The 230686-nt window shown below is 70.4% G+C and carries 191 protein-coding genes and 3 pseudogenes (2 of these 194 running past the window's edge); 77 read left to right on the forward strand and 117 right to left on the reverse strand.

Translation table 11 applies throughout. The annotated features are described in order from the left end of the window. Positions 1-1106, forward strand: partial view of a hypothetical protein gene (locus OHA61_RS07340; protein ID WP_406302320.1) — the 3' portion only. The gene continues 598 nt to the left of window position 1, outside the view; the window shows 1106 of its 1704 coding nt (coding positions 599-1704); its start codon lies off the left edge, out of view; it ends in the stop codon at positions 1104-1106. Between the two features lie 167 nt (positions 1107-1273). Here OHA61_RS07340 and OHA61_RS07345 read toward each other — a convergent pair. From OHA61_RS07345 to OHA61_RS07355, 3 genes and pseudogenes are all read right to left on the reverse strand, one after another. Then, a pseudogene (locus OHA61_RS07345) lies at positions 1274-1969 on the reverse strand (transposase family protein); the annotation flags it as partial. Between the two features lie 159 nt (positions 1970-2128). After that, a complete protein-coding gene (locus tag OHA61_RS07350) occupies positions 2129-2521 on the reverse strand; it encodes a hypothetical protein (RefSeq protein WP_406302321.1) in 393 nt (130 codons plus the stop codon). A 22-nt stretch (positions 2522-2543) separates the two neighbouring features. Beyond that, entirely contained in the window at positions 2544-8969 is a 6426-nt protein-coding gene (locus tag OHA61_RS07355; protein WP_406302322.1) for a polymorphic toxin-type HINT domain-containing protein, read from the reverse strand. Between the two features lie 788 nt (positions 8970-9757). Here OHA61_RS07355 and OHA61_RS07360 point away from each other — a divergent pair. After that, the gene (locus OHA61_RS07360) at positions 9758-14095 is read left to right on the forward strand and encodes an FG-GAP-like repeat-containing protein (protein ID WP_406302323.1); all 4338 of its coding nucleotides are present in this window, start codon (positions 9758-9760) and stop codon (positions 14093-14095) included. Positions 14096-14804: 709 nt separating this feature from the next. Next, positions 14805-14987: pseudogene (locus tag OHA61_RS07365) on the forward strand (CorA family divalent cation transporter); the annotation flags it as partial. Here the strand turns inward: OHA61_RS07365 and OHA61_RS07370 are convergent. The 4 genes from OHA61_RS07370 to OHA61_RS07385 all read right to left on the reverse strand — a co-directional run bounded on the left by OHA61_RS07370 (position 14971) and on the right by OHA61_RS07385 (position 17985). Beyond that, positions 14971-15540, reverse strand: coding sequence for an HAD domain-containing protein (locus OHA61_RS07370; RefSeq protein WP_406302324.1), 570 nt, complete (start codon positions 15538-15540; stop codon positions 14971-14973). The pseudogene OHA61_RS07365 and the gene OHA61_RS07370 overlap by 17 nt on opposite strands. 14 nt (positions 15541-15554) lie before the next feature. Beyond that, positions 15555-16202, reverse strand: coding sequence for an SAM-dependent methyltransferase (locus tag OHA61_RS07375; protein ID WP_406307299.1), 648 nt, complete (start codon positions 16200-16202; stop codon positions 15555-15557). Positions 16203-16244: 42 nt separating this feature from the next. After that, positions 16245-17156: an aminoglycoside phosphotransferase family protein gene (locus OHA61_RS07380; protein WP_406302325.1), complete on the reverse strand. Its 912-nt coding sequence runs from the start codon at positions 17154-17156 to the stop codon at positions 16245-16247. Between the two features lie 79 nt (positions 17157-17235). Beyond that, entirely contained in the window at positions 17236-17985 is a 750-nt protein-coding gene (locus OHA61_RS07385; RefSeq protein WP_406302326.1) for a hypothetical protein, read from the reverse strand. Between the two features lie 192 nt (positions 17986-18177). On the opposite strand from OHA61_RS07385, the gene OHA61_RS07390 reads away from it, so the two are divergent. From OHA61_RS07390 to OHA61_RS07405, 4 genes are read left to right on the forward strand one after another with little or no spacing between them, the layout of a single operon-like run. Then, positions 18178-19533 carry a helix-turn-helix domain-containing protein gene (locus tag OHA61_RS07390; RefSeq protein ID WP_406302327.1) on the forward strand — a complete coding sequence of 452 codons (1356 nt, stop codon included), beginning with the start codon at positions 18178-18180 and terminating at the stop codon, positions 19531-19533. Between the two features lies 1 nt (position 19534). Next, positions 19535-20065, forward strand: coding sequence for an NUDIX domain-containing protein (locus tag OHA61_RS07395; protein ID WP_406302328.1), 531 nt, complete (start codon positions 19535-19537; stop codon positions 20063-20065). Between the two features lie 51 nt (positions 20066-20116). Then, on the forward strand, positions 20117-20248 hold the full coding sequence (locus OHA61_RS07400; RefSeq protein ID WP_406302329.1) for a hypothetical protein: 132 nt from the start codon (positions 20117-20119) through the stop codon (positions 20246-20248). Then, positions 20245-20919 (forward strand): phosphatase PAP2 family protein, encoded by a 675-nt coding sequence (locus OHA61_RS07405; RefSeq protein ID WP_406302330.1) that lies wholly within the window; start codon positions 20245-20247, stop codon positions 20917-20919. Before OHA61_RS07400 ends, OHA61_RS07405 begins: the two co-directional genes overlap by 4 nt. A 7-nt stretch (positions 20920-20926) precedes the next feature. Here OHA61_RS07405 and OHA61_RS07410 read toward each other — a convergent pair whose 3' ends face one another. The 23 genes from OHA61_RS07410 to OHA61_RS07520 form a co-directional block, all read right to left on the reverse strand. Further along, on the reverse strand, positions 20927-22252 hold the full coding sequence (locus OHA61_RS07410) for a glutamate-1-semialdehyde 2,1-aminomutase (protein WP_406302331.1): 1326 nt from the start codon (positions 22250-22252) through the stop codon (positions 20927-20929). Positions 22253-22259: 7 nt separating this feature from the next. Next, complete coding sequence (gene rfbC / locus OHA61_RS07415) at positions 22260-22811, reverse strand: dTDP-4-dehydrorhamnose 3,5-epimerase (protein WP_406302332.1); 552 nt, start codon at positions 22809-22811, stop codon at positions 22260-22262. Then, positions 22808-24040 (reverse strand): polysaccharide pyruvyl transferase family protein, encoded by a 1233-nt coding sequence (locus OHA61_RS07420; RefSeq protein WP_406302333.1) that lies wholly within the window; start codon positions 24038-24040, stop codon positions 22808-22810. Before OHA61_RS07420 ends, rfbC begins: the two co-directional genes overlap by 4 nt. Further along, positions 24037-24993 (reverse strand): glycosyltransferase family 2 protein, encoded by a 957-nt coding sequence (locus tag OHA61_RS07425; RefSeq protein ID WP_406302334.1) that lies wholly within the window; start codon positions 24991-24993, stop codon positions 24037-24039. Before OHA61_RS07425 ends, OHA61_RS07420 begins: the two co-directional genes overlap by 4 nt. Beyond that, positions 24990-26300, reverse strand: a complete 1311-nt coding sequence (locus OHA61_RS07430; RefSeq protein ID WP_406302335.1) for a hypothetical protein — start codon at positions 26298-26300, stop codon at positions 24990-24992. Before OHA61_RS07430 ends, OHA61_RS07425 begins: the two co-directional genes overlap by 4 nt. 5 nt (positions 26301-26305) lie before the next feature. Next, positions 26306-27580 (reverse strand): DUF4910 domain-containing protein, encoded by a 1275-nt coding sequence (locus OHA61_RS07435; RefSeq protein ID WP_406302336.1) that lies wholly within the window; start codon positions 27578-27580, stop codon positions 26306-26308. Next, positions 27577-28611: an NAD-dependent epimerase/dehydratase family protein gene (locus tag OHA61_RS07440; protein ID WP_406302337.1), complete on the reverse strand. Its 1035-nt coding sequence runs from the start codon at positions 28609-28611 to the stop codon at positions 27577-27579. Before OHA61_RS07440 ends, OHA61_RS07435 begins: the two co-directional genes overlap by 4 nt. A gap of 3 nt (positions 28612-28614) precedes the next feature. After that, the gene (locus tag OHA61_RS07445) at positions 28615-29262 is read right to left on the reverse strand and encodes a PIG-L deacetylase family protein (RefSeq protein ID WP_406302338.1); all 648 of its coding nucleotides are present in this window, start codon (positions 29260-29262) and stop codon (positions 28615-28617) included. Then, entirely contained in the window at positions 29259-30059 is an 801-nt protein-coding gene (locus OHA61_RS07450; protein ID WP_406302339.1) for a glucose-1-phosphate cytidylyltransferase, read from the reverse strand. Before OHA61_RS07450 ends, OHA61_RS07445 begins: the two co-directional genes overlap by 4 nt. After that, positions 30056-31291 (reverse strand): class I SAM-dependent methyltransferase, encoded by a 1236-nt coding sequence (locus tag OHA61_RS07455; protein ID WP_406302340.1) that lies wholly within the window; start codon positions 31289-31291, stop codon positions 30056-30058. Before OHA61_RS07455 ends, OHA61_RS07450 begins: the two co-directional genes overlap by 4 nt. Beyond that, positions 31288-32529 carry a glycosyltransferase gene (locus OHA61_RS07460; protein WP_406302341.1) on the reverse strand — a complete coding sequence of 414 codons (1242 nt, stop codon included), beginning with the start codon at positions 32527-32529 and terminating at the stop codon, positions 31288-31290. Before OHA61_RS07460 ends, OHA61_RS07455 begins: the two co-directional genes overlap by 4 nt. Positions 32530-32531: 2 nt before the next feature. After that, positions 32532-33836, reverse strand: a complete 1305-nt coding sequence (locus OHA61_RS07465) for an O-antigen ligase domain-containing protein (protein ID WP_406302342.1) — start codon at positions 33834-33836, stop codon at positions 32532-32534. Between the two features lies 1 nt (position 33837). Beyond that, positions 33838-35361: a right-handed parallel beta-helix repeat-containing protein gene (locus OHA61_RS07470; RefSeq protein ID WP_406302343.1), complete on the reverse strand. Its 1524-nt coding sequence runs from the start codon at positions 35359-35361 to the stop codon at positions 33838-33840. Between the two features lie 9 nt (positions 35362-35370). Next, positions 35371-37347 carry an alginate lyase family protein gene (locus OHA61_RS07475; protein ID WP_406302344.1) on the reverse strand — a complete coding sequence of 659 codons (1977 nt, stop codon included), beginning with the start codon at positions 37345-37347 and terminating at the stop codon, positions 35371-35373. Next, the gene (locus OHA61_RS07480; RefSeq protein ID WP_406302345.1) at positions 37344-39554 is read right to left on the reverse strand and encodes a bi-domain-containing oxidoreductase; all 2211 of its coding nucleotides are present in this window, start codon (positions 39552-39554) and stop codon (positions 37344-37346) included. The genes OHA61_RS07475 and OHA61_RS07480 overlap by 4 nt, the downstream gene beginning before the upstream one ends. Positions 39555-39579: 25 nt before the next feature. Further along, the gene (gene asnB / locus OHA61_RS07485; protein WP_406302346.1) at positions 39580-41508 is read right to left on the reverse strand and encodes an asparagine synthase (glutamine-hydrolyzing); all 1929 of its coding nucleotides are present in this window, start codon (positions 41506-41508) and stop codon (positions 39580-39582) included. A gap of 2 nt (positions 41509-41510) precedes the next feature. Further along, complete coding sequence (locus OHA61_RS07490) at positions 41511-43031, reverse strand: Wzz/FepE/Etk N-terminal domain-containing protein (protein ID WP_406302347.1); 1521 nt, start codon at positions 43029-43031, stop codon at positions 41511-41513. Then, positions 43028-44425 carry a Wzz/FepE/Etk N-terminal domain-containing protein gene (locus OHA61_RS07495; protein WP_406302348.1) on the reverse strand — a complete coding sequence of 466 codons (1398 nt, stop codon included), beginning with the start codon at positions 44423-44425 and terminating at the stop codon, positions 43028-43030. The genes OHA61_RS07490 and OHA61_RS07495 overlap by 4 nt, the downstream gene beginning before the upstream one ends. Then, positions 44422-45720 carry a glycosyltransferase family 4 protein gene (locus OHA61_RS07500; RefSeq protein WP_406302349.1) on the reverse strand — a complete coding sequence of 433 codons (1299 nt, stop codon included), beginning with the start codon at positions 45718-45720 and terminating at the stop codon, positions 44422-44424. Before OHA61_RS07500 ends, OHA61_RS07495 begins: the two co-directional genes overlap by 4 nt. Then, complete coding sequence (locus OHA61_RS07505) at positions 45677-46993, reverse strand: nucleotide sugar dehydrogenase (RefSeq protein WP_324990865.1); 1317 nt, start codon at positions 46991-46993, stop codon at positions 45677-45679. The genes OHA61_RS07500 and OHA61_RS07505 overlap by 44 nt, the downstream gene beginning before the upstream one ends. Positions 46994-47066: 73 nt before the next feature. After that, a complete protein-coding gene (locus tag OHA61_RS07510) occupies positions 47067-48545 on the reverse strand; it encodes a sugar transferase (RefSeq protein ID WP_406302350.1) in 1479 nt (492 codons plus the stop codon). Between the two features lie 1009 nt (positions 48546-49554). Then, complete coding sequence (locus tag OHA61_RS07515) at positions 49555-50856, reverse strand: MFS transporter (protein ID WP_406302351.1); 1302 nt, start codon at positions 50854-50856, stop codon at positions 49555-49557. Beyond that, positions 50853-54074 (reverse strand): BTAD domain-containing putative transcriptional regulator, encoded by a 3222-nt coding sequence (locus tag OHA61_RS07520; RefSeq protein WP_406302352.1) that lies wholly within the window; start codon positions 54072-54074, stop codon positions 50853-50855. The genes OHA61_RS07515 and OHA61_RS07520 overlap by 4 nt, the downstream gene beginning before the upstream one ends. Before the next feature lie 378 nt (positions 54075-54452). Here OHA61_RS07520 and OHA61_RS07525 point away from each other — a divergent pair, with 378 nt between their 5' ends. Then, positions 54453-55118 (forward strand): 4'-phosphopantetheinyl transferase, encoded by a 666-nt coding sequence (locus OHA61_RS07525; RefSeq protein WP_406302353.1) that lies wholly within the window; start codon positions 54453-54455, stop codon positions 55116-55118. 299 nt (positions 55119-55417) lie between these two features. Here OHA61_RS07525 and OHA61_RS07530 read toward each other — a convergent pair whose 3' ends face one another. After that, on the reverse strand, positions 55418-56278 hold the full coding sequence (locus tag OHA61_RS07530; protein ID WP_406302354.1) for an alpha/beta fold hydrolase: 861 nt from the start codon (positions 56276-56278) through the stop codon (positions 55418-55420). 64 nt (positions 56279-56342) lie between these two features. Between OHA61_RS07530 and OHA61_RS07535 the strand changes: the two genes are divergently transcribed. Continuing rightward, positions 56343-56876, forward strand: coding sequence for a cysteine hydrolase family protein (locus OHA61_RS07535; protein WP_406302355.1), 534 nt, complete (start codon positions 56343-56345; stop codon positions 56874-56876). A 210-nt stretch (positions 56877-57086) separates the two neighbouring features. Here OHA61_RS07535 and OHA61_RS07540 read toward each other — a convergent pair whose 3' ends face one another. The 10 genes from OHA61_RS07540 to OHA61_RS07585 all read right to left on the reverse strand — a co-directional run bounded on the left by OHA61_RS07540 (position 57087) and on the right by OHA61_RS07585 (position 67118). Further along, a complete protein-coding gene (locus OHA61_RS07540; RefSeq protein ID WP_328667292.1) occupies positions 57087-57479 on the reverse strand; it encodes a PPOX class F420-dependent oxidoreductase in 393 nt (130 codons plus the stop codon). Beyond that, complete coding sequence (locus tag OHA61_RS07545; protein ID WP_406302356.1) at positions 57476-58990, reverse strand: FAD-dependent monooxygenase; 1515 nt, start codon at positions 58988-58990, stop codon at positions 57476-57478. The genes OHA61_RS07540 and OHA61_RS07545 overlap by 4 nt, the downstream gene beginning before the upstream one ends. Then, on the reverse strand, positions 58987-60558 hold the full coding sequence (locus tag OHA61_RS07550; RefSeq protein ID WP_406302357.1) for an MFS transporter: 1572 nt from the start codon (positions 60556-60558) through the stop codon (positions 58987-58989). Before OHA61_RS07550 ends, OHA61_RS07545 begins: the two co-directional genes overlap by 4 nt. An 88-nt stretch (positions 60559-60646) precedes the next feature. Further along, positions 60647-61684 carry a 3-oxoacyl-[acyl-carrier-protein] synthase III C-terminal domain-containing protein gene (locus tag OHA61_RS07555; protein WP_406302358.1) on the reverse strand — a complete coding sequence of 346 codons (1038 nt, stop codon included), beginning with the start codon at positions 61682-61684 and terminating at the stop codon, positions 60647-60649. Beyond that, entirely contained in the window at positions 61671-62495 is an 825-nt protein-coding gene (locus tag OHA61_RS07560; protein ID WP_406302359.1) for an HAD family hydrolase, read from the reverse strand. Before OHA61_RS07560 ends, OHA61_RS07555 begins: the two co-directional genes overlap by 14 nt. Positions 62496-62499: 4 nt before the next feature. Continuing rightward, positions 62500-63465, reverse strand: coding sequence for an aldo/keto reductase (locus tag OHA61_RS07565; RefSeq protein WP_406302360.1), 966 nt, complete (start codon positions 63463-63465; stop codon positions 62500-62502). Positions 63466-63538: 73 nt separating this feature from the next. Further along, on the reverse strand, positions 63539-64747 hold the full coding sequence (locus tag OHA61_RS07570; RefSeq protein ID WP_406302361.1) for a beta-ketoacyl-[acyl-carrier-protein] synthase family protein: 1209 nt from the start codon (positions 64745-64747) through the stop codon (positions 63539-63541). A gap of 20 nt (positions 64748-64767) precedes the next feature. Continuing rightward, positions 64768-65007, reverse strand: a complete 240-nt coding sequence (locus tag OHA61_RS07575) for a phosphopantetheine-binding protein (protein WP_324988393.1) — start codon at positions 65005-65007, stop codon at positions 64768-64770. Between the two features lie 72 nt (positions 65008-65079). Then, the gene (locus OHA61_RS07580) at positions 65080-66126 is read right to left on the reverse strand and encodes a beta-ketoacyl-ACP synthase III (protein WP_406302362.1); all 1047 of its coding nucleotides are present in this window, start codon (positions 66124-66126) and stop codon (positions 65080-65082) included. After that, positions 66123-67118: an AfsA-related hotdog domain-containing protein gene (locus OHA61_RS07585; RefSeq protein WP_406302363.1), complete on the reverse strand. Its 996-nt coding sequence runs from the start codon at positions 67116-67118 to the stop codon at positions 66123-66125. Before OHA61_RS07585 ends, OHA61_RS07580 begins: the two co-directional genes overlap by 4 nt. 367 nt (positions 67119-67485) lie before the next feature. Between OHA61_RS07585 and OHA61_RS07590 the strand changes: the two genes are divergently transcribed. The 4 genes from OHA61_RS07590 to OHA61_RS07605 all read left to right on the forward strand — a co-directional run bounded on the left by OHA61_RS07590 (position 67486) and on the right by OHA61_RS07605 (position 75913). Further along, on the forward strand, positions 67486-70377 hold the full coding sequence (locus OHA61_RS07590; RefSeq protein WP_406302364.1) for an AAA family ATPase: 2892 nt from the start codon (positions 67486-67488) through the stop codon (positions 70375-70377). 169 nt (positions 70378-70546) lie between these two features. Beyond that, a complete protein-coding gene (locus OHA61_RS07595; RefSeq protein ID WP_406302365.1) occupies positions 70547-71383 on the forward strand; it encodes a hypothetical protein in 837 nt (278 codons plus the stop codon). After that, the gene (locus OHA61_RS07600) at positions 71383-73698 is read left to right on the forward strand and encodes a bifunctional serine/threonine-protein kinase/ABC transporter substrate-binding protein (RefSeq protein WP_406302366.1); all 2316 of its coding nucleotides are present in this window, start codon (positions 71383-71385) and stop codon (positions 73696-73698) included. Before OHA61_RS07595 ends, OHA61_RS07600 begins: the two co-directional genes overlap by 1 nt. A 10-nt stretch (positions 73699-73708) precedes the next feature. After that, complete coding sequence (locus OHA61_RS07605) at positions 73709-75913, forward strand: bifunctional serine/threonine-protein kinase/ABC transporter substrate-binding protein (protein ID WP_406302367.1); 2205 nt, start codon at positions 73709-73711, stop codon at positions 75911-75913. Between the two features lies 1 nt (position 75914). On the opposite strand, the gene OHA61_RS07610 is transcribed toward OHA61_RS07605, so the two are convergent. Further along, positions 75915-76346, reverse strand: coding sequence for a PPOX class F420-dependent oxidoreductase (locus OHA61_RS07610; protein WP_406302368.1), 432 nt, complete (start codon positions 76344-76346; stop codon positions 75915-75917). Between the two features lie 136 nt (positions 76347-76482). Next, the gene (locus OHA61_RS07615) at positions 76483-81840 is read right to left on the reverse strand and encodes a CHAT domain-containing protein (protein WP_406302369.1); all 5358 of its coding nucleotides are present in this window, start codon (positions 81838-81840) and stop codon (positions 76483-76485) included. 372 nt (positions 81841-82212) lie between these two features. Here OHA61_RS07615 and OHA61_RS07620 point away from each other — a divergent pair, with 372 nt between their 5' ends. The 5 genes from OHA61_RS07620 (at position 82213) to OHA61_RS07640 (ending at position 87409) form a co-directional block, all read left to right on the forward strand. After that, complete coding sequence (locus tag OHA61_RS07620) at positions 82213-82863, forward strand: DUF3168 domain-containing protein (protein WP_406302370.1); 651 nt, start codon at positions 82213-82215, stop codon at positions 82861-82863. 1 nt (position 82864) lies between these two features. Next, entirely contained in the window at positions 82865-83545 is a 681-nt protein-coding gene (locus OHA61_RS07625) for an RES family NAD+ phosphorylase (RefSeq protein ID WP_406302371.1), read from the forward strand. Positions 83546-83942: 397 nt separating this feature from the next. Beyond that, positions 83943-84623 (forward strand): vWA domain-containing protein, encoded by a 681-nt coding sequence (locus OHA61_RS07630; protein WP_406302373.1) that lies wholly within the window; start codon positions 83943-83945, stop codon positions 84621-84623. A gap of 11 nt (positions 84624-84634) precedes the next feature. Beyond that, positions 84635-85828, forward strand: a complete 1194-nt coding sequence (locus OHA61_RS07635; RefSeq protein WP_406302374.1) for a protein phosphatase 2C domain-containing protein — start codon at positions 84635-84637, stop codon at positions 85826-85828. 9 nt (positions 85829-85837) lie between these two features. Next, positions 85838-87409 (forward strand): hypothetical protein, encoded by a 1572-nt coding sequence (locus tag OHA61_RS07640; RefSeq protein ID WP_406302375.1) that lies wholly within the window; start codon positions 85838-85840, stop codon positions 87407-87409. 15 nt (positions 87410-87424) lie between these two features. Here the strand turns inward: OHA61_RS07640 and OHA61_RS07645 are convergent, their stop codons facing one another. From OHA61_RS07645 to OHA61_RS07655, 3 genes are all read right to left on the reverse strand, one after another. Next, positions 87425-87973, reverse strand: a complete 549-nt coding sequence (locus tag OHA61_RS07645) for a hypothetical protein (RefSeq protein ID WP_406302376.1) — start codon at positions 87971-87973, stop codon at positions 87425-87427. A 40-nt stretch (positions 87974-88013) separates the two neighbouring features. Further along, complete coding sequence (locus OHA61_RS07650) at positions 88014-89270, reverse strand: macro domain-containing protein (protein WP_406302377.1); 1257 nt, start codon at positions 89268-89270, stop codon at positions 88014-88016. An 82-nt stretch (positions 89271-89352) separates the two neighbouring features. After that, on the reverse strand, positions 89353-90879 hold the full coding sequence (locus OHA61_RS07655; protein WP_406302378.1) for a monooxygenase: 1527 nt from the start codon (positions 90877-90879) through the stop codon (positions 89353-89355). 63 nt (positions 90880-90942) lie between these two features. Here OHA61_RS07655 and OHA61_RS07660 point away from each other — a divergent pair, with 63 nt between their 5' ends. Further along, positions 90943-91614: a TetR/AcrR family transcriptional regulator gene (locus tag OHA61_RS07660; RefSeq protein WP_406302379.1), complete on the forward strand. Its 672-nt coding sequence runs from the start codon at positions 90943-90945 to the stop codon at positions 91612-91614. A 29-nt stretch (positions 91615-91643) separates the two neighbouring features. Here OHA61_RS07660 and OHA61_RS07665 read toward each other — a convergent pair whose 3' ends face one another. Together OHA61_RS07665 and OHA61_RS07670 are read right to left on the reverse strand one after the other, a co-directional pair. Continuing rightward, entirely contained in the window at positions 91644-93806 is a 2163-nt protein-coding gene (locus tag OHA61_RS07665; protein WP_406302380.1) for a SpoIIE family protein phosphatase, read from the reverse strand. A 131-nt stretch (positions 93807-93937) separates the two neighbouring features. Continuing rightward, entirely contained in the window at positions 93938-95008 is a 1071-nt protein-coding gene (locus OHA61_RS07670) for a class I SAM-dependent methyltransferase (RefSeq protein ID WP_406302381.1), read from the reverse strand. A 411-nt stretch (positions 95009-95419) separates the two neighbouring features. Between OHA61_RS07670 and OHA61_RS07675 the strand changes: the two genes are divergently transcribed. Then, complete coding sequence (locus tag OHA61_RS07675) at positions 95420-98107, forward strand: FG-GAP-like repeat-containing protein (RefSeq protein WP_406302382.1); 2688 nt, start codon at positions 95420-95422, stop codon at positions 98105-98107. A 73-nt stretch (positions 98108-98180) separates the two neighbouring features. Here the strand turns inward: OHA61_RS07675 and OHA61_RS07680 are convergent, their stop codons facing one another. Next, positions 98181-98936, reverse strand: a complete 756-nt coding sequence (locus OHA61_RS07680) for a hypothetical protein (protein ID WP_406302383.1) — start codon at positions 98934-98936, stop codon at positions 98181-98183. After that, complete coding sequence (locus OHA61_RS07685; protein WP_406302384.1) at positions 98896-99558, reverse strand: RNA polymerase sigma factor; 663 nt, start codon at positions 99556-99558, stop codon at positions 98896-98898. The genes OHA61_RS07680 and OHA61_RS07685 overlap by 41 nt, the downstream gene beginning before the upstream one ends. Positions 99559-99714: 156 nt before the next feature. Between OHA61_RS07685 and OHA61_RS07690 the strand changes: the two genes are divergently transcribed. Further along, positions 99715-100518, forward strand: a complete 804-nt coding sequence (locus OHA61_RS07690) for a VOC family protein (RefSeq protein WP_406302385.1) — start codon at positions 99715-99717, stop codon at positions 100516-100518. A gap of 36 nt (positions 100519-100554) precedes the next feature. On the opposite strand, the gene OHA61_RS07695 is transcribed toward OHA61_RS07690, so the two are convergent. From OHA61_RS07695 to OHA61_RS07725, 7 genes and pseudogenes are all read right to left on the reverse strand, one after another. Beyond that, the gene (locus OHA61_RS07695; RefSeq protein ID WP_324990933.1) at positions 100555-100788 is read right to left on the reverse strand and encodes a DUF6296 family protein; all 234 of its coding nucleotides are present in this window, start codon (positions 100786-100788) and stop codon (positions 100555-100557) included. A 48-nt stretch (positions 100789-100836) separates the two neighbouring features. Continuing rightward, the gene (locus OHA61_RS07700) at positions 100837-101607 is read right to left on the reverse strand and encodes a hypothetical protein (protein WP_406302386.1); all 771 of its coding nucleotides are present in this window, start codon (positions 101605-101607) and stop codon (positions 100837-100839) included. Continuing rightward, positions 101591-103165: a substrate-binding domain-containing protein gene (locus tag OHA61_RS07705; protein ID WP_406302387.1), complete on the reverse strand. Its 1575-nt coding sequence runs from the start codon at positions 103163-103165 to the stop codon at positions 101591-101593. Before OHA61_RS07705 ends, OHA61_RS07700 begins: the two co-directional genes overlap by 17 nt. Positions 103166-103179: 14 nt before the next feature. After that, positions 103180-104427, reverse strand: coding sequence for a hypothetical protein (locus OHA61_RS07710; RefSeq protein ID WP_406302388.1), 1248 nt, complete (start codon positions 104425-104427; stop codon positions 103180-103182). Between the two features lie 130 nt (positions 104428-104557). Continuing rightward, a complete protein-coding gene (locus OHA61_RS07715) occupies positions 104558-105097 on the reverse strand; it encodes a DM13 domain-containing protein (RefSeq protein WP_406302389.1) in 540 nt (179 codons plus the stop codon). 100 nt (positions 105098-105197) lie between these two features. After that, positions 105198-106481, reverse strand: a pseudogene (locus OHA61_RS07720) (ATP-binding protein). Positions 106482-106662: 181 nt separating this feature from the next. Next, complete coding sequence (locus OHA61_RS07725; protein WP_406302390.1) at positions 106663-108048, reverse strand: pyridoxal phosphate-dependent aminotransferase; 1386 nt, start codon at positions 108046-108048, stop codon at positions 106663-106665. A gap of 102 nt (positions 108049-108150) precedes the next feature. Here OHA61_RS07725 and OHA61_RS07730 point away from each other — a divergent pair, with 102 nt between their 5' ends. Further along, positions 108151-108864 carry a class I SAM-dependent methyltransferase gene (locus OHA61_RS07730; protein ID WP_406302391.1) on the forward strand — a complete coding sequence of 238 codons (714 nt, stop codon included), beginning with the start codon at positions 108151-108153 and terminating at the stop codon, positions 108862-108864. Between the two features lie 14 nt (positions 108865-108878). On the opposite strand, the gene OHA61_RS07735 is transcribed toward OHA61_RS07730, so the two are convergent. Next, the gene (locus OHA61_RS07735; RefSeq protein WP_406302393.1) at positions 108879-111197 is read right to left on the reverse strand and encodes a hypothetical protein; all 2319 of its coding nucleotides are present in this window, start codon (positions 111195-111197) and stop codon (positions 108879-108881) included. A 68-nt stretch (positions 111198-111265) separates the two neighbouring features. Between OHA61_RS07735 and OHA61_RS07740 the strand changes: the two genes are divergently transcribed. Both OHA61_RS07740 and OHA61_RS07745 read left to right on the forward strand, forming a co-directional pair. After that, positions 111266-111730: a CU044_2847 family protein gene (locus OHA61_RS07740; protein WP_406302394.1), complete on the forward strand. Its 465-nt coding sequence runs from the start codon at positions 111266-111268 to the stop codon at positions 111728-111730. A 17-nt stretch (positions 111731-111747) separates the two neighbouring features. Then, positions 111748-114126, forward strand: a complete 2379-nt coding sequence (locus OHA61_RS07745; RefSeq protein WP_406302395.1) for a trypsin-like peptidase domain-containing protein — start codon at positions 111748-111750, stop codon at positions 114124-114126. Positions 114127-114147: 21 nt separating this feature from the next. Here OHA61_RS07745 and OHA61_RS07750 read toward each other — a convergent pair whose 3' ends face one another. After that, complete coding sequence (locus OHA61_RS07750) at positions 114148-114522, reverse strand: RNHCP domain-containing protein (RefSeq protein WP_324990937.1); 375 nt, start codon at positions 114520-114522, stop codon at positions 114148-114150. Positions 114523-114854: 332 nt separating this feature from the next. On the opposite strand from OHA61_RS07750, the gene OHA61_RS07755 reads away from it, so the two are divergent. Continuing rightward, entirely contained in the window at positions 114855-116108 is a 1254-nt protein-coding gene (locus tag OHA61_RS07755; RefSeq protein WP_406302396.1) for a glycosyltransferase 87 family protein, read from the forward strand. Between the two features lie 18 nt (positions 116109-116126). On the opposite strand, the gene OHA61_RS07760 is transcribed toward OHA61_RS07755, so the two are convergent. The 5 genes from OHA61_RS07760 to OHA61_RS07780 form a co-directional block, all read right to left on the reverse strand. Beyond that, entirely contained in the window at positions 116127-117263 is a 1137-nt protein-coding gene (locus OHA61_RS07760; protein WP_406302397.1) for an XdhC family protein, read from the reverse strand. 41 nt (positions 117264-117304) lie between these two features. Next, positions 117305-118786, reverse strand: a complete 1482-nt coding sequence (locus OHA61_RS07765) for an NCS2 family permease (RefSeq protein ID WP_324990908.1) — start codon at positions 118784-118786, stop codon at positions 117305-117307. A 258-nt stretch (positions 118787-119044) separates the two neighbouring features. Then, positions 119045-121429 (reverse strand): xanthine dehydrogenase family protein molybdopterin-binding subunit, encoded by a 2385-nt coding sequence (locus OHA61_RS07770; RefSeq protein WP_406302398.1) that lies wholly within the window; start codon positions 121427-121429, stop codon positions 119045-119047. 5 nt (positions 121430-121434) lie between these two features. Beyond that, on the reverse strand, positions 121435-122046 hold the full coding sequence (locus OHA61_RS07775; RefSeq protein WP_361910409.1) for a (2Fe-2S)-binding protein: 612 nt from the start codon (positions 122044-122046) through the stop codon (positions 121435-121437). Beyond that, entirely contained in the window at positions 122046-122936 is an 891-nt protein-coding gene (locus OHA61_RS07780; RefSeq protein ID WP_406302399.1) for an FAD binding domain-containing protein, read from the reverse strand. Before OHA61_RS07780 ends, OHA61_RS07775 begins: the two co-directional genes overlap by 1 nt. A 277-nt stretch (positions 122937-123213) precedes the next feature. On the opposite strand from OHA61_RS07780, the gene OHA61_RS07785 reads away from it, so the two are divergent. From OHA61_RS07785 to OHA61_RS07795, 3 genes are all read left to right on the forward strand, one after another. Continuing rightward, positions 123214-124911, forward strand: coding sequence for a PucR family transcriptional regulator (locus OHA61_RS07785; RefSeq protein WP_406302400.1), 1698 nt, complete (start codon positions 123214-123216; stop codon positions 124909-124911). 230 nt (positions 124912-125141) lie between these two features. Next, positions 125142-125969 carry a hypothetical protein gene (locus tag OHA61_RS07790; RefSeq protein ID WP_406302401.1) on the forward strand — a complete coding sequence of 276 codons (828 nt, stop codon included), beginning with the start codon at positions 125142-125144 and terminating at the stop codon, positions 125967-125969. Positions 125970-126000: 31 nt separating this feature from the next. Continuing rightward, a complete protein-coding gene (locus tag OHA61_RS07795) occupies positions 126001-126513 on the forward strand; it encodes a protein phosphatase (protein WP_324988628.1) in 513 nt (170 codons plus the stop codon). Between the two features lie 9 nt (positions 126514-126522). Here OHA61_RS07795 and OHA61_RS07800 read toward each other — a convergent pair whose 3' ends face one another. After that, positions 126523-126882: a hypothetical protein gene (locus tag OHA61_RS07800; protein ID WP_406302402.1), complete on the reverse strand. Its 360-nt coding sequence runs from the start codon at positions 126880-126882 to the stop codon at positions 126523-126525. A 107-nt stretch (positions 126883-126989) separates the two neighbouring features. Then, a complete protein-coding gene (locus OHA61_RS07805) occupies positions 126990-127784 on the reverse strand; it encodes a GntR family transcriptional regulator (protein ID WP_406302403.1) in 795 nt (264 codons plus the stop codon). A gap of 149 nt (positions 127785-127933) precedes the next feature. On the opposite strand from OHA61_RS07805, the gene OHA61_RS07810 reads away from it, so the two are divergent. Further along, on the forward strand, positions 127934-128797 hold the full coding sequence (locus tag OHA61_RS07810; protein ID WP_406302404.1) for a (2Fe-2S)-binding protein: 864 nt from the start codon (positions 127934-127936) through the stop codon (positions 128795-128797). 191 nt (positions 128798-128988) lie between these two features. Then, positions 128989-130068 carry a DUF2637 domain-containing protein gene (locus tag OHA61_RS07815; RefSeq protein ID WP_406302405.1) on the forward strand — a complete coding sequence of 360 codons (1080 nt, stop codon included), beginning with the start codon at positions 128989-128991 and terminating at the stop codon, positions 130066-130068. A gap of 37 nt (positions 130069-130105) precedes the next feature. On the opposite strand, the gene OHA61_RS07820 is transcribed toward OHA61_RS07815, so the two are convergent. Further along, a complete protein-coding gene (locus OHA61_RS07820; RefSeq protein ID WP_406302406.1) occupies positions 130106-130531 on the reverse strand; it encodes an ATP-binding protein in 426 nt (141 codons plus the stop codon). Between the two features lie 131 nt (positions 130532-130662). Then, positions 130663-132054: a protein phosphatase 2C domain-containing protein gene (locus OHA61_RS07825; RefSeq protein WP_406302407.1), complete on the reverse strand. Its 1392-nt coding sequence runs from the start codon at positions 132052-132054 to the stop codon at positions 130663-130665. Positions 132055-132411: 357 nt separating this feature from the next. On the opposite strand from OHA61_RS07825, the gene OHA61_RS07830 reads away from it, so the two are divergent. The 3 genes from OHA61_RS07830 (at position 132412) to OHA61_RS07840 (ending at position 134399) form a co-directional block, all read left to right on the forward strand. Next, positions 132412-133404 (forward strand): helix-turn-helix domain-containing protein, encoded by a 993-nt coding sequence (locus OHA61_RS07830; protein WP_389373397.1) that lies wholly within the window; start codon positions 132412-132414, stop codon positions 133402-133404. 23 nt (positions 133405-133427) lie between these two features. After that, on the forward strand, positions 133428-133910 hold the full coding sequence (locus OHA61_RS07835) for a DUF456 domain-containing protein (protein WP_324974358.1): 483 nt from the start codon (positions 133428-133430) through the stop codon (positions 133908-133910). Positions 133911-134033: 123 nt separating this feature from the next. After that, the gene (locus OHA61_RS07840; protein ID WP_324974355.1) at positions 134034-134399 is read left to right on the forward strand and encodes a PPOX class F420-dependent oxidoreductase; all 366 of its coding nucleotides are present in this window, start codon (positions 134034-134036) and stop codon (positions 134397-134399) included. Between the two features lie 167 nt (positions 134400-134566). Here OHA61_RS07840 and rsgA read toward each other — a convergent pair whose 3' ends face one another. Then, entirely contained in the window at positions 134567-135676 is a 1110-nt protein-coding gene (rsgA, locus tag OHA61_RS07845) for a ribosome small subunit-dependent GTPase A (RefSeq protein ID WP_406302408.1), read from the reverse strand. A gap of 428 nt (positions 135677-136104) precedes the next feature. On the opposite strand from rsgA, the gene OHA61_RS07850 reads away from it, so the two are divergent. Both OHA61_RS07850 and OHA61_RS07855 read left to right on the forward strand, forming a co-directional pair. Continuing rightward, on the forward strand, positions 136105-137169 hold the full coding sequence (locus tag OHA61_RS07850; RefSeq protein WP_324974350.1) for a right-handed parallel beta-helix repeat-containing protein: 1065 nt from the start codon (positions 136105-136107) through the stop codon (positions 137167-137169). Positions 137170-137204: 35 nt separating this feature from the next. After that, on the forward strand, positions 137205-138272 hold the full coding sequence (locus OHA61_RS07855; protein WP_389373394.1) for a methyltransferase: 1068 nt from the start codon (positions 137205-137207) through the stop codon (positions 138270-138272). A 74-nt stretch (positions 138273-138346) separates the two neighbouring features. Here OHA61_RS07855 and OHA61_RS07860 read toward each other — a convergent pair whose 3' ends face one another. The 7 genes from OHA61_RS07860 to OHA61_RS07890 all read right to left on the reverse strand — a co-directional run bounded on the left by OHA61_RS07860 (position 138347) and on the right by OHA61_RS07890 (position 143651). Continuing rightward, positions 138347-138679, reverse strand: a complete 333-nt coding sequence (locus OHA61_RS07860) for a TcmI family type II polyketide cyclase (protein WP_324977133.1) — start codon at positions 138677-138679, stop codon at positions 138347-138349. Between the two features lie 75 nt (positions 138680-138754). Then, the gene (locus tag OHA61_RS07865; RefSeq protein ID WP_406302409.1) at positions 138755-139228 is read right to left on the reverse strand and encodes an SRPBCC family protein; all 474 of its coding nucleotides are present in this window, start codon (positions 139226-139228) and stop codon (positions 138755-138757) included. Position 139229: 1 nt separating this feature from the next. After that, complete coding sequence (locus OHA61_RS07870; protein ID WP_142213054.1) at positions 139230-139487, reverse strand: acyl carrier protein; 258 nt, start codon at positions 139485-139487, stop codon at positions 139230-139232. A 16-nt stretch (positions 139488-139503) separates the two neighbouring features. Continuing rightward, positions 139504-140754, reverse strand: coding sequence for a ketosynthase chain-length factor (locus tag OHA61_RS07875; RefSeq protein ID WP_406302410.1), 1251 nt, complete (start codon positions 140752-140754; stop codon positions 139504-139506). Next, the gene (locus OHA61_RS07880; protein WP_406302411.1) at positions 140751-142019 is read right to left on the reverse strand and encodes a beta-ketoacyl-[acyl-carrier-protein] synthase family protein; all 1269 of its coding nucleotides are present in this window, start codon (positions 142017-142019) and stop codon (positions 140751-140753) included. The genes OHA61_RS07875 and OHA61_RS07880 overlap by 4 nt, the downstream gene beginning before the upstream one ends. Next, positions 142016-142459, reverse strand: a complete 444-nt coding sequence (locus OHA61_RS07885; protein WP_142213057.1) for a cupin domain-containing protein — start codon at positions 142457-142459, stop codon at positions 142016-142018. The genes OHA61_RS07880 and OHA61_RS07885 overlap by 4 nt, the downstream gene beginning before the upstream one ends. A 70-nt stretch (positions 142460-142529) precedes the next feature. Beyond that, positions 142530-143651, reverse strand: a complete 1122-nt coding sequence (locus OHA61_RS07890) for a SchA/CurD-like domain-containing protein (protein WP_324977149.1) — start codon at positions 143649-143651, stop codon at positions 142530-142532. A 216-nt stretch (positions 143652-143867) separates the two neighbouring features. Here OHA61_RS07890 and OHA61_RS07895 point away from each other — a divergent pair, with 216 nt between their 5' ends. Continuing rightward, positions 143868-145508, forward strand: coding sequence for an FAD-dependent oxidoreductase (locus OHA61_RS07895; RefSeq protein WP_406302413.1), 1641 nt, complete (start codon positions 143868-143870; stop codon positions 145506-145508). Between the two features lie 182 nt (positions 145509-145690). Continuing rightward, the gene (locus OHA61_RS07900) at positions 145691-148393 is read left to right on the forward strand and encodes a SpoIIE family protein phosphatase (protein WP_406302414.1); all 2703 of its coding nucleotides are present in this window, start codon (positions 145691-145693) and stop codon (positions 148391-148393) included. 45 nt (positions 148394-148438) lie between these two features. On the opposite strand, the gene OHA61_RS07905 is transcribed toward OHA61_RS07900, so the two are convergent. The 4 genes from OHA61_RS07905 to OHA61_RS07920 all read right to left on the reverse strand — a co-directional run bounded on the left by OHA61_RS07905 (position 148439) and on the right by OHA61_RS07920 (position 150533). Further along, on the reverse strand, positions 148439-149155 hold the full coding sequence (locus OHA61_RS07905) for a DUF1775 domain-containing protein (protein ID WP_406302415.1): 717 nt from the start codon (positions 149153-149155) through the stop codon (positions 148439-148441). A gap of 32 nt (positions 149156-149187) precedes the next feature. Continuing rightward, complete coding sequence (locus tag OHA61_RS07910) at positions 149188-149391, reverse strand: hypothetical protein (protein ID WP_406302416.1); 204 nt, start codon at positions 149389-149391, stop codon at positions 149188-149190. A gap of 21 nt (positions 149392-149412) precedes the next feature. Continuing rightward, entirely contained in the window at positions 149413-149814 is a 402-nt protein-coding gene (locus OHA61_RS07915; RefSeq protein ID WP_406302417.1) for a hypothetical protein, read from the reverse strand. Positions 149815-149927: 113 nt separating this feature from the next. Further along, positions 149928-150533 (reverse strand): histidine phosphatase family protein, encoded by a 606-nt coding sequence (locus OHA61_RS07920; protein WP_406302418.1) that lies wholly within the window; start codon positions 150531-150533, stop codon positions 149928-149930. A 270-nt stretch (positions 150534-150803) separates the two neighbouring features. Here OHA61_RS07920 and OHA61_RS07925 point away from each other — a divergent pair, with 270 nt between their 5' ends. Further along, a complete protein-coding gene (locus OHA61_RS07925) occupies positions 150804-151019 on the forward strand; it encodes a CbtB-domain containing protein (protein WP_266482417.1) in 216 nt (71 codons plus the stop codon). 31 nt (positions 151020-151050) lie between these two features. Further along, entirely contained in the window at positions 151051-151818 is a 768-nt protein-coding gene (locus tag OHA61_RS07930; protein WP_324978483.1) for a CbtA family protein, read from the forward strand. Positions 151819-151914: 96 nt separating this feature from the next. Here OHA61_RS07930 and OHA61_RS07935 read toward each other — a convergent pair whose 3' ends face one another. Both OHA61_RS07935 and OHA61_RS07940 read right to left on the reverse strand, forming a co-directional pair. After that, entirely contained in the window at positions 151915-153021 is a 1107-nt protein-coding gene (locus OHA61_RS07935; protein WP_406302419.1) for a sensor histidine kinase, read from the reverse strand. A 5-nt stretch (positions 153022-153026) separates the two neighbouring features. Next, the gene (locus OHA61_RS07940) at positions 153027-153794 is read right to left on the reverse strand and encodes a response regulator transcription factor (protein WP_406302420.1); all 768 of its coding nucleotides are present in this window, start codon (positions 153792-153794) and stop codon (positions 153027-153029) included. Between the two features lie 142 nt (positions 153795-153936). On the opposite strand from OHA61_RS07940, the gene OHA61_RS07945 reads away from it, so the two are divergent. Next, positions 153937-154347 carry a VOC family protein gene (locus OHA61_RS07945; protein WP_406302421.1) on the forward strand — a complete coding sequence of 137 codons (411 nt, stop codon included), beginning with the start codon at positions 153937-153939 and terminating at the stop codon, positions 154345-154347. On the opposite strand, the gene OHA61_RS07950 is transcribed toward OHA61_RS07945, so the two are convergent. Beyond that, positions 154269-157007, reverse strand: a complete 2739-nt coding sequence (locus tag OHA61_RS07950; protein WP_406302422.1) for a helix-turn-helix transcriptional regulator — start codon at positions 157005-157007, stop codon at positions 154269-154271. The genes OHA61_RS07945 and OHA61_RS07950 overlap by 79 nt on opposite strands. After that, positions 157004-157552: a TetR/AcrR family transcriptional regulator gene (locus OHA61_RS07955; protein ID WP_406302423.1), complete on the reverse strand. Its 549-nt coding sequence runs from the start codon at positions 157550-157552 to the stop codon at positions 157004-157006. Before OHA61_RS07955 ends, OHA61_RS07950 begins: the two co-directional genes overlap by 4 nt. A gap of 285 nt (positions 157553-157837) precedes the next feature. On the opposite strand from OHA61_RS07955, the gene OHA61_RS07960 reads away from it, so the two are divergent. Both OHA61_RS07960 and OHA61_RS07965 read left to right on the forward strand, forming a co-directional pair. Continuing rightward, a complete protein-coding gene (locus OHA61_RS07960) occupies positions 157838-160420 on the forward strand; it encodes a molybdopterin-dependent oxidoreductase (protein WP_406302424.1) in 2583 nt (860 codons plus the stop codon). After that, positions 160417-161373, forward strand: a complete 957-nt coding sequence (locus tag OHA61_RS07965; protein WP_406302425.1) for an FAD binding domain-containing protein — start codon at positions 160417-160419, stop codon at positions 161371-161373. Before OHA61_RS07960 ends, OHA61_RS07965 begins: the two co-directional genes overlap by 4 nt. A 70-nt stretch (positions 161374-161443) precedes the next feature. On the opposite strand, the gene OHA61_RS07970 is transcribed toward OHA61_RS07965, so the two are convergent. Both OHA61_RS07970 and OHA61_RS07975 read right to left on the reverse strand, forming a co-directional pair. Then, positions 161444-162145, reverse strand: a complete 702-nt coding sequence (locus OHA61_RS07970; RefSeq protein WP_406302426.1) for a DUF6597 domain-containing transcriptional factor — start codon at positions 162143-162145, stop codon at positions 161444-161446. Between the two features lie 39 nt (positions 162146-162184). Then, complete coding sequence (locus tag OHA61_RS07975; protein WP_406302427.1) at positions 162185-163384, reverse strand: YihY/virulence factor BrkB family protein; 1200 nt, start codon at positions 163382-163384, stop codon at positions 162185-162187. Positions 163385-163401: 17 nt separating this feature from the next. Here OHA61_RS07975 and OHA61_RS07980 point away from each other — a divergent pair, with 17 nt between their 5' ends. The 14 genes from OHA61_RS07980 to OHA61_RS08045 all read left to right on the forward strand — a co-directional run bounded on the left by OHA61_RS07980 (position 163402) and on the right by OHA61_RS08045 (position 176758). Next, on the forward strand, positions 163402-165036 hold the full coding sequence (locus tag OHA61_RS07980) for an acyl-CoA dehydrogenase family protein (RefSeq protein WP_406302428.1): 1635 nt from the start codon (positions 163402-163404) through the stop codon (positions 165034-165036). A gap of 311 nt (positions 165037-165347) precedes the next feature. Beyond that, a complete protein-coding gene (locus OHA61_RS07985) occupies positions 165348-166625 on the forward strand; it encodes a GAF domain-containing protein (protein WP_406302429.1) in 1278 nt (425 codons plus the stop codon). A gap of 63 nt (positions 166626-166688) precedes the next feature. Beyond that, the gene (locus OHA61_RS07990; RefSeq protein WP_406302430.1) at positions 166689-167255 is read left to right on the forward strand and encodes a GNAT family N-acetyltransferase; all 567 of its coding nucleotides are present in this window, start codon (positions 166689-166691) and stop codon (positions 167253-167255) included. Between the two features lie 96 nt (positions 167256-167351). Continuing rightward, positions 167352-167435: a putative leader peptide gene (locus OHA61_RS07995; protein WP_313904670.1), complete on the forward strand. Its 84-nt coding sequence runs from the start codon at positions 167352-167354 to the stop codon at positions 167433-167435. A gap of 115 nt (positions 167436-167550) precedes the next feature. Beyond that, positions 167551-169248: a nitrite/sulfite reductase gene (locus OHA61_RS08000; protein ID WP_406302432.1), complete on the forward strand. Its 1698-nt coding sequence runs from the start codon at positions 167551-167553 to the stop codon at positions 169246-169248. Then, positions 169245-169424 carry a hypothetical protein gene (locus OHA61_RS08005; RefSeq protein ID WP_215090936.1) on the forward strand — a complete coding sequence of 60 codons (180 nt, stop codon included), beginning with the start codon at positions 169245-169247 and terminating at the stop codon, positions 169422-169424. The genes OHA61_RS08000 and OHA61_RS08005 overlap by 4 nt, the downstream gene beginning before the upstream one ends. Further along, positions 169421-170116, forward strand: coding sequence for a phosphoadenylyl-sulfate reductase (locus OHA61_RS08010; protein WP_361912160.1), 696 nt, complete (start codon positions 169421-169423; stop codon positions 170114-170116). Before OHA61_RS08005 ends, OHA61_RS08010 begins: the two co-directional genes overlap by 4 nt. Continuing rightward, positions 170101-170673: an adenylyl-sulfate kinase gene (gene cysC, locus OHA61_RS08015; RefSeq protein WP_328667372.1), complete on the forward strand. Its 573-nt coding sequence runs from the start codon at positions 170101-170103 to the stop codon at positions 170671-170673. Before OHA61_RS08010 ends, cysC begins: the two co-directional genes overlap by 16 nt. Beyond that, positions 170670-171620, forward strand: a complete 951-nt coding sequence (cysD, locus tag OHA61_RS08020; protein ID WP_324977552.1) for a sulfate adenylyltransferase subunit CysD — start codon at positions 170670-170672, stop codon at positions 171618-171620. The genes cysC and cysD overlap by 4 nt, the downstream gene beginning before the upstream one ends. A 2-nt stretch (positions 171621-171622) precedes the next feature. Beyond that, positions 171623-172963, forward strand: a complete 1341-nt coding sequence (locus tag OHA61_RS08025; RefSeq protein WP_406302433.1) for a sulfate adenylyltransferase subunit 1 — start codon at positions 171623-171625, stop codon at positions 172961-172963. 219 nt (positions 172964-173182) lie between these two features. Continuing rightward, positions 173183-174292 carry an aliphatic sulfonate ABC transporter substrate-binding protein gene (locus tag OHA61_RS08030; protein ID WP_406302434.1) on the forward strand — a complete coding sequence of 370 codons (1110 nt, stop codon included), beginning with the start codon at positions 173183-173185 and terminating at the stop codon, positions 174290-174292. A 48-nt stretch (positions 174293-174340) separates the two neighbouring features. Next, positions 174341-175129, forward strand: a complete 789-nt coding sequence (locus tag OHA61_RS08035; protein WP_328667376.1) for an ABC transporter ATP-binding protein — start codon at positions 174341-174343, stop codon at positions 175127-175129. After that, positions 175116-176006, forward strand: a complete 891-nt coding sequence (locus OHA61_RS08040) for an ABC transporter permease (RefSeq protein ID WP_361912143.1) — start codon at positions 175116-175118, stop codon at positions 176004-176006. The genes OHA61_RS08035 and OHA61_RS08040 overlap by 14 nt, the downstream gene beginning before the upstream one ends. An 8-nt stretch (positions 176007-176014) precedes the next feature. Next, positions 176015-176758: a sirohydrochlorin chelatase gene (locus tag OHA61_RS08045; RefSeq protein WP_406302435.1), complete on the forward strand. Its 744-nt coding sequence runs from the start codon at positions 176015-176017 to the stop codon at positions 176756-176758. A 19-nt stretch (positions 176759-176777) separates the two neighbouring features. On the opposite strand, the gene OHA61_RS08050 is transcribed toward OHA61_RS08045, so the two are convergent. The 6 genes from OHA61_RS08050 to OHA61_RS08075 form a co-directional block, all read right to left on the reverse strand. Then, positions 176778-177014, reverse strand: coding sequence for a hypothetical protein (locus tag OHA61_RS08050; RefSeq protein ID WP_324989933.1), 237 nt, complete (start codon positions 177012-177014; stop codon positions 176778-176780). Then, positions 177001-177252, reverse strand: coding sequence for a DUF6400 family protein (locus OHA61_RS08055; RefSeq protein ID WP_406302436.1), 252 nt, complete (start codon positions 177250-177252; stop codon positions 177001-177003). The genes OHA61_RS08050 and OHA61_RS08055 overlap by 14 nt, the downstream gene beginning before the upstream one ends. Positions 177253-177486: 234 nt before the next feature. Continuing rightward, positions 177487-178059, reverse strand: a complete 573-nt coding sequence (locus OHA61_RS08060; protein WP_406302437.1) for a TIGR03086 family metal-binding protein — start codon at positions 178057-178059, stop codon at positions 177487-177489. A gap of 76 nt (positions 178060-178135) precedes the next feature. Further along, complete coding sequence (locus tag OHA61_RS08065; RefSeq protein WP_406302438.1) at positions 178136-178765, reverse strand: DsbA family protein; 630 nt, start codon at positions 178763-178765, stop codon at positions 178136-178138. A 168-nt stretch (positions 178766-178933) separates the two neighbouring features. After that, positions 178934-179482 carry a DUF1697 domain-containing protein gene (locus OHA61_RS08070; RefSeq protein WP_406302439.1) on the reverse strand — a complete coding sequence of 183 codons (549 nt, stop codon included), beginning with the start codon at positions 179480-179482 and terminating at the stop codon, positions 178934-178936. A 77-nt stretch (positions 179483-179559) separates the two neighbouring features. Then, the gene (locus OHA61_RS08075; RefSeq protein ID WP_406302440.1) at positions 179560-180759 is read right to left on the reverse strand and encodes a S8 family peptidase; all 1200 of its coding nucleotides are present in this window, start codon (positions 180757-180759) and stop codon (positions 179560-179562) included. Between the two features lie 371 nt (positions 180760-181130). Here OHA61_RS08075 and OHA61_RS08080 point away from each other — a divergent pair, with 371 nt between their 5' ends. After that, positions 181131-183404, forward strand: a complete 2274-nt coding sequence (locus OHA61_RS08080; RefSeq protein ID WP_406302441.1) for an MMPL family transporter — start codon at positions 181131-181133, stop codon at positions 183402-183404. A 145-nt stretch (positions 183405-183549) separates the two neighbouring features. Here the strand turns inward: OHA61_RS08080 and OHA61_RS08085 are convergent, their stop codons facing one another. From OHA61_RS08085 to OHA61_RS08095, 3 genes are read right to left on the reverse strand one after another with little or no spacing between them, the layout of a single operon-like run. After that, on the reverse strand, positions 183550-184845 hold the full coding sequence (locus OHA61_RS08085) for an ABC transporter substrate-binding protein (RefSeq protein WP_406302442.1): 1296 nt from the start codon (positions 184843-184845) through the stop codon (positions 183550-183552). Then, a complete protein-coding gene (locus OHA61_RS08090) occupies positions 184845-185687 on the reverse strand; it encodes a carbohydrate ABC transporter permease (RefSeq protein ID WP_406302443.1) in 843 nt (280 codons plus the stop codon). Before OHA61_RS08090 ends, OHA61_RS08085 begins: the two co-directional genes overlap by 1 nt. After that, positions 185684-186679, reverse strand: a complete 996-nt coding sequence (locus tag OHA61_RS08095; RefSeq protein WP_406302444.1) for a carbohydrate ABC transporter permease — start codon at positions 186677-186679, stop codon at positions 185684-185686. The genes OHA61_RS08090 and OHA61_RS08095 overlap by 4 nt, the downstream gene beginning before the upstream one ends. A gap of 59 nt (positions 186680-186738) precedes the next feature. Between OHA61_RS08095 and OHA61_RS08100 the strand changes: the two genes are divergently transcribed. Together OHA61_RS08100 and OHA61_RS08105 are read left to right on the forward strand one after the other, a co-directional pair. Beyond that, complete coding sequence (locus tag OHA61_RS08100; RefSeq protein ID WP_406302445.1) at positions 186739-187590, forward strand: phosphotransferase enzyme family protein; 852 nt, start codon at positions 186739-186741, stop codon at positions 187588-187590. Between the two features lie 202 nt (positions 187591-187792). Beyond that, positions 187793-188245 carry a hypothetical protein gene (locus tag OHA61_RS08105; RefSeq protein ID WP_406302447.1) on the forward strand — a complete coding sequence of 151 codons (453 nt, stop codon included), beginning with the start codon at positions 187793-187795 and terminating at the stop codon, positions 188243-188245. 1190 nt (positions 188246-189435) lie between these two features. Here OHA61_RS08105 and OHA61_RS08110 read toward each other — a convergent pair. Continuing rightward, entirely contained in the window at positions 189436-190404 is a 969-nt protein-coding gene (locus tag OHA61_RS08110; RefSeq protein ID WP_406302449.1) for a LysR substrate-binding domain-containing protein, read from the reverse strand. Between the two features lie 505 nt (positions 190405-190909). On the opposite strand from OHA61_RS08110, the gene OHA61_RS08115 reads away from it, so the two are divergent. Next, the gene (locus OHA61_RS08115) at positions 190910-191872 is read left to right on the forward strand and encodes an asparaginase (RefSeq protein ID WP_406302451.1); all 963 of its coding nucleotides are present in this window, start codon (positions 190910-190912) and stop codon (positions 191870-191872) included. Between the two features lie 92 nt (positions 191873-191964). Next, complete coding sequence (locus OHA61_RS08120) at positions 191965-192504, forward strand: pyridoxamine 5'-phosphate oxidase family protein (protein WP_406302452.1); 540 nt, start codon at positions 191965-191967, stop codon at positions 192502-192504. A 387-nt stretch (positions 192505-192891) separates the two neighbouring features. On the opposite strand, the gene OHA61_RS08125 is transcribed toward OHA61_RS08120, so the two are convergent. Next, positions 192892-193614 (reverse strand): 3'-5' exonuclease, encoded by a 723-nt coding sequence (locus tag OHA61_RS08125; protein WP_406302453.1) that lies wholly within the window; start codon positions 193612-193614, stop codon positions 192892-192894. Between the two features lie 121 nt (positions 193615-193735). Continuing rightward, positions 193736-194968: an SAV2148 family HEPN domain-containing protein gene (locus OHA61_RS08130; RefSeq protein ID WP_389370176.1), complete on the reverse strand. Its 1233-nt coding sequence runs from the start codon at positions 194966-194968 to the stop codon at positions 193736-193738. A 298-nt stretch (positions 194969-195266) separates the two neighbouring features. Between OHA61_RS08130 and glgX the strand changes: the two genes are divergently transcribed. Continuing rightward, a complete protein-coding gene (gene glgX / locus OHA61_RS08135) occupies positions 195267-197387 on the forward strand; it encodes a glycogen debranching protein GlgX (RefSeq protein WP_389370175.1) in 2121 nt (706 codons plus the stop codon). A gap of 92 nt (positions 197388-197479) precedes the next feature. Then, on the forward strand, positions 197480-199837 hold the full coding sequence (treY, locus tag OHA61_RS08140; RefSeq protein WP_406302454.1) for a malto-oligosyltrehalose synthase: 2358 nt from the start codon (positions 197480-197482) through the stop codon (positions 199835-199837). Here the strand turns inward: treY and OHA61_RS08145 are convergent. Then, positions 199794-200759, reverse strand: a complete 966-nt coding sequence (locus OHA61_RS08145; RefSeq protein WP_406302455.1) for a cytochrome P450 — start codon at positions 200757-200759, stop codon at positions 199794-199796. The two genes, treY and OHA61_RS08145, sit on opposite strands and share 44 nt — an antisense overlap. Before the next feature lie 129 nt (positions 200760-200888). After that, a complete protein-coding gene (locus tag OHA61_RS08150) occupies positions 200889-201437 on the reverse strand; it encodes an FHA domain-containing protein (RefSeq protein ID WP_406302456.1) in 549 nt (182 codons plus the stop codon). A 327-nt stretch (positions 201438-201764) separates the two neighbouring features. Between OHA61_RS08150 and OHA61_RS08155 the strand changes: the two genes are divergently transcribed. Next, positions 201765-202661: a GNAT family N-acetyltransferase gene (locus OHA61_RS08155; protein WP_406302457.1), complete on the forward strand. Its 897-nt coding sequence runs from the start codon at positions 201765-201767 to the stop codon at positions 202659-202661. Between the two features lie 57 nt (positions 202662-202718). Next, positions 202719-203945, forward strand: coding sequence for an MFS transporter (locus OHA61_RS08160; RefSeq protein ID WP_406302458.1), 1227 nt, complete (start codon positions 202719-202721; stop codon positions 203943-203945). Between the two features lie 41 nt (positions 203946-203986). Here OHA61_RS08160 and OHA61_RS08165 read toward each other — a convergent pair whose 3' ends face one another. Continuing rightward, positions 203987-205348: a GH1 family beta-glucosidase gene (locus OHA61_RS08165; protein ID WP_406302459.1), complete on the reverse strand. Its 1362-nt coding sequence runs from the start codon at positions 205346-205348 to the stop codon at positions 203987-203989. A 99-nt stretch (positions 205349-205447) separates the two neighbouring features. Between OHA61_RS08165 and treZ the strand changes: the two genes are divergently transcribed. Then, positions 205448-207193 carry a malto-oligosyltrehalose trehalohydrolase gene (gene treZ / locus OHA61_RS08170; protein ID WP_406302460.1) on the forward strand — a complete coding sequence of 582 codons (1746 nt, stop codon included), beginning with the start codon at positions 205448-205450 and terminating at the stop codon, positions 207191-207193. Between the two features lie 272 nt (positions 207194-207465). On the opposite strand, the gene OHA61_RS08175 is transcribed toward treZ, so the two are convergent. From OHA61_RS08175 to OHA61_RS08185, 3 genes are all read right to left on the reverse strand, one after another. Then, positions 207466-208587 (reverse strand): aminopeptidase P family protein, encoded by a 1122-nt coding sequence (locus tag OHA61_RS08175; protein ID WP_406302461.1) that lies wholly within the window; start codon positions 208585-208587, stop codon positions 207466-207468. A 37-nt stretch (positions 208588-208624) separates the two neighbouring features. After that, complete coding sequence (locus tag OHA61_RS08180) at positions 208625-209578, reverse strand: hypothetical protein (RefSeq protein ID WP_406302462.1); 954 nt, start codon at positions 209576-209578, stop codon at positions 208625-208627. Positions 209579-209788: 210 nt separating this feature from the next. Continuing rightward, positions 209789-210436 (reverse strand): nucleoside/nucleotide kinase family protein, encoded by a 648-nt coding sequence (locus OHA61_RS08185; protein WP_361904092.1) that lies wholly within the window; start codon positions 210434-210436, stop codon positions 209789-209791. A 57-nt stretch (positions 210437-210493) separates the two neighbouring features. Between OHA61_RS08185 and OHA61_RS08190 the strand changes: the two genes are divergently transcribed. Further along, positions 210494-210883: a VOC family protein gene (locus OHA61_RS08190; protein ID WP_406302463.1), complete on the forward strand. Its 390-nt coding sequence runs from the start codon at positions 210494-210496 to the stop codon at positions 210881-210883. A 294-nt stretch (positions 210884-211177) separates the two neighbouring features. After that, on the forward strand, positions 211178-212425 hold the full coding sequence (locus tag OHA61_RS08195; RefSeq protein WP_406302464.1) for an ABC transporter substrate-binding protein: 1248 nt from the start codon (positions 211178-211180) through the stop codon (positions 212423-212425). Positions 212426-212441: 16 nt separating this feature from the next. Here OHA61_RS08195 and OHA61_RS08200 read toward each other — a convergent pair whose 3' ends face one another. The 8 genes from OHA61_RS08200 to OHA61_RS08235 all read right to left on the reverse strand — a co-directional run bounded on the left by OHA61_RS08200 (position 212442) and on the right by OHA61_RS08235 (position 219427). Continuing rightward, positions 212442-213194 (reverse strand): ABC transporter ATP-binding protein, encoded by a 753-nt coding sequence (locus OHA61_RS08200; protein ID WP_406302465.1) that lies wholly within the window; start codon positions 213192-213194, stop codon positions 212442-212444. A 4-nt stretch (positions 213195-213198) separates the two neighbouring features. Then, positions 213199-214083: an ABC transporter ATP-binding protein gene (locus tag OHA61_RS08205; RefSeq protein ID WP_406302466.1), complete on the reverse strand. Its 885-nt coding sequence runs from the start codon at positions 214081-214083 to the stop codon at positions 213199-213201. Continuing rightward, positions 214073-215065 (reverse strand): branched-chain amino acid ABC transporter permease, encoded by a 993-nt coding sequence (locus tag OHA61_RS08210; RefSeq protein ID WP_406302467.1) that lies wholly within the window; start codon positions 215063-215065, stop codon positions 214073-214075. Before OHA61_RS08210 ends, OHA61_RS08205 begins: the two co-directional genes overlap by 11 nt. 13 nt (positions 215066-215078) lie before the next feature. Then, positions 215079-216062 carry a branched-chain amino acid ABC transporter permease gene (locus tag OHA61_RS08215; protein ID WP_406302468.1) on the reverse strand — a complete coding sequence of 328 codons (984 nt, stop codon included), beginning with the start codon at positions 216060-216062 and terminating at the stop codon, positions 215079-215081. A gap of 152 nt (positions 216063-216214) precedes the next feature. Then, entirely contained in the window at positions 216215-216622 is a 408-nt protein-coding gene (gene msrB / locus OHA61_RS08220; protein WP_324984490.1) for a peptide-methionine (R)-S-oxide reductase MsrB, read from the reverse strand. Between the two features lie 21 nt (positions 216623-216643). Beyond that, positions 216644-218041 carry a UDP-N-acetylmuramate--L-alanine ligase gene (gene murC / locus OHA61_RS08225; protein WP_406302469.1) on the reverse strand — a complete coding sequence of 466 codons (1398 nt, stop codon included), beginning with the start codon at positions 218039-218041 and terminating at the stop codon, positions 216644-216646. A 44-nt stretch (positions 218042-218085) separates the two neighbouring features. Beyond that, positions 218086-218538 (reverse strand): indole-3-glycerol phosphate synthase, encoded by a 453-nt coding sequence (locus OHA61_RS08230; RefSeq protein ID WP_406302470.1) that lies wholly within the window; start codon positions 218536-218538, stop codon positions 218086-218088. Between the two features lie 124 nt (positions 218539-218662). Next, positions 218663-219427 carry a pyrimidine reductase family protein gene (locus OHA61_RS08235; RefSeq protein ID WP_406302472.1) on the reverse strand — a complete coding sequence of 255 codons (765 nt, stop codon included), beginning with the start codon at positions 219425-219427 and terminating at the stop codon, positions 218663-218665. A 37-nt stretch (positions 219428-219464) separates the two neighbouring features. Between OHA61_RS08235 and zapE the strand changes: the two genes are divergently transcribed. The 3 genes from zapE (at position 219465) to OHA61_RS08250 (ending at position 222206) form a co-directional block, all read left to right on the forward strand. Beyond that, positions 219465-220535: a cell division protein ZapE gene (zapE, locus tag OHA61_RS08240; RefSeq protein ID WP_406302473.1), complete on the forward strand. Its 1071-nt coding sequence runs from the start codon at positions 219465-219467 to the stop codon at positions 220533-220535. A gap of 35 nt (positions 220536-220570) precedes the next feature. Next, positions 220571-220996: an OsmC family protein gene (locus OHA61_RS08245; protein WP_266482248.1), complete on the forward strand. Its 426-nt coding sequence runs from the start codon at positions 220571-220573 to the stop codon at positions 220994-220996. Positions 220997-221312: 316 nt separating this feature from the next. Beyond that, on the forward strand, positions 221313-222206 hold the full coding sequence (locus OHA61_RS08250; protein WP_406307300.1) for a PPK2 family polyphosphate kinase: 894 nt from the start codon (positions 221313-221315) through the stop codon (positions 222204-222206). Positions 222207-222285: 79 nt separating this feature from the next. On the opposite strand, the gene OHA61_RS08255 is transcribed toward OHA61_RS08250, so the two are convergent. After that, a complete protein-coding gene (locus OHA61_RS08255) occupies positions 222286-222699 on the reverse strand; it encodes an organic hydroperoxide resistance protein (RefSeq protein WP_266482246.1) in 414 nt (137 codons plus the stop codon). Positions 222700-222796: 97 nt separating this feature from the next. Here OHA61_RS08255 and OHA61_RS08260 point away from each other — a divergent pair, with 97 nt between their 5' ends. Next, positions 222797-223300 (forward strand): MarR family winged helix-turn-helix transcriptional regulator, encoded by a 504-nt coding sequence (locus OHA61_RS08260; RefSeq protein WP_406302474.1) that lies wholly within the window; start codon positions 222797-222799, stop codon positions 223298-223300. Between the two features lie 67 nt (positions 223301-223367). Here OHA61_RS08260 and OHA61_RS08265 read toward each other — a convergent pair whose 3' ends face one another. After that, complete coding sequence (locus tag OHA61_RS08265) at positions 223368-224603, reverse strand: S1 family peptidase (RefSeq protein ID WP_406302475.1); 1236 nt, start codon at positions 224601-224603, stop codon at positions 223368-223370. 141 nt (positions 224604-224744) lie between these two features. Continuing rightward, the gene (locus tag OHA61_RS08270; protein ID WP_406302476.1) at positions 224745-225230 is read right to left on the reverse strand and encodes a cupin domain-containing protein; all 486 of its coding nucleotides are present in this window, start codon (positions 225228-225230) and stop codon (positions 224745-224747) included. A gap of 117 nt (positions 225231-225347) precedes the next feature. On the opposite strand from OHA61_RS08270, the gene OHA61_RS08275 reads away from it, so the two are divergent. After that, positions 225348-225860, forward strand: coding sequence for a MarR family winged helix-turn-helix transcriptional regulator (locus OHA61_RS08275; protein ID WP_389370156.1), 513 nt, complete (start codon positions 225348-225350; stop codon positions 225858-225860). A 126-nt stretch (positions 225861-225986) separates the two neighbouring features. Then, positions 225987-226817 carry a polysaccharide deacetylase family protein gene (locus OHA61_RS08280; RefSeq protein ID WP_406302477.1) on the forward strand — a complete coding sequence of 277 codons (831 nt, stop codon included), beginning with the start codon at positions 225987-225989 and terminating at the stop codon, positions 226815-226817. A gap of 15 nt (positions 226818-226832) precedes the next feature. Here the strand turns inward: OHA61_RS08280 and OHA61_RS08285 are convergent, their stop codons facing one another. Together OHA61_RS08285 and OHA61_RS08290 are read right to left on the reverse strand one after the other, a co-directional pair. Continuing rightward, positions 226833-227009, reverse strand: a complete 177-nt coding sequence (locus OHA61_RS08285) for a hypothetical protein (protein ID WP_406302478.1) — start codon at positions 227007-227009, stop codon at positions 226833-226835. A gap of 47 nt (positions 227010-227056) precedes the next feature. Further along, the gene (locus OHA61_RS08290; RefSeq protein ID WP_324984518.1) at positions 227057-227731 is read right to left on the reverse strand and encodes an AIM24 family protein; all 675 of its coding nucleotides are present in this window, start codon (positions 227729-227731) and stop codon (positions 227057-227059) included. 72 nt (positions 227732-227803) lie between these two features. Here OHA61_RS08290 and OHA61_RS08295 point away from each other — a divergent pair, with 72 nt between their 5' ends. The 3 genes from OHA61_RS08295 to OHA61_RS08305 form a co-directional block, all read left to right on the forward strand. After that, positions 227804-228529: a peptidyl-tRNA hydrolase gene (locus OHA61_RS08295; RefSeq protein WP_406307301.1), complete on the forward strand. Its 726-nt coding sequence runs from the start codon at positions 227804-227806 to the stop codon at positions 228527-228529. A gap of 107 nt (positions 228530-228636) precedes the next feature. After that, the gene (locus tag OHA61_RS08300) at positions 228637-229398 is read left to right on the forward strand and encodes a DUF4142 domain-containing protein (protein ID WP_406302479.1); all 762 of its coding nucleotides are present in this window, start codon (positions 228637-228639) and stop codon (positions 229396-229398) included. 153 nt (positions 229399-229551) lie between these two features. Beyond that, positions 229552-230686: the 5' portion of a DUF692 domain-containing protein gene (locus OHA61_RS08305; protein ID WP_406302480.1), read on the forward strand. It continues 170 nt past the right edge of the window; only the first 1135 of its 1305 coding nucleotides appear in the window; its start codon is at positions 229552-229554; its stop codon lies off the right edge, out of view.

The raw sequence follows: 230686 nt of genomic DNA on the forward strand, positions 1-230686 counted from the left end.
ACCGAACGGCCGCGCCGCGAGGGCTACTCGGCGGCGGCCGCGCCACGTCGGCGCATGATCCGGCGCCCGCCCGAGCCCGACACAGAGAGCTGCCGTCCGGTCACCCGCACCTGACGGAACCAAACGGAACCAAAAGGGGAGGGAACACCATGTCGGAACCGGCGGATTTCGTCGCCCGGCTGCGTGCGGAGCGGCAGGACTTGGGACGCAAGGAGGCCCTGCGTCGCGACAGGGAGCATCGGCGGCGCAAGGCGGTGCTCTTGGCTGGCGCCGCCGCCCTGGTGCTCGGCGGCTTCGGAGCCTGGCTGGCCGGCGCCACCGCCGGGGAGCGGCCGGAGAGCGAGCCGTACGTGCCCTTGATGCTGGACGAGGCCATGTGGCCCGACAAATGGCCGGCCACGGTCAGAATGCCGTTCCGGGGTTCACCCGCGGCCACCTGGTCGAAGGGAGCCGACGGGATCGTACTCCCGGAGGCGAACGCCGTCGGCGGGCTGACTCCGTCGCAGGTGGGCGACGCGCTGCGCAATGCCAAGGAACTGCTGGTCGAGGCCAACCTCACGGCTGGCACGCTGCAGGGACTGAGTCCCACGCGGGCACTGAACCTGCTTGATCCACACGATCACAACAAGAGCGAGCTGGAGGACACCTTCCAGCACCCGCGCGACGGCCACAGCCCGCTTCAGATGTTCACCCGCTTCGACCCCCGGGAGGTTCGCGTCCACGGGGACGTCATCAAAACGCGGGGAACGATGACGTACGAGGTCTCCGCCTCGGGGGAGCTTCTGGTGCACGCCGACTACACCTTCGTGTACCCGGTCGTGAAGACCAAGGGCGGTCTGGAAGTGGTGCCGGGCGCAGAGGAAGTGGCCCGGGTGATCGTGCGGCGCCAGCTGACACTCGTGTCAAGCGACGGGAAGCTCATTCCACGCCAGTACGTGCGGCAGATCGGCAATGACGACTGCCGGGAGCAGAAAGACGGGTTCATCCACCCGCTCTTCTCCCAAGAGGCGGCCAAGGAACCGAAGTGGGCCCCTGTGGATCCGTACGACACCCGCAAGGACATCCAGGCAAACTCTAGCAACTGCTCTATACCCACCCAGACCTGACGACCTGCCCGGACCTGATCCCCCAAGGCCGCACCGCGGCACAACTTTTCACCGCAGTACTGCCGAGCGCCTTAGTTGGCCGAGCGGGCCAACTAAAGCGTGTTGCAGAAGGCTGTGATCTGGCAGGTCAGGGCCTGGTTCCGACCGCTCTGTTCATGCGGCGAGGTGAGGTTGTGCGTGTGGGCGACGGCGCGGACTGCATGGTGGCGACCGTCGCCGTGCCGCCGCCAGTCGCGGAGGATCCATTAGTTCTTCATGCGGGCGAAGCCATGTTCCACGCGGGCGCGGACTTTGAGATGTTCGACATTATCCGCCTCCTCGCCCGGCAGGAGCGGCAGTCCCGGGCGTTTGCGGTGCTGGCACCACCAGTCCGGTGTTGATGTAGGCACCGTCCCCGAGCACGGTGACGCCCTGGCATTGGGCGGGCAGGCCGGAGTTCCGCCAGACGTGAGCGTCGGCCTTGTCGCCCGGGGCCGGCCGGGCGGCGGCAATGGCTAGCCTCGGATCGGCATGGATGATGACCTGCACGTTCGCCGAGAAGCGAGTTGCGGCTCGAGGCGTCGACCGGCCGGTCGCGCGCACCGGAATCAAGGTGACGTCCGCGATCCAGAACCCACCCGCGGCGTCGGCGGGGTGAGCGGCCAGCTCGAGGGCTAGCAGGGGCCGCAGCCGCTGGATGACCCAGCACACGGTCGCCGACGAGATCCTGAACAGCGGCGCGAGCTGTCGCATCGTGAGAATCGTGCGGTAGTAGACGGCCACCAGCACCCGGTCGGCCAGCGGCAGGCACCACGGCCGGCCGCCACCGGGACGGTTTTTTCACCCCGCTGCACCACCTTCAACAGACGTTCGAACTGCCTCATCCGCAGACCCACCCGCCGGCCGTCGTCCGCTGCCGTTGCCCGTCAGCGTTGCCGTCAAACCGCTGAGAGCCCCACCAAGTCACGCTTCAGTGGGGCTCCTCGCAAGTAGTCGACTCTCGACTCGATATCGACCAGAGGACTACCGAGTCGAAATCTTGATCAAATTACCTCGATTTCGTACCCGTACTGCTCCTTGACATTCTCTGCCATTTCACGGCCAGCGACACGTGGGATTTTTCGCTCCCACCAACCACGTCCACCCTGCACCTCGAACCCTTGGGCCAACAAGCCAGCGAACTTCTCATCCACTCGCTGAATTTCCGATTTGAACCATGCCAGCTCCGGAATTTCTTTGACTACCGGGTCGTCGATTATACGCTGAAGGAAGCTACGGATCGACATGTCGTCCCAGTATTCAAAGAGAGTACCCTCGTAGCCTTCCGTGCAGTCCTCGACAAATTCTGACCACTCTTCGATGGCGCGATGGGGGGTTAGCGACGAGGATCGTCCCAGGTCCCCAGCCAATTCTCTGAATCTATCAAGGAACAGCATTGCGTACCTCTTTTCTGGAGCACTAGCGATACTTCATCGTCGTTCGACGGAAGTAAGAGAGGCCATCCGTCGGCCGGAAGAACGTTGAGATACTCCCGCTGCTGTTCATGTACCCGTAGTACCCCGTGGTTGGATCGAAGCGATGCATACCGCCACTCGCCGTCCCGACGCTGATCGCTGAATCCGGGCCATCACCACTCATGAAGTCGCGAGCGGTTTGCCGATAAGCCTTCCTTCCACCTAGGCGGTCGAACTCTGGCATATCAGCTTCTACAGCACGTGGTTCCCGCTGCTTGCCCCTCTTGAGTCGCACGTCCACTCCCTTGACGTGCTTCGCATAGTGAACTGCCGCAGATAGGTCGGAGTTGAAGTCCGGGCAATTACTGTTGTGGACCAGGACCGGCGTGGTCCCCGCCAGCACATAGTACGTGTGGAGGTCGTCGACCGTCAGATTGAAGGTCCGAGCGTGCTTGCTGAAGGAGTGGTTGCGCCGAACTTCGACAGTCGTGCCGTCGTCCGTACGGAGCGTCATTCCCGCTTCCAGATGGCGGGCCTGGATCCACCCCTTCTCCGACGGTGACCAGAAGGGGTGCTCGTGGGTGGCCGTGAGCTTCTGCGGGCCGTCTTCCGTTGCGATCGTGAGTTCGTTGAAGTGTTTGTCGTCGTCGGTGACGATGAGGCGGGTTACCTCTCGCGCGCCGGTTTCGCCCGTCTGCGGGTCGGTGGCCAGTACCTTCTCGCCGACCTTGATGTCCTCGATGTCCTTCGTCGAGCCGTCTGCCATGAGGACATCAGTGCCGGCCAGGAAGCATTGGGTGCAGGGAATCCCGCTGCTGAAGGACTTGCTCGATTTGCTGCTTGTCGGGATACGCGGCGGTGCTGCTATGCCTGGGAACTTGTCACTCATTCCCGCATAGGGACTGATGCGGGCCATGTCCACTTCCCAGAAGGCCTCGCGCATGGCCTTCGGGCAATACGCAGCGTCGGGGCCGATGCAGGAGTTCGCTGCGGCCGCCATGAGATCTTCCGCCATCAACTCCCTGTAGCGAGGGACATTAATGTTGTGCTGATATACCTTACGCCACGCGGCGTACTGATCCTCGCTCAGGTATTTCCTGGCTGTATCGGTGACGTAGCCTTCGATTTGATTGACAGGGTTTACAGCGGCCTGCTGGTCGTTCTCGGACGGCTCCGTTACCGGCTTATCGCGTTTTCCGGTGTTGGGGTAGCAGGCATTCCCGTAGGCACCGCAGGTCTCCCTCAGACCGGTGGGGTCGCTCTTGCTGACGGGGTTGTTACTGCTGTACGTGTAACCGTGGAGCTGCTGTGCGTTGGTGAGATCCATCAGCGGGTCGACGCTGATGAAGCGGCCCAAGGCAGGATCGTATTCACGGGCGCCGAGGTGGGTGAGGCTCGTGCTGACGTCATTTGTGCCGCCGACGAAACCCTTGTCTCCAGTCCAGTTGGAGGGCTGGGTCCCGCGAGGAGCCCCGAAAATGCTGGACTTGCGGCGTGTGATGGCCTGACTGGCGTCCGCGGTGATCTGCGTCGTGTTGGTGCCGTGGTGGTCGCTGATGAGGAACGTCAGCTTCCCGGGGGTTCGCATGGCGGACGCGTAGTAGCGGGTGCCGGTGACCAGGCCGACCTTGTCACTGTGGAGTTCGTTGCCGCCCGGCAAGTAGAGAGTGGTGCTGCCATCCGGGGCCCGGCGTATGAGGCGCTGGCCGTCGGTGTCGTAGAGGTACGAGGTTGTCTTGGTGTCCTCTGTGACAGCACTCAGACTGCCTTCGTCATCCCAGGTCAGGGACTGGCTGAGCGTGGCTGTGCCGCCCTGCGTGTGGGTGCGGGTCTTGGTGTTGCCGTCCGGGTCGTACGTGTAGCTCTCGGTACGCGCGCCGGTGCCGGTCTGGGTGACGGCAGGCACGTTGTGCTTGCCCGTTTCGGGCGCCGCGTAGGTTCGGACGGTGTCGGTGGTGGGGCCGCTGGCGGTCTTGTGTTGGGTTTCGGTCTTGCGATTGCCGACCGGGTCATACGTGTAGGTGGTCCAGTAGGCATCCTGGCCGCCGACGACCGTGTCGGACGGCGTGGTGGCGCATTGTTCGCCGGTGTTGGTCCAGGCTTCGGTGATGCGGCGCAATGCGTCGAGGGTGAAGCACTGGGTGTCGGTGGTGCGGCTGGCGTCCTGGCCATAGCCGGCGGCCATCGACGTGATGTTGCCTGCCGGGTCGTAGGTGTAGCGGACGTCCTCGACTCGCTGCGGGGCCGCTTCGCGGTCGGTGTAGCTGCGCGTCAGGCCGCTGGTGTGGTCGTCGTACTCATTGGTGACCCACAGGTGTCGGCCGAATTCGCCGTATTCGAGGCGGGTGTTACGGCCGTAGTGGTCGTAGGTGCTGGCCGAGATCAGGGGGTCACTGCCGGCGTAGACGGAGTCGAGGAGGCCGCCGGTGTTGTAGGTACTGGAGACCGACTCAGCTGGGAGACCGCCCATTTCTGGGTGTTCGGTCTCCATGAGCTGGCCGGTGTTGTCGTTGTAGAAGTTGAACCATTCGTACGTGCCGGCCAGCGTGCCTTCGCTGGCCGGGATGGTGACCTTGGTGCCGACGGGCTGGTAGCGGTCGTTGTACTCAGTGGTCTCGCTGATGTAGGCGTTGCCGTCGATGTAGCGGGTGGCGGTAGAGGGCTGTCCCTTGGCGACGCTGTCGTAGGTCCAGGCCGACAGTGTGGTGGTGCCCTTCTTGAGGGCAGCGGGGCGTCCGAGCGCGTCGTAGTCGGTGTGCAGGGTGATTTCGCGCGCGTCGGAGACGTCCGTGACGCGGTCGCCCTTGTCATAAACCGTGGTCGACGTTCCCTTGTCCGGGTCGTCGACCCGGGTCTGGCGGCCCCGGACGTCGTAGCCGTAGGTCCACTTGGCGCCGGAGGGGTCGGTTACCTGCTCCAGGCGGCCGTGCTTGTTGTAGCCGTAGTGCGTGGACTGCGAGGAGGTGCGTTCTGCATTGGTGTACTGCTTGAGCTCGGTGGTGCGGCCAAGAGCGTCAACGGCAGTGGTGGCGACAGTGCCGCCCTCGGGGGGAACGACAGTTGTGGTGTCGCCGGTGTAACTGGTGGTCGTGCGCTTGGTCTCATCACCGAACCGCTTGGCGATCACGGCGGTGGCACGGCCGACGCCGTCGAACACTGTCTCGGTGGACGCCGGATACTTGGTTTCCTGACCAGTCACCAGTACCGGCTCGGCCGCTCCTTCAGCGAAGTAGGTGCCGGAGGTGCTCCAGGCCTCGCCACGGGTGTTGTAGAGGGTCTCCGACACCAAGCGGCCGGCGTGGTCCGGTGACTTCTCCTGGCTCTGGCGGGGACGGAGCAGGCCATCGAAGAAGGCGTAGCCGGTCTGGTACTCGGAGTTGTGGTCGAGGCTCTTGCTGGTGACAACGATGGGGCCGTCCTTGCGGACGAGATAGTCGAAGACGTGGCTGGGCGCATTGGGGTAGGACGCCGCAGAACGGGTCGGTATCCAGACCTTGATCGCACGCCCCAGCGCGTCATAGGCGGTGGTGGTGACCTTGCCGTTTGCGTCGGTCACCTGGGTGGGTTGGCCGCGCAGCGGGTCCAGCTTTGTGGTCGCCGTGTGACCGAGCGGGTTGGTGAGCAGTGTGCTGTTGGGTCCCTCGCCGGTGGCCGGGGTGTACGCCGTGCTGGTCGTCTTGCCGTAGGCGTCGGTCGCTGCCAGAGCACGGCCGTACTGGTCGTAGCAGAGCTGGTTGTTGGTCGGGCCGCAGGTGCTGGGGATGGAAGTGGTGACGTCGTATCCGTTGCCTGTGCCGTTGATGCGGTCGGTTTTGGTGACCAGGCTCTTGACCGGAGCGGCTCCGAAGCCTCCTCCGTCGTAGTAGGTACGGACGTCATCGATCACGTCAGCGGGGCGGTTGACTGCGACACCGCAGGCAGCGGACAAGACCTCGGTGCGCGTGACGCTGTTCAACAACCAGGCATTGGTATTGCGCGCATAGGAGGTTGTGGTGCACCGCTCGTCGCCGGTCTTGTCGGTGTCGCCGAGCTCGGAGACGGCAGTGACCATGCCGTAGGTGTCGAAGTCCCTGGTGAGCTTGGTGGTGCGGGTGCCGCCGGAGACAGAGGTGCGGGTCTCTTCCGCCTCGGTGCCTATGTGGTAGGCCTCTAGATCGGGCAGACCGGTACGGGCGCGGCTGGCGGTCAGAGCCGAGCGCCAGGGGGTGTAAGAGGTCGCGGCGACGAGGGCGCCGCCGTCTCCGTTGTAGGTGGCACTCTCGCGGAGCAGGCCCGCGAACTGTTCGCGGTCGGTGACCGCGGCGTCGGCGGAGTCTTTCACCGCCGCGCCGTCGATGCCACGGAAATACCGAGCTTCGGTGAGCGTCTTCGGATCCAGCGCAGCGCCCTTGCGCGTCTGGACCCTGTGATAGCCGCGGGCTATCGAGTAAGCGCGGTCTTCAGACTTGGTGAACTCGTCTGTGCTCTTGGCCCACTCGGCACCGCCGAGGTAGGCGTACGCGGTCACCGTGTCGGGTGACTCGACGAGGTTGTCGCCCTCGATGACACGCTGCACGGGATAGGAGTTGAACCAGTCCTGCTTGGCTGTCTCCCCCTCATATGCCCACCTCACCGGGTAGCAGCGGGTGGCGTTGGAGTCGTCGGTGGGCGGCAGTGTGGTGGCGGTGCAGTCCGGATCCAGGTAGTCGACGCCGATGGTGCCGCCGGTCTCCGTGGTGATCTGAGACATACGCAGACGTACGAACGGGGCGAGGCCGTCGCCGAGTTTGTCGACCCGGTTGGGCTTCTGCACCCCCGCGAACGTCACCGACGGAAGGGAGGCAGTGCCGCCCGCCTTGCCGGTGTGGGTGATCGACTGCAGCCACATCGGGGTGGAGATGCCGTCACCGGAAGGAGGAAAGCCCTGCTCAAGCGTCCAGGTATCGACGTCCTTGTAGGCACCGCCGGTCAGGATTTTGGTGGTGATGCTCGTCAGGCGCTTGCGCGACCAGAAGGTGGGCGAGTACTTGTCCTTGCACTCCACGCCGTCCTTGCAGTACTGGTCGAACGGGACGTCCGGCCAGTTCTTGGCGTTGGCCTCGTCGAAAGTGGTGCATGAGGTCAGACAGCGTTCGCTGGTGACGAAGTGGACCTGGCCCATGGCCTTGCCCGAGTAGACCGTGTCGGAGCGCAGGCCGTAGTCAATGCGCTCGAGGTAGCCGCTCCGGGTGTAGGGGGTGGCGGTGGAAGCGCCCGTGGTCTCGGAGACGTTCCGGCCGTAGTTGTTGGCCTCGGTCTTCCAGTAGTACGCCATCGCGTTGCCGCGCGGATCGACCACGTAGTCAAGCTGCCAGCGCCAGGCCTGCTGGCACCAGGCCGTGGCGAAGGAGGAGTTGTAGCACGGTTCCCCGGACTGGTTGCCGAAGACGGGAACCGTCCAAGTCGAGTTGGTCACCGGGTCGTCTGCGGCCGTCCCGTGGTCGCTCCAGCCGGGCAGCTTGTTCAGGCCGAAGAAGTACTGGGTGCCATCGGTCGTGGTGATCTTCCAGTGCTCGCCGATACCGTCCACACCGGCCGTGCCCTTGTCCGGGTTGGAAGTACCAGTGAGCTTTTCGACCTTCTCACCGGAGTCCGACGCCGGGTGCCATCCCTTGGCAGCGTCATGGACCAGTTCAGTGGTCTTCCCGCCGAGTGACAGAGAGACGTTGTCGTTGTACCAGCACAAGTCACCGACCTTGGTGGTGTTGGTACCACCGGCCTTGTCGTCGTTGCACGCCTTGTAGCGGCGCTCGATAGAGCCCGGATCCCAGCTCCAGCCATCCCCGACCCAGCTCGGCTGGTTGTTCGAGGCAGCAGTACGGCCGTCCACAGACTGCGAGTTGTACCCCAACGACACATTCGGCTGCAGACCGCCAGGCACCGACGGGATCCCGATCGGATGCGACCAGGTGAAGGCGCCGGTTGCCCCGCCCGCACTCCACGAGCCGGACGGGGACAGCGACGTCGCCTTGTAGTCGCCCGTCGGTCCGGAAGCACCCGCGGCGGCTGCCAGGACAGTAACTCCTCCGGTCCCTGCCGCGCTGCGCTGCTTGGCCACAGCTGCGCCCGCCAGGTTCGTCGCGGCGGTGAGCGTGCCGGCCTTGGTGTCGTTGTCCGTCTTCAGTGGTTTGGCCGTACGGCAGGCCGGCTTCTCCGGAGTCGTAAGCGCACAAGCGGGCAGTTGCACCAGCCGGAGGCGGGAAGCCCAGTCACCACCGTAGGCACCGCGGATGGATGAGTAGTCCACCGTGACCCGTACGCGTCCCGGTTTCCTGCCCGCGTCGGCACGGCCAACCGAGAGCAGCAGCCCGTCGACACCTGCCTTTCGTGCGGCCACGCGATCGGCGACAGCCACCTCGACCTTGGCAGGCGTCTCCACCCCCGCCCGGGCTTCGGTCGGTAGCGCGGACACGGCAATCGGGAGCTTCCCGGCGCGCTTTGGTGAGGCCGCGGTGCGGGCGCCTGTCAGGTCGACCTTGGCAGCACCGGCTACGGGCCAGGCTACCTTCGGGGTCCTCCAGGGATTGGCGGTGGCTGCGTCGCGGCGCTTGGCGCCGCCGACTGCTGCCCTTTTCACCGGCACGGCGTTGGGCTGCTTCAGTCTCGGAAGTGAGATTCCACCCTCCGTGGCCACTGCGGCAGTTGACGCTGCCGGAAGCAATCCTATAGCGACCGCAGCTGCCAATGCAGCCGCCCATCCACGCATGCCGAAACGGCTCACGCCCCACCCCTCGCGCAATTATCAAAATTTCGCCGCACCTTAACAGAGCATCGAGGGTCAGGCAGTAGCTGATCGCTTAGATGCCCAGCGAATGCACCAGAAGGCCGGAATGTCACTTTCGTGACTGTGAGTCAGATGTGCCGCTTCTATGGAGGCAAGACAGGCAGATGGGCAGCCTGAAACCCGAAATCTGATAGGCCATCACCTATCCGGGTTCACCCAGTAATCACCCTTTCATCACATGCGAATGAGGCGCCGCTTTCCCAGGGACATTGGGTTCGCGCGAGGATGCCTTAGAGTCTGCCCCGAAATCCGGACATTGGATTAAGGGGAGTGGAATCGTGTCTATATCACATAGGGGTGGGGCCTCTCCTGGGAGGTGGAGATCTCGTCTACTGTGCTCCATCCTGGCGTGTGGGATTCTCGCGCCAACGATGGGTGGCGAGCCCTCGAATGCCATCCCTCTCGACTCCGCCAACGTGGCCGCTGTCTCGTCCGATCCGGTGGCTGACGGGTCGATGAGCGAAGAGGACAAGGCCGTCCAGGACGCTCAAACCTCGGGTCAGCCTGTGGAGTTGCTCTCTGCCCGCACCGAGGCCAGTGACACGTGGGCACAGCCTGACGGGTCGTTCTCGGTGAAGCGGCACGGAACTGCCGTACGACTGTGGCGTGATGGTGCGTGGGTGACCGCCGATCCGACCCTCGCGTTCGCGGCGGATGGTTCCGTCGTACCGAAGGCGGCGTCGGTGTCGGTGAAGTTCTCCGGCGGGGGCAGCGGTCCGATGCTGTCCGGGGTCAAGGACGGGCGCACACTGTCGTTGTCGTGGCCCAAGCCCCTGCCCAAGCCCACGCTCGACGGGAACGTGGCGACGTACGCCGAGGTCCTCGCCGGTGTGGACCTGCAGTTGAAGGCCGAGGTGGAGGGTTTCTCGCAGCTGCTGGTGGTCAAGACCGCCGAGGCGGCGCAGAACTCCGAACTGGCCCAGCTGCAGTTCGCGATGAACACCGTCGGACTGAACGTGTCCAAGGACACGGACACCGGCACGCTGGTGGCGACCGACCCGGCCGGGCAGACCGTGTTCACCAGCCCCGCCCCCCTCATGTGGGACTCCAGCACCTCGAGCGCTCCTGCCGCACCGACAGCGCGTATGGCAACGCTGGCCACCTCGGACCCGGGAGACTCGTTCGAGCCCGGCGCGGGCGCCGAGGACGCGCAGATGGCCACCTCCGTCAGCGGCGACACGCTGACCATCACTCCGGACCAGGACCTGCTGACGGGGGCGGAGACCACCTACCCGGTTTACATCGACCCCAGTTGGGCCTGGGGCGAGTGGCAGCACTGGGCGCGCGTGTACAAGGCCTACCCCAACACGTCTTACTGGGACGCCAAGGAAGACGTTCGGGTCGGTTACGAGGCGGAGACGGGGGGCTCGAACCGGATCTCCCGTTCCTTCTTCCAGCTCGACACCAGTGACGTGACGGGTGCTCAGATCAAGAGCGCCACGTTCCGCGTCCGCAACACCTGGTCATGGTCGTGCCAGGACCGCCCCGTCGAGCTGTGGCAGGTCGGCGACATCTCCAAGAAGACGACGTGGAACAACCAGCCCGGCAAGATCGGGTCCCGGCTGGACGTCGTGAACGACTCCAAGGGCTGGAGCTCGGACTGCGCTGCTGGAAACCTGGAGTTCGACGCCACCGGCGCGGTACGGACCGCAGCGGCGGGCGACGACGCGAGCGTCACCCTGGGCCTCTATGCCGAAGACGAGACGGACACCTTCGGCTGGAAGAGGTTCGACCCGAAGACCGCCACGCTGGAGATCAAGTACAACAACCCGCCGAAGACGCCGAGCGGCCTGGGCACCAACCCCCGCACCAACTGCACAGCCGGCGGCAGCATCGGCAACGTCGCCGTCAGCCTGTACGCGAAGATCGACGACCCGGACGGCGGGAACCTGAGCGCCCAGTTCCAGGCGTTCAAGTCCGGCACGAGCACGCCGGTCGTCGACACGAGCGTCCCCGCGCTCAAGGGGCGGATGGCCACCGTCGTGCTGCCTTCGGCCAGCACCCCCAGCGGCGACTACACCTGGAAAGTCCGCGCCAAGGATCCAGACGGGCTGTACTCGGCCTGGAGCGCCACCTGCAAATTCACCCTGGACCGCAGCCGACCCAGCAAGCCGCCGATCATCACCTCTGACGGCAACGAATTCCCCAACGGTGACGCCGGATGGCCGAGCCCGACCGGCGCCGCCCGCTCCGAGGGGAAGTTCCTGTTCGCCGCGAACGGGGTCACGGACGTCGACTCCTACTTCTGGTGGACCGACACCGACCCCGACCTGAACCAGACTCAGGCGAGTTCGCCTTCCGCTCTGGTCACGCCACCGTCGTACGGTCCGCACCTGATATATGCGTACAGCGTGGACAAGGCCGGTAACCGCTCGGACACCGCCACCTACCTGTACTACGCCACACGCGCCCAGGAGCGCGACAAGCCCGGTGACCTCAACGGCGACGGCTTCAAGGACATCTGGAACACCGACACCAACGGAACGCTCCTCACCTACGCCGGGCGCGGCAGCCGGGAATTCTCGTCCGCGACGAACGGCGGCGGTACCTTCCCCGGCCAGCAGGTCACCTTCAGCGGGGACTGGGGGCAGGAGGGATACAACGACCTCATCTCGCTCGAGTACAACCAGAACGACAACAAGAACAAGTTGCGCGTCTACCCCAACAACGGCAAGGGGATCATCGACCGCGACAACTACCTCCAGCTGAGCGTCAGCTGTCCCGTACCCCGCCCCAGCGGCCGCTGCAAGGGTGAGGAGGGCTGGTCAGGCGACGACCACTGGTACAGCGCCGATCAGATCATCACCGGCGGCGACATCAACAACGACCAGACGGCCGACCTGCTGGTCAAGCAGGGCAAGCAGCTGTGGGTCTACTACGGCAACCGCTCCGCCCAGCTGGACAAGGTCCGCCCCCACCCGGTCCTGGTAGGCGAGACCGACTGGGACAAGTTCACCGTCGTCGTCCCCGGCGACCTCAACGGCGACACACTGCCCGACCTGCTGCTGCGCGAGAACGCTTCCGGCGACCTTTTCCGCTCCTACGGACAGGCCGACCCCACCGGCATCCTCGATTCGGCGACCTGGGGCAACTCCACCAGCCGCGTGAAGATCGCCACCGGCACCATGCCGCAGAGCCTCTACCCCACCATCGGCTCCTCCGGCGACCTCGACGGCGACGGCAACGGCGACAACATCAACGACGGCGACGGAATCCCCGATCTCTGGTCACGCAAGAAGGACAACACTCTCATCGGCTGGCCCGGCCACAAGACCGGCAACGATTTCACCGGCATCGGCGCCTACTTCCCGATCGACGGGGCCAACGGCGGCCGTCAGATCCCTGGCGGGACGACCCTCGCCAGCGGCCAGTCCCTGGCCTCCAACTCGGCCAAACTCACCATGCAGGCCGACGGCAACCTCGTCATCACCTCCAACGCGAACAAGACCCTGTGGTCCAGCGGCACGACCGGCAACACCGGCGCCACCGCACGCGTACTCGCAAACGGCAACCTCGCCGTCTACTCGGCCGACGGCAGCACCCAGCTATGGAGCACGGACGTCAAGGCAGACCCCAGCCACCCCGACGTCGAACCCGGTCTGACCGCAGACGGCCACGTCCTGCTCCAGGACCGCGGCAACCTCGTCGTCTACAACGGCAAGGGCCAGGCCGTCTGGTCCAGCGGCACCGTCACCCGACACGACTACAACGGCGACGGACGCAGCGACATGGGGCTGTGGTACGACTTCACCGCAGGCTCCGACGCCACATACACACTCCCGTCCAACTCGGACGGCTCGTTCAACCTCCCGATGAAGTCCTACGCAGCCGCAGTCGGGGTATGGGACGCAAAGGCCCTGAAGTTCGTCACCGGCGACTTCAACGGTGACGGACGCGGCGACCTGGCGGCGCTGCAAGCACACAGCGACACCGCCGTCACCCTGTGGACGGCGTTGGGCAAACCGGACGGCGGCTTCAACGCACCCTTCAAGTCCTGGCACGTCGGGCCCGGCATCATGCACACCAGCTACATGACCCCGCAGGCCGGCGACTTCAACGGCGACGGACGCGACGACATCGCCGTCTGGTACGCCTACCCCGACGGCACCAGCAAGCTCTTCACCTACACCGCCAGTGTCACCGGCGGCTTCAACAAGCCCTTCGAGTCCTGGTCCGCCCCAAGCGGCACCTGGCTCAGGAGCCGCTGCAAGTTCGTCACCGGCGACTTCAACGGCGACGGACGCGACGACATCGGCGTCTTCTACGGCCAGGGCGACAACACCGTGCGCAACCACACCTTCCTCGCCACCGTCACCGGAGGCTTTGCCAACCCGACATCGTGGTGGTACACCGCCTCCCTCGACTGGAACCGCTCCACCCCGCACGCCGGAGACTTCAACGGGGACCGACGCGACGACGCCATGATCTGGTACGACTACGCCGACGGCAGCGACAAGGTCTCCACCTTCATCGCCGAGTCCGAACCCGACGACCACTTCGGCTCCGCCTTCGTCTCCCTCTCCAGCAACGCCGGAAACTGGGACATCAAGCGAAGCCAGCTCGTCATCGGCGACTACAACGGCGACGGACGCGACGACATCGGCGCCATGCACCACCAACCCGACGACTCCGTGAAGATGTGGACCTGGACAGCCCGCGACGACGCCAAGTTCAACGGCGCACTCGCCAGCTGGACCTACACCGCAGACCAATGGGTCTACGCATCCACCCGATTCTTCAAGCCCTACAACTGATATCGAGGGACCGTCCCCTGACGGCGAGATAGCACGGGATGATCGAGGGGGATCCCGTCCGATCAGTTTGATCGGACGGGATCTCTTCGTTACCCGGGAGGTTCAACGGAGGTGCCGACACGCGGTCAGGCACTTTAAGAGCGCACCCGCAAGCACCTCGGAAAACGGAGCGACGACGTCACAGGATCAGCGGCAGAGGCTGCTCCCGCGATCCGGCTGTCACCGGCTGATGGCGTCCCTGCGCGCCGGACGCCGCGATCTGTGCGACTTCCGCCAACTGCCGGTCTGGACAGAAGCCTCAATTCCCCCATGGGACGCCGAGGGCATCGAAGCGTTCCTGGCAGATCCCACACGCAACCACCGGGCCCCACCACACGAGTCCGAGCAGTGCTGAGGAGCGGACGGGTGGCATCGCACGTTGGCTCCGCCCGCCCACTAGACCAGCAGACTTCGACCTGGGGTCTCGGCTCGCCAGGGCCCAACGAATACGCTGCGTAGCTGGCGCAGCGATCCCCCCAAGTCGTCACCCAGCCTCCCCCGCAACCGGCGTCGCTGGGGAGAATATGGGGAGAATGAAGCCGCCTGGGGAGCGCGTGGGGAGACTCGGCTGCGTAACACGGCATGACCCTGAAAGGCCGTGAAAAACGCTTCACCGCAGGCCAGAGGCCGAAGAATGCGCGTTTCCGCAGGTCAGGGCCGCTCGGGAGATGGGATCAAGAAGATCTCCTCGTGGGCGGCGATCCTGTTTGCGCCCACGCTGGTGGGGACGATCTACGGGATGAACTTCGAGACGATGCCGGAGCAGAAGTGGGCTGCGGGGTATCCGTTCGCGATCCTGCTCATGGCGGTGGTGTGCGTGAGCCTGTACTTCATCTTCAAGCGCCGCGACTGACTTTAGGCCGCCAACCCCTGCCTCCACCGACCATTGCAGCCCATTCCCTTACTCGACTGAGGTGGTCCGGTTGGAGTCCGGCGTACGGGGTGGGCTGGACGAGGAGCGTGGGGTGACCGCGGGCGGTGCGTTCGGCGGCCCAGGTGTGATCGAGGGTGGTGAAATCATCGTCGATCCAGGCGACGGCCGACTCGCCGAGCCAGGCGTCGACATGGTCGCGCTTCCACAGGTAGCCATCAGGGTGGCTGGTGGTGATCTGTGCGCGAGGCAGGTCGAGATACGGGACGTCCGGCAGGCCGAGGAGCGGGCCGATGATCGTGGTTGCGTCCTTGCGCCAGCTCGTGCACCACATGGGGGTGATGAGGCTGCTGGCCAGGAGGTCGGTGAGCAAGGTGCCGTGGTTGGGGTCGAGCCAGACGGACACCGTGTCGCTGGGAGCCCGACCGGAGGGGAGCACCTCGTGGCGGATGTGCGTGCGCGGGGTGCTGCCGTCCGCGGCCGGGAAGGGTATGAGGACTCCGTCGATGTCCAGCAGCAGGTAGGGCAGGGTCATCGGTGCCTTCGGGGTCAGCGTTTGCGGGCGGTGATCAGGAGAGTGGTGGGCCACGGGTCGCGGCGAGGGTGGCGGAGCTCCAGTGCAGAGGTGATGCGCAGGCCAGTCCGCGAGAGGTGGGCGCCCCAGCGGTGGACGTCGAACTCCCAGCGAGCGATGGGAAGTCGGGTGTGGTCGGGCATGGTGACGTTGTCCTCGCGCGGACGGTCGTCTGCGGATGGATGTCTTCCGGCCCGTGCCGGGTGTGGGACGGAGAAGGCCAGGACACCGCCCGGATGGAGGCGACGGGAAATGGCGGCAAGCAGGAGCTCAGGGGCGATGAGGCCGACGGCGCCGAAGACGGAGTAGATCGCGTCGAAGGTCTGGCCGGTGGCCTGCAAGTGGTGCAGTGCGTGGCCTACGGCGAACGTGGCGCCGTCGATGCTGCCGTAGTGGGAGCGGGCACGGCGTATCTGGAGGCCGACCAGGTCCACGCCGGTGACGCGGGCATGGTGGTGCTTCGCGAGGTGGGCCACGTTGTGGCCTGGGCCGCAGCCCAGCTCCAGGAGGCGCTTGCTGCGAAGGTCCGGGCCGAGGATCGAGGCGCCCGGACCGAGGCCCGGGTGGGTGCTCCATTCCATCCGGGCCGGTGCCGTGAGCGCGTGGGCGGGGGCAGCGGCCATGCGCTGGACAGCGTGGGCGTACCAGGGGGAGAGGGTGAGCACCTAGACCTCCAAGAACTGGACCACGTCGTTCAGGTGGCGGCGGACTACGCGGATGTACGCGGGGTCCCTGGCCGGGTCGTTGATCCAGCGGATGGCCTGCTCCATGAACCACTCGACGGCCCACATGCGGTGCCAGCCCAGGGCCCACGCCTCCGCGGCCAGGCCACCTCGGGCGGCTAGGGCGTCCTCGTGGCCGCCTGCGGTGACGTACTGCTCCAGGAACACCCGCAGTCGCACGGGACTCGGTGCGTCGGTGGTGCCGTGGTAGGAGGCGAGGTCGATCAGGCCGGGGCCGGTGAAGGCGCGGGCGAAGTCGAGGAGGTGCCAGCCGTTCTCCCCGATGTGGATGCTCGTGGGGTGGAACTCGGAGTGGACCCAGCCGAACGGGTCGAGCGTTGCCCCCTGGACGCGGGCCTTGGCCGCGGCGGAGATCTTCTCCAGAGCGGTCCCGATGTCGTCGCAGTCGGTCCACCGGTCGGCTTTCCGCAGCCGCTGGAGGTGATCGAGGGCTTGGCCGGGCAGGACGGCGAGGCCCGCGCCGTCGAGGAGGGGCAGGCCGCCGGCCGGGTGGGCGGCGTGGAGCATCACGGCGGCGGCGACGCCGTCGAGGTCGTCGGCGTTCCGCACCGGGGTGCCGAGGTCGTCCATGAGCATCCCGAGCCAGCGGTCCTGCATGGCGGTGGCGTGGAGCTTGGGGACCGGCAGCCCGCGCTGGTGCGCCAACCTCAGGGCTTGGGCCTCGCGGTCGAAGGGCTCCTTGGCGTACTTGAAGACGGCCGTGGTGCCGTCGGGGAAGGTGACGCGTTCGACGCCGGACATGCCCCAGACACGGATCTCGGCACGTTCGGGGCGGGGTTTGCCGACGAGGGTGCACAGTTCGTCCAGCAGGGCGGTGGTCAGGCTCTGGTCCATGGGGTTCTCCAAGGGGCTGGTGGGCTCCGGGGGCGGGCGAGCAGATCAGCCCGCCCCGGAGCCGTACGGGGGCTGGGGGTTACTCGGCCGCGGTCACGCGGTGGGCGTAGACCTGCTCGATCCAGGCCGCTTTGAACTCGGCCAGGTCGTCACGGAAGTTGGCCATCGAGGCACCGTAGGGCGCCACAACTCCGCCGGTCTGGTCCGGCACGGACTGGCAGCCGTGTACGAGCCGGCCGCCGAGAGCGGCGTGGGCCTTGATGGACTCGATCCGGCGGTGCTCGTTGAACCAGCCGCCGTGGTAGACCTCGTCCAGCATTCCGCCCATCTGGTCGTCCAGGTCGAAGACGACGGAGGTGGCGGCGGGGAAGAACCAGCAGGGTCCGACGTTGGAGATGTGCCCGTCCAGCTCGACCTTGTTGAGCGCCATGAGCGTGGCCGCCTCGCGCAGCATGCGCAGGTGGTCGGCGGTGATTTGGGGCAGGCCGAGGCCGGCCAGGTGCTCCTCGCGGAAGAGGTAGGAGTAAACCTCGTACGCCGTCGCCAGCACGCGGGGCGCGTCGGAGGTGGACTCTCCGTGGTTCTTGATGAAGTCGAGCGCGAGCTGCTCGACCGCGCTCTCGGTCGTCTCGTCCACGCCCAGGAGCTGGGACTTGACCAGCTCCCAGTCGGCGACGAGCCAGGTGCTGGACTCGAAGCGGAAGAAGTACTCGGCCGGGTCGATGGTGATGCGTCGGCCGTCCACCTGGATGCCGGGCAGGCGGCTCCAGCGCGGGTCGAAGGCGTCGGACAGCTCGACAGTGATGGCCGCGGTGTCGATGGTGGTCACCGTTTCTCCGTCTCTGATCGGCCGGGCCGGGGCATAGGAATGCCCGAGCCCGGTGGGGCGTAAGGAACTTGGGGGTCGCCCAGCCCGTGAGCCGGGCGCCTGTCGATAAGTGAACTGCCCGCTACGCAGAGTGGGTACCGTGTGACCGAGTCCAAGCGGTATACGCGGTTTACAACTCCGGGACGGAGGGTCGTGCCAGCGCCGATCAACCCCAACTCCCGCCTGCGCGCAACCATCGACGCCGCAGGATGTACGTATGAGGCGCTCGCCAAGGACGTACGACGCATCGCCGCAGAGAACGGCGAGCTGCTTCAAACCAACAAGTCAGCCATCTCTCACTGGGCGAACGGCACCCGCGCCCCGTCGGGTCGGACAGGCCAGTACCTCGCTGAAGCCCTCTCGCGCCGACTGGCCCGCGTTGTCACCCAAACCGAGCTTGGACTCCACCCACCCGACACGGAGCCCTCGCCAGACACCGACCCGGTGACCACGGTCACCGACCTCGGCCGCGCGGACGTCGAACGCCGCCGCTTCCTCGCCATCGCCGCCTTCACCGCGGCTGGTGTCGCCATGCCGCTCCTGCACGACCACGAAGCCGCCTCCCGCATGCTCCGCGCCCGCACCGCCCGCTCCCTCGTCGGCGGCGAGGACATCGACGTCGTACGGCAGATCACGGTGGCTTTCAGTGCCGCCGACGAACGCCTCGGCGGCGGGCACGGCCTGACCACAGTCACTGCCTACCTCGCCGACACCGCAGCACCCATGCTCCGCGGACGGTTCCCCTCGGAACGCTTACGTCAGGCAGCTTTCGGCGCCGTCGCCGAACTCGCCTACCTCGCCGGCTGGAAACACCACGACCTCGGCCACGAAGGCGCCGCCCAGCGCTACTACCAGGTCGGATACCAGCTCGCCTGCGAAGCCGACCCCCACGGCCACGCCGCCTGGATGATGCGCGCCCTCGCCCACCAGGCCCTCAGCCTCAGACAGCCACACCACTGCGTGGACCTCGTCGAAGCCGCCCTCATCCGCGGCCTCGGCCGCGTCGACAGCCAGACTGAAGCCCTCCTCCACATCACCCACGCTCGCGCCTACGCGGCTGTCGACGAGAACCCCTCGGCCGCACGCGCCCTTCTCGCCGCCGAGGATGCCCTCCTACGTGACGACGGGCCGCAACCCAGCTTCTCTCGCGTCAGCGGCCCCGCCGCCGGCACCGTGGCCAGCCACACCGCCCGTACCCTGACCGACCTCGCCGACCACGTGGGCACCGAACAGCAGCACCGCGACGCCCTCACCCGTTGGGATCCGGAGAAGTACAAACGCGTCCACGCCCTCACCCACGCCGACCTCGGCGACAGCCTCGCCGCCCAAGCCCGTGCAGACGAAGCGGTTGCCGCCTGGACCCAGGCGCTGGTCCTCATGGAAGGCATGACCTCTGACCGCACCCGCAAAGCCATCGCGTCGATCCGCTCCACCCTCGCGGTCTACCAGCGCCGCCGTGTCCCCGGTGCCGCCGATCTCGCCCGCCGCGCCCGCGAGGCCCTCGCCTAACATGCCCAAGAACCCGCCCGACGAAGGGAATCCCGTGGCTCAGCAGACCGACGACCGCTCCCGAGCCCTCGAGCCGGCGCTCGACTCGATGACCCTGCTGGTCGCGGCCGTCATCGTCCACGACAAGGCCACGAATCGCGTCGTCCTCCTCCAGCGCAGCGAAATCGCCAAGTTCGCCCAGGGCATGTGGGACTTGCCGGTCGGCAAGAGCGAGCCGGGAGAACCGATCACGGAAACCGCGGTCCGCGAGCTCTACGAGGAGACCGGCCTCACCGTGAAGCCCGAGTCCCTCAAGGTCGCCCACATCATCCACGGCGCATGGGGCGTCGAAGCCCCCAACGGATTCCTGACCGTCGTCTTCGCCGCCCACGAATGGACGGGCGAACCCGAGAACCGCGAACCCCGCAAGCACTCCCAAGTCCGCTGGATCGACGCCAACGCCATCCCCAAGGAGTTCGTGGACACCACCGCCAGCGCCCTCCGCCGCTACCTCACCGAAGGCTCCCAGGTCTCTCTCGACGGCTGGTCCTGACTCGGCAGACAACGCACCCCTGGGGGCCCAACAGACAGGAGCACCACCGCAGTGGGCAGGACTGAGTACTACTACGACCCCAAGGCCAACACCCTGATTCCCGCCACGCTCGTCGTCAACAGCGAGGGAATCTACCGATCACGGCAAGCAACCGCGGCTCGACCGGACGCGGTGGGCGTGTGACCGGTCGGCCGGCGGCCGCGGTGCTGCCCCCATCGCTGCGCGTGTGGCTCGGGCTGATCGCGGGCCTCGCCGCGCTGGTGGTCGTCGTGCTCGGGGTCCTGTACGCAGGCCACAGCGAGCCCGGCACGGTGGACAGGTGGATCATCCAGCCGACGGCGGACAGTGTGGGGCCGCCGTGGCGGGACGTGGCTCTGGCCCTGGACTTCCTGGGCGAACCCGCCGGAGCCGCGATGCTGGTCGTGGCCGCCGTGGCGGGCTGCCTGCTGCTTCGGCGTCCTCGTGCGGCGGTGCTCGTCGTGGCCGGCGTCGGCCTGACCGTGGGGACGGCGACGCTGCTCAAGCACCTGGTGGGACGCACCATCCACGGCGACGGCAATCTGTCCTACCCGAGCGGGCACACCGCCTTCTTCACCGCGTTCGCCCTCATGGTGACGCTGCTCGCGACCGGCCGGCTCCGCCTCGGCAGGACGGCCGGCCTGCTACTCGTGCTCGCCACTGCGCTGGCCGCCGGCGCCGCCATGGGCTGGGCGCAGGTCGCCCTGGGCGCGCACTACCCGACCGACGTCCTCGGCGGCTGGTGCACCGCGCTGGCGGTGATACCGGCGACTGCGTGGCTGGTCGACCGCCTGGCCGACCGGCTGGCCGACGCCGGTCGGCGGCAGCTTCGCTGACGTCACGTCACGCCAAGCGGCGGAATACGGGCTTCACCGGCCGCCCGGCCAGCCAGGGGGTGGGGTCGGCGGCGTCCAGTGCCTTCCGGTACACCGCACATGCCTGGGCCACCACATCGACGGTGTGATCGATGTCGGCGTCGCTGAGCGCGCTGCTCACCACGAACGACGGGGCCAGCACTCCGCCCGCGAGGAGCCGGTGCAGGAACATGGTGCGGTACTGCTGCGACGGCTGCCCGTTCTCGTCGAGGGTGGCGAAGACCAGGTTGCTGGCCCGGCCCCGGACGACGACGTGGTCGCCGACGCCCATGCCGGCCGCGGCGTCGCGGACACCGGCGGCCAGCCGCTCGCCGAGGGCGTGCAGCCGCGCGGTGATGCCCTCCTCGACGTAGGTGGTGAGCACGGCCATCGCGGCGGCCAGCGAATGAGTCTCCGCACCGTGTGTGGTGGACAGCAGGAACACCCGCTCGCCGGAGTGACGCAGCCCGCCCCGCTCCATCAGATCGCGGCGCCCGGCCAGCGCGGAGACGGCGAACCCGTTGCCCAGCGCCTTGCCGAACGTGGAGAGGTCGGGGACGACGCCGTACAGGCCCTGGGCGCCCGCCTCGGACCAGCGGAGGCCGGTGATCATCTCGTCGAAGATCAGTACGCAGCCGTGCTTGTCGGCCAGCTCGCGCAGGCCGGCGAGGTACCCGGGCGGCGGCTCGGTGTGGCCGGCGGGCTCCAGGATCAGGCAGGCCACCTCGTTCTGGTACCGCGTCAGCAGCTCCTCCGTGGCTGCCAGGTCCCCGTAGGGGAACGCCACGGTGAGCTCGGTGGTCGCCGCCGGAATGCCGGCGGACATCGGCGTGGTTCCGATGAACCAGTCGTCGACGGAGAAGAACGGATGGTCGCCGCAGATGGCCACCCGCGGGCGCCCGGTGACGGCGCGGGCGAGGCGCACCGCGGCGGTGGTGACGTCGGAGCCGTTCTTCGCGAACTTCACCATCTCGGCGGTCGGCACCGTGGCCAGGAAGCGTTCCGCGGCCTCGACCTCCACGATGGACGGCCGCACGAAGTTGCTGCCGCGGTCGAGTTCCCGCCGCGCCGCTTCGATCACGCGTGGGTGGGCGTGGCCGAGGCTGACCGACCGCAGGCCGGATCCGTACTCGATGTAGCGGTTGCCGTCGATGTCCCACACGTGGGCACCGCGGCCGTGGCTGATGACCGGGGCCAGGTTCTCGGGGTACTGGTCGTCGCCTTTGGCGTAGGTGTGCGCGCCCCCGGGGATCATGGCGTGCAGCCGCTCGTTCGCCAGCCGCGACCGGGGCAGTTGGAACTCTTCGGTGTCCACGCTGACTTCAGCTCTCTTTCTGCTTCAGGGCCTCGGCGAGGCTCGGTGCCTCCCGGTCCCGCTGGGACATCGATGTGATCTCCAGCGGCCAGGGGATGGCGAGTTCCGGGTCGTCGAAGGCGATCGTCACGTCCTCGGCCGGATCGTGCGGGCGGTCGATCCGGTACGAGGTGTCGGCGGTCTCGGTCAGCGCCTGGAAGCCGTGCGCGCACCCCGCCGGGATGTACAGGGTCACCTGGGTCTCGCCGGACAGCTCGAAGAAGGCCCGTCCCAGGTAGGTCGGCGAGTCGGGCCGCAGGTCCACGACGACGTCGAAGATCTTCCCGTACGAGCACCGCACCAGCTTGGCCTCGCCCGCGCCGGAGCGCAGGTGCATGCCGCGCAGCACGCCCTTCACCGAGCGGGACACGCTGTCCTGGATGAAGGTGTCCGGGTCGATGCCCACCGAGCGGACCACGTCGGCGTCGAAGGTACGGCAGAAGAAGCCGCGCTCGTCGGCGTACGGCGTCGGCTCGAACAGGTACGCGCCGGCGATCGCCGGGACTTCGGTCGCCTTCATGAAGCCTCCCGCAGGGCGTGGGCGTGGTCGGCCGCCGGGAACAGGGCCGAGGTCAAAACGGCGAACTGGTGCTCAAGTTGCCGGACGGCGACCAGGTTCCGCTCGGAGAGGGTCCGCCGCAGCTCCACCGATCGCCTCTCCAGCGCCCGGAACTGCTCGAGCAGCCGGTCGGCGTCGACCTCGCGGGCCGGATGGCAGTACGCGCCGAGACCCATCCGGTCCATGAGTGCGTCGCTCTTCGCCGCATAGCTGAGTGCGAGCGTCGGCGTGCCGACCTTCAGCGCGCAGATCAGGTTGTGGTACCGGGTCGCCACCACGGTGTCGGCAGCCGCCATCTCCTTCATCAGGTCGGCCAGCGAGGCCGTCTCGGCGGCGGTGACCAGCGGCGAGTCAACCGCGTCGAGGATCGCGGCGACCACCGGCGCATCGCACTCGTCGCCGGTGAGCAGCCGGACCGGCCTGCCGTCCTCGACCAGCGCGCGGACGAAGCGGGTCGTCCCATCGAGGTAGCGCCGGTGGATCTCCTCGGCCCGGGCGCGGTCGTCGTTGCCGCCGTGGAAGGCCATGACGCCGACGCATACCGGGCCCGGCGGGCCCGAGGCCGCGCTCGCCGGCAGCGTCGGCAGGGCGAAGGCGAGGTCCGGGTAGACCTCGTCGCGCGCGGTGTCCACGCCCATCGCCCGCATCGCGTCACGGGACAGGGAGTCTCGGTACGACCGGTACGTGGCCAGCCGCGCCGACCAGCGCACCAGGGCCCGGGTCGGCCGGTTGCCGATCGCGGCGGCGCCGACGCTGACCAGCGCGACCCGGGTGCGCAGCAGCCGGCCGCTCGCGCACAGCAGGAACAGCGAGTACGGGAAGCCCCACGGCCGCAGCGGCAGCGTGGCCTCCAGGACGCCCATGCCCGGCACGATCACCACGTCGTGCCGGCGCACCCAGGCAGCGGTGCGGAAGACGTCGACGAGTTTGCCCAGGCCCTTGCCGGCGATCGCGCCCGCACGCGACGCGGTCCGGTACTCCCCGCGGTACCAGTGCAGCCGTGTCGCGGGGATCCCGAACCGGGCCGTCACGGCATCGGGTCCGCCGCACAGCGCGTCCACGACCGCCTCCGGGTGCGCGGCGCGGAGATACCCGAGCACGGCCTCGAGCGACCCGTCGTTGCCGAGGTTGCCGGAGCCGAGCAGGCCGAACACCCCGACGCGCACCGGGGTTTGGTCCGCGGACGTCATGCCTGCCCTCCTGTACGACCCTCACGGCCGGCGACGAGGGCGTCGACGGAGACGGTGAGTCGGCCCGGGTCGACCGGGGCGCGGTCCTCGACCCGCTCGCCGGCGCCCGGCCGGACCCGGCTGGTCATCCAGGCGGCCAAGTGGCGGTAGCACGCGCGCCGGTCGGCCGGGGACAACGGCGCCCGCCGGATCGCCGAGGCGAAGCCCCAGACGTACTCGGCGAGCAGCCGCGGCGTCGGGTGCATCAAGCCTGCCCGGCGCGGGTCCAGGTTGACGCACCGCGAGCGCTTGGACGGGTTCGCCCGCTCGGCGCGGGTGGGGTGGTCGCGGCGGAAGTACAGCAGCTCCGGCACCTGGTGGAAGGGCCCGTGCAGGGTGATCTCGGCGACGAACGTGCGGTCCGCGTGGTGGTAGCTGTCGTGCGGCTTCACCCGGCGCAGCACATCGGCCCGCATCACCCCGTAGAAGTCGTCGCCACCGGGCTCGAACAGCAGACTGCGAAAGCGCTCCGGCGCGTGGGGCGAGTCGGTGGCGAGCCCGTACTCGTACGGGACCTTCACCTGGCCCTCGCCGTCGATGACCGCCTGGCCGCTGTGCGCGAGGATCACGTCCGGCCGCTCGTCCAGCGCCGACACGCAGCGCCGTAGCAGGTCCCTGGCGTACAGGTCGTCGTGCGAGGCCCACTTGAACAGCTCGCCGCGGCACTCGGTGAACACGTAATTGTGGTTCGGCGCGGCGCCGATGTTCCGGGGCAGCCGGAGGTACCGGATGCGCGAGTCCTGCGCGGCGTACTTGCGGCAGATCTCCTGAGTCCCGTCGGTCGAGGCGTTGTCGGAGATGACCAACTCGAAGTCCTCGTAGGTCTGGCCGAGCAGGGCGTCGAGTGACTCGGCCAGGTACTCCTCGCCGTTGTACACGGGCAGCCCGATGCTCAACCGGGGATGGGCGTTCATGGCGTCCTCACTTCGGGGATGGGGTTCTGGTGGCGCTCGCGCAGGGCGGACCGCAGCTGCAGCCACCACACGGCCGAGCCGCAGACGGTCGCGGCGGCGACGCCCCAGGCCGAGCCGATCGTGCCGGCCACGGCGGCCCCGCCGAGCCCGCCGATGGCGTAACAGGCGGAGGCGAACAGCTGGCAGCGCAGGCTGCGCCGGGCCGCGGCGAGCGCGCGCAGTCCGGCCGCCGCGCCGGTGCCGAGGCCGGCGCCCGCGACGCCGAGCGTGGCCGGCACGATGAGCGCCGAGGCGGAGTGCCAGACGCCGCCGAGTACGAACTCGCCGGCCCGGTCCGGCATCAGCAGCAGCGCCCCGCCCCAGAGCAGCGCGGCGGCGGCCTGCCCGCCGCCCAGCAGGAGGCAGAACGTGCGAAGGCGGTGCGGGGCCTGCCGCAGCACCCGTGCCGCCTCGGCGACGGTGACCAGCGACAGCCCCATCAGCAGAGCGAGGAACGGGCCGAGCAGGAGCTCGGCGCCCCGGACCGCACCGACCGCGCCGACCCCGACGATCGCGCCGAGCCCGTACGCCCGCAGCTGGCTCGCGCCGCTGAGGCTGACGTTCTCGACCAGGTACCGGTAGCCGAGATCGCGGTGCTCGCGAAGCCACTGGCGCGCTCCGGTCAGCTGGGGCCGGATGCCGGACTGGAAGCAGCCGTACCCCGCGGCCACCGCGGCGGACGCGCCCCAGGCGAGTACGAAAGCGGCCACGCTGCCGACGCGGGCCGCAACAACCATGGCTGGGATGAGCGTGACGCCCCACACGAGGTCGTTGGCGAACGCCTTTTGCCCGGTGCCGGCGGCGAAGAATGCGAATCTCCAGGCGTCCTGCAGCAGCAGCGCCGGCAGTACGACGCCGAGGCAGGCGAACGCGGGCCCCACGCGGCCGCCGAGGCCCAGCCCGACCAGCAGACAGACCGCGCCGAGGACGGCACCGACGCCGAGCGCGGCACCCGACGACCGGGCCGCCGCCGAGCGCCAGGACACCTCCGGCACGCCGCTGAAGCGCACCACGAGCGGGTCGGTGGCCAGCCCGCGGGCGACGTTGAGCACCACGCCGTAGGTCAGCCAGGCCAGGCTGAACACGCCGAACGCGGTCAGCCCCAGCGAGCGTGCCACGTAGATCCCCACCGCGAAGTTGGTCATGCTGGAGGCCGCCTGGTCGGCGAGTCCCCAGGACAGCCTGCCGACGATGGCCCGCTTGGCGGTCCGCCGGGTGTGTCCGGCCCGGTCCGCCGGTGTCGTCGGCTTCTCCCCCTCGGTGGTCATCGGCGTCATTCCTTGATCAGCCCGGCGGCGCCCAGGGCGCCGGCCGCGACGGCGACGGTGTCGAACGGCAGCCCGGACCGCTCGGCGACGTCCAGCAGACTGTGCTCTCCGTCGGAGAGGCTGAGCACCCAGAGCATGGCCATCTGGGCCTGCTTCGCGTCGCTGCGGCCGCCGAGCGAGTCGTACAACCCCCGTCGGCCCAGCTGTGGTTCGCCGTAGGGGCTGAGGTTGACGTACTGCCGGTTGCGGTCGAGGACGGCGAACGCCTCGCGGCAGACGGCGAGCGTGTCCTCCATCGCCTCCGGGGAGACGAAGTCCGGGTTGTCCGCCGAGGTGTGGTACTCGGGGTACCCGGCGTACGGGGTCCGGCTGAGCGAACCCACGCCGAGATCGAACCCGGGCGAGCAGAACTGCCGCTCGTCGTAGCCGTAGGGAGTGAACTCGGCCACGTGGTGCGGACGTTCGGAGGCGGCCAGCACATGCCGCATCACCCGGTCGATCTCCGCGTCGCCGCGCCTGCTCTGCTTGTACGTCAGTTGGCCCGGGTCGCCGGCGCAGGCCAGCACCAGGCCGTGCTTGACCCGCTCGATCCGCTCCGCGTTGCGGGCCAGCCAGGTGATCGCCCCGATGGTCCCGGGCGCGTAGATGAACCGGTAGGTGTAGTACGGCGTTTCCTCTGCCAGCGCCCGGGCCAGGAACGTCGCCACCGCGATGCCTGCGAGGTTGTCGTTGGCCAGTGACGGGTGGCAGACGTGGCAGGAGACGATCACCTCGTCGGGGATCTGCCCGCGGATCACATGCTCGGCGTAGGTGAGGTGGCCATCGGCGAGCGTGGAGTCGATGCGCACCTCGTACTCGCCGTCCGGCAGCGCGTCCAAGGTCTCCTGGGCCAGGCAGAACCCCCATTCCGGCGTGTAGTAGCTGGTGCGGTACGGCACCCAACTCGGGTGGTCCGGCAGGGTGTGCAGGTGCGCGCGAAGCTCGGCCAGCGGCATGGTCGCCGACACCGGCACGCTGTAGCCGAGCACGTGCAGGCTGGACGCGGCGAAGTCGACGACCCGGCGTCCGGCGGTGTCGGCGACGTACGCGTCCCGGATGTTCCACTCCTGCGGCACCGTCCAGTCGAGCACGTGCGTCCCGGTCGGCACCTCGTGCACCTGCAGCGGAACGTACTCGCCGACGATCTCCAGGGTGGCGCGCACACCGTCGCCGGTGATGCTCCGGCACAGCGGGTACAGCCGCTCCACCAGCGCGTGCATCTCCTCGCCGGCCGCGGTCATCGGCGCCACCGCAGGGTGTCGTCGACGGTGCCGGCCTCGGACGCCGCGCGCAGCACGGCAAGGCGGGTGAAGCGCCGCTCGAAGTCCTCCCGGGTCAGCCCGAACTTCCGGTAGGCGTCGGCGAGTTCGAGCGCGCCCCGCTTCACCGTCCACTCGCAGTCGAAGCCCGGGATCGCGGCGCGGAACCGGGAGAAGTCCACCCTGTACGACCGCGGATCGGCACCGGTCTCCCCGGTGATCACCACCTTCGAGCCGGACACCGCCTCGGCGACCTGCTCGGCGATCTCGGCGACCGTGACGTTGTTGATCTCGCTGCCGATGTTGAACGCCCGGTCGTGCACCGCTTCCCGCGGCGCGGTCAGCGCGGCCGCGAAGGCCCGCGCGATGTCGGCGGCATGCACCAGCGGGCGCCAGGGGGTGCCGTCGGAGAGCACGAGGACCTCGCCGGACAGGAGCGCGTGGCCCACCAGATTGTTCAGCACGATGTCGGCGCGCAGCCGGGGCGAGTAACCGAAGGCGGTGGCGTTGCGCATGAACACCGGGGTGAAGTCGCCGTCGGCCAGTGCGTGCAGGTCGTCCTCCACCCGCACCTTGGACTCCGCGTACGGCGTCACCGGGCGCAGCGGGGCGTCCTCGGTCACCAAGTTCGACAAGTTGGGGTCGCCGGCGGCGCCGTAGACCGAGCAGGTCGACGCGTACAGGAAGCGCCGCACTCCGGCGTCGCGGGCCAGCCGGGCCAGCCGTACGGACGCGTGGTGGTTGATGTCGTAGGTGAGCTCCGGTGCCAGCGATCCCAGCGGGTCATTGGACAGGGCGGCCAGGTGGATCACGGCGTCCACCCCTGCCACGTGTTCGGCCGTGACGTCGCGCAGGTCCACCCGGTGCCCGGACGGGTCCGCGGGCGGATCGCCCAGCACGCAGTCGGCGAACAGACCGGCGTCGAGGCCGACGACCTCGTGCCCGGCGGAGCCAAGGACCGGAGCCATCACGGTGCCCAGGTAGCCCTGGTGTCCGGTGAGCAGTACGCGCAAGGTTCAGTCCCCCAGATTGAGAGTGAGTTTGGTGACGGCGAACGCCTCGGCGTAGCGCGCGTGGCATTCGATCCCGCGGATTCGTGCAAGGCCGAGGAAGGCCTCCCGGTCGTACCAGGGCCGGTGCCGCTGCGAGGGGTAGTGCTCCTGCAGCAGCCGCACCTTCAGTTCGGCGATCTCGGGCGACAGCGGCTGGTACGCCGACGGTCGGCCGAGATCGCCGTCCCACTTGACGATTTCGTAGCCGAGGACCATGTGGTCGCGGAAGGCGGTGGGTATCAGCTTCGCCAGGCCGCGGTGATCCTGGTGCGCGTCGTCGGAACGCGGGGCAAGGACGAGATCCGGCTCGGTCTGTCCGCGCAGTTCCTCGACCGCGGCCTTGGCCTCGTCCCAATGCACGGGCAGCCGGCCGTCCGGCAGCTTGTGCACGGTCAGCCGCAGGTCGGCGCCCGGGCAGAAGGCGGCGAGCGCGGCCCGCTCCTCCCGCTCCCGTTCGCTGCCACCGCCGGAGAGCACCAGCGCGTCGACGCGGGTGCCCGGATGCGCGAGGCACATCGTCAGCAGCGTGCCGCCGGCGCCGATGGCGATGTCGTCGCAGTGCGCCCCCACCGCGACGATCCGGTCCAGGCGCCCGGCCCCGAGCCGGATCACGCTCTCGCTCCGGCACTCGCGCCGTCGTGTTCCCACACGGCCCACGGACGGTCGCCCCGGGTGTAGGCGTCGTCGAGCGCGGCCCGCTCCTTCACGGTGTCGGTCGGCTTCCAGAAGCCGCGGTGCTGATGCGCCACCAGCCGTCCCTGCTTGGCCAGTTGGGCGCAGCCGTCGGCGACCAGGTCCCCGTTCTCCGGTATGTGGTCGAAGACCTCCTGGCGGAGCACGAAGTAGCCGCCGTTCTCCCACAGCGGCATGTCGCTCACCGCGGTGATGCCACCCACGAGGCCGTCCTCGCCCAGGTCCACGCAGTGGAACGAGGACTGCGGCGGCACCACCATCATCGACGCACCGGCGTCGCGCCGGGCGAAGTTCTCGATCATCTGTGGCAGCGGGGCGTCGGTGAGCACGTCGGCGTAATTGGCGAGGAACATCTCGTCGCCGTCCAGGTGGTGCCGTACCCGGCGGAGCCGCTCCCCGATCGGCGACTCGATGCCGGTCTGCACGAACGTGATCGTCCAGGAGGCGATGTCGGTGGACAGCAGCTCGGTCCGCCCGCCCCGCAGCACGAAGTCGTTGGACGTCGTCTCCTCGTAGTTGAGGAAGAAGTCCTTGATGTGGTGGGCCCCGTACCCGAGGCACAGGATGAACTCCGTGTGCCCGAAGTGCGCGTAGTAGCGCATGACATGCCAGATCAGCGGTCGCGGGCCGACCATCGCCATCGGCTTGGGCACGTCGTCGGAGGCGCCGTTGCGCATCCGCATCCCGTAACCGCCGCAGAACAGAACGACCTTCATGACTTGGCCTCGACAATGCTCAGTTCAGGGATGGGAAAGACAAGGCGGCCGCCCCAGTCGTGCACGAACGACAGCTGCTCGACCAGTTCGGCCCGCAGGTTCCACGGGAGGACGAGGACGTAGTCCGGTCGGTCGGTGCTGATCTGCTCGGGCGACAGGATCGGGATGCGGGTGCCCGGGGTGAACCTGCCGTGCTTGTAAGGGTTGCGGTCGACCGTGTACGGGAGCAGGTCGGGCCGGATGCCGCAGTGGTTGAGCAGGGTGTTGCCCTTGCCCGGGGCGCCGTAGCCGACGACCGTCTCGCCGCGCTCGGCCGCCTCGATGAGGAACCGCAGGAGGTCCCGGCGCACCTTGGCCACCCGAGCGGAGAACTCGGTGTACCCGGACAGCTCCTGCAGCCCGGCGGATTTCTCCCGGTCCAGCACGTCGGCCACCCGCCCGGTCGGCTCGTCGGCCACCTCGGTCGGCCGGGCCCACAGCCGGATGGAGCCGCCGTGCGTGGGCAGCAACTCGACGTCCACGAGCGCGAGTCCGCCACTCGCCAGCGCCCGGATCGCGGACGCGACCGTGTAGTACTGGAAGTGCTCGTGGTAAATCGTGTCGTACTGGTTCTCCTCGATCAGGGTCAGCAGGTGCTGCACCTCGATGGAGACCCAGCCGTCGTCGGCGACCAGGGCGCGCAGCCCCCGGGTGAACCCGACCACGTCGGGGATGTGCGCGTACACGTTGTTGGCCACGACCAGGTCCGCCGGGCCGTGCTCGGCACGGACGGCCGAGCCGGTTTCCGGGGACAGGAACTGTGTGACCGTGGGCACACCCGCGTCCCGCGCCGCGGCGCCGACGTTCACCGAGGGCTCGATGCCGAGGCAGCGGATCCCGCGGTCCACCACATGCCTCAGCAGGTACCCGTCGTTGCTGGCGACCTCGACCACGAAGGCGTCGGGGCCGAGCCCCACCCGCTGTACGGCGTCGGCGACGAACGTGCGCGCGTGCTCCACCCAGGAGGTCGAGTAGGAGGAGAAGTACGCGTACTCCGTGAACGTCTCCTCCGGCTTGATCAGCGGAGGGATCTGCGCCAGCCAGCAGTCGGTGCAGACCCGCAGGTGCAGCGGGTACGCCGGCTCCGGCTGGTCCAGTTGGTCCGCGGCGAGAAAACTCTCACACGGCGGGGTCGCCCCCAGATCGACGACGCTCGCCAGCGTCGCCGAGCCGCAAAGTCGGCATCGTGTCATGTGCTGTCCCCATCCCCCCTGCTCGCGCGGGTGTCCCCGCCGCGAGCCAGTGCTGACCGACCCGCGATTGCGGTGCGGTACTCCTCCACGAGGCGCTCCAGGCCGACGACCGGGCTGAATGCCTTCTCGTAACGGCGCCTGGCCGCCTGGCCCATCTCCCGGTTGCGGTCCGGCTCGCCCGCGATCCGGCGTATGCAGGACGCGAGCGAAGCGGACTCGCCCGGCCGGTGCAGCAGCCCGGTCACCCCGTCCTCGACGAGTTCGACGAAGGCACCGTGACCGGCGGCGACGGTCGGCACCCCGGCCGCCATCGCCTCCACGACCACCAGTCCGAACGCCTCAAGCCACGTCGAGGGAGCCACCACGGCCACCGACCGCGCGATGGCGTTCTGGCACTCCTCCGTGTCGTACAGGCCGACGTAGCGCACGTCGTCCCGGCCGGCCGCCCAGGCGGTCACCTCTCGCTCCAGCGGCCCCGCGCCGGCGACCACGAGCGGCACACCCACACCGCCGCTCGCCGCGATCTCGTCCCACGCGGCCATGAGCAGCCGCACGCCCTTGGCCTCCGCGAGCCGGCCGAGATAGAGCAGATGCTCGCCGGCGCCCGCTCGGCGGGCGCCCGGGTCGGGCACGAAGTTGTGCTTCACCGCCAGCCGCTCGGGTGGCATGCCTGCCCGCACCAGGACATCGCGCTGCGCCGCGGAGATGCAGAAGAACCGCTCCACGCCGGACCACCACCGCCGCCGGTTGACCGACAGGCTGACCGCGAGCGGCACCGTCGCCAGCCGGGAGTTCCGGTAGCAGCCGTGCCGGACGGCGGGCAGCGGCGCCGACCCGACGCACTCGGTGCACGGCCGGCCGTTCCGCTGCAGCGTGCCGGGCGGGCAGATCTGGGTGTAGTTGTGCAGCGTGGCGACGGCGGGCACGCCGGCGTCGGCGCAGGCGGCCAGCACCGCGGGCGACAGGAGCGGGAAGACGTTGTGGACGTGGACCACGTCCGGCCGCTCGGTGCGCAGCCGGGCGGCGAGCTCCGCGCGGACCGCCGGGTTCCACGGCACAAGCAGCGGCACCGCGACCTTGCCCGGCAGGGACCGGGCGGCGATGTCGTCGCTGCGCCGCTCGAACACCTCGACCCGGTGGCCGGCCTCGCGCAGCAGCCCCACCTCCTGGTCGACGACCTTGTTCTCCCCGCTCGGCTGCGCCGAGGCGTAGCGGTTGTGCACCACGAGGATGTGCATGCTCAGGTCACCTCCGATCTCTGGGCCCATCGCGGTATGCGTCGTTGGGTGACTTCGGGCGTCGCGAGGGGAGTTGCCGCGGCAGGTGCCGCCAGCAGCGAGGCAGCCACGGTCAGATGCAGCAGATACGGCGAGGCGTCGCCCAGCCCGGCCTCGGTGTACGACGCGATCGCGCAGTAACTGATCAGGAAGATCGCGCAGGCCCTCGGCAGCGACGGTGGCCGCAGCAGCGCGACGCCGCCCAGCACGATGATGATCGCCGCCACGATGGCGGTGCCGGTCAGACCCTGCTCGTTGTAAACGGCCAGCCAGCTGTTGTCGATCGGCAGCCCGCCGAACGACTTGTCGCCCAGGCCCATGCCGAACAACTGCTCCGAGGTCGTCCGGGGGGCTGCCAGCAGAGCGTCCCAGACCTTGGCCCGACCCGTGAGGCTGGAGAGGTTCTCTTTGCTCTGTCCGCGCAGGAACCACGCCTGCAGCGCGGAGCTGAACGCCACCGCGGCCACCGTGGCGCACAGCACCGCCCAGGCGAAGAACCGGCGGGCGGCGGCGCTGGTCAGGACGAGCGAGCCGATCGCCAGCACCAGCCCGATGAGCAGGCCGAGCGTGGCCGTGCGGGTATGGGTCAGCGCGAGCAGGACAAGTGCCGGCACGATGACCACCGCCGCGCTGCGCCCGTCGGTCCGGCGGCTCAGAACGAGCAGCACGGTGAGCCCGATGATCACCGCGGCGTACTGTCCGATCTGCGGCGGGGTGAGCGGCCACAACGCGCCGACCAGCCGCCCGCCGTAGAGCTCGGGCATGGCGGCGCCGGGTGAGATGACCAGGCCGGCGGCCACCGACCCGAGCACCGCGAAGTACATCCGGATGTGGTGCCGGACGAACGTCGGGCTGCCGTCCCACCAGCGGCTGAGCAGCCACAGCGTGCCGACGAAGAGAGCCAGCCGGGCGCAGCGGAACAGTGCGCCGAACCCGGACTCCAGGTTTGCGCTGGAGATCACGCTCGGCACCAGCAGCAGGGTGAGCAGGAACACGAAGGCGCTGGCTCGGATACGCAGCTGGAGATTGACCGCGAGCGCCAGCGCGAACGCGGCGACCAGCGCGCCCATGGTGACCATCTGGATGAGGGAGCGGGGCAGCGGGATGATGGTCTTCGCCCCGGCGGAGCCGAGCGTGTTGAGGACCAGCAACCCCCAGACGATCCCGACGATCCTCGGTGCGCCGGCGGGGCGCGGCTCGGCGCCGGGCTGCTTGTCCGCCGTAGCCGGTCCGCCCGGCAGCACGCCGCGCCTCAGGTTCCCGCCCATCTCAACCACCGGCCCGTGGGTCGAGGGTGCTGGCTGTGTCCTGCTGGTAGGGCGTGCCCTGCCACTGCCCGAAGTCGAGCACCCGGCTCGGGTCGTGGGCGACGAACTTCCATGGTCCGAGGTAGACGTTGTCGTGCCAGCGGTTGTGCTGCTTGTGGGTGATCGCCTCAGCCACCCGTTCGCCCGGGTACGGCGTCCAGTCCGGATAGGTGCCGTAGTTGGCCAGCACCGCCATGCGGTCGCACTTCGCCGTGCACCCGACGACGGACGTGTCCAGCACGAAGCGGTTGTGGTGGATGTCCACCCGCTGGGTCTTCCACCGGCAGTCGGCGTAGAGCGGTGCGGTGGCGATCGCCGGCTGCGCGCAGCGGCCGCTGTCCCGCACCAGCAGCGTGCATTCACCCGACGAGGTGTTGGCCGGGCTGTTGCAGAACCGGTCGGCGTTCTCCCACAGGGTGATCCCGGACCAGTTGTTCTCCAGCACGTTCCGGTAGATCTCGATCTTGTCCGTACGGGCCCGGATCCGTGGTTCGCCGCCGGACTCGGACAAGTAGACGGTCGCGAACGGGAAGTTGTCGCCGAGGTCGGCGTACTTGCGGCCCTCGACCCAGTTGTTCCGCCGGATCGTGTTCTTCCGGATGACCGCGTTGTAGCTGGTCTCGTAGATCAGCGCGGCACCGTCGTTGGCCTCGAGCACGTTGTCCTCGATGCGGAAGTCGTTGTTGTTGGTGTCCGCCCACAACCCGGCTCCGCGGTTGTCGTGCACCCAGTTGCCGCGTACGTCGGCGCCGTTGACGGCCCAGAACTTGATGCCTCCCGTGCAGCCGCAGCCCTTCCGCCGCCGCTCCCAGTCGTCCTTGTTGTTGGCCACGATCTCGTTGCCCTCGACCACCAGGTCGCTGATGGGGCTGCCGGCCTTGTACGCGTTCATGCCGTACTGACCGTTGCCGCGCAGGCAGCTGGCGCGGACCCGCTGGTGGGCACCGGCCATCAGCCCGGCGCCGGAGTTGTACTGGAGGGTCGCGTGCTCGATCACCCAGCCGTCGGCCGAGTCGTGGTTGACCACGCCCTCGTCCAGCGGCGCGACGAAACGCTGCACGGTCAGGTATTGGATGGTGACGTTGCGGGCGGTACCGCCGAACGCGTACTGGTTGGTCTTCCGGCCGTCGAGCACCGCGCCCGGCGCGCCGAGGTAGCGGTTCCCCTGCTTGGGGACGACCTGGGAGTAACGGTCCGAATCGAGCCTGTGCGTCCCCGGCCGAAGCCAGAACGTGGTGTTCGGGGGGCTGTTCTTGGTCTTCACAGCCAGGTCACCGACCACCGCGGGGTCGACCGCCACCGCGCCCGCCGGAGCCATCGCCGGCCCGGCCGGCGGCTTGGCGCACACCCGGGCCACTGACCGGGCCACGGACGTGGATGGCGCAACGGTCGGCTCCGCAGGGGCGCCCGGCGTGCTCACACAGCCGGTCGCCAGCAGGGCCGGCGCCGCCACCGGCAACGCCCAGTTCCGCCACTTGATCACCACGCGTCCTCCCTAGCCGCGGAACCTGAGTACGGTGGTGAGCTCCCCCAACAGCACAGCGCCGTCGGCGAAGCCCGTGCCGACCAGCGTGGTGGCGGGTTCCTTGCGCCCGAAGCCGGCGGAGTACCAGCCCAGCGGCGGGTCACTCTCGCCGCGATGCGCCCGCCAGGACAGCTGCCCGGGCAGGTCGAGTACCGCGGAGCGGTCCTCGCCGTCCCGGGTCCAGGTGAGCGCCGCCCGGTTCCCCACCAGGTCCGCGGCGATCGCCGGGCCGAGGTGGAACGCCAGGCGCACGGCCCGGCGCGGGCCGCGCAGCTCGTCGACCACCCTCAACTCCTGGCTCGCGGCCGTCAGTTCCACCCGGCGGCGGTGCACGGAGCTCCGGTAGCCGTTGTGCTCGGCGCACCAGCGGGCCGTCCCCCCGTCGGAGGCGCCGGATGTGTCCGCCGCCAGGACGCGACTGCGGGCCTGACGGGTCCACAGGAACGGGCCGCCGGAGACGGACTGGTCACCGCCGTCCAATTGCAGGGTGTTGTGGCCGAGGGTCGACCGGAAGTACTGCCGCCACTCGGGCTGCCCGTGGTAGCAGTACGTCCCCGGGTCGGCGAGTACGTCGACCCCGTCGTGCCGGACCTCCACGGACAGCGCGTCCGCGTGGGCATGCGCGGCGATGGAGAGGAACCCGTGCGGACCACCGTCGCAGCGGCACCAGATCTCCTCCGGACCGCGCAGGATGGTCATGCCCGCGTCGGCGAAGTGGGCCGGTCGGCTTGCCGGGCGAGTCACGGCCGGTGCGGTTTCATTTTTCGCGTACGGCCGGATGAGCGCGGCAAGGAGCGGGGTGCGCACATCGGTGGCACCCACCGCCGGCCACCAGGCGAGCCGGCCGAACACGGCGTCCCCGGTAGCCAGCAGCGAGGCCCAGCGGTCCGTGCCCGCGCCGTCCACGACCAGACCGTGCCCGTCGTCCGCGTCCCCCTGGCGCGGCGGCCGTAGCCGGCCGTCCACGATCGCCGCGAGCGCATCGGTCATCCGCAGCAGCACCAGCCGGATCGACTCGGGAACCGGCACGCCGGCGGCATCAGCCTCGGCCACCGCGGCCAGGCCGAGCTCCAGTACAAGTCCGTGATACTCGGTGGCCAACTCGCGGTTGAGGCCGGAGTCGAAGGTGTTGCTTCGCAGGTGCCGCTCCAGCGACCGCAGCGCGCCGGCCCGCCAGCGCGCCGAGGAGGGGAACCACCCGAACGCGCAGGCTGCGGCGAACTGCCCGGCGGCCTCGGCGATGACGTGGTTGTTCGCCGATGACCCCCGGCTGGGGAAGGCGGCCAGCCAGCGCTGGTGATGCCAGATCTGGTTCCTCGCCACCGGGTTGTCCTCGAACAGCCCGGCCGCGCCCGGCCAGCCGTCGAGCAGCCGGCGGATCCACACCCAGGACAGCAGCCGGATCCCCAGCTCGATGCCGCTGATCCAGTGCACGCCGCGCAGGGGTGGGTTGGCCGTCCACCACGACCGCAGGTGCTCGGCCACGCGCTCGGCGTACCGCTCGTTCCCGGTGATCGCGTAGGCGGCTGCGAGCACGGTGAGGTACTGATGCCGGGACGGCTCCCAGATCTGCTTGATGTCCCCGACCGCGTCCTCGTTCCGGTACGGCACGTCGAAGGCGTAGCCCCACGGAGCCCGGCGTCCGGTCTTCGGGTCGTAGCACCAGTCCGGGTCGGCCAGATCCTCGCGGACCACCCCGAAATACTCGGCGTGCCCGGCCATCAGACGGTCCGCCTCGGCGATGAGATGCTTCGCGGCGTCCGGTGGCACTGCGGCGGTCGTCCCGGCGGGCAGTACCGCGGTGAACCGGGCACCGGTCACGCTCGGGCAGTCCGGCGGCGCCGACCGCCACCGCCGCCTGCGCACCGCGTCGCCCACCCGGCCGCCGACCTCCCGCGGTCCCATCCGGGTCAACCGGCGCAGGTACCAGCCCGCGCTCATGGTCATCGCGCCCTCGCCAGCGTCACCGGCGCGCCGCCGGCCAGACCGGCCTGCACGGCGAGGGTGGCCGCCGTGGTGGCGACCAGCGACTCCAGCGGCACCGGCATCGGACCGCCGGTCCGCACGGCCTTGATGAACGCGGCCAGTTCGGCGGACTGGCCCTTGTCCCGGGCCTTGGGGAGGCGCGAACTGACCCACCGCTTGCGGCCGACCCCCCCATCTGCAAACACCGAGGCACGGACGAAGTCGTCGAGCCGCAGCACCTTGCCGTCCGCGACGAGGTCCAGCGTCTCCTTGGGGAAGCCGGCCGCGCCGGTGGTGACATAGCTGATGGTGGCGGTGGACCCGTCCGGGTATCGCAGCACAATCTGAATGTCACTGCCGCCCTCGTTGCGGGACGTGGCGACCGCGTACACCGAGACCGGGTCGGCCTCGAGCAGCCAGCTCGCCGTGTCGATGAAGTGTCCGCCCTCGCCGGCGAAGCGCGAGCCCTCGGTGCCCTGTTGGAGGTACCAGCTGCCGTGCTGCAGCCGGCCCGCGTTGACCAGGTAGCGGAGGCTCGCCGGACCGCTCCGGGCGCCGAACCGCTTCCTGGCCTCCTGCAGCAGCGGCGCGAACCGGCGGTTGAAGCCCACCTGCAGCCGGTCGTTGCCGGACTCCTCCACCGCCGCGAGCACGCCGGCCAGCTCGTTCTCGTCAAGCGCCAACGGCTTCTCCACGAACACCGCCTTGCCGGCCAGCAGTGCCTTCCGGGTCAGTTCGGCGTGCGAGCTGTGCCGGGTGACCACGAACACCGCGTCGATGGACTTGTCGCCGAGCACGGCGTCGAGATCGGTGGTCGCCTCGGCGAATCCGAACTTCCGCTGCGCGTTGGCCGCGGACAGCGCCGTCGTGGTGACGACAGTCGACAACTCGACGCCGTCACGCCGTGCCAGGTGCGGCAGCAGCATCGACGTCGCGTAGTTCCCGGCGCCGACGAACGCGAGGCGCACCGGCGACTTGGCGGACCGGGCCGGGGTGGACGCACTGCCGCTGGGGCGCACCGCGGGGACGGTCACCTCCGGGGCCTCCGTTTCCCCTTCTTCCGCATGCTCGGCGTACCGGAACAGCACGGCCACGGCCTTCAACTCGCCGTCCTTCAGGCGCTGGTACGTCTCGACGGCGTCGTCGAAGTCCGCGATGTGGGAGACCAGGGGCTCCACGTCGACGCTGCCGCGGGCGAGGAGATCGAGGAAGCAGGCCAGGTTGCGGCGCTCGGTCCAGCGCACGTAGCCGATCGGGTAGTCGCGCCCCTCCAGCTCGTACTCCGGGTCGTAGCGCCCGGGGCCGTACGAGCGCGAGAACCGGACGTCGAGCTCCTTCTCGTAGTACGCGTTCCACGGCAGGTCCAGGCGGCACTTGCCGATGTCGACGACCCGGCCGCGGTCCCGGCAGAGCCGGGCGGCCAGCTCGACGGGCTGGTTGCTGCCACCGCCGGCGGCCAGGTACACCTGGTCCACGCCGTGACCGTCGGTGAGTTCGGCGACGGCGGCTTCCACGGCGGCGGACGCGGGATCGCCGCAGGCCGCGGCGCCCAGGCGCTCGGCGAGTTCGCAGCGCGCCGGGTCGGGGTCGACCCCGACCACGCGGACTCCCGAGGCGGTAAGGAGCTGTACCACCAACTGCCCGATCAGCCCGAGGCCGATGACCAGCGCCACCTCGCCGAGCTGCGGCTCGCCTTGGCGGACGCCCTGCATCGCGATCGACCCGACGGTGCCGAAGGCCGCGTGCCGCGGCGCGAGGCCGTCCGGCACCCGGGCATAGAGGTTCTTCGGCACCCAGTTCAGCTCGGCGTGCAACGCGTGCTCATTGCCGGCACAGGCCACGAGGTCGCCGACCTTCACATCGTCGATCCCGGTGCCGACCTGCTCGACCACCCCGCACAGCGAGTAGCCCAGCGGCGTGTAGGAGTCCAGCTTGCCCATGACCTTGCGGTAGGTGGCGGGCACGCCGTTGGTGGCCACGCTCTGCATGACCTTGGCCACCTGGTCCGGACGGGAGCGGGCCTTGCCCAGCATCGACATGCCGGCCTCGGACACCTTCATGAGCTCGGTCCCGGTGGATATCAGCGAGTAGGCGGTGCGGACCAGCACACCGCCCGGCTTGCACCCCGGCACCGGCACGTCGAGCACCGCCAGCTCGCCGCTCTTGTAGTTCTGAACAACCTGTTTCACCCGAGCTCCTCTTGTTTCTACGCCGTCAAGCCGCTTCGCTCTGGCCGGAGCCAGAGGTCGCGTCGCGATACCAGTACTCGAGCGTCAGCACATGCCACAGATGCTTGGAGAAGTCCCGCTGCCCGGCGGCGTCCTCGGCGACCATGCGCGCCAGCGCGTCGCGGCGCAGGAGCCCGGAGTTGACGAGCACGCCGTCGTTGACCACCTCGCGCACCAGCGGTGCCAGATCCCGGCTCATCCAGGCGCGCAGCGGGGCGCTGAACAGGCCCTTGGGCCGGTACACGATCTCCCGGGGCAGGATCGAGGTGGCCGCCTCCTTGAGGACGGCCTTGCCCTGTCGTCCGACGATCTTGCGATCCCCGGGCACGGCGAACGCCGCCTTGACCACCTCGACGTCCACGTACGGCACCCGCACCTCGGTCGAGGCGGCCATGCTGGAGCGGTCCGTGTAGGCGAGGTTCAGGCCGGGCAGGAACATCCGGGCGTCGCCCAGGCACATGCGGTTGACGAAGTCGTCGAGGTCGTTGTCCTCGTAGACATCCGCATGCTCGGTCAGCACGTCCTCGACCGTCCCGGCCAAGTCCGGATTGACCAGGGCGAGCAGCTCGTCCTGGTCGTACATGGTGTAGCTGCGCCGGAACGCGGTCTCCTCCGGCAGATCGGCGAAGGAGAGGAACCGCTTCGCGAAGCGCACCGACCGGTACCCCCGGCGGGCCGTGGCGACCGGCAGCCGGTCCACGGCCCTGGACAGGCCGCGCCGCAGGGGCCGCGGGACGCGCTGGTAGCGCAGCGCGATCAGATTGGCCAGGTGCTTGCGGTAACCGGCGAACAGCTCGTCGGCACCCATCCCCGAGAGCATCACCTTGACCCCGGCCTCCCGGGCGGCCGAGCAGATCAGGAACGTATTGATCGCGGCGGGGTCGCCGATCGGCTCGTCCAGGTGGTACGTCATCTGCGGCAGCAGGTCGAGCACGTTCGGAGCGATCTCGATCTCGTGCAGGTCGACGCCGAACCGCTCGGCCACCCGCCGGGCATAGTGCAGGTCGTCCGGCATCGCCTCGAACTTGGCGTCCTCGGCGCGGAACCCGATCGTGTAGGCGGATATCCCGGGCTGGTGGCGGGCCGCCAACGCGGTCAGGTAGCTGGAGTCAAGCCCCCCGGAGAGGAAGGTCGCCACGGGTACGTCGGAGAGCAGGTGGCGACGAGTCGACTCCTCGACGATGGCGGCCAGGTCCGGCTGCTCGCCGCCCCGGGCACGCTCCCGGCCCTCGGTGGCGACGTCCCTCAGATTCCAGTACTGGCCGCGCTCCACCCGGCCGTCGGGCCGGCACCTCAGCCAGCTCCCCGGCGGCAGCTTCTCCGCTTCGCGGAACGCACACCGCGAGTCCGGCACCCAGTAGTACAGCAGCGAGGCAACCAGCGCCGCATGGTCCACCTCCAGCGACCCACCGGTCCCGGCGGCGAGCGCCTTGAGCTCGGAAGCGAACACCAGACCCTCACCGCGCCGGAGCAGGAACAGCGGCTTGATGCCGAGCTGGTCGCGGGCGAGCACCAGTTCACCGGTTCGCTCGTCGAAGATCCCGAACGCGAACATGCCGCGCAGCCGGGGCAGGCAGTCCGTGCCCCAGCGCCGCCAGGCCTCCAGCAGCACCTCGGTGTCGGAGGTACCGCGGAAGCGCACCCCGGCGGCTGCCAGTTCGGCACGCAGTTCGGGCGCGTTGTACAGCTCGCCGTTGTACGTCAGCACGAGGCCGCCCGAGACCATTGGCTGGGCGCCGGTCTCGGACAGGTCGATGATCGCCAGCCGGCGGTGCCCGAGGTGCACTTCGCCGTCACCGACGGGGTGGCTGTACCGGCCCGCCCCGTCCGGACCGCGGTGGGCGAGGGTATCGGTGAGCCGGTCGGCCACGACCTTCCCGTCCGGCCATCGGTAAGTGCCTGCGATGCCACACATGTCTAGCGCGCCTCCTGGTCGCTGTCCGGGACGCGTGCCGCCCACATCGGCGTTCGCTCGGTCCGCCGCGGGCCCGTCCCGTTCTGTCGGGCCAACAGCTCGTTCTGGCCGCGCAGCGCGGTGTGCAGCCCGTCCCACAGCGTGCCGTCGGTCCGGTCACGCGGATCGGGGTCGATCAGCACCACACCGATCACCGGTATGCGCTGGTCCGCGAGCTGGCGAGCCACGGTGTGCAGCCATGCGGCACTGCCGTGCCCGGCACGCACGACAAGCACGGTCCGCGTGCCGAGGTACTGGAGGTCGGTCCAGGCCGTGCCGGGCGCCACCGAGCCGACGCCGAGCCGGCGCTCCTGATGCGACACGGCCGCGGCATGCTCGCCGCTGACCACGGTCGGGTCTCCTGGCTTCTGGCGGCGCTTGGCGAGCTGCGGGCCGGGCAGACCATCGACGATGACGACCGGCCCCTCCGCCGCCAGTGCCCTGGCGACGTCCAGGGCGATCACGCTCGTGCTGCGCGCACAGCCCAGTTCCAGCAGCGACACCGGCTCCGCGGAGCCGCGCACGGTACGGGCCAGGGACGTGGTGAGCCTTGTCCGTGCCGCCCGGATCCGCCGGCGCTGCCACAGCCCGACCGACCGGCGGGGCAGCTCAGAGATGACCGAGGCGCCGAGGTTCGACGCGATCTCCCGGCGCAGCACGGGGCGGTCCGCCACCACCGCGCCGACCGCGGCCACCGCGAGCCCGAGGACGAGCCCGAGGACGAGCCCGATCGCGGCGTTGGTGGCAGCGGTCCTGGGCAGGGAGTACCGCACCGCGCGCGGGGCGTCCACGATCTGTGTGCCGGCGATGAGCTGGGGCGTGCCGATGCGCGCTTCCGCGGCGCGCTGGCCGAAATCGGTGATCCGCGAGGTGAGTTCGGCCCGGCGGGCGAAGAGCGACTCCAGGTCCGCCGACGCCGTCGGCCCACCCTCCGACGAGCCGTTTCCGATCGCCTTGTTGACCTTGGCGAGATCGTCCCGCATTCGGTCACGCTGGTCGAGCAGGGCCTTGGACTCAGCGTTCGTGGCTTCCCGAATCCGCCTCACATGGTCCGCGACGAACGCATCGGCCAGTGCCTTGGCGCGGGCCACCGCTTCCGCGTCGCTGTCACCTGTCACAGTGATCTGCAACAGGTTGTTGGTCAGGCCGATACCCCCGTAGTCCCGCATGAAGTCCTCTGGTTTTTCAGCGGAGTCGAGGGACTGCAGGGCCTTACCGGCGATCCGCGTGGTCTGCAGCAGCGCGACGTCGGTGCGGATCAGTGTTCCGGGGTCGTTCGGCTGGTCCTCCTGATGCGCGACCAGCACCTTGGTCACCGCGGTCGGCGGCGGTGGCAGCAGGACCGCCGTCGCCGCGCCGACGAGCAGCCCCAGCAGCGCCAGGGAGCACCAGAGGCGGCGCCGCCTGCGCACCGCCGCCACCAGCGCCTGCAGGTCGAGCAGCGGAGCGGCGGCCGACGACTCCGAAGATGTACTCGTCGTCACCTTGAACCTCCCGTTGCGCCGTCGCCCACCGCGAGCGCCGGCGTTGCAGCATCCCGAGAACGGCCGGCGGACCGCGTCGGACGGGCCCGGACCGTGCCGGCGAGGACGATGCCGACGACCTCGTGCTTGGCGTCCGCACACGCCTCGGCGATGCCGGCGAGCTCCATTGCGGTCAAGTTGCCCGCGCTGAGCACGACCAGGGCACCGGACTCGTTGTCGCGGTCCGGCACCATCGGCTGGGACACCGAGACCCCCACCACCCGCAGCATGGGGTATCCCCTGCTCGAAGAGCTGGGGGAAGGATCGCTTTCGGCCTCGGCGACGAGCTGCCCGGCGGCCCGGCGGGCGATCTCGTCGCCGTCCGGGACGACAACGAGCAGCCGCCGGGGGGCCGGCAGCTTCTCCTGGAGGCGGGCGCACACCCGCCGGTAGCGGATCTGTCTGCTGGCCTCGTCGCCGGACGTCTGCGGGGTCGGTATGTCCCACCGGATGTCGACGCCGAGCAGCCGGCGGATACGGGCCCACGGGCCACGGCCTTCCGGACGGTGCGCGTGCCGTTCCACAGGTACGTCGACGGTGCCCAGCAGCGCCGAGCCCAGCGCCGCGGCGATCTCCGGTTCGGTGCGCACTCGGCGACTCATCCGTGCGGCGGTGAGATGGCCGATGACCGAGAGCAGGAAGAACAGCAGCGCCCCGGCGACGATGAGCTGGATCCTCGTCGGCGGTGCCTCGCCGGCCGGCCGGGCCGCCGGCCCCATGACGACCATGCTGGCCTTGTTGGAAGCCGGGTCGGCCTCGTCCAGCTTCTTGATGGCCTCCTGCAGCGCGGTGCGCAGCTTCGCGAGCTCGGTGCGGGTCTGCACGCTCTCCACGGTCTGCCCCGGATCGGCCGCATCGGCCAGCTCGGTGATGCGGCGGCTGGTCTGCAGCACCATCTGCCGCAGTGCCTCGGGCCGCGCCGCCGCTTCGGGGTCGGTGTTGTCGCCCACGATCCGCGCGGCGAATGTGACGAACTGCTGGGCCATCTGGTCGGAGAGTTGCTGTGCGCGCTCCGGGGTCTCGGCCGTACCCGAGATCTTGATGATGTTCCCGTCGGCGGCCTTGGCGCTCACCCGATCCCGCAGCTCGCTGCCGCTGACCCCGGTCCAGCCGAGCGTGGCGGCCGCGCGGTCGACCACCGCCGAACTGGTCGCGATCTCCGCCTGAGTGAGCAGCTCGCGCTCCTCCCACGCCCCCGGCAGCAGTACCGATGCCGACGTCGTGTATCGCGGCGGAAACAGCAAAGAGGTGCCGTAGCCGACGAGCGCACCCACCACGGCGAGGACGGTGAGAAGCCGCCAGCGCCGACGGATGATCCGGCCGATCGTGACCAGGCGTATCGTGTCATCGCTCAACGGTGCGGCCTCCTCCCTACCGGGTCCGGGTCGCCCGCCGACGCCGGGGCGTGGTTACGGCAGGCAGCGGCGTAGGCGGCGAGCAGCGACGCTTGCGAGTTCCGCCAGGAGAGCGGCCCGCTGATCCGCTCCTGGCCGATCTTGCCCATCCGGGTCCGCTTCTGCGGATCGTCAAGCAGCAGCGCGATGAGCCCGGCGAACTCGGCCTCGTCGTTGGCGGGCGCGTAGACGGCGGCGTCACCGGCGGAGACGCGCGCCTCCCGGAGGTCGAACGAGACGATCGGCCGCCCCATCGCCATGTACTCCAGGACCTTGTTCATGGTCGACACGTCGTTGAGCGGATTGCGCGGGTCGGGGGAAAGGCACACGTCCGCGGTGGACAGGTAGCGCACCAGGTCGGCGTCCGGAATGCGCCCGGTGAACTGCACCTGCGCGGAGAGACCGAGCCGCCGGGACAGCTCCACCATCGCGTCGAAGGCGTCGCCGGCGCCGACGAACACGGCATGCCAGTCGGTCCGCCCGAACTCGTCGCGCAGCTTCGCGAGGGCCCGCAAGGCGTAGTCGACGCCGTCCTGAGGGCCCATGACGCCGAGGTAGCACAACAGATGAGGCTTGCCGCGCTTCAACTCCGGCTCCGGCGGCACCGGTTGGAACCGGTCGATCGCGGGCGCGCTGCGCACCACGAAGACGTCCTCCGGCCGCCGGCCGCCACGGCGCAGCGCGACGTCCCGGTAGCTCTCGTTCGTGGCGAGCACGACGTCCGCGGCCCGGTAGGTCCGCCGTTCCAGCGCGCACACGGCGCGGTAGAGCAGATCCTCGCCGCGGTCGAACCGGGAGAGGTACAGCTCGGGTACCAGGTCGTGCTGGTCGAAGACGAACCGCGCGCCGCGCCGCTTCAGCCACAGTGCCGGCAGGAACAGCAGGTCGGGAGGGTTGCAGGCGTGGACCACGTCGACCGGGCCGACCTTGCGGGCCAGCCGGACCGTATGCCACAACGCCGATCCGTACTCCCGCAGGTAGCCGGCCGGCCCTCCGGTGGCCGCGCGCAACGGGTAGCGGTGGATCCGCACCCCGTCGATCACCGCCTCCGGCTCCGTGTCCCGCTTCTCCCCCCGCGGACAGATGACGTGCACCTCCCAGCCCGCGTCGCGCAGCGTCGTGCACTCCTGCCACACCCGCCGGTCGAACGGCACCGACAGGTTCTCCACCAGGATCAGCGCGCGACGGGCGGGCCCGTCGCCGCTGGTTGCGTCACCAAGCAAGGCCCACGTACCCAGGTTCGGCCCGGCGCGCATCGGCGTCGGGAAGGTGGATGAGGTCGACAATCACCGGGCCGTCGCCATGGGGCAGCGCCGACAGCACGGCCGGGTCCCTGGTCCCGACCAGGCACACCTCGGCATGCTCGAGCACCTCGCCGACGGACTCGGCAAGGAGCTGCGCGAGGTGCGGCAGCCGGGTCTCGATGTACTCGCGGTTCGCGCCGAGCAGTCGGGAGAGGTTCACGTTGGGGTCGTAGATCCGCAGGTCGTAACCCTTGCCGAAGAGCCTCTCCGCCAGCTCGACGAGCGGACTTTCGCGGAGGTCGTCGGTGCCGGGTTTGAAGGACAACCCGAACAGGCCCACCCGGCGTTTGCCGGTGCGCTCGACCAGCTCAACCGCGCGCTGCAGATGTTCGGAGTTGGAGGGCAGAACGTGGGCGAGGATGGGCACCGCGACGTCGGCCCGTCGCGCCGCGTGGACCAGGCTGCGCAAGTCCTTGGGCAGGCAGGAGCCACCGAAGGCGAAGCCGGGCCGCAGGTAGGCAGGGCTGATGTTCAGCTTGCGGTCGGCCAGGAACACGTCCATCACCTCGTGCGAGTCCACCCCGAGCGCCTGGCACACCGCGCCCAGTTCGTTCGCGAAGCCGATCTTGAGGCCGTGGAACGCGTTGTCCGCGTATTTGATCGCCTCGGCCGTCGGGATCGGCACCCGGAACACCTCGCCGGGCAATCCTTCGTACAGCGTCGCCACCACATCGCCGCTTGCCGGGTCGAGTTCGCCGATGACGGTCTTGGGCGGGTCGAAGAAGTCCCGCACGCTCGTGCCCTCGCGCAGGAATTCCGGGTTGACCGCGACCCCGAAGTCCACCCCGGCCGTGCCGCCGACGTACTTCTCCAGGATCGGTACCAGCAGGTTCAGGCAGGTGCCCGGGAGCATGGTGCTGCGGAACACGACGGTCTGCCGCCCGCCCCGCTCGGCCACCGCGGCACCGATCTGCTCGGTGACCCGTTCCAAGTACGTGGTGCACAGGCTGCCGTTGGGCTCCGACGGTGTGCCGACGCAGACCAGCGACACCTCGCTGCCCATGATCGCCTCGCGGACGTCGACGGTGGCGCGCAGCGCTCCGGTCCGCACCATCTCGGCGATGAGCTCGCCGATCCGCTCCTCGACCACCGGGGCCTTGCCGTCGTTGACCAGGTCGACCTTCACCTGGTTCACGTCCACCCCGATGACCTCGTGACCCAGGCTTGCCAGGCACGCGGCCGACACGCAGCCCACATAGCCCAGCCCCAAGACGCTGACCCTCATGACCCGTTCCTCCCCCTGGGCAGGCCCTTTTGGCCTGCGGTCCGTGCGCCGAACAGACGACGACCCCCGTGCATCAGTAGGCCCCCTGCCCCTGAAGCACCGCACGCAGCGTCTTCCACAAAATCACCGTGTCCAGGGCGAGCGACCAGTCCTCCACGTACCGCAGGTCGAGGCGGACCGCCTCCTCCCACGGCAGGTCGCTGCGCCCGCTTATCTGCCACAGGCCGGTGAGCCCGGGCTTGACCAGCAGCCGCCGCCGGATGTCCGGACCGTACGCAGCGGACTCCTCCGGCAGCGGAGGCCGCGGACCGACGAGCGACATCGATCCGCTGAGGACGTTGAAAAGCTGCGGGAGCTCGTCGAGCGAGTACCGGCGCAGCATCGCTCCCACCCGGGTCACCCGCGGATCCCGGCGGAGCTTGAACAGCAGGCCGGCGCCCTCGTTGCTGTCGGCCAGCTCGGAACGTGCCCTGTCGGCCCCGGCGACCATGGTGCGGAACTTGACTATGGTGAACTCGCGGCCGTCCTTGCCGACCCTGCGCTGGCGGTAGATCACCCCACCCCGGCTGTCCACCAGCACGAGCAGCCCGACGAGCACCATCAGCGGCGCGAACAGCATCAGCAGGACCGCCGCGCCCATCCGGTCGACGACCTCTTTGACCGCCCGGCGGCCCCCGCTGAAGATCGGCATGCTGACCCGCAGCAGCGGGATCCCGAGCACCGCGTCGACGTGCAGCCGCGGGCCGGCCACCTCCATCAGCACGGGAGCCACGACCATCTCGGCATCGCTGCCTTCGAGGTTCCAGGCCAGCCGCTGCAGCCGGTCCGGTGACCAGTGCGGGTCGGGTGTGACCGCGACGACGCGGTAGCCGTCGCGGCGGACATGGCCCGCGACGTCGGCCAGTCGTCCGACGACCGGCACTCCGTCCAGCTGGTCACCGTCGAGCCCGAGACTGTCCGGCGTGCACACCGCCTCCACCCGCCAGCCGAGGTGCGGGAACTTGCGCGTTCGGTTGATCAGGTCGCGCACGGTGGCCGGGCTGCCGGCAGCGAGCACCGGGCGCAGGCATCGTCCTTCATTCCGCTGTTTGTGCAGCCAGAGGCGCAGCAGATACCGCTCGGTCATGGTGATCAGCGCGATCGCCGGGAGCGCGACGAATATCCAGAGCTTGATGTTGCGCGAGGTGAGGGCGATCCCACCGAGCGCCAGTACGACGGCCGCCGTGAACAGTGAGCGTCCGAGCCGGCGGAATTCCTCGGCGCCCTGGCCGAGCACGGCCGGAGCCCACGACCGGCTCACCGCAAGCGCTCCCAGCACTAGCAGCTCGGTGCCGAAGGCGAGAATTCTCCACTTCTCGTGCCAGTTGGCCGCGTCCCGGACCCCGAAGAAGCTGCCGATCGCCGCCACCACGAGGGCGGTGACCACGGTATCGCTGGTGATCACGGCACGGCGGTATCGCTGTTCCCAGTCGATCGCGGGCCGGCTGATTGCCCGTTGCTCCAGACGCCCGCGCGCCGATGGAAACGGGCTGACTGGTTCCGCCTGCCGCACAGACCCCCCCAGGGCGCCAGTGGGCTCGACGTGTTCTCTCCACACGGTTCCTCCCCCCCGGGAGGCCCCCGCCTCCCGCACTGTTCCTCCCCTCGGGAGGCACCGCCTCCCGCGCCGCGCTGTTCCTCCCTCCGGGAGGCCCCCGCCCCCCGCGAATGACATACCGCCGGCTATTGCAGCGCTACGTGAACACCCCACCCGGGCGGCAGCGGACTCGCATGCCCTGCTGGAGTCTCGATGTGCGCGGAAACCCGTCGAATCTCGGGTGCTCCCCGCACCCAAGGCCCTTTCGGGCTCAAAGAATTGACCACCCCACGTCTGGCGCCGGGGACGCACCTGCTGGCTGTTTGTAGCGCCGGACCTATAGATCGTTACTGGTCGCCTCGTGACCGAACAGCTGAAGCACGGTCAATCTAGACCATCGGGGCCAGCGTGTAGAGGGGATGTGTGCAATTTGTGCGCAAGCTTTGAGACTGGGTTTACCGACCGGTTCCGGCCACGGGTGCCTTGACGATGAAGACGTGCCGTGTGACCTGTGGTGATGGGAGTTTTCTGGGCCGCCGGCACCGGCAACCCGAGGCGTCCGGGCACTGGCAACGGGCCGCGCCCAAGCCCTTTCAGCCCGCCCCGTGGATCGCCGCCGACTTACTCCGTCGATGAGATGTCTGTGCATGTGATCGTCTTGCCAGGAGGCGGCTACGAGGTGCACGCCGAGCACGAGGCCCAGCCGGTTGTCGACTGGCTCGAATGACTGGGCTTGGAGGCGAGCGTTTTCCGGTATCCGCTCAACGCGCGGCATCCAGTGCCGCTCGTGGCACTTCAGACCGAGATCCGGCGCCTGCGGGACAAGGGAGCCAGCACGTCTTTCCCCACGGCCCCCACAGCCTGGGCCTTGCCCGTGGCGCTGGAGTGGCATCGACATGGACGCGCTTCGCCGAGTCATGGATCGGCGAGCAGAGTGAGAACGTTCCGCTGTGACGGACCGCGGGGCCGGGCGCGGGCGGCGCGGTCAGGTCCGGCCGACGGCCGCCAGGTCCACGTCCTTGGTCTCCCGGTACCGGAAGAACGAGACGGTGCTGAGAAGGCAGAGCCCCACGACGTACCACCGGTACCAGGAGGCGTGGCCGTGTGCGGCGAGGTACTCGATCAAGTAGGGCGCCGTACCGCCGAACAGAGCCACCGTCAGCGCGTAGGGCAGACCGACGCCGCTCGACCGCACCGACGTCGGGAACATCTCCAGTGTCGCCGACGGGGCGGCCGCCGCGTAGCAGCCGAACAGCAGCAGCGCCGCCGTCATCACCAGGCCGAGCCGCACCGCCGAGCCCGACAGGAGCCCGAAGAGCACCGGTGACAGACAGGCGAACCCGCCGCCGAACACCAACAGCAGCGGACGGCGCCCGAACCGGTCGGCTGCCATGCCGAACAGCGGAAGCGCGGCCATGAACACCACCTGCGCGACGACGGCGGCCCACAGCGCGCTGTTCGCCGGTACGCCGTACCGGAGTTGGGCGTACAGCGGCAGGTACGAGGCGAAGGTGTAGTAGACGACGGTCGCGCCCAGGGTGAAGCCAATCACGCGGGCGGCAGCGCGCGGGTGGGTACGCAGCGCCTGCCGCGCCGGGTTGCGGGGCCGCTCCCGAGCCGCGTCGAAGACGGGTGTCTCGCGCATCCGGCCGCGCAGGTACCAGCCGTACACGGCAAGCAGCGCGCCGAGCGCGAAGGGCACCCGCCAGCCCCAGCTGCCCAGTTGGGCGGGGGTGAGCATGCGGTGCAGCAGCAGCGCGAGCAGCGTGGCCGCGAGCGTGCCGAGGGTGGTGCTGATGTAGACGGCGCTCGAGTACAGGCCGCGGCGCCCGCGCGGCGCGATCTCGTTCACATACGTGCTCATCGCCGCGCCCTCACCGCCTGCGGACAGTCCCTGCAGCGCCCTGGCCACCACCAGCAGCACCGGGGCCAGTACGCCGACTGTGCGGTAGGGCGGCGCGATCGCGATCAGGAGGCTGCCGCCCGCCATCATCAGCAGGGACAGCCGCAGCGCGGCGCTGCGGCCGTTGCGGTCACAGTACGCGCCGATCAGCGCCCCGCCGAGCGGCCGGAACAGGAACCCGACGGCGAACACCGACAGGGTCTGCAGAAGGTTCGTGGTGGCATCGCCCGACGGATAGAAGTGCGGGCCGAGCAGCGCGGCGAACGTCACGAACGTGGCCCAGTCGAACCACTCCATGGCGTTGCCGATGGAGGCGACCACCACCGGCCGCAGGCGGTCCCGCCTCACGGATACGCGACTCGCCTCTGCGGCAAGGGTGTTCACGATGCCGTCCTCTCGTTCTGTGAGCGTGTGGCGGGAGTGGTACTGAGCAGTTCGCGTACGTCATCCGCCTCGGCGACGCCGATCTCGGTGAACGCCTCCAGAGCCTTGGTCCAGTAACCCCGCGCCCGCAGGTGGTCGCCGTCGAACGTGGCGACGGTGCCCAGGACGTGCTGGGCCCTGGCGATGTTCAGACGCTGCGCGGTCGGCTGCGACAGGGCGAGCGCCAGCTGTGCGCACTCCTCGGCGCGGTGCGGGTCACCCAGACTCAGATAGAGCGGGGCCAGTTCCAGGAGGACCTTGCTGCGGGCGATGTGGTTCACACTCCCCTCGGCGAGGGAGCGGGCCGCCTCGGCGTGCCCGGCGGCATCCTCACGGCCCAGCAGGCCGTCGGTGACGGCCATGCGTGCCAGCGCGTACGCCTCGCCGTCGACGTAGCCGATCTGCCGGGCCCCGTCGAGCGCCGTGGCCGCGTAACGGGCGGACTCCGGCAGCGAGTCGAGGCCCGCGCTGATGGCCGACAGCAGGCACAGCGTCTCCACCTCGTAGGTGCGGTCGCCGCACTCCTGGAAGGAGCTCAGCGCCCGCTGCGCCGAGTCGAGCGCCGTCTCGTGCCGGCCGATGTCCAGGTCGACGAGGGCGAGCCCGTACAGCGAGATGCTCCTGTCGTACGAGGAGTCGATGGACTCGGACACCTTCAGCGCCCGGGTGAAACAGGACCGCGCCTCGGACAGCTCTCCGGTGGCCTGGCGCACCAGGCCCAGGTTGCGCAGGCTGTACGAGCTGATGTGGTGCAGGCCGAGGCCGCCCGCGGTGGCCAGCGACGCGGTGAGGCATTCGGTGGCGCGCGCCATGTCGCCGTGCGTCCAGTGGATGAACCCCAACAGGCCCTGGGTGCTGGCCTCGAGCCGGGGTGAGCGGATGCTGTGCGCGACGTCGAGCGCCCGCCGTGCAGCCTCCTCGGCCCGCACGCCCCGGCCCAGGCTGAGGTGGGCGAGGCTCATGTTGTTGAGCGTGGCCGCGACCTCCTCGGCCATGCCGAGGCGGTCGTGCAGCGCGAGGCTCTTCTCCTGGTGCGCGATGGCCCGCTCGTAGTCGCCGAGCGTGTTGTGGAGGTTGGCGAGGCTGCGGTGCATGGCCGCGATGCCGCGCTCGTCGTCGTGGGTCTCGGCGGCGGACAGGCCGATACGGGTGGTCTCCCGCCATTCGGTGCGGTACTTGCCCGTCCAGAAGAAGCCGCGCAGCGCGTCGGCCAGGTGCCAGGACAGGTGGTGCGGGCCGTGCGTTCCGAAGTGGCGCACACAGGCCATCAGATTGCGCCGCTCGGCCAGCAGCCAGGCCGTCGCGTGGCTCTCGTTCGGGAACTGCGGCGCGTCGAACGTCGCCTTCGGCCGCTCCGGCTGGGCGAGCCGCACGAACTCCGAGTAGAGGACGTCGGCCGCGGCGCAGGCACCCGCGAGGTACCACTGGCCGAGCCGCTCCAGAGCCTCGGCCCGCTCCCGCGCCGAATGCTCGGCGAGCGCGCGGCCCTGGGCGTACTCGCGCAGCAGGTCGTGGAACTGGTAGCGGCCCGGGGCGGGTTGCTGCAACAGGCTCGCCGTCTCCAGACGGCTCAGGCCGGTCCGCGCCTGTGCCTCGCTGATGTCCGCGAGCACTGAGACGGCGGCGGGCGTGAAGTCGGAGCCGGGGAAGAGCCCCGCCAGGCGGAAGACCGCGCGGTCGTCCGGGGTCAGCGCGTCGTAGGACAGGGCGATGGCCGTGGAGACGGCGGACGTGGTGTCGCCGTCGACGGACAGGGCGGCGAGGCGGTTGCCCTGCCGCAGACTCTCCAGGTAGTCCTCGGTCTGCCCGCCGGGGGCGCCGATCAGGTTGGCCGCGGCGATCCGCAGCGCGAGCGGCAGGCAGCAGCACAGGGCGACGACTTCGCGTACCACGTCCGGCTCGATCGCCACCGCGGCCTGCCGCATCATGCCGGTAACCAGCTCGGCCGACTCCAACGGGCTGAGCGTGCCGACCCGGATCACCTGGGCGCCGTGGGTGACGGCGAGGGAGCGCAACTGCCGCCTGCTGGTGATCAGTACGGAGCATCCCGCGTCCCCGGGGATGAGCGGCAGCACCTGCTCGACGCTGGAGGCGTTGTCCAGCACCACCAGCACGCTCTTCCCGGTGAGCTTCGACCGGTAGAGGTTGGCCTGTTCGACCGGATCGACCGGGATCTGCTCCGCGGGCACGCCGAGGCTGCGCAGGAACTGCGAGAGCACCTGGTCCGGCGGGAGCGGCGCGTGCTCGCCGCCCTGCTCGTAGCCGCGCAGGTTCACATACAGCTGCCCGTCCGGGAACGCGCCCCGCACCCGGCTGCCGAGCCAGACCGCGAGCGCCGTCTTGCCGACGCCGGGCGGCCCGGACAGGACCACGACGGGGACGCCGGTACGGTCCGGCGCCGGCGGAAGCATCGTCTCGACCCGGTCGACGACGTCGTCCCGTCCCACGAACCCCATGGCCAGCGGCGGGAGTTGGGCGGGCACCGTGACAGCCTCGCCGACGCCGGGGCGCGGCCCGTTCGGGGCCGCGAGGGCGGGGTCCGACTCGAGGATGCCGGTGTGCAGGGCGCGCAGCCGCTCGCCGGGTTCGACGCCGAGCTGATCGACCAGCTCGCGGCGGGCCTGCTGGTAGACGTCCAGCGCCTCCGCCTGCCGCCCCGAGCGGTACAGAGCCAGCATCAGCAGGCTCCAGAAGTTCTCCCGCAAGGGGTTGTCCATGGCGGCGGTGCGCAGGTCCTTCACCAGCTGCCCGTGCCTGCCGAGGTGGAGTTCGGTCTCGAAGTACGCCTCCAGCGCGCCGAGCCGCTCATCCTCCAGAGCCGGGCACTCGTCACGGCGCAACGAGTCCGACGGTATGTCCGCGAGAGGCGCACCGCGCCAGACGCTCAACGCCTCGGCCAGCAGCCGTGCCCGCTCATCCGGCGTTTCGGCCTGCCGCGCGAGCCGGACCAGGCGGCGGAACCGCGTGAGGTCCAGCTCCGCCTCGGCCACGTCGATCCGGTAGCCGCCGGCCGCCGTCTCCACCAGGTCCGAGTCGCCGAGCAGCATCCGTAGCCGTCGTACGTACGTGTGCAGTGCTCCTCGTGGATTCGACGGCTTGCGCTCGTCCCACAGCCATTCGGCGAGACGCTCGTTGTCGACGACCTCGCCGGACCGCAGCAGCAGCGCCGCCAGCAGCACCCGGAGCTTCCCGGAATCAATTGCCAGTTCTTTGCCGGCGACGCACGCGGAGAGCGTCCCGAGTATCCCAAAGCTATCCCCGGCGCGATGCGCCGGGACGCTAGGCGATGGGACGAATTCGATTCGTTCCATGCAGTTCTTGCCATCCCCCGTAGGCGTGTGCACAGCATCCCCCGCGCTTACGAGCCGCGTCATTGCCGGAACTCGCGCCTGGGACTGTTCAGTTGTGCGCTTGCCACCTTAGGGGATGCCGAAGGCGGGCCGGGGGTACCGCCTTGTTCGATGGGTCACATGGTAACGTCCGCCGCGGCCTGGGCTGAACGGCGGCCGATATCGGGGGACTTGGTGATCGAAGGACTGCTGCCGCAATGTGTTGCGGTGGCCGAGGACGTCAGTGACGCCCCCGGCGACGAGAGTGTCCTCTCGCCGGCCGAACGGGCTCTGATCGCGGCGGCGCTGCCCGAGCGGAGGGACCAGTTCGCCGCCGGGCGCGGCTGCGCCCGGCGCGCCATGGAGCTGCTCGGCGAGGAGCCACGGCCCGTGCCCGCCGACGCGACGGGGGCTCCTGTCTGGCCGTCAGGGCTGGTGGGGAGCATCACGCACTGCCGGGGATACCGTGCCGCGGTCCTCGCCCGCCGCGCCGACGTCACGGCGCTCGGCATCGACGCCGAGCCGAACCTGGGATTGCGCGACGGTGTTCTGGAGCTTGTCTCGTCAGCCGGGGAACGGGCGCGGCTGCGGGAGTCGGCGGCGCTCCTGCCCCACGTCCGCGTGGACCGGCTGCTGTTCAGCGCCAAGGAGGCCGCATACAAAGCGTGGTATCCATTGCACGGGATCCGGCTGGGTTTCCGGGAAGCGGAACTCACGCTGTCCGGGCGGGTTTACGGCAATGGCGCGGGCGGCTTGGGGGCTGTGGCAGAGGGGACCTTCCGCGTCCGCCTGAGTGAACGGAGTGGAGCGGCGCGGGAATTTCGCCACGAAGTGCTCCACGGTCGTTGGGCGGTACGGGATTTCCTCATCCTGACGGCTGTTACGTTGGAGTGACGGGCTCGTCACGAACTACTGACCGTTTCATTTCCGGGCTCTTTGTTCAATCGGCAACCGTGCTCATACGGTTCCGGTGAACCAGGAAATAGTCGTCCTCAGCGGATCCGAGAACGACGCCTCGTCGAGCCGGTAAGAGGGGTGCCGGCTCCGCAGCGCCTGGAGGAACTGAGTCTCCGTGTCCCGACGCCCGGTGTCGGAACTCAACCGCGCCCTGGGCTGGATACGAGAGGGGGCGGTCCTGCCGGTTGCGTGACGCATCACAGTCTCCTTCGTACGCGACATTCAGGTCCTGCGATTCATGTCCTGCGCAGATGGTCGACGACCAGCGAGCTGATGGTCGACGACCAGTGCGGCGGGAAGATGTGGCCCATGCCGGCGATCCGCCACAGGCGGGCGTGCGGGATCACCCGGCGCAGTTCCTCGCCGTGCTCCAACGGCAGGACGGGGTCCCGCTCGCCGTGCACGACGAGCGTCGGCACGTCGAGGGCGGCGATCCGCCCGGTGAGCGGGGGCGTGCGGTCCAGGGCCGTCGCATGGCGCCAGGCAGTGTCGGGGCCGCGGTCGCGGTCCTTCACGCGCCTGACCAGATCGACCCAGTACGTCCGGTCGAACGGCACGTAGGACCCGACCAGCACCTGCCAGCCGTCGACGGCCGCGGCCAGGCTCTCCTCGGGCCCCTGGGGCGGGGACGCGGAGAGCCGGGCGACGTGCTCCAGCATCGGTCGGCGCGGACCGGGCAGTCCGGTGCGCGGGGGCGCCCATACGTCGCCGTTCGCGTCCGGGGAACTGGACAGCAGCACCAGTGACCGCACGAGTTCGGGCCGGTCGAGCGCGAGCAGCTGGGCCACCATGCCGCCGACGGACTGACCCACCACATGCGCCGATCCCAGTCCGAGTCCCACGAGCACGTCGGCGGCGTCCGCGGCGAGCGTCGACAGGTCGTACTCGTCGTCGGACTTCCCCGACCTGCCGGTGTCCCGGTGGTCGTAACGCACCACGAAGTACCCGTCCTTGGCGATCAGCCGGCACAGCTCGTCCGGCCACACGATCCCCGGCGCCGAGCCGCCCATCACCAGCAGCACCGCCGGATCGCCGCGGCTGCCGAACGTCTCCGTCCACAGTCGCAGACCGTCCCGCGTCGCGATTGGCGTCTCCATTGGGCTGTCTCTTCCCCTTGGTAGGGTGCGGTGGACCGCTGATCATCCGTCCTGGGGGAACAGAATGACCCGCGCACGCACGGCACTTGTCCTGATTGATCTGCAGCGGTGGATCGTCGACATGCCGTGGCAGCCAGTAGGCGGTGACGTCGTGGCCGACGCCTGCGCAAGGCTGCGCGAGCACTTCGCGAACACCGGCTCCTCGCCCGTCGTCTTCGTGCGGTACGTACGAGAGGACGGCGCCGACGGCGGCATCAGTGCCGCCCCCAACCAGCTGGTCTCCGGTTTCGAACCGCGTACCGGCGAGCACCTGGTGACCAAGCACGGCCTTGACGCCTTCGAGGGCACCGACCTTCACGACCGGCTGCGCGGCGAAGGCGTCACCGAGGTCGTGGTCGCCGGACTGTCCACCGCGCACGGTGTCGCGTCGACCGCCGCGACGGCGCTGCGTCTGGGCTACGGGGTGGTCGTCGTCTCCGACGCCACGGCCAGCGTGGACGAGGCACAGCACCGCGAGGCTCTCGACCGTCTCACCGCACTCGGCGCGGGCACCACCGTGGTCGCGGACCTGGTGACCGCGAAGGTCAGCGGAAACTGACCCTAAGCGGCCCCGGGGACGTCCGGGCGGCGTCGCGGGCCGACGGCTGTCGCCTGGCTGCGTTGTCGTCAGTCGCCGACGCTCCGCGTCGACTCCCTCCTCCGCCTTGCCAGACTCGGCCCTCGACCCCCTCCTCCACCCACCCGGACATCCCCGACACCGCTTGGCGGTCCGGCTGGTACGGCACGGGCCGGCCTCAGGCCGGCCGGATCACTGGTGGCTGACCGCGGTGGGCTTGACCACGTACACGATGCGGTGCGCGACGTCCGGCGGCGGACCGTCCAGCTTCATGCCGTACCGCTCCGCGAGCTGCGCGAAGAACTCACCGGACGAGTCGTCGTCGATCCGGACCACCTCGCCGCGGATCTCCAGGTAGCGGTACGGCTGCTCCGGGTCGTTGACCGACACCGCGACATGCGGGTCGGCCGTGATGTTCTTGTACTTGTAGCGGACCGTCGTGTTGGTGAACCGGACGTACTCGCCGTCCCAGGAGAACCACATCGGGTTCACCTGCGGCCCGTCGCCCGCCGCCCGGATCGTGGCGAGATGACCGAAGAGCGGCCGCTCCAGCAGATCCTTGTGGCTGTCCGGAATGAGACTCATGCCGTGTGTTCCTTCACTTTCTCTTGTTCGTCCTGCCGGGCCCCGAGCAGGGGGCGGAACAGGTCCGTCAGTCGTGCCCGCATGGTGGCGGTGTCCTTGGCGATCCAGTCCACGTGACCGTCCGGGCGGGCGAGGACGAGCGCGGGCTTTCCGCGGCGCGCCTCGGTGCGGACGTCGAGTACCGCGTCGAGCCGGTTCGCGCACCACCGGGTCAGCTCCCGCACCGACGCGTCCTGCGTCCCTGTGAGGATCAATGTGTGGCGGAGATCGTCGAGTTCGTTGCGCTGCGGCAGCGGCACCAGCGCGCCGGGCACGAAACCGGCCGTCTTCCTTCCGGCCGAGGGTTCGGTCCGGTACTTGGTCCGCAGACCGGCGAGCCACGGTATGTACGCCAGGTCGAAGAGGCGCAGGCCCGAGGCGACCCGCACCAGGTTGTCGCGCAGGACGACCTGGTGGCTCTTGCGCAGCAGCCACAGCTTCGTCTGCACGTCGGCTTGGCGCACCACCGCGCGCGCCACGTCCCCGCGCTCGCTCACATAGGTGTCGAGCAGCCGCTCGGCGCTGTGCCCGCGCCAGACGAGGGCGAGCTTCCACGCCAGGTTGTGGGCGTCGTTGACACCGGTGTTGAGGCCCTGCCCGCCGGCCGGGCTGTGGATGTGCGCGGCGTCGCCGATCAGGAAGACCCGGCCGACCCGTGTCGTGTCGGCGTGCCGCGCGTGCACGTTGAAGACGCTGATCCAGTCGGGGTCGTGCAGCCGGATCCCGCCGGGCCCGCGCTCGTCGACCAGGCTCTGCACCATGGCCAGGTCGACGTCCTCCGTGCTGACCCCGGGAGGCGCCGAGGTGAAGACACGCCAGCGACCGTCCGGCAGTCCGCAGGCCACCAGGATGCCCCGAGGTGAGCAGAAGTAGTGCGTCATGCGGTGGTCGAAGCGGGTGTCGACCCTCACGTCCGCGACCACGAACCGCAGTTCGTACGTGGATCCCTCGAAGCCGATGCCGAGATGGCCGCGGACGATGCTGCTCGCCCCGTCCGCCCCGATGACGTATGCGAACTCCTCGTCGTACTCGGTGCCGTCCGGGTGGCGCAGGCGGGCCCGCACCCGGTCGTCGAGCTGCTCGAAGCCCAGCAGCTCGGTCCCCCACCGCACACTGCCCCCGACCGATGCGAGGTTGGTCCGCAGGACCTCCTCGATGTCCGGCTGCGGGCAGATCAGCGGCCGGGTCGCCGGCTTGTAGCGGAGGTTGGCGATGACCTTGCCGGCGGAGTAGTACCGCATCTGCGACTGGGGCAGCGCACGCGCGGCGAGCAGGTCCTGCCCGCCGACGCGGTGGATCAGCTCGACGGTCCGCGGCCACAGGCCCAGCGCCTTCGACAGCGTGCTGGGGCCTTCGGCCTTGTCCACGCAGCGGACCGGTACACCACGCCGGACGAGTTCGGTCGCCGCGGTGAGCCCGGCCGGTCCCGCCCCCGCGACCAGCACGGGCAACGTACCCGCGGGGGTCGTCATACGGTCGCCTCCTCGGCGACCGCTTCGGCCGGCGCGGCCGGCTGGGCAGCGCGCTCGCGCAGCATCACGCTCACCAGCACGGCGCTCGCGGCGCAGATGGCGACGACCACCCAGAGCACCAGGTGCAGGCCGTCCGTGTAGCTCCCGGTGAGCAGGCCGAGGAAGTCGGAGCGGGCGGAACCGGTGACGGTCTCGGCCGCTCCGGCCAGGTCGCCGCTGATCACGCGGTCGGCCACGCCGCCCGCGTCGACGCCGTTCGCGCCCTCGACTCCGGACAGGCCGTCGGAGATGTGCGAGCGGGTCGAGTTGAGCAGCACGGCGCTCATCACGGCGATGGCGAACGCCTCACCGGCCAGCCGCATCGTGTTGAAGAGGCCCGCGGCGGCACCCGCCTGCGTCGGCTGCACGGAGGTGATCGCCGCGCCGTCCACCAGACCGGCCGTCATACCCATCGAGATGCCGAGCAGCAGCAGCGGACCGACCAGCGTCACCACGGACACGTCCGGGTCGATCAGGGTGAGCCAGCCCGCGCCCACCGCAGCGACCACGAGGCTCAGAGTGAGGATGAGCCGGGTGGACACTCCGCTCTTGACCAGCTTGCTGACGACGAGCGGAACGGCCAGGACCGGCAGGGTGAGCAGCAGCATCGTGGCGCCCGAGGCGTTCGTGCTCATCCCGGTGACCCCGGTGAAGTACGTGGGCAGCAGCACCAGCATGCACACGAAGCTGAAGGACAGCGCGACGGGGATGAGCGAAACCGCCATGAACCGGCCCTGCTTGAGGAGCGAGAGATCGATCATGGGCTGCCGCTGGCGCAGTTCGGCGAAGGCGAACAGTGCCATCAGTACGAGCGCCGCGGCGAACAGCAGCAGCGTCGTACTGCTCGTCCAGCCCTGCTGCGGCCCCTGGACGATGGCGTACATCAGGCAGAACAGGGACAGCGTGAACGTGGTGGTGCCGGCCCAGTCGACCTTCGTCGCGGCGGGGTTCTTCGACTCCGGCATCAGCGGCACCGCGACGAGCACGAGCACCGAAATGAGCAGGTGCGAGAAGAACACCGAACGCCAGCCGAAGTTGCTGACGAGCAGACCCGCGCTGGAAGGGCCGAGTGCCAGACCGGCACCGGCCGACGAGCCGAGGATCGCGAAGGCTCGCGCCTGTGCGGCCCCCTCGAACGTGGTGGCCAGGATCGCGGCACCGGAGGTCATCACCGCCGCGGCCCCGAGCCCGGCGAGCGCACGCGCCACATCCAGCACCTCGATGCTCGACGTCACCGCGCTGACCAGGGTCGACACGGCGAACAGGGCGGTACCGCCGGCGAACATCCGCCGACGGCCCACGATGTCCGCGAGCGAGCCGCAGCCGAGCATGAAGCAGGCGAAGGCGAGGTTGTAGGCGTTGACCACCCACTGCAGCGGGGCGAGACCCACGTCCAGATCGGAGCTGATGTCCGGAAGGGCGACGGAGGTACCGGTCAGCGAGGCGGGCAGGACCAGGACGGCGAGACAGACCGCGACAAGCGTCAGTGTCGGATTGCCGCGACCGGTGTCCGGACGAGCCGTACTCATGAAACATCCCCTTTCAGGGGGTTGTTGGGGGGATAGGTGTGGACAGGCATACGAGTGGAGTCAGCGGGCGGCCCGGGCGAACCGGGGATCAGCCGACGGGCCGGGCGACGACCGCGCAGGTGAAGCCGAAGCCCCCGCCCGCGGAGATGGTGAGGGCGATCTCGCCCGGCGCAAGCAGTTCCTGCTCACGGATGTCCGCCAGGTTCGCCGCCATGTCACCGGCTCCCAAGTGGCCGGTGCGGTTGCCCAGTTCGACGACCCTTGCCTTGGTCAGGCCCTCGACCGCCGGGTGGTAGGTCTCGCGGCGGACCTTGATGCCCACCCTGGGGAGGGCGAGGACCCGGATGCGGGGGTCGTCGACGTCGATGCCGGCTTCCTCCAGCGCGGTCGTGACGATGCCGCGCAGCGCCGCGTGCACCCCGCCGTAGAAGCCGTCGAGGCCGACGTCGTTGATGAATGCCTTCTTGGTGCGCTTGACGTCGATCCGGTCGCTGATCCACCGGGTCGCCGGGGTGAATTCGTCCCGCCCGCGGTGCAGCCCCTCGGCCGCCGAGACGGCGGCGCTGGACAGGCCCAGCAGTGTGAACTCGTCGACGAAGTCGTCGCGTTCGTGCAGCAGGACCGCCGTGGCCCCGTCGCCGTAGAAGACGCCGTAGTCGCCCGCCCAGCGGTCGAAGCCCTCGTCGGGGAAACGGTCGCCGGTGGTGACGAGCGCAGTACCGGTAGAGGGGTCGGCCAGCAGCCGGGACGCGGCCGCCTCCAGTGCGGTGCCGCCGCCGTTGCACATCACCTGGATGCCCAGCGGGACGCCGCGCACCGCGCCGAGGCGGTGCGCGACGTAGTGCGCGGGCGACCAGAAGTCGTGGCCCTGGTGGTGGATCCAGGCGTGCGCGGTGAACCCGAGGCCGGCGCCGTCCCAGCCCGCCGCGGCGAGCGCGCCGCGCGCCGCCTCCACCGCCATGTCCGGGGCCGAGTCGGTTCCCGAGACCGGGACTTCGGTAACGCCGGTGTTCGTCAGGTCCTCAGTGCTGATCCTTCCGCGCGTGAGGGCGTCCTGCGCGGTCTCGACGGTCACCGGCAGACAGGTCCTGACCGCCCGGATCCCCAGCCCGTTACCGAGTCGCATGTGTGAGTTCCTCCGTGCTCGACGTGGATGGAGCGGGTGAGGTGTGCGAAGAGGAGGCGGCCGGGTGTCTGGCCGGGGCCGCAGCGGCGGTCCCCTGTGCTGCCGCTGCGGCCCCGGCGGTCCCGGGCAACCGGATCCAGCCGTACCGGTCGGCGTGTTCGGCGAGCACCGGGTCGTCCCCGACGACCCCCGCACCGCCCACGCAGGTCAGCAGGGGCAGGTCCGAGGCGTGGTCGCCGTACGCGACGCACTCCTCGGGACGTGCGCCCGACCTGTCCATCAGGGCGCGGGCGGCCGTGGCCTTCGCCGCGCCGATCATCGCGGTACGCACCTCGCCCGTGTACCGGCCTGCGGCCACCTCCGGCTCGCTGCAGAGCACGTGGTCCGCGCCGAGGTGCTCCGCGATCGGGTCGAGGCAGGCGCGGAACGATCCCGAGACGAGGGCGACTTGACACCCCTCGGCCTGGAGCCGGCGCAGTTCGCGTACGACGCCCTGGTGAAGGAAACCGTCCCGCTGCCGCTCGCGGGCGAACCAGAGGCGCCCGCTTTCGGCGACGGCCTCCTGCCCGGCCCCCGCGTAGTTGCGGTAGTAGGCGCGGTTGGTGTCCTCGCGGGACACGCCGGCCCGCGCGGCACGCGTCAACTCCCCGGCGGCCATGCGGTATCGGTCCCGATCGGCGAGGTGGAACTCCAGGAAGGAGAACATGCTCTTGATGTCGATGAGCGTCTCGTCGACGTCGAAGAACGCGATCCGCACGGGCAGTTCACCCAGGCCTTGGGTGCTGTCGCCCAGGCGCTCAGTACCTGTCATCAGCTCAGTACCTGCTTCCGACGGCGGCCGGCAGCGCTGCCAGATCGGCCAGGTCCTCCTCGGTGAGGTAGACCTCCGCCGCGGCCAGGTTCTCCCGCAGATAGCGGGAGTTCTTCGTGCCGGGGATCGGTACCACCCGCTCGCCCTGAGCGAGCGTCCAGGCAATGGCGACCTGGGCAGGCGTGAGAGAGCGGCGGTCGGCGACCTCCCGGATCACGTCGACGATGCGCTGGTTCGCCTCCATCGCGGCACGGTGGAAGCGGGGGTTGGCGGTGCGGAAGTCGGTGTCCTCGAACTGGCCGGCGTGCAGGGTCCCGGTGAGGAAGCCCCGGCCGAGCGGCGCGAACGGGACGAAACTCGCCCCCACGCTCTCGCACCAGCCGACCGTCCCGCCCGACTCGCCCTCCAGCGCGTCGCGCGTCCACAGCGAGAGTTCGGACTGGACGGCTGTCACCGGGTGGATCGCGTGAGCCTCGCGGGCCTGTGCGACAGTGGGCTCGGACAGGCCGAGCCAGCGCACCTTGCCCTCGTCGACGAGCTCCGCCATCGCGCCCCAGGTCTCCGCCAGCGGGACGGCGGGATCGATGCGATGGACGTAGTAGAGGTCGATGACGTCGAGGCCCAGCCTTCGCAGACTGGCCTCGGCCGCCGACCGCAGATAGGCCCGTGAGTTGTCGCGATGGGCCGCCCGCTGCTCGAGGTCGTCCAGGACGATGCCGAACTTCGTCGCGACGACCGCCTCGTCCCGGCGGCCCGCGACGGCCCGGCCCAGCAGGGTCTCGTTGTGGCCGGCCCCGTAGAGATCTGCCGTGTCCAGCAGGTTCCCGCCGAGGTCCAGTGCCTCGTTGATGACCCGGATGGAGCGTTCGTCGTCCCGGGCCGACTCCTGGTAGAGCCAGCTCATGCCCATGCACCCGAGGCCGACGCTGCCGATCTTGATTCCTGTGTTGCCCAGACTCCTCAGGCGCACCTTTCCTCCTTCTGTTCTCAAGCGGCCGTGAACTGCTCTCGAGCCGCGGACTGTTGACGAACGGCCGCACATCTCAAGCGGCCGCGAAGACGAGTGCGGCGTTGTGGCCGCCGAAGCCGAGTGACGTGCTCACCGCGATCTCCAGATCCCTCTCCGCCGCCGCGCCCGTCGTGATGTTGAGGTCGATCTCGGGGTCGAGCTCGGTGAGGTTGGCCGTCGGCGGGACCAGGCCGTCGCGCAGCGCCAGCGCGGTGAAGGCGGCCTCGATGGCGCCCGCGGCGGCGAGCGTGTGCCCCGTGACGCCCTTGGTCGAGGTGACCAGCGGGCGCTCGCCCAGGACCCTGCGCAGCACGCGGCCCTCGGTGACGTCGTTGAGCGGGGTCGAGGTGCCGTGCGCGTTGACGTGGTCCACCTCATCCGTCCCCGCTCCCGCGTCGGCGAGGGCGGCGCGCAGGGCGCGCTCCATCCCTGCGCCGCTCGGGTCGGGCGCGGTGGCGTGGTACGCGTCCGTCGAGGAGCCGAAGCCGATGACCTTGGCGTAGACCGAGGCACCGCGCGCCCGCGCGTCCTCGGGCCGCTCCAGTACGAGGATTCCGGCGCCCTCTCCCGCGACGAAGCCGTCGCGTGCCGCGTCGAACGGCCGGGACGCGGCGCCCGGGTCCTCGCGCCGCCCCGAGAGGCCGCCCATCCGGGTCAGGCCGGTGATGGTCGCCGGCGTCAGTGCCGCCTCGGCGCCCCCGGCGAGCACCACGTCGCAGGTGCCGGACCGCAGTAGGTCCCGGGCCAGGCCGATGGCGTTGGAGCCGGACGCGCAGGCGGTGGCCGTGACCATGCTCGGCCCGAACGCCTTGACATCGATGGCGAGTTGGCCCGCCACCATGTTCGACATCCCCATGGGGATCATCAGCGGCGAGACACTCTTCGGCGCGTCCTCGAGGAACCTGCGGTGCTGCTGCTCCCACGTCGCCGTACCGCCGAGGGAGTTGCCGACGATGACGCCCACGCGTGTGCCGTCCCAGTTCTCCGGGTCGAGGCCCGCGTCGGACACCGCCTGGCGGGCGGCGACGATCGCCAGTTGCGTGAAGCGGTCGAGCCGCCAGGCGTTGCCCGGCCCGAGCAGCGCCCCGGCGTCGAAGCCGGGCACGCGGCAGGAGAAGTCGACGGGGAGTCCGGCGAGTTCGGGATCGGGGGCGGCGGTCGACCGGCCGGAGCACACCCGCTCCCAGCTCGTCCTCGCGTCGAGGCCGGCGGCGGTCACGAGTCCGACCCCCGTGATCGCCACGGCTCCCTTCGATGGGTGGGTCACGCGCGTACGCCCTGGGACTCGATGAGCTCGACGGTGTCCCCGATGGTCGTCTCGCCCTGGAGGACGTCGTCGTTGAGGTCGACGCCCAGCTCCTTGTTGATGAGCATGGTCAGCTCGATCAGCGCGAGCGAGTCGAGGGCGAGGTCCTTGTAGGCGATCACCGGCTCGATCTTCGCGGCGGGCACGCCGAGCTGGGAGACGAGCAGATCGGTCAGCTTTTCCTGTACAGCGTTCATGATGGGGCTTTCTTCCTTTGCTTGGCTTGCGTTGATTGCTTGGCGCAGGCGGGTCTCTCCGCGCAGGCGGGGTTACGTCGCGCCGGCGGGTTCAGCCGGCGCCGCGGGGCCCGGCAGTGGTTCGACGGACACCTCGGGCAGCTCCAGGGCCGCGGCCCCCCAGGTGAGGCCCCCGCCGAAGCCGCACAGCAGCACCCGGTGGCCCGGTGCGACCTGGCCCGAGTGCACGGCGTCGGCCAGCGCCAGCGGTATGGAGGCGGCAACGGTGTTGCCGACCCGGTCGAGGTTGACCACCAACTTCTCTTCGGGCAGCCCGAGTTCATTGCCGACGGCGGTCAGGATGCGGATGTTGGCCTGGTGGGCGACAAGCCGGTCGATGGACTCGATGGGCCAGCCGAGCTGCTTCGCCAGCCGACGGGACGACTCGCTCATCCGCGTCACAGCGTTGCGGAACACCGAACGGCCCTGCATGGTGAAGAACTCGTCGCCCGGCGCGGCAAGCCCCTTCGAGCGGTGCTCGGACCCACCGCCCGGCACGGTGATCAGATCGGCCTGGGAGCCGTCACTGGCCAGGTCGAACCCCAGCAGCGCACCGCTGTCCCCCATGCGTCCGGCGCGCAGCACCGTCGCCCCCGCGCCGTCCCCGAAGATCGCCCTGGTCGTACGGTCCTCGGGGTCGAGGATGGTGGAGAAGGTGTCGGCGCCGATCACCAGGGCGCTGTCGGCGATCCCCGCCCGGATCATGCTCGACGCTGTCGCCAGCGCGTACACGAACCCCGTGCACACGGCGGCCACATCGAATGCGGGGATCTCCCCGAGCCCCAGCCGGCTGGCCACTTCGGGCGCCGTGGCCGGGCACGGATGGTCCGGAGTGCTCGTGGCAAGAACGAGCAGGCCCACCGAGTCCGTACCCGCAGAGGCGAGCGCCCTGGCCCCTGCCTCGACCGCGACGTCGGAGGTGGACAGGCCCGGCGGCACCACGAACCGCTGCCGGATCCCGGTGCGGGTCGTGATCCACTCATCGGTGGTGTCGAGTTCCCGGGCGAGGTCGTCGTTGGTGATCCGCGTCGGCGGCAGCCAGCCGCCGAGCCCCGCGAGAACCGCCGCACGTCCACTCACCGTGCGCTCCGGTGCGACGCGGGAACGGCCGTGGTCTCCACGGTGCCTGACGCGACCTCCTCGCCGCTCTGCAGGAAACCGATCCGGAAGCTCTGGATCCCGTCGCGTTCGCGCTCGGGGACCGCGCTGACGGTGACCGGCGCGTCGAGTTCGGCGAACTTGGCGAAGCCGAGGTCGAACCCGACCAGCGTGGTCCCGTCGGCGGGCCGGCCGAGGAGCCGGGCACCGGCGAGCAGTGCGGCCTGCCGCGCGGCCTCGGTGAGCACCATGCCCGGCAGATGGTCCTGCACATGGTCGAACATGCTCGGGTTGTCATTGGGAGTCCGTACGCCGGCGGAGATTCCCTCACCGTCGTGCACGGGGTCGATGAGCAGGGCGTTGACCGGATTGGCGCGCCCGAGGTCCTGAGGGGCGACCGTCGCCGGGACGGTCGCGACGTCGTCGGACAGGACGGGCGGGCTGCCGCGCCGCTTCGACCGGACGAAGGAGTACGTCCCCGACGACAGGTAGCCGACCGCCATGCGCACCTCGCCGACCTCCTCACCGGAGAGCAGGAAGCGGATCTCGTACGTGACGGACCGGGCGGGCGCGGTCGCGTCGGCGGGCCGGTCGGTGGTGACCTGCAGGGTCAGCTCCGCCGGATCGCCGGAGTGCGCGACGAACAGGCGGGGCAGCCGCATGGACCACGACTGCAGGACGAACTTCGTGTCGCCGTCGACACCGAGGTGGGTGTGCGCACCGTAGGTCTCGGCCTGCCGGGCGCACTCCAGGAGCAGGACCGGGTCGACGACCGTGTGGCCGACGTGATCGGTGAAGTACGCGTGCGAGGAGGGGAGTTGGGCTCCGGCGAGAAAGCGCTGCCCGTCCACGGCCGAGGTGTCGGTGAGGAACACCTCCGACAGAGCCCGCCGATGAAGCAGACGCCGGTCGACGGACCGAACGAATCCGAGCTCCTGTGCACCGGGCGCAAAGGTACTTGTGAACACCGTCATCGGCAGGTAACCCCCCTGTCAAAAGCACGGCGGTTCCCCACCGACACTCTCGGAATCTCTTGATCGTCTACGGCCGGACCACCCCGTCCGCGGCCGACGAGAAAGAAACTAGTCATCGGCTCTTTCGTCCCACTGTCGGAGCGTGTAAGGGGCTGACATCCCGCCACCAGGGCCCCTGACCTGGGGCTTTTGAAGGACGTCTGGGCGTTCCGGCCCACCGGGCCCGGCACCTGCCATCCGGTGCTGCGCGCCACCGCTCAGCGTGAGGGCGACGCGAGCATGCCTTTCGCGGCCCTGCGTGTCCGCGCCGGAACGTAGGGTTGTCGGTGGGGAGAGAGATCGTTGGATGGACAGGGGGAAGTTGCAGGTGGGGGGCACGAACGCGGCACAACTGGTGGGCAGGTCCGCCGAACTGGCACGGCTGGACGCCGTGCTCACCTCATTGGGGCAGTCGGGGGTGCCCGCGGTCGTCGACATCGCCGGTGAGCCCGGCATCGGCAAGAGCCGATTGCTCGGCGAAGCGTGCGCCCGGGCTCAGCAGGCCGGTTTCACGGTCTTGCGCGGCCGGGCGACGGAGTACGAACAGCACGTTCCCTTCCAGGCGTTCACCGACGCACTCGCCGATGCCGCTCCCGGCCCGCCGGCCGCTGATCCTGCCCTCGCCGAAGCGGGCGCGGTGCTGCGCGACATCCGGCACGCGCCGGGCGACGCGTCCCACGCAGGCGCCGCTGCCCGCTTCGGGACGCATCGTGCGATCGCCGCCTTTCTCGCGCGCCTGGGCGAGCGCGGCCTGGTGCTGGCCATCGACGACCTGCACTGGGCGGATCCCGCGTCACGGGAACTCGTGGACCACCTGGTCCGCCACCCGGCGCGCGGCCGGGTCCTCCTGGTCGTGGCGCGGCGCTCCCGGCAGACACCGACGTCCTTGACCGCGGCGCTGACGCGCGGCGCAGACAGCGGAGCCGTGCTGCACCTCGCCCTGGAGCCGCTTCCCGAGCAGGAGTCCATCCGGACGCTGGCCTTGGACGTTCCCGAGGACGACGCCAAGCAGCTGTACACCGCCAGCGAGGGCAACCCCCTGTACCTGCACTCGCTGTTGCACGCGTACCGCAACGGGGCGCCGCTGCGCAGCATCACCGCCCATGCCGACGCCACCGACGCGGTCGGCGTGCCCAGCGGGCTCGCCGCGCTGCTGCTCGACGAACTGACCGCGCTGACCGAGCCGCAGCGCGGCATCGTCGAAGCGGTCGCGACCCTCGGTGACCATGCCACGTCCGCCATGCTGGCCGTGGCGACCGGGCTCCCCGTCCCATACGTGGAGGACGAGACCGGCGCTCTGATGGTGCGGGATGTGCTGCGCGCCGGGCCGGGCGGCCGGTGGGCCCTGCGCCACCCGCTGGTGCGGGCGCTGGTCTACGAGAACATCGCCCCGCACCAGCGTGCCGAGGTCCATCGCCGCGCCGCGCAGGAACTGGGCCGCAGGGGTGCTCCCGCCACCGAGCGGGCCCACCACGTCGAACGGTCGCTGACCGACTGGGATCCCCAGGCCGCGGCCGTACTGAGCGAGGCCGCCGCGCAGTTCGCGTCGACCGCCCCGGCCACCGCCGCCCATCTGCTGGACGTCGTCCTCACGCGCATGCCGGACACACCCGCCCACACCCGGCGGCGCGGTGAACTCGTCCTGGCGCGCGCCCGTGCGCTCGGCGTCAGCGGGAACTCCCGGGAGAGCCGCAACCTGTTGCACACCCTGATCGAGGCATCGGGCAAGGACCATCCCGAGCTGCGTACGCAGGCCATCGCCCAGTGCGCCGTCATGGAACGGCACCTCGGCCACTCCCCCGAGGCCACCGCCCTGCTGCGCCGGGAGCTGTCCCGCCATCCTGGCCCTTCCCCCGCCCAAGCGGTCTCCCTGAGGCTCGCCCTCGGCATGTCCGCCCTGCTGACCGCGTCCTACCCCGAGGTACGCGCGGACGTCGCACAAGCCGTCGCCGTCGCGCGCTCCGACGACGACGCCACGGGCGAAGCGGCGGCCCTCGCCCTGGCGGCCCTCGGAGAGGCGTACGAGGGCGAGACGGAAGCGGCCGCCCGGTTCGCCGACGCCGCCTGCCGGCTCGCGGACGGGCTGACGGACCCCGGCCTCACGGATCTGTGCGAGTCACTGGTCTGGCTGGGCTGGGCGGAAGTCGTACTGGAGCGCTACACCGACGCCGAACGGCACATCACCCGGGGCCTCGACATCGCCCGCCGCAGTGGACAGCTCCATGTCCTGCCGCACCTGCTGACGAGCAGGGCCTTCCTCCACCTCAACACCTGCCGCCTGCCGTCCGCGCTGGAGGCGGCCGAGGAAGCGGAGTCCATCGCGCGGGCCGCGGGCAGTGGTGACCTCCTGGCTTTCACCCTCGCCATCAAGACGCTGGTGCTGCTGCTGACCCGTCCGCTGGGGGACGACAGTGCCCTGAGGACCGGTGAGGAAGCCGTCGCGGCAACCAGCGGGAGCAAGGGCTGGTGGTCCGCCCTGGCCTGGTGCATGCTCGGGCACGCGACGTTCGTGAGCGGCGACCCGCACCGCGCCCAAGAGGCCATCATGACGGCGGGCGGGGGCACTGAACTTCCCCTGCTGCAACCGTCGGTCCGTCCCGGCCAGCTGGACACCCTCGCGGCCGCGGCCCTCGCCGCCGGGGACATCGACCAGGCCGGACGCTGGGCCGCACAGGCGGCGCGGGAGGCCGGCCGGCTGGGCCTCGGCGGTCAGCGCGCAGCCGCGCTGCGAGCCGGTGCCTCGCTGGCCGAGCACCGCGGTGACATCAACGAGGCCGTACGTCTCCTCGACGAGGCCACACAGGAATACGTCCACTGCGGCCAGCCCCTGTGGGAGGCGTACTCCCTGCTGCGTGCGGCGCCCTTGGTACAGCGCGCCGGTCAGGGCCCGCGTGCCGCCGCGATGTGGCATCGCGCCCACCGGATCGCCGCCGGCGGCGGCGCACGCCTGCTTGTGGACCTCGCGGAGTTGATTCGCCCTCAGGTGATGGCGGAGGCGACAGCGATGCCGGCGGAGCTGGCAGAACTGACGCCGCGTGAGTTCGAGGTGGCGGGACTGGTGGCGGAGGGCCTGAGCAACCAGGACATCGCCGCCCGGCTCCACCTCAGCCGGCGCACGGTCGAAACGCACCTGTCGTCGATCTACCGCAAGGCCTCCGTACCGTCCCGCTCGGCCCTGGCCGGCCTCATGACCCGCATAGGGCTGGCAGCCGGATCGTAAGTGATCTGCACGAGGTCATGGTTCTGCGGACGCAGCTCACCGACGACCACACGCTGATGGACCCGCAGAGGAATACGTAGCCGGTTACGTGTTTCCACTGAGGCTGCTTCCCTCGCAGCCGTCTACGTTCGGGGAGTCGGACACCGCGAGCGGTTTCGGGGGGAACTGGGTGAAGAGCAACGCCGGGGGCGTGCTGGGGAGTTGGGCGGCCGTCCTGGTGGCGGGGAGTCTGCTGGCCGGCTGTGCGGGTGGTTCGGGAGGGTCGGCAAAGGGGGCGAACGAGGGGGTATCCCGGAAGACCGGGGCGCCCTCGCACAGTCCCTCGCCCGCAACCGGGGCGACCCCTTCCGATGGCCCGAGCGCTCCTTCCGGCTTCACACCCGACGCCGCACGTGTCCCCAGGACCTCGAAGGACGCGCGAAGACTGGTCGACTCCGTCGTGCTCGCCCCGAGCGACTGGGGCCGGGGCTTCGTCGCCCAGAATCCGGCCAGGAGCACTCCGAATACCTGGGCCGTGCTGGACGGCAGCTGCCGCTGGCAGCGGGAGAAGCTCCCCCACGGGGTACTGGCCGGTGTGTCCCGGTACAGCCGACTGCCCGGTGCGGGAGCCAAGGGCACCGTCAAGGTGACAGCCACGGCCACCGCGCACACCTCCGTCCTCGGCGCCGACGAACAGCTCAGCACCACCCTCGAGGAGGTTCTGCGCTGCCCTGAACAGCAGCCCCGGACCGACGAGCGGATCACGGGCCTGATGTCGCTCGGCACCCCCTTCGGCGCCCGCGAGCAGCAGTACGCCGACGACTCCGTACTCGAAGCGGGCGAGTACGTCGAGAAAGGCGGCGGACCCGTGCCGTACCGGTGGATGGTCGCCCGGCTCGGCACGGTCGTCGTCGCCGTCTCCGTGACGGGCGCGAAGGGGCGCCCCCAGCCGGAACTCGATCAACTGGGCGCCACCGCCCTGGCACAGATGCTGACGCGCATCCAGCAGCAGTTGAAGGGGAATTGATGGAACCGCTCCGTACGTCCGACCCGGCCAGGCTGGCGGATTATCGGCTGCTCGGGCGGCTCGGCGCGGGCGGCATGGGTGTGGTGTACCTGGCACGCTCGGTCGGCGGATCACTGGTCGCACTGAAGGTGATCCAGGCCGAGTACGCCGAGGACGCCGGCTTCCGGGAGCGGTTCCGGCGCGAGGCGGACACGGCGCGCCGGATGACCAGCCCCTGGGTGGCATCGCTCGTGGACGCGGACCCCGAAGCGGCTTCACCCTGGCTGGCCACCACCTTCGTGCCGGGGCCTTCGCTCGGTGAGGCGGTCGCCGCGCACGGGCCGTTGCCCCCGCGGAGCCTGCGGGTGCTGGGCGCCCGGCTCGCTCAGGCGCTGGGTGACCTCCACGCCGTCGGTCTCGTGCACCGCGACGTCAAGCCGGGCAATGTGCTGCTGGCACTCGACGGGCCACGGCTGATCGACTTCGGTGTGGCCCGCGATCCGGAGGACACCGCGCTCACGTCGACCGGCATCGTGGTCGGCACCCCGGGCTTCCTGTCACCGGAACAGGCCCAGGGCGGACGGGAATTGGGACCGGCCGCCGATATCTTCTCGTTGGGCTGCGTGCTGGCCTACGCGGCCACCGGCCGCCCTCCGTTCGGTACCGGCACACTCGACGCGCTGCTGTTCCGCGCGGTGCACGACGCGCCGGATCTGGAGGGTGTTCCGCAGGAGCTCGCCGAGGTGGTGGGCGGCTGCCTGGAGAAGGACCCGTCCCTACGACCCACGGCCGAGGCGCTGTCGGGGACCCTCGCGGTTACCGCCCCCGAGCCGGACGTTTCGCCTCCCGACCCACGGGAGGCCCTGCGGGTGCCTTCGCCGTCCTCGGACCGCCCGCCCGGTGCGATCCATCCGATGCCTGAGGGCGAAGCCGAGCGGATGCCCGAGAGCCACGCCCCCGGCGACGAAGCCGACTGGTTGCCCGAGCCGTTGATCCGGCTGATCGCAGAACGGTCCGCTGCCGGGCTCGCGCTTCCCGGCATCGACGACACCGAGGTCGTCCCCGGGGCAAACGGCTCCGGTGCGGCGGGAGCCCCACCGCAGAGCCGCGCCGTCGGCAGACGCCGTTTCCTCCTTCTGGCCGGTGGCGCCACGGCTGTCACGGTCGGAGGCGGCCTGGCCGCCTGGGCGACGCTTTCCGGTGACGGCAAGGACAGGGGCGACGGCTCCGGCCCCCCATCGACGGCCGCCCGGCCCGTGCACACCATTGGGCTGCACGCCGACCTGACCGGTGATCAGAAGCTGGTCGGCCGGGCCCAGGAGAGTGGACTGCGGCTCGCGGTCGACGAGTTCAACTCCCGTAAGGACAAGCCCTTCACCCTCGCCGTGAAGACCGTGGACGACGGCGGCGATCCGGCAAGGGCGCCCGCTGTGGCCAAGCAACTGGTCGCCGACCGTTCCGTGGTGGCCGTGATCGGTCCCACCACGGATGCCACCGCCCAGGCCTCGCTCGCGACGTACGACGCCGCCCTGCTACCCGTGATCGCGGTGTCGCCCGGAGCCACCGTGCTCGCGGTGATGGGCAGCCGGTCCTTCCTCCACGCCCGCGTGACGGACACGATCCTGCCCTTCTACCTCAGCGCGTATCTGCGCGGCACCGCGAAGTCGCGCACGATCGGGATCGTCGACGACCGGGCGGCCGACGCGCACGCCTGGGAGATCAGCAGCACACTCAGCCAGATCCTGAGGAAGGAGAGAACGCCGGCCGTGCCGAAGGTGGTCAGCGCACTGCGGACCGACTTCGGGCCGACCATCGACGCCCTTCTCGACGGCGGCGCGGACTCCCTGGTCTTCGCCGGCCACCACGACCGCGCCGCGCTGCTGGCCCGGGAGCTGAAGAACCGTGAGTTCCCCGGGGCCAAGGCCGCCGCCCAGGGGGCGCTCGACACACGGTTCCTGTCCGCTGCCGGGGATGCGGCCGAGGGCTGGGTGATCGTCGCCCCCGTCATGGACTCCGCCGTGGCTCCCCAGGCCAAGGCGTTCGCGGCCGCGTACCACAAGCGTTTCGGTGCCGAGCCTGAGCGGTATGCCGTCGAGGCGTACGACGTGGCCCGCCTGGCAGCGCAGACCCTCGGCGCGCTGCCCGCGAAGGGCGTCACCCGCAAGAACCTGACGACGGCGCTGCGCTCGGCGACGTACAAGGGGATCTCGAAGAACTTCGCCTTCAACAAGCAGACCGGGGCCCTGACCGTCGACGGCAGCGGGGTCTTCCTGTGGAAGGTCACCGGCGGCCGGTTCCGGTACCAGGGCGTGGCGCCGTACCAGGTGTCCACCTGATGGGGCGCTGATGGAGCCGCTGCGCGGCGCCGACCCTGCCAGGATCGCGGGCTACCGGATGCTGCGCAGACTGGGCGCGGGCGGCATGGGTGTGGTGTATCTGGCACGCTCCGGCGGAGGTTCGCTTGCCGCGGTCAAGGTCATCCGCGGCGCGTACGCGCACGACCCGGGCTTCCGTGCCCGTTTTCGCCGAGAGGTGGAGACAGCGGGCCGGGTCTCCAGCCCCTGGGTGGTGCCACTGCTCGATGCGGACCCGGACGCGGAGTCGCCGTGGCTCGCCACGGCATTCGTGCCGGGCCCCTCGTTGGCGGAGGCGGTGGAGGAGTGCGGGCCGCTGCCGTACGCGTCGGTCCGGTTCCTGGGAGCCCGCCTCGCCGAGGCGCTGGACGCCGTGCACGGGGCGGGTCTGGTGCACCGGGACGTCAAGCCCGGCAATGTGCTCCTCGCGGTCGACGGCCCGCGAATGATCGACTTCGGTATCGCCCGTATGCCGGAGGACACCGCGCTCACCGCCAGCGGGATGGTGGTCGGTTCCCCCGGGTTCCTCTCCCCCGAACAGGCCCAGGGACGGGGCAGGGAGATCGGGCCGGCCAGTGACGTCTTCTCGCTCGGCTGTCTGCTGGCGTACGCCGTGACGGGGATGCGTCCATTCGGCCGGGGCTCGGCGGCCGAAGTGCTGGTGCGTACGGTCCACGACGAGCCGGAACTGGACGGCGTTCCGGCGAAGTTGCTGCCGCTGCTGCGGGGCTGTCTGGTCAAGGACTCCGGCTCCCGCGCCACGGTGGCCGAGATACGGCGGACCCTGGACGAGGCGGATCCCCACGTCGGGACGGGCGAGGGCGGGGGCTGGTTGCCCGAATCGCTCACCCGCTTGATCGCGCGCGGTTCGACGGCCGTCCTTTCCCTGCCCGCCGTCGATGCGACCGAGATTTCCGGGGCGACGACAGCCGGTGCGCGGCCCGGCGACGAGACAGTCCCTGCCCCAGAGGGGGCCCCGAAGGGCTCCACGCGACGCCGCTTCCTGGTGCTGGGCTCGGCCACCGGGGTGCTGGCGGCGGGTGGAACGGCGGCCTGGTGGACCGCGGATCGCTCCGGCCGCGCCGGGGCGCAGGGAAGCCGGACCCGCTCACGGCTTCCGCAGCTCGTCGTCGCCCTGCACGCCGACCTGAGCGGAAACCACCGGACGGTGGGCCGCGCCCAGGAGAACGGCGTCCGGCTCGCCGTCGAACACCTCAACTCCCGCGCCGACCGCGGCTTCGAGCTGACGCTCCAGGTCCACGACGACGCGGGCAGCACGACCCGGGCGGAACGGGTCGCACGGCAACTGGCGTCCGACGACCGGGTCCGCGCGGTCATCGGGCCGACCACCGACGCCTGCGCGAAGGCCGTCCTCGGTCAGTACCAGCGGGCGCTGCTTCCCGTGGTCTCCGTGTCGGTCGGACTCGACGACGTGTCGACCATCGCGCACCGGGTGTACGCGGCCACCCGCCCGTCCGACAGCACCCTGGCGCACCCGGTCATCGCCTACCTCGTGCGCACGGCCCAGGCACGCAGGACGGTCCTGATCGACGACGCGACGGAGGGCGGCTTCAGTGAGGAGATCTGCACAGGCGTCAGTGAGGCCATGCGATCCGGGCGGCACACCACCACCCGGCGCACCCTCGCGGCCGAGGACGACTCGGCCGACGACTTCCGTGCGCTCGCCGAGTCGGTGACCGACTCGGACGCGGTGGTGTTCGCGGGAGGGTACGCGCGTGCCGCGAAGCTGGCCCGTGCGCTGCGTTCCACCGGCTACTCCGGCGCGCGGTTGGCCACTCAGCGCGCCCTCGACCCCCGGTTCCTCACCTCGGCGGGCGACGCGGCCGAGGGATGGGTCTTCTCCACCGCCTTCCTCGATCCGACCCGCGTGGCGGCGGCGAAGCCGTTCGTCACCGCCTACCGCAGACGCTTCAACGGCGCCGCTCCGCCCTGGTACTCCGCCGAGGCGTACGACGCCACACTCTTCGTTGCCCGCGCCATGACCACGCTGGGCGCATCGCACGCCGAACGGGGTGCGATCGTGGACCGGTTGCGCGACACCGACTACCGGGGGATCACCAAACGGCTGCACTACACGGCATCGAGCACCCCCTACAACCTGGACGGGCTGTATCTCTTCCAGGCGTCCGGTGGGCGCTTCGGCTGTCTCGGCCAGTACGAGAACGCCACAGCCTGAACTAGCCGCGAGGCGGGGCTTCATGGACCGTCCGCCGCGACGGGTACCACTCACTGCCCGCCGGGCGGCCCTCCATGTTCCAGCTCCAGGAGAGCGTCGGCGTAATGCGCATGTAGAGGCCAGGGCCGACCATCCCCACCCGCTCGACCGGGTCTTCGGCGCGGCCGTAGACCCGTACGCCCCGTGCGACGAACGGATCGAGGGACACCAGATCGTCGATGACGAGGGCCACCTCGCGGTGGCCTGCCCGGACGTTACGGAACTTGCGGGTCCCTGCGACAGCCGCGCCGGTCCCTCCGACCCAGAAGTACGTGCCGTCGTACTCGAAGGCGAGCGGGACCACATCGGGCTGCCGGCCGTCGGGAGACAGCGTCGCGACGCGGGCGAGCGGCTGTGACCCCATGTAGGCGATCTCATCGTCGGTGAACGACATGGCATCCTCCGGGCGTGTGCGTGAAGGGTCCTCCACCTTCCCTGCGAATGGCATCCCTCCGGATCGACACCAAGCCGACACGCCTGTAGGTGAACCCCGACGGCCGACGCCCGCGACTGGCGGCCCCGAGTCCGGGTCAGTGTCCCTGGTGCGTGAACGCCGCCCAGATCTGCGGGGTGTCGAGGGGTAGTTCGGGGTTCGCCTTCACCAGGTGGGCGAGGGCGGGCGGCACGATCCGGTTCGGGTCGAGCATCCACAGTTGGGCGGCGCGCAGCGCGTCGGCGGGCGATCCGGCCGTCTCCGGCTGTGCGGGCAGTCCCCCGCCGGTGAAGTAGTGGTGGAACATGTACATCACCAGCGACGTACGAACATCGTCGGAGATCGCCCAGAGGGAGCCGACCACCGATGCGGCACCCGCGGTGAGGAACGCCGTGGACAGGGTGAGTGCCTCGTCGTAGTCGGCCAGGGTCAGATCGCTGGTGCAGTTGGCGAGCACCAACAGGCCGCCCGGGGCCCGGGCGTCGCGGCCGTGGGCGAGCGCCTGGATCTCCGCAATGGTCAACGCCTGGGGCGGCGTCGCGGCGGGGTGCAGATCGAGACTCGACCCGGCGGGTGTCGCCCGTGCGGTGGCATGGCAGTTGATGTGGCAGACGGCTGCGCTGGACCCGCCGCGGCCCGGCAGGAACGGGCCTACTGCGGCCGCCGTCGCTGCCCGGGAAGGCGGACGGGTACCGGGGCCGGCGGGCTCGGGCACGTCGTCGACCGGTCCGACGACGGTGGCCTTCGGATAGTGCGCCGCGATAAGCCGCGCCTCGTCGTGCATCACCCGTGTGCCTCCCGGGTCGGCGACGACGACCTGCGTACCGTCCCACGGCAGCCGGGAGCGGGCCGCCACGTCCACGAGCTGCCGCAGTGTGGAGCAGTACGAGATCACCGCCTCCTGGCAGGCATACACGGGGCCCGCGGGACCGTCGGGCAGCCGTGCCGCGTGCCAGGGAACCATCCCCAGCATGCCCACCGGCGACAGGACCAGCCGCGGGAGCCGGTGGGGCCGGCTCGACCGAAAGTGTTCGATCAACGGGGTCATGGCCACCTCACCGGCCCATGAGCAGAGCGGATCCAGGGCCTTGCGCCACCGGTCCGAAGCCCTGCGCACACGCTTCCTGCTGCGCCGGTGGAGCTCCCACATCACGGGCGGATCGTTCTCCGCCGGGAGCACGCCCGGCTCGCGGGTGGCCGCGCTGAACTCCAGGAGCGCCTCGCCGTAGGCGGCCGCCGGCCCGTCGTCCGGGACGGACAGTCCCGGCAGTCGCACACGCTCCACCCTGCCGGTGGCCGTCACGACGAGGGCGTCGCCCGTCCCGTCCGCACCCGGTATCAGATGGACCAGGGCGTCGGCACGGACAGCCCGCAGGGCACGTCCGGTCTCTGACGGCGTGGGTGCGGAGTGGATGAACCGTTCGGCCGGGCCTCCTTCCAGCGCCTGCAGTACGCGCAGCCGCAGTCCGTCGGGAACGGCGAAGGGGGCACCGGACGGCGTTCCGGGGGTTCGCCCGTGGTCTGCCCTCCGCCATTCCTCGGCGAGTTCGGCCCGGCCCGCCTGCTCCAGCAGCTCGGGCACGGTGGCGGCCACGGTCGCCGCGTTCTGTACGAGTCCGCGCCCCAACTCCAGTGCGTCCAGGGCTGCTTCCGTGCAGCCGTCCGTGAGGCACCAGTCGACCAGGCGCATCATGTCGGTGCCGGCCGCGCGGGCGGAGTCGAGGGCGGCCTCGGTGCCGGTCTGGAGCAGAACCGCCCGTCCGTGCGCGGCCAGAACCGACTTGGCCGCCTCACGCGACTGTTCGCGACGGTCCGTGTCCTGCGGACCGTAGGCCCGCAACGCCTCGGCCAGCGCGCGTGTGAGGAGCACCGTGAAGGGGTCACCGGGCCGGGAGTGCACGGCCGTACGCACATCCTGCAGGAGCCCGACCGCCCGCTGAAGGTCCGCCTTGTCGTGCGTCCGTCGGAAGCGGGCGAGCAGCAGGCGTCCGAGGCCGTACCGGCAGCGGGCGCGTGCCCCGTGGAAACCCTGACCCGCCTCGTCCACGGCTGCGGCCAGCAGGTCGATTCCCCGGTCGAGTGAGGTCCGGGCGGGAGAAGCGGCGGCGGCATGGCCGCGTCCGTCCAGCGCGTGGGAATGCGCGCAGAGCACGGCGGCCGCTCGGAGAAGCAGCGGCGCCCGGTGTGCGCTGCTGGGTGAGCAGAGCGAGGCCGCGCGGACGACATCCTCGACCGCCGCGCGCAGGGCTGTGACATCGCCGTTGTGGGCCGCTCGGGTGGCGAGGAACAGACCCGACTCGCTGATCACCGCGGGCAGCAGAGGGTGGTCGGCGGGCAGCGCGGAGGCTGCTTCCGCCAGTGCCCGCACAGCCCGGTCCGCCTCGTCGCCCGGGGGTGCCGCCTGATCCGTGCTCCCGTCCCGCCGGGCGGCGAGCAGACCGACCAGCCCGGAGGCCGCGAGCAGTTCGGCGGCGAAGGTGCCGGGCGGCGCCGGCCGCCCCGGCCGCAGCAGGGCGCCGAGATCAGGCTGTCCCACGGCGGACCCGGCGGCGGGCCGGGCCAGCAGAGTGACGAGTTCGGGGTGGGCGTCGCGGGGGTCCGAACACTCACGCAGCCGCCCATAGACCTCCCGCGCGGCGGCGAGATCCATCCGGTCGCCGAGCAGCAGATGACGGTCGAGCAGCATGCCCGCGAGGAGCATGGCCAGCCGGTCGGCGAGGGGTCTGTCGCTGCCGTCCAGGGTCGCGATCGCCTGCTGGGTCAGGGCGATGGCGTCGGTCAGGTCCGAGGTCCCGCTCTCGTGCAGCCAGCGCCGGTGGAGTGCCAGAGCGTGCACGGCGATGACGGCGGCCGGGCGGTGGCCGTGATCGTGGCTGCCTGGCCGTGCCGGCTGTGTGACGATCTCGATGATTCGGCCGACCGGTTCGGTGAAGGGATAGCCGCTCCCGTCGCCCGGCAGGACCGCCGCCGCGGACAGCGGAATGTCCTCCGGCTCGGCGTCAGGTACGGAAGCGGACATAGGTGCAGTCGCAGGGTCAGGGGTTCGCTCGTGGCCCGGGGTACGCACGGAGCCTGGGGAGCGTACGGAGCCTGGGGAGCGTACGGATGCGTCCTCGCCGTGCGCCACTCCCCGACCGGCACCCCCGGCATCCCCTGTGAAGACGCCCAACAGCCCCTGGAGCAGCCCGGCGTAGCCGGCCGGCCGCAGTCGCTCGGCCCACCGGGCGACGTCGCTGTCCGGCGGCATGTACCGCAGGCCCTCGCGCAGCAGCCGGTCGGCCGACGCGATCTCGGCCGGCTTGGCCAACCCGCGCCGTCCCAGCTCATGGCCGAGTGCCCCTGCCGCCATCAGCAGGAATCCCTTCAGCGGCTGCTCGGTCGGGTCGGTGTGCGCCGATGCCCGGTGGAGCCGGTCCCGCCAGTGCCGGCATGCCCCGTCGTCCAGGTCGCCCCGGCTGCGTACGAAGGTGACCAGGAGCAGCAGTAGTTCGTACACGGGCACAGGCTGTTCACGCCGCTTCGCCGACGTTTCGAGCAGGTGTCTGAGGGTCTGGAGGTCGTCCTCGACGCTGGGGTGGCGGGAGATGTCGGGACCCCTCGACGGCTCCCCCCAGGAGGCGAAGTGGGCCGGGTCGAAGGGGTCGCTGGTCCAGATGCTGTTGGCGAGTGCCCCGATGAAAAGTACGTCGAAATCCGGATCCGGGGCGAAGCTGTCGCCGCCCTCGTGCGCGCGATCGAGCACGATACGGAACCAGCGCACCGATTCCTGGATGAGCGCACGGTCCCGAACCGGCAGCCGGATCGCGTAGCCGATGAGAAGGCTGATCGCCAGCGCACACGCTGCCGCTTCGTAGAGGTCGTCCTCGTAGCCGTAGAGGCCGACGCCGGTCCGCAGCAGGCTGATGGTCAGCTCGTTGTCCTCCCGTACGCCGGGGGCGCCGGCCGCCAGGGCGATCTCGGGGTCCGTCCGGCCCGGCGTCATCGCCCGGCGCAGCAGCTCGTGCAGATGCGGCAGAGCGCGACGGTGCGTCCGTTCGAACAGGGCGAGGGCGAGTCGCAGGCAGGCATCGCCGCGGTCGTTGTCGGCGTCGGGGATGACGTCGATCAGCTCCTGCCCCCGCCGGACCAGGCGGTCGAGCCGCGCATCGTCGGTGCTGCCGGGCAGGAGCATGCTCAGCACTGTCACCAGCGCCAGGAGGATGTTGAGCCGTTCCTGGGCGCGTTCCTCGTCGGTCTCGGGTGGTTCGCCGGTCTCGGGCCGCTCGCCGGGCCCGGACCGCAGGGCAAGAGCGTCCAGTGCCAGGTCGAGATGCTCGGCGGCTTCGCCGAGGTCGCTGTGCGGGGCGGGATTCCCGGGCGTCGCTGCCGTTGTGTTGCCTTCGGCCCGGTCGATGAGCAGAAGCGCCAGATCGACCCGGTTGGCGCGTACTTGGCGGTGCGTGGTGCCCGGATGGTCGATCGCCCTGCGGTGCCACGCGATGAGGGCCACTTCGGCGGCCCGTGCGCCGTCGTGTTCGTAGAGGTGACGGGCGACCATGACGGCCAGATCCGTCGCGTCGCCTCCGTCCGTCGACGGGTCGCGGGTGAGCGGCACCAACAGGTCGAGCACGGGGCCGAGTTCATGGGCCGGCCGCGAGCGCGCGCCGTGGTCGCCGGGCCCGCCGGTCAGGTCGCAGCCGTCGTCGTGCTGGAGAAACTGGAGCAGCGCCAGTTGGAAGGTGACCTCGGGCAGGGGCCCGGAATCGGAAGCGGCGGCGCGGGCTGCCCCGAGCCGGGTGATGGCCCGGCCCCGGTCGGCCGACCTGGCCGCGGTGGGCGGGCCGGGGGCGCGTGAGCGGTCGGCGAGCGCCAACCCCAGGCAGGCGAGCGCCAGTTCGGGGTCGTGGACGAGTCCTGCCTCCGTGCCGTCCACGACAGGTGTCAGGAGCGTAATGATCCGGTCCAGGTCCCCGCTTCGGCGCTCTCCCGGAAGGCTGCGACTACGGTTGAACCGGGCGAGGGCCAGATCGCACCGTGCGTTCACGGCCGCACCGGGCGGCCACCATTCCGCCTCGCCCACAAGCGGCGGGAAGACGGCGTGCCCGTGCGGGGGTAACGGCGCGATCGCGGACTCGAAGAGCTCGATCGCCGTGTCCAGCACGTCCGGGTCGCCGGTCAGGTCGGTCTCGAACTGAGCGCACCGCGCGGCCAGCAGACAGGCCCAGTGGTAGGAGGCGGTGCCGGTGCGGTGCCCGGCCCGCAGGCGGTCGAGCAGGGCGCGCGACTGGACGAGGCCGTCCGGGAGTTCCCCGTCCGGCGCCGGCAAGAGGTCGACGGTCTCCATGGCGTGCAGAAGCAGCAGTTCGGCGATGTCGGCCTCGGTGTTCCAGCGATCCTGACCGCCGGGCTGCAGTACGGCGGCCCGCTCGCGCAGCCGGGCGATCTCCGCCTCCAGCGCTGCGAGGTCGTCGCTCATCGCGGACCAACTCCTCGGCGCGGGCGGAGCGGCAGCGCGCCGCGGACGTCATTTTGTGGTGCAGCCATGGTGGCCCCCGTTCTCCTGCCGCAGCGCCATCACGCAGCCGGAATTCCGTTCCGGTGAAAACCTGGCGCCGCCGGCCACAGTTTTCCCGCAGCACTGCACGGCACTGCGATGTCGTGATTCTGCCCGGTGACGTACGAGCCTGGCAATGCATTACGCACACCGGGGCCACTCCGGTGCATTTCCAGTACGCTCGCGGGAAGAACTTCCGCTGCCTTGAACCGTGAGAGGAGACGATGCATGGACGATATTGATCTTTCGATTCTGACCGACCTCGAATCACATCCCGATGAATTACGCGAACGTTTGACGGAAGCTGATCGCGAACAGCTCGACCGGCTACTGGGGCTGTTCGGAAATGTTTCGGACGAGGAAGGACTCCGGGCGATCGGCCTGGCGGTGGCCTCCCATGTACGCAGCCGGCTACCGGCCGACGACCCCGCCCTGCGGCAGTGGCGCTCGACCATGGCGCCCGACCGGGCCGCGGCGCCCGGACTGCTTCGCCGGATGGCCGTACGCCACGGTCACCGCCCCGCGGCGGCCCGGCCCACGACCGCACGGCGGGCGGCCCCCCGGCCAGGACCGGAACAGCAGAGGTCCCTCGCGCCGTCCCCCTGGGACCTCATCCGCGACCGGCTGCTGTCCGCCACGTCTCTCTCCGAGACACAGGTCAGGGACGTCCTTGGGCAGGATCCCCGGCATCCGCACCTGATCCGGCTGACCCGGAAGGGCGGCGAAGTACGGCTGCCGTCGTTCCAGTTCCAGGAGGACTGCACACCGGTGCCGCTGGTCCTGGCCATCAACGAAGTACTCAGGGCTTCCAAGGACCCGTGGGGTGCTGCCGACTGGTGGCTGGGGCGCAACTACTGGCTGGGCACCGCGCCTGCCGAGGTCCTGGGCAGCGTCCCGGACGACGAGTTGATGGCAGCGGCGCGAGCCGTGGGCGAGGGGGACTGACGTGGGACGTCCGGCGAAACTCCCCGACAAACTCGCGGGCACGGCGCACCAGGTCATCTGGCCTGCCGGGACCAGGCTCTACCGGGTGCACAGGAAGGCCCGATCCGGAGCCGCCTTCAACCCGACCGTGGTCGATCATCACTTCGGCGGCACCCGGTTCGACAGCACGCGCAACGACCTCTACTCGTACCTGTATGTGGCCCCCACCGCTCAAACGGCGCTCGTGGAGAGTCTGCTGAAGGAACTGCCGATCGACGACGGCGTGCCGCGCACCGTGTCGTACAGCGCCATCGAGGGCCGGTGCCTGTCCCAACTGGAGCTGCTCACCGATGTCACGCTCCTGTCGCTGCTCGACCGCCGCGCGATGAGCGCGGTCAGCCAGGGCACCTGGCTCATCCAGGCGGATACACCCGACTATCCGTTCACCCGCCGCTGGGCGCACTGGCTGCGGCAGCAGGCCGACTGGGCCCAGGGGTTGATCTGGACCTCGAAGCAGGATCACCCGGAGCCCACCGCGGTGCTCTTCGGTGACCGCTTCGGTCCACTCCTCGGCGAGAAGGTGAACAAGGTCGTGGCTGCCGTCCCGAACACGACGATCGATCTCGACGACAGCGCGGGGATCCGCTGGCTCGACAGGACACTGGCCGACTACTGCGTACGCGTAGGCGCACCCCCGGACTGAGCGGCGGACGGGCCTGCCCCCGCTCCGCACGGCGGACCGGCATGCACCGGCCTGGCTGGTCAGACCTGGGCGTCACCCGGGCCCGACCGGTCAGACCCGGGCGCCATCCGGGCACAACCTGGGCGAAATTCGGGCCACGTCCGGGAATTATCGCGCAAGTAGGCAAAAATGAGCCGCACACACCTCCCGGTCGTGCATAGTCGACCGAAGCGCCTTCGAAAGAGATAATCGGAGGGACTCCGGGGGATGCGGAGCCGCAGGGCACAGAATTCGCGGTTTCGCGCGAATCGGCCGGCCTCATGAACCCGTTGCCCATCGCTCTGCGTTTCGATTCGCGCTCGTCTCTCCGTCCGCTTTCCCCGCGATTTACTCGCGCCCGAAAACTCTGGGGGTTCTCGTGTCTCAATTCGCCGAATCCGAACGACCTGCGATCTTTCCCGTCTGTCTTGTCATCGATGTGTCCGGCTCGATGTCGGGCGGCCCGATGGCAGCCATGAACACGGCCCTGCCCGCCATGCAGAGAGCGATCCTGGACGACCCGACGACCGGCGAGATCGCCCGCATCGCGGTGGTCACGTTCTCCGACTCGGCCGGCTGCGTTCTGCCGCTCAGCGACATGGCCCATGCGCAGATGCCCGCGCTCTCCCCCCAGGGCGGCACCAACTTCGCCGAGGGGTTCCGGGTCGCCCGTGAGGCTCTCGTGGACGGCATCGGGGGGCTGGGCCGGGGGGCGAGGTACCACCGGCCGGTGGTCTTCTTCCTCAGCGACGGTCAGCACAACGCCGGGCAGAGCTGGAAGGACGACTTCGACCGGCTGCGGAGCAGGGAGGACAAGTACGGCGCGGAGGTGGTGAGTTTCGGCTTCGGCCAGGCGAACCGGGACGTGATCGCGCAGGTGTCCACCCAGCACGCCTTCTTCGCCACCGACATGGATCCGGCAGTGGCGGTGAAGGAGATCCTGCACACCGTGCTCCTGAGCATCAAGACCACCTCGGGGTCGTTCCGGGCGGGTGGCGCGGCGGGGCTGAGCGTTCCACAGTCCACGGGTCTGACGCCGCTTCCGGTCCTCTCGAACTGACGGGCGCGACGATGGTCTCCAAGTGGTGGCCCAGGGGCAACCGGCCGGAGCCGGTTGCCCCCGCCGGCCCGGCCTCCTCGGCCGATCAGCCCGGGGCCACCCCGGAGTCGTCCGCGGCGCCGGGCGCCCTGGCGGACTCCGCCGCCCGGCCGGGCACGGCACAGCCACCGGGCGCGCTGCTGCCCGCCCAGACGCCGGCGGATGCGTACGAATACCTGGAGTTGCCCACTTCCGCGCCTCGGACGGGGCAGCTGGCGAGCCTGCCCGTGCCCCGTCTCACCGACGTGCCCACCAGCCTGCCGGGCATGCGCGCGGACGGCGGAGTCCTGCGGGGCTGCTGGATCGCCGCGGCCAGCATGACCGGCACCTCGCATCTGGTGCACGGCACATCGGGCCAGGACGTCTACCGGTACACCGTCACCAAGGACGGTTCCGGGCTGATTCTGGTCGTCTGCGACGGCCTCGGCTCCCGGCCGGCCACCGCGCAGACCGGCGCGGAGCTGCTCGCCTCGTACCTCTGTGAGGCCGCCTCGCACATCACCGGGCGGCAGATGGCCATGGCGCCGCAGGACGTACTCCGTGACGTCCTCGCGGCGGGCAGTGTCGCGGTACAGCGTCATCGTGCCGCGGTCCTGGGGTCTTTGACGGACTCGGACCTCGCGTCCACCGTCGCCCTGTGCTGGCTCCCGCTGCCCGTCGCCGACGACGAAGCCGCCGGCGACGGAGTTCAGGGGCACGATCCGGCCGAGGTATCTGCGGGCAGCGGTCACGGACATGCCGTACGGGTCGGTGACTGCAATGTCTTCACCCTTTCCCGCGGCACGTACGAAACCGCCTTCCCGGCGGACGAGGGGCCCGCCAACCTCGTCACGGGGTATCTGCCGGACGACGACGTGCACCGGCTGGCCGAGTACGCCCCGGTCGTGCTGGACGGGGTGGAAGCCGTGATCCTCACCACCGATGGGCTGGCCATCGACCTGTTCGACTCGCCCTCGGTACGGACGTGGCTGGCGTCGCGCTGGTCGGTGCCCTGCGGCGCCGCCCGCATGCTCGACTCGCTGCGCTACCGCCGCCAGGGCTCCCACGACGACCGGACAGCGCTGGTCGCCTGGCCCACGGCCTCGGCAGCGGAGCCCCCGGTGTCCTGGGCACGCGTGCCCGACCAGGCCGATCCCTCGGCCGCGCATCCCCGTCCCGAGTCCTGAGGTACGGTCATGCGCCATGTCATGGGGGGCTCCGGCCGCCAGTACGCCGTGGAAGACACCGAGTTGAACAGCGGTGGCCAGGCAAAGCTCTATCGCTGTCGTGACGACAAAGGCCTGGTACGGGTCTACAAGGAATATCTGAAGCCGCTGCACGACAGCGCCGACATCGCCCAACTCAGCCGCCTCCAGCGGATGGGCCACGACATCGTGGCCCGCGCCGAGGCCCAGCGCTCGCTCGCCGGTACGGCGTCCTCCTCGGTGAACTGGCCCATCGACCTCGTCCGTTCCGGACACGATGTCAAGGGCGTCGTCCTGCCACTCATACCGGACGAGTTCATGCGCGACGGCAAGAGCCCTCGCACGCTCGACTTCCTGTCACTTGCCCGCGCGAACCCGCCGGAGGCATCGGTCCGGGTGGGTGTGCTGATCCGGGTCTGCGACATCTTCGCGTACCTCGAATCCGAGCAGTTGGTGCACGGCGATGTCTCAGCGAAGAACGTGGTCTGGCGGCCGTCACCGTCGCACGCGTACCTGATCGACAGCGACGGCATGCGCTCCTTCTCACCCGCCCCGACGAACGGTGTCTGTACTCCCGGGTGGGAAGACCCTCGTCTGCAGGCCGGGAAGATCAAAGCCCACGACCGGTACAGCGACCGGTACGCGCTGGCGCTGGCCATGTACAAGGGCCTCTTCCTCAACCCCGGCGCCCCCTGCTACGTCAACGGAACCTGGACCGGGGCCTCCGGCTTTCCGCGCAAGCTCGACCCGCGGCTGCGGGACTTGTTCACCCGCGCGCTGGGCAAGCCGCTCGCCACGGACGGACGGCCCACGGCGGCGCAGTGGCGGCAGACCCTCACCTCCGTCTTCCTCGACGGCACAGGCAACTTCCGGCGCCCGCCTCTCGACGTGCTGGACGCATACGCGAAGCAGTACCGGGACGCGCATACCCAGCAGTTCCGGGCCGGGGCCGCGCGCAGGGGTACGGCGACCCCGACGCCTGCGCCCGTGGTCGCCGCTCCGCCCGCCGCCCGGCGCCCGGTCCCCGCGCCGCAGACGCCCGCTCGACAGCTGATCGCCGCACGGGCCCAGGCCGCACTGGTCCCCGCCACGCCTGTCCGCGCCACACCGGTCCGGACGGCCTCGAACAGTTCCTCCCCCTTTTGGGCGATCATGCTGATCCTCGTGCTCGCCGCGGGAGGAGGCGTCGCCTACAAGGCACTGAACGAGCAGCAACAGGAGCAGGGGGACCTGAGGTCGGACACCGCAACGCGTCCGTGTCCGACCGAGATCGCGGCGGACATCCCCGACGGCGCCGACGCGGTACTGCTCCACCACTACGTCACCGACTGGCATGACATCACCCTGTGCCGCACGACGGGCGACACCGTGTACTACCACGGAGCGCTGCTGAACAGTCCGGACGCAGACACGATCACCATCCCCGCCACCGAGACGAGCACCGGTTACCGTGCCCCCAAAGGGGACTATCTCTACGAGATCGACGGGGCACAGGTCCTGGTCACTCTGCCGTCGGGCAAGACGAAGTCCTACCGCCTGACCGAGGTGATCGATCCGGGCTGAGGACATGAGGGCGGTTCAGTCGGCCAGATCCGCTCTCAACCCGGCGCGCAGTTCGCCGAGTTCGTTCCAGAGTCCGGCGATGTGGAGCCGTGCCCCCTCGACCGTCTCACCCGTGCGGGCCATGCCGTGGGTGAGCCGTATCAGCACACCGTAGGTGGCGTTCAGCGAGCGGTTCGTCGCCCGCACGTTCGCCAACAGCGGTTCGGGCAGGGTCAGCTGAAGCTCCGCGTAGCAGCGGCGGTACGCCGCCCGGGCCTGCTCCAGCTCCGAAGCTTCCCGGGTGGTGTGCTCGCCCGCGGACCCACGGCCCAGCGCGTGCGCGTAGTCGGAGAGCGCCGTCAGGTACTGACGGGCGGAGGTGTTGAGCACGGCGTACTGAGACCGGCGGGCGCCGAGAGCCTCCTGGCGCTCCTGGAGGAACCGTTCGTCCAGCAGCCGCCGTTCCTCCTCACGCCGGTCCTCACGGCGGGAGCGGTCGATCCGGCTCTGGGTGATCAGGGCGGTCATGGTCGTCGTCGCGGCCCCGACAACCGTCACCAGCAGTGCTGTCGCCGTGGCGTCCACGCCGCCTCCCGCCGTCGCATGGTTGAGCGCCCCCTTCCATTCAAGCCCGTCGGCCGTCCGCCGCCGGGGCGGGAACGGGCTGTCCCCCGGGTCCGGGCGGGGTGTTGGCCGGGCGGTGCTCCGCCAGAACGTCGAGCACGGCCCGGGCCACCGCCGGACGCCGCACCGCCAGATGCACCTCCCAGAAGGGCCGGTCCGCCAGGGCAGGACCGATCGCCGTGAGCATCGCACGCAGGCTCGCCGCCGGTTCCAGACCACCGCGGCCCGCGCCCAGCAGCGGCAGGCACAGGGACCGCAGGGGCGGGCCGAAGCTCTCCCGTTCCGCCGCGGCCGCCTCGAAGACCTGCCGAACGGCCTTGGTGACGACGGCGGGTGTGGTGTCGTAGCCGCCGTCCGTCCTGGGCATCACCACGGCCGCGTGGTAGATCCTGCGGACGCCCTGGGAGACGAGTTCCCCGGCGGAGGTGGCCGCGACGGTTCCCGGGGCGACGGGCAGACCGGGGGAGGCGAACCGCACCAGCCAGTCGTGCAGTTCACGGGCCAGTACGTCGTCCAGGATGGCGCCGGCTTCGTTCTGCCGGGCCGCGGCACGGCGCAGTGCGCCGGATGTGGTCGGCCGGTAGGTCCGCGACATCTCCAGATAGGTGTTCTCGGACGACACCAGGATGTCGACGCCTGTGACGAACTCGATGGGGCTGGTGTGCACGACGATGCGCGCCGTCGTGCCACCGAGTGCGACGGGCAGGGAGAGCGGGCCGAGGGGCAGCGGCCGGACATCCGGAGAGCCGGTGCGCCGCATCTGCTCCACCGCACGGACCGTGCCCTCCGTGCTCTGCGCGGTCGCTTCCGACGCCTCCGCCGCGGCTCCGTTGCCGGCCGCCTGACCCCCGGTTGCCGGTGAGCGGGCCAGGCACAGCGCCAGTACGGCTTCCGCGGTCTCCTGAAGCACCAGCTTCTCGTGGTGCTTGCGGAACCGGTCGATGCTCACCCGGAAGACATCTGCCGCCCGGCGTCGCCGGTCCTGGGCCGCCCACTCCCGCGCCCCCCGCGTCAACCCGAACGTGTACTGCGCGGCGGACTGCAGATCACCGCCCCCGAGCGTCTCGACGGCGTCCCGTAACAGCGCCTCCACGGCGCCGGGCCGCATATCCCCCTCGCCGCCGGCGCCGTGCACGGCCGACGCCGCGTGCAGCAACGGGAGTTCCAGTCTCCGCAGGCCCAGCAGCCCATTGGCTCGCACCAGGCCCAACTCGGCAACCATGTCGGCAAGTGCGACCGTGGTGGGAGAGAAAACCATGGGTTCAGCATGCTGGTGCGCGGTCCGCGTCAGCAACCGGAATGGACTGATGAATCCGTATCCGCCCGTCCTGCCCGAGCTGTTACGACAGCGGCGCCGATCGGTTCCCCGCCGGTCCGGCCCAGGCGGCCAGCGCCTCGGCGCGTTCGGTGCGCCGGGTGTCCGCTTCGGTGGCGCGGGTGGCCCACGCAATGTGTCCGTCGGGACGTACGAGGACCTCGGTCACCCCGTCCAGGTCCGCGTGCTCGTCGTGCTCGGTGAGCGTCACGGCGGTGACCCGCGACTGCCACCCGGCGGCTCCGCCCTCGCCCCGGCCGGCGTCCCCCTTCAGGTCCAGCAGGACGAACCGGCCCTGGGGAAGCAGTTCGTAGACCCGTGTCGCCTGTGAACCGGCAGCGGTCAGTCCGATGTCGGGCACACGGCGCCCCACCAGCGGATCGGCTTGAGCGTCGGCGGGCGGGTAGCAGGTGCCGAGTGCGGAAACCTGCGCGGCCAGGCGGCGGTTGACCTCCTTGATGCCGAGGAGGTCGTCGAGGAGTGCGCGCAGGGCCGCCGCCGGACGCTCGTACTGGGGCAGGAGCGTCAGCTCCCACAGCAGGGTCTGGATCTCGGTGTTCTCGGTGACCGCCCGCCCGACCGGGTGGCGCTCCTCGTGGTAGCTGTCGAGCAGCCCCGGCGGCGCCCAGCCGTTGATCTCGGCGGCAAGCTTCCAGCCCAGGTTCATCGCGTCCTGGAGGCCGGTGTTGAGGCCCTGGCCGGCCGCGGGGAAGTGGATGTGGGCGGCGTCTCCCGCCAGCAGGACGCGGCCGGAGCGGTAACTCCCCGCGAGCCGGGTGGCGTTGCCGAAGCGGGAGAGCCACCGGGGCTCGGCGACACCGCAGTCCGTGCCGCAGATCCGCACCAGCGAGGAGCGGAACTCCTCGATCGTCACCTGCTGCGCGCTCGGCGTCCGCATCCGCTGCGGATCCATGAAGACGAAGCGGATCAGCCCCTCCTCCAGCGGCACGGCCAGCACACCGGCGGCACGCGCGCGGTCGAGTCCGGCGGGGTCGACGACGGCGAAGTCCCCCAGCATCCCGGTCATCGTTTCGTCCGTTCCCGGGAAGTCGATGCCCGCGACCTGTCGCACGAAGCTGCGTCCTCCGTCGCACCCGACCGCGTACCGGGCCCGCAGGGTCCGGGCCCCGCCGGGCCGGTGCACGGTCAGCTCGACACCGTCGGCGTCCTGGCTGAGCCCGACGCTCTCGTGCCCGCGGCTGATCTGAACGCCCAGCTCGCGCGCCCGCTCCTCCAGCAGCGCCTCGGTGCGCGCCTGCGCCAGGAACAGGGTGTATCCGTGCCGGGAGTCCAGCGCGGAGAAGTCCAAGTGGGTGTCCAGACCCGCGAAGTGCCAGCCGGGCACGGTCCGGCCGAGCGGGAGGAAGCGGGCGGCGATGCCCCGCTGGTCCATCAGCTCGACGCTGCGGGGGTGCAGGGTCAGCGCCCGGGAGTCCCGCTGCGGTTCGGCGCGGCGCTCGACGACCCGGGTCCGTACGCCCGCCAGCGCCAGCTCGCAGGCGAGCATCAGCCCGGTCGGGCCGGCGCCCACGACGATCACATCGGTGTCCATGGTGATCTCCTCGGTATTTAGTGAACAGCGTTCACGTGAACATTGTTCACTATAGTGAGCTCCATGAGTGCTCCGTCAACCCCCGCCAGAGGCCGGCCCGCCCGTCTCGACCGGACACGTACCGTCGAGACGGCCCTGCAACTGCTGGACGACAGCGGTCTCGACGCGCTGACCATGCGACGCCTCGCCGACGCGATGGACGTCCGCGCCGGTGCGCTGTACCGCTACTTCGCGACCAAGCAGGACCTGCTCACCGCGATGGCCGAGCGGATGCTGGCCTGCATCTCCCCGTCCGCGTCAGGGGCCGAGGCCGACTGGAGCGAGCGGCTGACCGCTCTGGCCCGGACGCTGCGCGACACGCTGTTGCGGCACCGCGACGGCGCCCGTGTCTACGCGGGCACGCACTCCATCGGCCCGGGCACCCTGGGGTACGCCGAAACCCTGATCGGGGCTCTGCGCGAGGCGGGCTTCGGCGAGGAGGAGGCGGCTCGCGGTGGGCTCGCGGTCGTGCACTTCACGCTCGGCCACACGCTGGAGGAGCAGGCCGCGCTCCAGCCCGGGGACGCGGGTCCCGCGGACCCCGACGCGCTGCGCGCGGCGGTGACGACGGAGCGGTTCCCGCATCTCGCCGCGACCCTGCCGGTGCTGACCGGCACGGACTTCGAGGCCCAGTTCGAGTTCGGCCTGCGCCTGCTCGTCCAGGGCCTGCGGGAGCTGCGACAGCCCCGGCCGTGACCGTGCGGCTGCCGCGGCCGCGGCAGGGCCTACATCACCGGGGCTTCGGAAGGGTCGTGCTCGGCCCAGATGATCTTTCCCTCGGCGGTGTAACGGGTGCCCCAGCGCTTGGCCACCTGGGCCACCAGGAACAGTCCGCGGCCACCCTCGTCGGTGGTGCGCGCATGCCGCAGCCGCGGGGAGGTGTTGCTCGTGTCGAAGACCTCGCAGATCAGTACGTCCTGCCTGATCAGACGCAGCCGGATGGGCCCCGAGGCGTAGCGGATGGCGTTGGTGACCAGCTCGCTCACGATCAGTTCCATCGTGAAACCCAGCTCGCCGAGCCCCCAAGCGTCGAGGCAGCGCAGGGTCCGGGCACGGGCTTCGGCCACCACGGCCGGATCGGACGGCAGGTCCCAGGAGGCCACCTGATCGCTGCCGAGGGCGTGCGTACGGGCGAGAAGGAGCGCTACGTCATCGTCGGGAGGGCCCTTGAGCATGTGGGTCAGGACGCTCGCGCACAATTCGTCCAGGGGCATGCCGGGACTGGCCAGGGCGGTGCCCAGCTGGGACATCCCGACCTCCACGTCCCGTTCGCGGGCCTCGATCAGCCCGTTGGTGTAGAGCGCGAGGACGCTCCCCTCCGCCACCTCGAAATCGGCCGACTCGAACGGCAGACCTCCCAGACCCAGCGGCGGTCCCGGCGGCAGGTCGAGGAAGGCCACCGAACCGTCCGGGGAGACGAGCGCGGGGGGCGGGTGCCCGGCCCGGGCCATGGTGCATCTGCGGCTGGCCGGGTCGTAGACGGCGTACAGGCAGGTGGCACCGAGCACGGCGGAGGCCGGACTCTCGTGGTGCGCCACGTCCTCGCCGATGAGACCGAGCAGCTGGTCGTCCAGGTGGGCCAGCAGCTCCTCCGGAGGAAGGTCTAGGTCGGCCAGCGTGCGGACGGCGGTGCGCAGCCTTCCCATGGAGGCGGCGGCCCTGATCCCGTGGCCGACCACGTCACCGACGACCAGGGCCACCCGGGCCCCGGACAGCCTGATCACATCGAACCAGTCGCCGCCCACTCCGTCGCTGGCTTCCGCGGGAAGGTAGCGCGACTCCACTTCCAGAGAGCTCTGCGTCGTCACTCTCTGGGGCAGCAGAAAGCGCTGAAGAGCCAGCGCGGTGTTGTGCTCGCGGGTGAACTGGCGGGCGTTGTCGATGTTGACGGCCGCCCGCGCGACGAGATCCTCGGCGAGAAGGAGATCGGCCTGCTCGAAGGCGCCGCGGCTCTCGCGGCGGATGAAGGTGGCGACGCCCAGGGCGTTGCCGCGGGCGCCGACTCTGACCAGCATCAGGGAACACCGGCCAAGGCCCTGGTTGTCCCCGGCACGGTGCGGCTCCGCGGCGAGCCACCCACCCGCCTCGTCGTCCAGGACGGGGCGCAGGTATGACGAGCCGTCAAGCAGGCACCGCTCGCCCGGTGAGGACGGCGGGAAGACCACGCTCTGCCCGGTCTCCGCGATCGGCTCCCGCAGGTCCGGGCCGGCGGAGCGCAGACCCGCGCGGCGCAGTTGCTGCGTACCGGGCAGAGGTCCGGGGCGCGGGGCCTCACCGAGCAGCACCGGGTCCAGCAGATCCACGGCGACGAAGTCGGCGAGGTGGGGGACGCAGGAGTCCGCCAGCGCCTGCGCGATGTGTATGAGGTTCAGGCTCTTGCCGGTCCGCGCGCCGACCTCGTTCAGCAGGGCGAGCCGCGACCCGGCGCGCCAGCGGTCGGTGACGTCGATGACCATGTAGCAGACGCCCCGCACCCTGCCCAGGGTGTCGTCGAGCCGGAAGAACGAGGTCGAGTAGGCGTGCTCGCGCTCCGGATCGGCCTGGGTGCGGCCCCTGTACTCGATGTCGACCGCGGGCTCCCCGGTCTCCAGGACCCTGCGCATGGTCGCCTCGATCGCCTCGGCGTCCAGTTTCGGCAGTACGTCGCCGAGCCTCTTCCCCAGCCGCTCCTCCCGGGGGACGCCACCGAGGCGTTCCAGGGCGTCGTTGATCCAGATGTAGCGCAGTTCCGGGCTCATCACGGCCATGCCCACCGGTGAACGGGCGAGAAACTGACCCACGAGCGACCGGTCCATCGGCCATCCCTGCCCCGTGTCGCTCTCGGTGCCCAGGTCGTTGAACGATGCGGCCAGGGGATCATTCCCGGCGCTGCCGTCGGAGGTGTCCATCGCGCTACCTCACCCATGAGAGGCCGGGATCTCGGCGCATGACCGGCGCCTGCATGGCTCATTCCAGTGCTGCCCTCCAGCATGGCACCGAGCCGCGTCCGGGGGTGATGGGACGCAGTCCCCGGGCGGAGTCAGTGCCGCTTGTGAGCCACGTAGTACGCGTTGAGGATGTCGCCCTCCACCCCGCGCACCTCGACATCGCCGAATCCGGCCTCGGCGAGCATGCGCCGAGCCGTCTGCGTACCCCATACCGTGCCCAGTCCTGCACCGCCCTCGGCGAGGGACACGGTCATGCAGTAGAAGACGGAGAAGGCGTACAGCACGGGGCCCAGGGGATGGTCGACGTTCTCCTCCAGCTTGCTGGAGGCGTCCACGTCCACCATCAGGAACACCCCGTCGTCCCGCAGCGCGCCGGCCACGGCGGACAGCGTGCCGGCCGGGCGGGCCAGGTCGTGGATCACGTCGAAGGCGGTGATCAGGTCGTACTCGCCGGTCAGCTCGGCCGTGTCCGCCACATCGAAGCGAGCGTTCTCCAGACCCAACTCTTCGGCCTCGCGGCGGGCCGCGGCGATACCCGTCTCCGAGATGTCCACGCCACGGAAGCGGCTCGCCGGGAAGGCCTTGGCCAGGAGATTGACCGCGCGTCCCTGTCCGGTGCCGATGTCGAGGGCGTCGATTCCCTCGCGCAGCCGTTCCGGGAGGCCGGACACCAGCGGGACGACGACGTCGACCAGGTCGCGGTCGTAGACCCTCGCCGTCTCCTCGGCCTGGAGTTCCTGGAAGCGTGGATACGCGGAGTAGGGCACGCCACCGCCCCGCTCGAACGCCTCGAGCACCTGGTCCTCGACGGTGCCGAAAAGCGCCAAGTACTGCATGAAGGAGCCCATGTTGTCGGGGCCCGAGGCACGGACCAGTGAGGCCGCGTGCTCGGGCGGCAGCCGGTAGGTGCCGTCCTTGGCGGTGTACTCGACGATGCCGCCCACGGTCATCCCGCCGAGCCACTCCCGCACATAGCGCTCGTTCAGGCCGGCGGCCCGGGCGATCTGCTCAGTGGTCGACGGGGGCAGCCCCGCCATGGTGTCGAACAGTCCGGTCCGGTGCCCGAGGCTGCACAGAAAGCCCAGACAGGAGTCGCTGAATATCTGCACCGCACGGCCCGCGAACGCTTCCTGCTTCGCGGCGTCCATCGCCTGCGTGGTCATCGCATCTCGCTCCTTCGTCATCGCAGGTCGGAGAGCGATTCAAAGAACGATCAGGAGACGTCGAGCCGCAGACCGGCCGGGGATGTCGTCGATGTTTCCGATGCTACGCGGGGGGCCTGCGACCCGCCGCCGGGACGGGTCCGGCGTCACGGTTTCGTCAGATACGGGCTGGGGCGTGTGTGAGAAGTCCCTCCCCCAGAGCTTCGCCTGGGAGGTGCCCCCACCGCACGACGCCCCACTACCCCTTGATCAGTGATCCGCATCACATGCCGGCCCGGAGCCGTGATGTTTTCCGTGCCCGGTGCGCTGGGTAGTCCAGGCCGCCCAAGTGACGGGTGTGCCTCAAGTGAACGTATCGGAGAGGTGGGGCACTTGAGCCCGCGTAGGTCGCACGCGTACAAACCCCTGAGCATGAAGCGCCGAGCCTGGCTGACCCTGGGCGCGGTTGTCCTCGGCGGGGCGGGGGTGGTCACGATCGCCACGGCCAACCCGTCCGACTCGCCCAAGAAGCCGCATCAGCAGGAACGGGCCGCCAAGCTCCGCACTCTCGGGCTCACCAAGGGCGGAACCAAGGACCGCGAGCTGCCGGCCACCGACACCGAGCCGTTCTCCGTCGTCGGAATCGGCTGGGACAGCTCCACGGCCAAGGTCGACGGCACGGCAGAGGTGCGTACGCGCAGCGCCGAGAACGGCAAGTGGTCCGGCTGGCAGGCGGTGGACCTGGAAACACACCGGCCGGACGGTGCCGAGGGCACCGACCACGGCGCGTCCGAGCCGCTGTGGGTCGGGCCGTCCACCGCCGTGCAGGTGCGCGTCGGCTCGGGCAAGGCACTGCCCAAGAACCTTAAGCTGCACATGGTCGACCCCGGTGTGAGCAAGGCCGAGGCCGAGAACCCGGCCGGGACGGACATGGACAACTCCGCCTTCGCGGTGGACGAGACCCCCTCCGGCTCCCCGAGCGACCCGGCCGCCCCGACGGATCCGGCATCGCCGTCCGACAGCGCCGTACCGACGGACACCGCGACGCCCACGGACCCGGCCACGCCGACCCCGACGGACTCGCCGGCCGACACCGCGTCCCCGAGCGCGTCCCCGAGTCCGACGCCCACCAAGCCGACCGCGCCGCCGTCCACGGTGAAGCGGCCGCCGATCATCGACCGCGCCCACTGGGGCGCCGACGAGTCGCTGGTCGACGACCCCGCCGAGTACATCGACAAGGTGCAGGCGGTCTTCATCCACCACACCGTCGGCTCGAACAACTACAGCTGCGCCGAATCGGCCGCCCTGGTCCGCGGCATCATGACGTACCACATCCAGTCCGAGGGCTGGAACGACCTGGGCTACAACTTCCTGGTCGACAAGTGCGGCCAGATCTTCGAGGGCCGGGCCGGCGGCGTCGACCTGCCGGTCAAGGGCGCGCACACCTACGGCTTCAACAGCTACTCCACCGGCATCGCGCTGCTCGGTGACTTCGAGGGCGACGCCGCCACCGGCAAGCCGGCCGGACGGCCGACCACGTCGGCCATGCAGTCGGCCGCCCGTATCGCCGCCTGGAAGCTCGGCCAGTACGGCGGCAACCCCAAGGGCACCGTCACGCTGACCTCCATGGGCAACACCGGCAAGTGGACCGAGGGCCAGCAGGCCACGATGAACGTGATCTCCGGTCACCGCGACGCCTTCGCCACCGCCTGCCCGGGCAAGAACCTGTACGCCAAGCTCTCCTCGATCCGTGACTTCGCCGCGGGCGCAGGGCGCAACTCCGCGATCGCGACCTCCGACTTCGACCGGAACGGCATCAAGGACCTGGCCGTCGGCCTGCCGAAGATCGCGGCCAACGGCGGCTCGGTGACCGTCCTGCCCGGCGGTACGAGCGGGCCCGTCTCCACCACCCGGCGCACCCTCACCCAGGCCTCCCCCGGCATCCCCGGTGAGAACGAGACCAGCGACAGCTTCGGCTCCTCGTCGGCGTACGGCGACGTCAACGGCGACGGCTACGCCGACCTCGCCATCGGCGCGCTCGGCGAGGACGACGACTCGGGCCACGGCGACACCGGATCGGTCACCGTCGCTTACGGCCCGGGGCTGGACAGCGGGAAGCAGTACCTGACCTCGGCCGCCTACCGGCTGACCGGCGAGAAGCTCGGCTCCTCCGTCACCGTCGGCGACTTCAACGCGGACGGCAAGGCGGACATTCTCTCCATCGCCCCGGGCAAGCCGGGCCGCTGGTGGGTGTTCGAGGACAAGTCCGCCCTCCCCACCAAGGCCGGCTTCCTCAACACGACCGCGTACACCGCCGCCGTCTCCTACGCCGCAGCCGTCACCGGCGACTTCAACAAGGACGGCTACGCGGACGCCGCGATCAACTTCCGTGACCCGAGCGGGGTTTCGCGACTGCTGTGGCTCAAGGGCTCCGCGACCGGCCTGGTCCGCGTCGGCATCCTGGACGCGCGCGGCGGCCGTTCGCTCGCCGCGGGCGACCTGAACGGCGACGGCTACACCGACGTCGCCGTCGGCCAGCCGATCACCACGGAATCGGCCCACGCCCTCACGGGCGGCGCGGTCACCGCGGTCTTCGGCTCGTCGACCGGGCTGACCTCGACCGGCCGCAAGACCTTCGGCCAGAACACCACCGGCGTCCCGGACACCGGCGAGAGCGGTGACGACATGGGCGCGTCCGTGTCCGTCGGCGACGTCAATCTGGACGGCTACGACGACATCCTCACCGGCCTGCCGGGCGAGGACCTCACCCGCGACGGTGTCGCGCAGGGCAACGCGGGCCAGGTCATCCTGCTGCGCGGCTCCTCCACCGGACCGACGGCCACCGGCTCGGTCGCGTACCACCAGGACACCACCGGGGTGCCCGGCTTCACCGAGCTCAACGACCGCCTGGGCTCAGCCGTCTCGCTCACCGACCTGTCGGGCTACGGCCGCGCGGATCTCGCCGTCGGAGCCGACGGTGAGGACGCGAACAACGGCACGATCCTCCAGCTCGACAACAGCAGCACGAGCGGGATCGTCACCAGCTCCGCCGTGTACTACGGCACGACGGCCCTGGGGGCACCCACCGGCGCCCGCATCGGCATCGTGCTGACGCCGTAGTCCGGCTGCCGCCGACGAACTGCGGCCGGGGTCCCACGAGTTGGGGCCCCGGCCGTTTCGTGTGGTCCCCCGGTCAGTCGGTCCGGGAGGTGAGGGGCTGCTGCCCGGGAGCCGCGCTGGACTCGTCGACCTTCGCGTCCCTGGACGGGCGTTCCTTCGACGGCTGCGGGAGAGGCTGCTCGGCCAACAGGCCCGCGCAGTACGCGGCGACGGCGTCGGGACCGCCGGCGGCGTCCTCCAGCCGCTGCCAGGCCGGGCTGTCCGGACTCCCGGGGCGTCCCTGCCGGGCCTCGTACGCACGGCACTGCGCCAGCTGGTCCTTGGCGGTCGGCGGTCGCTCGTCGCCCGTGGGTCCGGTCGGTCCGACCTTCGGGGGGACGGGGACAAAGGGGCGCGGCGGGGCCGTGGTCCCCCCGCCCCGCGAGGGCGAAGCGCTCGGCACCGGCCCGGGCCCGCCCGGCGCGTCCCCGAACGGTGCCGGGATCGCGCCCGCCGCCATCGCCACGCCGCCCAGCGTCAGCGCGGCCACGAAGCTGCCCAGGCCCACCTTGATCCAGCGGGCCCCGGCCCGCGGCGGCGCGGGCCGCCAGTCGTCCCTGCGCCGGGTGGGCACGGCGGGCGCCCCCGCGTCACGTGCCGCCCGGAAGGCGGCGACGGCGCGCTGCTCTGCCTGCGGTGCCGCGGGCGCCGTGCGCGCAGCCGCAGCAAGCAGATCGTCGAGCGTCACAGTCGGCGCCGCTGCCCGCATCGGAGTCCACGTCGGGTTCCACGTCGGCGTGCGCGGCTCGTCACCGGGGTCCATGGCACCTCTGGATCGGTTCTCGGTCATCTCTTTCTCCCAGCGCACGGGAGTCCGAATCTGTCACGCGGCTTCGCCCGAGCGTCGCCAGATGTTTCTCCAGACGTCTCAGCCCACGATGCGTGGCGGCGCGTACCGCGCCGGGCCGCTTGCCCAGCACCCGTGCCGTCGTGGGTCCGTCGAGACCGATGACGGTCTGCAGCAGGACCGCTTCCGCCTGTCCACGGGGCAGGGTGGCGATCAGCGCGAGTGCCTGCGCGGTGGAGATGGTTTCGAAGGCTTCCAAGGCCGTGTCCTGCCTGGCGGGCAGCTCCATCAGATCCTGTTCGAGGAGCGTGCCGCGCGGGCGGCTCCCGAGCCGGCGCAGATGGTCGATGGCCCGGTTGCGCGCGATGCTCGCGGTCCAGGCGCGGAAGCCTGCCCCGTCCCCCCGGAAGCGTCCCAGGTCACGCGCGATCTCCAGCCACGCGTCGGACGCGACGTCCTCGGCGTCGTCCCCGACCAGACCGCGCAGAAAGCCGAGCAGGCGCGGCTGCAGAAGCCGGAAGGCGGCCGCGAAGGCCGCCTCGTCCCCCTGCTGTGCCCGCGCGACGTCCTCACCGAGCTTCGCGTCGTACATCTCCGCACGGCGGCCGCCCCGCACCTTGCCCACTCGTTCCTCTTCGTCCCTGTTTGTCGCCCCGCGTCGCGGCACACCCGTACCGATGCCCCCTACACATGACTGCGCCGCGCCCGGCGGAAACGTCACATGCGTGCGAGCGGCCGCAGGGCTCGCGAGCCCTCTCGCGGCGGGCGAGGATGGAGGGTGATGGAGACAACGAGCACGGCCCCCGGCGTGACGTCGAGCCATGAGGTCTTCGGCGCACCGTGCTGGATCAGCCTGATGGCACGCGACCTTCAGGCCGCGCAGTCCTTCTACGGTGCGGTCCTCGGCTGGACCTTCCGGCGTGCCCTGCTCGGTGCCGCATTCCGGATCGCGCATTTCGAGGGCACGCCCGTCGCCGGTATCGGCGCGCTCGGCCACGCCCTGCGGGCCCCCGTCGCATGGACGCCCTATTTCGCCGTCGCCGACGTGGACGAGACGGCGGCCCGGATCCTGGAGCGCAGCGCCACCGTCGCGGTGGGTCCGCTGCGCTTCCCGGTGGGACGCGGCGCCCTGGCGGCGGACCGGGACGGAGCCGTGTTCGGCATCTGGGAGGGGCAGCTGGTCACCAACTGGCAGGCATGGCGCAAGAACGCGCCCGCCTGGCTGCGGCTGCGCACGCGTGACGCGTTCGAGGCGGCGATCTTCTACGGGGAGGTCCTCGACTGGGCCGGAGAGCGCCCAGGCTGCTGCCAGGTCGACTACCAGGAGGGCGAGGTGGTCCTGCACCAGCACGGTCAGGTGCTCGCCCGGCTCAGTTCGGGCGCGGTCGGCAGTGCACCCGACCCGCTGTTCCAGCCGCGCTGGCACGTCCACTTCCCCGTGGGTGACGTACAGGCGACGGTCGAGGCCGCGCTGCTCCACGGCGGCTCGGTCCTCGGGCAGGGCCCGGCCCCCTACGGGGTGGAGGCGACGCTGCGCGATCCCGACGGCGCCCTGTTCACCGTCACAAGCCGGCCGACGCGGTAGGGCGTCGCGGCAGGGACCACGTCGCGGCAGGGACCCTCACTTGGAGCCGAGCGGCCGCACCGTCATCGGCGTTCCGAGCACTTGATGGCCGCCACTGGCCAGCATGCGTACCTCTCCCCGGTCGCTGATCTCCGCGCGCACGATTCCCGTCTCGTCCTCGTAGATCGGATAGCCCCCCGCGCCCGCCCGCGCGGTGCGGTGGACGATCACCGCGTCGTCCTCCACGGCGGACGCCTGAAACACCAGCTCGTAGGTTTCCGGGTAATCCATGAGTGCCTCCCGACATCGTCCATCGTCGCGCAGACCGGCCCCCGGCGCCTATCGGAAGATCGCCATTGCCTGCACTTCGAGTACCGCGTCCTCGGCGTTCCAGTCCTGGACCTTGCCGAGGCAGCGGGCCGAGAAGGTGCCCTGCGGGACCTCGTTGCGCAGTCCTTCCGTGGCGCAGGTGACGCGGACGCGAGGCCCCGCCGCGGGATCGGCCGGATCCCCGTACGGGGCGAGGAAGACGGTGGACTCCGGCGATTCGCCGATCTTCCGGAAGCGGCCCCTGAGCACGAAGTCCTCGATGTCGCGCAGCCGAACGGTCTGCTGCGAGGAGCCGTGACCGCGCGGCGCCGACAGCCCGTTGGACAGCGCGGCGTTGCGTCTGACGGTCTCGTTGACGAGGTCCACATGCACGATGACGTCGTTCTCCTCCAGGACGTCCATCACGATGCCGATCACCGATATCGGCTCGGCGACCTCCAGGAACTTGGCGACGACCTCCCGGTTGTCACGCCTGCCGCCGCCGACCCCGACGCCGAAGACCTTGGCGCGGATGTGCCCGTCGTTGGCGGCGGTGGTCCGCTGCTCCACCTCTTTACGCAGGGCGGCCGTGTAGCGGCGCATCTGGTAGTGGTCCATGACGGTCTTGTCGTGGAGGTAGAAGCAGATGCTGAACGTGAGGTTCTGACCGCCCTTCCCCCGTCCGCCGGTGAGCCGGGAGAGCGCCACGACGAGCAGCGTGACAAGAGCGGCAGCCGTCAGCAGCCACAGGAGCAGCCAGGGCCACCAGACTCCCCACCACTCCTCACTGAACACACCCACGTATCTCCTTGAATGCGCTGAGGAGCGACTGGGCGGTGGCGTCGACCATACGTCCGCCGGTGGCCCGTGCCGCTCGATCGAGTTCCCTGGTGTCGGCCTCGCCGTAGCGAATGGTGTAGGTGCGCACCGCGCGGGCCGCCCGCGGCTGTGCCTCGTACCGGCGGATGAAGGAGTCCAGGTCCATCCCCGCGTTGTTCTCGCCGTCCGTCATCAGCACGATGGAGACGGCCTGCCCCGGCTGGTCCCGTACGACGGTCGACACCTTCCGGTAGGCGTGGTCGAGCGTGGACCAGATGGCGGTGCCGTCCCCGAAGTCGTCGGACGCCACGAAGCCGCGCAGCCGGTCCAGATCCCGCGCGCTGTCGTAGGTCACGCTCCGCTCGTCGAGTACGCGGCCGCCGAACCGCATCACGGTCAGCGACTCGCCCCGGTAGAAGCGCACGAACTCTCCCGAGTGGGAATCGTCGGCGCCGCTGAGACCGTCGAAGGTCGCGCGCAGCTGCGCGATGCGTTTGCCGCGCATCGACCCGGAGAAGTCGAGCAGAAAGATCACCCGCGCGGGTTTCGCGCGCTGTGGATCGCCGTAGTCGGCGAGAAGCCGGTCGACGACCTCCTGCTTGTCCGGAAAGTACAGGGCGTTGCCGACCGGCTCACGAAGGCGCGGGTCGCGGGGCACGGCCGGATCGACCGGCCGGCGCAGCGTCCGTTCCATGATCCTCTTCTGGACCGGTTCGCTCTTCAGCCACTCGACGAGCTTGTCGTACGCCGCGCGCTTGGCCGGGTCGAGGAGCAGCAGCGGGTAGTCGGACAGCACCATGCCGTCCTTGGGGTAGACGATCTCCAGGGGTGTGCGCAGCTTCCCGCTGCTGTTGAGGGTGAGCAGTTCGGACTCGTACGTGATGAGGGCGTCCAGGTCCCTCTGCCGCCGTACGAATCCGTCGGCCAGCCGGACGGAGGAGTCCTGGTTGAGCCGGTGTCCGGTGAAGAAGCCGCGCAGCCGGTCGCAGGAGACGTCCTCGGGGCGCAGCACACCGCCGGTGCCCGCGGCGGCGGTCGCCACGCCGACCAGCGCGGCGAGACCGCTGTTGCTGTGCCGTGGGTCGGCCATGGCGAACCGCAGCGACCCGTCCGCCGCCGCGTCGGCCACATCGGCCCAGGAGATCTGCCGGTCGGGGGTCCTGCGGCGCAACTGCTGGGCGGCCTGGGGCTTCAGACCGATCACGACGGGAGAGCGCATGATGCTCGTGGCCAGGGGCTTCTCGGCGTTGGTCCCTGCCTCCTTCAGCTTGAGCCGGAAATAGCGGTCCGAGGAGAGCCAGGCGAGGTCGTGGCGGTACTTCCCCGGAGCGAGCGCGTTGCTGGCGTCCACGGTGCCGCGATAGTCCATCTCCAGGGTGATCCCGGTGTCGCGGCGCAGGTCGTCGAGCAGGGGCCCCAGGTCGGCGAGCTCCGAACTGGCCAGCACCCGCAGGGTGACCGGCTTCCGATCGTCGGTGGAGCAGGCGGTGGCAGCGCCGAGCAGCAGCCACGCCAGACATAGGGTGATGAAGCCCGTCATACGAGGCCGCACTCTCATTCGGGCCGTCCGGCCGGGACTTCGGCGGCCGGGCAGTCGCCCACGACGGAGATCATTCTCTCCAGGAAGCGGAGCCTGGGCATCGCGGTCCGGGTGTTGTCGCGGGCCATGGAGGGCACCGGGACATGCCGTTCCTCCAGGAATTTCGACAGCTGGTCACCGGCGACCTCGCCCGTCGGGTCGAGAATACGGAAGCCCAGCTCCATGGCCCGGCGCCGCAGTTGCGGGTCGTGGGTGATGAGTTCACCGAGCTTGTCGCCGTCCCGGTTGAGCGCGATGAACTGCGGCTGGGTCACGAACTGACTGGCCGGGTAGAGCAGCACCCGCTCGGTGTCCAGCTTCTTGGACTCCGCCTGGAACTGCGCCTGGTAGGTGAGGTACTGATGCTCGTACGCCACCACCACCGGGGCGATTCCCTTGCCCTCCGGGGAGATGTACGTGCGGAACACGTCGGCGGCAGGCAGCCCCTGCTCCATGAGGGGTCTGATCGCCCGGCCGCGCTCGTCGGCCTCCCGGTCGGTCTGCGGTACGTCATTGCCCTTGCCGCGCCGGGTGAAGGCGACCAGAGCCAGATACGTTCCCGCCGAGTTGGAGCCGCAGACGTCGGGGCTCTGGGCGAGGATCCGGTTCTCGTTGGTGATCCCGTGCTGCTGGATCCCGAGGTCGGCCCACCGCTTCTTCTCGCCGATGGCCTTGAGGAACTTGCCCATGTCCAGGACGTAGTAGAGCGGCTTGTCCTGCCCCGAGGCGGGCTGCGGGGTGGCGATCTCGGCATCGCGCAGAGTCTCGGCGTACTCCCGGTAGGTGGCGAGCACAATGGGGCTGACGAAGGGCCGGTGGACCTTCACGTACTGATTGTCCGCGGCGCGCTGACCAGTGATCAGATCTCCGGCGGGCTGCCCGGACGGAAAGACGAAGTCGTACGAGGAGATGTCGCGGATGGCCACCTCTCGCGATCCGGAACTGGTGATGTGGATCCGGATGTGATGCTTCAGCAGGAGCCGCTGGACCTCTTCGTCCTCGAAGAAGTCCCGCTTGGAGGCCATCTTCCCTTCGAGGGTGATGATGCGCTCGAAGGGAAGCAGTAAGTTCCCCGAGATGCCGAGGACCGCCGCCCCCGTCAGTACGGCTGCCAGTGCGGGCAGAAAGACGACCAGGAAGGTACGCCGCGACCATAAGGACGACGAGGAGCGCCGGACGGCCAGTCGCGGCTCCTCGACGACACGTCTCTCCCCGATGGCCACGGACGCCTCCCCCGATGTCCCCCGTCTCCGCTGCGGACAGCATGTCGCAGCCGGATGGCCGTCCGGGCATCATTCGGCGAATCCAGGGTGAACAACTGCGCTGTCCGACAGGGGAGTTGGGGACGCAGGACTACGCGCGCGGGGCAAGCTCGGCGGCGCCGAAAGAGACGTCGAAGCGGTCGCACCAGATGCTGACGCTGGTGTATCCGGCCAGATCGAGGTCCCGGGGCAGGGCGTAGTTCTGGTCGCCCTTGTTGCCCTTGAGCTTGCCGAGGCTGACGTGCTTGCCGTCGTCGAAGACCCGCCAGCCCGCCGTGCCCTGCTTCACAGGGGCGTCCGTCAGCAACACCCGCAGATCAGGACCGTTGCTGGTGTCCAGGTTCTCCAGCCGCAGAATGCGGGAGCCGTCGGCCAGCTCGACGATCCGGGCCGAGCCCGAGGTGTCGTGCTCGTGGCTGATGAGCGTGCCGGACGCGAGGATCTGCGGGTCGGCGGCGGCCGGCTGCCCGGCCGACGGCGTCGCGGCGACGGGGAGTGCGTCCCGTACCGTCTCGTCGACAAACAGCTTCCACGGCTGGAACCAGTAGACCCCCAGGCTCAGCCCCAGCGCACCGACGACCAGCGCCGAGATGACCACAGGCCTCTTCAGCCACAACCGCACGCGTCCCACGACGTCCTCCCGATATCCGCCGGGCGCCGTGCCCGGGCCTGTCCATTCAACGGGACTTCGCGCCGCGACGGGCGGCCGGGAGGATGACGGAAGTCTTACGTCAGAAGCGGGCGTGCGCGGTGATGTCCGCGCCGAACTCCTCGATCATCGCGGGTGTCACGGTCGGGCGGCACTGGACGATGGCCGCCAGATAGTCCTCGGTGTCCGCGCCGGGCGCCCCGCGCTCGCCCGTACCGATCGTCTCCAGGTCCCGCTCGAACGCGGTCTGGGCGGCGATCCGGGCCGCGTGCTCGATGTCGGCGGGGGTGAACAGTTCGCTGGCGGCGACGAGGACCGGCACATCCGCATCGGACCGGCCGTCGGTGTAACGGGACCAGATGGCGGCGCGCGCGGCCGTGTCGGGGGTGCCGATCGGGATCAGATAGTCGAACCTGCCGGGCCGCAGGAACGCCGGGTCGAGCGAGCGGATGGAGTTGGTCGCGCAGACGAGCAACCGCTCGTCCCTCTCCCGGAAGCCGGGGATGAGCTTGAGCAGTTCATTGGTCACTCCGTGCATCCCGCCGCTCTGCGCGGGCTCGGTGCGTACCGGGGCGATCTCCTCGACCTCGTCGATGAAGACGAGGACGCGCTCCAGTTCGGCGATCCGGGCGAAGGCACTGCGCAGGGCGGCCGCCAGATTGCCCTCGTCGGCGAGCCGGGAAGGGAGCAGCTCGACGAAGGGCTAGCCGAGCTTGGAGGCGATGCCCCGGGCGAAGGTCGTCTTGCCGGTGCCGGGCGGGCCGAACAGCGCGATGGCCCGCGGCGGCCGGACCCCGTGCCGGGCGGCCCGCTCGGGCTCCGCCAGCGGGAGCACGACGCGCCGCTCGATGAGGTCCTTCTCCGCCTCCATGCCCGCGACCCCGGCCCACAGGTCGTTCGGCAGGAAGCGTCCGCCGAGATCGTCCAGGAGGCCGGCGGCCGGGCCGTGGAGCGGCTCGACCTTCTCGAAGTAGGCCACGGCGGGCTGCCGGGTGTAGCCCGCGTTGAGCAGCCCCTCGCCGAGCAACTCCTCCTCGGGCAGCACATAGGCGATACGGCCCACCCGTGCGGCGAGAAGCCGGCGCTCCAGTTCCACCAGGAGGGCGCTGGCCAGGCCCCGGCCGCGCCAGGCGGAGGAGATGGCGATACGCATCACCCAGGCACGCTCACCGGCCACGGTGGCGAGCGCCGCGCCGATGGGGACGCCCTGGTGGACGGCAACGACGGCGGGCTGCCGGGAGGTGAGCGCGCCGATGCACTCGGCGAGCGAAAAGACTGACTCCTGGCCGAGTCCGGCCGTGGTGTCGATCAGGTGGACCACTGCCGCGAGATCGCTCTCTCGGTAGTCGTGGATGAGCCAGTTCACCGGTACCGCCCCTCGTCCGTTCCGTTCCGGAGAGGCTAGGGGCGGCCGTGCGGCGGGTCCTGCTCCATCGTGAACAACCCGGCGCCGCAAGTGCGACGTTTGGTCGGTAGCCAGATCTGCCTCTTTGGCCCGTGGTGCCGTGGACGCCATTGGCCCGCTCGCGGCAGACGCGAGCGGGACTTCACGCCCCCGCGATCAGACGGTCGACCGCCGCCGTGCCCGAGCTGTAGCCGGGTGCCATCGGCTGGGGCTGCTCCGCCGCCACCGGGACGGCGCGCTGCGCACGGGCCGGGACGAGCCCCCGCGCCGAGACCGGCTCCTGCGCCAGCGCCAGCATCGGCACCGCCGCCTGCACCCGGCCCTGTTCCGGAGGCAGCGGCTGCCCCGAGGGCACCTGGGACAGCATCGGGGCCATCGGCTGCGGAGGCGGCTCCGGAGCCTGGATGCGCCGCCCGTAGAGCACCTGCTCCATCGCCTGCATGAGCCGCAGCACATCCTCCTGCGGCCGCACCACCAGCCGCAGGAACCGGCTCGAACTGCCGACCTTGTTGCTGCACTCGCGCACCAGCACGCCGTGCTCGGCGAGCAGCCGGTCCCGCAGGACCGAGCCGTCCACGCCCTCGGGAAGGCGTACGTACAGGAAGTTGCCCTGCGAGGGATAGACGGTCATACCCGGCAGCTGGGAGAGCCGCCAGGTCATCTCCTGCCGGTCGCGGCGGGCCTGCGAGAGGCTCTCGGCGTACTCCTGACGGTGCTCCTTGAGCATGAACACCACAGTCTCGGCAAAGGAGTTGAGGTTCCACTTCGGCAGGGCGGCGCGCACCTTCCCGGCGAGGGTGGGATTCGAGACGAGATAGCCGAAGCGCACGCCGTGCAGACCGAAGTTCTTGCCCAGGCTGCGCAGCACGATCACATTCGTCCGCAGCACGGCTTCCGAGGCGACGCTCGGCTCGGGCTCGGCGTCCGCGAACTCCAGGAAGGACTCGTCGACGACGACCAGATCCAGATCCTGGAGCTCGTCGAGGAGCGCGATGACCCGCTGCTTGGGCAGGAAGCCGCCGTCGGGGTTGTTGGGGTTGCAGATGACCGCCGCCCGCGAGCCGCGGCTCCGGATGAACTGCACGAAGGACGCCGTGTCCAGGCCGAATCCGTGCGCCTCGGGCAGCAGGAGCATGTCGACGCGCTTGCCGGTCTCCATCGGCTGGTCGGTCCACCGCCCGAAGGTGGGCACGGGCACGGCCAGCGACTCGCGGACCAGCAAGTGGTCGATCCAGGTGATCAGTTCGGTGGATCCGTTGCCCATGGCGACGGTCTGCGGATTGAGTCCGAGCACCTGGCACAGCTCGGCGGTGATGGTGTCCGCCGAGCTCGGATAGTAGGTGAGGATCTCGCGCAGGCGGCTGCCGAGCATGTCGAACATCTCAGGGGTGGGGAAGTACGGATTGCACGGGATGCAGAAGTCGGTGATCTCTCCTGCCTGTCCACCGCCTGCCCTGTTCAAGGTGAAGTACGAAGGGCTGTGCGCGGTGGACGCGCGGAAGAGTGCCGTGACGTTGCCGCCGGCCATGGATCTGCCTCCCCTGCCTGCCAATGGCCCGTACGGATGCGCAGGGACCCTCCCGGAATACGGATGGGCCTGGGGTGATGTTCAACGACTACTGTGGCCTTGATGTTCACACCGTCGGGCCCCACGTTCCGAGAGCTCGCCGTGCAGGCGCTCTCGTCGATCGAGCACGGCTATGACCTGCTCGCTCCGAAATTCGAGGAAACGCCGTTCCGTACCCCCGACCGGATCCTCGATCCGGTGGTACGAGCGATCCGCCCGCTCGGGCCGTTCGGCTCCGGGCTCGACGTCTGCTGCGGTACGGGCGCGGGAGTGCGGGTGCTGCGGGAGCTGTGCGAGGACGAGGTCACGGGGGCCGACTTCAGCGCGGGCATGCTGGCCGAGGCGAAGGCCACGTACCCCTGGGCCACATGGGTACGGGCGGACGCGCTCGCGCTCCCCTTCACCGAGGCCTTCGACCTGGCGGTGAGCTTCGGAGCCTTCGGCCATTTCCTGCCGGGTGAACGCCCGACGCTCTTCGCGCAGATTCACCGGTCGCTGCGTCCCGGCGGCAGATTCGTCTTCCCGCTCCCGGCTCCGGCCCGCGTCGGATCACGGCTGTACTGGGCGCTGTGGGCCTTCGACGCGGCGATGCGCGTACGCAACCTGCTGTGGCGGCCGACCTTCGTCATGTACTACCGCACCTTCCGGCTCTCCGACGTCATGTCCGAACTGGGACGGGCGGGGTTCACGGTGGAGCTGCGGCCGTTGGAAGAACTGGGGCGCCTGAAGGACGGCAGCCCGCGGTGCCGGCTGGTGGTGGCCACGCGCCTGGGCTGAGCCGGGCCCGCGGCTCAGCCCTCGCGGCCCGCAGGACGGTCAGTCGCGCGGGCGCGGAGAGGCATGCGTGGCCCGAGCCTGGCGAGCAGCAGGGCCCGGTCCGCGGCGAAAACCGGGTCCGCCTGGAAGTCCTCGTGGCCGAGGATGGGCGCGTACAGCGGATGCTTGGCGGTGCGTCCGAAGGCGAGCGGGTCGCGCAAGGGGCTGCTGTCCACAGCGCTGCGCTCCGTGTCGACGGCGATCGGCCCCCCGATGGGGTCGGTACGCCGCCAGAGATTCCGCCAGATCGCCAACTCCCCTTCCATCATGCGCAGTTGAGACGGACCGAAATAGGCGGGGAAATAGCGTCCGTAGATCCGCGCCAGCGGTGATCCGTACGTCAGAAGGGAGATACGACGGCGGTACTGAGGCGCCAGTTGAAACGCGGCCGCCGCAGCGAGCACCGAGCCCTGCCCGTGGCCGGAGAGCAGCAGACGTCCCCCGGTGCTGCGCAGCCAGGTCAGCATGCGCCACTGCAGATCGGGCACGGCCCGCTCCGCCAGACAGGGCGGAGCGAACGGGTGGGCGGCGCGCGGCCAGAACGTACTGATGTCCCACAGCAGTCCGACCGAACGACGCGAGGCGGGCCATGCGTACGCCGCCCACCCGGCCAGGAACACCAGGGCGTAGAGCAGCGGGCCCAGCCAGGTACCGAGCCCGGCCAGCGCATCCACGAAGCGGCGGCTGTAGGCGAAGGCGTCGGTCGCACCGATCGCGATCTGACCGAGGTGCAGAGCCGCCATGCCGCCGGACGCGGCGAGCAGTGCGGGAGCGGTCTCGGTGAGGGCAGCCGAGCTGTGGGCGCGGGCGATCTCGTCGCTGCGCAGCGGATCAGGCGCTTCGCCCTGATAGTCGTGCTCCACGACGAAGCGCAGATGACGGACCCTTCGCGCGTGATGGACACTGACGGCCACGGCGACGACGACGGCAAGCAGCACCAACAGCACCGGGCCCCACGCCGCGACCTCGATGAGCGGTAGCGGCCCCGCGATCGAGCCCATTCCTGGTGTACGGCCTCCTTCGAGGATGTCCGCGACCACGAGCACCAGGACCGCCCAGAAGATGGTGGCCAGCCAGCATGCGAGCAGCGCCACGACCGGTCCGCCGAGGCCGCGCAGCGCGACCCTGCCGTGCATGTGCCTCGCCGCGAACGGCACACAGCAGGCGAAGAGCCCCGCGGCCAGCGCCATCTCGCCCACGAGGAGTCCGGCGAGCAGCGCTTCGATGCCCGGGAGCCGGCCGGTGGCGACCCAGCCCGGCCGCGTCAGGAAAGCGTCGACGAACGTGAGCACGAGCAGACACATCGAGAGTCTCGGGGCGTACGCCGCGATCCGGCTCCGTCCTGCGGCGAGGTAGCGCTCGCTGCGGCCCGCTCGGACGATCTCCGAGACGGCGACGGTCGCGGCCAGCAGCACCAGGCCGATGAGAGCCCACTCGAAGCCGGTGAACAGAGCGCTGCCGTCCTTCCGGCCGGGCCCGGCCAGCGCGGCCAGGAGCAGCAGGGACAACGTGGAGATCGCCAGCGTGGTGTGCGCGGACCGCAGCCGCAGGACCTGCCTGCGGCCGTACCAGAACCCCGGCCGGGACAGCGCGGGGCCGGCGGATCCTTCGTCGGACTCCGGTCCGAAGCCCGAGAGCGCCGGCCGCAGCGCCTCGGTCCGCGCCCACGTGCGCTGGCCCAGCCGCGCCAGCAGGACCACGACGAACAGCGGAAGGAGCGCACCGAGTGCCAGCGACGGACCCGGCCGCGCCCACCAACTGCCGTTCGCCGGACTGAGGAAAAGCAGCCAGGTGTTCTCCTCCACGCAGGAGCGGCTGGCCGCCGCGCACTGCCACACCATCAGATCCATGCTGATCTCGGCGAGGGACGCGACGAGCTGAACGGTGAGGGCGGCCGCGAGCAGCCGCATCATCACGGCGTAGCTTCGGGCGACGTTAGACCGGCCGTGCCTTTCGGTGGCGTCGGCCTGGGGCAGCATCCAGGAAGCCAGATTCATCAGCAGAAAGGGCCCCAGGAACAGCCATAGCCCGCGCATCCAGCCTCCCCCCACCCGCGACCCCCAGGTGTACGTCTCCGGGATGGGGCGGCCTCGGTACTCGTCGGGGCGCTGCTCGCCGTCGACATCGTCCGCCCGCCGGTGCAGCCGGGTCCTGCGGTCGCCCCCGATCTGGATCATCCGCGGGTCCCCGAGCAGATACTGCGGGTCGGCCGGCTGTGTACCGGGGACGATCAGCTCAAGGGTCATGGGCTCGTCGGCCGCAGCCGGACGGATCGCGCCCCAAGCTTCACTCACTGTCCCCCCTCGGTCACCCGTTGCCGCTACTCTGCCGCACAGGGACGGAACGCGGGTAGGGGGACCTGATGGCCGGTGAGGAAGTCCTGACAACAGTCGAACTCCCGGACGGGACACGGCTGATGCTGCAGGCGGTCAATGTCGCGCCGGAGAAGGCGGGGGCCGGGCCCGAGGACGATGAGGGCGAGCCTCTGGAGGAGGAGATCGGCCTTGTCTCCTTCAACCTCGACGAGGTCACCGAGGCGCTCGGCACCTTCGCCCAAGGTGTCACGGGCGCGCTGCGCCGGGCCAGACCCCATCGCCTCACTGTGGAGTTCGGCTGCCAGGTCGGGGTCGAGACCAGCGGTCTTGTCGCTCTCATCACCAAGGGTTCGGTGGATGCGAACCTGACGGTCACGATGGAGTGGGACTGGACGGCACAGCAGCCGGACGGGTCCGGCGGCTCGGGCGGCTACAGCGCCCCGGGCGGCTCGGGCGGCACCGGCGGCTCCGGCGGCTCCGGCGGCTCCGGCGGCTCCGGCGGCGGCAACTGAGCCCGCCGGGCGGCGCGATGGACCCGGCACAGGCGTGGGAGCGCCTCAAGTCGACGCTCAACGGCACGACCGTGGCTCTGCACAGCTCCCGGCAGGGTGCGAACGAGCACGGCACCGGCTTCTTCGTCGGCCCCGGCCTCGTCCTGACCTGTGCCCATGTCGTACTGCCGGGCGACAGGGCCGCGGAGCACGTGGAAGGGGTCTGGCGCCGGGGCACGGAGCAGGTCTCCCTCGCCTTCGCCGTGGACGATATCGACGTCAGGCCGTTCGACGGCGGGCGCGGTCCCGATCTGGCGCTGCTGCGGGTGTCCGGCGGCCCGCCGCGGGACCAGCCGTGCGTCGCGCTGTCCCGCGGCTCCGGCCTCGCGCCCGGCGGCCAGAAGCTGTATGCGCACGGGCACCCGGGCCATGAATATTCCGGAGGCGACAGCTTTACTCTGGAGATCGTCGGCGGCTCCTGGCACAAGAGCGGGGCCACGCTCCTCAAGGTGGGCGGATCCGAGCTGTGGGCAGGGGCCAGCGGCTCGCCGGTGATCGACGAGAAGTCCGGCTGTGTCATCGGAGTCGTACGCGCCAAACAGCGCAGAACGGTCCCCACGGCGGACTTCGAGACCCGTCTGGTGCCGGCTCATGTCGTCTGGGACACGTTTGCGCTGCTCGGTCAGGAGCAGCGGATCGGCTACGGCCCGCTCGACGACTGGGTCGGGCTGCTCAACGACGGGCAGCTGCGGGAGGGCAACTGGAAGTGGACCGGGCCGGATCTGACGGGCTATCTCACCCTGTTGCGCGAGGCCACCGGGCGCCATGGCTATGTGGACGTCCTGCAGAGGGTGCTGCGCGGCGGGTCCGCAGCGTCCGGCGGCCCGCCGCTGTCGACGGCCGGCTTCCGGGTGCCGGTCCGCGCCAAGCCGGGGCACGACGCGGAGAAGAACGGTGGTGCCGACTGCAGGCCGCTGGACGCGGCCGCGCTGCTGCCCGGTGCACACATCGTCGGCGAGGCGGGCACCGGAAAGTCGACTCTGTTGCGCGCGGTCGCCCGCGACTCGGCACAGGAATGGCTCGCCGGCACGGTCGGCGACTATGTGCCTGTGTATGCCCCGGCACCCCTTCTGGCCGACGGAATCGGCACCGAGTCCTGGGATCCGCATCGCTGGCTGTCGCGTGCCGTGAGCTGGGACCTGAGCGATGCCGCCGCCAAACGGTCGGGCGAGATCCGGTTCCAGCACGTGCTGCCCCAGCCGGCCGCCTTCGAGGAGCCGCCCTTCCCGGCCAGGAAGTGGCTGGTACTGATCGACGGTGTGGACGAGGTGGACCGGGGGCGCCGGAAACAGGTGCAGGGTGCGCTCGCCGCGTTCGCCAACGCGCCGCAATTCACGCTCGTGGTGGCCAGCCGCGACCCGTTCCGGGACGGTGACGGCATCGAGCTGCCGAGTCTGGAGACTCTGCGGCTGTGCCGGCTCAGTGCCCAGGTGCGGCGTCAACTGGCCGAGAACTACCTCGCCACCTTCGGCGCCGACACCGCCACCGTCGACATCTTCCTCGGCGAGCTCGAACGCCTTGGCCTCTCGGAGCTGGCGATGCGGCCGTTGTTCTGCGTCGTCCTGTGCGCGGTGTATGTGACGAGCGGTGCCGACGGCCTTGAGGGCGGCCGGTTCAAGCTCCTGGAAAGGCTGACGGAGATCCTCCTGACCGGTGCCGAGCAGCAGAGAGCCGGCGCCGCTCCCCTCTCCCGAAAGGAGCTCCGCCGGGTGCTCGCGGCTCATGCGGGCGAGCTGCGTGATCCGCTGCTCGCCCTGCGGCCGAGCCTGGAGGAACTTCTGCATCAAGTGCCCTCGGAGCTGCGGGTCCAGTCCGGGAGCAGGCCCTGGATCGACGACGTCCAGACCTTTCTGTACGCGACGGGGCTGGTCGCGTCCGATGCCCCCGAGGACCAGCCCTTCAGCCATGAGCTGCTCGTCGACTACTTCGCCGCATGCCGGTGGGCGAGCACGACGCCCCTGGACAGCAAGGCGGTACGGCAGGTCGCCGAGGACTGCATGAAGCGCGACAAGGAGTCGTACGCGCTCTTCCGCGCGGCGCATCTGCTGACGACCGCTCCCGGTCTGATCGCCGACGAGCTCGGCGCCTGGTCCCCGCGCCGTCGCAATCAGGCGGCGGTGATGATCACCAAGCTGGCGGCGGAGGCGGCACCGGTGCCGCCCGGGCTGTCGCGGGCCGCCGTGCGTGCGCTGGAGCGCTGGGCCCGCAAGGCGAGGCCGGGCGTGCCGCCGCCGCTGCGCTCGCCGGATCTGCCGACGGCCCCGGGATGGCCGGAGTGGGCGGCGGCGAGGGTCGCCGCCGCTCCCGTTGCCCAGCTCCGGCACAAGGGACTGGAGTTGACGGATCCCGGACAGTGAGAGTCCGGGATCCGTCCTGCCTCACAGAGCGGTGAGCCGCTCCAGCGGGAACGGCGGCTGCGCCAGGGGGCGCACCGCCAGCCGGGTCAGCGGCAGGGCGTTGTCGTCGCCCGCCGTGCGGTTGGCATGGAGCACTCCGCAGCCGGTGCAGCGGTGGACGAGTACCCACTCGCCGTCCCCGCGGACCGAGATGGCGAGAGGCTCCATGCGGGCACCGCAGTCGGCCGCCCGGTCGCCCGGGGTGTCGTCGAGGTGACGGCTCCACAGGCAGTTCGGACAGTGATTGCGGTGACCTGTACCCGCGGCGGTCATCGACACGTCGAGGCCGCAGTGCAGGCAGCGGAAGGACTGGGCGCGGGCTTCGGTGCGGGCGCGCCTGGAGGTGTTGCGGGACATCGTGGACACGACTCCTGGTGTGATGCGTGGGATGGGCGTCAGCTCTGAACGCCGTCTCGCATCAAGGGAGTTCATTCCGCGAGAGCGGGTGGCCTTCCTCGATCGCGAGAACGGTTCCGCTGGGCCCTGGGCATACACGCACCACCTCGGCATCGACATCCGGTCACCCGATGAGACCCCGGCGGCAGGGCCCGGGGCAACCGAATTGATTGCGGCCCCGGGACCGCGTACCGGACAGGGCCTAAGCCATTGGAGTGTCAGCCGCGAACCGGCCTGCGCCCGCTCGTGGCAGTCGGCGAGCGCGCGAGGCACCTACGTGTAGGACCGCTGACATGAAGATCAGCGCGTTCTCCAGAGCCGTCCGTCCGTGGATGCTGCGCCACGCCGGATGGTGGCTGGCGGGCTCCGTGGCGGCTCACGGTCTGACAGTGATCGCCACCGGGCCGGAGATGGTGGATCTTCGGGTGTACTACGCCGCGGCCCCGGGGGTGCTGTCCGGTCGGCTCTACGACTATGTGCTGCATTTCGGTGGACCGCTCACGACGCTGCACTTCACCTACCCTCCGTTCGCGGCCCTGGTGTTCCTGCCGCTGTCCGCTCTGGCGTGGGCTCTCGCCGCGTGCCTCTGGCAGTTGATGTCGGCGGCGGCCCTCGTCGTGATCGTCGGATGCAGTGGCCGGCTCCTCCTCGGCGGCGAGGGCGGCCTGGGCCGCGAACGCGTCATGTTGTGGGTGGGCGCCTGCCTGTGGATGGAGCCGGTGCGCCACACCTTCGATCTGGGGCAGGTCAATCTGGTCCTGGGCGCCCTGGTCATGTGGGGCATTACCGCCTCGCTCGGGGCCGCGGCCAGAGGAACGGCGGTGGGCGTGGCGGCGGGTGTGAAGCTGACGCCGGCCATCGGCGCGCTGTACCTGCTCGCCACCCGGCAGTGGCGGGCCACGGCGTGGTCCCTTGTTGCCTTCTCCGGGACAGTTGCGCTGGCCGAGCTGATCGCGCCGCAGGACTCAGGGCGGTACTGGCACACCCTCGTCGGGGACGCCGACCGCATCGGACGGGTGACCTCCGTACGCAATCAGTCCGTCCGTGGAGCACTCAGCAGGTCCCTGGGCCACGACGTCGGCTACGACCTGATCTGGTGGACGGCCGCGGCGGTGGTCGCCTTCGCCGCCGGATGTGCGCTGTGGGCGGCCGTCCGGCGCGGGGACCGTCTGGGCGTGCTGATCACCGTTCAGCTCGCGGGTCTGCTGCTGTCCCCGATCTCCTGGAGCCACCACTGGATCTGGTGCGTGCCGGCCATGATCTGGCTGGCCCACGGCCCCGCCCGGCAACGGCCGCTGAGCCGTATCACGCTCGCGGCATGGACCTTCGCCACCGTTTCCCGTGTGGTGCCCCACCTCACCCGCATCCAGGAGAACCTGGCCTCCGGCGCCGGTTACCCGGTCCAACTGGCCCTGTTCGGCTGGGTCTACGCCCTGTGCTCGGTCCTGACGCTCATCGCGGTGGGCGCGGGGGCGTCTTCTGCGGCCGTCCGCGACCGGGGGCTGCACGGCCGGTCCCCGGGCGGTGTGGGAGCAGGCAGGGGCTGAGTTCCCCGTACCTCCTCCTCACGCCACGGAACCTATCCGGCCCGCCGGAACCTCCGTGCCGTCGTGGTGGATGGGAGTGTGCGCGCCCGTCAGGGAGACTCCGCTGCCGCCACGGCGGTTCGCCACGATCTCCGCCGCGATCGACAGCGCCGTCTCCTGCGGCGTACGCGCGCCGAGGTCGAGGCCGATGGGGCTGCGCAGGCGGGCCAGTTCGAGTTCCGTGACGCCGACCTCGCGCAGGCGCTTGTTGCGGTCCTCGTGCGTGCGGCGTGAGCCCATCGCGCCGACGTACGCGACGGGAAGCCTGAGGGCCAGTTCGAGCAGAGGCACGTCGAACTTGGCGTCGTGGGTGAGGACGCACAGGACCGTACGGCCGTCCACCTCGGTCGACTCCAGATAGCGGTGCGGCCAGTCGACCACGATCTCGTCGGCCTCCGGGAAACGCGCGGCGGTCGCGAAGACGGGGCGCGCGTCGCAGACCGTGACGTGGTAGCCGAGGAACTTTCCGACCTGTACCAGCGCCGACGCGAAGTCGATCGCGCCGAAGACGATCATCCGCGGCGCGGGCACCGAGGACTCGACGAGGAGGGTCAGCGGGCGGCCGCAGCGCGCACCGTCCTCGCCGATCGTGACGGTGGCCGTGCGGCCCGCGTCAAGAAGGGCCAGGGCCTCGCCCGCCGCTGTGCGGTCCAGTTCCGGGTGGCCGCCGAGGGAGCCTTCGTACGAGCCGTCGGGCCCCACCAGCAGCGCCCGGCCCATCAGTTCGGACGGCCCGTCGGTGATACGGGCGAGCGCCGCCGCCTCTCCTTGGGCGGCGGCCGCGAGGGCTGCGGGGAAGACCCCACCGCGTACGGGGGTGACCAGGATGTCGATGATGCCGCCGCAGGTCAGACCGACGGCGAAGGCGTCCTCGTCGCTGTAGCCGAACCGCTCGAGGACGGTGAGACCGTCCTCGAGCGACTGCCGGCACAACTCGTACACCGCGCCCTCGACACACCCTCCGGAGACCGACCCGATCGCCGTGCCGTCGCTGTCCACGGCGAGTGCCGCGCCGGGCTGCCGGGGGGCGCTGCCGCCGACGGCCACCACGGTGGCGACGGCGAACTCGCGTCCCTGCTCGACCCACCGGTTCAGCTCGTCGGCGATGTCCAGCATGTCGGTCTCCTCAAGGGTGTGTGTGAGGCTGCGGAAGGGAGCTAGTTGACTCCCAGCCAGCCCTCGATCGGGTGAAGGGCGAAGTACGCCAGGAAGACGGCGGACAGCACCCACATCAGCCAGCCGATGTCGCGGGCCCTGCCCTGGACGGTCTTGATCAGGACGTGGGCGATGACGCCCGCCGCGATGCCCGCGGTGATCGAGTACGTGAAGGGCATCAGCACGGTCGTGAGGAAGACCGGGATCGAGGTCGCCTGGTCGTTCCAGTCGATGTGCTTGGCGTTCGTCAGCATCATCGAGCCGATGACGACGAGTGCGGCGGCGGCCACCTGGGTGGGGATGACCTGGGCCAGCGGGGTGAAGAACAGGCAGAGCGTGAAGGCGAGACCGGTGATGACACTAGCGAGGCCGGTGCGCGCACCGTCGCCGACGCCCGCGGTGGACTCGACGAACACCGTCTGGCCGGAGGCACCGGCGAGACCGCCCAGCGCGCCGCCCGCACCGTCGATGGCGAGCGCCTTGTTGAGGCCGGGCATCTTGCCCTTGTCGTCGGCGAGGTCGGCCTGCTGGCCGATGCCGATGATGGTGCCCATGGCGTCGAAGAAACCGGCCAGCACCAGGGTGAAGACGATGACGCCGACGGTGATGCCACCGACGCTGCCGATTCCGCTGAAGGAGACACTGCCGAAGAGGCCGAAGTCGGGGGTGCTGACGATGGAGCCGGTGATCTCGGGCGCGTTCAGTCCGCCCCAGGCCTTCTTGTCGAGGCCGGCGAACTGGTGGACCAGCGCCGCGAAGACGGTGCCGCCGACGATGCCGATGAGGATCGCGCCGGGGACCTTGCGGACCTGGAGCAGGAAGATCAGCAGAACGGTGACGGAGAAACAGAGCACCGGCCAGCCGGTGAGCATGTCACTCGTACCGAGCTGGATCGGCTTCGCGCCGGAGAGGCCGCCGGGGCCGGGCATGGAGGTGACGAAGCCCGCCTGGACCAGGCCGATGAGGCAGACGAAGAGGCCGATGCCCATGGTGATGGCGTGCTTGAGCGCCAGTGGGATGGCGTTCATGATCAGTTCGCGCAGACCGGTGACAACGAGCAGGACGATCACGAGACCGTAGATGACGCACATGCCCATCGCGTTTTCCCAGGTCATCTCCGGAGCGACCTGGAATGCCATGACGGCGGAGACACTGAGTCCCGCGGCGAGGGCCAGCGGCACATTGCCGATGAAGCCCATCACGATGGTGGTTGCGGCGGCGGCGAATACGGTCGCGGTGGTCAGCTGATCACCGTCGAGCTTGTGACCGGCCGCATCGGGCACCGACAGAATCACCGGGTTGAGAAGGATGATGTACGCCATCGCCATGAAGGTGGTGATGCCGCCACGCACCTCCCGGCCGATGGTCGACCCGCGCTGGGTTATGTGGAAGTACCGGTCGAGCCAAGACCGCCCGGCGGGCTGGCGCGTTCCCGCGCCGGCGTCCTCCGCCGTGGTCCTGGTCTCAAGGGACTGCTGGGTCATGGTGCCTACTCCCAAGGTTCACAGGGGCACCCGCATGGGGAATCGAGATTGCGGGATTTGGGATGGTGCGTTGGCTGCACGACCCGGGGGACGGCCCGAGGCGAACTTGGTTGGTGCTGCAGTGAGTTACTGCTGGTGTGATGCGGGGGGGTTCCAGAGACCGCGAGCGGTGCGGTACTGGGGTTCTCCGGGCGGCGCGACGGGCCGGGAATTGTGACGTTCTCGAAGTCGCGGCGCACCGCCCGGAGAGTTCGGGGATCAGGTACCGGTGAGGTGCTCGGGGCGGACCGGTGTCCTGTTCAGCTCCAGACCCGTCGCGTTCCGGATCGCCGCGAGGACGGCCGGAGTTGACGAGAGGGTCGGGGCCTCGCCGATGCCGCGCAGCCCGTAGGGCGCGTGGTCGTCGGCCAATTCGAGTACGTCGACGGGGATGGTCGGCGTGTCGAGGATGGTGGGGATCAGATAGTCCGTGAAGGAGGGGTTCTTCACCTTCGCGGTCTTCGGGTCGACGATGATCTCCTCCATGACCGCCACGCCCAGGCCCTGGGTGGTGCCACCCTGGATCTGGCCGACGACGGACAGCGGGTTGAGCGCCTTGCCGACGTCCTGGGCGCAGGCCAGTTCAATGACCTTGACCAGGCCGAGCTCGGTGTCCACCTCCACCACGGCGCGGTGCGCGGCGAAGGAGTACTGGACATGGCCGTGGCCCTGGCCGGTGACCAGGTCGAAAGCCTCGGTGGGGCGGTGACGCCACTCGAGCTCCAGGTCGACCGCCTCGCCTTCGAGCACGTCCACCAGGTCGGCGAGGACCTCGCCGCCGTCGGTGACGACCTTGCCGCCTTCGAGCAGCAGCTCGGCGGTGGCCCACGCGGGGTGGTACGAGCCGAACTTGCGGCGGCCGATCTCCAGGACCTTCTCGCGGACGTTCTCGCAGGTGTGCTTCACCGCGCCGCCCGTCACGTACGTCTGGCGGGATGCCGACGTCGAACCTGCGGAGCCGACCTGGGTGTCGGCCGGGTGGATCGTCACCTGCGTGACGCCGAGCTCGGTGCGGGCGATCTGCGCGTGGACGGTGACACCGCCCTGGCCGACCTCCGCCATCGCGGTGTGCACGGTCGCGACCGGCTCGCCGCCCACAACCTCCATGCGTACGCGGGCCGTTGAGTAGTCGTCGAAGCCCTCGGAGAAACCGACGTTCTTGATGCCGACCGCGTAGCCGATGCCCCGGACGACGCCCTCGCCGTGCGTGGTGTTGGACAGACCGCCCGGCAGGGCGCGTACGTCCGCCTCCTCGCCGGCGGCGAGCCACTGCTGCTCGGGCGGCAGCGGCATGGCCTTGACACGGCGCAGCAGCTCGGCGACCGGGGCCGGGGAGTCGACCGGCTGGCCGGTCGGCATGATCGTGCCCTGCTCCATGGCGTTGAGCTGCCTGAACTCGACCGGGTCCATGCCCAGTTTCGCCGCGAGCTTGTCCATCTGCGCCTCGTACGCGAAGCACGCCTGGACCGCGCCGAAGCCGCGCATGGCGCCGCAGGGCGGGTTGTTGGAGTAGAGCGCGAGCGCTTCGATGTCGACGTCGTCGACGACGTACGGGCCGACGCTCAGGGAAGCGGCGTTGCCGACGACCGCCGGGGAGGCCGACGCGTAGGCGCCGCCGTCCAGGACGATCCTGCACTTCATGTGCGTGAGCTTGCCGTCCTTGGTGGCGCCGTGCTCGTAGTGGAGCTTCGCCGGGTGCCGGTGCACATGTCCGAAGAAGGACTCGAACCGGTTGTAGACGATCTTGACGGGCTTGCCCGTACGCAGGGCGAGCAGGCAGGCGTGGATCTGCATCGACAGGTCCTCGCGGCCGCCGAACGCGCCGCCGACGCCGGAGAGCGTCATGCGCACCTTGTCCTCGGGCAGGCCGAGGACCGGGGCGATCTGGCGGAGGTCGGAGTGCAGCCACTGGGTGGCGACATACAGCTCGACGCCGCCGTCCTCGGACGGCACGGCGAGGCCGGACTCGGGGCCGAGGAAGGCCTGGTCCTGCATGCCGAAGGTGTACTCGCCCTTGACGATCACATCCGCGCGCTTCGCGGCCTCGTCGGCGTTGCCGCGGACGATGGGCTGGCGGTGCACGATGTTCGGGTGCGGGACATGGCCGATGTGGTGGTCCTCGCGGCCCTCGTGGACCAGGATCGCGCCGGGCGCCGTCGCGGACGCCTCGTCCGTGATGAGCGGCAGCTCGGCGTACTCGATCTTGATCTTGGCGGCGGCGCGGCGCGCGGTCTCGGGGTGGTCGGCGGCGACCAGCGCCACCGGCTCGCCGTGGTGACGGACCTTGCCGTGGGCGAGAACCGGGGTGTCCTGGATCTCCAGGCCGTAGTTCTTCACCTCGGTGGGCAGGTCGTCGTAGGTCAGCACGGCGTAGACGCCGGGCATCGCGACGGCCTCGCCGATGTCGATCGACCTGATCTCGGCGTGCGCGACGGTGCTGCGGAGCGTGTGGCCCCAGAGCATGTCCTCGTGCCACATGTCCGAGGAGTACGCGAACTCGCCGGTGACCTTGAGGGTGCCGTCGGGCCGCAGCGTCGACTCGCCGATGCCGCCCTTGGTCTGCGAGCCCTGGGTGAGGTTCGTGGGGGTTCCGGTGGTGGCCATGGCTGTCAGACCGCCTCTTCCTGGCGGGCGGCCGCGAGGCGGACCGCGTCGAGGATCTTCTCGTAACCGGTGCAGCGGCAGAGGTTGCCGGAGAGCGCCTCGCGGATGTCCGCGTCGGACGGCTCGGCATTGCGCTCCAGCAGCTCGTCGGCGGCGACCAGCAGACCGGGGGTGCAGAAACCGCACTGCACGGCGCCGGCGTCGATGAACGCCTGCTGGATCGGGGAGAGTTCACCCTGCTCGCCGGCCTGACCGTCGGAGGCCCGCGGGCGGAGCCCACTGTCGGACGGGCGCGCCTCCCAGCCCTTGGCGGCGTCCAGCGAGGTGCCGCAGGCGCCGGTGGCGCAGCCGCCGTGCTCGGCGCGCTGCTTGGCGTAGTCCGCGAGGCCCTCTACGGTGACGACCTCGCGGCCCTCGACCTGACCTGCGGCGACGAGACAGGAACAGACCGGCACGCCGTCCAGGCGGACCGTGCAGGAGCCGCACTCGCCCTGCTCGCACGCGTTCTTGGAGCCCGGCAGGCCCATGCGCTCGCGCAGTACGTAGAGAAGGCTCTCGCCCTCCCACACGTCGTCGGCTTCCTGCTGACGACCGTTGACCGTGAAGTTCACGCGCATTATGCGACTCCCTCAATGCTGCGGGCCTTGCCGCGGTAGGACTCCCACGTCCAGCCGAGCGTGCGGCGGGCCATGATGCCGACCGCGTGGCGGCGGTAGCTGGCGGTGCCGCGCACATCGTCGATGGGGCTGCAGCCGGCGGATGCGAGCTCCGCGAACTGCTTGGCGATCGACGGGGTGACGATCTTCTTGCTGTCCCAGAAGCCGCCCTCTTCGAGCGCGGCGTTCAAGAACTCCTCGGCCGCCTTCGCCCGTACCGGGGTCGGGGCGGCGGAGCCGATGCCGGTGCGCACCGTCCGGGTCTCGGGGTGCAGGGCCAGGCCGAAGGCGCAGACGGCGATGACCATCGCGTTGCGGGTGCCGACCTTGGAGAACTGCTGCGGGCCGTCGGCCTTCTTGATGTGCACGGCGCGGATGAGCTCGTCCGGGGCCAGTGCGTTGCGCTTCACGCCGGTGTAGAACTCGTCGATCGGGATCAGGCGGCTGCCGCGCACCGACTCGGCCTCGACCTCGGCGCCCGCGGCGAGCAGCGCCGGGTGGGCGTCGCCGGCCGGGGACGCGGTGCCGAGGTTGCCGCCGACGCCGCCGCGGTTGCGGATCTGCGGGGAGGCCACGGTGTGCGACGCCAGCGCCAGACCGGGCAGCTCGGCCCGGAGGTGGTCCATGATCTGGGTGTACGGCACGGAGGCGCCCAGGCGGACGTTGTCCTCGCCGATCTCCCATTCGCGCAGTTCGCCGATGCGGTTCAGGTCCATGAGGTACTCGGGCCGGCGGTGGTCGAAGTTGATCTCGACCATCACATCGGTGCCACCCGCGATGGGGACAGCGGTGGGGTGCTCGGCCTTGGCGGCGAGCGCCTCCTCCCAGCTGGCGGGGCGAAGGAAGTCCATGAGTGGCTCTCTTCTTCTTAATCGGGGTCGTTCGTCGCAACGGGCCCGGGACGGCCGGCCCTCGACTGGTTATTCATGTGCCGTTAACGCGGTGTGGCCCAAGTACACAAGGCGTGCCCCGCCCGGTGCAGTCACCGAAACCATGAAGGAGTTGGCTGGTCGCCTGTCCCGTCTTGTAGATTCGAACGAAAGGGGAGGCTCGGCAACCTCACTGTTTTCCCATGAAAACCGTGGCCAGGGGCCACCGGCAACAACGAGACAGATCGGCGGCGACGAGATGCGGCTGCACGCACTTCTGGAGACCGAAGCGCTGGGGCTGCGGCTGCTCGGCGGCGAGGACGAACTCGACCGCGGCGTACGTGGCGTGATGACGACCGACCTGCGGGACCCGAGCCGCTATCTCTCGGGCGGCGAACTGGTGCTTACTGGTCTCGCCTGGCGGCATTCGGCCGAGGACTCGGAGCCGTTCGTCCGGATCCTGGCGAGTGCCGGGGTGGCCGGTCTGGCGGCCGGCGAGGCCGAGCTGGGGAACATTCCCGGTGATCTCGTGGAGGCGTGTTCTCGCCATCGGCTGCCACTCTTTGCAGTTAATGAATCTGTTGCATTCGCGACGATCACAGAGTATGTCGTGCGCCAGGTCTCCGGCGAGCGAGCCGGTGACCTCGCGGCAGTCGTGGACAGGCACAGAAGGCTGATGACCTCGGGGCCCGCCGGCGGCGGCCCCGAGGTGGTCCTGGACCTCCTCGGCTCCGACCTGGACCTTCGTGCCTGGGTGCTCTCCCCCACCGGCCGACAGATCGCGGGAGCGGGCGACCCGCTGCCCGGCCCGGTGAGCGCCACGCTCGCGGGCGAGCATCTGGCCGCGACCCGTACGGGACGCCGCGGCCCGCACCGCGCGACCGCCGGAGGAGCGACGTACTCCCTCTTCCCGATCCGCAACACCGGACGCGGAGCCGCCCCCGCGTCCCGCGACGTACGCGAGAGTGTCCTGTCGGACTGGCTGCTGGCGGTCGAGGCCGACGCGGGCGACTGGCCGGCCGCCCGGCTGGATCTGCTGCAGGGCGTGACCCAGCTGATCGCCGTCGAGCGGGACCGGCGCGAGGCGGCCCGTACGGTACGGCGCAGGCTCGCCCAGGAAGTCCTCGAACTGGTCCAGACGGGTGCCGCGCCCGCCGAGATCGCGGCCAGGCTGCGGGTGGCCGCCCCCGTACTGCTCCCCGGCCTCGGGACCGCGCCGCACTGGCAGGTCGTGGTGGCCCGGGTGGAGTGGGAGCAGGACGCAGCGGCGGGGGCCGCGATCGAGGCCGGTCCCGTCGCCCAGTCCCTGCTGGAGGAGATCCTGGTCGACCCGGCGGCCGAGGGCTCCGACTCCGGCGACCGGATCGCGGTCGCCCACACCGGCGACGAGGCGATCGCGCTGGTCCCGCTGCCCGCCCTCCCCGTCGACCCGGAGGGTCCCGACGTCGAGTCCACGGAGGCCGGACTGCACGCGGACGCGCTGCTCGGCTCCGTACGCGACCCGCTCTCGGCCGGTCTCGACGGCGACGGGCGGCTCACGCTGGGCGTCAGCGCGGCCGTCAGCTCGGCGGAGGGCCTGCGCGGCGCGCTGGAGGAGGCCCGGCACGCCCGCCGAGTGGCCGCGGCCCGCCCGGGCCGGGTCTGCGCGGCCGGCCACCACGAGCTGGCCTCGCACGTCCTGCTGCTGCCGTTCGTCCCGGACGACGTGCGCCGCGCCTTCACGGCCCGGCTGCTGGACCCGCTGCGCGACTACGACCGGCGGCACCGGGCGGAGCTGATCCCGACGCTGGAGGCGTTCCTGGACTGCGACGGGTCCTGGACGCGCTGCGCGACGCGGCTGCATCTGCATGTGAACACCCTGCGGTACAGGGTGGGCAGGATCGAGCAACTGACGAGCCGTGATCTGTCGCGCCTCGAGGACAAGCTGGACTTCTTCCTGGCGCTGCGGATGAGCTGACTCGCGGTCCGCCGAGCCAGGGGCCGGAAGCTCATCCCGCCCCGGCTCGCCACCGTCACCCACACGAGGGACGGCGCACACCATCGAGTTGACGATGCACCCATCTCTCACCACACGATTGTGAATTGATTCACCTGACCCCTTGGCCAGGCATGCCTATCCATGCTGAGATGCGGGCAGACTCAACAGCTCAATGGCGTGCTCGGGGAGGGCAAGTGGCGCATACCGCCATGTCTGGTTCCGGAACCACTGCAGGTGACGATCCACTCCAGACCGCGGTATGGCGGCTGCGTTCGCGCGGCTGTTGGACCGACGCAGCGGCTCTGCTGACCGCCCACGCGGCCGATCCGGCCGCGGCGCTCGAACGGGCCGGACTGCTCGTCGAGCGCTGCCTGTTCACCGGCGAGGGCTGGGCCGACGCGGAGGACGCGCTGCGTACGGCGGAGGCGGTGGCCGGAGACGACGAGGAGCGCGGCGGCGCGGCGTGCGAGCGCGGGCGGCTGGCGTACGCGGCGACCCGTCTCGGCGTACGTGACCGCGCCGACGAGGCCCGCGCGGCGCTCGGCCGGGCCGCGGCGCTGCTCACCCCCGCCTCGCCGGGACGGCCGCTGCTGGACTTCCGCCGCGGCCTGGTCGCCGAGCACATCGCCGACTCCCCGCAGGCGGCCCGCGCCGCCTATCAGCGGGCGCACGCCGGAGCGGCCGCGCACGGGGACACGCTGCTGCTTTCGTTCACCTGGCACCATCAGGCCGGACTCGCTCTGCGCGAAGGGGAGTTGGCTCAGGCGCGGCACGGCTTCGCCGAATCCCTGCGGATCCGCGAGGAGCTCGGCTATCTGATCGGCACGGCCCCGGCGCTCGCCGCGCTCGCCGACTGCGAGCCGGAACCGGAGGCGAGCCGGCTACGGGCGGAGGCGGGTCGGCTGTTCCGTCTCCTGGGCGGCGTACCGGTGTGGCTCGGTGCCCAACTGGCTCCGGCGGTGCCGGTCCGGTCCTCTCAGGTCCAGTCCCCTCCCGTCCAGTCCGCCACCCCTCCGCAGCCCGAGCCCGCGGCATGACCGGCGGCATGACCGGCGCGAGGAGCCATCGGTGAGCGCCCGCCGGACGGACGGCCCCGTCCCGGAACCCCAGTCGCCCTGGGACGAGATCACGACCGGCCTGTGGATGGGCGGCCATGTCTGGGCCGACGCGGACGGCCGCCATCTGGACGCGGTCGTCGACCGTGAATTCGACCTGGTGATAAGCCTGTTCACCCGCCAGGGCCACGGCCCGCCCGCGGGCATCGAGCACCATGTCGTCCCGATCCCGGACGACTGGCTGACCTCGCAGCAGATCGACGAGGTCCTCCGCCTGGCTCTCATCACCGCGGACGCCGTACGCTCCGGCCGCACCGCGCTCGTACGCTGCTACTCCGGCTACAACCGCTCCGGCCTGGTGGTGGCCCAGACCCTGATCGAACTGGGCCACGACGGCGCGGGAGCGATCGACCTGGTCCGGCGCAGGCGTTCGCCGTGGGCCCTGCACAACGTCGCCTTCGAGCAGTACCTCATGACCGGCCTGGACATCGCCTCACTGCTGACGGGCCTGGAGTCACCGTCCTGACCATCCGGCTCACACCAGCCAGCCGAGGGCCCTGTCCGGATTCATGACCAGCAGTACGAGGACGACGGCAAGGACGACCCAGAGAAGTCCTCGCCCACGGCGCCGCCGCGCCTGCCGCTGCCGATCGGGCCACGCCCGCCATGCCTCGGGCTCGGCCCGCACCTGTGCCCTGCCGCGCTTCCCCGGCCGCCACACCCTGCCCGGCTGCCGGGCGGCCTTCTCGTCCTCGCGCCGCAGGCGCTCGGTCACCATCCGCGCCCGCGCGGACGGCTCCTTCGGCGCGGCGAGCCGTGCGGGTCCTTCGCTCTCGCGCTGGAACTCCTCCCAGGCCTCGTCGGGTATGGACGACTCCGGCAGCTCCGCGGTCATGAATGACCCCCCGTTCATTCGGACTTCGACAACGGCGGCAGATTAGTGCAGCCATGGCCAAGGGTCATCAGTGGGTGGGCAGGGGATGCCGCGACCGGATGGGGCCGTCAGGCCTGCGCGCCAGTGAAGTGCTCCCGCACCAGCGACTGCACCACCGTCAGGTCCTCGGCCGCCAGTGCCTCCAGCAGTGCCATGTGCTCCGCCGCGTCCGCCACCAGGTCCGCGCGGCGGGTGACCGGGGCGCTCGTCAGGGGCCATTGGGAGCGGCGGTGGAGGTCGTCCGCGACCATCACCAGTTGCTGGTTGCCCGACAGGGCGAGTACCGCGCGGTGGAAGGCGCGGTCCGTTTCCGCGTAGGCGGCGCGGTCGCCCGTTGCCGCCGCCGCCGCCGTCGCGTCGGCCAGGGGGCGCAGCGCAGACCAGCGGGCGGCCGGGATCGTGCGGGCCAGGCGGAGCATGACCGGGATTTCGATCAGGGCGCGGACCTCGGCGAGTTCGGCCAGTTCGCGGGCGCTGCGGACGGTGACGCGGAATCCGCGGTTGGGGACGACCTCGACCGCGCCCTCGGTGGCGAGTTGCTGCATCGCCTCGCGTACGGGTGTCGCCGAGACACCGAAGCGTTCGCCGAGGACGGGCGCGGAGTAGACCTCGCCGGGGGCCAGCTCGCCATCGACGAGGGCCGTGCGCAGGGCTTCGAGGATCTGGCCGCGGACCGAGTGGCGCTGGACCGTGCGGGGGGCCGTGCCGGGCGCAGGCGGCTCGCTGTGGTTGTGTTCGCCGCGGGCCTGTTCCGGGATAGGGGGACGGGCGGGCAGGGAGTCCGCCGGACCTGGCTGTTCGGGGATGTGCGGGGACGCGAAAAGCTGCGGCGTCGCGGCGTTGCGCGCTCGGGCCTGCTCCACTCGGGTCCTCCTCCGGACGGCGGTCTGGCCCGGCTCGCGTACGCATGGGCCCTTGTGCACCATAGGCGGACAAGACGACAGTTCAAACATCGATCGCGTCGGGTAAGGTAAGGCTAACCTCTTAACGATCGCGATTCGGTGGTCCCGGCATGACCCGTCCCGCCCTGCTGCCCGCCCCTGCCTCGCCCGTCCAGGACGCCTACGCGCGCCTGGCCGAGGTCTTCTCCGGGCTGCGGATACAGGAGCTCCCGGACGGCGAGCAGGCCCCCGTGGGCGGGGGCTGGGTGGGCGCCGCGGAGCTCGCCGCCGGTGGGCCCGCCCTCGACGCCTTTCTCGCCTGGGACGACGCGCAGGTCCTGCGGGACTACGGACAGCAGGCCCGGCCCGACGTCATCGCCGGCTTCGGCCTGCACCGCTACGCCTGGCCCGCCTGTCTGCTGATCACGGTCCCGTGGTTTCTCCACCGCCGTGTGCCGCACCTGCCCGTCGAGGACGTCGCCTTCCAGCGCACGCTCGGCCGCATGACGGTCCGCGTGAGGGAATTCACCTGCCTGCCGGGCGACCGGGCCGCACAGCTGCCCGGCGCCCGCGTGGTCCCGGACGAGGAGGCCCTGCGCGCCGCGGTGCGTGACGCCGTCGCCGAGCACATCGGGCCCGTACTGGACGGCTTCGCCCCGCGGATGCGGCGCGGCAGGCGCGCGCTGTGGGGCATGGCGACCGACGAGATCGTCGAGAGCCTGTGGTACGTCGGGCATCTGCTCGGCGAGGAGCAGCGCGCGGTGGCGGAGCTGGAGCGGCTGCTGCCGGGCGCCACGAAGCCGTACGTCGGGACCGCCGGCTTCCGCGAGCTCACCGGCCCCGGCGGCGAGCTGCTGCCGACCCGTGACCGGGCGGGCTGCTGCCTCTTCTACACCCTGCGGCCCGAGGACACGTGCGTCACCTGTCCGCGCACATGTGACGCGGACCGCGTGGCGCGGCTGCGGCCGGCGTCCGATCTCCCGCATACGGGTTGACACGCCATCCGACCGGGTGACGTAAATCGAACCAACTCCCCTTGTTCATACGGCAGTTCGAGCGAAACGCACCTATCTGTATGCCCTGGTGCCCCATTGGCGTTCTCTTGCCCCGAAACCCCTTGGGGGCGCTGGGACTTCGGCCACTATGGCGGCCGAAACGCTCTACCGCGATGCAAGGGACACCGCCCATGAGACTGACCGACATATCACTGTGGCTGCTTCCTGGCGGCGTGATGCTCCTGGGGTGCCTGGGCGCGGTGACGGTGTTCACACGCGGCAAGCGCGCCAGTGACAAGGCCGCGCCCGACGACTCCTGGGAACGCAGCGAGGAGCGCCGGCGGCGCAAGGAGGCCGTCTACGGCACGGCTTCCTATGTGCTCCTGTTCTGCTGTGCCGCCGTCGCCGCCGCACTCTCCTTCCACGGCCTGGTCGGCTTCGGCCAGCAGAATCTCAACCTCACCGGGGGCTGGGAGTATCTCGTCCCCTTCGGGCTCGACGGCGCCGCCATGTTCTGCTCGGTGCTGGCCGTGCGCGAGGCCAGCCACGGTGACGCGGCGCTCGGCTCACGGCTGCTGGTGTGGCTCTTCGCGGGCGCGGCCGCCTGGTTCAACTGGGTACACGCTCCAAGGGGGTTCGGCCACGACGGGGCCCCTCAGTTCTTCTCCGGGATGTCGCTCTCGGCAGCCGTCCTGTTCGACCGGGCGCTCAAGCAGACCCGCCGGGCGGCGCTGCGCGAGCAGGGCCTGGTGCCCCGCCCGCTGCCGCAGATCCGCGTCGTGCGCTGGCTGCGCGCTCCCCGGGAGACCTTCGGCGCCTGGTCGCTGATGCTTCTGGAGGGCGTACGCACTCTGGACGAGGCGGTCGAGGAAGTCCGCGAGGACCGGCAGCTGAAGGAGCAGAACCGGCTGCGCAGGCGGGACCGGGAGAAGATGGAACGGGCGCAGATAAGGGCACTCAACCGGCAGCACCGGGCCTGGGGGCGCGGGCGCCACCGTCTGTCCGAACTGCGCTCGGAGCTTCCGGCCCTGGGCTCCGCGACTGGTTCGGCACAGACCACCTCGGGCAGCGTCGGGTCCGTCGCGGAGCCTGCCATATCCGAGCCGGGACAGCTGCCGTTTCGTTCCCGGCCCTCCCTCCAGGCCGTGAAACCGGCCAACGGCGCTGAGCCGCGCACGATCGACCTCACCGCCGAGGACGACACCCAGGCGCTGCCGCGTCTCGACTCCCTGGAGCGGAAGCTCACGGATCTCGAGCGGCAGTTCGGCTGAGGGAGGCGCAACCCGTACGAAGGCCGGTCTGCGAGGGTCAGACCGGCCTTCCGTGCAGTTCGAACCAGACCACCTTGCCCACGCCGTGCGTACGGACGCCCCACGCGTCGGACAGGCTCTGGACCAGCACAAGCCCGCGGCCGTGGGTGTCCAGGTGCGCCGCCGGCGTATGGGCAACCGGCAGTCCGGCCATGAAGTCCCGTACCTCCACACGGAGGGTGGTGTCCGCGACGGTCGCCGTGACGACCGTGCCGTGATCGGTGTGGACAAGCGCGTTGGTCACCAGCTCGCTGGCCAGCAGCTCCGCCACGTCCTTCGCGTCCTGCCCCCTCCAGTGCCGTAACAACTCCCGTAAAGCACGTCGCACTTCAGGCACAGCCGTGAGATCCGCACAGCCCAGCCTGCGATGCAGCCGGCCGCACCCGCTCGCCGCCGGCCCGGCCCCGCCCTGACGCCCCGCCATCATCCCCACCCGCACGTCGGAACAGCCCTTCTCCGGAATGACTCCCTTTGCCGAACACGCTCACGGACATGCATTCCCCGCGCGGAGAGCACCAATCAGCGCCGACGTGGTCACGGGGACGGAGGGAGCGGTTACGCCTCCCAGATGGCGACAGCCGTACGGTCGTCGGCGTACCCCTTCACCCTCAGCTGGGTGTCGGCGAGGAACGCCGCAAGGCCGGGCGGCTCGGCAGGGGTCCAGCGCCCGGCCAGCTCCTCGGCGAGGGCGGGCTCGCAGCGCAGCGGCTCGGCCAGGCCGGTGCTGCACAGCAGCAGGGTGTCGCCGGGAAGGGCCACGGAGGCACGGAAGCGGAAGGGTTCGGCCGGTGGCGGGGGCGGTGCCTCGATGTACGGCGAGGGCGGCGTGGCGATCCCCAGGTCCATCGTGAGCCGATCGCCCTCCGGGGTCTCGGCGGGCGGTGACCCGAATCCGACGACGGGGTCGCCGGTGACGGCCGCGCGTTCGGGGACCGAGGGCTCGATGTCCTGCCAGGCACCGTCACGCAGACGGAACAGACCGCCCCCGCCGACGCCGAAGAACACGCGGGCGCGGCACTCGGGATCGGCGGAGAGCACCAGACAGCGCAGATGGGCGGTGTACTCCTCCGGCTGGACACCGAGCTCGGCGGCGCCGGCGCGCAGCTTGCCGAAGGTGCGGTCGGTGAGCCGGTGCAGCCCGGATTTGAGGTCGCCGCGACGGCCCGCCCTTATGTCCTCGGAGAGCCGGGCATGGCTGCGGCCGACGGCTCCGCCGATCCAGCGGCAGGCGTCGGCGGCGGCGAGATGGGCGCCCTCGGCGGCGCGGGCGCCGCTGGCGACGGCGACCAGGACGAGCGCGGCATCGCCGGTGCCGAACCGGGCGGTGAGCAGGGCGTCGCGGCGCGGCTCGCCGCGGTAGCGCGCGGAGTCGCCGCGGCTGGAAACGGCGCGCAGCGTGTACGTGCCGTAACGGGCGCCGTCGAGCACGGTGTCGGCGACGAGCTCGTCCAGGCCCTGGGGCTCGGCCGGGGGCAGGGCGGTGGGCTCGGCGTCGTAGGTGGGCGGGCCGTCGCCGATGTGGCCGACCTGCGGACGGGCGGGAGGCGTGGGCGGAGACGCGGCCGGAGGGCCGGCCGACTCCTGGGGAGGGAGCGGCACTTGGGCAGGCTGCTCGGCGGGGCGCGGCGGCTCCCACGACGCGCGTTGCCTCGGGGGCGCGGCCGGCCGGTCCGTGGTGCTCGGCGACACGGCGGGCGGGGAGGGAGCGGAGACGTCCGCGGGGTGGCTCTCCCACCAGGCGCGCGGGCGGACCCGGTCCGGGTCCGCCCGGTACGGCTCGCGCGGCTCGGGTGCGTCGTCCGCAGCCACCGCATCCGCCGCCGAGTCGAATCGGTCGTCAAGCGTGTCGCCCGCTCTCGCCGCGGGCCCGGTGTCCGGGGCGGACGCGTCGTACAGCCGGTTCCACCAGTCGTCCTCGGTGGCGGGCCTCTCCCCCTGATGGCTCATGCCCTTATTGTCCACCGCACGGGCGGTACGAAAACGGGGCATCCGGAAAAACAGGCGTCCGACGGGTGGTCCGCCGGGCGTCCCAACCCCCCACGGGAAGGACGTCCGGCGGACCGTTTCGCGGCCGGCGCAGGGCGAATGCGCTGACCACGAGCTGGATGGCGGAGTTGCAGAGCAGTGTGCGGGTGCCGGGACAGGCGCGAAATGCACTGGTGCCGGAGGCTGTTGGTGCTGCGGTGGCGCCACATTGGCAGAGCCGCGGCCGGAGCAGGGATGATGTGCGAGGCGGAAACACGCCGTGGCCGGTTTCCGCCAAAGCGGCCGAAGAAGTGCACGTCCGGGGAGGGGTGGGGTCTGGTGCTGGGAGCGATAGGTCTCGACGAGAGACAGGAGTCGGCATACCGCGCGCTCGTCGCGCTCGGAGCCGCGGAGGTCACCGATCTCGCGCACCGGCTGGCCCTGCCGGAGCCGGACACCGAGCGCGCGCTGCGAAGGCTGGAGCAACAGGGCCTCGCCGCGCAGTCCTCGGCGCGTACGGGACGCTGGGTGGCGGCGCCGCCGGGCGTGGCGCTGGGGGCGCTGCTGACCCAGCAGCGGCACGAGCTGGATCAGGCCGAACTGGCGGCGGCGCTGCTCGCCGAGGAGTACCGCGCGGAGGCCGCCGAGCCCGCCGTGCACGATCTGGTCGAGGTGGTGACGGGCGCGAGCGCCGTCGCGCACCGTTTCCTGCAGCTGCAGCTGGGTGCGACCGAGGAGGTCTGCGCCCTGGTCACCGGCAATCCGGTCGTGGTCACCGCAACGGACAACGAGGCGGAGGAGAAGGCGGCCACGCGCGGCGTCGCCTACCGCGTGGTGGTCGAGCGCGAAGTGCTGGCCATGCCCGGTGGGATCACCGAACTGAGCGCGGCGCTCGGCCGCGACGAACAGGTCAGGGTGGTGGAGCGGGTCCCGACCAAGCTGGTCGTCGCGGACCGGACGCTGGCGATGGTGCCGCTGACCGGGCGGGGGGCCGAGCCCGCGGCCCTCGTCGTCCATGCGAGCGGGCTCCTCGAGTCGCTGACGGGCCTGTTCGAGGCGGTGTGGCGGGACGCCCTTCCGATACGGCTGGGCGCGCGCGGCGACGTCTGTGAGGAAGCGGCTCCCGGGCCCGACGCCACGGATCTGGAGATCCTTTCGCTGCTGCTGGCCGGGATGACCGACGCGAGTGCGGCCAAGCAGCTGGACCTGGGACTGAGGACCGTTCAGCGCCGGGTGAAGGGGCTGATGGAGCTGACGGGCGTGACGACCCGGCTGCAGCTCGGCTGGCATGCGTACGCGAAGGGCTGGGTGGCGCGCGACCTGCGCGGTTGAGCGGGATCCTGCACCCTTGGCAGATGGGCGTGTGGCAGCTCCTGCTGGTCGGCCTGGTGATGCTGCTGGGCCTGCTCGGGGTACTCGTTCCCGGTGTGCCGGGGCGGTGGCTGGTGTGGGCCGCGGTCATGTGGTGGTCGGTGCACGAGAAGACCGGAACGGCCTGGGCCCTGCTGGTGGGCGCGACGGCGGTCCTGCTCGTCGACCAGGTGCTGGTGTGGCTGCTGCCACCGCGCCGACTGCGCGGGGTCGGGGTCACCCGCCGGATGGTCGTGTCCGCGGGCGTGGGGGCGCTGATCGGCTTCTTCCTGATACCGGTGGTGGGCGCGATTCCGGGATTCATCGGGGGGATCTACGGATCGGAACGGCTGCGGCTGGGCGGGCACGGGCCCGCGGCGGCCTCGACGCGAGCGGTGATGCGGGCGGTGGGGACGAGCGTGCTGGTGGAGCTGTTCGCGTGTCTGCTGGTCATGGGGGCGTGGATGGGCGCGGTGCTGGCGAACTGAGCGGTTCGCGTCATCGGGGGCTGCGCCCCCGCACGCCCGGCCCGAACCTGGACAGAAGTCCTAGGACCCGACTGGGTCCCATATCCGATGCGGCGGACGAGGGACGCGTGTGAGGCTGCGTACATGACCGAATTCAACGAGGCCGAGCGCGCGTATCTCGCGTCCCAGCGGCTGGGACGGCTGGCGACCGTCGACCCGAAGGGCCAGCCGCAGGCGAACCCGGTCGGCTTCTTCCCCCAGGACGACGGGACGATCCTCATCGGCGGGTACGCCCTCGCGACGACGAAGAAGTGGCGCAACCTGCAGGCGAATCCGAAGGTTGCGCTGGTTGTCGACGACATTGTGAGCCTGCGCCCGTGGAGGGTGCGGGGGGTGGACATCCGGGGGGAGGCGGAACTGGTGACGGGGCCGCATGAGCTGGGGCCGCACTTCAGCGAGGAGCTGATCCGGATCCACCCGAAGAAGATCCACAGCTGGGGCTTGGAGTGAGGGGGCGTTTCCCCCCACCCCACCCCGCCCCCTCCCGAACTGGGGGCAGGCCCCCAGACCCCCGTAGGCGACCTTCGGTCGCATCTCCTCAAACGCCGGACGGGCTGAACACTCAGCCTCGTCGGCGTTTGAGGCGCGGGGGCCGGGGGGGGCAACGCCCCCCGGCGTTACCGCACGCTGCCGCGCTTCGCCTGAAACGCCGCCCGTCCCTCCGCCCCCTTCTGCTTCCAGTCACGCCGGATCTCCGCCCGCAGCCTCGCGTCCGTCTTCGCGACGATGCGCTTGTTCTCCCGCAGCAGCTTGCGGTAGCTGTCCAGCCGCCGCTCCGGCAGCGAACCGTCCTCGACGGCGGCGAGCACCGCGCAGCCCGGTTCGGCTGCGTGCGCGCAGTCGTGGAAGCGGCACTCCTGCGCGAGGTCCTCGATCTCGGAGAAGACCTGCCCGACGCCGGCTTCGGCGTCCCAGAGCCCGACGCCCCGCAGCCCCGGGGTGTCGATGAGTACGCCCCCGGCAGGCAGGGCGAGGAGGTTGCGGGTGGTGGTGGTGTGGCGGCCCTTGCCGTCGATGTCGCGGGTGGCCTGTACGTCCATCACGTCCTCGCCGAGCAGCGCGTTCGCGAGCGTCGACTTGCCCGCCCCGGACACGCCGAGCAGCACGCTCGTCCCTCCGGACACGACCGCGGCGAGCACTTCGACGCCTTCGCCGGTCGCGGAACTGACGGGCAGCACCTGCACGCCCGGCGCCGTCGTCTCCACGTCCCGGACGAGATACGAAAGCCCCCTCACGTCGGGCACGAGGTCGGCCTTGGTGAGCACGACGAGCGGCTGTGCCCCGCTCTCCCACGCGAGCGCGAGGAATCGCTCGATCCGCCCGAGGTCGAGTTCCACGGCGAGCGAGACCGCGATGATCGCGTGGTCGACGTTGGCGGCGAGGATCTGCCCCTCGGAGCGGTTCGACGAGGTCGAGCGTACGAAGGCGGTACGGCGCGGCAGATACGTCCGTACGAATCGGGGGTCGCCGTCCCGGTCGACGGCCGCCCAGTCACCCGTGCAGATCACCCGCAGCGGATCGTGCGGGGTCACGAACGCGGTGTCGGCGCGGACGAGCCCGTCGGCGGTGACGACATCGCACTGCCCGCGGTCGACCCGTACGACCCGGCCGGGCAGCAGCCCCTGCTCGGCGTACGGGGCGAATGCGGCGTCCCAGTTCTCGTCCCAGCCGTAGCCGGACAGCGGGTGCGAGGAAGCCTGAGAAGAAGAGGAAGAAGAGAAAGACAAGGGGAAACCCTTCACAGGGTGGCCCCGGCATCGCGCTCGTCGGCGCGGAAGGAGAAGGAAGGTCAGCCGGAGACCACAGGGGTGGGAATGATGATCTTCTGGACCTGGGCAGCGCCCAGCGCAGCGACAGTCATCACGGTCCTCACCTCCTGTTCTCCTACGGCGGCCCCGCACGGTGGTTTCGTACCGCCGCCGGGAACGAGGCAACGATGCCCGGCGGCGGTGTGAGGCGTCAACCTGTTTTCCGGCGCGGCGGCGAGCCCGAACAAGCCCCCGGCCCCGGCGAGTTCCCCGCGCCGCCGGCGTCGGCGCAGGAGGCTCGCCCCGTCACCTGTTCGGCCGCCCCCGCTTGGGCCACTCGCGCACGTTATGTATCCATACGCTCACGCCGTGTGGCGAGCCCCCATGATCGCCCATAGCTTCGCCTCATGACGAAACGACAGCTCATGTGCCTGACATGCATCGCAGTCGTCGTGGTCTCGGGACTGGGCGCAGCCGCCCCGTCCTCCGCCGCGGCCATGCACACGGTGCACCCGGGCGAATCGATCCAGGAAGCGGTGGACGCCGCCCAGCCGGGAGACACCATCGTCGTCTCACCCGGCACGTACCGTGAGAGCGTCCTTGTCACCAAGGCGGACCTCACCCTGCGCGGGTGGGGGACGGAGACCGTCATCAAGCCGGCAGCGGCCACCACACCGGCGGCCAACTCCTGTGCCGCGAGTGGCAACGGCATCTGTGTGATGGGCACGGCGGCCAAGACGGTCGACGGCGTGACCATCCGGGGACTGACTCTCACAGGCTTCAAGAAGAACGCCGTCTGGGCCTCCGACACCGACCGTCTGGCGGTCCGGAACGTGATCGCGGAGAAGAACGGGGTCTGGGGCATCGCCCAGCAGAGGTCCACCCGTGCCGTGTTCAAGGGCAATGTCGTCCGGGACAACGGCGATGCGGGAATCTTCATCGCGAACACGGTCGACGCCGAGGGCGGGGCGACCGACACCGGGGGCGCGGTGATCGCGGGCAACCAGCTGACCGGGAACCGTATCGGAGTCACCGTCAGACGGGTCCGGAACCTCACTGTCCGCGGCAACCACATCACCGGGAACTGCGCGGGCGTGTTCGTCGTGGGCGACGAGTCGAAGCCCGCGGCCGGCGCGATGACCCTGCGGGCCAACATGATCGTCGCCAACAACAAGTCGTGCCCGGCCACCCCCCGGCTCCCCGCCATCCAGGGCTCCGGAATCGTCCTGACCGGCGCCGAGTCGACGGAGATCCGTGCCAACTACGTCGCGGACAACGTCGGCGCCTCGCCGCTGTCCGGCGGAATCGTGCTGTTCCAGAGCTTCGTGGGCGCCCAGAACACCGCCAATGTCATCAAGAACAACCAGCTGGAGGGCAATAAGCCCGCGGACCTCGCCAATCGCGGCAGCGGTACGGGCAACACGTTCACCGGCAATGTCTGCCAGGCCTCCGAGCCCGCAGGAATGTGCTGACCGGTGTTCCCCTTCACCTGGAGAATCGAGGCGGTATGACCACCGTAAGTCCCAGACCCACGCCGGCGGCCGGCTCCACTGCCGAGGCCGCCGCTCCCCCGCCGGCCATGCGCCTGCGGGAGCTCGTGTTCGGGGCGGCCTGCGCCGCCGCCGTACGCGCGGCGGCCCGGCTGGGTGTCGCCGACGCCCTCGGCGAGGAACCCGCCACTGCCGAGGAGCTCGCCGCCGAGCTGAACACCGAGCCGCAGCCGCTGCGCCGGCTGCTGCGCGCCCTGTCCTGCTACGGCGTCTTCGCCGAGACGCCGGACGGGAGCTTCTCCCACACCCAGATGTCCCGCATGCTGCGCGAGGACGATCCGGGCAGCCTGCGCTACATCGCCCTGTGGTGTACGGAGCCGTGGACCTGGGACGCCTGGCCCCGCCTCGACGAGGCGGTCCGTTCGGGCGGGAACGTGTTCCAGGAGCTGTACGGCAAGGGCTTCTTCGAGTATCTGCACCAGGACGCGCACGAGTCGGCGCATGTGTTCAACCGGGCCATGACCACGTCCAGCGTGCAGTCGGCGCTGGAGGTCGCGGAACTCCTCGACCTCACCGGCGTGGGCGTGGTCGCCGACATCGGCGGCGGCCAGGGTCATGTGCTGGCCAGCCTGCTGGAGAAGCACCCGGGCCTGCGGGGAACGCTGCTGGATCTGCCCGATGTGGTGGCGAAGGCGGATCCCCGGCTGCTCACGGGCGGTTCGCTCGCCGAGCGGGTACGCATCGTCCCCGGGGACTGCCGTGAGGACATTCCGGTCGAGGCCGATCTCTACATCATCAAGAACATCCTGGAGTGGGACGACGAGTCCACCCGCAGGACCCTGCAGAACATCGTCTCGGCGGCCCGCCCCGGGGCGAGGGTCGTCGTCATCGAGAACCTCGTCGACGACACCCCCTCGATGAAGTTCACCACCTCGATGGATCTGCTTCTGCTGCTCAACGTCGGAGGTGCCAAGCACACCAGGGCGAGCATGGTGGAGCGCATCACCCGGGCGGGCCTGGTCATCAGTGAGATCCGCCCCGTCAACGCGTATCTGCACGCCTTCGAGTCGGTCGTCCCCGGCTGATCCGGTACACCACGAACGCCCCGGGCCCGGCTCCAACTGAGCCGGGCCCGGGGCGTTGTGCCGCGTCGGGTTCGTCAGACGGCGGCGTCACGCTCCCAGGCGTAGAACTGACGGGCCATCGCGTCCTTCGGGCTCCGCCAGGTCTCCGGGTCGTAGGGGCTGACGAAGGCCTGGAGCCGGTCGCTGATGTCCTTGAACGAGGGGTGTTCCGTCACCTTGGCGATCTCGGGGCCAGGTGGCCGGTCCGACTCGATCAGATGCAGATACACGTCGCCGAACTGGAACAGTTTGCGCCGGGACACCCCGACGAGGTGCGGCAGTTCGCCGGCGTCGGACGCCGCGAACAGCTTGGCGATGTCCGGAGCCGACTCCGGCGCCATACGGGCGACGATCAGAGCGTGGTGCACAGGAGGTTCCTTTCCCGGCCGGGCTCCTCACCCGGCCTGGTTTCCGCGTCGGACGGCTTCAGTTGACGGACGGCTTCAGTTGACGGCGGCGGAGCGGCGCTCGCGGTCGCGCTGTTCGATCTTGTCCCGGATGAGCTCCAGCTGGATCTTGGAGTTGCGGTTGATGTTGTCGGTCATCCAGTCGTCGTCGACCGGGGCGTCCGGCTTCATCGCGAAGTCCTGCGTCCAGTGCATCCGGGTGCCGCCCGGGACCTCCGAGTACTCCCAGCGGATGTTCATGTGCTCGAAGGGGCCCGTCTCGACCCGGCGGGCCGTGACCCTGCGCTTCTTGCGGTCGGTCGTACGCTCCGAGACCCAGCTCCAGACCTTGCCGTTGTCGTCGGGGTGCATGGTGAGGCGGAAGGTGGTGGTGCTGCCCTTCCGCTCCATGATCTCGACCGACGCGTACTCGCTGAACAGGCCGGGCCAGTTCTCGATGTCGTTGGTCATGTCCCAGACGAGGTCCAGGGGTGCGACGACGGTGATCTCGTTCTCGGTGTGTCCGGGCACGTCAGGCTCCAGTCATGAGGGTGTTGTTGACGAGGTCGAGGAACTCCCGCGGGGTCTTGCAGCGGTCCGCGTCGGGAGGCAGCGGACGGCCGTGCCGGTTCTCCAGCTCGCCGACGATGCCGAGCAGGCCCAGGGAGTCGAGGCCGAACTCGTCGAAGCCGGAGTCGGGCCGGTTCGCGAGGTCGACGGGGTCCACGGTGAGACCGGCGCCCTTCTTCATCAGGGCGGCCAGTTCTTCGATGGTCAGTCGGTCGGACATGGGGGACTCTCCTTCTTCACTCGGGGGTGTCGGTGGCGCCGCGCAGCACCAGCGCCGCGTTCGAGCCCATGAGGCCGCGGCTGAGCACCAGGGCGGTCCGCAGCTGTGCCGGACGGGCCCGGCCGGTCACGAGGCTGAGGTCGTGGCAGACGTCGAAGACGTTGGGCGTGGGCGGCACGACGCCGTGTTCCATGGCCAGTACCGCGGCGGCCACATCCAGCACCGGTCCTCCGCAATAGGCCCGCCCGATGCCCGTCTTGGGCGCCGTGACCGGTACGCGCCGGCCGTGTGCACCCAGCGCGTCGGCGATCGCCAGCGCCTCGGCGCGGTCGGCCTCCGGTACGCCGAGCGCGTCCGCGAAGACCACGTCGATCTCCTCGGGCGCGCACCGGGCCTCCGCCAGCGCCCCGCGGATCGCCTGGGCCAGCCCCTCGCGGGACTGCTCCCACCGGGAAGGACCGGTGAAGGTCGCTCCGTGGCCGGCCACCACGGCACGCGGCTTGGCACCGCGCCGCAAGGCCGCCGTCTCCTCCTCGACCACGAGCATCGCGCCGCCCTCCGCGGGCACGAATCCACACGCGTCCGAGGTGAACGGCCGGTAGGCGCGCGTCGGGTCCTCACAGGTGCTCAAGTCCTCGTACCCGAGCTGGCAGACGACCGAGTAGGGCGCCAGGGGCGCTTCCGCGGAGCCGACGACGACCGCGTCGGCTCCGTTGCGTACGGCTCTCGCGGCATGCGCGAACGCGTCCAGCCCGCCTGCTTCGTCGCTGGCCACGACGCCGCAGGGGCCCTTGAACCCGGCCCGGATGGAGATCTGGCCGGTGCTCGCCGCGTAGAACCAGGCGATGGACTGGTACGGGCCGACATAGCGGGGGCCCTGCCCCCACAGCCGCTGCAGTTCGCGCTGGCCGAACTCACCGCCGCCGGACCCGGCGGCGGTAACCACACCGACCGCGAACGGCGAGCCCTCGTAGTCGGCGCGGCCCAGCCGGGCGTCGTCGAGGGCGAGATCGGCCGCGGCCATCGCGAAGTGCGAGAACCGGTCCGTCTGGACGAGATAGCGCTCCTCGATCAGCGAACCGGGGTCGAAGTCCCGCACCTCGCCCGCGACCCGGAGCGGCAGGTGCTCGCACCCCTCCCGGGTGACCCGGTCGAGCACACTGAGGCCCTCCAGGGTCGACTTCCAGAAGACCTCGGTGCCGGCCCCGTTGGGGGCTATGGCGCCTATACCTGTGACGACCGTCCGCCGGATCCGGCTGGGGCTCATCGCGCCCTCCCATTCGGTCTGGTCATGACGACCGCGGACTGGAAACCGCCGAACCCACTGCCGACGGAGAGCACACTGCGCAGCTTCCGGGGGCGTGCGGTGCGCGGCACATAGTCCAGGTCGCACTCGGGATCGGGGGTCTCGTAGTTCGCGGTCGGCGGGACCACTTGATGGGCCATGGCCAGGACGCAGGCCACGAGTTCGATCGCGCCGATGGCGCCCAGCGAGTGACCCACCATGGATTTGATGGAGCTCATGGGCGTCTTGAAGGCGTGCTCGCCCAGGGAGCGTTTGACCGCGGCAGTCTCGTGACGGTCGTTCTGCTTGGTGCCCGAGCCGTGCGCGTTGACGTAGTCGATCGCCGTGGCGTTCAACCGGGCGTGGCCGAGAGCGGTGTTGATGGCCCGGGCCATTTCCAGGCCCTCGGGGGTCAGTCCCGTCATGTGGTAGGCGTTGCCGAAGGTGGCGTAGCCCCCGATCTCGCAGTAGACGGTCGCTCCGCGGGCCCGGGCGTGTTCCAGTTCCTCCAGGATGAGGACGGCGCCGCCCTCGCCCATCACGAACCCGTCCCGGTTGAGGTCGAACGGCCGCGACGCGTGCGCCGGGTCGTCGTTGTTCGGCGACGTCGCCTTGATCGCGTCGAAGCAGGCCACCGTGATCGGTGAGATGGGCGAGTCCGACGCGCCGGCTATGCAGACATCGACCCGGCCCTCCTGGATGGAGGCGAAGGCATAGCCGATCGCGTCGAGTCCCGAGGTACAGCCCGTCGAGACGGTCTGTACCGGACCGTGGGCGCCCACCTGTTCGGCGACCGCGGAGGCGAGGGTGCTCGGCGAGAACGCGCGGTGCAGATGCGCTCCCGCCGGGCGGTGGTCCACGTCCCAGCGGGCGCCGGATTCGCTGACCGCGACGTAGTCGTGCTCCAGACGAGTGGTGCCGCCGACGGCCGTGCCCAGAGAGACACCGATCCGCCAGGGGTCCTCCTTCTCGGGGTCGAGCCCGGCATCGGACATCGCCTCGCGGGCGGCCACCAGCGCGAACTGGATGTACCGGTCCGCGCGCGCCACCTGGTCCCCGTCGAGACCGTGGGCCTCGGGGTCGAAGTCGACCTCGGCGGCGATGCGGGAGCGGAAGCCCTCCGGGTTGAAGAGCGTGATGCCCCGCGTCGCCGTACGGCCGTTCGCGAGCAGGTCCCAGAACTGCCGGGCGCCCACTCCTCCGGGGGCGACGATACCGACCCCGGTGACCGCCACCCGCCGGTTCACGAAACGGCCCCAGTCCGTTCCGGCGGCCTGCCCTGCTCGGCGCCTTCGCTGTTTTCGGTGGGCTCGGTGTCGACATGCCCGAGCTCGGGGCGCGGGGCCAGCGGGCCGAGGTGGAAGACCATGCGGGCCTCCACGTCCCCCACGTTGCGGAACCGGTGGCGCACGTTCAGGGGGATCATGAGCCCCTGATCGGGCCGCATCGAGTGCGTCTCGCCGTCAAGGTCCACCTCGAGGAGACCGCTCACCACGTATACGAATTCCTCGGAGTACGGGTGGTAGTGCTCGCCGATGCGCTCACCGGGCTGCACGATGGCAAGGCCCATGAAGCCGCTGGTCGCGCCCACCGCGGTCGGGGTGAGCATGGCGCGCAGGTCACCGCCGCGCCGTCGGTTGGGCTGGGTCTCGCTGAGATCCACGATGCGTGGGCTGTGCTTCGTCATGTCTGGTTCCTCCAGGTGCGGTGCCCCCGACGGCTCGGCCTGCCAGGCCGCGACGCGCCGGACGTACGGGTCAGGACTCCGGCGGCGCGTTGCGGTCGGTGATCAGCTCCATGGCGGAGTGCTTGAGGAAGCGCGCCATCTCCTTGTCGGTCTCCGGGACGCCCTCCTCGCCGACCGCGAGCAGCCGGGCGAGCGTGGCGGCCTTGCGGGGACCGCTCATGCCGAGCGCGAGCGCGGGCTGCGCATCGAGCTTTCCGGTCATGTCGACGAGCCGGACGACGATGTCGTCGCGCTGGAAGATCGTGCTGCTCGCGATGGGGCTGTCCGGGCTCTGGGCCGCCGCCTCGTCCTGCTTGGCGAGCAGCCGGGCCAGCGCCATGCCGCAGCCTTCCTTGGCCGGGTAGTACAGCGCGTGCCGGGTGAGCTCGGCGGAGTACGGCCCGTCAGCCGCCACATGGTGTACGGCGGGCAGTGCGGCCCGGGTGAAGAACACGCGCGCGGAGTTGGGGTCGTTGAGGTCCCGGTCCTGTTCCAGATACGGGTTGATGGCCTCCTCCACCTCGCGGACCTCGGGCTGCTTGGCCACGTGGCGCAGTGCGGCGAGAAGGTCGCCCTGCACCTCGATGGCCCGCACCACCCGGTTGCCGTGCATGAAGAGGGAGGTGCGGCGCAGCCGGGTGTGTTCGTCGACCCGGGCGGACGGTGAGGTGTAGCCGGAAAGGATCTTCGCGACCTTCTTCTCGGTGCCCGGCTTCACCGTGAAGGTGAGCGCGTGCCGGACGACTCCGTCGCCGAGCCTGGGCGATGCCTGGAGGCGGCCCTTGAGCTCCTCGGGTGCGGAGGTGACGGTCTTTCCGGTTTCGCGCAGAACGCTGAAGCGCAGCGAGCGGGTGTCCCGTACGCAGCTGTGCAGCGGCTGGACCGTCTCGACGTGCTCCTCGCTGTTCACCCAGGCCAGGAAGGGCGGCGCGCTCTCCCACTCGCTGGTGATGAGCCACTGGGAGGGGTTCTCGATGGACTGGCACAGCTGGTCGCTGATGTGGCCGGGGACCGACGCGACCTGGTTGCGCAGGTCCTCGTACGCCTCCAGGAACTGGTTCTGTGCGCCGTCGTGCAGATCGAGCAGCAGAACGACTCGAAGCCTTGAGCCGTCGAAGGCGGACTGAGATATCCGTTCCGACAGGGTTGTCATCTCTCACACTCCTTTGCGTCACCGCGCGGCTCAACAGCCCTGCGGATACGGACGGTCCGCCTCCCGTGAGTCGGGGGCGCTCCCGAAAACGATCGTGGTCCGGTACTTCGACTGGCGCGAGAGCTGAGAACCAAGCGGGTGAATGGGCGAGGCAACCGCCGTCCCACAGGGCATGGAAAGTGCATCCCCCAAGGGCGGCAGGAGCTGGAGTTACTGATGGATGAAAACGTCGGCCAAAGCGCTGAGCGCGTGGAGGTCCTCATCGTGGGCGGGTCCCTGGTCGGCCTGTCCACCTCGGTGTTTCTGGGCCGCCACGGCGTCAGACCTCTGCTGGTCGAGAAGCATTCGGGCACCTCGACGCATCCGCGCGGACGCGGCATGAACGTGCGCACCATGGAGCTGTTCCGGGTTGCCGGAGTGGAGGCCCAGATCCGGCAGGCCGCGTCGGTCCTCGCGGACAATCACGGGATCCTGCAGGCCGGATCGCTGACCGGCGACGACCAGGAGTGGCTGTTCAAGGAGATCGACCCGGGTGGCAAGCTCGCCCGGTTCAGCCCGTCCACCTGGTGTCTGTGCAGCCAGAACGACATCGAGCCGCAGCTCATGGCGCGCTCGCGCGAGCAGGGAGCCGATCTGCGGTTCTCCACCGAGCTGCTCTCCTTCGAACAGGACGAGTCGGGTGTCACGGCGATCGTGAAGAACCGGGAGACCGGTGAGCACTCCACCATTCGGGCGGACTATCTGGTGGCGGCGGACGGGCCGCGCAGCCCGGTCAGGGAGCAGCTGCGGATCGGGCAGAGCGGCAACGGCGATCTGTTCCACAACGTGAGCATCACCTTCCGCTCCCGGCAGCTCATCGACGTACTGGGCGACAAGCGCTTCATCGTCTGCTACCTGACCAAGCCGGGAGCGGACGGCGCCCTGCTGCCGGTGGACAACGCGCAGCAGTGGGTCTTCCACGCGCCCTGGCACCCCGAGCAGGGCGAGCCCCTCGAGGACTTCACCGACGAGCGCTGCGCCGAGCACATCCGGCGGGCCGTCGGCGCGCCCGGCCTGGATGTCGAGATCACCGGCAAGGCGCCGTGGCACGCGGCGGAACGCGTGGCCGATCGGTACAGCTCCGGGCGGGTCTTCCTGGCCGGGGACTCGGCGCACGAGATGTCCCCGACCGGCGCTTTCGGGTCCAACACCGGAATCCAGGACGCCCACAACCTGGCGTGGAAGCTGGCGATGGTGCTGGACGGCTCGGCGGGTCCCGGTCTGCTGGACACCTATGGCGCGGAGCGGCAGCCGGTGGCCCGGGCGACGAGCGAGCGGGCCTCGGCGCGCTCGGCGGAACACAGCCACCCCGGATATGCCCCGGCGCCCACGCAGGCCGGGGGCCCCAAGGGCGGGATCCTCTCGGTGGCCATGGGGTACGGCTATCCGCGCGGCGCGGTTCTCGGCACCGATCCCGAGCGTCCCGTCGTACCGGAGCAGATGCGCCTCGCGGGCGACCCGGGCACCCGGTCTCCGCACATGTGGGTGAGCGGTCCCGGTGGCCGGCAGTCCACGCTGGACCTCTACGAGCGGTCGTTCGTGCTGCTGAGTGCCGAGGGCAGCGAGTGGCGCGCGGCGGCGCGGAAGGCCGCCGAGCGGCTGTCCGTGCGGCTGGACGCCTACGCGATCGGCGAGGGCCCGGACGCCGATCTGGTTCCGGAGGGTGACACCGACTGGGCCGCGCTGCACAGCGTGACCGAGCAGGGCGCGGTGCTGGTGCGCCCCGACGGCTTCGTGGCCTGGCGGTCGCCGGGAGCGGTGAGCGATCCGGAAGGGGTGCTGCACGAGGTCATGGCGACGGTGCTGAGCCGGTCCTGACGCCGCTGAGCTCGCCCTGAACGCGTCCTGATCATCCCGCCGAGTCCCTTTGGTCGCCTGTCCGATCAAAGGGACTCGGTAGTTCCGGTTACGGAATCTGTCGCGAACACGTCGCGCAGTCGGCCTCCGCGCTCTACGGTGCGCAGATAGCTCACCGTAGGCGGGAGGTGTAGAAATAGGACATGGCCGGACGCTACGGCCGCCCGCGCTCGGTTCTGAGAATGCGAACTGTCGCAGGTCAGGTCTTTCTCCTGCAGCTGGCGATCGTGGTGTTGCTGGTAGCGGCCGCCATGGTGGCGCTGGTGCTGCAGTCCAGGTCCGACAGCGAGCGCGAGGCCAAGAACCGGTCCGTCGCCGTCGCCGAGACCTTCGCCAATTCGCCGGGTATCGAAGCAGCGCTCAAGGCTGCCAACCCGACCCTCGTGCTGCAGCCGCGCGCCGAGGAAGCCCGTATCCGCTCCGGGGTCGACTTCATCGTCGTACTCAACACCGAGGGGATCCGCTACACGCACCCGCTCCCCGACCGGATCGGCAAGAAGTTCGTCGGCAATCTGCAGCCCGCGCTCGCCGGTGAGGTCACCACCGAGAAGATCATCGGGACCATCGGGCCGCTCGTCCAGGCCGTCGTCCCGGTCATCGACAGCAACGGCAAGGTCGTCGGGCTGGTCTCCGCCGGGATCACCATCGAGCATGTCAGCGGAGTCGTCGAGGACCAGTTCCCTCTGCTGTTCGGCGCCACCGGGGCGGTGCTGCTCGTCACCACGGGCGGTACCGCGCTGGTGAGCAGGCGGCTGCGCCGCCAGACGCACGGCCTCGGGCCGCTGGAGATGACCCGCATGTACGAGCACCACGACGCGGTGCTGCATGCCGTGCGGGAAGGCGTGCTCATCGTCGGCGGCGACGGCCGGCTGCTGCTCGCCAACGACGAGGCACGCCGGCTGCTCGCCCTTCCGGACCATGTGGAAGGCGTCCCCGTCACCGAACTCGGGCTCGATCCGCTCACCGCCCGGCTGCTGGCCTCGGGGCGGACCGCCACCGACGAACTCCATGTCGTCGGCGACCGGCTGCTCGCAGTGAACCAGCGGTCGACCGACCAGGCCGGCGGGCCGCCCGGAAGTGTCGCGACCCTGCGGGACACCACCGAGCTGCAGGCCCTGACCGGAAAGGCCGATGTGGCGCGGGGGCGGCTCAAGCTGCTCTACGACGCGGGCACGGAGATCGGCACCACGCTGGATGTGGTGCGCACCTGCGAGGAGCTGGCGGAGTTCGGGGCGGCCCGGTTCGCGGACTACGCCACCGTCGACCTGGTGGAGACCGTCCTGCGCGGCGAGGAGCCACCGGTCACCGGCACGGGCACGGACATGCGCCGCACCGCCTTCAGCGGCCTGAGCGAGGACACCGCGCTCTACCCGCTGGGCAAACTGATCCGCTTCGTGCCCTCCACCCCGCTCGGCTTCGGCATCCGCATGGGCGAGGCGGTCCTGGAAGCGGATCTGTCCGCGTACACCGGATGGCAGGACCAGGACCCGGACCGGGCGCGCAAGCTCGTCGAGCACGGCATCCACTCGATGATCGCGGTACCGCTGCGGGCCCGCGGGGTGATCCTGGGCGTGGCGATGTTCTGGCGCTCCGAGAAGCCCGAGCCGTTCGAGGAGGAGGACCTCTCCCTCGCCGAGGAGCTGGTCGCGCGGGCCGCGGTGAGCATCGACAACGCCCGCCGCTACACCCGCGAGCACACCATGGCCGTGACCCTGCAGCGCAGCCTGCTGCCGCGCGTCCTGCCCGAGCAGAACGCCCTCGACGTCGCCTACCGCTACCGGCCCGCGCAGGCCGGACTCGGCGGGCTCGGCGGAGTCGGCGGCGACTGGTTCGACATCATCCCGCTGCCCGGCGCGCGGGTCGCGCTCGTGGTGGGCGATGTCGTCGGCCACGGTCTGCACGCCGCGGCCACCATGGGCCGGCTGCGCACGGCGGTCCACAACTTCTCGACGCTGGACCTGCCGCCCGACGAGCTGCTGTGGCATCTCGACGAGCTCGTCGCCCGCATCGACCAGGACGAGGCGGGCGACGGCTCGGCGGGCTCGAACGGCTCGGACGCCTCAGTCACCGGAGCCACCTGCGTCTACGCGATCTACGACCCCGTCTCCGGGATCTGCTCGATGGCGCGCGCCGGCCATCTCCAGCCGGCGATCGTCCACGCCGACGGCACCGCGGTCTTCGCCGATGTGCCCGGCGGCCCGCCGCTCGGGCTCGGCGGTCTGCCTTTCGAGACGCTGGAGCTTCAGCTGCCCGAGGACAGCCGGCTGGTGCTGTACACGGACGGCCTGGTCGAGGACCGTGACCGGGACATCGACGAGGGCCTCACGCTGCTGCGCCACACACTGGCGGACAGCGCGGACCGCAGTCCGGAGGAGACCTGCGAGGCGGTGCTCAAGGCGCTGTTGCCACAGCGCCCGCGCGACGACATCGCGCTGCTGGTGGGCAGTACGCGCGTACTGGACTCCAGCCGGGTGGCCGACTGGGACGTGCCGCCCGATCCCGCGGCGGTGCGGCGGGTGCGGGCCGCGGTGACGCACAAGCTGGCCGAGTGGGAGCTGGAGGAGGAGGCGTTCACGACGGAGCTGATCCTCAGTGAGCTGGTCACCAACGCGATCCGCTACGCCACGGGGCCGATCCGGGTACGCCTGATCCGTGACCGCACCCTGATCTGCGAGGTCTCCGACCACAGCAGTACGTCCCCGCATCTGCGGCAGGCGGCGACCACGGACGAGGGGGGCCGGGGCCTGTTCCTGGTCGCGCAGTTCGCGGACCGCTGGGGCACCCGGTACACGCCCGACGGCAAGGTCATCTGGACGGAACAGCCGCTGAACTCCGGCGGGGAGTGACGCCGGACGGGCCGGGCGGGCCGTGTGACGCGCCCGGCCCGCTCATCAGGCGGAGCCGGTTCCCCGGTTGCGCCTGAACCACCAGAGGGCGAGGCCCGCGGCGACCACCACGGCGGCGGCGACGATCGCGACGGTGGTTGCGTTGCCGCCGCTGTCCTTCTCGTCCGCCTTCTCGGTGGGCTTCTCGGTCGGCTTCTCGGTCGTGGAGGTGCTCGGCTCCGTGGTGGCCGCGGAGGCGGACGGGGTCGGGGTCGGTGCGGCCGTGCTTGCCGTCGCACCCGGTGCCGCCGGCTTCAGGGCGAGGACCGGGGCGGGGTTCTCCGGCTCCGCGCCGCCGCTCGGAAGCTCGATCCAGCGGTCCACCGAACCGTCGCCGTACGTCTCGATGGTCTTGAAGGCGAGCGACGTGGCGTCCGGCAGCTGGGTGACGGTGATGCTGTACGCCGCGTCCGTGCCGGTGGCCAGCGCCTTTCCGCCGACGGTGTAGCCGCCCTCCGACAGCGTCAGCTTCCAGCCCGCGGGCGCCTTCGCGAGACTCACCGCGTCGGGCGCGATGCCCTTGGGCAGCACGACCTGGAGCTTTGCGATGCCCGACGTGTCCGACTCCGCCTCGGACGTGAACGTCAGGGTGACGTTCTTCGCCAGGGCACGCGGGTCGGATGCGCTCACCTCGACATGGGCCGCGGCCGGTCCGGCCACGGCGAGCACCGCGGCGAAGGCCGCCGCGGCGGCCGCGGGCAGGGTGAAGGTCCTTCTGGTCATGGGGGTCAACTCCTGTGAAACAGCACGAACGGTCAGGGACGGAACGACAACTGCCCATGACCGGGCGGCCCCCGGCGCACCACGGCATGCGCGAGGACGGCATACGCGGGCATGCCCGGGTGCAGCCGTGGTCCGGCCGTGGTCGGCGCGCCGTCCGGGCCGTGGCACGGATGCGTCGCCCAACGGCCCATCCAGCGCGCGACGGTGGAGCGGACCGTGGTGGCGAGCTGACCCAACGCACGGGGGATCGCTGCCAGTTAGTCGTCCGTCTGCTGCAGTAGCACGGCGACGGCGAGGGCGGCCAGCGTGTGCGCGACGAGCATCACGGCGCCGCTCGGCATCGGGTGCCCGTGCTGGGTGCCGTGGTGCTCGGGCCCGGTCCGCGCCAGCAGCTCGTGGAGAACCAGCTGGGCGGCGCAGGTCGCGGCCGCCACCGCGCCGAGCGAACGGCGCCGCCGGGCCCAGGGCAGCGCGCCGAGAAAGGCGAGGCCCGCGGCGGCCATCAGCAGCGGCCAGGCGACGGGTTCCGCCGCGGCGACCTGGTGGCCCGCGCCGGCGAGCCCCGCGCTCGCGACGCCGAACACACCGGCGCGGGCGCTCCGCACGCCCCACCGGGTGCGCGGCGCGCGGCGAGACGGGGGGTGGAGGGTCTGCGGCATGCCGGGGCCATCATTCACGAGCGGGGGTTGTTTCCCCGACCCGCCCTCCCCCTACGGCCTGGCGGCCGTAGGGGGAGGGCGGGTCGGGGAACAAGCCCGCCGCAGGCGCACCCTCAGCCCGAGTCCGCGCTCAATGGCCTCCCGCACCGCAGGTTCCACCGCTCCGCCCGCCCGCTCAGTTCCGTCAGCGTCAGCGGCGCGACATCCAGCCGCCAGAACGCCTCCGCCGGCAGCGAAAGCGCGTGCACGACCGCCGCCCGTGCCACCGCCGGTTCGACGACCGCCAGCACCCTCCCGGTGTCGTCCGGCAGCGACCGCAGCCAGCCGCCCACCCGTTCGCAGAGCGCCAGCAGCGACTCGCCGCCGTGCGGCGCGGCCGCAGGGTCGGACAGCCAGGCCGACACCGCCTCCGGTTCGCTCACGCCGACCTCGTCCAGCCGCCGCCCCCGCCAGCGCCCCATGTCCCAGTCGCCGAGTTCCGCCAGCACCTCGGCGGGAGGTGCCGCCGCCCCCAACTCCGCGGCCGCCCCCAACTCCGCGGCCGTCTCCCGGCAGCGCCGCGAGGGCCCGCTCAGGAACCGGTCCACCCGCGCCACCGCACCCGCCGCGGCCCGCGCGCGTCGCGCTCCCGCCTCGTCCAGCGGACCGTCTCCGCCGAAGCGGGCCTCCCGTAGTTCCTCACTCATCGCAGGTGAGACCAACATCACCCGTACCGTCATCCCTTACGCCCTTCTCCCGCCGCGGCCCATGGCCCAAGCACATCACGGGTGTTGGGGCGCCCCGGTACGCCCCCGTGCGCCGTAGCGTCGCAGGCCGACAAGCGGTACGGTCGCGTGGACATGACGACGGTGTGACGGAAGTCCGGTGAGAATCCGGCACGGTCGCGCCACTGTGAACCCGTTCCCCTGTGGGAAGCGCGGGAAGTCAGACCCAGCACCTTCGTCTGAGGCACCACGATCGGGACGCGTGTTCCCCCAGGAGGTTCTGCCATGGCACATTCTGCCGCGCCCGCCACCGCCGCACCGGCCATCACCCCCATCTCGCTGACGGCGATCGCTCCGTGGGCGCTGTTCTTCGGCGTCCTGATGCTCGTCCTGCTCTACTTCGTCGGCGCCGAGCAGGGCGCCACCTCGCTCATCTCCGGTGAGAACGTGCACGAGTGGGTCCACGACGGACGCCATCTGCTCGGCTTCCCGTGCCACTGATTCCCCTGCCACTGAAATCTAGGGGAACCTCATGAACTCCATTTCTGTCAGAGCCCTGCTCCTCCGCGGCATGCTCGCGGGCCTGATCGCGGGTGTCTTTGCGCTGGCCGTCGCCTATCTGCTCGGCGAGGGTCCGGTCGATGCCGCCATCGCGTTCGAGGAGAGCCACGCCCATGAGCACGGCGGCGAGGAACTCGTCAGCCGCACCATGCAGTCCACGGCCGGTCTCGCCACGGGTGTGCTGGTCTTCGGCGTCGCGATCGGCGGCATCGCCGCCCTCGCGTACTGTGTCGCGCTCGGCCGCATCGGCCGGTTCGGCCCGCGTGCCACGGCCGCGCTGGTCTCGCTCGGCGCGCTGCTGAGCGTGTACGTCGTGCCGTATCTGAAGTACCCGCCGAATCCGCCTGCCGTCGGCGACCCCGACACCATCGGCAAGCGGACGACGCTGTACTTCCTGATGATCCTGCTCAGCGTGCTGCTCACGATCGCGGCGGTGATCCTCGGCAAGCGCCTGGCCCCGAGGCTCGGCAACTGGAACGCGACCGTCGCCGCCGCGGCCGCGTTCGTCGTCGCCGCCGGGGTCGCGTTCGCCTTCCTGCCCTCGTTCAACGAGGTACCGAAGGGCTTCCCTGCCACGGTGGTCTGGGAGTTCCGACTGGCGACACTCGCGATCCAGGTCACGGTCTGGACCGTCTTCGGGCTGGTCTTCGGCCACTTCGCCGAGCGGCTTCTCGCTCCTGCGCCGGCCGCGGCGGAGGGCAAGAGCACGGCGTCGCGGGCGCCTGCCGCAGCGAACTGACCCGCCGGGGCTCCGCCCCGGACCTCGCTCCTCAAAAGGCCGGACGGGCTTGAGTTTTCAGCCCGTCCGGCCTTTGACGACAACGCCCAACACGACCTACGCCGCGGGCAGCGACACCTCGAAGCGGCAGCCGCCCGTCACATTGCGTACGTCGGCCTTGCCCGCGTGCGCCTCGACGATGCCGCGGACGATGGCGAGGCCGAGACCCGCGCCCGCCGGGGGCGTACGGGCCTGGGTGCCGCGCCAGCCGGTGTCGAAGACCCGCGGCAGGTCTTCCTCCGGGATGCCGCCGCAGCCGTCGGTGACGGAGAGGACCACCCAGTCCTCGCGGCGTTCGGCGGCGACGGCGACCGTGCCGTCGGCGGGTGTCCGGCGGATGGCGTTGACCAGGAGGTTGGCCAGAACGCGGGTCATCTCCTTGCCGTCCACCTCGACCGGGACCTGCTCGACCATGTCCCCGACGAGGCGTACGCCGTGCTCTCGGGCCAGCGGGTCGGCACCTGCCAGCGCCTCCCCCACCAGGTCGTACACCGACATCCGGGTGGGTGTCAGGGCCAGCGTGCCCGCGTGGATGCGCGAGAGCTCGAAGAGGTCGCCGACCATGGAGTTGAGGCGGTCGACCTCGGTGCGCATCTGGCGGTGGTAGCGGGCCGGGTCGGCGACCATCCCGTCCTCCAGGGCCTCGGACATGGCGCGCAGTCCGGCGAGCGGGGTGCGCAGATCGTGCGAGATCCAGGCGACGAGTTCGCGGCGGGAGGTCTCCAGGGCGCGTTCGCGCTCGCGGGACGCGGCGAGCCGGTCGCTGGTGGCGGCCAGTTCGCGGCCGAGCGCGGACAGTTCGGCGGTGGAGGCGCCGTCGGGGGCGGAGAAGGAGCCGCCGTCGCCGAACGAGCGTGCCGCCAGGGCGAGTTCGCGGCTGCGTGCGACGACCCAGCGGCCGAGCAGCAGTGCGGTGGCGAGCGAGACGACCGCGGCCATGGCGACCACCGTGGTGACGACGGTGAGGTCGTGTGCGGACAGGAACATCGCCTGGGCGACGGCGAGCGTCCCGGCGAGCATGGCGGTGACCGCGACGGCGGCGACGACGGTGAGCGAGACGGCGACGGACCGGTGGCGCAGCAGACGCAGGACCAGCGCCCCGAGCAGACCGCTGGCGGCGGCCCCGAGGAAGGCGAACAGGGCGATGAGAATCATGTCGTTCATGGTGGTCAGGCCTCTTCTCGCGGCAGCGCGCCGCGGTCCAGCGGCGCGTCTTCGCGCGAACCGTCTTCCCCCGGCACGTCTTCCCCCGGCACGTCGAAGCGGTAGCCCACGCCCCACACCGTCTGGATCAGCCGTGGCTTGGCCGGATCGTCCTCGATCTTCCCGCGCAGCCGCCGTACATGGACCGTGACGGTGGACAGGTCGCCGAACTCCCAGCCCCACACGTCCTGCATCAGCCGCTCCCGGCCGATCGCCTCACCGGGGTGCCGCATCAGATGCACGAGCAAGTCGAACTCCCGTAGGGTCAGGCCCAGTTCACGCCCGTCCTTGGTGGCGCGCCGGGCCGCGGGGTCCAGCACGATGCCCGCGGCGGCCAGCTCAGGCCCGGTCCGCCGTTCGCCCGCAGCGCCCCTGCGCCGCAGTACGGACTCGACCCTCAGCACCAGCTCGCGCGGGCTGAACGGCTTGGTCACATAGTCGTCCGCCCCGATTTCGAGCCCGAGGATCCGGTCGTCCTCGTCGCCGCGGGCGGTCAGCATGATCACCGCAACGTTGGCCGACGCACCGGCCCTGAGCCTGCGGCACACCTCCAGGCCGTCCATCCCCGGCAGCATCAGATCGAGGACGACCAGATCGGGCAGCCGTTCGGCGGCGATCCGCAGCGCCTGCCGCCCGTCGGCAGCCCGGTCCACGGTGAAGCCCGCGCGCTGCAGATAGCCGGTGACGACTTCGGCGACGGTCGGATCGTCGTCGACGACGAGAATGTTGTGCATACCGCAAGTGTGCTCTGTGCCGCCAGCGGTCCGGGCCCCGGTCCCCCTTACGAATCTGTGACGCCCCCGGGAAAAGGTCCATGTGCCCGACGACGTCCGATTCGTTCAAGACCGCAGGCCGGGGGCTGCCTACGGTGAGGTCATGACTCCACGACTCGATGCGATCGGCCTCGTCGTCTCCGACATGGCCGCCTCTCTCGCCTTCTACCGCCGGCTCGGCCTGGACATCCCCGCCGACGCCGACTCGGCGCCCCACGTCGAGGCGACACTGCCCGGCGGACTGCGCGTGCTGTGGGACACCGAGGAGGTCATCCGCTCCTTCGACCCCGGCTGGACCCGGCCCACGGGCGGCGAACGCCTCGGGCTCGCCTTCCACTGCGACAGTCCCGCCGAGGTGGACTCGGTCTACGCCGAGCTGACCGCGGCCGGCTACCGGGGGCACCTCAAGCCCTGGGACTCCGATTGGGGTCAGCGTTACGCACTCGTCCTCGACCCCGACGGCTGCGCCGTATCGCTGTTCAGCAGTTCTGTCAGTCCGCCGGCGTCCGCCTGAACTCGTCGATCGAGGGCGGTGGCGAGTTCGCGGCGGGTGGTGACGCCGAGTTTGGCGTAGGCGTGCTGGAGGTGGTTGTTGACGGTACGCACCGACAGCTGCAGCCCGTCGGCGATGTCCTTGCTGCGGGTGCCTGCGGCTGCGAGGAGAGCGACCTCGCGTTCGCGGGCGGTGAGCGCGGCGGTCGGCGCAGCGGCGGTCAGCAGAGCGGTACGTGCCCTCTCGCAGCGGCCTGCGAGGGCGGCGGCCCGGCCGGCGGCCGCGGTGGCGCGGCGGGCCCGGCCGGCGCGCTGCCACGCACAAGCGGCTGCCGCGGCCGACTCGGCAGCCTGCAGGTCGGCACCGGCCTGCTCGAATACCGCGGCGACGGCGAGGAGTTGGTCGGGGGCGTCGGCGGCGAGGGCGGCGGCCAGGCGCGCACCGGCGCGGGTGAGGGTGCTGTCACTGTGCCGGGCCAGTTCGGACAACCGCCCGGAAACCTCCTTGGCGCCGCCGAGGCGGGCGACGTCGGTGAGCAGCATGGCCTCGGGGGTGCCCAGGCCGGCGGCGCGGGCGCGCCGGGCAGCGCCGGTCAGGACGGTGCGGGCCTGGGCGAAGTGTCCCCGGGCGGCATGCAGCCAGGCCTCTCCCAGGAGTTCCTCGCCCGCGAAGACGTCCGGCCACAGGCAGTTCCGGGCCTCGGCACAGGCCTGTTCGGCCGCGTCGAGGTCGCCGAGTACCGCCGCACAGGCCGCCAGGCCGCTCAGCGCCGGGCCGAGCGGTCTGAGGTGCTGGTGCGTACGGGCCAGCGCGGCGGCCTCGGCGTACCACCGGCGCGCGCTCGCCGGATGCCCGGCCAGCCACTCGGTGCGGCCCAGACTGAAGGCCAGCCAGATCTGGTGGACGGGAGTCGTGCTGGCCCCGGCCAGTTCCGCGTACCCGCGCAGGCCCGCCTCGCGGGCTTCGGCCAGCCGTCCGTGGCTGCTCAGAGCGTGGTTCACCAAGGTGAGCTGGACTGCCGGGTGGGGACAGAGCGTCTGGTGACCGACCGTGAGATGGGCGGCGTGGGCGCGTTCGGCCCAGGCCACCGCGTTGCCGGTGCGGCCGACCAGTTCGAGCCCGAGCGGTTTCATCATGGCGCCGGTGAGCCAGGCCACCGGGTCCGGAGCCTGGTGGATGTCTTCTTCCAGGTCCTCCAGCAGGGCCAGCCCACGGACCGGCTCGCCCGAGGCGATCCGCATGGACCCCTCGTTGTGGTCCAGCATCCGCAGGCCGTCCGCGGTCGTGACCTGCGCGCGGGCGGCGTCAATCACCTTCAGCGCATCGTCCGGCTGCGCGGCTCCCCAGAAGAGGTTGAAGCTCCGCGCCATCGCGACGGCCAGCCGGTCCTGCTCGTTCGCGGCACCCGCGGCGGCGACGGCCAGTACGGCTTCGGCCCGCTGCGGATCCCCCAGCTCGAAGTACGTCTCGCCCAGCATCAGGCGGGTGGCGGTGGTGTGATGCTCTTCGGGCAGGGCTCCCAGCAGCAGGCTTGCCTGCCGGTAGTCGTGGGCGTACCGGGCCTGCGCCGCCGCCCGGACCAGCATCGCCGGATCTCCCGTCCCGGTCGCCGCCAGCCGCCAGGACGCGACGTGCAGTGCGTCGTCACGGCGCTTCAGTCCGCGCGCCTCGACCCGCGCCGCCTGCCGCACCAGCAACTCCCGCCGCCGCAGCACCGGCAGCTCCGCCCGCAGCACCTCGCCGTACAGCGGATGTGCCAGCGCCACCGATGTGCGGCGTCCGTCCAGCCCCGCACGCACCAGACCGGCGGACTCCAGTGCGGCCACCACGGCGGGCGACGCGGCCTGCTCCGCATCGGCAAGTGGCAGCGGCTCGCACAGCGCCAGCAGTTCCAGTACCGGCCGGGCCGCTCTGCCGGCCGCGGCCAGCCGAGCGCCGATCAGCTCGGCCAGCCGGGCCGTCCCCCGGACCGGCCCCCGCTCCAGCTGCCAGATCTCCCCGTCGCTGACGAGGGCACCCCGCTCGAGCGCCCCGGTGACCAACTCCCGCAGATACAGCACGTTGCCGCCGCAGGCCGCATGCAACTCCCGTACCGCCCACTGCGCCACGGGACCGCCCAGCACCGCCCGCAGCAGTTCTTCGGCCTCTTCACGCTCCAGCTCCGCCAGCTCCACCCGCCACACCGTGTCCCCGCGGCACAGCGCGTCCACCGCCTCCCCCACCGGCGCGCCGGTACACAAGGTCCCGAGGAGTCGCACCACACCCGCATCCATCAACTGCCGCAGCAGCACCGCGGAGGCGGCATCCAGCAGGTGCAGGTCATCGATCAGCAGCACCAGCGCTCGTCCGTCCGGTCCGGCCAACCGCCGCGCGACCGCCGCGAAGCCCACCACCGGATCCGACAGATCCACCCCGGCCGGCACCAGATGCGCGATCGCGCCCAGGGGTACCGACCGCGCAGCGGCACTGGCCGTCGCGCGCGCAACCCGCAATCCCGTCCCCTCCGCCCTCGCCAGACACTCCTCCACCAGCCGCGACTTGCCCACACCCGCCGACCCTGCGACCACGAATCCCCGGCACCGCCGATCGGCCAGCCCGCGGGCGAACAGCTCCAACTGCCCACCCCGGCCCACGAACACATCCGTGAAGCCGGGCGCTGTCACCGGGCCGGCCATCGTCATGGACCGTCTTTCCCGGTGAGTCCGACGATGAGGGCGTCGGCAGCGGGGTGCAGCAGCGCGGCGGCCTCAGGTGTCAGTTCCAGCCCCCGGACGAGGGCGATGGCGATGTCGGCGGCCTGGGCCGGGGTCACGGTCCTGGTGCCGGCCGTCGCGAAAGCCTCGGTGAGCAACGCGTGCAGGTCTTTGGTGAACTGCTGGACGACGGGCCCGCACAGCCGGTCGGCGGCATCGATCAGCTCCGCGGCGTGCGGAGAGTCCTCGACGACCTTCTGGAAGAGGCCCAGCTTGACTCCGAGGATCCCGCGGACGCGTTCGCGGGCGGTGCCCTCGGCGGCCGCGGCCTCTTCGGCCCGGGCCAGCGCCTGGCCGTGCAGGCGCTCGGCGAGCCGCAGGAAGGCGTCGTCCTTGTTGCGTACGTACTGATAGACGGCGGCGCGGGACATGCCCGCCGCCTTGGCGATGTCCTCCATGGTCGCGCGACGCACACCGTGCTTGGTGAAGGTCTCGTATGCCGCGTCGAGCACCTGGTCGAGTCGGGAGGTCACCCTGACACTCTATGCATCAAACGTCAGAATGCTCAAGACGCTCGATGGTACGCGCGACGGCGGCGGCGCTCGGTTTCGCCGACGAGCGGCAGCCCGATCGCGACGGTTTACTTGCGGGAGGGGCTGACCGGAGCCGCGCGCCAGAGCCGAAATGAGCAAAAGTTACTCATCCCGCCGCGCCCTCGAACCATCACAGTGGTCCCGACTGCGGCAAGCACGCCGCGCGGCATAGGCAGGCCGAAGAGCCGCTTCTCCCCTCTTCCAGATCTTTCAAGGACTTTGCCCATGGATGTCACGGTCAATGGATCCGCCCGTCAGGTCGGTGGTGAGGCGGACGCCACCGCCGTCCAGCTCCTGCGCGAGACGCTGGGTCTGACGGGGACCAAGCTTGTCTGCGGGGCGGGCGTGTGCGGGGCGTGCACCGTGCACGTCGACGGTGTCCCCACCGTTGCGTGCCTGACCCCGGCGTCGGCCCTGGAGGGCACGTCCGTCACCACAGTGGAAGGTCTGCAGGGCAAGCACGCCGTGCAGCGGGCGTTCGCCGCCCATGACGCGCTGCAGTGCGGCTACTGCACGCCCGGTTTCGTCATGGAGGCGTCGAGCTTCGTGGACCGCCGGCGGGCCGAGCACGGCGACACCGCCCCGTCGCGGGCCGAGATCGCCTCCGCGCTGGCGGGACACCTGTGTCGCTGCGGCGCGTACGAGGGGATCTACGCCGCCGTCGCCGCGGCGTGCACCGGCGCCCACGACACCGATGACGCTCCGCCGCCCCGCGTGGAGGCGATGGCGAAGATCAATGGCTCAGCGCTGTACACGACGGATGTCCACATGGACGGCCTCCTCGAGGGGGTCCTCGTCCGCTCCCGGCACGCGCACGCCCGGGTCACGTCGGTGACGGGCGGCGACCGGGTGGTCGATCTCCTGCCCGCCGACCGCACCGTCCGGTACGTCGGCCAGCCGATCGCCGCCGTGGCCGCCGAGAGCCTGCCCGCGGCCCAGGCCGCCGCCGAGCGGATCCAGGTGGCCTACGAGGTGCTGCCGGCCGTCGTCGAACTGCACCGTGCCGAGTTCCCGGACAGTCCCGTGGTCTATCCCACGAAACAAGAGCGGAAGCTGGCTCCCAAGTCATCCGAGGGGCTTTCGATTCCCGCGAGGTGGCACGGGAACGTACGGGGCCCGGTGTCGATGAACTGGCGCGGCGGCCTCGCCGTGAAGAGGATCGAGCAGGCCCGCGAGCAGGGCGACGACCGGTTGGTCGAGGCCACGTTCACCGTCGAACCACAGGTGCACACCCCCTTGGAGCCGCACGCGTGCCTGGCTTCGTGGGACAGGCGCGGCGAGCTTCATCTCTGGGTCTCCACCCAGGCCGTCGGCGTGGTCGCCGAGCGGGCCGCCGAGCGGTTCGGTCTGAAGCCCGGGCAGGTGCATGTCTCCGCGGAGCACGTCGGAGGCGGCTTCGGCGCGAAGCTCACCCTGACCAGCGAGATCGTCGCCGCGGCGGAACTGGCCCGGCGCCATGCCGCCCCCGTGCGCGTCGTGCTGGGCCGGGCCGAGGAACTCACCGACGGCGGTTACCGGCCCGGCGCCCGGGCCGACATCGCCATGCTCGCCGACGGAGACGGGAAGCTGGCCGCGCTGACCCTCGATGTGCACGGAGACGGTGGCACCTCCGTCGGCTCGGGGGTGGCCGCCCTGGCCAGGTTCATGTACGGGCACGCACCACGGCGGCTCCGGGACTACGACATCGTCACCCACAGGCCACCCGCCACCCCGTTCCGCGGACCGGGCGGACCGCCGATGGCCTGGGTCCTGGAGCAGACCGTCGACGAAATGGCCCACCGCATCGGGGAGGATCCCATCGCGCTTCGCCACCGCTGGGACGGCAACTCCAAGCGGCGCGCCCTGTACGACCTGGCAGCGGGTCTTGAGATGTGGACCGGGCGGCCCGCCGCCGGTTCCCAGACCGGCCGCTTCCGGCGCGGAGTGGGCGTCGCCGCCGCCAACTGGATGTACTTCCTCGACCGGGGCACGCAGATCGAGCTCACCGTCGAGGACGGCATCGTGGTCGCCCGGACGACCACCCAGGACATGGGCCAGGGCTCCCGGTCCGTCATCGCCGATGTGATCGTCGCCGAACTGGGCCTGCCGCCCGGGCGGGTCCGCGTGGACATCGGCCGGACCGGGACCGTCCACGGGCCCGCTTCGGGCGGCAGCCGCACCACCGCGTCCATCGGCCCGGCCGCCCGCGACGCGGCCGTTCGCCTGCGTGCCGCGCTGACCGACAAGGCCACCTCGCGCGGCACCGGCGGATCACTGGAGCAGCGTCTCGCCGACGCCGAGGGCCTTCGGGTGGTCGGCAGTCGTCCACGGGACCGCCGCGGCTATGTCACACCGGTGGAACTCGACCACTTGGTCGTCGGCCGGGGATTCAGCGGCGCTGTCCATGTCACCGAGGTCGAGGTCGACACCCGCCTCGGCCGGACACGGGTCACGCGCGTGTGGGGCGGGATCGCCGCCGGCCACATCTACTCGCCGACGCTGGCCCGCAGCCAGTGCCAGGGCGGCGTCATCCAGGGCATCGGGTACGCCCTGTACGAGGAGCGCATCACCGACCCGCTGACCGGTGTCGTGCTGAGCGACAACCTCGAGGACTACCGCATCCCCGGCATCGGCGACATCCCCGAGATCGACATCCACTTCCACGAAGCGGGTTTCGAACACGCCGACGGCGGCGGGGTCGGCCTGGGAGAGGTCTCGACGATGCCGGTGGCGGCAGCCATCGGCAATGCCGTCCACGCTGCCACCGGGTGGCGCCCCCTCCACCTGCCCATCCGCCCGGACCGCCTCCTGGAAGGACTGCGCCCGTGAACCAGCCCCTCACTCTCGACGAGGCCGCAGCCGTCGTTGCCGACAACGGCGGAGAGCTGCGCGCCGGTGGCACCGACACCGTCGCCCGCCGGCGTGGCGGAGTCACACGCGGCGCGTCGGTCCAGATTCCCCTGCTTCCCGCCCTGCGGGGCATCACCCGCCAGGCCGAAGGGACCACGCGGATAGGCGCGTTGACCGGTGTGGCCGAACTCGCCGAGGATCCCGGGCTGCAGGCGGACTACCCGGCCCTGACGATGACCGCGGGCGCTCTGGCCACACCGCAGATCCGTAACGCAGGCACCCTGGGCGGCAATCTGCTCCAGCACAACCGCTGCTGGTACTACCGCAACCCGCACTTCAGTTGCTACCGCGACGGCGGCGACGGCTGTCCGGCGCGCACCGGGGTCCACCTGCACGCCGCTGTGATCGACCAAGGCCCCTGCATCGCACCGCACCCCTCGTCGATCGCGATCGCCCTGCTCAGCTATGACGCCCAGGTCGACGTTCACGAACGGGGACCCCTCCCCGTGGCGGATCTGTACGGTGACGGATCCGACCCCACCCGAGACCATCTGCTCGCCCCGCAGCAGATCCTCACCGCCGTCACGCTGCCGGCTCCCCTCCCCGGCGAACGTGCCGCGTACAACCGGGCCATCAGCCGCGCCAAGGCGGAGTGGCCACTCGTCGAAGCGGTGGCCCGCGTCACCGTCTCCGACGGCGTCGTCACCGCGGTCGCCGTCGCCGCGGGCGGCATCGCCCACACCCCGCTGCGGATGACGGACGTCGAGGATGCCCTGCTCGGGCGCGAGCCGACGCCCGAGAACCTGTTCGCCGCCGCGACCGCCGCCACGACACGTTGCTCGCCTCTGCCGCAGACCCGCTACAAGGTGGAGCTGCTTCGCGACACCGTGCTCGACGTGCTCGAAACGGCGCTCCGGGCCGAGGCGACCTGACCACCGGCTCGAACCGCCGTGACATCAGGGCCGGTTGACGCACGCTCCGGCGGCCGCCTCGACGATCCGCTCAGGCGATCTCTTCGGCCGCCAGCACCTCGTAGGTGCCCAGGGTCATCCCGGCCAGATCGCGCATCTCCCGGGCGAGATGCGCCTGGTCGGCACAGCCCGCACGCACGGACGCCTCGGCATAGGGCACACCCTTGCGTACGAGCGCCAGCGCCCGCTGCAGCCGCAGCACCCGGGCCAGTGTCTTGGGCCCGTACCCGAAGGCGTCCAGGGAACGGCGGTGCAGCTGCCGCGCGCCCAGGCCAACCGCGTCCGCCGCGCCCGCGACAGTGCCGCCCGCTTCCAGTCGGCGTACCACCTCGCTCAGCAACGGGTCCGGCGGCACGGCGGCGGCCGCCCGTCCCAGCGCCACGGCCTCCAGCTCCGCGACCGGGTCAGGGGCCTCGCCGACGCGCTCGGCGAGGCGCCGGGCCTCTGCACCGCCCCACAGATCGGCGAGCTCGACCCGCCGGTCGCGCAGCTCCTGCGCCGGTACGCCGAGAAACGCGGGCGCGGTCCCCGGCGCGAAGCGCACGCCCGCGTACCGGATGCGCCGCACATCGGGAACGTAGCCATGGGTGTCGGGTCCGGCCACGAGGAGACGGCCGCCGGCCCAGAGCAGGTCCATGCAGCCGTCGGGGAGCACGGGATACACGGCACCCGTCGACGTCGTGCGATTCCAGACGACGGCGCCGTCGAGCCTGGACGGCCATTCCTCGTACACACCGTCGAGGCTACGGCCCGGCCTCCCGCCCGGCCCCCGCTAGTCCTTGTTCTCCTTGTCGCGGCTGTCCCGACCGTTGTCCCGTCCCGTGTGCAGCCGGGACCTCACGTCGTCGGGCGGCAGGAAGCGCGACCACCGTTCGGGGAACTCCGCGGGCATGTCCCCGCCGCCTCCCTCGTCCCCGTCCTCGTCCCCGTCTCCGTCCTCGTCCTCCTCGTCGTCCTCGCCGTCGTCATCGAGGACATGCGCCGCCTTCGCCCGTGCCACCAGCTCTGCCGCGTTGGCAGCGCGCAGCCGCTCGTTGGCAGCGCGGGCCGCCGCCGTGGCCACCGACGGCCAGACGCGGTCGATCGCGGCGTTGACCGCCGCGCCCACCAGGACCGCGAAGGCGGTGAGGCCGATCCAGAGCAGCACGGCGATGGGGGCGGCGAGCGAGCCGTAGATCGTGGGGCCCTCGACCGTGCTGGTGAGGTAGATACGCAGCAGGAAGCTGCCGAGCACCCACATCCCCAGCGCCACCAGCGCGCCCGGGACGTCCTCGATCCACGGGGAGCGTACGGGGACGGACACGTGGTAGAGCGTGGTCAGGAAGGCGACCGAGAGCAGGGTGACCACCGGCCAGTACAGGATGCTGACGACTTCCGTGCCCCACGGGACGATCTCCACCACCCGGTCGGGGCCGACGACCGCCAGGGGGAGCACCACCGCGCCGATCAGCAGGGCGACGATGTAGAGCAGGAAGGCCAGCAGCCGGGTGGCGACGATGCCGCGCTGGCCGTCGAGGCCGTACATCACGGTGATCGTGTCGATGAAGACGTTGACCGCTCGCGATCCCGACCACAGGGCGATGGCGAAGCCGATGGAGATGATGTCCGGCCGGCCGCCGTGGGTGACGTCCTCCAGCAGGGGCTTGGCGATCTCGTTGACGCCGCGCTGGGACAGCACCGTGCCCACGGCGTCCAGGATGTTCTCCTCGATCGAGGCGACGGTCGTGGTGTCGGTCCAGTCGTCGACGTAGCCGAGGAGACCGATCATGCCGAGCAGCAGCGGCGGCAGCGACAGCAGCGTGAAGAAGGCCGCCTCGGCGGCGAGGCCGAGGATGCGGTACTCGATGCACGAATTGACCGTGTCTTTCAGCAGCAGCCATGCCATCTTCCGCTTCGAGACGTTGCGGTAGAGGACCCGGGCCCGGTGGAGTCGGCCCGATGGCCGCTCGGGTGTTTCGTTTGCTGCCTGCACCTCCTTACCGTAGCGGCATGGCACCCAGCACCCACACAGTGACCAACCAGGCTCCGCCCCTGGTGGGGTACGACGTCTACACCTCCGACCAGGCCCTCACGGAGGGCGTGGAGCGGCATGTCGCTCCCGAACTCCTCGACGGTGTACGGGAGGACCTGTCGCTCCTCGGGCGCACCGCAGGCTCCGCCCAGGCGCAGGAATGGGGGGTGCAGGCCAACGAGAATCCGCCAAAACTGCGGACGCACGACCGGTACGGGAACCGGATCGACGAGGTCGAGTTCCATCCGGCCTGGCACCGGCTGCTGGGCAAGGCCGTCTCGTCCGGGCTGACCAACGCCTGGGGCCGGCCGGCGGGGCATGTGCGCCGGGCGGCCGGGTTCCTGGTGTGGACGCAGGCCGAGGCCGGGCACGGCTGCCCGGTGTCGATGACACACGCCTCCGTGCCCGCGCTGCGGACGGACCCGGCGCTCGCCGCCCAGTGGGAGCCGCGGCTGACGTCCGAGGTGTACGAGCAGGGGCTGAGGCCTGCCTCGGTGAAGGCGGGGTCCCTGTTCGGGATGGGGATGACGGAGAAGCAGGGCGGCAGCGACGTCAGGGCCAATACGACCTGGGCCGAGCCGATCGCGGGCGACGGAGAGTACCTGCTCACCGGTCACAAGTGGTTCTGCTCCGCTCCGATGTGTGACGGTTTTCTGGTGCTCGCCCAGGCGTCCGGCGGCCTGACCTGCTTCCTGGTGCCGCGGGTCCTTGAGGACGGGACCCACAACGTGTTCCGGATCCAGCGGCTCAAGGACAAGCTGGGCAACAAGTCCAATGCGTCGAGCGAGGTCGAGTTCGAGGGAACCTGGGCGCGGCGGGTCGGCGAGGAGGGCCGCGGGGTGCGCACCATCATCGAGATGGTGGCGGCGACCCGGCTGGACTGTGTCGTCGGATCGGCCGCGCTGATGCGGCAGTCGGTGGCGCAGGCGATCCACCACAGCGCCTATCGCAGCGCGTTCGGCGGGCTGTTGATCGACAAGCCGCTGATGCGTAACGTACTGGCCGATCTGGCGCTGGAGTCGGAGGCGGCCACGACGCTGGCGCTGCGGCTCGCCGCCGCGTACGACGCCGATACGGAGCAGGAGCGGGCCTTTTTGCGGCTCGCGGTGCCCGCAGCCAAGTACTGGGTGACCAAGCGCTGTACGCCGACGGTGGCCGAGGCCCTGGAGTGTCTGGGCGGCAACGGCTATGTCGAGGAGTCGGGGCTGCCGCGGCTGCTGCGCGAGTCGCCGCTCAACTCGATCTGGGAGGGCTCGGGCAACGTACAGGCCCTGGACGTGCTGCGAGCGATCCAGCGAGAGCCCCAGGCGCTGAACGCCTTCCTGCAGGAGGTCGGAAAGGCACGGGGCGCCGATCACCGGCTCGATGCGGCGATCAAGGATCTGCTGAGCGAACTGGCCGATCTGGACGGCATCGAGGCACGGGCGCGCAGGCTGGTGGAGCGGATGGCACTGGTGCTTCAGGGGTCGCTGCTGGTGCGCTGGGCGCCGCCGGAGGTGGCGGACGCGTTCTGCGCGTCACGGCTGGGCGGGGACTGGGGCACTGCCTTCGGCACGCTGCCGCACACGCTCGATCTGGCGTCGGTGGTGGAGCGGGCGCGAGCCGTGGTGTGACAGCTGGGGCGTGTCTGAGAAGTCGCAGGCGAAGCTACGGGGAGGGACTTCTCAAACACGCCCCAGGGCTGTCGGGGTGGTGCTGCGCCGACACGGCACCACCCCGCGCTGCGTCATGCGCCCGCTGCGCGGTGCACGACCACCGGCCAACCGGTGCACCGTCACCTTCGTACAAACACACGCCCGTTCGCGAGGGTTGCAAGGGGTTGCAGCCTTGTGCGCCGTATCGCCACGGAGGCCCGCCCGCGAGAGGCAGGATTGAGCCGGGCTGCCCCCCACGCTCGGACGCTGGCGTCGCCCAGGAGGACCCAGTGCACAACACGCCGCTCGACCTGGCCAGGCTCTCCGGCATGGACGCCGGGGAAGCCACCCGGCTGCTGAAGGGGGTACGGGACGCCGCGCTCAGCGGGCGCCGGTCCCGGGTCGCCCCGCGGGCCGACATCGAGGAGTCGTGGCAGCGGATGCTGCGCCGCGGCGTGGATCCCGACCGGGACCGCAGGGCCGGGCTGCTGCCGCTGGAGGAGATCGAACGCCGTCGGCAGGCATCCCCGCTGCGGGAGGTGCTGCCCGTCCTGCGGGACGGTCTCGTCTCCATCGCGGAGGCGGCGCAGCACATCATGGTCGTCGCGGACCCGGAGGGGCGGGTGCTGTGGCGCGAGGGCAAGTCGTCGGTGCTGCGCAAGGGCGACGCGCACGGCTTCGTCCTGGGCGCCGACTGGAACGAGAGCCTCGTCGGCACCAACGGCGTCGGCACTCCCCTGGTCTCGCGGCGGCCCGTCCAGGTGCACTCCGCCGAACACTTCGTCTCGACCCACGACACCTGGACCTGTGCGGGCGCTCCGGTCACCGATCCGCGCGACGGCAGGCTGATCGGGGTGGTCGACGTCAGCGGACCGCTGGCCACGATGCATCCGGCGACCCTCAAGCTGGTCACCACGGTGACCCGGCTCGCGGAGGCGGAGCTGCGCAACGCGCACTTCGCGACGCTGGACCGGCTGCGAACGGTGGCGTCGCCACTGCTCGCGCGGATGACGGGCCGTGCGCTGGCCGTGGATGTGAACGGCTGGCCCGCCGCGGTCACCGGCATGCAGCCGCCCGGCCGGCTCCCGCTGCCGAAGTCCCTCGGCAGCCGCGTCTGGCTGCCCTCGCTGGGCATGTGCTCGGTCGAACCGCTGCCCGGCGGCTGGCTGGTACGGCCGGAAGAGCGGTCCACCGCCGCGCCGACCCGGGTGGTTGTGGATCTCAGCCTGCCCCGGCGGCCCTTCGTGACCGTCTCCGGCGAGGCGGGCAGCTGGGCCAAGGAGCTCAGCCCGCGCCATGCCGAGCTGCTGTATGTCCTGGCGCTGTATCGCGACGGGCGCAGCGCGGCGCAGCTGGCGCAGGACATCTTCGAGGACCCGACGCGGACGGTGACGGTACGGGCCGAGATGTCGCGGCTGCGGCGGCATCTGGCACAGGTGCTGGCGCACCGCCCGTACCGCTTCACCGAGGACGTCGAGGTGGAGCTCGTCGGGCCGCCGGAACCGGCCGAGCTGCTGCCGCACTCGACGGCCCCGGTGGTGCGCCGGGCGCGCCGCGGAAAGCAGTGACCGCGTGCGCACGCTCCGGCACCGCCTTTGGCCAGTTCACGGTGGCGTGATTTTCTGGCGCACATGAGCATCACTGTGACCACGTGGTCCCTGGAACAGACCTCGCCCGCGGATCTTCGCCCGTCCCCCGCGCCCGAAGGAGATCTGCGGATCGTCCGCGCCGAGGTGCCCTCGCCCGAGTTCAGCCGCTTCCTGTACGCCGCCGTCGGCGGTGACATCCACTGGAACGACCGGCTCGGCATGACGTACGCGCAGTGGGAGGAACTGCTCGCGAGGCCGGGCACCGAGACCTGGGTCGCGTACGAGAAGGGCACCCCGGCCGGTTATGTGGAGCTGGAGGCGCAGGACGGGGGCTGTGTCGAGATCGTCTACTTCGGCCTGATCCCGGCCTTCCGCGGACGCCGGATCGGCGGTCATCTGCTCGGTTACGGAGTCGCGAGGGCCTGGGACCTGGCGGAGCGATGGCCCGGTCTCCCGCCGACGAAGCGGGTCTGGCTGCACACCTGCTCCAAGGACGGCCCGCATGCGATGGACAACTATCTGCGGCGGGGCTTCACTCTGTTCGACACGAAGGTCGAGCAGGAGACCGAGACGGCCACGCCCGGCCCCTGGCCCGGTGCGCACGGCTGAGTGACGGGCGCCACATCGTCTCGCGATGCGGGACTGTGTTGTCCACATTCTGGATAATGGTGGACTGCTCTTGGACCGCCATGACACGCTTCCGTCATGTCTGGAACTGGAATTGCCTTGGTGAGTCGGCGGCACGTCGACCTCGGCCGCATGTCCAGCGCCATCTGTCCGGCCTGCTGAAAGAACAGCACAGCCGAGTCTCCCGCATTCTTCTCATCCCCCTGCGCACCGTCGCGCCCCCGCGCGAGTGTGCAGCTCAGAGCCGCCCTCCTGCAGTCTCGAAGGACATACCGCCATGGCCGCCATCCCCGAAAAGCCCGCCACCGCCACGCCCCGCCGCAAGGCCGGACGCCACCGCGGCGAGGGCCAGTGGGCTGTTGGCCACATGACGCCGCTGAACGCCAACGAGCAGACCAAGAAGGACGACGACGGTCTCAACGTGCGGACACGCATTGAGACGATCTACGCCCACCGCGGCTTCGACTCGATCGACGGCGCCGATCTGCGCGGACGGATGCGCTGGTGGGGGCTCTACACCCAGCGCAAGCCCGGGATCGACGGCGGCAAGACCGCGATCCTGGAGCCGGAGGAGCTGGACGACAAGTACTTCATGCTGCGCGTCCGTATCGACGGCGGGCGGCTGACCACCGATCAGCTGCGGGTCATCGGCGAGATCTCGCAGGAGTTCGCGCGCGGCACTGCCGACCTCACCGACCGGCAGAATGTCCAGTACCACTGGATTCGCATCGAGGACGTCCCGGAGATCTGGCGCCGTCTCGAAGAGGTCGGCCTGTCGACCACCGAGGCGTGCGGTGACACTCCCCGCGTCGTGCTCGGCTCGCCGGTCGCCGGTATCGCCGAGGACGAGATCATCGACGGCAGCCCGGCCGTCGACGAGATCTACCGCCGGATCGTGGGCAACCCCGCCTTCTCCAACCTGCCGCGCAAGTTCAAGTCGGCGATCTCCGGATCGCCGCTGCTGGACGTCGCGCACGAGATCAACGACATCGCCTTCGTCGGCGTGAACCACCCGGAGCACGGCCCCGGCTTCGACCTGTGGGTCGGCGGCGGTCTCTCCACCAACCCCAAGATCGGTGTACGGCTGGGCGCCTGGGTCCCCCTCGACGAGGTGCCCGATGTCTACGAGGGCGTCATCTCGATCTTCCGCGACTACGGCTACCGCCGGCTGCGCACCCGCGCCCGGCTGAAGTTCCTGGTCGCCGACTGGGGCGCCGAGAAGTTCCGCCAGGTCCTCGAGGACGAGTACCTGAAGCGCGAGCTGGTGGACGGGCCCGCCCCCGAGCAGCCCGTGCAGCAGTGGCGCGACCACGTCGGCGTGCACCGGCAGCAGGACGGACGTTTCTACGTCGGGTTCGCGCCGCGCGTGGGACGGGTGGACGGCGCCACGCTCACAAAGATCGCCGAACTGGCCGCCGATCACGGCTCGGGCCGGCTGCGTACCACCGTCGAGCAGAAGATGATCGTGCTCGATGTCGAGGAGGCGCAGGTCGAGTCGCTCGTGTCCGGTCTGGAGGCGCTGGACCTGCGGGTCACCCCCTCGCCGTTCAGGCGGGGCACGATGGCCTGCACCGGTATCGAGTTCTGCAAGCTGGCGATCGTCGAGACCAAGGCGCGCGGCGCCTCGCTGATCGACGAACTCGAGCGCCGCATCCCCGAGTTCGACCAGCCGATCACCATCAACATCAACGGCTGCCCCAACGCCTGCGCCCGTATCCAGGTCGCGGACATCGGTCTCAAGGGCCAGCTGGTCCTGGACGACGAGGGCAATCAGGTCGAGGGCTTCCAGGTGCACCTGGGCGGCGCGCTCGGCCTGGAGGCCGGGTTCGGCCGCAAGGTCCGTGGCCTGAAGGTCACATCAGCCGAGCTGCCCGACTACGTCGAGCGGGTGCTCAAGCGCTTCCAGGCGGAGCGCGAGGACGGCGAGCGCTTCGCCACCTGGGCTGCCCGCGCCTCCGAGGAGGCCCTCTCGTGAGCGAGCGTGCCGCGCCCTTCTACTGCCCCTACTGCGGCGACGAGGACCTGCGTCCCAGCGAGCAGGGCCACGGCGCCTGGGAATGCGCAGCCTGCAATCGAGCCTTCCAGTTGAAGTTCCTCGGGCTGCTGACCCGCGGACTTCAGCGCAACGACGGTGGAGGGAACGAGATATGACGACCACTCAGGACACAAGCCTGAAGGAACTCGCCGAGCAGGCCGGGCGGGAGCTGGAAGACGCCTCCGCCCTGGAGATCCTGAAGTGGGCGGCCGAGACCTTCGGCCCGCGCTTCTGCGTCACCTCCTCCATGGAGGACGCGGTGGTCGCCCATCTCGCCTCCCGTGCCCTCCCCGGCGTCGACGTCGTCTTCCTCGACACCGGCTACCACTTCCCCGAGACCATCGGGACCCGCGACGCGGTCGAGGCCGTGATGGACGTCAACGTCATCACGCTCACGCCCCGTCAGTCGGTGGCCGAGCAGGACGCCGAGTACGGCCCGAAGCTGCACGACCGCGACCCCGACCTGTGCTGCGCCCTGCGCAAGGTCAAGCCCCTCGAAGAGGGACTCACCGCGTACGAGGCCTGGGCGACGGGCCTGCGCCGCGACGAGTCCCCGACCCGGGCGAACACCCCGGTCGTCGGCTGGGACGAGAAGCGGCAGAAGGTCAAGATCTCGCCGATCGCCCGCTGGACGCAGGACGACGTGGATGCCTACGTCGCCGAGCACGGCGTCCTCACCAACCCGCTGCTGATGGACGGTTACGCATCGGTGGGCTGCGCACCCTGCACCCGCCGGGTGCTTCAGGGCGAGGACGCCCGGGCCGGCCGCTGGGCCGGACGGGGCAAGACCGAATGCGGGCTGCACTGATGACGATTCTGGGAGACAAGCACGTGACTGGGGCCACCATCTGGCTCACGGGGCTGCCGAGCGCGGGCAAGACCACCATCGCCTACGAGCTGGCGGAGCGGCTGCGCGCCGAGGGCCACCGGACCGAGGTGCTCGACGGCGACGAGATCCGCGAGTTCCTCTCCGCGGGCCTCGGCTTCAGCCGCGAGGACCGGCACACCAACGTCCAGCGGATCGGCTTCGTCGCCGAACTGCTGGCGTCCAACGGCGTCAAGGCGCTGGTGCCGGTGATCGCTCCGTACGAGGACAGCCGCGAGGCCGTCCGCAAGCGCCACGCCGCCGAGGGCACCGAGTACGTCGAGGTGCATGTCGCCACTCCGGTGGAGGTCTGCTCCGTACGCGATGTGAAGGGCCTCTACGCCAAGCAGGCCGCCGGCGAGATCAGCGGTCTGACCGGCGTCGACGACCCGTACGAGGAGCCGCAGAGCCCGGATCTGCGGATCGAGTCGCACCAGCAGACCGTGCAGGAGTCCGCGGCGGCGCTTCACGCGCTGCTCACCGAGAGGGGTCTGGCATGAGGGCCGTCGCTGCGTTGAACGAGGCCGCGGACAGTTCTGGGGGCTCCAGCCCGTACGCGCTGTCGCACCTGGACGCGCTGGAGTCCGAGGCGGTGCACATCTTCCGCGAGGTGGCGGGAGAGTTCGAGCGGCCGGTGATTCTCTTCTCCGGCGGCAAGGACTCCATCGTCATGCTGCATCTGGCGCTGAAGGCCTTCGCCCCGGCGGCGATCCCCTTCTCGCTGCTGCACGTGGACACCGGACACAACTTCCCCGAGGTGCTGGAGTACCGCGACCGCGCGGTGGCGCAGCACAGTCTCCGGCTGCATGTGGCGTCCGTGCAGGAGTACATCGACGCCGGGAAGTTGCGCGAGCGTCCCGACGGGACGCGCAACCCGCTGCAGACGGTGCCGCTGACCGAGGCGATTCAGCAGCACCGTTTCGACGCGGTGTTCGGCGGCGGCCGCCGGGACGAGGAGAAGGCGCGCGCCAAGGAGCGGGTCTTCTCGCTGCGCGACGAGTTCTCGCAGTGGGACCCGCGCCGCCAGCGGCCCGAGCTGTGGCAGCTCTACAACGGCCGTCACGCACCCGGCGAGCACGTCCGGGTGTTCCCGCTCAGCAACTGGACCGAGCTGGACGTCTGGCAGTACATCGAGCGCGAGAAGATCGAGCTGCCCGAAATCTACTTCGCGCACGAGCGTGAGGTCTTCGCCCGTAACGGCATGTGGCTGACCGCCGGCGAGTGGGGCGGCCCCAAGGAGTCGGAGAGCGTCGAGACGCGGCTGATCCGCTACCGCACCGTCGGCGACATGTCCTGCACCGGCGCCGTCGACTCCGACGCCACCACGCTCGACGCCGTGATCGCCGAGATCGCCGCATCCCGGCTCACCGAGCGGGGCGCCACCCGCGCCGACGACAAGATGTCCGAGGCCGCGATGGAAGACCGCAAGCGCGAAGGGTACTTCTAGCCATGAGCACCACGACCGAACAGCTCGCCGGGATCTCGGCCACCACCCTGCTGCGTTTCGCCACCGCCGGCTCCGTCGACGACGGCAAGTCCACCCTCGTCGGACGGCTGCTGCACGACTCCAAGTCGGTGCTCACCGACCAGCTGGAGGCCGTCGAGCACGCATCCCGCTCGCGCGGCCAGGAGACACCGGACCTGGCGCTGCTCACGGACGGTCTGCGGGCCGAGCGTGAGCAGGGCATCACCATCGACGTCGCCTACCGCTACTTCGCCACCGCGCGCAGGCGGTTCATCCTCGCCGACACCCCGGGCCATGTGCAGTACACCCGGAACATGGTCACCGGCGCGTCCACCGCCGAGCTTGCCGTGGTGCTGGTCGACGCCCGCAACGGCGTGGTCGAGCAGACCCGCCGCCATGCCGCCGTCGCCGCCCTGCTGCGCGTCCCGCATGTCGTCCTCGCCGTCAACAAGATGGACCTCGTCGACTACGCCGAGCCCGTCTTCGCCGCGATCGCCGAGGAGTTCACCGCGTACGCCGCGTCCCTGGGCGTCCCCGAGATCACCGCGATCCCGATCTCGGCACTCGCGGGCGACAACGTCGTGGAGCCCAGCGCCAACATGGACTGGTACGGCGGACCGACCGTCCTGGAGCACCTGGAGACGGTCCCGGTCAGCCACGATCTGACCGGCTGCCACGCCCGGCTGCCCGTGCAGTACGTGATCCGTCCGCAGACCGCCGAGCACCCCGACTACCGGGGCTACGCGGGCCAGATCGCCGCCGGTACGTTCCGCGTCGGCGAGCAGATCACGGTGCTGCCCGCGGGCCGTACCTCGAAGATCGCCGGGATCGATCTGCTCGGTGAGTCGGTGGACATCGCCTGGACCCCGCAGTCCGTCACCCTCCTGCTGGAGGACGACATCGACATCTCGCGCGGCGACCTGATCGTGCCGAGCGGGGACGCGCCCGCGACCACCCAGGACGTTGAGGCAACGGTCTGCCATGTCGCGGACCAGCCGCTGACCGTCGGGCAGCGGGTGCTGCTCAAGCACACCACCCGCACGGTCAAGGCGATCGTCAAGGAGATCCCCTCCCGGCTGACCCTCGACGACCTGTCCCAGCACCCGAACCCCGGGCATCTGGTCGCCAACGACATCGGCCTCGTCAAGGTCCGTACGGCCGAGCCCCTCGCGCTCGACTCGTACGCCGACTCCCGCCGCACCGGCTCGTTCCTGCTGATCGACCCCGCGGACGGCACCACGCTGGCAGCCGGCATGGCGGGCGACTCCTTCGCCACCACCGCCGAGGCCGTGCACGTCGCCGACGACGAGGGCTGGGACTTCTGATGACCACCGACTTCTACGGCACGTTCGCGAAGGAGGGCGGCCGCGTCGGCAGCGGCACCCTCGGCGCGGGCACGGGCGGGGTGGCGCGATGTGCGCGATGACGTACGCGCACTGCCTGCGCGCCCGCACCCCCCGCACCCCGCACCGCCGAAGACCCGCCGACTCCCCGGCCGCGTCCGATGTGACGTAAGAACCGGGCCTCCGAGAGGAAACCCTCCCGTGCCTGCCACCCGCACGACCCTGCGCCGCAGCATCGCTGCCGCCGCCGCTCTGCCGCTGCTCGCCGTGGCCCTCACCGCCTGCGGCTACGGTTCCGAGGCGAAGAAGGACGACAAGGTCGCTCCCGCCGCCAAGGGCGAGAAGCTTTCCGCCGACACGGTCAAGGTCGGCTACTTCCAGAACCTCACGCACGCCACGGCGCTGGTCGGCGACCAGGAGGGCCTGATCCAGAAGGAGCTGGGCGGCACCACGCTCAAGTCGACCACCTTCAACGCCGGTCCTTCAGAGATCGAGGCGCTGAACGCGGGCTCCATCGACATCGGCTTCATCGGCCCCTCGCCGTCCATCAACGGCTATACCAAGTCCAAGGGCAAGAACCTGCGCATCATCGGCGGCTCCGCCTCCGGCGGTGTGAAGCTGGTCGTCAACCCGGACAAGATCAAGACCCTGGACGACGTCAAGGGCAAGAAGATCGCCACGCCTCAACTCGGCAACACCCAGGACGTCGCGTTCCTGAACTGGATAGCCGAGAAGGGCTGGAAGGTCGACGCCCAGAGCGGCAAGGGTGACGTCTCCGTCGTCCGCACCGAGAACAAGGTGGCCCCCGACGCCTACAAGTCCGGCTCCATCGACGGCGCCTGGGTGCCGGAGCCCACGGCGTCCAAGCTGGTCAGCGAGGGCGCCAAGGTACTGCTCGACGAGTCGACACTGTGGCCCGACAAGAAGTTCGTGATCACGAACATCATCGTGTCGCAGAAGTTCCTCAAGGATCACCCGGACGTCGTCGAGGCCGTGCTGCGCGGTTCGGTGAAGACCAACGCCTGGATCAACGCCAACCCGGACAAGGCGAAGGCGTCCGCGAACGCCAAGCTCAAGGAGCTCACCGGCAAGGCGCTCGCACCCGAGGTGATCGACCCGGCCTGGAAGTCGATCCAGTTCACCGACGACCCGCTGGCCGCCACGCTGCAGACCGAGGCGGACCACGCGGTGAAGGCGGGCCTGCTCAAGGAACCCGACCTGGCCGGCATCTACGACCTGACGCTGCTCAACAAGGTCCTGGGCGCCGAGGGCAAGCCCCCGGTCGCCGACGCCTCCCTCGGCGTCAAGTAACCCCGCAGGCAACCCCGCATCCGACCGATTTCCCAGGAGGTGACGACCATGGCCACAGCGATCGCCAAGGCCGAAGACCGCGTGACGGTCGAGCACGCCGCCCGTCTCGAGCATGTCTCGAAGTCCTTCGCAGGACCGTCCGGGCAGCAGCTCGTCCTGGACGACATCACCCTTGATGTCGCTCCGGGCGAGTTCGTCACCCTCCTGGGAGCCTCCGGGTGCGGAAAGTCGACGCTGCTCAATCTGGTGGCAGGGCTGGACCGTCCGACCGCGGGGTCCATCGCGACCCCCGGCGGGCGGCCCGCCCTGATGTTCCAGGAGCACGCCCTGTTCCCGTGGCTGACCGCGGGCAAGAACATCGAACTGGCGCTGCGGCTGCGCGGTGTCCCCAAGACCGAGCGGCGCGCCGAGGCGCAGCGGCTGCTGGAGCTCGTACGGCTGCAGGGCGCGTACGGCAAGCGGGTGCACGAGCTGTCCGGCGGTATGCGGCAGCGCGTCGCCATGGCCCGGGCCCTGGCCCAGGACAGCCAACTGCTGCTGATGGACGAGCCGTTCGCGGCGCTGGACGCCATCACCAGGGACGTCCTGCACGACGAGCTGACCCGGATCTGGCGCGAGACGAACGTCTCGGTCCTCTTCGTCACGCACAACGTCCGTGAGGCGGTGCGGCTGGCCCAGCGTGTGGTGCTGCTGTCCTCTCGTCCGGGCCGAATCGCCCGCGAGTGGACCGTGGACATCGAGCAGCCGCGCCGTATCGAGGACGCCGCCGTGGCGGAGCTGTCCGTCGAGATCACCGAAGAACTGCGTGGGGAGATCCGCCGTCATGGCCAGCACTGAGACCAAGGCCGTCAGCAAGAGCGACGATCTGGCCGGACTCGAAGCCGGACTCGACGCACTCGACGCGGTGCAGGTACGCCGTACGCCAGTGCGCGAGGTGCTGGTCAAGAAGATCCTGCCGCCGCTGACCGCCGTCGCTCTGGTCCTCGTCGTGTGGCAGGTCCTGGTGGCGGCCAAGGTCACCGAGGAGGCAAGCCTGCCCGCACCATCCGCGGTGTGGGACAGCGTGTCCGACATGTGGCTACAGGGCACGCTGCTCGAGGTCGTCTGGACCAGCGTCTCGCGCGGTCTGCTCGGCTTCCTGCTGGCGCTCGCCATCGGTACACCGCTGGGACTGCTGGTCGCCCGGGTGAAGTTCGTCCGGGCCGCGATCGGTCCGATCCTGTCGGGTCTGCAGTCGCTGCCGTCCGTGGCCTGGGTGCCGCCCGCCGTCATCTGGCTCGGGCTGAACAACTCGATGATGTACGCGGTGATCCTGCTGGGCGCCGTGCCCTCGATCGCCAACGGCCTGGTGTCGGGCGTCGACCAGGTGTCGCCGCTCTATCTGCGGGCCGGCCGCACCCTCGGCGCGACCGGGCTCAAGGGCACCTGGCACATCGTGATGCCTGCGGCACTGCCCGGCTATCTCGCGGGCCTGAAGCAGGGCTGGGCCTTCTCCTGGCGCTCGCTGATGGCGGCGGAGATCATCGCCTCCTCCCCCGATCTCGGCCTGGGACTCGGGCAGTTGCTCGAGAACGGCCGCAACAACTCCGACATGCCGGGCGTCTTCCTCGCCATCCTGCTCATCCTGATCGTCGGTATCGCCATCGACCTGCTGATCTTCAGCCCGCTGGAGCGGTGGGTGCTGCGCAGCCGCGGTCTCCTCGTCAAGAACTGAGCCACCTCATGCCAAGGCCCGTCCTCCTCGTCATCGCCCACGGCAGCCGCGATCCGCGGCACGCCGCGACCGTGCATGCCCTGGTGGAGCGTGCCCGGTTGCTGCGGCCGGGGCTGCGCGTGGAGACGGGCTTCCTGGACTTCAACGCGCCGTCCGTACCGAGGGTGCTGGAGCGTCTTGCCGCCGAGGGCGCACGGGACGTGGTGGCGCTGCCGCTGCTGCTGACCCGCGCCTTCCACGCGAAGGCCGACATCCCCGCCGTACTGCGGGGGGCCCCGCCACGCCTGCGCATCCACCAGGCCGATGTCCTCGGCCCGTCCCCCCTGCTGCTGTCCGCCCTCGAACGGCGGCTGTACGAGGCCGGGCTGGACGCGTCCCACAAGCGCTCGACGGGCCTGGTACTGGCCTCGGCGGGCTCCACAGACCCGGAGGCGATCGCAGTGATCGCAGATGTAGCGCGGGAGCTGCGGCACACCGGTTGGTGCGCCGTGCGGCCTGCGTTCGCCTCCGCATCTCTTCCCCGCACCGAGGACGCGGTGCGGGCGCTGCGCGCCGAGGGCTGCGAGCGCGTGGCGGTGGCGCCGTATGTCATCGCCCCGGGCCGCCTCCCGGACCGCATCGCCGCGGGTGCGCGGGAGGCGGACGTGCTGGCCGATGTCCTGGGGCCGGCCCCGGAGCTGGCGGAGCTGCTCTTCCGGCGTTACGAGCAGGCGCGGACGCCTGCCCGCGCCTCGCTCGCCTTCACGGGGTGATCAGGCCGACGTACGGGCGCTACGTCGGGCACGCACCGCGCGATCCGGCGCCGAAACCGGTCTCATGGGCCCACAGATGGGCGCAGTTGGGGCACTGCAGATGCAGCAGGCTGCCCTTGTTGGACAGCAGATAGCGCCAGTGGTCGCTGCAGGTGCGCCCCGCCAGGCAGACGCCGCAGTCCCGGTGGTCGGCGCATCCCGGGCACGGCACCCAGGCCCGGCGCCCGGCATCGGCCGTCGGATCAAGCGGCAGCATGGCCCTCGCCCTCCCGTCCCGGAAGGACGCCGGCCGACACGAGCCGGTCGTAGGTCTCCTGCTGCTGCGGGTCCAGGTTCGAGTACAGCAGGCGGTACGCCTCCTGCTCACCCTCCAGCACGGCCACCGGGTCCCAGTCGTCTCCGATGGCCTCGAGCACCGCGGCGCGCCGCCTGGCCTCGTCGACGGTCAGGTCGATCTCGAGCTCATGGTGATCCGGAGTCTGGTCGTGGATCATGCGGTGCTTCTCTCGCCGGGTCGGTGGCCGAACCCGTCGTGTCTATCAAGGGCCTTCGAACCGAGGAAGCGTCAGTTCAAAGGGGCCGTCACCGCACGAAACGGACCGTCGACGCCCTGAAGTCACCTTCTTCACATAACGGCACAAAGGGCACCATGCGACCTCCGTCGTGTGAGGGACTGCACACGAAGCCCCCGCCCGCCCGTCCGGCGTGACAGCAGGCACGGCCACCTTTCAGGCCCGCGGGTGGCGTCCGCTCGTCGCCAGCGCCCGCTCGAAGGCGGAGGCATCGTCCCCCACGCGGACCGGCTCGGCGAAACCGTCGTACCGGCGGTAGACCTCGGCGTGCTCCTCGACCACCCGGAGCACGAACCGGCCCGCCTCGTCCGGGATTTCGAATCCCTGGCCGATGGAGCGGGCCAGGTCCCAGCCATGGACCGCGAGCTCCTTGACGAGGAGCGAGGCGATCTCGGGAGCGGGCATCGTCATGAAGCCGAGGTCGACATCGCCTTCCCAGACCGCCGGATCGGACCAGGCGGCAAGAGCACGGTCCAGCTGGGCAGCGTACTGCTCGGCCCAGTCGTCGGACGCCGCGAAGTCGCGCTTGGTGAGCTCCTCGGGGAGCTGCTTGCGCAGGGCGCGGTGCTCGAGGCCGTGGGAGGTGTACAGAACAAGGTGGTTGACGAGCTCCCGGACCTCCCAGTTCTCGCACACGGACGGGGCCGACAGCTGCTCGGCGGTGACCAGGCGGGCGACGCGGGCGGCTTCGGCGGCACAGGTGGTGAGGTGCGTGTGGATGCTGTTCATGCCGGCGAAGCTATGCCCCCGCTTCCGGCCGGTCTTGAAGGAACGCGACACCTTCTGAAGGAACGCGGCACCGCCGTCAGCCGAAGTTCAGGCTCCCGGTGCGGGTGCGCTTCAGCTCGAAGAAGTCCGGGTACCCGGCGATCACCCGGAAGCTGTCGAAGAGCCGGGCGGCCTCCTCGCCGCGCGGGATGGAGTTGAGGACGGGCCCGAACCAGACCGTGCCGTCGACATGGATGGTGGGCGTGCCGACATAGGCCTCGACGGCGGGGTCCCTGCCCGCGTCATGGCTGCGACGAACGGCATCGTCGTACGTCTCGTCGTACGCGGCGTCGGCGAGTGCCGCCGGCAGGCCGAGCTCGGCCAGCGACTCGGCGACGACCTTGTCGAAGTCTTTGTTGTCCTGCTCGTGGATACGCGTGCCGTAGGCGGTGTAGAGCGCGCGCAGTATTCCGTCACCGTGCTGCTCGGCCGCGGCTGTGGCGACCCGTACCGGGCGGATCGACTTGTCGACCAACTCGCGGTACCACTGGGGAAGTTCATTGCCCTGGTTGTGGAGATACAGACTCATCGGCCGGAAGCTCAGCTCGATGTCCCGCTTCTTCTCGACCTCGAGAATCCACCGGGAGGTGATCCAGGCGAAGGGGCAGGCGGGGTCGAACCAGAAGTCGACGACGGTCTTGGTTGCCTCGGTGCTCGTGGCGTTCATGGCCTCAGCGTAGGCACGGAGTGGCCCCGGCTCTCGGGCCACTCAGCGCTTGATTCACTGGGCCATTTCGTCTACCGGAGCCCTCTCGGTTCCGTGAACCTGGGTCACCGGGGCAGGTCGGACGGCGCTCCGCCTCCGCCGCGCCGCGTGCCCTGGTTGGCCGTGGGATCACTCACGGGTCAGCTCCGCCAGTTTGACGACGGTGTTCCAGTTACGGCTGGTGGCGACGATGCCCTTGAACAGGCTGGGCCTGCCGAGCGCTTCGGCCAGTTTGGAGCGGCCGAGGCCGTTCGGTGCGTACAGATACAGCGCCCGGTCGCCGAGCCGGCACTCCTCCGGCAAGAACGCCGCCGCGTCGATCGACGCGAGCCGCTCGGGTCCGACGGGCTGCGAGAAGTAGGTGACGTGCAGCTGCTTGCCCTCCAGCTCAGCGGCCGGGAAGGGGCAGTCGTCGACCACGGCCCGCAGATACGGGCCGCCGCGCACCAGGCAGTCGACGCCGAAGCCGAAGCGCTGCTGGATGGCACGCTCCAGCGCGGTTGCGAGCGCCTGCTCGTCGTCCGAGGCGCTACTGAAGACGGCGTTGCCGCTCTGCAGATACGTGGCGACGTCTCCGTGGCCCAGTTCCGTGAGCAGTTCACGGAGTTCGGCCATCGGGACCTTCTTGTGCCCGCCCACATTGATCCCGCGCAGTAGTGCCGCATACCTCGTGGTCATGGGCACACCATAAGGCGGCCGCCGCGCCCCGTGGGGGAGGGCACGGCGACCGCCGGCTCAGCGTCGCTGTCCGTCGGTTACTCGACGACCTTCAACAGCTTGTTGGGCGTGCCCGCGCTGGGGTTGGTGATCTTGTCGGCCGTGGCACCGTCGGTCAGCGCCTTGGCCACCTGCTCCGGGGTCGCGTCCTGGTGGGCGCCGAGGTAGACCGCCGCGGCGCCGACGACGTGCGGGGTCGCCATGGAGGTGCCGGAGATGGTCTTGGTGCCCTCGTCGCTGTCGTTCCACGCCGAGGTGATGTCCGAACCCGGGGCGTAGATGTCCACGATCTCGCCGAAGTTGGAGAACTCCGACTGCGCGTCCTCCTTGGTGGAGGAGGCGACGGTGATGGCCTCCTTGACGCGCGCCGGGGAGCCCTGGCTCGCGTCCGAGGACTCGTTGCCCGCCGCGACCGCGAAGGTGACGCCGGAGGCGATCGCCTTGCGGACGGCCTCGTCGAGCGCCTCGTCGGCGCCGCCGCCGAGGCTCATGTTGGCGACGGACGGCCCCTGGTGGTTCTTGGTGACCCAGTCGATGCCCGCGACGACCTGCTCGGTGGTGCCGGAGCCGTTGTCGTCGAGTACGCGGACGGCGACGACCTTCGCCTTCTTGGCGACGCCGTGGGCCGTACCGGCGATGGTGCCGGCGACATGGGTGCCATGGCCGTTGCCGTCGTCGGCGGAGTCGTCGTTGTCGACGGCGTCGAAGCCGTGCGCGGCGCGGCCGCCGAAGTCCTTGTGCGAGATGCGGACTCCGGTGTCGATGACGTACGCCGTCACACCCTCACCGGCGCTGTCCGGGTAGGTGTACTTCTTGTCGCCGGCGGTGTCGGCCTGGTCGATGCGGTCCAGGCCCCAGGACGGCGGGTCGTCCTGGGTCGCGTTGATCGAGAACTTCTTGTTCTGGACGACCTTGGCGACGGCCGGGTCGGCGGCGAGGCGCTTGGCCTCGGTCTCCGAAAGACCGCTGGCGGAGAAGCCGTTGATGGCGGAGCTGTAGTTGCGCTGCAGCTTGCCGCCGTACTCCTTGGCCAGGTCCTGCTTGTCGGCCTTCTTGTCCAGCATCACGATGTAGCTGCCGGCGACGGCGCCTTCGGCGTTCGCGCCGTAGACGGTGCCCTCGGCGGGAGTTGCGGCTCCCGCGAAGGACGTGCCGAATACGGTCACTCCGGCTGCGGCAGCCACGGCAGTTATGGCCGCGGTGAGCTTGATCCTGCTCGCGCGCTTGTGAGTTGCCATGAAGAGGGAACTCCTCGTCATTCAGTTTTTGTGGGGGGATTGGCCCGCGGACGAAAAAATTCCGGGGACCGACTCGAAACCCTGACCGATTGACGCGCCCAGATCAAGACCTTCATACAGCTGTGACTTAGTCAACAAGGTTTCGTAATAAGGAATCGGCCAGCGCCGTACAAGTCGGACTTTGCCCCCCAACTCCTTTACATGTAAGGGGCTTCCATCCTCCTTGTCGGGGAGGCGACCACTCCGAAAGGAGGAGAGAACACCGTGCGGGGTCACCGACGAGCAGGAGGAGAAGGCTTGATTCCGCCCTTAGTTTCGAAGCGGAGACGACGGCGCCGCGCCGACGTCACGCTTGAGGGGGCAGGGCTGTCATGGGAAACGCAGGAGGGGGTCCGCGCGGAGTCGCCGCGCGGGCCGGCGGCTGGAGCGCTCAGCACCGCTGGGCCGCCGTGGGGATCTGGGTGCTTTTCGTCCTGCTCGCCATGGTGGCCGGTTCGGCTGTGGGCACCGTCGAACTCAAGGACGACGAGCAGCTGAAGGGTGAGACCACCCAGGCCGCGAAGATCACAGCGAAGGCCGGTGTCGAGGAACCGGCCGGCGAGACGGTGCTCGTCCAGGCCCGCAACGGCTCGGTGAAAGCTACCGACGCGGGATTCCGCAAGGCCGTCGACGACGTGGTCAAGGCGGTCGGTGACACGGGTGCCGTCACCGCGGTGACGTCTCCGTACGACACCAAGAGCATCTCGAAGGACGGACGCAGCGCGCTCGTTCAGTTCGATGTGCGCGGAGACCCCGAGACGGCCGGTGACCGGATCGAGCCCGTGCTCAAGGCCGTTGCCACGGTCCAGGACAAGCACAAGGAGCTGCGGATCGAGGAGATCGGCGGCGCCAGCATGCGAAAGACCTTCGACGACGCGTTCGGCGACGACTTCCAGCAGGCGGAGCTCTCGGCGGTACCGGTCGCGCTCGGCATTCTGCTGATCGCCTTCGGCGCCCTGGTGGCCGCACTGCTGCCGGTGGGTCTGGCCATCACCGCGATCATGGCGACGACGGGGCTGATGGGCGTCGCCAGCCACTTCCAGCCGATGAGCGACAGCGCGAGCTCCGTGATGCTGCTGGTGGGTCTGGCGGTCGGCGTCGACTACTGCCTGTTCTATCTGCGGCGCGAGCGCGAGGAGCGGGCCGCGGGACACGACGCGCACACCGCGATGCAGATCGCCGCGGCGACCAGTGGCCGGGCCGTCATCGTCTCCGGTGTGACGGTGTGCGTGGCGATGGCCGGCATGCTCTTCACCGGCATCGGCACGTTCGAGTCGATGGGCCTGGCCTCGCTGATCGTGGTGGCCGTGGCGATGGTCGGCTCGGTAACGGTGCTGCCGGCGCTGCTTTCGCTGCTCGGCGAGCGGGTGGAGAAGGGGCGCATCCCCTTCCTCAACCGCAAGAAGCGCGGCGGGAACGGCACCGACAGCGGCAGCCGCGTGTGGACCCGGGTCCTCGCCGGCGTACTGAAGCGTCCCGTGGTGTCGCTGGTGGTGGCCGCCGGAGCGCTGGTCGCCATCGCACTGCCGGCTCTCGGCATGAAGACGCAGAACCTCACGCTGGACCAGGAGTTCGGCGACTCCGTGCCGATCGTGGCGACCTACGAACGGGTCAATGAGGCGTTCCCGGGCGGCGCGGACCCGGCAGTGGTCGTCGTCAAGGCGGACGACATCAACGCGGGGCCGGTGAAGCAGGGGATCGACGACTTCCGTAAGCAGGCGGTGAGTTCGGGCGCGTCTCGGGGGCCCATCGAAGTCGTCCGGCACGACGCACAGGGCATCGCGTTCGTATACGTACCGCTGGTGGGCGGCTCCGACCAGGACAAGGCGGAGAAGAGCCTGGACATCCTGCGCAAGGAGGTTCGTCCGGCGACACTCGGCAAGATCGACGGGCTCCAGGCGCCGATCACCGGTCAGGTCGCGGGCTCGAAGGACTTCAACGACCAGCTCACCGGGGCCGTGACACCCGTCTTCGCCTTTGTGGTGGTGTTCGCCTTCATCCTGATGCTGCTGTCGTTCAGGTCGCTGACGATCGCGATCACCTCGATCGTGCTCAACCTGCTGTCGGTGGGCGCGGCGTACGGCATTCTCACCGCGGTCTTCCAGCACGGCTGGGGAGCGTCGCTGGTCGGCGCGGAGGGCGTGGGCGCCATCGTCACGTGGCTGCCGCTGTTCCTCTTCGTGATCCTGTTCGGACTCTCGATGGACTACCACGTGTTCGTGGTGTCCCGGATCCGCGAGGCGAAGCTGGCGGGGCGCGGGACGCGGGACGCGATCACGCACGGCGTGGTGACGACCGCGGGCGTGGTCACGAGCGCGGCGGTCATCATGGTCGCGGTGTTCGCGATCTTCGGCACGCTGTCGATGCAGTCGATGAAGCAGATGGGCGTCGGCCTCGCGGCGGCGGTGCTGATCGACGCGACGATCATCCGGGGGGTGCTGCTTCCGGCGATCATGGCGCTGCTGGGCGAGCACAACTGGTACTTCCCGAAGTGGCTGCGGTGGCTTCCGGACATGACGCACGACGAGCCGGTCCTCCCGCCGAGCCGGCCGACGGCCCCGGGTACGCGTCACGACGACGACCGCCCGGACCCGGTACGGGTCTGAGGCTCAACGCCGGAGGGGCTGGATGTGCGGCCGAGCCGCACATTCCGGCCTCGCCGGCGTTTTCGGCGCGGGGTCTGGGGCGGAGCCCCAGTTCGGGAAGGGGGGGTGGGGGGCAAGCCCGCCGCAGGCGCACCGCCCGCCCCGCCTACCGCTGGTAGCGCGCCAGCACCAGATTCCCGTCCCTGACCAGCCGCTTCCTCAACTCCCCGCTACCGATCGCCCCGCTGTAGTACTCCTGCAGCGCCGGCGTCGCCACCTTGTCCTTCCACTCCGGATAGCCGCGCACCGACTGCGCCGGCGCCGACCGCAGATCACGCGCGAGCGCCACGCCCGTCGCCCAGCCGTCCTTCTCGGTGTGCAGCGTGGGGTCGGCGAGCGCCTCGGTGCCGGTCGGCAGCATCCAGTCGCCCTTCGCAAGACGCACCATGTTCCGCGGCCTCAGCATGAAGTCGATGAACTGCGCCGCCTCCTTCTTGTACGGACTGTCCTCGGCAACCGACAGCGTCTGAGGGCTCACCCCCTGGGCCGGGCCCTCGGGTCCGGCAGGCGCGGGCAGCACCGTCCACTCGAAGCCCTTGGGTGCCTGCTGCACGATCTGCTGCCGGTAGGAGAAGCCCAGCGGGACCATGGCGTACTTGCCGCCGAAGAATCCGGGCAACGTGTCCGAGCCGCCTGAGCCCAGGGTGGTGCGCGACGCGCTCTTGTCGGTGTTGACCTGGGCGTGGATGGTGCCGGGCACCACCGCGTCGCCGTCCGTGAATGCGACGGTGACCCTGCCGTCGTCCCCACGGTGGAACAGCTTCCCGCCTGCCGAAAGGCCCAGGTTGAGGGTGAGTGACACCGGTTCCTTGAGCGGCCAGGCGATGCCGTACTTCCCCTGCCCCATCGTGGCCGTCAGCGTCTTGGTGACCTCCCGGAACTCCTCCCAGCTCCAGGGCCGCCGATCCGTCGGGAGACGGACCCCCGACGCGTCCAGGATCTTCTTGTTGGCGATCAGGACGCGTGGTTCCTGGAGGAAGGGGACGCCATAGATCCCCTTGCCGAAGGTCGTCGTCTCCCAACTGCGTTCTGGGATGTCGGACCTGAGGCGCTGGGGCAGCAGCTCGCTCAGGTCGGCGAGATAACCGCCGTACGCGAAGTCGGCGAGGTCGTCGGACGCGTCATGGATGACGTCCGGCGCCTCGCCGCCTTCGAAAGAGGTCAGCAGCTGGTCATGGACGCTGTCCCAGCTGCCCTGGACGTAACGGACCTGGATGCCGGGATGGCTCGCGTTCCACTCCTTCACCAGCTCCTTGTTGGCGTCGACGGACTCCTTCTGCCAGGCCAGCGACTGGAAGCGCAGCGTGATCCTTGCGTCGGTGTTCCCCGCTCCGCCGCCCGAGCATCCGCTGAGCACAAGAGTGAGCGCGGCGGCCGCCGCCGACAACATCCGTACACGCATCACGACTTCACCGCCCCTGCGAGCATCCCGCCCGTGATCCGCTTCTGGATGATCGCGAAGATGACGAGCGAGGGGATCGTCGCGAGAAACGCGGCCGCGGCGAGCGGCCCGAGGTCGGCGACGCCCTCCGCGCCGAGGAAGTGGGTGAGGACGACGGGCAAGGTCTGTTTCTCCGGGGTCTTGAGCAGGACGAGTGCGAAGAAGAACTCGTTCCACGCGGTGATGAACGCGAACAGTGCGGTCGCGACGATGCCTGGCGCGAGCAGCGGCGCGGTGACCGAGACGAGCGTGCGTACCCTGCCCGCGCCGTCGACGGCCGCGGCCTCCTCCAGCTCGCGCGGCACGGCCCGTACGTAACCGACCAGCATCCAGAGCGCGAACGGCAGCGACCACACCACGTACACCATGATCAGACCGGACAGGGCGTTGATCAGATGCAGGTTCTTGAGGATCAGGAACAGCGGAATGATCACCAGGACGAACGGGAACGCCTGGCTGACCACGACCCAGCCGGTGGCGGCGGTGGAGAGCTTGGTGCGGTTGCGGGCCATGACATACGCCATGGGTGTCGCGATCACGACGGCGATGAGCGCGGCGGCGAGGGCCGCGACGAGGCTGTTGCCCGCGGCACGGAGAAGGGGCTGTTCGTCGAAGGCCTGGCGGAAGTTGTCGAGGGTGGGGTCCTCGGGGATCCAGGTGGGGTGCAGGGAGCCGAGTTCGCGGGGCGGTTTGAAGGCGGTGGAGATCAGCCACAGGAAGGGGAACGCGAGGAAGACGAGGTAGCACAGGAGCGCGAGGTACTGGCCGGTGCGGCCCGATCTGCTCGTGCGCAGCGCCGTCACTTCTCATCGCCTCCCTTGAGCCGTCCTACGAGATACAGGGCGAGCAGCACCGAGATCACCGCGACCATGACGCAGCCCATGGCCGCGGCGTAGCCGAACTGGCCGTAGCGGAAGGCCTCTTCGTAGGCGAACAGCATGGGGAGGCGGGTGCGTCCGCCGGGTCCGCCGTTGGTGAGCACATAGACCAGGGCGAACGAGTTGAAGTTCCAGATGAAATTGAGCGCGGTGATGGCGAGGGCGACGGGCCTGAGGGCGGGCCAGGTGACCGTGCGGAACCGGCGCCAGGCGCCCGCGCCGTCGAGGGCGGCGGCCTCGTGGAGTTCGTACGGGGTGTTCTGCAGGCCCGCGAGGAGCGCGACGGTGGTCTGCGGCATGCCCGCCCAGATCCCGACCACGATCACGGCGGGCAGGGCGGTGGCCAGTCCGGTGAGCCAGTCCCGCCCGTCGCCGAGGCCGAGATCGCGGATCGTCTCGTTCAGAATTCCGGCGTCGGGGTTGTAGACGAGCCGCCACATGATGCCGACGACGACTTCGGGCATGGCCCAGGGGATGATCGCGAGCGCCCGGGCCAGCCAGCGGAAGCGGAGGTTCTGGTTGAGCAGGAGGGCGAGGCCGAGGGCGAGCGCGAACTGGGGGACGGTGACGCCGGCCGCCCAGAGCAGGCCGATCCTGAACGAGTCCCAGAAGAGGGTGTCGTGGATCAGGTCCTGGAAGTTGAGCGTGCCGATCCATTCGGTGGGCTCGGTGCGGCCGGCCTGGGAGTCGGTGAAGGCGAGCGAGATGCCGTAGAGGAGTGGGCCGACGCTCAGGACGAGGATCGGGATGAGGGCAGGCAGTACGAGGAACCAGGCACCGTGGTCGAGTTGCTTTCCGGGCCGCGGCTTTCCGGGCGGCCGCCTTCCGGACTGCCTCTCGGACCGCGGCGCAGTGCTCGCCAGTGTCACGGAATCGACTCCCCCCAGTCCCGGTGGTCGCCTCGGCGGCCCCGTCATCGTGCTGACGGTCCGTCGGTTCGTCAAGCCAACCTGCGGGGATGCGAAACTTTGTCGCCATGAACGAGACACGTGCACGTGCCGTACTGGCGGCCGCCGGACTGCCCGCCGACGCCACGCTGCTGGCGCTCGGCGAGAACGCGGTGTTCGCGGCTGGCGAGGTGGTCGTCAAGATCGGCCGCGACGCGGAGCTGCTGGGACGTGCGGAACGTGAACTGGCCGTCGGCGCCTGGCTGGAGGAGTCCGGCGTCCCCGCCGTCCGCCCGGCAGAGCCGATGCCGCGCCTGGTGGAGGGTCATCCGGTCACGGTCTGGCACCGGCTGCCGGACCCGGTACGCGAGGCGGAGCCGGCGGATCTGGCAGGGCTGCTGCGGCTGATTCACGCCCTGCCGTCGCCCGCCTTCTCGCTTCCGCGGCGGGATGTGCTGGGCGGCGTCGAGCGGTGGCTACGGCTGGCGGGGGACGCGATCGCCCCGGCGGACGCGGCGTATCTGCGCGAACGCCGCGACGGTTTCGCGGAGGCGGCGTCCACACTGACGCCCCATCTGCAGCCCGGCCCGATCCACGGGGACGCGCTCCCCCGCAATGTCCACGTAGGCCCGGACGGGCCGGTCGTGGTGGACCTCGAAACCTTCTCGCAGGACCTGCGCGAACACGACCTGGTGGTCATGGCCTTGGCGCTCGACCGGTACGGGCTGGCGATGGAGGCCTACGAATCGTTCACGAGGGCGTACGGGTGGGATGTCCGCGAGTGGGACGGATGCGGGGTGCTGCGGGGCGCGCGGGAAACGGCGAGCTGCGCGTGGGTGGCGCAGCACGCGCCGACGAACCCGAGGGCGCGGGAGGAGTTCGCGAGGCGGGTGGCGTCGCTGCGGGAGGGAGCGGAAGGCGTCCGCTGGTACGCGTTTTGAGCTTCTCCACCCCGCCGCGGGCGATTGTCCAAGGGGTGTCCCGCAACGCCGAGCGGAGGCAAGGCCCGGATACTGCGGCACCTCGCGGTCCAGCCCGGCCCCGGTAGTGTCTGGTCGCAGCCCGGCTGATGAGGATGTTCCGGTGGTGGCGTATGACCGGAGCGGCCGAGTGGCTGCCGATATTTCCCGAGAGTGGAGTCAGGTGAAGGACGACGAGATACGCGCGCGCTTCGACGGCCGTGGCCGCGTCGAACTGCTGCCCGGCAATGACACAGCCTCGAAGCGGCGCCGGATCGAAGAGATCGCCCACGCGCTCGGCTACCGGCTGCTCGCCGTCCATAACCTCGGCCTCGCCGGAGTCCGGCTCGACTACGAACGCGACGACACCCCGCAAGCACGTCGCCGCAACGAGCTGACCATTGCCCGGTTGCGCGCGGGTGGGTCGCTGCTGCCGGCGATCGAGCCGCCTCCGCCCCCGCCACCAACTCCGCCGCCCCCGGCACCGTCACAGCTCCGGCCCCGGCAGTCCAGCCGTCCTCCGTCGGCGCCCCCGCCACCACCCCCGACCGCGGCTCCAGCCCGGCCACGGCTTCCACCCCCGCCACCGGGCCCGCCGCCCCCGCCTCCCGCACCGCCCATCACCCCAACCTCCTAAGGGCGTTCGCCCGTGCCCGGAGCGTCTGCGCTGCGGGTCCGGTAGGTCACCAGTCCCCACTGGCCATCCACGACAAGTGCCAGTCCGTGGTCTGCGAAGTGGGGCAACAGCCGTTGGATCCGAGCCCTGAGTGCCCGCAGTGTCAGGGGAAGGCTGGGAGTTCCCAGGAGCAGTCTCAGATCGTGGCAGCAGACGGGCCCTTGGGCCTGGGCGATCACGTGAAACAGCAGCCGCTGGCTTGCGGTGCGCTGGGGGTACGCAGGGGGCGGCGGTACTGGCGGGCAGCGTCTCAGGCTGGCACGGATGCGCCAGGCCAGTTCAGCAGCCGGTGCCTGCCGGTCGAGAACATTGACTGCCCCGGCAGAGAACGCGGCGAGGGCATCCCGCCCTTCGTGCCGCAAGATGGCAACGGGGGCGACAAGGGAAGCCGCCCGGACGAGTGCGACCAGCCCGCCGGCCTCCGTCGAGTGCGCGTCGAGCAGGATCATCGCCGGTCTTCGTTCCAGCATGGAGGCGCAGGCTGATTCGCTTCCCCAACGCACAGCGGCGCCGAGACTGAGACCGGCTGTGCCCAGCCTCATGGCCAATACCGAACTTGGGGTTTCATCCACCGACACCAAGGCCGGAACGTGTGGGCGGGCCGACGGGTCCGGATAAATGCGCCGCGTCGTCTGTGTGTACATTACTCATTCCCTTTGTCCTGCTGCTTTCGGCACGCGTCACCACGGCCGGGAGAGACACGGTGCGTGCCGCGGCGAACCGCCGAAACGAAAAGCAGGTGGCGAGCTGCTCCTCGAGAGCGCCCGTCAGACCCCGGCTGGGCACGGTGAGCCCGGACGTGCGTGCCTCACCGCCGTCCGGGGCGTCGAAGACTGCTGAATGTGGGTACAGGGACGGAGCGGCGATCTCTCAAGAACGCGAACACGGCGGCAGCCTACCGAGCCACGGAAAGAGAGCGGCATCCCAGGCTTCGAAGCACGTGCCCACTGTGCCGAAGCTTCTGTCATTGTTCCAGCGAACGTTTTCGATCGTCGATCATTAGAAAAACCGATGATTGCCGGCGGCCCGGAACGAGCCGAGTTCGTCGGGGAGATCCCGACAGGGCGGGCATGTGCGATCCGGGGCCGCGAGGCAGAGCCTGCGGAGGTCGATCGCCGACGCACTCACCCTCAAGCACCGCTCGGCGAGTATCAGTTCTCGACAGCGGCGGGATCTTCGGCCCCGGGGAAGGATGGCGGAGTGTCGTCTGCCGCGCGGCTGAAGTGTTTGTCAACCGCCCTGAGCAGCGCTCGGCGTCCGGCCTGGATGGCGGGGTGTTGGCTGCTGCCGCGGCGTACGGCGGTAACAAGTGTGCGCGTCCGCGGACCGAAGGGATCCGGCCGCAAGGGGATGGTCGGCCGCCGACCCAGCCACACGAGGTCTGGGAGCAGTGCGGCGGCATGCCCCTGTTCCGCGAGCCGCAGATGGAGAAGAAGGTCGGCCGACTCGTAGCGCACGTCGGGTTCGAATCCGGCGCCACGACACACGGTCATGGCCCAACTGCGGGCGGCCGTTCCCTCAGGTTCCATGACCCATGGGCGATCGGCCAGTATGCGCAGCATCTCCTGTGGCTTGGTCGCCTTGGTTACGCCCGGGTCGACTACGTGCAGAGCTTCTTGGCCGAGCACCTCCTGCTCGAGTTCGGCGGGGCGCGGGCTGGGATCACCCGGGTATTCGACGTCGATGACCAGGTCGACATCGCGGACGAGCAGGGCAGACAGCGCGCCTTCACGCTCCATCTGGGTGACCTCTATGCGAAGGCGAGGGTGGGCATCGCGCAGCAGCGTCAGTGCCGTCGGGACGAGAGTCAGCGCAGCAGTTTGGAAAGACGCTATGCGCAGGGTGCCGGTCAGCTCGCGCAGTGAGCCGGCAATGTCGACTTCGGCTTGTTCCAGCCGCTCCAGCACGGCTTCGGTGTGAGCGACCAGGATCTCAGCCTGAGGGGTCAGACGCACCCGTCGGCCCACGGGCTCAAGGAGCGGGACCCCGACCTCCGACTCCAGCAACGAGAGCTGCTGCGAGACCGAAGAAGGGCTGTATGACAACGCGGAGGCGACTGCAGCGAGCGTGCCCCGGTGCTTGAGCTCCCGCAGAAGGCGGAGTCGGTGGAGATCGAACATGAAGCCAGCCAAAGAATCGTCGCTTTCTCTAACGATTGTCACTCGAAAACATCCACTGGAGCAATGAGACGAGTGACGGCACAGTGGTCGCGTGGCTACGAAACCCTACGCACCTGTCCGGGACAGACAGGGCCGGCGCGGTGCGGCGGTGCTGTGCGAGCGGCCTCGCCGACCCGCACATCCTGCAGGTGGCGGGCCTCAACCGCTTCCGACACGACGCCATGGCGGTCATGGCCCACACCCTCGACCCGTGTGGAGACAACCCGCCCCATCGTGCGGCCCGACCGCACGAGACCTCAACAGAATGCGGAGACGAGACGTGAGTGAGCAATCCGCGGACCACTTAGGTTCCGCGCCCCGTTTCCGGCCGGATGAACAAGGCAGACGCGGACAGCGAGATCGAGGGCTGACGGTGACTCAGCCCGTAGAGGAGACCAGCTCCCCTGAACATAGGCAGCGGAAGGCAGCTGTCATTCGTGAGCCCCGCCATGTCCCGCTCGCCCATGTGGTGCGCGGGGACATCGTCGAGGGCGTGCATTACGGCTCGGTCGTCGTGCTGTCCGCCGACGGTGGCGTTGCATTCCAGGCCGGCGACATCGAGGCGGCGTTCTATCCCTCCTCCGCGCTCAAGCCGGTCCAGGTCGTGGGCATGCTGCGCGCCGGGCTGTCGCTGGACGGCGAATTGCTGGCGTTGGCTGTGGCAAGCCACTCGGGCGAGGAGCGCCATCTCGTCGGCGTCCAGGGCATGTTGTCCTTTGCGGGGCTGGCCGAAGCCGACCTGGGCAATGCGCCTGACTGGCCTTGCGATCCCGCGGTGCGCGAGGCGTGGGTCCGTTGTGGTCGCGGCTTGTCCCGGCTCGCGCAGAACGGATCCGGCACGCACGCAGCCATGTTGGTGACGGCCAAGGCCAGGGGCTGGCCGCTCGACGATTACCTCCATTCCGGGCATCCGCTGCAGCGGTCGATCGCCGAGGCAGTGGAGGATCTGACGGGCGAGCGCATCGCGCGGGTGACGGTCGACGAGTGTGGAGCACCACTCTTCTCTGTTTCGCTGCGAGGCCTCACTCGAGCGGTGTCCCAGATTGCCTCTGCGGACCCGGGAACTGAAGAGGCGGGGGTCTCCAACGCCATACGCAACTATCCGGAGATGGCTTCCGGGAGTTGGCGGGATGCGGCGCGGCTGATGAGAGCCGTCCCAGGCCTGTTGGCCAAGGACGGGTTCGAAGGGATCCAGGTAGCGGCACTGCCCGATGGCCGGGCGGTCGGAGTGAAGATCTCTGACGGTGGCGATCGCGCGATGATGCCGGTGATCGCGGCTGCTCTCGCACTGTGTGGAGTCGACCGGGGTGTCCTCACGGAGTTCGCCAGCAGGCCCGTACTGAGCGGCATGAGCATGGTCGGCAGTCTGAGAGCTGCCGGTGCACTGACCTCCGACTTTTCCGCCGTACCGCCGGCTTCTGAGGCATAGGGGCAGCCGTTCGTACACCACCCGCATGCACACCGCACTGAACGAATAAGACGGAAACGCCGGCAACGTCGGCAATGGAGAGGACCGCTTCGATGACCAAATCGCAGCAGCCTGAAATTCAGCAGCCCACCGATCTGCTCGCGCTCGCCGTGGGCACGGCCAGGAGAAACCCCCGCGGCTTTCTCGCCGGCGCCGACCACGCGGGGCGCCCGCACGTGCGCCTGATGCAGCACCTCGTCGTCGACGACGACGCGACGGTGTGCTTCGGCACCAGCCGGCGCTCACGCGAGGTCGCCGGTATCGCGGGCGCTCCCGAGGTCGGCTACGCGATCGAGGACCGCGCCGCGTTCTCGTACGTCACGCTCTACGGGCGGCTGGTCGATGACCAGGCGAGGTGGCTCGAACTGTGGGACGACGAACCCGGCATCCGGTTCTTCCCGGACAGGCCGACCCGCGGCGACTTCGACCTGCTGGAGCTGGTTCCGCACCGCATCGAGCTGGTGGACTTCACTGCGCGGGTCAATCCCGAGCCCCAGGGGCTGGTCCCCGCAGTGATCGAGAAGACGGGGACCGGGTGGGAGCCGAGGATCGCGCAACGCGCCACGGACCACGCCACCGGAAGCCGCGCGTGAGGGCCGCGGCGGCCCGTACGCCACCTTCGACCAGGGATACGGCGCGCGGCTCAGAGCCGATCCGCGGATCACGCGCCTGATCGACGAGGCCTGGGCTCTTACGACTTCCGCGCTCAATCACGGTCGCCGAATTCGGCATCGCGGTCTGATGCTGGAGAAAGTACGGCCCAACGTGCCCAGCGGCGGCCCATGCCGACGCGGCCCCGGCTGCCGGCTCGTCAGGTCGGGCGGTTCTGGTCCCGCATCATGTTCCGCAAAGCCGAACAAACCGGGGGCCGCCGCCCCGGACCTCGCGCCTCAAACGCCCCCAGACCTCGTCTGGGGGACCCCACAAGGCTGGATATGCGGCGGCCGCATATCCAGCCCGTCCGGCGATGCGGCCCCCGCTCAGCCCACCACGCTCGCCGGCTCCCGCAGCGGCCACGCGCCGTCCACAACCGCGTCCCGCTCGCCCTTCCCCCGCAGGAAGCGCTGGAAGTCCTCCGCCCACTCCGCGTACCACTGGATCTGACACTCGTGCAGCTCAGCCGGTGTCAGTGCTGCAACCGCCTCATGGCGGGTCGCTATCGCGCAGGCCACCCGGACCGCCGCCAGCGCGTCCGCCGTGGCGTCGTGGGCCGCGTCCAGCCGGACGCCGTACTCGGCGCAGACCGCCTCCAGATTGCGCTTGCCCTTGCGATAGCGGTCGACCGCACGGTCGATGGTGTACGGGTCGATCACGGGGCCGATCGGGCGGCCGTCCAGCCGGGCGCTCAGCGAGGGCAGGCCGTGGCGCCGCAACTCGGCCGTCAGCAGCGTCAGATCGAATGCCGCGTTGTACGCGACGACCGGCACCCCCTGCGTCCAGTACCCCGTCAGCATCTGGGCGACCTCGTCCGCGACGTCCCGCGCCGGGCGGCCCTCGGCCGTCGCGTGCTCGCTGCTGATGCCGTGGATCGCGGACGCCTGTGCCGGGATGCGGATCCCCGGGTCCGCCAGCCAGCCCCGCTGCCGTACCGGCTCCCCCGCCCGGACCTCGACGACCGCCGCCGTCACGATCCGCGCCTCCTGCGGCTCCGTCCCTGTCGTCTCCAGGTCGAAGCCGACCAGCGGTTCCCCGTGCCAAGCCATCGTGGCCCCCTCCTCTGTGGTGCGGTGGTGCTTCCCCCGTGGGCTGCCCCGCGGACGTCAATGGGCATCACCCATGGGCTTCCCCCATCGGGTATTCACCCTCCCACGCGCCACTGACAACTCAGGAAACCGGCCGCGAGTCCGCCCACACGGACTCGAACTCCTCGCGGTATGTCTGGAACAGGCCGTTTTCACTGTCCTGGCCGGCGCGGACGACCGCCCGTCCGCCGCCCCGCAGCACCAGGACCGGCGCCTCCATGCCCCGCGCCTTGCGCAGATATGACTGGACGACCGCCAAGCCGTCCGGACCGTCGCCGTCGACGAGGTAGGCCGTGAAGCGGGGGGTCTCGTCGAAGACCTGGATCTCGAAGGCACCCGGGTCGCGCAGCCGGGAGCGCACCCGGCGCATATGGAGGATGTTCATCTCGACCGTACGGCTCAACTCACCCTTCTTGAGGCCGAGTTCGCGCTCCCGCCGTTTGACCGCACTGCTCGCCGGGTTCAGGAACAGCAGCCGCACCCGGCAGCCCGACTCGGCCAGCCGGACCAGCCTGCGGCCGGAGAAGTTCTGGACGAGGAGGTTCAGGCCTATGCCGATCGCGTCGAGACGGCGCGCCCCGCCGAAGAGGTCTTCGGCCGGGATCTGGCGCTGCAGGCGCACCCGGTCCGGGTGGACGGAGACCACGTCCGCGTAGCGGTCGCCGACGAGCTCCTCGACCGCGTCGACGGGGAGCCGGTCGGCGGAGGGAACACCGGCGCCGCTGCCGAGTATCTCCAGGAGGCGGGCGGAGGCCCGCTCCGCCTGGGCGAGAACCGCTTCGTTCAGCGCCCTGTTGCGGGAGACGACGTTGCGCGCCACCTCCAGCTCGTCCAGCGCCAGCTCCACATCGCGCCGGTCGTCGAAGTACGGCTCGAAGCACGGCCAGTGCTGGACCATCAGCTCCCGCAGCTGAGGGAGCGTGAGAAAGGACAGAACATTGTCGTCCGCGGGGTCCAGCAGATAGCCCTTGCGGCGCGAGACCTCCCGGACCGCGACAGCACGCTGCACCCACTCCTGCCCGGCGGGACCCGCCGCGGCCACCACCCATTCGTCGCCGTGCACCGGCTCGTAGATCGGGCGCAGCACCGCGGCCACGACCGCCCGCAGCCGCTGTTCCACGAGGTTCAGCCAGATGTAGGCGCGCCCGGCGCGCTGGGCGCGCGTACGGACCTCGCTCCAGGCGTCCGCGCCCCAGTCCAGTTCCGCCCCGATCTCCACAGGTCTGGCGAGGGAGACCGCTCCTGGCGGGACGTCGGCGGCTTCCCCCTCATGACCTGCGTCACCGGGGGGAAGCTCCAGCCCTCCCGAGCTCACCCAACTACCGCCTTCTCTGGCCCTTCAACGATCAAGGAAGACTACTCCGCCCGCGGTACACGCTGCAGCCGGATCGGCACTGTACTTTCCCAACTCCCTTGTCAAGTCCGGCCGTTTCCGCCAGGCGAGATCTGCCGGAGTGAGCTGATTCATAGCGGTTGCTTCCTGGGGCGAAACACGGAACCCGATGTTGACCGCGTCGTCCACCGCTGCGGGTGCCTCTTACGGGCAATACTTTCGGGGAGGATCTGGGCCAAGTGCCCCCCAGCACCCGGATCAGAAGTGGAAGAGTCTATCTATGCAGGTCTGGCCGGGACAGGCGTATCCCCTCGGTGCCACGTACGACGGCGCCGGCACCAACTTCGCGGTGTACTCCGAAGCCGCACGGCGCATCGAGCTGTGCCTGCTGCACGACGACGGCTCGGAGACGGCGGTGGAACTCCGCGAGGCCGACGCTTTCGTGCGGCATGCCTATCTGCCGGGCGTGATGCCGGGTCAGCGGTACGGATTTCGCGTGCACGGCCCGTACGCGCCCGAGCGCGGGCAGCGCTGCAACTCCGCGAAGCTGCTGCTCGATCCGTACGCGCGTGCGATAAGCGGTGCGATTGACTGGGGCGAGTCGGTCTACGGCTACCACTTCGGCAAGCCGGACTCGCGCAACGACCTGGACTCGGCGCCGCACACGATGACATCGGTCGTGGTCAATCCTTACTTCGACTGGGGCGACGACCGGCCGCCGCGTACCGACTACCACCGGACGGTGATCTACGAAGCCCATGTGAAGGGCATGACGATGCTGCACCCGGAGCTGCCGCCGGAGCTGCGGGGCACCTATGCCGGGCTCGCGCATCCGTCGGTCGTCTCGCATCTGACCGAACTGGGTGTCACGACGCTCGAATTGATGCCGGTGCACCAGTTCGTCAACGACCACCGGCTGGTGGACGCGAACCTGAACAACTACTGGGGCTACAACACGATCGGGTTCTTCGCGCCGCACAACGCCTACGCCTCCTGGGGCGACCGCGGCGAGCAGGTTCTGGAGTTCAAGCAGGCGGTACGGGCGCTGCACCAGGCGGGCATCGAGGTCATCCTCGACGTGGTCTACAACCACACCGCGGAGGGCAACCATCTGGGCCCGACCCTCTCCTTCCGGGGCCTGGACAACGCCTCGTACTACCGGCTGTCCGAGGATCCGCGCTACTACACGGACACGACGGGCACCGGGAACTCCCTGCTGATGCGCAGCCCCCATGTGCTGCAGCTGATCATGGACTCGCTGCGGTACTGGGTGACCGAGATGCATGTCGACGGCTTCCGCTTCGACCTCGCGGCCACGCTGGCGCGGCAGTTCCACGAGGTGGACCGGCTGTCGTCGTTCTTCGACCTGGTGCAGCAGGACCCGGTGGTAAGCCAGGTGAAACTGATCGCCGAGCCGTGGGACGTGGGCGAGGGCGGCTACCAGGTGGGGAACTTCCCACCGCTGTGGACCGAATGGAACGGCAAGTACCGCGACACCGTACGGGACCTGTGGCGGGGTGAGCCGCGCACGCTCGCGGAGTTCGCTTCGCGGCTGACCGGCTCGTCCGATCTCTACCAGGACGACGGGCGGCGGCCTCTGGCATCCATCAATTTCACGACCTGCCACGACGGTTTCACGCTGCACGATCTCGTCTCGTACAACGACAAGCACAACGACGCCAACGGCGAGGGCAACCGCGACGGCGAGAGCCACAACCGGTCCTGGAACTGCGGGGTCGAGGGCGAGAGCGACGACCCCGAGGTGCTGGAGCTGCGTGAGCGGCAGATGCGCAACTTCATCGCGACGCTGATGCTGTCGCAGGGTGTGCCGATGCTCAGCCACGGCGACGAGTTCGCGCGTACGCAGGGCGGCAACAACAACGCCTACTGCCAGGACAACGAGGTGTCCTGGGTGCGCTGGCCAAAGCCGGGCGAGGACAAGGAGGGCACGCTGCTCGCCTTCACCCGGGCCATGGTGTGGCTACGGCGCGACCATCCGGTCTTCCGGCGGCGGCGGTTCTTCCACGGGCGGCCGGTGGAGGGGACGCACGACGAGCTGACCGACATCGCGTGGTTCACACCGGAGGGCGAGGAGATGGTCCAGCGGGACTGGCAGGCGGCGCACGCGAAGGCGCTGTCGGTGTTCCTGAACGGCCACGCGATCTCGGAGCCGGGCCCCCGGGGCGAGCGCATCGGCGACGACTCCTTCCTGCTGATGTTCAACGCGAGCGGGGACGACCTGGATTTCGCGGTGCCGGTGAACCACGGACGCCAGTGGCAGGTCGTCGTGGACACGGGCCGCAAGGAGGGCGTCCCGCCGGGCGAGGGCCCGAAGGTGGCGGCGGGCGAGCGGGTGCGGCTGGTGGGGCGGAGCCTTGCGGTGCTGCGGCGTCCAGCGTGACCAGGTAGCTCTTGGCTGGCGTAGTCCGAACGGCCGACACGGACGCATGAGCGGGTGACAGAGAAGCCGTCCAGGTGGGTACGTATGTTCGCATGACGCCCATTGCCACCTACCGGCTTCAGCTCCAGCCGGACTTCCCGTTCTCGGCGGCCGCCCGGGCCGTGCCCTATCTCGCCGGGCTCGGGGTCTCGCATCTGCATCTGTCGCCCGTGCTGGAGGCGGTGCCCGGGTCCACGCACGGCTATGACGTCGTCGACCCCAGGCGGGTGCGCGAGGAGCTCGGCGGCGAGGCGGGGCTGCGCGAGCTGTCGCGTACGGCACGGGAGCACGGGCTCGGGCTCGTCCTGGACATCGTGCCGAACCATATGGCCGCCGTGCCGGGACACAACCGCGCCCTGTGGGAGGTGCTGCGCGAGGGTCCCCTGTCGCCGTACGCCCCCTGGTTCGACATCGACTGGGAGGCGGGCGGCGGGAAGGTGCTGCTGCCGGTGCTCGCGGGCCGGATCGGGGACGAGCTGGGTGCGATGCGCGTCAAGGGCGGGGTCCTTCACTACGGGGAGCAGCGCTTCCCGCTGCGCGAGTCCACCGCGAATCTGCCGCTGCCCGAGCTGCTCGACGCGCAGTGGTACCGGCTCGGCTGGTGGCGGCTGGCCCGTACCGAGCTCAACTACCGGCGCTTCTTCACCATTTCGGGGCTGATCGGGGTGCGGGTGGAGGACCCGGAGGTCTTCGACGCCACCCACGCCAAGATCCTCGAGCTGGTACGGGACGGGGTCGTCGACGGTCTGCGCATCGACCACCCGGACGGGCTCGCCGATCCCGAGGTGTATCTGCGGCGGCTGGACGAGGCGGCGGGCGGGGCGTGCTGGACGGTCGTCGAGAAGATCCTCACCGGTGACGAGCGGCTGCCGGCCGGGTGGCCGGTGGCGGGGACGACGGGGTACGACGCGCTGCGGCAGATCGACGGCCTGTTCACCGATCCGGCAGGAGAGGCCGAACTGGTCGGCCAGTACCGGGAGTTCGCCGCTCCCGCCGGTGACCGGGGCGGGCAGTGGGAGGCCACCGTGCGCCGCGCCGCGTACAAGGTGGTCACGCACGAGCTGGCCGCCGAGACCGCGGCGCTGACCCGGCTGGCCGGGCGGGTGTGCGCCGCGGATCCCGCGCTGCGCGACCACGCCCCGTGGGCGCTGCGGGCGGCAGTGCGCGAGCTGCTGGTGCGCGTGCCCGTCTACCGCCCGTACCGCATCGGCGGCGAGGACGTGCTGACCGAGGAGGCGGCTCGGGCGGCGAAGGCGGCCTTCGCGGTGGCCGAGGAGGCGGCGGCAGTCGACGTCGTGCGTGACCTCGCGCTCGGCCGGCTCGGCGAGGGGCCCGACCATGACGCGTTCCGGGCCCGGTTCGCACAGACCTCGTCCGCGCTGCGCGCCAAATCCGTCGAGGACACGGCCTTCTACCGCTATGTGCCGCTGATCTCGGCGAACGAGGTGGGCGGGGACCCTGGGAGCCCGGCGGTGAGCGCGGCCCGGTTCCACGCCTACTGTGAACGGCTCGCGCGCGACTGGCCGGCCACCGGGATCGTCCTGACCACGCACGACACCAAGCGCAGCGCGGATGTCCGGGCCAGGATCGCCGTGCTGTCCGAGTGCCCCGCCACATGGGCGGACTTCCTCGCCCGGATCACCGAGCAGGCGGGCCGTCTGGAGGGCGGACGGGCGCCCGATCCCCATCTGGCGTGGGTGGCCTGGCAGACGGCGGTCGGCTTCGGGTTCCCGTACGAGGAGAGGCTGCAGACCGCGCTGCTGAAGGCCGTACGGGAGGCGGCGCTGCACACGAGCTGGACGGAGCAGGACCCGGCGTACGAGCAGGCTGTCGCCGCCTTCGTGGACGCGGGTCCGGCCGGGCCGCCGATGTACTCGGTCGCGCTCTTCGCCAGGGGGCTGGACCCCTATGTCCGGGCCAACGCCCTGGGCGCGGCGCTGCTCCAGCTCACGATGCCGGGGGTGCCGGACCTGTATCAGGGCACGGAGCACGAGTATCTGGCGCTGGTGGACCCGGACAACCGGCAGCCGTTCCGCGAGGGCCCGGCGGACGAGAAGACGGCGGTGACGAAGGCGGCCCTGCGGCTGCGGCGGGAGAAGCCCGAGGTCTTCGGCGAGTCGGGGACGTACGCACCGCTGAGCGCGAGCGGACCCGCGGCGGAGCACTGTGTGGCCTTCTGCCGCACCGGCGAGGCGGTCACGGCCGTCACCCGCCTTTCGCTGCGCCTGGCGGAGGCGGGCGGCTGGGCGGAGACGGAGCTCACCCTTCCGCAGGGGCGCTGGGAGGATCTGCTCGCTCCGGAACGGGAGTTCACGGGCGGGTCCGTGCCGCTGGCGAAGCTGTTCGCCGAGCGTCCGGTGGCACTCCTCAGCCGCAGGGCCGTACGAGAAGAGTCCCCGGGGCGCGGGTGAGCAGCCCGCTCGCGGCGGGCCGCAAGCCGTCCGCGCGGCGCAGACCGGGCATGGCGTCGAGCAGGGCGCGCAATCCGTACCGCGCCTCCAGGGCCGCGAGCTGTACGGCGGGGCAGTCGCCGGGCCCGAAGGTCAGCTGACCGGGGTCCTCCCGCAGCACGTCGAACCGGTCGGGGTCCCTGAACCGCTCGGGGTCGCGCCCGGCCGCCCCGATGAGACAGGCGACGTCCGCGCCCGCCGGAATCGTGCCGCCGCTCACCTCGACGTCGACGGATGCCCGGCGCAGCACGACGAGGACGGGCGGATCGCGCCGCAGTGACTCGGCCCAGGCGCGCCCGATGAGCTCGGGATGCTCGCGCAGGGTGGCGAGCTGGTCGGGGTGGTCCAGGACGTTGGCGAGGAAGGAGGCGAGGGCCCTCTCGCGCAGGGACAGCTGAGCGACGCATGTCCCCGCGACGACGAGCCCGCGCGCGCCCCGGCCCCGCACGCCGACGGCGCCGGTGGGCAGCCAGCGGCAGAACTCCTCGACCAGGTCGGCCTGTTGCCGCCGCGCGATACGCCGGGCCAGGACGTAGGCGGTCCGCTCGACAACGTCCCGCACGGCCTGCGGCAGGCTTCCGCGGTGGGCCTCGCACGGCGGGTCACCGGGCCGGTGGCCGTGGGTGAAGCGGGGGTCGGTGAGCGCGGTGGCGACATCGGCGTGGCGGCTCAGCAGCCAGGCACCGATGGAGTGGTCGTGGACGAGGGGATACGCGTCTCGCAGGAGCCGGTAGTGGCGGTACGGGTCCTGCTCGCTCGCGTGGATGAGGAGGAGGGGTACGTTCTCGCTCCGGCGCCCAGCCCCGGCCGTCGCGTCACCCGCCGGACCGCCTCCCGCAGGCGCAGGGTTTCGCGCCGCGCCGTGCGGAACCGCGTTGTTCATGTCGTCTCGTTCCCCTGTCACAGCCGCGCTCGCTCGCGCGCGTCTGTATCAGGCGACCACCGTGTCGTCCTGCGCGCAGTCCGCGTGCGCCCGTACGGGTGATGAAGAGGTCTGCGGGGGATGAAGACGTCAGCGCGCGGTGAGGCGGAAACTCATCCGGCCGAAGCCCACCATGTCCCCGTCGTGCACGACGACCGATCCGGTCACCCGCCGTCCGTTCACCGTGGTGCCGTTGGTCGAGCCGAGGTCGCGCAGGATCCACAGGCTGCCCTGCCTGCTCAACTCGGCGTGCAGACGCGAGACCGTGTCATGGCTCAGCCGCAGGCCGTTGCCCGGGTCACGGCCGATCCGCAGGGGGTACGGTCCCGGTTCGGGCAGCAGCAGCGGTGGCAGCTTCTCGGCCTGCCAGGCCCTGCGCAGCCGTACGGAGAAGGCGGAGACGCAGCCGACCGCGCTGTACAGCCGACGTGACAAGCGGCTCTCGGTGTTGAGGTCGGCGGTGAGCGCCCGCAGTTCGTCGGGCCGGCGGGCGGCCAGGGCGAGTTCCATACGCCGGATGAACGTGTCGTGCGACAGCTTGCCCTGGGCCGCGCCCTCTCTGAGCACACCGAGGACACGGTCGCGCTCGGCATCGGAGGGCCGAGCGGGATACGTGTGGAACTCGAAGGACGACGTCACATACGAGATTGTCGGGCCGAAGGGCTACAAGTGTCCAGAAGAACCGTCGTTCCCATCCGTGCCCGAGCGGCTGCTGACCTGCACGGAAGCATTTCCTCCGCCGCTTTTGCCGCGTTTCTGGAGCGCAGTTGAAACAAAGGCGGCCGAAACAAAAGCGCTGGACGGATCCCCGCGAGGCCCTCTAGCGTGATCGCGACGCCACGGACCGACGGAAGGAGGCGAGAGCAGTGCAGACCACACGATTCCCGCGCTCCCGCCCCGTCCACCGCGCGTTCGCAGTCTGACCGGGAGCGCACACCGCACCACTCTTCCCGGAGGACAACTCTCATGACCGATCTGGTCATTCGCGCGCTCAGCGAGAGCGACGCGCATCTCTTCGACACCCTGCCCGACCCTCTCGGTGTCGGCCGCGCACTGGCCCGGGCCACGCACCGGCCGGATTGGAAGCGGGTCGCGCTGCGCGACGGCAAGGTCGTCGCGCGGGCCGCCTGGTGGGGCGGACCCGATGACGAAACCCCCGTCAACATCAACTGGTTCGACTTCGCCGACGGCGAGGAGGAAGCGGGCGCCGAGCTGCTGCGCACCTCTCCGTTCCACGTCGAGTTCGAACTGATCCTGCCCGCCGGCTGGCGCGAGGACCCGGCGCGCCTGTCGGCCGGTGAGGCCAGGATCCGGGCCGCGGAAGCGGCCGGGATGCAGGTCCTGGTCGAGCGCTACCAGTACCGCTGGACGCCCGAGTGCGGGCTGCCGGAGCGGCCGGGGCGGCTGGAGTTCCGGACGGAACCCGACGACGAGGTCATTCTCGACGTACTGCGCCGCATCCACTCCGTGACGCTCGACGCGCACGCGCTGCGCGCCATCGCCGCATCGGGCGTGGACCGGGCGGCACAGGAGGAACTGGACTTCTTCCACTGGTGCCCGTCGCCGCGCGAGTGGTGGCAGCTGGCTTACACGCCTCAGGGCGAGCTGGTCGGCCTGCACGTCCCGGCGCACAATCCGTCGGGGCCGTGCGTCGGCTTCATCGGGGTCGTGCCGGAGCAGCGCGGCCGCGGCTACGCGTACGACCTGCTGGTGGAGTGCACGCACTTCCTGGCCGAGCGGGGCGCGGAGTTCATCGCGGGCGCCACCGATCAGGGCAACTTCCCCATGGCGGCGAACTTCGCGAAGGCCGGACATCCCATCGTGCAGGAGCGCGTCCACTTCCTGCCCGGCTCCCCGCATTGATCGTGCTCGGGGGTGTCCGTAAGCTCCGGACACCCCCGAGCTGATGGCGAGCCGCACATGACGACGCAAGAGCTGTACTCCGAGCCACGGGTCCGCGTGGGCGCAGGCTGGATATCGGCTCTCGTGCTGGCCAACCTGGGCCTGTTCATGGCCTTTCTCACGCCGATACAGGTGCTGCTCGCCGAGCAGATCGACGAGCTGTCCCCGTCGGGCAAGGAGGTCGCGCTGGGCTGGGCGACGGGTGTCGGGGCACTGGTCGCCGTGGTGGCCAATCCGCTGGCGGGCGCGCTCTCGGACCGTACGAGCGGACGCTTCGGCCGCCGCCGGCCGTGGATACTCGGCGGGGCGGTACTGGGCGCCGTGGGACTCGCCGTCACCGCCGCGCAGACGACCGTCGTCGGGGTCGCGCTCGGCTGGTGTCTGGCCCAGCTCGGCCTGAACGCCATGCTCGCCGGGACGAACGCCGTCGTGCCCGACCAGGTGCCGGTGCGTCAGCGGGCCGCGGTCTCCGGATTCCTCGGGATACCGATGACGCTGGGTCTGGTGGTCGGCGCGCTTCTGGTGACCATGGTGGTGACGGGGATCGCGACGGGCTATCTGCTGCTGGCCGTGCTGACGGTGCTCTGCGCGCTGCCGTTCGTCCTGTTCATGCCGGACCCTCAGGTACCGGTGTCCGCACGGGAGCCGGTACGGCTGAAGGACTTCTGGGTGAGTCCGCGGGCGTATCCGGACTTCGGCTGGGCCTGGCTCACCCGCTTCCTGGTCATGCTCGGCAATGCGCTGGGCACGCTCTTTCTGCTGTATTTCCTCAAGGACGCGGTGCACTACCCGGATCCGGACGAGGGCGTGCTGATCCTGACGCTGCTGTACACGGCGGGCGTGGTGGTGACCGCGGTGGCTGGTGGGGTGGTCTCGGACCGGCTGGGGCGGCGCAAGGCGCTGGTGGCAGCAGGTTCGGCGGTGATGGCGGTGGCCTCGCTGCTGCTGACGCTGTGGCACACCTGGCCGATGGCGATGGGCGCGGCCGCGCTGCTGGGGCTCGGCTTCGGGATGTACATCGCGGTCGACCAGGCGCTGATCACTCAGGTGCTGCCGGGGGCCGGCGACCGTGCCAAGGATCTGGGTGTCATCAATATCGCCAACTCGGCTCCGCAGGTTCTCGGCCCGGCGCTGGCCGCGCCGATCGTGACGTACGCGGGCGGGTACGCCGGGCTGTATCTGTCCGCGGCCGTGGTGACGGCCCTCGGTGGTGTGCTGGTGTGGAAGATCCGCTCGGTGCCGTGAGGTTGAGTGCCGTGAGGTTCAGTGCGGCCGTGCCGGGAGGTTCAGTGGCCCGGCTTCTGGGCGGCGATGGCGTCCCGGTACCAGGCGTACGAGGCCTTCGGCGTGCGCTCCAGCGTCTCGTAGTCGATGTGGACGAGGCCGAAGCGCTGCGCCGCGCCCTCGACCCACTCGATGTTGTCGGTGAGCGACCAGGTGAAGTAGCCGCGTACGTCGACACCCGCCTCGATCGCCTGGTGCAGCGAGCGCAGATGGCCGTCGAGGAAGTCGATACGGCGGCGGTCCTCGAGCCCGTCGTACGAGCAGCCGTTCTCGGTTATGTACACCGGCGGCAGCCGGTCGCCGAACCGGTCCTTCAGCAGGACGAGCTGCTCGCGCAGCCCGTCGGGCACGACCGCCCAGCCGAAGTCGGTGCGCTGCTCGCTCTCGATCTCCCGCACCCCGAAAGGCAGTTCGGCGGGCAGGCCGACACCGGCGAAGTCGCCGAGTGCGTCGTTCGACGGCGCGCCGACGAGCATCGGCTGGTAGTAGTTCACGCCGTACCAGTCGAGCGGGGCGGAGATGACGTCCAGGTCCTCGGCGACCGGTCCCGGCATCAGGGCGGCGAAGTTCTCGTCCGGGTAGCGGCCGGTGAGAATCGGGTCGGCGAACATCCAGTTGGTGATCGTGTCGTAGAGCTCGGCGCCGAACCGGTCCTCCTCGCTCGTCCCGGCGGCCCGCACGGGTGAGTGGGAGACGGCGATCCCGATGTTCTCGGCGCCCGCCGCGCGCAGGGCCTGGACGGCGAGGCCGTGGGCGAGCAGCTGATGGTGGGCGGCGGGCAGCGCGTCGAAGAGCAGTTGCCTGCCGGGCGCGTGCTCGCCCAGTGCGTAGCCCAGCAGGGTGACCTCGGCCGGTTCGTTGATGGTGATCCACATCGGTACGCGGTCGGCGAGCCGTTCGGCGACGGCCGAGGCGTACTCGGCGAAGCGCGCCGCCGTGTCCCGGTTGAGCCAGCCGCCCGCCTCGTCCAGCGGGAGCGGGGTGTCCCAGTGGTAGAGGGTCGGCGCGGGCGTGATGCCGTGGGCGCACAGCTCGTCGACGAGCCGGTCGTAGAAGTCGAGCCCGGCGGTGTTGACCGGGCCGCTGCCGCCGGGGACGACACGCGGCCAGCTGACGGAGAAGCGGAAGGCGTCCGCGCCGAGCCCGGTGAGCAGGGCGACGTCCTCGCGGTAGCGGGCGTGGAAGCCGGTGGCGCGCGAGGCGTCGGCTCCGTCCTTGATACGGCCCTGGGCGGCGAAGGCGTCCCAGCCGGACGGCCCCTTGCCGTCGGTGTCGGAGGCTCCCTCGGTCTGGAACGCGGAGGCGGACGCGCCCCAGAGGAAGCCGGGCGGGAAGGCGGGCAGCGGTGGCAGCGGCGTCGACATGGCCGTGACCTTAATGGCCCCAAGGACACGGCTTCTAGACCCCGATCTTGCCAGGATGGGACCGGCATCGACGACGCATCGACGATTGAGGGGACGCCAGTGCTGTTCGAGGTGTGGGCACCGCAGGCCGAGGACCGGGTCTCGCTGTGGCTGGAGGGCGCCGCTCGCCCCATGGAGCGCGCCGAAGGGCGACCGGGCTGGTGGATGACGGAGGCGGACGCGGGCGAGGGTGCGCGGTACGGCTTCGCGCTGGACGGCGGGCACGTGCTGCCCGATCCGCGTTCGCGCCGCCAGCCGGACGGACCCGACGGGACCAGCGCGATCGTGGACCATGATGCGTACGAGTGGCGGCACGCGTGGGCGGGGCGGGGGCTCGGCGGCGCCGTGCTGTACGAGCTCCACATCGGCACGTACACCCGCGAGGGCACGCTGGACGCGGCGGCCGAACACCTCGGCGAACTGGCCGAGTTGGGGATCTCCCATGTCGAGCTGATGCCACTGTGCCCCTTCCCCGGGGTGCACGGCTGGGGGTACGAGGGCGTGTCGCTGTGGGCGGTCCACGAGCCCTACGGCGGGCCCGAGGCGCTCAAGCGGTTTGTCGACACGGCGCACGGTCATGGCCTCGGGGTGGTCCTGGACGTGGTCCACAACCACCTCGGCCCGTCCGGAAACCACCTGCCCGCCTTCGGCCCGTACTTCACCGACACCCACCACACACCCTGGGGCGCCGCCGTCAACCTCGACGCCCCCGGCTCCGACGAGGTGCGCGCGTATCTGCTGGGCAGCGCGCTGGCCTGGCTGCGTGACTACCGCATCGACGGGCTGCGCCTCGACGCGGTGCACGCCCTCGCCGACACCCGCGCGCTCACGTTCCTTGAGGAGCTGTCCGGGGCCGTCGACGCGCTCTCCGGCGACCTCGGCCGGCCCCTGTTCCTGATCGCCGAGTCGGACCTCGGCGACCCACGCACGACGACGCCCCGCGAGGCGGGCGGTCTCGGCCTGCACGCGCAGTGGAACGACGACCACCACCACGCCCTGCACACGACGCTGACCGGCGAATCCCAGGGCTACTACGCCGACTTCGCGGCAGCCCCGCTCGCGGCCGTCGCCAAGACCCTCACGCACGCCTTCTTCCACGACGGAACGTATTCGAGCTTCCGCGGGCGTACGCACGGCCGTCCGCTCGATGTGACGATCACCCCCGCGCACCGCTTCCTCGGCTACGCCCAGACCCACGACCAGATCGGCAACCGGGCACAGGGCGACCGGCTCTCCGCCACCCTCTCCCCCGGGCTGCTGGCCTGCGCGGCCGCGCTGGTGCTGACCGGGCCCTTCGTCCCGTTGCTGTTCATGGGTGAGGAGTGGGGCGCCCGTACGCCCTGGCAGTTCTTCACCGACCACACCGACCCGGAACTGGCCGAGGCGGTACGCAGCGGCCGGCGACGGGAGTTCGCGGCCCACGGCTGGGCGGCGGACCAGATCCCCGACCCGCAGGACCCCGCGACCCGGGCCCGCTCCTGCCTGGACCGCGCCGAACGCTCGCGCGAACCGCACGCCCGTCTGCTGGCCTGGCACCGCGAACTGATCGCCCTGCGCCGCACCCAGCCCGACCTGACCGATCCGGACCTGGAGGCGGTGAAGGTGGCGTACGACGAATCGGCCCGCTGGCTGGCCTACCGCCGGGGCGACACGCTGGTGGCGATCAACCTCGCGAAGGAGGCGGCGGATATTCCGCTCGGGGCCGGGGCGCGGGTGCTGGCGTCCTGGGACGGGGGCGAACCGCCGGGGGCGGACGGGGTGTTGCGTCTCCCGCGGGAGTCGTGCGTGGTCCTGGCCGAGCGCTGAGTTTCCCCCACCCCGCCAAGGCTTCGCCCCGGACCCCGTATGCGACCTTCGGCCGCATGTCCTCAAACGCCGGACGGGCTGAATGTGCGGCCCAGCCGCACATTTCAGCCCCGCCGGCGATTGAGGCGTGGTCCCGGACGCGAGACTCAGCCTCGCCGGCGTTTGAGGCGCGGGGGTCCGGGGGCGGAGCCCCCCGCACGGGGTCTGGGGCTTGCCCCAGTTCGGGAAGGGGCGGGTAGGGGAACAGGCCCCCCGCAGGCGCCCCCCGCCCGCTACTCCACGATCGCCATCTCGCGCGACGTCACATTGAGCCGCCGCCCACCCTCCCCCGTGACCGTCACGATGTCCTCGATCCGCACCCCGAACCGCCCCGGCAGATAAATCCCCGGCTCCACCGAGAAGCACATCCCCGGCACCAGCTCCCGCTCCTCCCCCTCGATCATGTACGGCGGCTCGTGCGTCGTGACGCCGATCCCGTGGCCCGTGCGGTGGATGAACAGGTCCCCGTACCCCGCCTCGTCGATGATTTCGCGGGCCGCCCGGTCGACCTCCTGGCAGGCCACTCCCGGCTTCACCGCGTCGACCCCGGCCCGCTGGGCCTCCTGCACCACGTCGTGGATGTGCTGCTCGGCGGGGGACGGCTCGCCGACGTGGACCGTACGGGAGGTGTCCGAGCCGTAGCCGTGCTTGAGGCCGCCGAAGTCGAGGACGACCATGTCGCCCTGCTCGATGGTCCGTGTCCCCGCCTCGTGGTGGGGCTTCGCGCCGTTCGGGCCGGAGCCGACGACCGTGAAGTCCACCTGGGAGTGGCCGAAATGCTTGAGCAGCGCGGCGAGATCGGCCGCGACGTCCAGCTCCGCGCGCCCCGAGAAGCGGACCTTCAGGATCTCCTCGTACGTCGCGTCCGCCGCCGCGCCCGCGGCCGCCAGCCGTTCCAGCTCATGCGCGTCCTTCACCGCCCGCAGCATGGGCAGCGCCTCGGTCAGCGATACGTACGAGGTCTCCGGCAACGTGTTCTGCAGGCCGAGCAGATGCATCGCCCAGGCGTTGTCGCTGACGCCGAACCGCCCGGCCGCGTCGAGGAGCGGCGCGGTGACGGCGTAGGGGTCCTTGCCGTCGGTCCAGTCCCGCAGGGTGAGCGCGGGCGCGCCCGGGGCCTCCGCGGCGTCCGGGGCCTCCAGGGTCGGGACGACGAGGACGGGGTCCCGGCCGGCCGCGAGGACGAGGAGGGTCAGCCGTTCGGTTTCCGCGGGCCGGTAGCCGGTGAGGTGGACCAGGTCGGGGCCGGGGGCGACCAGGAGCCCCGCGAGCCCCGCTTCGGCGGCGGACTCGGCGGCGCGGGCCATCCTGGCCCGGTAGTCGTCGGCGGTGAAGGGCGCGGGTGTGGTCGGCATGGGGCCATCCTGCCCGGCCGACATGGGGCCCGCGAGTTCATTCCTCGCCCTTGGCCACCAGCCGTTCCAGCAACTCCTGGAATTCCTCGCCGACCACGATCCGCAGTCCCTCGCCGTCCTCGTCACGGTCGCTGAGCTGGGTGAGCGTGCCCTCGCGCCACCAGTAGACGTAGGGGCTGATGGCGCCAGGGGTGTCGGCGTAGCCGGAGGCCGCGAAGGAGGCCATGGCGTTGAGCGCGGGGATCATGCCGGCGTCGTGGATGGCATGGAAGGCCAGCTGGTGCCGGAAGGGCATGGCGACCAGCGCGCCGTCGGCGGACAACTGCTTCCCGGTGACCTGCCGTACGACGCTGTCCAGCGCCAGGACCCGGCTCGCGGTGTAGAAGGAGTCGCCGACGACCACCTCGAAGCGCATGCCGTCGGCGTCCTTGACGGTCTCGTGGCCCTCGACGGGCAGTCCCCGGAGGTTGTACAGCGCCTGGTCCCGCAGGTACTGGAGGTCGCCGAGGGGTTCCAGGGCCTCGTCGGTGAGCATCATGACGCTCTCGGGGAGGTCGAGCGCGATGATCTCGTACAGGCCGGGGGCGAGGGGGCGGGCGTAGCCGAAGTTCTCCGGGTTGAAGCCGTCACGGCCGACGACGCGGGGGTAGAGCTGCGCGCGGATCTGCTCGGTCGGCAGGGTGTCCAGCGCCGAGGGTGCGTCCATGGTGCGCAGGACCATCCCGACGTGCTGGCGGACCAGTTCGGGCCAGGCGCGGGGCCCGCGCTCGTCGTTGTGGCAGACGGCGGCGAGGTTGGCGAGCCCGAACTGGCGGCCCGAACTGTCGGACACCACATCCGCGTAGACGGTCACCTCCAGGCCGTGCTCGGCGAAGGCTTCGCGCATCTGGGCGCGGAAGCGGGTGCCTTCCTCGGCCGAGAAGAAGGAGAACTCGGGGTCCCGGGGTGCATCGCGTCCGTCGCGCTTCGGCCCTCGCCGGAACAGCCCCACGTCAACCCGCCTTCCGTCGGCATGCCAGAACCCCGAGCGTACAGACCGCGACCTGCACTACAGGAGCCTGTCCAGGAGCCTGCTCCGCATGCGCTCGGCCAGCCTTTCGACGGAGCCCCGGTGCGGAGCTGTACGGGGACGGGACGCGGCCGCACCCGCTCGTGCGGGCGCGGGCGGCGGCCGGGGCGGCGCACGCCGCAGCTGCGGAGGCTACGGCGACTGCGTGATCACGAAGTCGGCGCGGTTGCGGCCGCGGGCGACCAGCCGGGCGTTGGGCTCGTCGGAGTCGTGGACCCAGCGCTCGGCGAACGCCCGCGGCTTGCCGAACCGCACATGCCGGTCGACGAGCCGGCTGACGCGGACGGCGTCGTCGAGCTCCAGGTACCAGACCTCGTCGACGAGGGGGCGGACCTGCGCCCAGGGGCCCTCGTCGTGGAGCAGGTAGTTGCCCTCGGTGACGACGAGGGGGACGTCGGGCTCGACCGCGATGCGCCCGGCCACCGGCTCCTCCAGGGCCCGGTCGAAGGCCGGGGCGTAGACCGTGACGCCCGGGACGGGTGCGCGCAGCCGCGCGAGCAGGGCGGCGTATCCGGCGGCGTCGAAGGTGTCGGGCGCACCCTTGCGGCGCGCCCGGCCGAGGCGTTCGAGCTCGGCCTGCGCGAGGTGGAAGCCGTCCATGGGGACGAGGACGGCGAGGCCGCCGAGGACGTCGACGATGTGGGCGGCGAGGGTCGACTTGCCGGCACCCGGGGCTCCGGCGATGCCCAGGACGACGCGGCGGCCGGAGACGGCGAGGGCGCGGGCGCGGTACAGGACGTGCGGTGGGTACTGCGGGGGCGGGGGCGGCGGCGCGTGCATGGCGGGCATTCTTCCACTGCGTTGGACCCGTCTCCGTCATACGTATAACGTAGGCTCATGTCGTATATCGCCCTGGTCACCCTCGTCGTCCGTGACTACGACGAGGCCATCGCCTTCTACACCGACGCGCTCGGCTTCGAACTGGCCGAGGACACCGACCGCGGGGACGGCAGCCGCTGGGTCGTGGTCCGCCCGAGCGGCTCGGGCCACGGCACCGCGCTGCTGCTTGCCCGCGCCGGCGACGAGGCCCAGCGCGCGAGCGTGGGCGCCCAGACCGGCGGCCGGGTCGGCTTCTTCCTGCACACCGCGGACTTCGCTGCCGACCACGCCAGGATGACCGCGGCGGGCGTCCGCTTCCTGGAGGAGCCTCGGCACGAGCCGTACGGATCGGTCGCGGTTTTCGAGGACCTGTACGGCAACCGCTGGGACCTGCTGCAGCCCAGGTAACCGTCGGCCGCGCGACTCACCGCACGTGCCACGGCGCGTACGGCCGGGCAACTCGCCGGAACGCGGCCGCAGTTGGGCCACCCCGGGTGAGCGGCCGGCGGCGCCGACGCCCGGGCTGCGCCGTCACGCCGACGTGAAGTCGAGCGGGCGCGGACGTTGACGATTCATCCTTTCTCGGCTTCACATCCCGCTTCGACTGCCCCAATTGCCCCTGATCGTTCTACTCTCTTTACAGAAGGCAGGCGGAAGGCAACCTGTCGACCTGCCGCCGGCCTCCACTGAGAGGAGGCGGACATGAGAACGTCGATACGGCGGTCCACGATCTTCACCAGCGCGGCAGTGCTGCTTCTGGCGGCCTGCGGCTCGTCCGGCAGCGCTGAGTCGTCGGACGGGGATGGTCAGCTCAAGCTCGGCTATGTCCTCCCGGAAACCGGGCAGCTGGCCTTCCTGGGCCCGCCACAGATCGAGGCAATGAAGTTCGCGATCGCTGGTATCAACGCCGGCGGTGGAGTGCTTGGCAAGCCCATACCGGCCGTGGTCGGTGGCGACGAGGCAGGCCAGGAGGCCGTGGCGGCACAGTCGGCGGACCGCGTGCTGAACGCGGGCGTCGATGCGATCATCGGTGCCGCGGCTTCCGGAATGTCTCTGGCATTCATCGACCGGGTGACCGGTGAAGGTGTCGTCCAGTGCTCGGGTTCCAACACCGCACCTACCTTCACCGACTACGACGACGGCGGCTTCTACTTCCGTACCGCGCCGAGCGACGCACTCCAGGGGCCGATCCTGGCCAAGACCATCCAGGGCGACGGCCACAAGCGGGTGGCCCTGATCGCGCGCGCCGACGACTACGGAAAGGGACTGCTGGAGTCCACCAAGAAGGCGCTGGAGGACGGCGGCGCCACCGTGACGCTCGCCGAGACGTACGACACGAAGGCCACCAACTACGACCAGATCGTCCAGAAGGTCAAGGACTCGAAGCCGGATGCGGCCGTGGTGGTCGCCTTCGAGGAGGGCACGCAGATCCTCCAGGCCATGATCGAGGCAGGAGTCGGTCCCCAGCAGATCGGTGTGTACGGAGCCGACGGGCTGCGGAGTGAGGAACTGCCCAAGCTCGTCTCCCCGGCCAACCCCGCCGCGCTTGCCGGGATGAAGGGGACGGCTCCGGCATCGGCGTCCAACCCGCAGTTCGTGGCGCAGCTGAAGAAGTTCGCCCCGAGCCTGAAGGAGCTGCAGTTCGCACCGCAGGTCTTCGACTGCGTGACGACCATCGCGCTCGCCGCCGAGCAGGCCAAGTCCGACGACCCCGGGAAGTTTGCGAAGGAGATCGTCGGAGTCACCAAGGACGGCGAGAAGTGCAACTCGTTCGCCGCCTGCAAGAAGCTGATCGCAGATGGCAAGGACATCGACTACGAAGGCGTGAGCGGTCCGCTCAACTTCACCGACGCCGGTGAGCCCGGCCAGGCGACCATCGAGGTGTACACGTACAACGCGAAGGGCCAGCTGCAGACCGTGAGCACCCAGGTGAGCAAGGGCCAGGAGTGAGGGAGTGACAGGGAGGTCAGCGGACGCGGGCGAGGGTGCCGAGATACAACTCGATCACCTTCGGGTCGTGCAGCAGACCCATACCGGTGCCGGTGTGGGCGTTGCGGCCCTGGTCGAGAACGTAGCCACGGTCGCAGATCTGCAGGCACCTGCGGGCGTTCTGCTCGACCATCAGCACGGCGACGCCCGCGTCGTTGATCTCCTTCACCCTTTCGAACACCTGATCCTGGAAGATCGGTGACAGTCCTGCCGACGGCTCGTCGAGCAGCAGGACCGTCGGCTCCATCATCAGTGCCCGGGCCATGGCGAGCATCTGCCGCTCACCGCCGGACATCGATCCGGCCTTCTGCTTCCGGCGGGTGCCCAGCAGGGGGAAGATCTCCTCCACCGCCGCGGTCCGGCGGATGAATTTCTTGGGCTGCAGATAGATGCCCATCCGCAGGTTCTCCTCGACGGTCAGCGCGGGGAAGACGTTCTGAAGCTGCGGCACATACCCCACGCCCCGGCGGACCAGCTCGTGTGCGGGGCGATTGGTGACGTTGTCTCCGTGGAGTTGCACGGTTCCTTCGCGCACCCGCAACAGTCCGAAGACCGCCTTGATCAGTGTCGACTTTCCGGCGCCGTTGGGGCCGATCACTCCGACCAGCTCGCCGGTGCGCACCTCGATGCTGCAGCCGCGCAGCACATCGACGCCGGGCACATATCCGGCGACGATCTCGTCGGCCACCAGCACGGGCTGGTCCACGGGCCCGTTCGTGTATTCGGGCATGGGCTCACGCCTCCTCGCCGGTCGCTCCGGGTTCGTCGTGCCGCTTGCCGAGGTAGGCGTCCACGACGGCGCGGTTCCGGCCGATCGTGTACGGCGGTCCCTCGGCCACGAGTTTTCCGCCCGCCATGACGGCCACCCAGTCGCTGATGCCCATCACCACATCCATGTCGTGCTCGACGAAGCACACGGTCATCCCCTCGTCGCGCAACGCGGTGATGTGACCGAGCAGGGACTGGGTCAGCGCGGGGTTCACCCCGGCCATCGGCTCGTCCAGCAGGATCATGACGGGGCGGACCATCAGCGCGCGGGCCATTTCGAGCAGTTTGCGCTGGCCGCCGGAGAGGGTGCCCGCATATTCGTCACGCAGCTTGGTGAGCCGGAAGCGGTTGAGCAGCTCGTCGGCCCGGTCCACGTTCTCCCGCTCCTGCTTGCGCCACAGCGGCCTCAGCAGCGCGGGCAGCAGCCGCTCGCCGCGCTGCTCGGTCGCCGCCAGCAGCATGTTCTCCAGCACGGTGAGCCGCGCGGGGGTCCGGGTGAGCTGGAACGTACGGACCAGTCCCTGCTGGGCGATCCGGTGGGGCGGGCGCCCGCTGAGCTGCTGCCCTTCGAACGACCACTGACCACCGTCCGGCCGGTCGAATCCGCTCACCAGATTGAACAGCGTCGTCTTGCCGGCGCCGTTGGGCCCGATGAGGGCCGTGATGGTCCCGCGCTGCACCTCCAGATGGTCGACCTGTACGGCGACAAGGCCGCCGAAGGTGCGGGTCACACCGTCCAGGACGAGCAGCGGGTCCGGCTTGCGCACGCCGGGCACGGGTTCGAGCCCCGCTCCGGACCGGGGTCCGGGCTCGGGCTCGGGCGGCGACGAGGGTTGCATGTCAGCGGCCACTGAGCAGCATCTCCTTCCGACTGCCGAGGATCCCCTGCGGTCTGAACGCCATGAGCAGGATCAGGGCGAGCCCGACCAGGGCGAAGCGGACGGCGCCGATCTCCGAGGTGCTGATCACGTCGGACGAGATGTAGCCGGCGTCGATGGCCTGACGCAGTGCGCTGTCGATGAAGGAGAGCACGAACCAGAAGAGGATCGAGCCGACGACGGGGCCCAGCATCGTCCCGGCGCCGCCCAGCACGAGCAGGGTGTAGAGGAAGAAGGTGACGGCCGGATCGAAGCTGTCCGCGCTCACCGACTGCACTTGGATGGCCTGCAGCATTCCGGCGACCCCGCCGAGCACTCCGCCCAGCACAAGGCTCGTCATCTTGTACGCGTACACATTCTTGCCCAGGCTGCGCCCGGCGTCCTCGTCGTCGCGGATGGACCGGATGACACGGCCCCACGGGCTGTGGATCAGCAGGGCGAGCAGCACCCCGACGATCACCACCAGGGACCAGGCGATGATCATCACCCACAGGTCCCGGGCGCTGAACTTGACCGTCCAGAAGCCGTATGTGCCCCGTGGGATGGGGTTCAGGTCGTAGAAGTCATTGGCGAACCGCTGCAGCCCGAACACACCACCTGTGGTCGGCTCGGCCCAGCTGGACCGGTAGAACAGCCGTAGCGTCTCCCCCGCGGCGATCGTGGTGATCGCGAGATAGTCGGCGCGCAGCCGCAGGGTGGGCAGACCGAGCAGCAGTGCCAGCACGATCGCGGAGGCAAGTCCGACGAGGATGCCGAGCCACATCGAGCCGCCCCAGGTGACGACGGTGATCGCGAGCCCGTAACCGCCGACGAGCATGAAGCCGACCTGGCCGAAGTTCAGCAGTCCGGTGTAGCCGAAGTGCAGGTTCAGGCCCATGGCCGCGATCACGTAGATGGCGGCGATGGGGCCGATGCCGGACCGGATGGCGTCGGAGAGGATCGTGTCGAAGTCCATGCCACACCACCCCTCAACCGATGCGTTCGCGGTGGCCGAGGATGCCCTGCGGCCGGACGAGCAGAACGATGATGAGCGTGAGCAGTGCCCACGCGTATTGCAGGTCGACCGGGAACCAGAGCGTGGACATCTGGGCGACGATGCCGATGACGAGGCTGCCCACCATCGCGCCGTACGCGGAGCCGAGACCGCCGAGGATGACTCCGGCGAACATGAGCAGCAGCAGCTTGAAGCCCATGTCCCAGGTGACGATCTCGACCAGTCCGAAGAACACCCCGCCGAGCGCGGCGAGCGCACCACCGAGCATCCAGACCACCGAGACGACCCGCTTCACATCGATGCCCGAGGCCTCGGCGAGGTCGCGGTTTTCGGAGACGGCGCGGATGGCTGTGCCCATCCGGGTCTTCTGGAGCAGCGCGGCCACACCGAGCAGGGTCGCCACCGCGAGCAGGGTGACGGTGAGATCCCGTGGAGTGATGCCCACCGGGCCGAGGTCGTACGCCTTCTGGATGTCGTACTGGGCAAAGGAGCCGGGCCGGGCTCCGTACAGCACGAGCACGATGTGCCGCAGCAGCAGCGAAAGGCCGATCGTGACGATGAACATGTTGATCAGGCCCGTGCCGCGGGCCCGCAACGGCCGCCAGAGGCCGCGGTCGATGCCCAGGCCCAGCAGGGCGCCGAAGGCCACGGAGACGATCGCGGCGGGGATCAGATGCCAGCCGGGACCGGCCGGCGAGACATTCAGGAAGAACGCGAACGTGGCGCCAATCGTCACGAGCTCGCCGTGCGCGAAGTTGATCAGGTGGATGGTCCCGAAGATCAGGGACAGGCCCACCGCGCAGATCGCGATGATGACGCCGAACTGAATCCCGTCGATCAGCGCCTGCAGGGCACGGGCACCGAAGCCCGGGCCATGCGGTACCTCCTCCTCACCCTGCGCCGCCGCGGTGGCCGCGGGCAGCATCACAAGCAGCAGGGCGAGTGCCGGTGTCAACACACGCTTATGGCGCACTCTACGTCCGGTCTGTGCTTACGGTCTGAGAACTTCCGGTCTGTTACAACCACGCTCTGTTACCAGTGTTAGCACAGGAAATTTGCAGGCGCACGTCGGGCGGGGCCGGCGGCGCGCACGCCGGCGGCCCCGCGCCGTCAGCCCTCGTCCGGCGTCAGCCGCAGCGAAATGCTGTTGATGCAGTAGCGCTGATCGGTCGGGGTCGCGTACCCCTCCCCCTCGAACACGTGGCCGAGGTGCGAGCCGCACCGCGCGCACCGGACCTCCGTGCGGTGCATTCCGTGCGAGCGGTCCTCGATCAGCTCGACGGCGTCCGTGTCCTTCGGGTCGTAGAAGGACGGCCAGCCGCAGTGCGACTCGAACTTCGTGTCGGAGCGGAAGAGTTCGGCGCCGCACGCCCGGCAGGAGTAGACGCCCTCCGTCTTGGTGTCGGTGTACTCACCGACGAAGGCGGGCTCGGTGCCGGCCTGGCGCAGGACCTTGTACTCGGCGGGGGACAGCTCCGCGCGCCACTGCTCGTCCGGCTTTTCTACGTCGTACGACATGTAACTCGGCTCCCTCAGGTTCTACCGACCGGTCAGGCGGGCCAGGATGTCGGGACCGAGGTCCGTGACGTCGCCCGCGCCCATCGTGAGAACAAGATCACCGGGCTTCGTCATTCCCGCGACGACGTCGGGCACGCTCGCCTTGTCGTGGACCGGGGTGACGTCCGCGCCCGCCGCCCGGGCCGCGTCGATGATCAGGGCGCTGGTGATGCCCGGGATCGGGTCCTCGCGGGCCGGGTAGATGTCCAGGACCACGGACGCGTCGGCCAGGGCCAGAGCCTCGCCCATCTCGGTGCCCAGTTCCTGGGTGCGGGAGAAGAGGTGGGGCTGGAAGACCACCAGCAGCCGTGCGGCCTCGGCGGCGCCGCGCATCGCCTCGAGATCGGCGGTCATCTCGGTCGGGTGGTGGGCGTAGGAGTCGATGACCTGGACGCCCGCGGCCTCGCCCTTGAGCTGGAGACGGCGCTTGACGCCGGTGTACTTGCCGATCGCCGACGCGAGGTTGTGCGCCGGGATGCCGAGCGCGACTCCGGCGGCGAGCGCGGCCACGGCGTTGTGCGCGTAGTGGCGGCCGGGGACCGAGACGGTGAAGGTCAGGAAGCGGCCGTCCAGCAGGACCGTGACCTCACTGGTGAGACCGCGCGGGGTGACCTTGTGGACGCGCACGTCGGCGGACGGGGACTCGCCGTAGGTGACGACCTTGAGCGTCGACAGGTCGCGGACGCGGGAGGTGAGCTCCACGGCGCCGGGCTGGTCCGCGGCGATCACCAGCGTGCCGCCCGGGACGACCTTGCCGACGAAGGTCTCGAAGGAGTCGTAGATCTCGTCCATCGAGGCGTAGTTGGCGTGGTGGTCGAGCTCCACGTTGAGGACGATCGCGACCTCGGGGTCGTACTTCTGGAAGCTGCGGTCGCTCTCGTCGGCCTCGGCCACGAAGATGTCGCCCTCGCCGTGGCGGGCGTTCGTCCCCGGTCCCGCGAGGTCGCCGCCGATCGCGTACGAGGGGTCCAGGCCCAGCTCGGTCAGGGCCACGGCCAGCATGGAGGTGGTGGTCGTCTTGCCGTGGGTGCCCGCGACCGCGATCGAGCGCAGGCCGGTCATCAGCGAGGCGAGCGCGTCGGAGCGGTGCACGACCGGGACGGACAGCTCGGCGGCGCGCGCCAGCTCCGGGTTGTCCGCGCGGATGGCGCTGGAGACGACGACACAGCTGGCGTCGGCCGCGAGGTGCTCGGCGGCGTGCCCGATGTGGACGGTGGCGCCGAGCTCGCGCAGGGACTGGGCGGTCGCCGTTTCCTTCGCGTCGCTGCCCGCGACCTTCGCGCCGCGCTGGGCGAGGATCTTGGCGATGCCCGACATCCCGGCGCCACCGATGCCGATGAAGTGCGGGCGTTCCATGGCGCTAGGGATGGCGGGTGCCATGTGTGTGTCTCCCCAAGATGTACGAGTACGTGCGAGGGTCCAGCCTATTCGCTGTGCGCGAAGAGCTTGAGCACCGGTACTCCGACCTTGTGGCGGGCCCTGGAGGCCCAGTCGCGGTGGAAGAACTCCTCCACGTAGTGCGGTTCGGTCAGCACGATCACCTCGTCCGCGCCGGACTGGTCCACCACGGACGTCAGCTTGTCCAGCGGATGCTTCTCGACGACCTCGCCCACGGCCTCGCTGCCCGCTGCCCGCAGGGCCGCCAGCGAGTGCTCCAGGGCCAGCCGGGCGGGGGCCTCGGCGTCGTTGCCCTCGGGCTCGTCGCCCTCGCGGACGGCGTCCTTCAGTTCGCCGAGTGCGACATCGTCGATGGCCCGCAGCAGGACATCGGCCTGATCACCGCGGGGCTGCATCAGCACGATGAAGGACACCCGCTCGTCCCCGTGCAGGCTCGTGACGAATTCCACGTCTTCCGACGTCAGGGGCTTCTCGATCATCAATACGCTTGTGAACACGTCAGGAGCCCTTCTGCGGAAACCATCCTTCCCCGTGCCCGCACGGGGTCTGCGAGAGTAAGTGTGCCCAGCGGAAGCTAACCGGAATAGCAAGTTCCACCCCTTGTCAGATGCGACGGTAGCGGGTGAAAAGGAACCCCGCCTCCTCCAGCACCGACGCCAGGGCGAACCGCTCCGGAACCGCCAGCGCCGGTCCGCCCGCGATGCGCTGCGCGTCCCCCGCCGTCAGCGTCGGCGACAGGGTCAGACACAGCTCGTCCAGTACTCCGGCCGCCACGAACTGACCGAGCAGCCGCGGGCCGCCCTCGGTCAGCAGCCGTGTCAGGCCGCGCTCCGCCAGCGCCCGTACCGCCCTGGCCGGCTCCACGCCGGGCCCGTCCCCGGCGATCACCACCTCCACGCCCGCCTTCTCCGCCTCACGGATACGGTCCGGGGGCGCCCCGGCCCCCGTCAGCACCAGCGTCGGCACGAGGGGCTCGGCGAACAGCGGGAGCGAGAAGTCCAGGCCGAGCGAGGCGCTGACCACGGCGATCGCGGGTGCGGGACCTTGGCCGGCGGCCGCCCGCCGCGCCGCGAAGGCCTCCCGGGCTCGGGCCGGCCGGTAGCCCTCGAGACGTACCGTTTCGGCGCCGACCACCACCGCGTCGGCGAGCCCCCGCAGCGTGCCGAAGATCCGCATGTCCGTGTCGGAGGAGATCGCCTGCGAGCGGCCTTCGTGCTGGGCCGCCCCGTCCAGCGAGCTGACCATGTTCGCCCGCAGCCAGGGGCCGTCCGCGCCGTCCGGGTAGGCATAGGCGTCGGCCAGCTCGTCCAGGGACCACTCGTGATCCTCGGTGGCTGTCGGGTCGGTCACAGGGAGCAGGCGTCGCATACCGTGCAGTCTTCCACGGCCCTTACAGTTAAGAACTGTGTCGACCAGTGCCATAACCGAAGCGGCCCCGCTGTCCCTCTGCGCCCGCGAGCCGCATGTCCCCGCCGACCGGCTGGTCGCCGAGATGGTGCCGCCGCCGCGCTTCGACTCGGTGCGCTTCGACACGTACGTCCCGGACCCCAACCAGCCCAGCCAGCGCGAGGCCGTCACGGTTCTCAGCTCCTTCGCCGCGGGCCTGGGCGGCGCGCACGCGAGCGGCTCCGGCAGGCGCAGGTGGTTCGCCCGGAAGCCCGAGGCTCCCGCCGCCCCGCGCGGTGTCTACCTCGACGGCGGTTACGGCGTCGGCAAGACGCATCTGCTCGCGTCCCTGTGGCACGCCACCCCCGCCGAAGCGTCCCTCAAGGCCTTCGGCACCTTCGTGGAGCTGACGAATCTGGTCGGCGCCCTCGGCTTCCAGCAGACCGTGCGCACCCTGAGCGGACACCGGCTGCTCTGCATCGACGAGTTCGAGCTCGACGACCCGGGCGACACCGTCCTCGTGTCGACGCTTCTCGGAAAGCTGGTCGACGCGGGCGTGGCCCTGGCCGCCACCTCCAACACCCTGCCCGGCAAGCTCGGCGAGGGCCGGTTCGCCGCCGCCGACTTCCTGCGCGAGATCCAGGGTCTTTCGGCACACTTCCGACCCTTGCGGATCGACGGCGAGGACTACCGCCACCGCGGTCTGCCGAAGGCTCCTCCCCCGTACTCCGAGGAACAGGTCAACAAGGCCGCGTACGCCACCGAGGGCGCGTCCCTCGACGACTTCCCGCAGCTGCTGGAACATCTCGCGAAGGTGCACCCCAGCCGGTACGGGGCGCTCACCGACGGCCTGCGCGCCGTCTGTCTCACCGATGTCCAGCCCATCGCCGACCAGTCGACGGCGCTGCGTCTGGTGGTGCTCGCCGACCGGCTGTACGACCGCGAGGTGCCCGTCCTCGCGTCCGGGATGCCCTTCGACCGGCTGTTCAGCGAAGAAATGCTGAACGGGGGCTACCGCAAGAAGTACTTCCGGGCGATCTCGCGCCTGACCGCCCTGGCAAGGGACGCGAAGGGGCTTGTGGCGCAGTAGGTTTGGGGCCGTCACCCCGACCGAAGGGAACCATCATGGCCGCTACGCGTACCGCCCACACCATCTGGGAGGGCGACCTCCTCAAGGGCTCGGGCGAGGTCACCCTCGACTCCTCCGGCAACGGCACCTTCGCCGTATCGTGGCCGGCCCGCACCGAGCAGCCCGGCGGCAAGACCAGCCCGGAGGAACTGATCGCGGCCGCCCACTCCAGCTGCTACTCGATGGCGTTCTCCAACATCCTGGCCAAGGCCGGCCACGCGCCGACCCGCCTGGAGACCAAGGCCGACGTCACCTTCGTGCCCGGCGAGGGCATCACCGGCAGCCACATCACCGTGCGCGGTGAGGTCCCGGGCCTGGACAAGGACCGCTTTCTCGAGCTGGCCGAGGACGCCAAGAAGAACTGCCCCGTGAGCCAGGCGCTCGCCGGTACGACGATCACCCTGACCGCCGAACTCGCCTGACGTCGGCGACTCGCTCGGCCCAGCCACACCACGAGGCACTGTGGCCCGCATGCTCAGATGTGTCACGAATCAGCGTGACACACGCGTGCGGGTCACAACTCCTGCCGTCCGACAGTGAGTTGCGCCGCCTCGATCGACGCCCCGGCGGCACACACGGGCAGCGGGTTCACCGGCGCCGCGGCGACCGCCTCCGCGCCGGACCTGCTCGTCCACCCCACCACGCTCGCGGCAACCAGTGTTCCGTCGGAGGATCGAGGGAACGGACCGGAGCCGGAAGGGGTGCACTGTGGCCACGAAGGACGAGCAGGAGCCGGCCATGGAGCCGCAGGACCGCACGGGGAAGGAGGGGACGAAGCAGCCGGAGCCTCCGGCACCGCTCCGTGAGCTGCTGCGCGTCCCCGGCGGCGAGCACGTCGACCTCTCCGCCTACGAGGCCGACGCCACCCCGGTCGGCCCCCAGGACAAGGCCGCCGGCCTGGCCGCGACCGCCCGGATGGCTGAACGTCTCGCCAATCTCCAGGACCGGCTCTACGCGTCGAGCACGGCGGGCGACCGCCGTCGCATCCTGCTCGTGCTCCAGGGCATGGACACCAGCGGCAAGGGCGGCACGGTCAGGCACGTCGCCGGCCTCTTCAACCCGACCGGCTGCCGGATCAAGGCCTTCAAGGACCCGACGCCGGAGGAGAAGAACCACCCCTACCTCTGGCGGATCACCAGCGCCCTTCCGCAGCCGGGCGAGATCGGGATCTTCGACCGCTCGCACTACGAGGACGTAACCATCGCCCGGGTCCGTGAACTGGTACCGCGCAAGCAGCTCGGCCCCCGCTATGCCGAGATCAACCGCTTCGAGGAAGGCCTGGTCAAGGACGGGGTCACGATGGTGAAGGTCTTCTTGCACATCAGTTACGAGCAGCAGCGCCGCCGTCTGCTCGCGCGCCTCGACAACCCGGACAAGCACTGGAAGTTCGACCCGGGCGACATCGAGGAGCGGGCCGTGTGGCCCGACTACCAGAAGGCGTACGAGATCGCTCTGGAGCGCTGCTCGACGGTGGCCGCGCCCTGGTATCTCGTGCCGTCCGACCGCAAGTGGTACCGGAACTGGGCGATCAGCAAGCTGCTTCTCGAACATCTCGAGGCGCTGGATCCGCAGTACCCGCCGGCCGACTTCGATGTCGACGAGTGCCGCAAACGGCTGGTGGAGATGCCTTAGGCGATGTCCGCAGGACACCCCTGAGCCCCGTCGCCGAATCGCGGCGACGGGGCTCAGGGCACCGAGGTGCTCCGGGTGACTACTCGATGACGAGCTCGACCGGCAGGTTGCCGCGGGTCGCCTTGGAGTACGGGCAGTAGGCGTGGGTCTTCTCCAGCAGGTCACGGCCCGCCTCGCCCTGGAGGTGGTCGGGCAGCTCGACGCGCATGATCACGGAGAGGCCGAAGCCGCCGTCGGTGTCCTTGCCGATGCTGACCTCGGCGGTCACGGAGGCGTCCTTGACGTCGATCTTCTCCTGGCGGCCTATGGCCCCCATGGCGCTGGCGAAGCAGGCGGCGTACCCGGCGGCGAAGAGCTGCTCGGGGTTGGTGCCCTGTCCGTTGCCGCCCAGTGCCTGGGGGAAGGCCAGCGGCAGGTCGATGTGGCCGTCGGAGCTGACAGCGCGGCCGTCACGGCCATTGGCGGTGGCGACAGCGGTGTAGAGCGCGTCCATGAGTTGCATCCCTCTTCGTCCGTGGGGAACCGATGGCGCAACTACAGCACACAATTCAGTTGTGCACAACTCAGTGATGCGCAGGTATGCTGTCTCCATGGAGAAGAAGACACTGACGACCGTGCCGGACGAGGACTTCCTGCGCCTGGAACACCAGATCTGCTTCTCGCTGCACGCCGCGTCCCGCGCCTTCAACGGTGTCTACAGGGACGCGCTGAAAGATCTGAACCTCACCTATCCGCAGTACCTGGTGATGCTGGTGCTCTGGGAGCACGGCGAGCTGCCGGTGAAGCGGATCGGTGAGTACCTGCGTCTCGACTCGGGCACCCTGTCGCCCCTGCTCAAGCGACTGGAGGCGGCGGGTTACGTGGAACGGCGGCGCAGCCCCGAGGACGAGCGCTCCGTCACCGCACGCCCCACCGCCGCGGGCGCCGGGCTCCGCGAGCAGGCGCTGGGCGTACCGCGCAGGATCGCCGCGGCGACGGGCCTGTCCCTGGAGCGGATCCGGCAGCTGCGCACCGACCTCGAAGCCCTGACCGCGAGACTGGACGGCAGCGGCCCGGACCCTTCGGCCTGCGCCGGCGCCGACGCCGACGGCTGACGCAGCAGGCGACAAGGGCCCTGGGCATCCGTGGATGCCCAGGGCCCTTGTGTCCGTCCGTGGAGGATCAGCCGTTCTGGCCCGCGCCGTCGTCGGCCGCGCCGCCGCCGTTGTCCTCGGCGCCGCCACCCTGGCCGTCGTCCTGACCGCCACCCTGGCCGTCGTCCTGACCGCCACCGGCGCCGTCGCCGATCTGCGCGCCCACCGCGGCCAGCGCCGTCGTCACCGGCTGGAAGAAGGTCTCGCCGCCCTGGGTGCAGTCTCCGCTGCCGCCGGAGGTGAGACCGATCGCGCTCCCGTCCCTGGTGAACAGCGAACCGCCGCTGTCACCCGGCTCCGCACACACATCGGTCTGGATGAGGCCGCTGACGGTGCCCTCGGGGTAGTTGACCGTGGCGTTGAGCCCGGTGACCGCGCCGTCCTTCAGGCCCGTGGTGCTGCCCATACGGAACACCTGCTGGCCGACCGCGGCCTCGGCCGCCTGAGTGATCGCCACGGTCTGCCCATTGCCCAGGTCGACCGCGCTCGCGGCCTGGGTCGCCGGGTCGTCGTACTTCACCAGCGCGAAGTCGCCGTCACCCGGGAACGTCGCCTCCTGGACCGTGCCGATGGGCTGACCGTTCGCGGCCTCCGACCACTGCTCGGCCGCTACACCGCAGTGGCCCGCGGTCAGGAAGCCGGGGCTGCCGTCCTGCGTGGTCACATTGAAGCCGAGCGAACAGCGGGAGCCGCCACCGAAGATGGCGTCGCCGCCCTCCAGGAACGGTTTGAACTCACCCGTGGACTTCTGGATCCGGGCCACACCGTCGCCGAGGGACTTCACTGCCGTCTCGAGTCTGTCCCAGCGCTCGCCGGAGACCGTACGGTCCGCCGTGACGAGGATCTGGTTGGTCTTCGGGTCGACGGCCCACGCGGTTCCCGGGATGGTGGCCTTCGCGGCCAGCGTGCTCGCGGCTGACTTCAGTTCGCCCGTGCTGTTCTCGACACTCCGCGCCACGGCGCCGGCCTTGTTGACCTCGAGTGCGACGTTGTTGTTGTCGCCCACGACATTGACGACGAGCTGCTGCTTCTCGGCGTCGTAGTAGGCCCCGCCGTAGGCCTCACCGAGCTTCTTGCCCAGCTGCGAGACGAGTTCGGCCGCCGATGCGACGCTCATCTTCCTGGGGGCGGCGGCCTGCGACTGTGTGTCGGATCCGGACTGGGAAGCGTTCGCTTGGGGCAGCAGGATGGCCGCTGCGGCGATGCCCACCGCCCCGGCTCCCGCGAGAACGGCCTTCCGTTTGGGTATTCGCCTGTGACTCAACTCGTCGCCTCCTGATGGGGGTACGGAGTCCGGTTGCCGACGGAAACCGGGGGGACGCGTCCGCCCCTAGATACGGACGGGGCGGGAGTTGTACTCACCCACAGCGCGAAAAGGTCTTCTGACGGTCCGTAAGGCGAAGCTCTACGAGGGAAGTTGGCTGCCGCAACGGCTGCAGTAGCGTGCACCGATCTCCGCGGCGGGGCGGTCGCAGCGGGGGCAGACCCGGTCCAGCAGACACGCCGCCTCGCCCCCTTCCGCCTGCGCGGTGCTGCGGATGGCGAGGCCCGGACGACGGCGGTGCGCCGTGACGTAGACCAGTCCGTCCTCGTCGGCGAAGAGCGCGCGGCGGGTGCCGCGCGGAAGCCACGCCACGCACCCGGTCTGAAGCGACTGACGGGTGCCGTCGGCCTCCAGCCGGCCGCTGCCGCCCACCACGCAGAGCAACACATCGAGATCCGGGTCGACATGGCCGGTGACCCGGGTGCCGGGCAGCATGCGGATGACATTCGCGTCCAGCTGCCGCCCTTCGGCGGAGAGCCGCCACAGGGCGCCGCCGCGGTCGGTGGGTTCCTCGTGCAGCAGCTCAGCTACCCGGGCGAGCACGCCCACCGCAGGGGGCATAGGCATGTCATTCCTCCTGAGCACGGCGTCCCTCCGGTGCCCGGGCATCATTGCACAGTGCAAAGGAATCGGGCGGGTGAATTGGATGCGGGGGCCGGCCTCCGCGCAGGATAGAAAGGGGCCATGGCCGAGCACCCGCGCGCCGTCGGCGCCATGGACGACGTGGAGGCGGTGACCCGCGCCGTGCTGACGGCGTCCAGGCTGCTGGTCGCGGTGTCCGCGCGCTCCCTGACCTCCGTCGAGGACCGGGTGACGCTCCCCCAGTTCCGGCTGCTGGTCGTGCTGTCCACGCACGGTGCCGCCAAGCTCGTCGTACTCGCGGAGCGGCTCGCGGTCAGCCCGTCGACGGCGATGCGCATGGTGGACCGGCTGATCGCCGTCGGCCTCGTGGACCGGCGGACCAATCAGGACGACCGGCGCGAGACCGTACTGCGGCTGACGCCGGAGGGCGTACGGATCGTCGAGGACGTCATGGCCAGGCGCCACCAAGAGATCGCATCGATTGTGGAGCGGCTGGCACCCGGGCAGCGCGCCGCCCTGATCGCCGCGCTGACCGCGTTCACCGAGGCGGGCGGGGAGCCGGAGCTCCCGGACCGCCCGGGCGGACTGCACCCGCTCGGCTGGACGGGAGCCTGAACCACAGCCTGACACGCAGGCTGGGCCCGCCCCCTGACGGAACCTGACCCTGACGCACGTACGCCAGATACTCCGATAGTCATATCGATCGGATATTTTCCATCGGTGATCACTTTTGCACGAAGAATGGCGATCGCTGTCGTGATGGGTGCCGTGCTCGTCGGCTGCTCCGGCGGCAACCGCGACGGTCACGCGAAGCCCGCCCCCGCCGCACCCAAGCCCGGTAAGCCGCTGACGGACACGGTGCGAAGGGCGCCGACCGTGGCACCCGGGCCCGGTGGCCTGACCCCCGTCTTCGAGCGCGCAGCCAAGTCGGCGACCAGCGTCGGGAAGACGGTCGCGCTGACCTTCGACGCCGACATGACCGCCGGCCAGGGACCGCGGGCCGCGCGTGGCGAACACTTCGACAACCCCGCCCTCATCGCCTCGCTGCGGAAGCTGAACGTCCCCTCGACCGTCTTCATGACGGGCCGCTGGGCGGACCAGTACCCGGACCAGGCGAAGGCGATCGGCAACGATCCGCTCTTCGAGATCGCCAACCACTCCTACAGCCACTACGCCTTCACATCCCCCTGCTACGGCCTGCCGGAGGTGGCGAAGGACGCCATGCGGGCCGATGTGGACCGGGCCTTCGCCGCGTTCAGGAAGGCCGGGGCGCGCAATGTCGTCCCGTATTTCCGCTTCCCCGGCGGCTGCTACAACGACGAGGCCCTGCGCGCCCTCGCCCCCACGAAACTGACCGCGGTCCAGTGGGATGTCGTCAGTGGCGACGCCTTCGCTACGGACGCCGACGCGGTCGCCGAGCAGGTGCTGGCGGGGGTCCGGCCGGGGTCCCTGGTAGTCATGCACTGCACGCGCAGCGCAGCACCGGTCACGGAGCAGGCGGTCAGGAGGATCGTGCCCGAACTGCGCAGGCGGGGCTATCGCCTGGTGAGGGTCTCGGATCTGATGCGGTGATCGCCCGTGGCCGGATCAGCCCGAGCACGCCGTCCGCTGGGCTTCCTGCCACTCGCAGACCGGGCACAGCGTCACACCCTTGACGGACTCCGGGTACTGAGTGGGCTTCCGGCACAGCACGCACTCGGCGAACGGCGGCCCGCTTGCCGCCACGGGGGCGGGAGCAGGCGTCTCGCAGTACGGCTCGTCCATGCGTACGAGGTTAACGCGGCGGCCGGGCGCCTCGGCCGCCACGAGCCTCAGCTTGCCGACGCCTGCGGGGTGAGCTCGCTGGGACGGACGATCACGAAACCCTCGCCCTGGAGCATCAGCTGGACGGCCTCGCCCGAGCCGCCGCGGATCATCGAGCCGACCGACTGCGAGCGGTGCAGCGACGTGTTGAGCTGAGCGCTCCAGCCGACCACCGCGTCGGTGTCGACGTACACGGGCTGCTGGCCGGTCACCGGGATCACGATGGGGTTGCCGTCGCAGATGACGGCGAGCTTCCCGTAGCCGGTGAAGACACTGTTGAACAGGCCGCCGCCGGTCATGCCGGCGCCCTTCACGGTCTTTATCTCGTACGAGAGCGTGGCGTCGAAGCACAGGACGTTGCGGCCGTTGATGGTGAGCGCGTCGCCCTGATCGATGTCGACGATGAAACAGTTCTGCGCCTCGTGCGCGAACCATGCCTCGCCCTGGCCGCGGACCGCCATCAGGGCCAGGCCCTCGCCCGTGACGGCGCGCTTGAGCATGCCGCCTATGCCCTGGCCCTTGCGCTCGAACTGGAGGTTGCCGCGGAAGGCGATCATCGATCCCTGCCGCGCGTGCATCTCGCCGTTGACGGCGTACTTGATCGACTTGGCGTTCTGCAGGCTCATACCGGGCACGGTGGCCTGCTGTGCCATGTTCTCGGAGGCGAAGAGATCACTTTTCATGGGGAGCATCGTCGCCCGGACGACTCCGTTCCGCCAACAGTCCTTCAAGGCGCGTCGCGGGCGGCTGGCAGACTGGCTGGTGTGAGCAGCGAAGAACCCGCAACCGACAGTCCCTTCCGGCACGAGAGCACCGCCCGCGACGAGGCCCCGCAGTTCGTGCTGCCGCTCGTCGTACGGATCGAGAAGGCCGAACCCCCGGCCCGTACCGACGCGCTGGAGGCCGCTGCCCGCGCCGTGCTCGACATCCTCGCCGACGAGCGTTCACTGGGCGACGGAGAGTGGGCGCAGGCGATGCGGGACTGGCAGGACGCCCGTATCCGCAAGGTGGTGCGCAGGGCGCGCGGCGCGGAGTGGCGCAAGGCGGCGGCGCTGCCCGGCATCACGGTGACGCAGGGGACGGCCGAAGTCCGCGTCTTCCCGCCCGTCCCGCTGGACGGCTGGCCCAAGGAGCTGGCCAAGCTCCAGGTCTCGGGCACCGACCTGGACGACCCCGAACCACCCGCCGCGCCCGAGCTCGCGGGTCCGGTGCTGTGGCTCAGCCCCGGTCTGGACATGTCGGCGGGCAAGGCGATGGCGCAGGCCGGGCACGGCGCCCAACTCGCGTGGTGGGAGCTGTCGGAGGCGGACCGCAAGGCGTGGCGTGAGGCCGGTTTCCCGCTGACCGTGCGCACCGCGGAGCCCGTGCTCTGGCAAGAGCTCACGGTCAGCGGCCTGCCGGTGGTGCGTGACGCGGGCTTCACGGAGATCGCTCCGGGGTCCTGCACGGTGGTCGCCGATCATCCGTCGCTGCGCGGCTGAACACCGGGGACCCCCCGTACGTACCTCTCAGTACCGCCCCTTATTTTGAACCGCGGTTCAACGGGCGGTTGGTTGCCGTGTAACGCATCGGCTCTGGAGGCACATTGTTGCGGCGCATCAACGGGACAGCACTCATCATCGCGGCTCTGGTCGCCACGGTAGGGGCTCTCGCGTTCCCCGTGTGGTCATACGCGGACCGTTCCGGCACCGGTCAGGACAACGTCAATGCCTCGAGTGTGGGGACCCAGTGGGGGCCCCTGACCGCCACCGACCGCGATTTCCTGGTCAAGGTCCGGCTGGCCGGGCTCTGGGAGCTGCCCGCAGGACAGCAGGCGATCGAGCGGGCGCCGAGCAAGGCGATCAAGGAGGCGGGTGACCACCTCATCGTCGGCCACACCGACCTCGACAAGCGGGCGCGCGACGTTGCCGCGAAGCTCGGCGTCGAGCTGCCGAACCAGCCGAACGACCAGCAGCAGGCATGGCTGCGGGAGCTGTCGGCGGCGAGCGGCCAGGATTACGAGCGCAAGTTCGCGAATCTCCTGCGCAATGCGCACGGCAAGGTCTTCGCGCTGATCGCCCAGGTCCGGCACACGACGCGGAACACCCTGATCCGCCAGCTGGCTTCGGACGCGAACCAGACGGTGCTCGACCACATCACCATGCTGGAGGCGACCGGCTTCGTCGACTTCGACGCCATCGCGAACGAGGCGGCGGGCGGGGCGACGGCCAGCCCGACCGGCCCGCCGCCGCCGGACGGCAACCTGCCGCCGCAGCCGGCGCCGGTGTCGCCGTCCGGGGACCAGTCGTTCACCTCGCGGCCGTCGACACAGCCGGGGCCGCCGACGGCGATCAACACCAACCGTCCGTAGCGCGGGGTTCCGCCTGCGGCCGCCGGGCAACCAAAGGCGGCCACAGGCGGAACCTCAAATCAACCTCTGAACGTCCCCTCCTCTGGATTCACCGCCGTCCGGCGGGGCCATAGGCCCTGCACGCACCGTCACACGGCGCAGGGGAGGGGACCCATGGAACTCGGTATCGGTATCGGCTGGCGCCCGGAGATCGCGGACGCGGTGGAGGAACTGCCAGGCGTCGACTGGGTCGAGGTCGTCGCCGAGAACATCTGCCCGGGCCATCTGCCCGCCGCCCTGACCCGGCTGCGCTCGCGCGGCACCCGGATCATCCCGCACGGCGTCTCCCTCGGCCTGGGCGGCGCGGACCGTCCGTCTCAGCAGCGGCTCGCGGACCTGGCGGAGCGCGCGACAGCGCTGGGGGCGCCGCTGGTCACCGAACACATCGCGTTCGTACGCGCCGGAGGCGTGCTCACCGCGTCCCCGCAGCTGGAAGCGGGCCACCTGCTGCCGGTGCCGCGCACCTGGGACGCGCTGAAGGTGCTCTGCGAGAACGTCCGCATCGCGCAGGACTCGCTCCCGGTGCCGCTGGCACTGGAGAACATCGCGGCCCTGATCTCCTGGCCGGACGAGGAACTCACGGAGGGCCAGTTCCTGGCGGAACTGGTGGACCGGACAGGCGTGGGCCTGCTGATAGACGTGGCCAACCTCCACACGAACCACGTCAACCGCGGCGAGCACCCGGTGAAGGCACTGGACGAGCTCCCGGTGGAGGCGATCGCGTACGTCCACGTGGCGGGCGGCATCGAACGCGACGGCATCTGGCACGACACCCATGCCCACCCGGTCACCCAGCCGGTTCTGGACATCCTGTCGGCGCTGCGGGACCGGGTGACACCGCCGGGAGTGCTGCTGGAACGGGACGACGACTTCCCCCCTGCGGAGGAACTCGCGGCGGAACTCACAGCGATCCGCACGACGGTGGGTGCCGGGACGGCGCCGGCAGGGCGGGGTGCGGGCGCGAACGAGCCCGGCGGGGCCCACCCCCAGGAACGGGGAGGGGCGGACCCTGGTGCGCGAGAGCGGCTCGCGCTCGGTCAGGCCGCTCTCCTGTCCGCCCTCGTCGCGGGCACCCCCACCCCCGAAGGCTTCGACTCCCGGCGCCTGCGCGTCCAGAGCCGTGCTCTCGCCGCCAAGCGCGCCGATGTCGTCGCCAAGGTCGCTCCCGAGCTGCCCGAGATCCTCGGCCGCGGGTATCGCGATGCGTTCCTCGCATACGCCAAGTCCCGGCCCATGCAGTCCGGTTACC

It is taken from the genome of Streptomyces sp. NBC_00885 (assembly GCF_045207475.1).
Classification (GTDB): domain Bacteria; phylum Actinomycetota; class Actinomycetes; order Streptomycetales; family Streptomycetaceae; genus Streptomyces.

What these genes read in the sequence shown, in the direction of transcription:
- OHA61_RS07785 (WP_406302400.1), top strand. Translation starts at nt 123,214, where the DNA reads ATGCGGCTGCACGCACTTCTGGAGACCGAAGCGCTGGGGCTGCGGCTG.
- OHA61_RS08285 (WP_406302478.1), bottom strand. Translation starts at nt 227,009, where the DNA reads ATGGACGAGCCGTACTGCGAGACGCCTGCTCCCGCCCCCGTGGCGGCA.
- OHA61_RS07730 (WP_406302391.1), top strand. Translation starts at nt 108,151, where the DNA reads ATGTTCACACCGTCGGGCCCCACGTTCCGAGAGCTCGCCGTGCAGGCG.
- rfbC (WP_406302332.1), bottom strand. Translation starts at nt 22,811, where the DNA reads ATGAAGGCGACCGAAGTCCCGGCGATCGCCGGCGCGTACCTGTTCGAG.
- OHA61_RS08260 (WP_406302474.1), top strand. Translation starts at nt 222,797, where the DNA reads ATGGAGAAGAAGACACTGACGACCGTGCCGGACGAGGACTTCCTGCGC.
- asnB (WP_406302346.1), bottom strand. Translation starts at nt 41,508, where the DNA reads ATGTGTGGCATCGCAGGCACTTACCGATGGCCGGACGGGAAGGTCGTG.
- OHA61_RS08185 (WP_361904092.1), bottom strand. Translation starts at nt 210,436, where the DNA reads ATGCACGCGCCGCCGCCCCCGCCCCCGCAGTACCCACCGCACGTCCTG.
- OHA61_RS08045 (WP_406302435.1), top strand. Translation starts at nt 176,015, where the DNA reads ATGCCAAGGCCCGTCCTCCTCGTCATCGCCCACGGCAGCCGCGATCCG.
- OHA61_RS08175 (WP_406302461.1), bottom strand. Translation starts at nt 208,587, where the DNA reads ATGCCGACCACACCCGCGCCCTTCACCGCCGACGACTACCGGGCCAGG.
- OHA61_RS07800 (WP_406302402.1), bottom strand. Translation starts at nt 126,882, where the DNA reads ATGACCGCGGAGCTGCCGGAGTCGTCCATACCCGACGAGGCCTGGGAG.
- OHA61_RS07835 (WP_324974358.1), top strand. Translation starts at nt 133,428, where the DNA reads ATGGGCGTGTGGCAGCTCCTGCTGGTCGGCCTGGTGATGCTGCTGGGC.
- OHA61_RS07850 (WP_324974350.1), top strand. Translation starts at nt 136,105, where the DNA reads ATGACGAAACGACAGCTCATGTGCCTGACATGCATCGCAGTCGTCGTG.
- OHA61_RS07905 (WP_406302415.1), bottom strand. Translation starts at nt 149,155, where the DNA reads ATGACCAGAAGGACCTTCACCCTGCCCGCGGCCGCCGCGGCGGCCTTC.
- OHA61_RS08010 (WP_361912160.1), top strand. Translation starts at nt 169,421, where the DNA reads ATGACGACCACTCAGGACACAAGCCTGAAGGAACTCGCCGAGCAGGCC.
- OHA61_RS07350 (WP_406302321.1), bottom strand. Translation starts at nt 2,521, where the DNA reads ATGCTGTTCCTTGATAGATTCAGAGAATTGGCTGGGGACCTGGGACGA.
- OHA61_RS07745 (WP_406302395.1), top strand. Translation starts at nt 111,748, where the DNA reads ATGGACCCGGCACAGGCGTGGGAGCGCCTCAAGTCGACGCTCAACGGC.
- OHA61_RS08100 (WP_406302445.1), top strand. Translation starts at nt 186,739, where the DNA reads ATGAACGAGACACGTGCACGTGCCGTACTGGCGGCCGCCGGACTGCCC.
- OHA61_RS07705 (WP_406302387.1), bottom strand. Translation starts at nt 103,165, where the DNA reads ATGACGGGCTTCATCACCCTATGTCTGGCGTGGCTGCTGCTCGGCGCT.
- OHA61_RS07755 (WP_406302396.1), top strand. Translation starts at nt 114,855, where the DNA reads ATGAAGATCAGCGCGTTCTCCAGAGCCGTCCGTCCGTGGATGCTGCGC.
- OHA61_RS08065 (WP_406302438.1), bottom strand. Translation starts at nt 178,765, where the DNA reads ATGAACGCCACGAGCACCGAGGCAACCAAGACCGTCGTCGACTTCTGG.
- OHA61_RS08280 (WP_406302477.1), top strand. Translation starts at nt 225,987, where the DNA reads ATGGCGATCGCTGTCGTGATGGGTGCCGTGCTCGTCGGCTGCTCCGGC.
- OHA61_RS07585 (WP_406302363.1), bottom strand. Translation starts at nt 67,118, where the DNA reads ATGACGGTGTTCACAAGTACCTTTGCGCCCGGTGCACAGGAGCTCGGA.
- OHA61_RS07465 (WP_406302342.1), bottom strand. Translation starts at nt 33,836, where the DNA reads ATGGGCGGGAACCTGAGGCGCGGCGTGCTGCCGGGCGGACCGGCTACG.
- OHA61_RS07610 (WP_406302368.1), bottom strand. Translation starts at nt 76,346, where the DNA reads ATGTCGTTCACCGACGATGAGATCGCCTACATGGGGTCACAGCCGCTC.
- OHA61_RS07680 (WP_406302383.1), bottom strand. Translation starts at nt 98,936, where the DNA reads ATGACCGAGAACCGATCCAGAGGTGCCATGGACCCCGGTGACGAGCCG.
- OHA61_RS07505 (WP_324990865.1), bottom strand. Translation starts at nt 46,993, where the DNA reads ATGAGGGTCAGCGTCTTGGGGCTGGGCTATGTGGGCTGCGTGTCGGCC.
- OHA61_RS08110 (WP_406302449.1), bottom strand. Translation starts at nt 190,404, where the DNA reads ATGTTCGATCTCCACCGACTCCGCCTTCTGCGGGAGCTCAAGCACCGG.
- OHA61_RS08080 (WP_406302441.1), top strand. Translation starts at nt 181,131, where the DNA reads ATGGGAAACGCAGGAGGGGGTCCGCGCGGAGTCGCCGCGCGGGCCGGC.
- OHA61_RS08125 (WP_406302453.1), bottom strand. Translation starts at nt 193,614, where the DNA reads ATGGCTTGGCACGGGGAACCGCTGGTCGGCTTCGACCTGGAGACGACA.
- OHA61_RS07940 (WP_406302420.1), bottom strand. Translation starts at nt 153,794, where the DNA reads ATGCACAACATTCTCGTCGTCGACGACGATCCGACCGTCGCCGAAGTC.
- OHA61_RS07475 (WP_406302344.1), bottom strand. Translation starts at nt 37,347, where the DNA reads ATGACCATGAGCGCGGGCTGGTACCTGCGCCGGTTGACCCGGATGGGA.
- OHA61_RS07460 (WP_406302341.1), bottom strand. Translation starts at nt 32,529, where the DNA reads ATGCACATCCTCGTGGTGCACAACCGCTACGCCTCGGCGCAGCCGAGC.
- OHA61_RS07740 (WP_406302394.1), top strand. Translation starts at nt 111,266, where the DNA reads ATGGCCGGTGAGGAAGTCCTGACAACAGTCGAACTCCCGGACGGGACA.
- OHA61_RS07670 (WP_406302381.1), bottom strand. Translation starts at nt 95,008, where the DNA reads ATGACCACGCAGGCGATGGACGCCGCGAAGCAGGAAGCGTTCGCGGGC.
- OHA61_RS08210 (WP_406302467.1), bottom strand. Translation starts at nt 215,065, where the DNA reads ATGGACTTCGACACGATCCTCTCCGACGCCATCCGGTCCGGCATCGGC.
- OHA61_RS07530 (WP_406302354.1), bottom strand. Translation starts at nt 56,278, where the DNA reads ATGGAGACGCCAATCGCGACGCGGGACGGTCTGCGACTGTGGACGGAG.
- OHA61_RS07600 (WP_406302366.1), top strand. Translation starts at nt 71,383, where the DNA reads ATGGAACCGCTCCGTACGTCCGACCCGGCCAGGCTGGCGGATTATCGG.
- OHA61_RS08060 (WP_406302437.1), bottom strand. Translation starts at nt 178,059, where the DNA reads ATGAACAGCATCCACACGCACCTCACCACCTGTGCCGCCGAAGCCGCC.
- OHA61_RS07990 (WP_406302430.1), top strand. Translation starts at nt 166,689, where the DNA reads ATGAGCATCACTGTGACCACGTGGTCCCTGGAACAGACCTCGCCCGCG.
- OHA61_RS07500 (WP_406302349.1), bottom strand. Translation starts at nt 45,720, where the DNA reads ATGCGCGCCGGGCCGAACCTGGGTACGTGGGCCTTGCTTGGTGACGCA.
- OHA61_RS08255 (WP_266482246.1), bottom strand. Translation starts at nt 222,699, where the DNA reads ATGGACGCGCTCTACACCGCTGTCGCCACCGCCAATGGCCGTGACGGC.
- OHA61_RS07875 (WP_406302410.1), bottom strand. Translation starts at nt 140,754, where the DNA reads ATGAGCCCCAGCCGGATCCGGCGGACGGTCGTCACAGGTATAGGCGCC.
- OHA61_RS07395 (WP_406302328.1), top strand. Translation starts at nt 19,535, where the DNA reads ATGCCCAAGAACCCGCCCGACGAAGGGAATCCCGTGGCTCAGCAGACC.
- OHA61_RS07900 (WP_406302414.1), top strand. Translation starts at nt 145,691, where the DNA reads ATGGCCGGACGCTACGGCCGCCCGCGCTCGGTTCTGAGAATGCGAACT.
- OHA61_RS07750 (WP_324990937.1), bottom strand. Translation starts at nt 114,522, where the DNA reads ATGTCCCGCAACACCTCCAGGCGCGCCCGCACCGAAGCCCGCGCCCAG.
- OHA61_RS07605 (WP_406302367.1), top strand. Translation starts at nt 73,709, where the DNA reads ATGGAGCCGCTGCGCGGCGCCGACCCTGCCAGGATCGCGGGCTACCGG.
- OHA61_RS08075 (WP_406302440.1), bottom strand. Translation starts at nt 180,759, where the DNA reads ATGGCAACTCACAAGCGCGCGAGCAGGATCAAGCTCACCGCGGCCATA.
- OHA61_RS07450 (WP_406302339.1), bottom strand. Translation starts at nt 30,059, where the DNA reads ATGAAGGTCGTTCTGTTCTGCGGCGGTTACGGGATGCGGATGCGCAAC.
- OHA61_RS07725 (WP_406302390.1), bottom strand. Translation starts at nt 108,048, where the DNA reads ATGGCCGGCGGCAACGTCACGGCACTCTTCCGCGCGTCCACCGCGCAC.
- OHA61_RS08095 (WP_406302444.1), bottom strand. Translation starts at nt 186,679, where the DNA reads ATGACGGGGCCGCCGAGGCGACCACCGGGACTGGGGGGAGTCGATTCC.
- OHA61_RS08000 (WP_406302432.1), top strand. Translation starts at nt 167,551, where the DNA reads ATGGCCGCCATCCCCGAAAAGCCCGCCACCGCCACGCCCCGCCGCAAG.
- OHA61_RS08160 (WP_406302458.1), top strand. Translation starts at nt 202,719, where the DNA reads ATGACGACGCAAGAGCTGTACTCCGAGCCACGGGTCCGCGTGGGCGCA.
- OHA61_RS07920 (WP_406302418.1), bottom strand. Translation starts at nt 150,533, where the DNA reads ATGACGGTACGGGTGATGTTGGTCTCACCTGCGATGAGTGAGGAACTA.
- OHA61_RS08290 (WP_324984518.1), bottom strand. Translation starts at nt 227,731, where the DNA reads ATGAAAAGTGATCTCTTCGCCTCCGAGAACATGGCACAGCAGGCCACC.
- OHA61_RS07890 (WP_324977149.1), bottom strand. Translation starts at nt 143,651, where the DNA reads ATGACAACCCTGTCGGAACGGATATCTCAGTCCGCCTTCGACGGCTCA.
- OHA61_RS07820 (WP_406302406.1), bottom strand. Translation starts at nt 130,531, where the DNA reads ATGGCGGGGCGTCAGGGCGGGGCCGGGCCGGCGGCGAGCGGGTGCGGC.
- OHA61_RS07435 (WP_406302336.1), bottom strand. Translation starts at nt 27,580, where the DNA reads ATGACCGCGGCCGGCGAGGAGATGCACGCGCTGGTGGAGCGGCTGTAC.
- OHA61_RS07840 (WP_324974355.1), top strand. Translation starts at nt 134,034, where the DNA reads ATGACCGAATTCAACGAGGCCGAGCGCGCGTATCTCGCGTCCCAGCGG.
- OHA61_RS08070 (WP_406302439.1), bottom strand. Translation starts at nt 179,482, where the DNA reads ATGACCACGAGGTATGCGGCACTACTGCGCGGGATCAATGTGGGCGGG.
- OHA61_RS07640 (WP_406302375.1), top strand. Translation starts at nt 85,838, where the DNA reads ATGCGCCATGTCATGGGGGGCTCCGGCCGCCAGTACGCCGTGGAAGAC.
- glgX (WP_389370175.1), top strand. Translation starts at nt 195,267, where the DNA reads ATGCAGGTCTGGCCGGGACAGGCGTATCCCCTCGGTGCCACGTACGAC.
- OHA61_RS07995 (WP_313904670.1), top strand. Translation starts at nt 167,352, where the DNA reads ATGTCTGGAACTGGAATTGCCTTGGTGAGTCGGCGGCACGTCGACCTC.
- OHA61_RS07420 (WP_406302333.1), bottom strand. Translation starts at nt 24,040, where the DNA reads ATGACGTCCGCGGACCAAACCCCGGTGCGCGTCGGGGTGTTCGGCCTG.
- OHA61_RS07895 (WP_406302413.1), top strand. Translation starts at nt 143,868, where the DNA reads ATGGATGAAAACGTCGGCCAAAGCGCTGAGCGCGTGGAGGTCCTCATC.
- OHA61_RS07935 (WP_406302419.1), bottom strand. Translation starts at nt 153,021, where the DNA reads ATGAACGACATGATTCTCATCGCCCTGTTCGCCTTCCTCGGGGCCGCC.
- OHA61_RS08085 (WP_406302442.1), bottom strand. Translation starts at nt 184,845, where the DNA reads ATGCGTGTACGGATGTTGTCGGCGGCGGCCGCCGCGCTCACTCTTGTG.
- cysC (WP_328667372.1), top strand. Translation starts at nt 170,101, where the DNA reads ATGCGGGCTGCACTGATGACGATTCTGGGAGACAAGCACGTGACTGGG.
- OHA61_RS08035 (WP_328667376.1), top strand. Translation starts at nt 174,341, where the DNA reads ATGGCCACAGCGATCGCCAAGGCCGAAGACCGCGTGACGGTCGAGCAC.
- OHA61_RS07815 (WP_406302405.1), top strand. Translation starts at nt 128,989, where the DNA reads ATGAGACTGACCGACATATCACTGTGGCTGCTTCCTGGCGGCGTGATG.
- OHA61_RS07945 (WP_406302421.1), top strand. Translation starts at nt 153,937, where the DNA reads ATGACTCCACGACTCGATGCGATCGGCCTCGTCGTCTCCGACATGGCC.
- treY (WP_406302454.1), top strand. Translation starts at nt 197,480, where the DNA reads ATGACGCCCATTGCCACCTACCGGCTTCAGCTCCAGCCGGACTTCCCG.
- OHA61_RS08190 (WP_406302463.1), top strand. Translation starts at nt 210,494, where the DNA reads ATGTCGTATATCGCCCTGGTCACCCTCGTCGTCCGTGACTACGACGAG.
- OHA61_RS07695 (WP_324990933.1), bottom strand. Translation starts at nt 100,788, where the DNA reads ATGGATTACCCGGAAACCTACGAGCTGGTGTTTCAGGCGTCCGCCGTG.
- OHA61_RS07555 (WP_406302358.1), bottom strand. Translation starts at nt 61,684, where the DNA reads ATGCGACTCGGTAACGGGCTGGGGATCCGGGCGGTCAGGACCTGTCTG.
- OHA61_RS07925 (WP_266482417.1), top strand. Translation starts at nt 150,804, where the DNA reads ATGGCACATTCTGCCGCGCCCGCCACCGCCGCACCGGCCATCACCCCC.
- OHA61_RS08270 (WP_406302476.1), bottom strand. Translation starts at nt 225,230, where the DNA reads ATGCCTATGCCCCCTGCGGTGGGCGTGCTCGCCCGGGTAGCTGAGCTG.
- OHA61_RS07370 (WP_406302324.1), bottom strand. Translation starts at nt 15,540, where the DNA reads ATGACCCTGCCCTACCTGCTGCTGGACATCGACGGAGTCCTCATACCC.
- OHA61_RS07560 (WP_406302359.1), bottom strand. Translation starts at nt 62,495, where the DNA reads ATGACAGGTACTGAGCGCCTGGGCGACAGCACCCAAGGCCTGGGTGAA.
- OHA61_RS08145 (WP_406302455.1), bottom strand. Translation starts at nt 200,759, where the DNA reads ATGAACAACGCGGTTCCGCACGGCGCGGCGCGAAACCCTGCGCCTGCG.
- OHA61_RS07375 (WP_406307299.1), bottom strand. Translation starts at nt 16,202, where the DNA reads ATGGCCGCTGCCCCCGCCCACGCGCTCACGGCACCGGCCCGGATGGAA.
- OHA61_RS07380 (WP_406302325.1), bottom strand. Translation starts at nt 17,156, where the DNA reads ATGGACCAGAGCCTGACCACCGCCCTGCTGGACGAACTGTGCACCCTC.
- OHA61_RS08165 (WP_406302459.1), bottom strand. Translation starts at nt 205,348, where the DNA reads ATGTCGACGCCGCTGCCACCGCTGCCCGCCTTCCCGCCCGGCTTCCTC.
- OHA61_RS07980 (WP_406302428.1), top strand. Translation starts at nt 163,402, where the DNA reads ATGGCACCCAGCACCCACACAGTGACCAACCAGGCTCCGCCCCTGGTG.
- OHA61_RS07825 (WP_406302407.1), bottom strand. Translation starts at nt 132,054, where the DNA reads ATGAGCCATCAGGGGGAGAGGCCCGCCACCGAGGACGACTGGTGGAAC.
- OHA61_RS07770 (WP_406302398.1), bottom strand. Translation starts at nt 121,429, where the DNA reads ATGGCCACCACCGGAACCCCCACGAACCTCACCCAGGGCTCGCAGACC.
- cysD (WP_324977552.1), top strand. Translation starts at nt 170,670, where the DNA reads ATGAGGGCCGTCGCTGCGTTGAACGAGGCCGCGGACAGTTCTGGGGGC.
- OHA61_RS08250 (WP_406307300.1), top strand. Translation starts at nt 221,313, where the DNA reads ATGGAGCCGCAGGACCGCACGGGGAAGGAGGGGACGAAGCAGCCGGAG.
- OHA61_RS07675 (WP_406302382.1), top strand. Translation starts at nt 95,420, where the DNA reads ATGAAGCGCCGAGCCTGGCTGACCCTGGGCGCGGTTGTCCTCGGCGGG.
- OHA61_RS08275 (WP_389370156.1), top strand. Translation starts at nt 225,348, where the DNA reads ATGGCCGAGCACCCGCGCGCCGTCGGCGCCATGGACGACGTGGAGGCG.
- OHA61_RS07855 (WP_389373394.1), top strand. Translation starts at nt 137,205, where the DNA reads ATGACCACCGTAAGTCCCAGACCCACGCCGGCGGCCGGCTCCACTGCC.
- OHA61_RS08025 (WP_406302433.1), top strand. Translation starts at nt 171,623, where the DNA reads ATGAGCACCACGACCGAACAGCTCGCCGGGATCTCGGCCACCACCCTG.
- OHA61_RS07540 (WP_328667292.1), bottom strand. Translation starts at nt 57,479, where the DNA reads ATGAGTCTCATTCCGGACAGCCACAAGGATCTGCTGGAGCGGCCGCTC.
- OHA61_RS07885 (WP_142213057.1), bottom strand. Translation starts at nt 142,459, where the DNA reads ATGACGAAGCACAGCCCACGCATCGTGGATCTCAGCGAGACCCAGCCC.
- OHA61_RS07950 (WP_406302422.1), bottom strand. Translation starts at nt 157,007, where the DNA reads ATGACGATGGCCGGCCCGGTGACAGCGCCCGGCTTCACGGATGTGTTC.
- OHA61_RS07650 (WP_406302377.1), bottom strand. Translation starts at nt 89,270, where the DNA reads ATGGTTTTCTCTCCCACCACGGTCGCACTTGCCGACATGGTTGCCGAG.
- OHA61_RS08200 (WP_406302465.1), bottom strand. Translation starts at nt 213,194, where the DNA reads ATGCCCGAATACACGAACGGGCCCGTGGACCAGCCCGTGCTGGTGGCC.
- OHA61_RS07765 (WP_324990908.1), bottom strand. Translation starts at nt 118,786, where the DNA reads ATGACCCAGCAGTCCCTTGAGACCAGGACCACGGCGGAGGACGCCGGC.
- OHA61_RS08040 (WP_361912143.1), top strand. Translation starts at nt 175,116, where the DNA reads ATGGCCAGCACTGAGACCAAGGCCGTCAGCAAGAGCGACGATCTGGCC.
- OHA61_RS07870 (WP_142213054.1), bottom strand. Translation starts at nt 139,487, where the DNA reads ATGTCCGACCGACTGACCATCGAAGAACTGGCCGCCCTGATGAAGAAG.
- OHA61_RS07430 (WP_406302335.1), bottom strand. Translation starts at nt 26,300, where the DNA reads ATGACCACCGAGGGGGAGAAGCCGACGACACCGGCGGACCGGGCCGGA.
- OHA61_RS08195 (WP_406302464.1), top strand. Translation starts at nt 211,178, where the DNA reads ATGAGAACGTCGATACGGCGGTCCACGATCTTCACCAGCGCGGCAGTG.
- OHA61_RS07455 (WP_406302340.1), bottom strand. Translation starts at nt 31,291, where the DNA reads ATGACACGATGCCGACTTTGCGGCTCGGCGACGCTGGCGAGCGTCGTC.
- msrB (WP_324984490.1), bottom strand. Translation starts at nt 216,622, where the DNA reads ATGTCGTACGACGTAGAAAAGCCGGACGAGCAGTGGCGCGCGGAGCTG.
- OHA61_RS07665 (WP_406302380.1), bottom strand. Translation starts at nt 93,806, where the DNA reads ATGGACACCTCCGACGGCAGCGCCGGGAATGATCCCCTGGCCGCATCG.
- OHA61_RS07545 (WP_406302356.1), bottom strand. Translation starts at nt 58,990, where the DNA reads ATGACGACCCCCGCGGGTACGTTGCCCGTGCTGGTCGCGGGGGCGGGA.
- OHA61_RS08055 (WP_406302436.1), bottom strand. Translation starts at nt 177,252, where the DNA reads ATGATCCACGACCAGACTCCGGATCACCATGAGCTCGAGATCGACCTG.
- OHA61_RS08245 (WP_266482248.1), top strand. Translation starts at nt 220,571, where the DNA reads ATGGCCGCTACGCGTACCGCCCACACCATCTGGGAGGGCGACCTCCTC.
- OHA61_RS08050 (WP_324989933.1), bottom strand. Translation starts at nt 177,014, where the DNA reads ATGCTGCCGCTTGATCCGACGGCCGATGCCGGGCGCCGGGCCTGGGTG.
- OHA61_RS07960 (WP_406302424.1), top strand. Translation starts at nt 157,838, where the DNA reads ATGGATGTCACGGTCAATGGATCCGCCCGTCAGGTCGGTGGTGAGGCG.
- OHA61_RS08155 (WP_406302457.1), top strand. Translation starts at nt 201,765, where the DNA reads ATGACCGATCTGGTCATTCGCGCGCTCAGCGAGAGCGACGCGCATCTC.
- OHA61_RS07790 (WP_406302401.1), top strand. Translation starts at nt 125,142, where the DNA reads ATGTCTGGTTCCGGAACCACTGCAGGTGACGATCCACTCCAGACCGCG.
- OHA61_RS07615 (WP_406302369.1), bottom strand. Translation starts at nt 81,840, where the DNA reads ATGAGCGACGACCTCGCAGCGCTGGAGGCGGAGATCGCCCGGCTGCGC.
- murC (WP_406302469.1), bottom strand. Translation starts at nt 218,041, where the DNA reads ATGGCACCCGCCATCCCTAGCGCCATGGAACGCCCGCACTTCATCGGC.
- OHA61_RS07575 (WP_324988393.1), bottom strand. Translation starts at nt 65,007, where the DNA reads ATGAACGCTGTACAGGAAAAGCTGACCGATCTGCTCGTCTCCCAGCTC.
- OHA61_RS07930 (WP_324978483.1), top strand. Translation starts at nt 151,051, where the DNA reads ATGAACTCCATTTCTGTCAGAGCCCTGCTCCTCCGCGGCATGCTCGCG.
- OHA61_RS07915 (WP_406302417.1), bottom strand. Translation starts at nt 149,814, where the DNA reads ATGCCGCAGACCCTCCACCCCCCGTCTCGCCGCGCGCCGCGCACCCGG.
- OHA61_RS07550 (WP_406302357.1), bottom strand. Translation starts at nt 60,558, where the DNA reads ATGAGTACGGCTCGTCCGGACACCGGTCGCGGCAATCCGACACTGACG.
- OHA61_RS07780 (WP_406302399.1), bottom strand. Translation starts at nt 122,936, where the DNA reads ATGGACTTCCTTCGCCCCGCCAGCTGGGAGGAGGCGCTCGCCGCCAAG.
- OHA61_RS07660 (WP_406302379.1), top strand. Translation starts at nt 90,943, where the DNA reads ATGAGTGCTCCGTCAACCCCCGCCAGAGGCCGGCCCGCCCGTCTCGAC.
- OHA61_RS07635 (WP_406302374.1), top strand. Translation starts at nt 84,635, where the DNA reads ATGGTCTCCAAGTGGTGGCCCAGGGGCAACCGGCCGGAGCCGGTTGCC.
- OHA61_RS07535 (WP_406302355.1), top strand. Translation starts at nt 56,343, where the DNA reads ATGACCCGCGCACGCACGGCACTTGTCCTGATTGATCTGCAGCGGTGG.
- OHA61_RS08120 (WP_406302452.1), top strand. Translation starts at nt 191,965, where the DNA reads ATGACCAAATCGCAGCAGCCTGAAATTCAGCAGCCCACCGATCTGCTC.
- OHA61_RS07810 (WP_406302404.1), top strand. Translation starts at nt 127,934, where the DNA reads ATGACCCGTCCCGCCCTGCTGCCCGCCCCTGCCTCGCCCGTCCAGGAC.
- OHA61_RS07425 (WP_406302334.1), bottom strand. Translation starts at nt 24,993, where the DNA reads ATGAACGCCCATCCCCGGTTGAGCATCGGGCTGCCCGTGTACAACGGC.
- OHA61_RS07655 (WP_406302378.1), bottom strand. Translation starts at nt 90,879, where the DNA reads ATGGACACCGATGTGATCGTCGTGGGCGCCGGCCCGACCGGGCTGATG.
- OHA61_RS08235 (WP_406302472.1), bottom strand. Translation starts at nt 219,427, where the DNA reads ATGCGACGCCTGCTCCCTGTGACCGACCCGACAGCCACCGAGGATCAC.
- OHA61_RS07690 (WP_406302385.1), top strand. Translation starts at nt 99,715, where the DNA reads ATGGAGACAACGAGCACGGCCCCCGGCGTGACGTCGAGCCATGAGGTC.
- OHA61_RS08230 (WP_406302470.1), bottom strand. Translation starts at nt 218,538, where the DNA reads ATGATCGAGAAGCCCCTGACGTCGGAAGACGTGGAATTCGTCACGAGC.
- OHA61_RS07775 (WP_361910409.1), bottom strand. Translation starts at nt 122,046, where the DNA reads ATGCGCGTGAACTTCACGGTCAACGGTCGTCAGCAGGAAGCCGACGAC.
- OHA61_RS07760 (WP_406302397.1), bottom strand. Translation starts at nt 117,263, where the DNA reads ATGCTGGACATCGCCGACGAGCTGAACCGGTGGGTCGAGCAGGGACGC.